General features: G+C 68.7%; 196 protein-coding genes, 1 other RNA gene and 2 pseudogenes (2 of these 199 only partly in view). 118 read left to right on the top strand and 81 right to left on the bottom strand.

Annotated features, from left to right (window positions below):
- The 9 genes from ACSQ2B_RS08415 to ACSQ2B_RS08375 form a co-directional block, all read left to right on the top strand.
- A protein-coding gene (locus ACSQ2B_RS08415; protein ID WP_436048949.1) for a hypothetical protein crosses the window boundary here: on the top strand, positions 1 to 110 show its 3' end. The gene continues 262 nt to the left of window position 1, outside the view; only the last 110 of its 372 coding nucleotides appear in the window; its start codon lies off the left edge, out of view; the stop codon is at positions 108 to 110.
- Positions 111 to 117: 7 nt separating this feature from the next.
- Positions 118 to 624 (top strand): nuclear transport factor 2 family protein, encoded by a 507-nt coding sequence (locus ACSQ2B_RS08410; protein WP_436048948.1) that lies wholly within the window; start codon positions 118 to 120, stop codon positions 622 to 624.
- Between the two features lie 11 nt (positions 625 to 635).
- A complete protein-coding gene (locus tag ACSQ2B_RS08405) occupies positions 636 to 1,898 on the top strand; it encodes an aromatic ring-hydroxylating oxygenase subunit alpha (protein ID WP_436048947.1) in 1,263 nt (420 codons plus the stop codon).
- Entirely contained in the window at positions 1,895 to 2,395 is a 501-nt protein-coding gene (locus ACSQ2B_RS08400) for an aromatic-ring-hydroxylating dioxygenase subunit beta (protein ID WP_436048946.1), read from the top strand. The genes ACSQ2B_RS08405 and ACSQ2B_RS08400 overlap by 4 nt, the downstream gene beginning before the upstream one ends.
- Before the next feature lie 6 nt (positions 2,396 to 2,401).
- Entirely contained in the window at positions 2,402 to 3,142 is a 741-nt protein-coding gene (locus ACSQ2B_RS08395; RefSeq protein ID WP_436048945.1) for an SDR family NAD(P)-dependent oxidoreductase, read from the top strand.
- Between the two features lie 225 nt (positions 3,143 to 3,367).
- Complete coding sequence (locus ACSQ2B_RS08390) at positions 3,368 to 5,704, top strand: TonB-dependent receptor (protein ID WP_436048944.1); 2,337 nt, start codon at positions 3,368 to 3,370, stop codon at positions 5,702 to 5,704.
- Between the two features lie 41 nt (positions 5,705 to 5,745).
- Positions 5,746 to 6,753 carry an LLM class flavin-dependent oxidoreductase gene (locus ACSQ2B_RS08385; protein ID WP_436048943.1) on the top strand — a complete coding sequence of 336 codons (1,008 nt, stop codon included), beginning with the start codon at positions 5,746 to 5,748 and terminating at the stop codon, positions 6,751 to 6,753.
- Positions 6,754 to 6,779: 26 nt separating this feature from the next.
- Complete coding sequence (locus ACSQ2B_RS08380; protein WP_436048942.1) at positions 6,780 to 7,217, top strand: ester cyclase; 438 nt, start codon at positions 6,780 to 6,782, stop codon at positions 7,215 to 7,217.
- A 158-nt stretch (positions 7,218 to 7,375) separates the two neighbouring features.
- On the top strand, positions 7,376 to 8,437 hold the full coding sequence (locus tag ACSQ2B_RS08375; protein WP_436048941.1) for an AraC family transcriptional regulator: 1,062 nt from the start codon (positions 7,376 to 7,378) through the stop codon (positions 8,435 to 8,437).
- Between the two features lie 17 nt (positions 8,438 to 8,454).
- Here the strand turns inward: ACSQ2B_RS08375 and ACSQ2B_RS08370 are convergent, their stop codons facing one another.
- The 5 genes from ACSQ2B_RS08370 to ACSQ2B_RS08350 all read right to left on the bottom strand — a co-directional run bounded on the left by ACSQ2B_RS08370 (position 8,455) and on the right by ACSQ2B_RS08350 (position 15,797).
- Positions 8,455 to 10,530 carry a PQQ-dependent dehydrogenase, methanol/ethanol family gene (locus tag ACSQ2B_RS08370; protein ID WP_436048940.1) on the bottom strand — a complete coding sequence of 692 codons (2,076 nt, stop codon included), beginning with the start codon at positions 10,528 to 10,530 and terminating at the stop codon, positions 8,455 to 8,457.
- Positions 10,530 to 12,881: a TonB-dependent receptor gene (locus ACSQ2B_RS08365; protein WP_436048939.1), complete on the bottom strand. Its 2,352-nt coding sequence runs from the start codon at positions 12,879 to 12,881 to the stop codon at positions 10,530 to 10,532. The genes ACSQ2B_RS08370 and ACSQ2B_RS08365 overlap by 1 nt, the downstream gene beginning before the upstream one ends.
- A 154-nt stretch (positions 12,882 to 13,035) precedes the next feature.
- Positions 13,036 to 13,437, bottom strand: coding sequence for an amidase family protein (locus tag ACSQ2B_RS08360; protein WP_436048938.1), 402 nt, complete (start codon positions 13,435 to 13,437; stop codon positions 13,036 to 13,038).
- A 16-nt stretch (positions 13,438 to 13,453) separates the two neighbouring features.
- Positions 13,454 to 14,296 (bottom strand): amidase family protein, encoded by an 843-nt coding sequence (locus tag ACSQ2B_RS08355; RefSeq protein WP_436048937.1) that lies wholly within the window; start codon positions 14,294 to 14,296, stop codon positions 13,454 to 13,456.
- Positions 14,289 to 15,797: an aldehyde dehydrogenase family protein gene (locus ACSQ2B_RS08350; RefSeq protein WP_436048936.1), complete on the bottom strand. Its 1,509-nt coding sequence runs from the start codon at positions 15,795 to 15,797 to the stop codon at positions 14,289 to 14,291. The genes ACSQ2B_RS08355 and ACSQ2B_RS08350 overlap by 8 nt, the downstream gene beginning before the upstream one ends.
- Positions 15,798 to 16,036: 239 nt before the next feature.
- Between ACSQ2B_RS08350 and ACSQ2B_RS08345 the strand changes: the two genes are divergently transcribed.
- Positions 16,037 to 17,026, top strand: a complete 990-nt coding sequence (locus ACSQ2B_RS08345) for an AraC family transcriptional regulator (RefSeq protein ID WP_436048935.1) — start codon at positions 16,037 to 16,039, stop codon at positions 17,024 to 17,026.
- A 38-nt stretch (positions 17,027 to 17,064) separates the two neighbouring features.
- On the opposite strand, the gene ACSQ2B_RS08340 is transcribed toward ACSQ2B_RS08345, so the two are convergent.
- Positions 17,065 to 17,388: a hypothetical protein gene (locus tag ACSQ2B_RS08340; RefSeq protein WP_436048934.1), complete on the bottom strand. Its 324-nt coding sequence runs from the start codon at positions 17,386 to 17,388 to the stop codon at positions 17,065 to 17,067.
- A gap of 100 nt (positions 17,389 to 17,488) precedes the next feature.
- On the opposite strand from ACSQ2B_RS08340, the gene dusA reads away from it, so the two are divergent.
- The gene (gene dusA, locus ACSQ2B_RS08335; protein ID WP_436048932.1) at positions 17,489 to 18,508 is read left to right on the top strand and encodes a tRNA dihydrouridine(20/20a) synthase DusA; all 1,020 of its coding nucleotides are present in this window, start codon (positions 17,489 to 17,491) and stop codon (positions 18,506 to 18,508) included.
- On the opposite strand, the gene ACSQ2B_RS08330 is transcribed toward dusA, so the two are convergent.
- Both ACSQ2B_RS08330 and ACSQ2B_RS08325 read right to left on the bottom strand, forming a co-directional pair.
- Positions 18,452 to 18,985, bottom strand: a complete 534-nt coding sequence (locus tag ACSQ2B_RS08330; RefSeq protein WP_436048931.1) for a TIGR02281 family clan AA aspartic protease — start codon at positions 18,983 to 18,985, stop codon at positions 18,452 to 18,454. The genes dusA and ACSQ2B_RS08330 overlap by 57 nt on opposite strands.
- 89 nt (positions 18,986 to 19,074) lie before the next feature.
- The gene (locus tag ACSQ2B_RS08325; protein ID WP_436048930.1) at positions 19,075 to 19,773 is read right to left on the bottom strand and encodes a TetR/AcrR family transcriptional regulator; all 699 of its coding nucleotides are present in this window, start codon (positions 19,771 to 19,773) and stop codon (positions 19,075 to 19,077) included.
- A 221-nt stretch (positions 19,774 to 19,994) separates the two neighbouring features.
- Between ACSQ2B_RS08325 and ACSQ2B_RS08320 the strand changes: the two genes are divergently transcribed.
- A complete protein-coding gene (locus ACSQ2B_RS08320; protein WP_436048929.1) occupies positions 19,995 to 20,954 on the top strand; it encodes an alpha/beta hydrolase in 960 nt (319 codons plus the stop codon).
- A gap of 88 nt (positions 20,955 to 21,042) precedes the next feature.
- On the opposite strand, the gene ACSQ2B_RS08315 is transcribed toward ACSQ2B_RS08320, so the two are convergent.
- Positions 21,043 to 21,255: a DUF1289 domain-containing protein gene (locus ACSQ2B_RS08315; protein ID WP_436048928.1), complete on the bottom strand. Its 213-nt coding sequence runs from the start codon at positions 21,253 to 21,255 to the stop codon at positions 21,043 to 21,045.
- Between the two features lie 177 nt (positions 21,256 to 21,432).
- Here ACSQ2B_RS08315 and ACSQ2B_RS08310 point away from each other — a divergent pair, with 177 nt between their 5' ends.
- Both ACSQ2B_RS08310 and ACSQ2B_RS08305 read left to right on the top strand, forming a co-directional pair.
- Positions 21,433 to 21,762 (top strand): hypothetical protein, encoded by a 330-nt coding sequence (locus ACSQ2B_RS08310; protein ID WP_436048927.1) that lies wholly within the window; start codon positions 21,433 to 21,435, stop codon positions 21,760 to 21,762.
- 280 nt (positions 21,763 to 22,042) lie between these two features.
- A complete protein-coding gene (locus ACSQ2B_RS08305; RefSeq protein WP_436048926.1) occupies positions 22,043 to 23,536 on the top strand; it encodes a phospholipase D-like domain-containing protein in 1,494 nt (497 codons plus the stop codon).
- Here ACSQ2B_RS08305 and ACSQ2B_RS08300 read toward each other — a convergent pair.
- Positions 23,511 to 24,260 carry an endonuclease/exonuclease/phosphatase family protein gene (locus ACSQ2B_RS08300; protein WP_436048925.1) on the bottom strand — a complete coding sequence of 250 codons (750 nt, stop codon included), beginning with the start codon at positions 24,258 to 24,260 and terminating at the stop codon, positions 23,511 to 23,513. The genes ACSQ2B_RS08305 and ACSQ2B_RS08300 overlap by 26 nt on opposite strands.
- A gap of 190 nt (positions 24,261 to 24,450) precedes the next feature.
- On the opposite strand from ACSQ2B_RS08300, the gene ACSQ2B_RS08295 reads away from it, so the two are divergent.
- From ACSQ2B_RS08295 to murG, 16 genes are all read left to right on the top strand, one after another.
- Positions 24,451 to 25,170: a peptidoglycan recognition protein family protein gene (locus ACSQ2B_RS08295; protein ID WP_436048924.1), complete on the top strand. Its 720-nt coding sequence runs from the start codon at positions 24,451 to 24,453 to the stop codon at positions 25,168 to 25,170.
- A gap of 3 nt (positions 25,171 to 25,173) precedes the next feature.
- Positions 25,174 to 25,599, top strand: coding sequence for a cupin domain-containing protein (locus ACSQ2B_RS08290; RefSeq protein ID WP_436048923.1), 426 nt, complete (start codon positions 25,174 to 25,176; stop codon positions 25,597 to 25,599).
- An 80-nt stretch (positions 25,600 to 25,679) separates the two neighbouring features.
- Positions 25,680 to 26,780 carry a hypothetical protein gene (locus ACSQ2B_RS08285; RefSeq protein ID WP_436048922.1) on the top strand — a complete coding sequence of 367 codons (1,101 nt, stop codon included), beginning with the start codon at positions 25,680 to 25,682 and terminating at the stop codon, positions 26,778 to 26,780.
- 70 nt (positions 26,781 to 26,850) lie between these two features.
- An RNA gene (rnpB, locus tag ACSQ2B_RS08280) (RNase P RNA component class A) lies at positions 26,851 to 27,251 on the top strand.
- Between the two features lie 17 nt (positions 27,252 to 27,268).
- Complete coding sequence (locus ACSQ2B_RS08275; protein WP_436048921.1) at positions 27,269 to 27,610, top strand: hypothetical protein; 342 nt, start codon at positions 27,269 to 27,271, stop codon at positions 27,608 to 27,610.
- A gap of 390 nt (positions 27,611 to 28,000) precedes the next feature.
- Positions 28,001 to 28,468, top strand: a complete 468-nt coding sequence (locus ACSQ2B_RS08270; RefSeq protein WP_436048920.1) for a division/cell wall cluster transcriptional repressor MraZ — start codon at positions 28,001 to 28,003, stop codon at positions 28,466 to 28,468.
- The gene (locus ACSQ2B_RS08265; RefSeq protein ID WP_436048919.1) at positions 28,465 to 28,650 is read left to right on the top strand and encodes a hypothetical protein; all 186 of its coding nucleotides are present in this window, start codon (positions 28,465 to 28,467) and stop codon (positions 28,648 to 28,650) included. Before ACSQ2B_RS08270 ends, ACSQ2B_RS08265 begins: the two co-directional genes overlap by 4 nt.
- A complete protein-coding gene (rsmH, locus tag ACSQ2B_RS08260) occupies positions 28,647 to 29,582 on the top strand; it encodes a 16S rRNA (cytosine(1402)-N(4))-methyltransferase RsmH (protein WP_436048918.1) in 936 nt (311 codons plus the stop codon). The genes ACSQ2B_RS08265 and rsmH overlap by 4 nt, the downstream gene beginning before the upstream one ends.
- Complete coding sequence (ftsL, locus tag ACSQ2B_RS08255; RefSeq protein ID WP_436048917.1) at positions 29,579 to 30,004, top strand: cell division protein FtsL; 426 nt, start codon at positions 29,579 to 29,581, stop codon at positions 30,002 to 30,004. The genes rsmH and ftsL overlap by 4 nt, the downstream gene beginning before the upstream one ends.
- The gene (locus tag ACSQ2B_RS08250) at positions 30,001 to 31,752 is read left to right on the top strand and encodes a peptidoglycan D,D-transpeptidase FtsI family protein (protein ID WP_436048915.1); all 1,752 of its coding nucleotides are present in this window, start codon (positions 30,001 to 30,003) and stop codon (positions 31,750 to 31,752) included. The genes ftsL and ACSQ2B_RS08250 overlap by 4 nt, the downstream gene beginning before the upstream one ends.
- Positions 31,749 to 33,203 (top strand): UDP-N-acetylmuramoyl-L-alanyl-D-glutamate--2,6-diaminopimelate ligase, encoded by a 1,455-nt coding sequence (locus tag ACSQ2B_RS08245; RefSeq protein WP_436048914.1) that lies wholly within the window; start codon positions 31,749 to 31,751, stop codon positions 33,201 to 33,203. The genes ACSQ2B_RS08250 and ACSQ2B_RS08245 overlap by 4 nt, the downstream gene beginning before the upstream one ends.
- A complete protein-coding gene (locus ACSQ2B_RS08240; protein ID WP_436048913.1) occupies positions 33,196 to 34,593 on the top strand; it encodes a UDP-N-acetylmuramoyl-tripeptide--D-alanyl-D-alanine ligase in 1,398 nt (465 codons plus the stop codon). The genes ACSQ2B_RS08245 and ACSQ2B_RS08240 overlap by 8 nt, the downstream gene beginning before the upstream one ends.
- Positions 34,593 to 35,702, top strand: coding sequence for a phospho-N-acetylmuramoyl-pentapeptide-transferase (gene mraY / locus ACSQ2B_RS08235; RefSeq protein ID WP_436048912.1), 1,110 nt, complete (start codon positions 34,593 to 34,595; stop codon positions 35,700 to 35,702). Before ACSQ2B_RS08240 ends, mraY begins: the two co-directional genes overlap by 1 nt.
- A gap of 19 nt (positions 35,703 to 35,721) precedes the next feature.
- Entirely contained in the window at positions 35,722 to 37,137 is a 1,416-nt protein-coding gene (murD, locus tag ACSQ2B_RS08230) for a UDP-N-acetylmuramoyl-L-alanine--D-glutamate ligase (protein ID WP_436048910.1), read from the top strand.
- On the top strand, positions 37,134 to 38,306 hold the full coding sequence (gene ftsW, locus ACSQ2B_RS08225; RefSeq protein WP_436048908.1) for a putative lipid II flippase FtsW: 1,173 nt from the start codon (positions 37,134 to 37,136) through the stop codon (positions 38,304 to 38,306). The genes murD and ftsW overlap by 4 nt, the downstream gene beginning before the upstream one ends.
- Positions 38,307 to 38,321: 15 nt before the next feature.
- Positions 38,322 to 39,419, top strand: a complete 1,098-nt coding sequence (gene murG, locus ACSQ2B_RS08220; RefSeq protein ID WP_436048907.1) for an undecaprenyldiphospho-muramoylpentapeptide beta-N-acetylglucosaminyltransferase — start codon at positions 38,322 to 38,324, stop codon at positions 39,417 to 39,419.
- Positions 39,420 to 39,429: 10 nt separating this feature from the next.
- Here the strand turns inward: murG and ACSQ2B_RS08215 are convergent.
- A pseudogene (locus ACSQ2B_RS08215) lies at positions 39,430 to 39,525 on the bottom strand (hypothetical protein); the annotation flags it as partial.
- 78 nt (positions 39,526 to 39,603) lie between these two features.
- On the opposite strand from ACSQ2B_RS08215, the gene murC reads away from it, so the two are divergent.
- Positions 39,604 to 41,025 carry a UDP-N-acetylmuramate--L-alanine ligase gene (murC, locus tag ACSQ2B_RS08210; RefSeq protein ID WP_436048906.1) on the top strand — a complete coding sequence of 474 codons (1,422 nt, stop codon included), beginning with the start codon at positions 39,604 to 39,606 and terminating at the stop codon, positions 41,023 to 41,025.
- On the top strand, positions 41,022 to 41,927 hold the full coding sequence (murB, locus tag ACSQ2B_RS08205; RefSeq protein ID WP_436048905.1) for a UDP-N-acetylmuramate dehydrogenase: 906 nt from the start codon (positions 41,022 to 41,024) through the stop codon (positions 41,925 to 41,927). Before murC ends, murB begins: the two co-directional genes overlap by 4 nt.
- Before the next feature lie 33 nt (positions 41,928 to 41,960).
- On the opposite strand, the gene ACSQ2B_RS08200 is transcribed toward murB, so the two are convergent.
- Positions 41,961 to 43,256, bottom strand: a complete 1,296-nt coding sequence (locus tag ACSQ2B_RS08200; protein WP_436048904.1) for an amidohydrolase family protein — start codon at positions 43,254 to 43,256, stop codon at positions 41,961 to 41,963.
- Between the two features lie 228 nt (positions 43,257 to 43,484).
- Between ACSQ2B_RS08200 and ACSQ2B_RS08195 the strand changes: the two genes are divergently transcribed.
- The 7 genes from ACSQ2B_RS08195 (at position 43,485) to lpxC (ending at position 51,647) form a co-directional block, all read left to right on the top strand.
- A complete protein-coding gene (locus ACSQ2B_RS08195; RefSeq protein ID WP_436048903.1) occupies positions 43,485 to 44,855 on the top strand; it encodes a M20/M25/M40 family metallo-hydrolase in 1,371 nt (456 codons plus the stop codon).
- A 217-nt stretch (positions 44,856 to 45,072) separates the two neighbouring features.
- Positions 45,073 to 46,062 (top strand): D-alanine--D-alanine ligase, encoded by a 990-nt coding sequence (locus tag ACSQ2B_RS08190; protein ID WP_436048902.1) that lies wholly within the window; start codon positions 45,073 to 45,075, stop codon positions 46,060 to 46,062.
- Positions 45,986 to 46,894 (top strand): cell division protein FtsQ/DivIB, encoded by a 909-nt coding sequence (locus ACSQ2B_RS08185; RefSeq protein WP_436048901.1) that lies wholly within the window; start codon positions 45,986 to 45,988, stop codon positions 46,892 to 46,894. Before ACSQ2B_RS08190 ends, ACSQ2B_RS08185 begins: the two co-directional genes overlap by 77 nt.
- 18 nt (positions 46,895 to 46,912) lie before the next feature.
- Positions 46,913 to 48,241 (top strand): cell division protein FtsA, encoded by a 1,329-nt coding sequence (gene ftsA / locus ACSQ2B_RS08180; RefSeq protein ID WP_436048900.1) that lies wholly within the window; start codon positions 46,913 to 46,915, stop codon positions 48,239 to 48,241.
- A 386-nt stretch (positions 48,242 to 48,627) separates the two neighbouring features.
- Positions 48,628 to 50,112, top strand: a complete 1,485-nt coding sequence (gene ftsZ, locus ACSQ2B_RS08175; protein ID WP_436048899.1) for a cell division protein FtsZ — start codon at positions 48,628 to 48,630, stop codon at positions 50,110 to 50,112.
- 194 nt (positions 50,113 to 50,306) lie between these two features.
- Positions 50,307 to 50,537, top strand: coding sequence for a hypothetical protein (locus ACSQ2B_RS08170; RefSeq protein WP_436048897.1), 231 nt, complete (start codon positions 50,307 to 50,309; stop codon positions 50,535 to 50,537).
- Between the two features lie 201 nt (positions 50,538 to 50,738).
- Positions 50,739 to 51,647: a UDP-3-O-acyl-N-acetylglucosamine deacetylase gene (gene lpxC / locus ACSQ2B_RS08165; protein WP_436048896.1), complete on the top strand. Its 909-nt coding sequence runs from the start codon at positions 50,739 to 50,741 to the stop codon at positions 51,645 to 51,647.
- Between the two features lie 149 nt (positions 51,648 to 51,796).
- On the opposite strand, the gene ACSQ2B_RS08160 is transcribed toward lpxC, so the two are convergent.
- Positions 51,797 to 53,641: a DEAD/DEAH box helicase gene (locus tag ACSQ2B_RS08160; protein WP_436048895.1), complete on the bottom strand. Its 1,845-nt coding sequence runs from the start codon at positions 53,639 to 53,641 to the stop codon at positions 51,797 to 51,799.
- 106 nt (positions 53,642 to 53,747) lie between these two features.
- Entirely contained in the window at positions 53,748 to 54,662 is a 915-nt protein-coding gene (locus ACSQ2B_RS08155) for an AraC family transcriptional regulator N-terminal domain-containing protein (RefSeq protein ID WP_436048893.1), read from the bottom strand.
- Between the two features lie 152 nt (positions 54,663 to 54,814).
- Here ACSQ2B_RS08155 and ACSQ2B_RS08150 point away from each other — a divergent pair, with 152 nt between their 5' ends.
- Positions 54,815 to 55,744: an SDR family NAD(P)-dependent oxidoreductase gene (locus ACSQ2B_RS08150; protein ID WP_436048892.1), complete on the top strand. Its 930-nt coding sequence runs from the start codon at positions 54,815 to 54,817 to the stop codon at positions 55,742 to 55,744.
- A gap of 34 nt (positions 55,745 to 55,778) precedes the next feature.
- On the opposite strand, the gene cynS is transcribed toward ACSQ2B_RS08150, so the two are convergent.
- The 3 genes from cynS to ACSQ2B_RS08135 form a co-directional block, all read right to left on the bottom strand.
- Positions 55,779 to 56,267, bottom strand: coding sequence for a cyanase (cynS, locus tag ACSQ2B_RS08145; RefSeq protein WP_436048890.1), 489 nt, complete (start codon positions 56,265 to 56,267; stop codon positions 55,779 to 55,781).
- Positions 56,268 to 56,436: 169 nt separating this feature from the next.
- On the bottom strand, positions 56,437 to 58,578 hold the full coding sequence (locus ACSQ2B_RS08140; protein ID WP_436048889.1) for a malate synthase G: 2,142 nt from the start codon (positions 58,576 to 58,578) through the stop codon (positions 56,437 to 56,439).
- 191 nt (positions 58,579 to 58,769) lie between these two features.
- Positions 58,770 to 58,916, bottom strand: a complete 147-nt coding sequence (locus ACSQ2B_RS08135) for a hypothetical protein (protein ID WP_436048887.1) — start codon at positions 58,914 to 58,916, stop codon at positions 58,770 to 58,772.
- A 192-nt stretch (positions 58,917 to 59,108) separates the two neighbouring features.
- Between ACSQ2B_RS08135 and ACSQ2B_RS08130 the strand changes: the two genes are divergently transcribed.
- Positions 59,109 to 60,335, top strand: a complete 1,227-nt coding sequence (locus ACSQ2B_RS08130) for a CaiB/BaiF CoA transferase family protein (RefSeq protein WP_436048885.1) — start codon at positions 59,109 to 59,111, stop codon at positions 60,333 to 60,335.
- A gap of 66 nt (positions 60,336 to 60,401) precedes the next feature.
- Here the strand turns inward: ACSQ2B_RS08130 and ACSQ2B_RS08125 are convergent, their stop codons facing one another.
- The 6 genes from ACSQ2B_RS08125 to minC all read right to left on the bottom strand — a co-directional run bounded on the left by ACSQ2B_RS08125 (position 60,402) and on the right by minC (position 64,290).
- Positions 60,402 to 60,860: a hypothetical protein gene (locus ACSQ2B_RS08125; protein ID WP_436048883.1), complete on the bottom strand. Its 459-nt coding sequence runs from the start codon at positions 60,858 to 60,860 to the stop codon at positions 60,402 to 60,404.
- Positions 60,815 to 61,462, bottom strand: coding sequence for a hypothetical protein (locus ACSQ2B_RS08120; RefSeq protein ID WP_436048881.1), 648 nt, complete (start codon positions 61,460 to 61,462; stop codon positions 60,815 to 60,817). Before ACSQ2B_RS08120 ends, ACSQ2B_RS08125 begins: the two co-directional genes overlap by 46 nt.
- A 48-nt stretch (positions 61,463 to 61,510) precedes the next feature.
- On the bottom strand, positions 61,511 to 62,314 hold the full coding sequence (locus ACSQ2B_RS08115; RefSeq protein ID WP_436048880.1) for an SDR family NAD(P)-dependent oxidoreductase: 804 nt from the start codon (positions 62,312 to 62,314) through the stop codon (positions 61,511 to 61,513).
- Between the two features lie 138 nt (positions 62,315 to 62,452).
- Complete coding sequence (gene minE, locus ACSQ2B_RS08110) at positions 62,453 to 62,716, bottom strand: cell division topological specificity factor MinE (RefSeq protein ID WP_436048879.1); 264 nt, start codon at positions 62,714 to 62,716, stop codon at positions 62,453 to 62,455.
- Positions 62,713 to 63,531 carry a septum site-determining protein MinD gene (gene minD, locus ACSQ2B_RS08105; protein WP_436048877.1) on the bottom strand — a complete coding sequence of 273 codons (819 nt, stop codon included), beginning with the start codon at positions 63,529 to 63,531 and terminating at the stop codon, positions 62,713 to 62,715. Before minD ends, minE begins: the two co-directional genes overlap by 4 nt.
- 36 nt (positions 63,532 to 63,567) lie before the next feature.
- Entirely contained in the window at positions 63,568 to 64,290 is a 723-nt protein-coding gene (gene minC, locus ACSQ2B_RS08100; protein ID WP_436048875.1) for a septum site-determining protein MinC, read from the bottom strand.
- 336 nt (positions 64,291 to 64,626) lie between these two features.
- Here minC and ACSQ2B_RS08095 point away from each other — a divergent pair, with 336 nt between their 5' ends.
- From ACSQ2B_RS08095 to ligA, 4 genes are all read left to right on the top strand, one after another.
- Positions 64,627 to 65,133, top strand: a complete 507-nt coding sequence (locus ACSQ2B_RS08095) for an MOSC domain-containing protein (protein WP_436048874.1) — start codon at positions 64,627 to 64,629, stop codon at positions 65,131 to 65,133.
- 119 nt (positions 65,134 to 65,252) lie between these two features.
- Positions 65,253 to 66,161 carry an outer membrane protein assembly factor BamD gene (locus ACSQ2B_RS08090; protein WP_436048873.1) on the top strand — a complete coding sequence of 303 codons (909 nt, stop codon included), beginning with the start codon at positions 65,253 to 65,255 and terminating at the stop codon, positions 66,159 to 66,161.
- Between the two features lie 114 nt (positions 66,162 to 66,275).
- The gene (gene recN, locus ACSQ2B_RS08085) at positions 66,276 to 67,973 is read left to right on the top strand and encodes a DNA repair protein RecN (protein ID WP_436048872.1); all 1,698 of its coding nucleotides are present in this window, start codon (positions 66,276 to 66,278) and stop codon (positions 67,971 to 67,973) included.
- Between the two features lie 216 nt (positions 67,974 to 68,189).
- A complete protein-coding gene (gene ligA / locus ACSQ2B_RS08080; protein WP_436048870.1) occupies positions 68,190 to 70,277 on the top strand; it encodes an NAD-dependent DNA ligase LigA in 2,088 nt (695 codons plus the stop codon).
- Positions 70,278 to 70,496: 219 nt separating this feature from the next.
- On the opposite strand, the gene ACSQ2B_RS08075 is transcribed toward ligA, so the two are convergent.
- The 6 genes from ACSQ2B_RS08075 to ACSQ2B_RS08050 form a co-directional block, all read right to left on the bottom strand.
- Positions 70,497 to 71,381 carry a mechanosensitive ion channel family protein gene (locus tag ACSQ2B_RS08075; RefSeq protein WP_436048868.1) on the bottom strand — a complete coding sequence of 295 codons (885 nt, stop codon included), beginning with the start codon at positions 71,379 to 71,381 and terminating at the stop codon, positions 70,497 to 70,499.
- A gap of 127 nt (positions 71,382 to 71,508) precedes the next feature.
- A complete protein-coding gene (locus ACSQ2B_RS08070; protein ID WP_436048866.1) occupies positions 71,509 to 72,558 on the bottom strand; it encodes an NAD(P)H-dependent amine dehydrogenase family protein in 1,050 nt (349 codons plus the stop codon).
- An 88-nt stretch (positions 72,559 to 72,646) separates the two neighbouring features.
- Entirely contained in the window at positions 72,647 to 74,623 is a 1,977-nt protein-coding gene (locus ACSQ2B_RS08065; RefSeq protein ID WP_436048864.1) for a PAS domain S-box protein, read from the bottom strand.
- Between the two features lie 112 nt (positions 74,624 to 74,735).
- The gene (locus tag ACSQ2B_RS08060) at positions 74,736 to 76,550 is read right to left on the bottom strand and encodes an aminopeptidase P family protein (RefSeq protein ID WP_436048862.1); all 1,815 of its coding nucleotides are present in this window, start codon (positions 76,548 to 76,550) and stop codon (positions 74,736 to 74,738) included.
- Positions 76,551 to 76,664: 114 nt separating this feature from the next.
- Positions 76,665 to 77,060 carry a hypothetical protein gene (locus ACSQ2B_RS08055; protein ID WP_436048860.1) on the bottom strand — a complete coding sequence of 132 codons (396 nt, stop codon included), beginning with the start codon at positions 77,058 to 77,060 and terminating at the stop codon, positions 76,665 to 76,667.
- Positions 77,061 to 77,176: 116 nt separating this feature from the next.
- The gene (locus ACSQ2B_RS08050; RefSeq protein WP_436048858.1) at positions 77,177 to 78,175 is read right to left on the bottom strand and encodes a phytase; all 999 of its coding nucleotides are present in this window, start codon (positions 78,173 to 78,175) and stop codon (positions 77,177 to 77,179) included.
- Between the two features lie 239 nt (positions 78,176 to 78,414).
- Here ACSQ2B_RS08050 and ACSQ2B_RS08045 point away from each other — a divergent pair, with 239 nt between their 5' ends.
- Positions 78,415 to 80,670 carry a TonB-dependent receptor plug domain-containing protein gene (locus tag ACSQ2B_RS08045; protein ID WP_436048857.1) on the top strand — a complete coding sequence of 752 codons (2,256 nt, stop codon included), beginning with the start codon at positions 78,415 to 78,417 and terminating at the stop codon, positions 80,668 to 80,670.
- A gap of 15 nt (positions 80,671 to 80,685) precedes the next feature.
- Here the strand turns inward: ACSQ2B_RS08045 and ACSQ2B_RS08040 are convergent, their stop codons facing one another.
- Positions 80,686 to 81,552, bottom strand: a complete 867-nt coding sequence (locus tag ACSQ2B_RS08040; protein ID WP_436048855.1) for a 50S ribosomal protein L11 methyltransferase — start codon at positions 81,550 to 81,552, stop codon at positions 80,686 to 80,688.
- A 43-nt stretch (positions 81,553 to 81,595) separates the two neighbouring features.
- Positions 81,596 to 82,117, bottom strand: coding sequence for a hypothetical protein (locus ACSQ2B_RS08035; protein ID WP_436048853.1), 522 nt, complete (start codon positions 82,115 to 82,117; stop codon positions 81,596 to 81,598).
- Positions 82,118 to 82,220: 103 nt separating this feature from the next.
- On the opposite strand from ACSQ2B_RS08035, the gene ACSQ2B_RS08030 reads away from it, so the two are divergent.
- A complete protein-coding gene (locus tag ACSQ2B_RS08030) occupies positions 82,221 to 82,631 on the top strand; it encodes a DUF7662 domain-containing protein (protein WP_436048851.1) in 411 nt (136 codons plus the stop codon).
- A gap of 195 nt (positions 82,632 to 82,826) precedes the next feature.
- On the opposite strand, the gene ACSQ2B_RS08025 is transcribed toward ACSQ2B_RS08030, so the two are convergent.
- A complete protein-coding gene (locus ACSQ2B_RS08025) occupies positions 82,827 to 83,171 on the bottom strand; it encodes a GIY-YIG nuclease family protein (RefSeq protein ID WP_436048850.1) in 345 nt (114 codons plus the stop codon).
- Between the two features lie 7 nt (positions 83,172 to 83,178).
- Entirely contained in the window at positions 83,179 to 85,527 is a 2,349-nt protein-coding gene (locus ACSQ2B_RS08020) for a UvrD-helicase domain-containing protein (protein WP_436048848.1), read from the bottom strand.
- Between the two features lie 117 nt (positions 85,528 to 85,644).
- Between ACSQ2B_RS08020 and ACSQ2B_RS08015 the strand changes: the two genes are divergently transcribed.
- Complete coding sequence (locus ACSQ2B_RS08015; RefSeq protein ID WP_436048846.1) at positions 85,645 to 85,770, top strand: hypothetical protein; 126 nt, start codon at positions 85,645 to 85,647, stop codon at positions 85,768 to 85,770.
- Between the two features lie 10 nt (positions 85,771 to 85,780).
- Here the strand turns inward: ACSQ2B_RS08015 and ACSQ2B_RS08010 are convergent, their stop codons facing one another.
- Both ACSQ2B_RS08010 and ACSQ2B_RS08005 read right to left on the bottom strand, forming a co-directional pair.
- Complete coding sequence (locus tag ACSQ2B_RS08010) at positions 85,781 to 85,993, bottom strand: ribbon-helix-helix domain-containing protein (protein ID WP_436048845.1); 213 nt, start codon at positions 85,991 to 85,993, stop codon at positions 85,781 to 85,783.
- A gap of 96 nt (positions 85,994 to 86,089) precedes the next feature.
- Positions 86,090 to 86,266, bottom strand: a complete 177-nt coding sequence (locus ACSQ2B_RS08005) for a DUF4169 family protein (protein ID WP_436048843.1) — start codon at positions 86,264 to 86,266, stop codon at positions 86,090 to 86,092.
- A 61-nt stretch (positions 86,267 to 86,327) separates the two neighbouring features.
- Here ACSQ2B_RS08005 and ACSQ2B_RS08000 point away from each other — a divergent pair, with 61 nt between their 5' ends.
- A complete protein-coding gene (locus tag ACSQ2B_RS08000) occupies positions 86,328 to 86,564 on the top strand; it encodes a DUF2171 domain-containing protein (protein ID WP_436048841.1) in 237 nt (78 codons plus the stop codon).
- 169 nt (positions 86,565 to 86,733) lie between these two features.
- Here the strand turns inward: ACSQ2B_RS08000 and ACSQ2B_RS07995 are convergent, their stop codons facing one another.
- Complete coding sequence (locus ACSQ2B_RS07995) at positions 86,734 to 87,936, bottom strand: pyridoxal phosphate-dependent aminotransferase (protein ID WP_436048840.1); 1,203 nt, start codon at positions 87,934 to 87,936, stop codon at positions 86,734 to 86,736.
- Positions 87,937 to 88,076: 140 nt separating this feature from the next.
- Here ACSQ2B_RS07995 and ACSQ2B_RS07990 point away from each other — a divergent pair, with 140 nt between their 5' ends.
- The 10 genes and pseudogenes from ACSQ2B_RS07990 to rodA all read left to right on the top strand — a co-directional run bounded on the left by ACSQ2B_RS07990 (position 88,077) and on the right by rodA (position 101,827).
- Positions 88,077 to 88,784, top strand: a complete 708-nt coding sequence (locus ACSQ2B_RS07990; protein ID WP_436048838.1) for a TVP38/TMEM64 family protein — start codon at positions 88,077 to 88,079, stop codon at positions 88,782 to 88,784.
- Between the two features lie 386 nt (positions 88,785 to 89,170).
- Positions 89,171 to 91,615 (top strand): TonB-dependent receptor, encoded by a 2,445-nt coding sequence (locus ACSQ2B_RS07985; RefSeq protein ID WP_436048837.1) that lies wholly within the window; start codon positions 89,171 to 89,173, stop codon positions 91,613 to 91,615.
- A gap of 329 nt (positions 91,616 to 91,944) precedes the next feature.
- Positions 91,945 to 93,522 (top strand): 2-isopropylmalate synthase, encoded by a 1,578-nt coding sequence (locus ACSQ2B_RS07980; RefSeq protein WP_436048835.1) that lies wholly within the window; start codon positions 91,945 to 91,947, stop codon positions 93,520 to 93,522.
- Positions 93,523 to 93,775: 253 nt separating this feature from the next.
- On the top strand, positions 93,776 to 94,567 hold the full coding sequence (locus ACSQ2B_RS07975; protein ID WP_436048833.1) for a molybdenum ABC transporter ATP-binding protein: 792 nt from the start codon (positions 93,776 to 93,778) through the stop codon (positions 94,565 to 94,567).
- On the top strand, positions 94,564 to 95,355 hold the full coding sequence (locus ACSQ2B_RS07970) for a TOBE domain-containing protein (RefSeq protein WP_436048831.1): 792 nt from the start codon (positions 94,564 to 94,566) through the stop codon (positions 95,353 to 95,355). The genes ACSQ2B_RS07975 and ACSQ2B_RS07970 overlap by 4 nt, the downstream gene beginning before the upstream one ends.
- A 363-nt stretch (positions 95,356 to 95,718) precedes the next feature.
- On the top strand, positions 95,719 to 96,762 hold the full coding sequence (locus ACSQ2B_RS07965; RefSeq protein WP_012522835.1) for a rod shape-determining protein: 1,044 nt from the start codon (positions 95,719 to 95,721) through the stop codon (positions 96,760 to 96,762).
- A 61-nt stretch (positions 96,763 to 96,823) separates the two neighbouring features.
- Positions 96,824 to 97,831, top strand: a pseudogene (gene mreC / locus ACSQ2B_RS07960) (rod shape-determining protein MreC); the annotation flags it as partial.
- Between the two features lie 333 nt (positions 97,832 to 98,164).
- On the top strand, positions 98,165 to 98,674 hold the full coding sequence (locus ACSQ2B_RS07955; RefSeq protein WP_436048829.1) for a hypothetical protein: 510 nt from the start codon (positions 98,165 to 98,167) through the stop codon (positions 98,672 to 98,674).
- Positions 98,675 to 98,684: 10 nt separating this feature from the next.
- Positions 98,685 to 100,676, top strand: coding sequence for a penicillin-binding protein 2 (mrdA, locus tag ACSQ2B_RS07950; RefSeq protein WP_436048828.1), 1,992 nt, complete (start codon positions 98,685 to 98,687; stop codon positions 100,674 to 100,676).
- Positions 100,673 to 101,827 (top strand): rod shape-determining protein RodA, encoded by a 1,155-nt coding sequence (rodA, locus tag ACSQ2B_RS07945; protein ID WP_436048826.1) that lies wholly within the window; start codon positions 100,673 to 100,675, stop codon positions 101,825 to 101,827. Before mrdA ends, rodA begins: the two co-directional genes overlap by 4 nt.
- Before the next feature lie 164 nt (positions 101,828 to 101,991).
- Here the strand turns inward: rodA and pip are convergent, their stop codons facing one another.
- Positions 101,992 to 102,975 carry a prolyl aminopeptidase gene (gene pip, locus ACSQ2B_RS07940; protein ID WP_436048825.1) on the bottom strand — a complete coding sequence of 328 codons (984 nt, stop codon included), beginning with the start codon at positions 102,973 to 102,975 and terminating at the stop codon, positions 101,992 to 101,994.
- 156 nt (positions 102,976 to 103,131) lie between these two features.
- On the opposite strand from pip, the gene ACSQ2B_RS07935 reads away from it, so the two are divergent.
- Complete coding sequence (locus ACSQ2B_RS07935) at positions 103,132 to 104,328, top strand: multidrug effflux MFS transporter (RefSeq protein ID WP_436048824.1); 1,197 nt, start codon at positions 103,132 to 103,134, stop codon at positions 104,326 to 104,328.
- A gap of 4 nt (positions 104,329 to 104,332) precedes the next feature.
- Here ACSQ2B_RS07935 and ACSQ2B_RS07930 read toward each other — a convergent pair whose 3' ends face one another.
- Positions 104,333 to 104,737 carry a DUF423 domain-containing protein gene (locus ACSQ2B_RS07930; protein ID WP_436048822.1) on the bottom strand — a complete coding sequence of 135 codons (405 nt, stop codon included), beginning with the start codon at positions 104,735 to 104,737 and terminating at the stop codon, positions 104,333 to 104,335.
- Between the two features lie 75 nt (positions 104,738 to 104,812).
- Positions 104,813 to 105,379, bottom strand: coding sequence for an elongation factor P (gene efp, locus ACSQ2B_RS07925; RefSeq protein ID WP_436048819.1), 567 nt, complete (start codon positions 105,377 to 105,379; stop codon positions 104,813 to 104,815).
- A gap of 147 nt (positions 105,380 to 105,526) precedes the next feature.
- On the opposite strand from efp, the gene epmA reads away from it, so the two are divergent.
- The 3 genes from epmA (at position 105,527) to ACSQ2B_RS07910 (ending at position 108,168) form a co-directional block, all read left to right on the top strand.
- On the top strand, positions 105,527 to 106,579 hold the full coding sequence (gene epmA / locus ACSQ2B_RS07920; protein WP_436048817.1) for an EF-P lysine aminoacylase EpmA: 1,053 nt from the start codon (positions 105,527 to 105,529) through the stop codon (positions 106,577 to 106,579).
- Between the two features lie 177 nt (positions 106,580 to 106,756).
- Positions 106,757 to 107,803 (top strand): lysine-2,3-aminomutase-like protein, encoded by a 1,047-nt coding sequence (locus ACSQ2B_RS07915; protein WP_436048815.1) that lies wholly within the window; start codon positions 106,757 to 106,759, stop codon positions 107,801 to 107,803.
- A gap of 167 nt (positions 107,804 to 107,970) precedes the next feature.
- Positions 107,971 to 108,168: a hypothetical protein gene (locus tag ACSQ2B_RS07910; protein WP_436048813.1), complete on the top strand. Its 198-nt coding sequence runs from the start codon at positions 107,971 to 107,973 to the stop codon at positions 108,166 to 108,168.
- Positions 108,169 to 108,196: 28 nt separating this feature from the next.
- Here the strand turns inward: ACSQ2B_RS07910 and ACSQ2B_RS07905 are convergent, their stop codons facing one another.
- From ACSQ2B_RS07905 to ACSQ2B_RS07895, 3 genes are read right to left on the bottom strand one after another with little or no spacing between them, the layout of a single operon-like run.
- Complete coding sequence (locus tag ACSQ2B_RS07905) at positions 108,197 to 108,607, bottom strand: GtrA family protein (RefSeq protein WP_436048812.1); 411 nt, start codon at positions 108,605 to 108,607, stop codon at positions 108,197 to 108,199.
- A 1-nt stretch (position 108,608) separates the two neighbouring features.
- A complete protein-coding gene (locus tag ACSQ2B_RS07900) occupies positions 108,609 to 109,304 on the bottom strand; it encodes a class I SAM-dependent methyltransferase (RefSeq protein WP_436048810.1) in 696 nt (231 codons plus the stop codon).
- The gene (locus ACSQ2B_RS07895; RefSeq protein ID WP_436048808.1) at positions 109,301 to 110,320 is read right to left on the bottom strand and encodes a glycosyltransferase; all 1,020 of its coding nucleotides are present in this window, start codon (positions 110,318 to 110,320) and stop codon (positions 109,301 to 109,303) included. Before ACSQ2B_RS07895 ends, ACSQ2B_RS07900 begins: the two co-directional genes overlap by 4 nt.
- Positions 110,321 to 110,433: 113 nt before the next feature.
- On the opposite strand from ACSQ2B_RS07895, the gene ACSQ2B_RS07890 reads away from it, so the two are divergent.
- The 3 genes from ACSQ2B_RS07890 to ACSQ2B_RS07880 all read left to right on the top strand — a co-directional run bounded on the left by ACSQ2B_RS07890 (position 110,434) and on the right by ACSQ2B_RS07880 (position 113,168).
- Positions 110,434 to 110,895: a DUF3617 domain-containing protein gene (locus tag ACSQ2B_RS07890; RefSeq protein WP_436048806.1), complete on the top strand. Its 462-nt coding sequence runs from the start codon at positions 110,434 to 110,436 to the stop codon at positions 110,893 to 110,895.
- Between the two features lie 232 nt (positions 110,896 to 111,127).
- Positions 111,128 to 112,648, top strand: a complete 1,521-nt coding sequence (locus ACSQ2B_RS07885) for an AlkA N-terminal domain-containing protein (RefSeq protein WP_436048805.1) — start codon at positions 111,128 to 111,130, stop codon at positions 112,646 to 112,648.
- Complete coding sequence (locus ACSQ2B_RS07880; RefSeq protein WP_436048803.1) at positions 112,629 to 113,168, top strand: methylated-DNA--[protein]-cysteine S-methyltransferase; 540 nt, start codon at positions 112,629 to 112,631, stop codon at positions 113,166 to 113,168. The genes ACSQ2B_RS07885 and ACSQ2B_RS07880 overlap by 20 nt, the downstream gene beginning before the upstream one ends.
- Here ACSQ2B_RS07880 and ACSQ2B_RS07875 read toward each other — a convergent pair.
- Positions 113,165 to 113,926 carry a TVP38/TMEM64 family protein gene (locus ACSQ2B_RS07875; protein WP_436048801.1) on the bottom strand — a complete coding sequence of 254 codons (762 nt, stop codon included), beginning with the start codon at positions 113,924 to 113,926 and terminating at the stop codon, positions 113,165 to 113,167. The genes ACSQ2B_RS07880 and ACSQ2B_RS07875 overlap by 4 nt on opposite strands.
- 152 nt (positions 113,927 to 114,078) lie before the next feature.
- Here ACSQ2B_RS07875 and ACSQ2B_RS07870 point away from each other — a divergent pair, with 152 nt between their 5' ends.
- The 4 genes from ACSQ2B_RS07870 to ACSQ2B_RS07855 all read left to right on the top strand — a co-directional run bounded on the left by ACSQ2B_RS07870 (position 114,079) and on the right by ACSQ2B_RS07855 (position 118,574).
- Positions 114,079 to 114,291: a hypothetical protein gene (locus ACSQ2B_RS07870; protein ID WP_436048799.1), complete on the top strand. Its 213-nt coding sequence runs from the start codon at positions 114,079 to 114,081 to the stop codon at positions 114,289 to 114,291.
- Positions 114,292 to 114,433: 142 nt separating this feature from the next.
- Positions 114,434 to 117,064 (top strand): polar localization protein TipN, encoded by a 2,631-nt coding sequence (locus tag ACSQ2B_RS07865; RefSeq protein ID WP_436048797.1) that lies wholly within the window; start codon positions 114,434 to 114,436, stop codon positions 117,062 to 117,064.
- The gene (gene dgcA / locus ACSQ2B_RS07860) at positions 117,061 to 118,065 is read left to right on the top strand and encodes an N-acetyl-D-Glu racemase DgcA (protein WP_436049609.1); all 1,005 of its coding nucleotides are present in this window, start codon (positions 117,061 to 117,063) and stop codon (positions 118,063 to 118,065) included. The genes ACSQ2B_RS07865 and dgcA overlap by 4 nt, the downstream gene beginning before the upstream one ends.
- 95 nt (positions 118,066 to 118,160) lie before the next feature.
- Positions 118,161 to 118,574, top strand: coding sequence for a DUF4112 domain-containing protein (locus ACSQ2B_RS07855; protein ID WP_436048795.1), 414 nt, complete (start codon positions 118,161 to 118,163; stop codon positions 118,572 to 118,574).
- A 375-nt stretch (positions 118,575 to 118,949) separates the two neighbouring features.
- On the opposite strand, the gene ACSQ2B_RS07850 is transcribed toward ACSQ2B_RS07855, so the two are convergent.
- Positions 118,950 to 120,665 (bottom strand): FAD-dependent oxidoreductase, encoded by a 1,716-nt coding sequence (locus ACSQ2B_RS07850; protein WP_436048794.1) that lies wholly within the window; start codon positions 120,663 to 120,665, stop codon positions 118,950 to 118,952.
- A 1-nt stretch (position 120,666) separates the two neighbouring features.
- The gene (locus ACSQ2B_RS07845; protein WP_436048792.1) at positions 120,667 to 121,506 is read right to left on the bottom strand and encodes an aldo/keto reductase; all 840 of its coding nucleotides are present in this window, start codon (positions 121,504 to 121,506) and stop codon (positions 120,667 to 120,669) included.
- Positions 121,507 to 121,668: 162 nt separating this feature from the next.
- On the opposite strand from ACSQ2B_RS07845, the gene ACSQ2B_RS07840 reads away from it, so the two are divergent.
- The gene (locus ACSQ2B_RS07840) at positions 121,669 to 122,928 is read left to right on the top strand and encodes a glycosyltransferase family 4 protein (RefSeq protein ID WP_436048790.1); all 1,260 of its coding nucleotides are present in this window, start codon (positions 121,669 to 121,671) and stop codon (positions 122,926 to 122,928) included.
- A 12-nt stretch (positions 122,929 to 122,940) separates the two neighbouring features.
- Here ACSQ2B_RS07840 and ACSQ2B_RS07835 read toward each other — a convergent pair whose 3' ends face one another.
- On the bottom strand, positions 122,941 to 124,020 hold the full coding sequence (locus ACSQ2B_RS07835; protein ID WP_436048789.1) for a hypothetical protein: 1,080 nt from the start codon (positions 124,018 to 124,020) through the stop codon (positions 122,941 to 122,943).
- A 153-nt stretch (positions 124,021 to 124,173) separates the two neighbouring features.
- On the opposite strand from ACSQ2B_RS07835, the gene ACSQ2B_RS07830 reads away from it, so the two are divergent.
- On the top strand, positions 124,174 to 124,806 hold the full coding sequence (locus ACSQ2B_RS07830; protein WP_436048788.1) for a WcaF family extracellular polysaccharide biosynthesis acetyltransferase: 633 nt from the start codon (positions 124,174 to 124,176) through the stop codon (positions 124,804 to 124,806).
- 48 nt (positions 124,807 to 124,854) lie between these two features.
- On the opposite strand, the gene ACSQ2B_RS07825 is transcribed toward ACSQ2B_RS07830, so the two are convergent.
- Positions 124,855 to 127,686 (bottom strand): family 16 glycosylhydrolase, encoded by a 2,832-nt coding sequence (locus ACSQ2B_RS07825; protein ID WP_436048786.1) that lies wholly within the window; start codon positions 127,684 to 127,686, stop codon positions 124,855 to 124,857.
- Positions 127,687 to 128,232: 546 nt separating this feature from the next.
- On the bottom strand, positions 128,233 to 131,043 hold the full coding sequence (locus ACSQ2B_RS07820; RefSeq protein WP_436048785.1) for a family 16 glycosylhydrolase: 2,811 nt from the start codon (positions 131,041 to 131,043) through the stop codon (positions 128,233 to 128,235).
- A gap of 437 nt (positions 131,044 to 131,480) precedes the next feature.
- Here ACSQ2B_RS07820 and ACSQ2B_RS07815 point away from each other — a divergent pair, with 437 nt between their 5' ends.
- Positions 131,481 to 132,776 carry a hypothetical protein gene (locus ACSQ2B_RS07815; RefSeq protein WP_436048783.1) on the top strand — a complete coding sequence of 432 codons (1,296 nt, stop codon included), beginning with the start codon at positions 131,481 to 131,483 and terminating at the stop codon, positions 132,774 to 132,776.
- A gap of 74 nt (positions 132,777 to 132,850) precedes the next feature.
- On the opposite strand, the gene ACSQ2B_RS07810 is transcribed toward ACSQ2B_RS07815, so the two are convergent.
- Positions 132,851 to 134,977, bottom strand: coding sequence for a family 16 glycosylhydrolase (locus tag ACSQ2B_RS07810; RefSeq protein ID WP_436048781.1), 2,127 nt, complete (start codon positions 134,975 to 134,977; stop codon positions 132,851 to 132,853).
- 990 nt (positions 134,978 to 135,967) lie between these two features.
- Between ACSQ2B_RS07810 and ACSQ2B_RS07805 the strand changes: the two genes are divergently transcribed.
- A complete protein-coding gene (locus ACSQ2B_RS07805; RefSeq protein ID WP_436048779.1) occupies positions 135,968 to 137,242 on the top strand; it encodes a hypothetical protein in 1,275 nt (424 codons plus the stop codon).
- Between the two features lie 107 nt (positions 137,243 to 137,349).
- Here the strand turns inward: ACSQ2B_RS07805 and ACSQ2B_RS07800 are convergent, their stop codons facing one another.
- The 3 genes from ACSQ2B_RS07800 to ACSQ2B_RS07790 all read right to left on the bottom strand — a co-directional run bounded on the left by ACSQ2B_RS07800 (position 137,350) and on the right by ACSQ2B_RS07790 (position 141,625).
- The gene (locus ACSQ2B_RS07800) at positions 137,350 to 139,515 is read right to left on the bottom strand and encodes an AGE family epimerase/isomerase (protein WP_436048777.1); all 2,166 of its coding nucleotides are present in this window, start codon (positions 139,513 to 139,515) and stop codon (positions 137,350 to 137,352) included.
- A 292-nt stretch (positions 139,516 to 139,807) separates the two neighbouring features.
- Positions 139,808 to 140,062, bottom strand: a complete 255-nt coding sequence (locus ACSQ2B_RS07795; RefSeq protein ID WP_436048776.1) for a hypothetical protein — start codon at positions 140,060 to 140,062, stop codon at positions 139,808 to 139,810.
- Between the two features lie 186 nt (positions 140,063 to 140,248).
- Positions 140,249 to 141,625 carry a UDP-glucose dehydrogenase family protein gene (locus tag ACSQ2B_RS07790; protein WP_436048774.1) on the bottom strand — a complete coding sequence of 459 codons (1,377 nt, stop codon included), beginning with the start codon at positions 141,623 to 141,625 and terminating at the stop codon, positions 140,249 to 140,251.
- Between the two features lie 227 nt (positions 141,626 to 141,852).
- Here ACSQ2B_RS07790 and ACSQ2B_RS07785 point away from each other — a divergent pair, with 227 nt between their 5' ends.
- The 16 genes from ACSQ2B_RS07785 to ACSQ2B_RS07710 all read left to right on the top strand — a co-directional run bounded on the left by ACSQ2B_RS07785 (position 141,853) and on the right by ACSQ2B_RS07710 (position 161,027).
- Entirely contained in the window at positions 141,853 to 142,569 is a 717-nt protein-coding gene (locus ACSQ2B_RS07785; protein WP_436048772.1) for a transglutaminase-like cysteine peptidase, read from the top strand.
- 114 nt (positions 142,570 to 142,683) lie between these two features.
- Positions 142,684 to 143,256 carry a polysaccharide biosynthesis/export family protein gene (locus ACSQ2B_RS07780; RefSeq protein WP_436048771.1) on the top strand — a complete coding sequence of 191 codons (573 nt, stop codon included), beginning with the start codon at positions 142,684 to 142,686 and terminating at the stop codon, positions 143,254 to 143,256.
- 112 nt (positions 143,257 to 143,368) lie between these two features.
- A complete protein-coding gene (locus ACSQ2B_RS07775) occupies positions 143,369 to 143,815 on the top strand; it encodes a hypothetical protein (RefSeq protein ID WP_436048769.1) in 447 nt (148 codons plus the stop codon).
- 85 nt (positions 143,816 to 143,900) lie between these two features.
- Entirely contained in the window at positions 143,901 to 145,109 is a 1,209-nt protein-coding gene (locus tag ACSQ2B_RS07770; RefSeq protein ID WP_436048768.1) for an outer membrane beta-barrel protein, read from the top strand.
- Positions 145,110 to 145,147: 38 nt separating this feature from the next.
- On the top strand, positions 145,148 to 147,334 hold the full coding sequence (locus ACSQ2B_RS07765; RefSeq protein ID WP_436048767.1) for a GumC family protein: 2,187 nt from the start codon (positions 145,148 to 145,150) through the stop codon (positions 147,332 to 147,334).
- Between the two features lie 177 nt (positions 147,335 to 147,511).
- Positions 147,512 to 148,807, top strand: coding sequence for a hypothetical protein (locus ACSQ2B_RS07760; protein WP_436048766.1), 1,296 nt, complete (start codon positions 147,512 to 147,514; stop codon positions 148,805 to 148,807).
- 311 nt (positions 148,808 to 149,118) lie between these two features.
- Positions 149,119 to 150,183: an acyltransferase family protein gene (locus ACSQ2B_RS07755; RefSeq protein ID WP_436048764.1), complete on the top strand. Its 1,065-nt coding sequence runs from the start codon at positions 149,119 to 149,121 to the stop codon at positions 150,181 to 150,183.
- Between the two features lie 231 nt (positions 150,184 to 150,414).
- Positions 150,415 to 151,566 carry a glycosyltransferase family 4 protein gene (locus ACSQ2B_RS07750; protein ID WP_436048762.1) on the top strand — a complete coding sequence of 384 codons (1,152 nt, stop codon included), beginning with the start codon at positions 150,415 to 150,417 and terminating at the stop codon, positions 151,564 to 151,566.
- Positions 151,567 to 151,568: 2 nt separating this feature from the next.
- Positions 151,569 to 152,546 carry a glycosyltransferase family 2 protein gene (locus ACSQ2B_RS07745; RefSeq protein ID WP_436048760.1) on the top strand — a complete coding sequence of 326 codons (978 nt, stop codon included), beginning with the start codon at positions 151,569 to 151,571 and terminating at the stop codon, positions 152,544 to 152,546.
- A gap of 280 nt (positions 152,547 to 152,826) precedes the next feature.
- The gene (locus ACSQ2B_RS07740; RefSeq protein ID WP_436048758.1) at positions 152,827 to 153,831 is read left to right on the top strand and encodes a glycosyltransferase family 2 protein; all 1,005 of its coding nucleotides are present in this window, start codon (positions 152,827 to 152,829) and stop codon (positions 153,829 to 153,831) included.
- Complete coding sequence (locus tag ACSQ2B_RS07735) at positions 153,828 to 154,850, top strand: glycosyltransferase (RefSeq protein ID WP_436048756.1); 1,023 nt, start codon at positions 153,828 to 153,830, stop codon at positions 154,848 to 154,850. Before ACSQ2B_RS07740 ends, ACSQ2B_RS07735 begins: the two co-directional genes overlap by 4 nt.
- Complete coding sequence (locus ACSQ2B_RS07730) at positions 154,851 to 156,056, top strand: FAD-dependent oxidoreductase (protein WP_436048754.1); 1,206 nt, start codon at positions 154,851 to 154,853, stop codon at positions 156,054 to 156,056.
- Complete coding sequence (locus ACSQ2B_RS07725) at positions 156,049 to 156,840, top strand: hypothetical protein (protein WP_436048752.1); 792 nt, start codon at positions 156,049 to 156,051, stop codon at positions 156,838 to 156,840. The genes ACSQ2B_RS07730 and ACSQ2B_RS07725 overlap by 8 nt, the downstream gene beginning before the upstream one ends.
- A complete protein-coding gene (locus ACSQ2B_RS07720) occupies positions 156,837 to 158,054 on the top strand; it encodes a glycosyltransferase family 4 protein (RefSeq protein WP_436048750.1) in 1,218 nt (405 codons plus the stop codon). Before ACSQ2B_RS07725 ends, ACSQ2B_RS07720 begins: the two co-directional genes overlap by 4 nt.
- A 356-nt stretch (positions 158,055 to 158,410) precedes the next feature.
- Entirely contained in the window at positions 158,411 to 159,454 is a 1,044-nt protein-coding gene (locus ACSQ2B_RS07715) for a glycosyltransferase (RefSeq protein ID WP_436048748.1), read from the top strand.
- 64 nt (positions 159,455 to 159,518) lie between these two features.
- The gene (locus tag ACSQ2B_RS07710; protein WP_436048746.1) at positions 159,519 to 161,027 is read left to right on the top strand and encodes a lipopolysaccharide biosynthesis protein; all 1,509 of its coding nucleotides are present in this window, start codon (positions 159,519 to 159,521) and stop codon (positions 161,025 to 161,027) included.
- 72 nt (positions 161,028 to 161,099) lie between these two features.
- Here the strand turns inward: ACSQ2B_RS07710 and ACSQ2B_RS07705 are convergent, their stop codons facing one another.
- On the bottom strand, positions 161,100 to 162,119 hold the full coding sequence (locus ACSQ2B_RS07705; protein ID WP_436048744.1) for a polysaccharide pyruvyl transferase family protein: 1,020 nt from the start codon (positions 162,117 to 162,119) through the stop codon (positions 161,100 to 161,102).
- A gap of 274 nt (positions 162,120 to 162,393) precedes the next feature.
- On the opposite strand from ACSQ2B_RS07705, the gene ACSQ2B_RS07700 reads away from it, so the two are divergent.
- From ACSQ2B_RS07700 to ACSQ2B_RS07685, 4 genes are all read left to right on the top strand, one after another.
- Complete coding sequence (locus ACSQ2B_RS07700; RefSeq protein ID WP_436048742.1) at positions 162,394 to 164,142, top strand: hypothetical protein; 1,749 nt, start codon at positions 162,394 to 162,396, stop codon at positions 164,140 to 164,142.
- A gap of 230 nt (positions 164,143 to 164,372) precedes the next feature.
- Positions 164,373 to 165,548: a glycosyltransferase gene (locus ACSQ2B_RS07695; RefSeq protein WP_436048741.1), complete on the top strand. Its 1,176-nt coding sequence runs from the start codon at positions 164,373 to 164,375 to the stop codon at positions 165,546 to 165,548.
- 448 nt (positions 165,549 to 165,996) lie between these two features.
- Positions 165,997 to 166,998, top strand: coding sequence for a glycosyltransferase (locus tag ACSQ2B_RS07690; protein ID WP_436048739.1), 1,002 nt, complete (start codon positions 165,997 to 165,999; stop codon positions 166,996 to 166,998).
- Positions 166,974 to 168,377: an O-antigen ligase family protein gene (locus tag ACSQ2B_RS07685; RefSeq protein ID WP_436048737.1), complete on the top strand. Its 1,404-nt coding sequence runs from the start codon at positions 166,974 to 166,976 to the stop codon at positions 168,375 to 168,377. The genes ACSQ2B_RS07690 and ACSQ2B_RS07685 overlap by 25 nt, the downstream gene beginning before the upstream one ends.
- Before the next feature lie 58 nt (positions 168,378 to 168,435).
- Here ACSQ2B_RS07685 and ACSQ2B_RS07680 read toward each other — a convergent pair whose 3' ends face one another.
- From ACSQ2B_RS07680 to ACSQ2B_RS07665, 4 genes are all read right to left on the bottom strand, one after another.
- Positions 168,436 to 169,668, bottom strand: a complete 1,233-nt coding sequence (locus ACSQ2B_RS07680) for a glycosyltransferase family 4 protein (RefSeq protein WP_436048735.1) — start codon at positions 169,666 to 169,668, stop codon at positions 168,436 to 168,438.
- Positions 169,669 to 169,739: 71 nt separating this feature from the next.
- Complete coding sequence (locus ACSQ2B_RS07675) at positions 169,740 to 170,708, bottom strand: NAD-dependent epimerase/dehydratase family protein (protein WP_436048733.1); 969 nt, start codon at positions 170,706 to 170,708, stop codon at positions 169,740 to 169,742.
- Positions 170,709 to 170,873: 165 nt separating this feature from the next.
- Entirely contained in the window at positions 170,874 to 173,051 is a 2,178-nt protein-coding gene (locus ACSQ2B_RS07670; RefSeq protein ID WP_436048731.1) for a family 16 glycosylhydrolase, read from the bottom strand.
- Between the two features lie 413 nt (positions 173,052 to 173,464).
- Positions 173,465 to 174,349, bottom strand: coding sequence for a hypothetical protein (locus ACSQ2B_RS07665; RefSeq protein WP_436048729.1), 885 nt, complete (start codon positions 174,347 to 174,349; stop codon positions 173,465 to 173,467).
- A gap of 142 nt (positions 174,350 to 174,491) precedes the next feature.
- Between ACSQ2B_RS07665 and ACSQ2B_RS07660 the strand changes: the two genes are divergently transcribed.
- Complete coding sequence (locus ACSQ2B_RS07660; protein ID WP_436048727.1) at positions 174,492 to 175,952, top strand: oligosaccharide flippase family protein; 1,461 nt, start codon at positions 174,492 to 174,494, stop codon at positions 175,950 to 175,952.
- Here ACSQ2B_RS07660 and ACSQ2B_RS07655 read toward each other — a convergent pair.
- Entirely contained in the window at positions 175,945 to 176,664 is a 720-nt protein-coding gene (locus tag ACSQ2B_RS07655; protein ID WP_436048725.1) for a hypothetical protein, read from the bottom strand. The genes ACSQ2B_RS07660 and ACSQ2B_RS07655 overlap by 8 nt on opposite strands.
- A 124-nt stretch (positions 176,665 to 176,788) precedes the next feature.
- Between ACSQ2B_RS07655 and ACSQ2B_RS07650 the strand changes: the two genes are divergently transcribed.
- From ACSQ2B_RS07650 to ACSQ2B_RS07630, 5 genes are all read left to right on the top strand, one after another.
- The gene (locus tag ACSQ2B_RS07650) at positions 176,789 to 177,514 is read left to right on the top strand and encodes a sugar transferase (RefSeq protein WP_436048723.1); all 726 of its coding nucleotides are present in this window, start codon (positions 176,789 to 176,791) and stop codon (positions 177,512 to 177,514) included.
- A gap of 212 nt (positions 177,515 to 177,726) precedes the next feature.
- A complete protein-coding gene (locus ACSQ2B_RS07645; RefSeq protein ID WP_436048721.1) occupies positions 177,727 to 179,496 on the top strand; it encodes a type I secretion system permease/ATPase in 1,770 nt (589 codons plus the stop codon).
- A complete protein-coding gene (locus tag ACSQ2B_RS07640) occupies positions 179,496 to 180,848 on the top strand; it encodes an HlyD family type I secretion periplasmic adaptor subunit (RefSeq protein WP_436048719.1) in 1,353 nt (450 codons plus the stop codon). The genes ACSQ2B_RS07645 and ACSQ2B_RS07640 overlap by 1 nt, the downstream gene beginning before the upstream one ends.
- 97 nt (positions 180,849 to 180,945) lie before the next feature.
- Positions 180,946 to 181,194 (top strand): hypothetical protein, encoded by a 249-nt coding sequence (locus tag ACSQ2B_RS07635; protein ID WP_436048717.1) that lies wholly within the window; start codon positions 180,946 to 180,948, stop codon positions 181,192 to 181,194.
- Between the two features lie 398 nt (positions 181,195 to 181,592).
- On the top strand, positions 181,593 to 183,260 hold the full coding sequence (locus ACSQ2B_RS07630; RefSeq protein ID WP_436048716.1) for a M10 family metallopeptidase C-terminal domain-containing protein: 1,668 nt from the start codon (positions 181,593 to 181,595) through the stop codon (positions 183,258 to 183,260).
- 144 nt (positions 183,261 to 183,404) lie between these two features.
- On the opposite strand, the gene ACSQ2B_RS07625 is transcribed toward ACSQ2B_RS07630, so the two are convergent.
- Entirely contained in the window at positions 183,405 to 184,301 is an 897-nt protein-coding gene (locus tag ACSQ2B_RS07625; protein WP_436048715.1) for a glycoside hydrolase family 16 protein, read from the bottom strand.
- Positions 184,302 to 184,604: 303 nt separating this feature from the next.
- Between ACSQ2B_RS07625 and ACSQ2B_RS07620 the strand changes: the two genes are divergently transcribed.
- The gene (locus ACSQ2B_RS07620) at positions 184,605 to 186,311 is read left to right on the top strand and encodes a glycosyl hydrolase (protein ID WP_436048713.1); all 1,707 of its coding nucleotides are present in this window, start codon (positions 184,605 to 184,607) and stop codon (positions 186,309 to 186,311) included.
- A 312-nt stretch (positions 186,312 to 186,623) separates the two neighbouring features.
- Positions 186,624 to 187,622, top strand: coding sequence for an NAD-dependent epimerase/dehydratase family protein (locus ACSQ2B_RS07615; protein WP_436048712.1), 999 nt, complete (start codon positions 186,624 to 186,626; stop codon positions 187,620 to 187,622).
- Here ACSQ2B_RS07615 and ACSQ2B_RS07610 read toward each other — a convergent pair whose 3' ends face one another.
- A complete protein-coding gene (locus ACSQ2B_RS07610) occupies positions 187,623 to 188,897 on the bottom strand; it encodes a lipopolysaccharide biosynthesis protein (RefSeq protein ID WP_436048710.1) in 1,275 nt (424 codons plus the stop codon).
- 51 nt (positions 188,898 to 188,948) lie between these two features.
- The gene (locus ACSQ2B_RS07605; protein WP_436048708.1) at positions 188,949 to 190,154 is read right to left on the bottom strand and encodes a glycosyltransferase family 4 protein; all 1,206 of its coding nucleotides are present in this window, start codon (positions 190,152 to 190,154) and stop codon (positions 188,949 to 188,951) included.
- A 308-nt stretch (positions 190,155 to 190,462) separates the two neighbouring features.
- Here ACSQ2B_RS07605 and ACSQ2B_RS07600 point away from each other — a divergent pair, with 308 nt between their 5' ends.
- Positions 190,463 to 191,353, top strand: coding sequence for a sugar phosphate isomerase/epimerase family protein (locus ACSQ2B_RS07600; protein WP_436048706.1), 891 nt, complete (start codon positions 190,463 to 190,465; stop codon positions 191,351 to 191,353).
- A 76-nt stretch (positions 191,354 to 191,429) separates the two neighbouring features.
- Here ACSQ2B_RS07600 and ACSQ2B_RS07595 read toward each other — a convergent pair whose 3' ends face one another.
- Complete coding sequence (locus tag ACSQ2B_RS07595) at positions 191,430 to 191,594, bottom strand: hypothetical protein (RefSeq protein ID WP_436048704.1); 165 nt, start codon at positions 191,592 to 191,594, stop codon at positions 191,430 to 191,432.
- A gap of 1,023 nt (positions 191,595 to 192,617) precedes the next feature.
- Between ACSQ2B_RS07595 and ACSQ2B_RS07590 the strand changes: the two genes are divergently transcribed.
- The 4 genes from ACSQ2B_RS07590 (at position 192,618) to ACSQ2B_RS07575 (ending at position 199,820) form a co-directional block, all read left to right on the top strand.
- Positions 192,618 to 194,672, top strand: coding sequence for a family 16 glycosylhydrolase (locus ACSQ2B_RS07590; RefSeq protein ID WP_436048702.1), 2,055 nt, complete (start codon positions 192,618 to 192,620; stop codon positions 194,670 to 194,672).
- Between the two features lie 318 nt (positions 194,673 to 194,990).
- On the top strand, positions 194,991 to 196,931 hold the full coding sequence (locus ACSQ2B_RS07585; protein ID WP_436048700.1) for a PrkA family serine protein kinase: 1,941 nt from the start codon (positions 194,991 to 194,993) through the stop codon (positions 196,929 to 196,931).
- 19 nt (positions 196,932 to 196,950) lie between these two features.
- Positions 196,951 to 198,228: a YeaH/YhbH family protein gene (locus ACSQ2B_RS07580; protein WP_436048698.1), complete on the top strand. Its 1,278-nt coding sequence runs from the start codon at positions 196,951 to 196,953 to the stop codon at positions 198,226 to 198,228.
- 11 nt (positions 198,229 to 198,239) lie between these two features.
- Entirely contained in the window at positions 198,240 to 199,820 is a 1,581-nt protein-coding gene (locus ACSQ2B_RS07575; protein ID WP_436048696.1) for a SpoVR family protein, read from the top strand.
- A gap of 10 nt (positions 199,821 to 199,830) precedes the next feature.
- Here the strand turns inward: ACSQ2B_RS07575 and ACSQ2B_RS07570 are convergent, their stop codons facing one another.
- From ACSQ2B_RS07570 to uxaC, 7 genes are all read right to left on the bottom strand, one after another.
- Positions 199,831 to 200,250, bottom strand: coding sequence for a VOC family protein (locus ACSQ2B_RS07570; RefSeq protein ID WP_436048694.1), 420 nt, complete (start codon positions 200,248 to 200,250; stop codon positions 199,831 to 199,833).
- Between the two features lie 26 nt (positions 200,251 to 200,276).
- Positions 200,277 to 200,483 (bottom strand): hypothetical protein, encoded by a 207-nt coding sequence (locus tag ACSQ2B_RS07565; protein ID WP_436048692.1) that lies wholly within the window; start codon positions 200,481 to 200,483, stop codon positions 200,277 to 200,279.
- A 181-nt stretch (positions 200,484 to 200,664) separates the two neighbouring features.
- Positions 200,665 to 201,939 (bottom strand): MFS transporter, encoded by a 1,275-nt coding sequence (locus ACSQ2B_RS07560; RefSeq protein WP_436048691.1) that lies wholly within the window; start codon positions 201,937 to 201,939, stop codon positions 200,665 to 200,667.
- Between the two features lie 8 nt (positions 201,940 to 201,947).
- Positions 201,948 to 203,159 (bottom strand): D-mannonate dehydratase ManD, encoded by a 1,212-nt coding sequence (gene manD, locus ACSQ2B_RS07555; RefSeq protein WP_436048689.1) that lies wholly within the window; start codon positions 203,157 to 203,159, stop codon positions 201,948 to 201,950.
- Positions 203,152 to 204,075: a sugar kinase gene (locus tag ACSQ2B_RS07550; protein WP_436048687.1), complete on the bottom strand. Its 924-nt coding sequence runs from the start codon at positions 204,073 to 204,075 to the stop codon at positions 203,152 to 203,154. Before ACSQ2B_RS07550 ends, manD begins: the two co-directional genes overlap by 8 nt.
- Complete coding sequence (locus tag ACSQ2B_RS07545; protein ID WP_436048685.1) at positions 204,072 to 205,385, bottom strand: mannitol dehydrogenase family protein; 1,314 nt, start codon at positions 205,383 to 205,385, stop codon at positions 204,072 to 204,074. The genes ACSQ2B_RS07550 and ACSQ2B_RS07545 overlap by 4 nt, the downstream gene beginning before the upstream one ends.
- Positions 205,382 to 206,797 (bottom strand): glucuronate isomerase, encoded by a 1,416-nt coding sequence (gene uxaC / locus ACSQ2B_RS07540; protein ID WP_436048683.1) that lies wholly within the window; start codon positions 206,795 to 206,797, stop codon positions 205,382 to 205,384. Before uxaC ends, ACSQ2B_RS07545 begins: the two co-directional genes overlap by 4 nt.
- Before the next feature lie 103 nt (positions 206,798 to 206,900).
- Between uxaC and ACSQ2B_RS07535 the strand changes: the two genes are divergently transcribed.
- On the top strand, positions 206,901 to 207,662 hold the full coding sequence (locus ACSQ2B_RS07535) for a FadR/GntR family transcriptional regulator (RefSeq protein WP_436048681.1): 762 nt from the start codon (positions 206,901 to 206,903) through the stop codon (positions 207,660 to 207,662).
- A gap of 293 nt (positions 207,663 to 207,955) precedes the next feature.
- Here the strand turns inward: ACSQ2B_RS07535 and ACSQ2B_RS07530 are convergent, their stop codons facing one another.
- On the bottom strand, positions 207,956 to 208,144 hold the full coding sequence (locus ACSQ2B_RS07530) for a hypothetical protein (RefSeq protein ID WP_436048680.1): 189 nt from the start codon (positions 208,142 to 208,144) through the stop codon (positions 207,956 to 207,958).
- Between the two features lie 160 nt (positions 208,145 to 208,304).
- Between ACSQ2B_RS07530 and ACSQ2B_RS07525 the strand changes: the two genes are divergently transcribed.
- Positions 208,305 to 209,291, top strand: a complete 987-nt coding sequence (locus ACSQ2B_RS07525) for a LysR substrate-binding domain-containing protein (RefSeq protein WP_436048678.1) — start codon at positions 208,305 to 208,307, stop codon at positions 209,289 to 209,291.
- On the opposite strand, the gene ACSQ2B_RS07520 is transcribed toward ACSQ2B_RS07525, so the two are convergent.
- The 4 genes from ACSQ2B_RS07520 to ACSQ2B_RS07505 all read right to left on the bottom strand — a co-directional run bounded on the left by ACSQ2B_RS07520 (position 209,237) and on the right by ACSQ2B_RS07505 (position 214,207).
- Positions 209,237 to 210,193: a S1/P1 nuclease gene (locus ACSQ2B_RS07520; protein WP_436048677.1), complete on the bottom strand. Its 957-nt coding sequence runs from the start codon at positions 210,191 to 210,193 to the stop codon at positions 209,237 to 209,239. The two genes, ACSQ2B_RS07525 and ACSQ2B_RS07520, sit on opposite strands and share 55 nt — an antisense overlap.
- Before the next feature lies 1 nt (position 210,194).
- Entirely contained in the window at positions 210,195 to 212,474 is a 2,280-nt protein-coding gene (locus ACSQ2B_RS07515; protein ID WP_436048676.1) for a TonB-dependent receptor plug domain-containing protein, read from the bottom strand.
- A 95-nt stretch (positions 212,475 to 212,569) separates the two neighbouring features.
- Positions 212,570 to 213,037: a hypothetical protein gene (locus ACSQ2B_RS07510; protein WP_436048674.1), complete on the bottom strand. Its 468-nt coding sequence runs from the start codon at positions 213,035 to 213,037 to the stop codon at positions 212,570 to 212,572.
- A 72-nt stretch (positions 213,038 to 213,109) separates the two neighbouring features.
- Positions 213,110 to 214,207 (bottom strand): hypothetical protein, encoded by a 1,098-nt coding sequence (locus ACSQ2B_RS07505; RefSeq protein WP_436048672.1) that lies wholly within the window; start codon positions 214,205 to 214,207, stop codon positions 213,110 to 213,112.
- A 208-nt stretch (positions 214,208 to 214,415) separates the two neighbouring features.
- Here ACSQ2B_RS07505 and ACSQ2B_RS07500 point away from each other — a divergent pair, with 208 nt between their 5' ends.
- The 5 genes from ACSQ2B_RS07500 to ACSQ2B_RS07480 are packed head-to-tail and all read left to right on the top strand — an operon-like array spanning position 214,416 to position 218,150.
- On the top strand, positions 214,416 to 215,030 hold the full coding sequence (locus ACSQ2B_RS07500; protein WP_436048670.1) for a TetR/AcrR family transcriptional regulator: 615 nt from the start codon (positions 214,416 to 214,418) through the stop codon (positions 215,028 to 215,030).
- Positions 215,020 to 215,361: a hypothetical protein gene (locus ACSQ2B_RS07495; protein WP_436048668.1), complete on the top strand. Its 342-nt coding sequence runs from the start codon at positions 215,020 to 215,022 to the stop codon at positions 215,359 to 215,361. Before ACSQ2B_RS07500 ends, ACSQ2B_RS07495 begins: the two co-directional genes overlap by 11 nt.
- On the top strand, positions 215,279 to 216,199 hold the full coding sequence (locus tag ACSQ2B_RS07490; protein ID WP_436049607.1) for a phytanoyl-CoA dioxygenase family protein: 921 nt from the start codon (positions 215,279 to 215,281) through the stop codon (positions 216,197 to 216,199). The genes ACSQ2B_RS07495 and ACSQ2B_RS07490 overlap by 83 nt, the downstream gene beginning before the upstream one ends.
- Before the next feature lie 37 nt (positions 216,200 to 216,236).
- Complete coding sequence (locus ACSQ2B_RS07485; protein WP_436048667.1) at positions 216,237 to 217,469, top strand: MFS transporter; 1,233 nt, start codon at positions 216,237 to 216,239, stop codon at positions 217,467 to 217,469.
- A gap of 54 nt (positions 217,470 to 217,523) precedes the next feature.
- Positions 217,524 to 218,150, top strand: coding sequence for a glutathione S-transferase family protein (locus ACSQ2B_RS07480; protein ID WP_436048665.1), 627 nt, complete (start codon positions 217,524 to 217,526; stop codon positions 218,148 to 218,150).
- A gap of 9 nt (positions 218,151 to 218,159) precedes the next feature.
- Here ACSQ2B_RS07480 and ACSQ2B_RS07475 read toward each other — a convergent pair whose 3' ends face one another.
- The 5 genes from ACSQ2B_RS07475 to ACSQ2B_RS07455 all read right to left on the bottom strand — a co-directional run bounded on the left by ACSQ2B_RS07475 (position 218,160) and on the right by ACSQ2B_RS07455 (position 222,510).
- Positions 218,160 to 219,005 carry a TauD/TfdA dioxygenase family protein gene (locus tag ACSQ2B_RS07475; protein WP_436048663.1) on the bottom strand — a complete coding sequence of 282 codons (846 nt, stop codon included), beginning with the start codon at positions 219,003 to 219,005 and terminating at the stop codon, positions 218,160 to 218,162.
- A 62-nt stretch (positions 219,006 to 219,067) separates the two neighbouring features.
- The gene (locus ACSQ2B_RS07470; RefSeq protein ID WP_436048662.1) at positions 219,068 to 219,841 is read right to left on the bottom strand and encodes an SDR family NAD(P)-dependent oxidoreductase; all 774 of its coding nucleotides are present in this window, start codon (positions 219,839 to 219,841) and stop codon (positions 219,068 to 219,070) included.
- A gap of 31 nt (positions 219,842 to 219,872) precedes the next feature.
- Complete coding sequence (locus ACSQ2B_RS07465) at positions 219,873 to 220,631, bottom strand: SDR family oxidoreductase (RefSeq protein WP_436048661.1); 759 nt, start codon at positions 220,629 to 220,631, stop codon at positions 219,873 to 219,875.
- A gap of 262 nt (positions 220,632 to 220,893) precedes the next feature.
- Complete coding sequence (locus ACSQ2B_RS07460) at positions 220,894 to 221,622, bottom strand: TetR/AcrR family transcriptional regulator (RefSeq protein ID WP_436048660.1); 729 nt, start codon at positions 221,620 to 221,622, stop codon at positions 220,894 to 220,896.
- Between the two features lie 72 nt (positions 221,623 to 221,694).
- Positions 221,695 to 222,510 (bottom strand): hypothetical protein, encoded by an 816-nt coding sequence (locus ACSQ2B_RS07455; RefSeq protein WP_436048659.1) that lies wholly within the window; start codon positions 222,508 to 222,510, stop codon positions 221,695 to 221,697.
- A gap of 144 nt (positions 222,511 to 222,654) precedes the next feature.
- On the opposite strand from ACSQ2B_RS07455, the gene ACSQ2B_RS07450 reads away from it, so the two are divergent.
- On the top strand, positions 222,655 to 223,038 hold the full coding sequence (locus tag ACSQ2B_RS07450) for a hypothetical protein (RefSeq protein WP_436048658.1): 384 nt from the start codon (positions 222,655 to 222,657) through the stop codon (positions 223,036 to 223,038).
- A 329-nt stretch (positions 223,039 to 223,367) separates the two neighbouring features.
- Here the strand turns inward: ACSQ2B_RS07450 and ACSQ2B_RS07445 are convergent, their stop codons facing one another.
- On the bottom strand, positions 223,368 to 223,814 hold the full coding sequence (locus ACSQ2B_RS07445) for a hypothetical protein (RefSeq protein ID WP_436048657.1): 447 nt from the start codon (positions 223,812 to 223,814) through the stop codon (positions 223,368 to 223,370).
- Between the two features lie 208 nt (positions 223,815 to 224,022).
- Positions 224,023 to 224,838: an MBL fold metallo-hydrolase gene (locus ACSQ2B_RS07440; protein WP_436048655.1), complete on the bottom strand. Its 816-nt coding sequence runs from the start codon at positions 224,836 to 224,838 to the stop codon at positions 224,023 to 224,025.
- A 194-nt stretch (positions 224,839 to 225,032) separates the two neighbouring features.
- On the opposite strand from ACSQ2B_RS07440, the gene ACSQ2B_RS07435 reads away from it, so the two are divergent.
- The 3 genes in view from ACSQ2B_RS07435 to ACSQ2B_RS07425 are tightly spaced (at most 16 nt apart) and all read left to right on the top strand, a layout consistent with a single transcriptional unit that may run on beyond the window.
- Positions 225,033 to 225,518, top strand: coding sequence for a CopG family ribbon-helix-helix protein (locus ACSQ2B_RS07435; RefSeq protein WP_436048653.1), 486 nt, complete (start codon positions 225,033 to 225,035; stop codon positions 225,516 to 225,518).
- A gap of 16 nt (positions 225,519 to 225,534) precedes the next feature.
- Positions 225,535 to 226,365, top strand: a complete 831-nt coding sequence (locus ACSQ2B_RS07430; protein WP_436048652.1) for an urea amidolyase associated protein UAAP1 — start codon at positions 225,535 to 225,537, stop codon at positions 226,363 to 226,365.
- Positions 226,366 to 226,376: 11 nt separating this feature from the next.
- Positions 226,377 to 226,382 carry the start of an urea amidolyase associated protein UAAP2 gene (locus ACSQ2B_RS07425; protein ID WP_436049605.1) on the top strand. The gene runs 609 nt beyond the window's last position, so only the first 6 of its 615 coding nucleotides appear in the window; the start codon lies at positions 226,377 to 226,379; the stop codon falls past the right edge of the window.

Below are 226,382 nucleotides of genomic sequence, written 5' to 3'. Positions count from 1 at the left end.
GCAATCTGTTTCGCACGATCGAGGTCGGCGAGCACCGTCTGTGGCGCTACATCCGCGTGGAAGCGCGCGTCGGCCGGGAGCTCGCCATCCCCGCCCAGGTCCCGGCGTGAGGCGCTGATGGCCACGGACCTCCTGGGACGGCTCGCCGCGCTCGAGGCCGAGAGCGCCATCCGGCGGCTCATGGCCGAGTACATGCGGCTGTGCGACCAGCTCGACGCGGCCACCCCGATGGAAGAACTGGGCGAGCTCTTCACCGAGGACGCCGTCTGGGCGGGCGGCGGCGGGCGCTATGCGGCGACCTTCGGCGCGCACGAGGGCCGCGACGCGATCGTCGCCATGCTGGGACGCTACCGGGGCCCGCCGCCGCACTTCGCGATGAACGCCCACTTCCTCTGCAGCGAGGCGATCGCCGTCCATGGCCCGCGGGGCGAGGGCGCCTGGACCATGTTGCAGACCTCCACCTTTGCGGACGGCTCTTCGCAGCTGTCGGCCGCTCGCCTGGACGTCGCCTTCGCCCGCAAGGCGGGCTCTTGGCGCATCGCCCGGTTCACCACGACCAACCTGTTCAGCCGTCCGGTCCGCGCCTGGGACGATCCCGCGCCGCTGCCGGTCCCGGCGACTTGACCGAGGACGACATGTCGGACTTCCAAGCCGCTCCCGATCTTGCCGAGCTCGTCCAGCCCGACCGGGTGCACACTGCGCTCTACAAGGACCCCGCCATCTTCGAGGCGGAGATGGACCGGATCTTCGCCGCCACCTGGGTCTGGGTGGCGCACGAGAGCGAGGTCCGCGAGCCGGGCTCTTTCAAGACCTCCTACGTCGGACGCCAACCTGTGATCGTCACGCGCGACCGGGAAGGCGCGCTCCACGTGCTGCTGAACCGCTGCCGCCATCGTGCGGCGACGGTCTGCGAAGGGTCGGGAGGGAAGGCGACCAGCTTCGCCTGCCCCTACCACGGCTGGACCTACGGCCTCGACGGCGCCCTGCGCGGCGCGCCCTATCCGGAGGGTTACGCAGCGAGCTTCGACAAGGCGGACTACGGCCTCGCGTCCCTCCGGGTGGAGAGCTACGGCGGGCTGATCTTCGCCTCCTGCAAGCCCGACATCGAGCCGCTCGTCGACTTCCTCGGGCCGGCGCGGAAGTGGATCGACCTGTTCATGAAACAGGGGGGCGGGTTTCCCGTGAAGGTGGCCGGCGCGCACCGCTTCCGCTTCCCGGGCAACTGGAAGATCCAGCTCGAGAACACCACCGACGCCTACCACTTTCCGCTGGTTCACCGCTCGTTCCTGAGCTCGCTGGACGAGGAGACCGAGGAGCTGCTCGACGTCCTCAACCAGGGCGGCTTCGTCGAAGACCTCGGCAACGGGCACAGCGTCATGGTGATGGTCCCCGACCTGGTGGACCTCGAAGAGAACCTCGAGGCGCCAATCCCCGAGCGCTTCGAGGCCCTCGCCGAGGAGCTGCGGCGCAGCCATCCCGAGGAGGTGGTGCGGCGCGTGGTCCGGGCGGTCGGCGGGACCGGCTTCAACCTCAACCTCTTCCCGAACCTCGCCTGCTCGATGGCCTTCTTCCGGGTGCTGCGGCCGATTTCGGTCGACGAGACGGAGATCGCCCACGTCGCCATCGGCATGGACGGCGGCCCGGAGGCCGGCAACCGCGCCCGCCTGCGGCTGCACGAGCATTTCCAGGGGCCGATGGGTTTCGGCAGTCCCGACGACGCCGAGGCCTGGGCGCGCGTGCAACGCGGGGCGGAAGCGGGATCCGACCTTTGGGTCATGCTGAACCGCGGCCTCGGCGACGACGGCTGCGACAACCAGGGGCCCGGCCTGGGCGACGTCAGCGCCGAGACTGGGATGCGGGCCGCCTACCAGATGTGGAAGAGGATGATGTGCGCATGATCGCCATGACCGAGGCGCGGCCAGACGCGCTCACCCTCGCCGAGGCCACCGCCTTCATCTGGGCCGAGGCCGACCTGCTGGACGCCAAGCTCTATCCCGAATGGCTTTCGCTGTGGCGGCCGGACGGGGTCTATGTGATCCCGATCGATCCCGAGACCGAGGACTTCGAAGGTGCGCTGAACTACATCTATGACGGCGCGGAGATGCGCGAGGCGCGGGTCAGGCGCCTGTGCGGCAAGAGCTCGATCTCGGTGACCTCGGCCGCGCGGACGGTGCGCAGTCTCTCGCGGTTCCGCATCCTGCAGAGTGACGCCGAACGCACTCGCATCCGCTGCGCCCAGCACCTGGTGGAATGCAAGCGCGGCCAGCAACGGCTCTACGCCGCGGACGTCACCTACGACCTGGTGCGCGAGGCCGGCGCGGTGAAGCTGCTGCGCAAGGTGGTGCGGCTGATCAACTCGACCGAGGCGCTCGGCGGCGTCGGCTATCTCCTGTAGGTCTGCATGACGGATTCGGCCTTAGTCACCGGCGGCGCGCAGGGTCTTGGCGCGGCGATCGTCCGGGCGCTGTTCGCGCAGGGCTGCCGGGTCGCCATCGGCGACCTCGACGTAGATGGCGCCGCCGCACTCGCCGCGGAGCTGGACCCGAGCGGCGAACGCATCTTCGCCCAGCCGCTCGACGTGCGCGAAGAGGCCGCCTTCGCCGCCGCCTACGAGGCGATGGCGCAGCGCTGGGGCGAGCCGCAGACCCTGGTCAACAACGCGGTGATGACCGTCGCGCGGCCGGTGCTGGAGATTCCGCCCGACGAGTTCGACCAGGTCATGGCCGTGAACGTGCGCGGGACCTTCGTCGGCTCCCAGGTGTTCGGCCGCCGCTTCAAGGCCGCCGGCTACGGCCGCATCGTCAACATCGCCTCGCTCGCCGCCCAGAACGGCGGCTCGGCCACCGGCGCCCACTATGCGGCTTCGAAGGGCGCGATCATCACCCTGACCAAGGTCTTCGCCCGCGACCTCGCCCCGTTCGGCGTGACGGTGAACGCCATCGCGCCCGGGCCGCTCGACCTGCCGTCGGTGCGCCGGATCGTGCCCGAGGATCGGCTGGCGGCGATGGTCGGGACCATCCCGGTCGGCCAACTCGGCGACCCGGCCTATGTGGCCGAGCTGGTCTGCCTGCTGGCGGCCGAGCGCTCCGGCTTCACCACCGGGGCCACCTGGGACGTGAACGGCGGGCTCTACATGCGCTGAGCCCGCCGGAGGGGCGGCGTTGAGCTGGTCGCCAGGCAGGACCCATCCCGCGTCGCAATTGGTGGCAGAATGTGGCCTTCGCTTGCAGCCACGGTCTTTTCCCGCGTCAGCCGGCCGCACGACACTCCGTCCTGTCACATCGCATGATGCCGTCGGGGGTCGGATAAGATGAGGGTCGGGTTTTCAAAGGTTCGATGGTCTGCCGTTCTAGCCGGCTCCGCGTCCGTGGCCGCGATCCTGGCCGGGGGCGCTTCGACCGCGCGCGCCGAGGATGCCAAGGCGCCCGCGGTTGCGGAGCTCGAGACCATCACGGTCACTGCGCGCCGCCGCGAGGAGAACGTCCAGTCGACGCCGGTGTCGGTCTCGGCCTTCAGCGGGGCGGCGTTGGAGGAGCGCAACGTCCAGACCGCGTCCGACGTCACCCGCTTCGTGCCGAACGTTCAGTTCGACAGCGCGGCCAGTGAATCGGGCGGCGGAGCTTCGAGCCAGATCTCGATCCGCGGCATCGGCCAGACCGACTATGTGCTGACGGTGGAGCCGGCCGTCGGCGTCTACCTGGACGGCGTCTATATCGGCAAGTCCATGGGCTCGCTGCTCGACGCGGTGGACCTGGAACGCCTCGAGGTGCTGCGCGGGCCGCAGGGCACGCTGTTCGGCAAGAACACCATCGGCGGGGCGATCCAGCTGATCAGCAAGCGCCCCACCGCCAGTTTCGAATCCTACGGCCAGCTGACGACGGGCAGCTACGACCGCCTGGACGCCAAGGCCGCCGTCTCGGGGCCGCTGAGCGAAGCGGTGCGGGTTCGCCTGTCCGGCGCCTACCAGAGCCGCGATGGGTTCGTAAAGCGGGTGACCCCGGCCGGCGAGGACACTGGCGATCGGCAGGGCGACATCAACCGCCTGAGCGGGCGGCTGGCGGTGGAGGCGGACCTGACGCCCGACCTGCTCGCCACCCTGATGCTCGACGGAACGCGCATCCGCGAGCACTCGCCGGGCCAGATCCTGGTGAAGGCTGATGAGACGGCCGGGTTTGCGAGCGCCTACAACGCCGGCCTCCCAGGCGGCGTCTGCCTCGCCGGCGCGGCCCGGCTCACCAACCCCTTCTGCTACAACAGCCAGTGGGTGCGGCCGCTGGCCTCGCTGGCGACCACCAACGCCGGGCCCAACCTCTCCAACACCGACGTCCTCGGGGCGGGCCTCAACCTCGACTGGAAGGTCGGCGGCGCGACGGTCAAGTCGATCACGGCCTGGCGCAAGGTAAAGGTGGACGTCCTGCAGGACCTGACGGCCTCGCCCTACTACTACAACTTCATCGGCCAGCGGATCGACACCAAGCAGTTCAGCCAGGAGTTCCAGCTGCTGGGCGAGACGCTGGGCGCGCGTCTGCACTATGTGCTCGGCCTCTACTACCTGCACGAGGCCGGGAGTCAGGCCTTCCCGGTGGAGCTCAGCCTCGTCCAGTTCATGTCGGGCGGGCGGATCCGCAACGACAGCTATGCCGCCTTCGGCCAGCTCACCTACGACCTGACGGACCAGCTCTCGATCACCGGCGGGCTGCGCTACAGCGACGAGACCCGCCGGTTCAATCCGCAGGGCCAGATCATCCAGGGCTACGCGTCGCTCACGCCGACGCCGGTTCCGGGGTTCGCCAACTTCGTCACCGGCGCCTTCGGCGCGGCGGGCACGCCGCTATTCCCGGCTGGTTGGTATTCGCGTGGCGATACGTCCGCCACGCCCATGGTGTCGGCCAACTACAAGATCAGCCCCGACGTGATGGCCTACGCCAGCTTCTCCAAGGGGATGAAGGGCGGCGGCTTCACCATGCGTTACTTCCCGCCGGTGATTCCGGCGGCCGGGACCGACCCGAACAACATTGTCTCCTACGCCGGCCCGGAGAAGGCCTCGTCCTATGAGGTGGGCCTGAAGTCCGAGCTCTTCGACCACAAGCTCAGGTTCAACATCGCGGCCTTCTACACGGACTACCAGGACATCCAGATCACCTACAACATCGACCCCGACGGCCCGGGGCCGATCGGCGCCTTCGTGCCGGTGCTGGCCAACGCCGCCTCGGCGCACATCAAGGGCGTGGAGATCGAAACCTCGGCGGCGCTGACGTCCTGGCTGCGGCTCGACGGGTCGCTGGGCTATACCGACGCCGCCTACCAGAGCTTCTCCGACCAGGCCCGCGCCAACTATCCCGGCCTCGACGGGTTCAAAATCCCGAACACGCCCAGGTGGACGGCCAATCTCGGCGGAACCGCGACCCTGTTCGACGACGACGCAAAGGGGCGGGCGCAGCTGCGGGTCGACTATTCGTTCCGCAGCGCGGAGTTCAAGGAGTTCTCGAACGATCCGACGCTCTATCAGAAGTCGGTCGGCCTCTTGAACGCCAGCCTGACCTACCGGACGCCGGACAGGCGGATCGAGGCTTCGATCGGCGCGACCAACCTCACCGACGAGACCTACATCGTCAGCGGCGTCTCCAACGGCGGGATCGGCTATGCCCAGGCGATCGTCTCGCGTCCGCGCGAGTGGTTCGTCAGCCTGAAATACGCGTACTGACGGCGACCCGCCCCCGACCCTCACGCCGCGACAGGACGGACATGCCCACCAAGTTCAGCATCATGGTCACCGGCGCGCTGCCGATGGGCGACTATGTCCCCTTGGCCCAGCAGGTCGAGGCCTACGGCTTTTCCCAGATCCACATCGCCGATGACCTGATCTTCCGGCCGGCCTGGCCGATCCTGACCATGATCGCCATGAACACCAGCCGCTTGCGGCTCGGGCCGTTCATCGTCACGCCGCAGGTGGCCCATCCGGTCTACCACGCCGCCAACCTGGCCGCCCTCGACGAGCTGAGCGGCGGGCGGATGGTCTGCGGCGTCGGCCGTGGCGGGTTCAACCCGCTGCTCGGGATCGTCAATCCGACCCGGCCAGTGAAGATGCTGAAGGAGGCCTGGCTCTTGATGACCCGGATGCTGGAGGGCGGTCGGGAGCCCTTCGACGGCGAGTTCTTCAAGGCCACCCACGACCTCTACTATCAGTTCGACGTGTCCCGAAAGATTCCGCTGTTCATCGGCACCTGGGGGCACCAGATGGCGCGGATGGCGGGCGGGATCGCGCCCGGCATGAAGATCGACTGCACGGCGAGCCCGACCCACATCGCCGAGCTGCGCGCGGAGTTCATCGCCGGCGCGCGAGCCGCCGGTCGCGACACCTCGGCGATCGAGATCATCGCCGGTCCGCTCGCCGCCATCGACGAGGACCGCGCTGCCGCGCAGGACACGATCCGCGGGATGCTCGCCCTGTTGCAGCCGTTCCTCGCGCCCATGACCTACGCCGCGGGCATCACCCAGGACGAGATCGACGCGGCCTACAACGCCCACGTCGCCGGCGACATCGAGAAGGCCAAGGCGCTGGTCACCGACAAGGCGATCGCAGCCTTCAGCCTGACCGGGACGCCGAAGGACGTGATCGGCCAGATCGAGGCGATGATCGCCGGCGGAGCCGACCACATCGCCTTCGGGCCGCCGCTCGGCCCGGATCCGAGCCGGTCGCTCCGGCTGATCGGCGAAGAGATCCTGCCGCACTTCGCGTCGCATCGTAGCTGACACGTGGTCCAACGGAGAGTTCAGACATGGCGGAGATGACCGAGGCGATCTTCGATGCGCTGGAACGCGCCTGGTCGGCGAAGGACATCGACGGACTGACCGCGCTGTTCACGCCGGACTGCGTCTACGAGGATATGGCGCTAGGCGCACGGCATGAAGGCCACGAGGGCCTGCGGGCGTTCGCCGCCGCCGTCTTCGAGACCATGCCCGACTTCAGCCTGCGGTTTCCCGTACGGCTGGTGACGTCCGCTCGCGGCGCGTCGCACTGGGTCATCACCGCGCACTGGAACGGCCCGTTCGAGGGCGTCGACCGGACCGGCCATCCGATCGTCTTCACGGGCCTGTCCTCCTATGTGTTCCGGGAGGGCAGGATCGTCTCCAACATCGACTGCTGGGACTACTGCGCGATGGCGAAGGCGTTCGGGGTGACGCCTCAGTCGCTGGTCGGCCTCGCGACTGCTTGAATTTTGCGCTTTGAAAACAGGTGGTTCGCCTCGCGGATAGAGAGGGCTCGACGCTCAGGGCGAAACTGCGCCATCGAAACTCATGCGGGCGACGGCGTCCGCATGAAATCCGCGGGGCGTAGGGCGCCATGGCACAGTCAGGATCTGCGCTGCAGAAAATGGCGGCCGATCCGTGCTTTCTGGCCGTCAATTCCGCCAACGGCCAGCCGTCGCTCCGACGTGTATCTGTCGCCAGCCCCAGCCCCGCCGACGCGCTTCGCAGCGTCACGCGCGCCTTCTTCCGGCACGAGGTGGTGGTCCGCGACGAGAGCGATCGGCTCAACTTCAACCATTCCTGCGCCTCTCTCGGCGACGTCAGCCTGAACCAGATCGCCTATGGCGCGGATGTCGATGTCCGGATCGAAGATCTGCAGCGGAGCCACTTCGTCCTGGTCATCGCCTTGAGCGGATCGGGCTCGGTCGAGTTCAACCAGCGGCGCTGGGACCTGCAAGGCGGCGACTGTGTCCTGATGTCGCCCAATGTCCGGTACCGTTTCGAGCTCGGCTCGGATCACACCCATCTCGCAATCGGCGTTCCGCACGGCCGACTCAGCGGCGGCGGCCGTCCCTTCGAGGCGGTGCATAACATCTTCGAACGCCGAGAGCATGGGCGGCCAAGGGGCGGCGCGGACCTGGTCGCCTTCATTGAATACCTGTGCGGAGAGCTGCACGAGGGGTCGCCGATCTTCGGGCTTTCGGCGGTGATCGCCGCGAACGAGACCTGCTTCCTGCAGATGTTGCGCGCGGCTCTGTTCGAGGACGATGGACCAGGCGGCGTCCCGACCGTCCTGCCGGGCTTCGTGCGTCGCGCGGATCGATACATCTCCGCGCATCTCAAGGAGGACATCAGTCTCGACGACATCGTCGCCGCCGCCGGCGTGCCGGCGCGGACCCTCTATCACGGCTTCCAGCGGTTCCTCGGCGAGAGCCCCATGCGATGGCTGCGGTTGCGTCGCCTGGAATGCGCCCGCGCAGACCTGATCGCGAGCGGTGGCGACATCTCCGTGATCGACCTCGCCAACCAATATTGGATCGGTCATTGCGGCAGATTCGCCAGGATGTACCGCGAGCTCTACGGCGAGACGCCTTCGCAGACTCTTGCACGCGTCCCGGGCGACTCCGATCCGGCTTCACGACCGACGTCGCCCCGGGACGTGAACGGCGGATTCTACATGCGCTAAGGGCCGCAGTCCGGATTTCATGGCTGGTTGGGATCGGCCTTCAGGTCGTTGGCCCGCTTGATCAGGTAGGCGCGGATCGCCTCGGCCTGCTCCTGCGTGTAGTCCTTGCCGAAGTTCGGCATCCCGCCTGGCTCCGCGGCGCCTTCCAGCACAAAGCTGCGGAAGGCGGCTGCGCTGGCGATCACCGGCGAGCGCCGCAGATTCGGGACGCCGCTGTTGTTCACGGCCGACTCGCCATGGCACATCCAGCAGCTGGCGTGGAAATAGGCCCGGCCCTGGTCGATCATCGCCGCAGGTGCGGTCGACGGCGGCGGATCGAGCGGCGGCGTGTAGGCGGCCGGCAGCGGCATGGCCGCGTCGCCGTCGAGCCGGAAGGCCACGATGCGGTTCACCCGCGGCGGCACGCCCTTCTTCAGCACTTCGCCCATGTTCAGAGGCAGGATCCCGCCCCAGCCGACCGCGACGGCGACGTACTGCACCCCGCCGATCGAATAGGTGATTGGCGGCGCGACGATCCCGGAGCCCAGGAACTTCGACCACAGCTGCTCGCCAGTGTCGGCGCGGTAGGCGACGAGATAGCCCTCGCCATTGCCCTCGAACACCACGCCACCTGCCGTGCTGAGCGCGCCGCCGTTCCAGGGCGTCGCCATCGGGACCGACCAGGCTTCCTTCTGGGCCACAGGGTTCCAGGCGACCAGCTTGCCCTTCATCATGCCGCGGATCTGCGCGCGGACCTTGGGGTCCTCGGGCATCATGATCTTGGTCAGATCCTCCCCGGTGTTCCAGCCGCGAGGGCGGTATTGGAAGCCGGCGGCGGGTAGGGCGGTGTAGCCATAGGCCATCTCCTGCGCCGGGAAATAGACGAGGCCGGTCTGCGGGCTGTAGCTCATCGGCTGCCAGCTGTGCCCGCCGGCGGGCGACGGCATGCCCAGGAACGGCTTGCCGGTCAGGCTGTATCGCGCCTCGGGGACGATGTCCGGCCGGCCCGTGCGGGGATCGAGCCCCTTGGCCCAGGTCACCCGCACATAGGGCTTGCCGGAGATGAACTCGCCGGTCTTGCGGTCCAGCACATAGAAGAAGCCGTTCTTCGGCGCCTGCATCAGCACCTTGCGGACCTTCCCGTCCACCGTCAGGTCGGCGAGGATCATGTGCTGGGTGGCGGTGTAGTCCCACTGGTCGCCAGGCGTCTCCTGGAAGTGCCAGACGTACTCCCCCGTCTTCGGCCGGACGGCGACGATCGAGGAGAGGAACAGGTTGTCGCCGCCCTGCGGGCTGCGAACGCCCGCGTTCCACGGACCGCCGTTGCCGACGCCGATGTAGAGCAGGTCGAGGTCCGGATCGTAGGCGAACGAGTCCCAGGCCGTTCCGCCGCCGCCATAGGTCCACCAGTCCCCGCTCCAGGTCCTGGCGGCCATCGCCATGGCCTTGCTTTCGAACCCCGTCTTCGGGTCGCCCGGCACCGTGTAGAAGCGCCAGGCGAGCTTTCCCGTGGCGACGTCATAGGCGCTGACGTAGCCGCGGACGCCATACTCGGATCCGCCGTTGCCGATGATCACGAGCTTGCCGACGACCCTGGGCGCGCCGGTGATCGTATAGCTCTTGTCCTGGTCGACGGTGACCACGCTCCAGACGGGCTTGCCGGTCCTGGCGTCCAGCGCGATCAGCCGCCCGTCCAGGGCGCCGACGAAGACCTTGCCGTCCGCCACCGCCGGGCCGCGGTTGACCACGTCGCAGCAGGCCTTGCGGGCGTAGGCGCCGGGAACCTGCGGGTCGTAGTCCCACAGGCGCCGGCCGCTGGCGGCGTCGACGGCGATCACCTTGCTCCAAGGGCCTGTCGCGTACATCACGCCGTCCACCACGATCGGCGTGCCCTCGACGCCGCGCAGCGAGCGTGCGTCGAAGTCGGCGTACCAGGCGACGCCCAGACGGCTGACCGTCTTGGCGTCCACCTGCTGCAGTGGGCTGAAGCGCTGCTCGCCCGCATCGCGGCCGTGCAGCGGCCAGTCCTGGTCGCGGCCGCCCATCGTCTGGGCGCCGCTGCCGCCGACGCCGACCAGGGCGCCGGCGAGGACAATGGCCGCAAGTCGCCGCATCAGAAGTCGACCCCGCTGCGCAGGTACCACTGCCGGCCGCGGTCGAAGCCTTCCATGTAGAAGCCGAAGCTGGCCTGGTAGTCGCCGAAGGTGCGGAACTTCTTGTCCGTCAGGTTGTCCACGCCGGCGACGACGAAGTAGCGGCCATCCTTGTTGGTCCAGCGGACGCTGGCGTTGGCCACCGCATAGGCCGGCTGGTAGAGCTTGGGATGGTTGACGCCGTTGGCGTTGGTGAAGACGCCGGACCGGTAGATGACGTCCAGCCGCGGCAGCAGCGAGCCGGCGGCGCCGAGCTCCAGGCGGTTCTCGACACCGCCGCTTAAGGTCCATTTCGGGACCAGCGCGAACTTGCTGTCGAGCGTCAGGCCTTGGACGTTGTTCGCAAGCTCCGTGTACTTGGCGGCGGTCAGGCCGGCGGTGGCGTCTAGCCGCCAGCCGCCGCCAGGGGCCGCACTGAACTCGGCCTCGAAGCCCTTGATCTCGGCGCGGCCGGCGTTGGTGTAGAACGGCCCCACCCGCGTCGCATCGGCGACCAGCAGCTGCAGGTCGCGGTACTTGGTCAGATAGGCCGAGAGGTTGAGGCGCACCCGGTGGTCCGCCGTCTGGTACTTCACCCCGGTCTCATAGCTGTCGACGTGCTCGGGGTTGAACGACGGCAGGCTCTGCTCCGGCGGGAAGATCCGCTGGGTGAAGCCGCCGCTCTTGTAGCCCTTTGAGAAGGTCGCGTAGGCCATGGCGTCGCCGGTCACCTGGTAGGAGACGTTGACCATCGGCGTGACGGCGTTGCTGCGCGCCTTGACCACGGTGTTCGGCACGACCCGGTCGCCGACCGCGCAGGCGTGGACGGTCGGGATGTAGCAGGTGAACAGTGGTCCGAAGGGCAGGGCGGTGAAGAACTGGTCGGGCGTGTAGTCCTTCTTGTCGTCGGTGTAGCGCAGGCCAGCGGTGAGCGAGAGCTTGTCGGTCACGCGGAAAGTTTCTTGGGTGAAGGCCGCCCAGCTCTTGTAGTTGAACCGCCCCCCGCTCTGCAGCGCCACCGGCAGGAAATCCACCGGGTTGAGGTTGGCGCCGTCCTCGGTGAAGTAGTAGAGGCCGACCAGCCAGTTCATCCGATCATCAAATACGTTTCCCTGTAATTGTAGTTCCTGAGAAAACTGCTCCTGGTTATAAGTGTCGGCGACGTGGTTGATCTTGATCGGCGAGCCGTCGCGGTCCTGGGCGAAGGCGCCTTTCAGATGGCGGTAGGCGGTGATCGACTTCACCTCCGCCGGACCCAGGTTCCAGGTCACCGTCCCGCTGGTCGACCAGGTCTCCACCCGCGAATAGTTCGGGCCGGAGCCGTAGTTGGTGTCGGTGCTGAAGTAGCGGCTGTTGTAGCAGCCCGGCGTGTTCAGATAGGCCGGCGTCAGGCAGAGCGAGGGATCGCCCGGTCCGCCGAAGCTTGGCGGCGGCGCGCCCGTGGCGGCGAGCGCGTTCTGCAGCGCCACGAAGCCCTCGAGGTCGCCGACGCCGGTAATCACCACCGGCGGGCCATGGCTCTTGTCGAGGAAATAGTCGGCGGCGAGCACGACCTTCAGGTCGGGCGTCAGCTCGGCCTTGAGGGCGCCGCGAAGGGTGGTCGAGACTTTGTTGCCCAGGTCGCGGCCGTCGAACGGGTGTTTCACATAGCCGTCCTGGCTCAGCTGGCCGCCCGAAAGGCGCAGGGCGACGGCGTCGTTGATCGGCAGGTTCACCGAGCCGCGGACGTTGACGAGGTTGTCGGTCCCGTACTTGACGTCGCCCTTGAAGCCGAAGCTGGGTCCCGGCTCCTGGGTGGTGAGCGAGACCGCGCCGCCGATGGTGTTGCGGCCGAACAGGGTGCCTTGCGGCCCCCGCAGCACTTCCACCCGCTCGACGTCGATCAGGTCGAACACGCCGCCCACCGTGCGGCCCAGGTAGACGCCGTCGACGTAGATCCCGACACCCGGCTCGATGGTCGGGGCGAAGTCGTTCTGGCCGATGCCGCGAATGTAGACCGAGGCGTTGGACGCCACGCCGCTGTTCGACGGGATGTTCTGGAAGATCAGGTTCGGCGTGAAGTTCGAAAGCTCCGTCACCTGGGTGACGCCGCGCGCCTCCAGCGCCTCGCCGGACATGGCGGTGATCGAGATCGGCGTCCGCTGTAGGTCCTCGGTCCGTTTGCGGGCGGTGACGACCACCTCCTCAAGCGCCCCTCCGCCGCTTGAGGCTGAGTTGGTCCCGGCCTCCTGCGCCACCACCGCCGAGCCGCACACCAGTGCGGCCACGGCCGCGCCACAAAACGCCAGCCGCCGGCGCGCGACCGCGCCGCTGCATTCAATCTGATCGGTCATTGCACTCACCCCTCTTTTTTTTGCGCCCCGGCCGCGGACGACCTGCGAGGTGAGTTTGGTTCAGCGCCGTGTTCCGACTATCCGGAGGCAGAAGCAAATGTTCGCATCGCGCAACAAAACAGAGTCGCCTCCACGCTTGGAGCAGTTCTGGGATTCAGCCCGCGAATATCGGCGCGGCTGCCTCCGCGAGGGCGATGAGTGCTGTATCCTTATCTCGCGCACCGATCAGTTGCAGGCCGATCGGTAGACCCTCGGTAGTATTTCCCGACGGTACACTCAAGGAGGGCAGGCCGGCCATGCTGTCCGGCCGGGTGAAGCGGGTCAGCGTCGGAAACGACGGTAAGGTCCCCGATTCCGTGCTGACGAAGTCCGCTTCCGCGATCGGGATCGCGGGCGTGGGGGTGGTGGGCGTCAGCAGGGCGGCCAGCCCGTCGTCGGCGAGCAGGTCGTCGTAGGCGGCCCGCAGCGGCGGCAGGCGCTGCAAGGCTTCCAGATAGGCGGCCGTCGGGATTTCGCGCATCTGGGCCAGCAGGTGGCGCACGTCCGGGCTGGCCACGTTCTCGGCGAGGTCGTCATAGCTGCCGCCCGTGAGCGCCGCCCCGCAGCGCCAGGGCGTGGAACGTCTCGTAGAGGGCGATGGTGAAGCCGATCGACTCGTCCAGCTGCTCGACCGGCCCGAGGTCAACGGCGACCAGGACCACGCCGGTTCGGCGCAGCCCTTCGCACGCCTCGGCATAGGTCGCCCGCACCGCCGGGCAAACGCTCAGGTCGCTTCCGAGGTCGAGCACGCCGATCCTCAGTCCGCTTAGGCCGGGCGCAGGCGCGGGCGGTTCGCCGCTGAGCACCGCGTCCGCCCAGCTGAGCGCCCGGAACGAGCGGGCCATCAGGCCGGGGGTGTCGCGCGAGGGCGACAGCGTGACGAGCCCGTCGGCCGGATAGCGTCCGTGCGTCGGGCGAAAGCCGATGACGCCGCAGAGCGCCGCCGGAATCCTCGCCGACCCGCCGGTGTCGGTCACCAGCGAGACGTCGCCCAGGCCCACGGCCAGCGACGCAGCGGAGCCTGCGCTCGAGCCGCCGGCGATGCGGTCGGCGGCGTGCGGATTGCGCACCGCGCCGCTCCAGGCGTTCACGCCTGTCACCCCGCAAGCGAGCTCGTGCAGCGTCGTCTTCACCGGCAGGGCCGCGCCGGCGGCGCGCAGCAGCCGCACCGCCGCCGCGTCCCGGACGGGCTGCAGGCCGTCGAAGTACGGACAGCCGACGGTCAGCGGCAGGCCGGCCACCGCGATGTTGTCCTTGACCGTGACGACCGGCGCCCCCGGCGGCGGGGGCTCGTCGCTCACCGCCGCGATGGCGTTCAAGGCCCGCGCGCGCTCCAGCGCCTCGGCGACCCCCCCGGAGACCCACGCCTCAGACATGGGCGACCGTTACGGTCTTGGCCTCGGTGTAGAGCTCCACGGCCGAGTGGCCCAACTCCTTGCCATAGCCCGAGAGCTTCAGGCCGCCGAACGGCACGGCGGGGTCGAGCACATTATGGCAGTTGACCCAGACCGTCCCCGCCCGGAGCTTGGGGACCATGCGATTGGCCAGGGACAGGTCATTGGTCCAGAGGCTGGCGCCCAGGCCGAAGCTGGTGTCGTTGGCCAGACGCAGGGCCTCCTGCGGCTCATCGAACGGCATGGCCGCGACCACCGGGCCGAAGATTTCCTCCCGGCAGATCTGCATCTGCGGCGTGGTGTCGGCGAAGACCGTCGGTCGGAAGAAGAAGCCCGGCCCGCTCACCGCATCCCCGCCAGCGACCAGGCGACCGCCCTCGCGTTCGCCGGCCTCCACATAGCCCTTCACCCGGGCGCGCTGCCGCGCGGAGATGAGCGGCCCCATCTGGCTTGCAGGATCGAACCCGGCGCCGAGGCGCAAGGCCTCGGCGACCTGGCCCAGCCCCTCCACCACCGCCTCGTAGATCGGCCGCTCCACGAGCAGCCGGGAGCCGGCGGTGCAGACCTGGCCGTGGTTGAAGAAGATCGCCATGGCCGCCCCCTGGATCGCCTGCTCCAGATTGGCGTCTTTCAGGACCACCACGGGCGACTTGCCGCCGAGCTCGAGCGAGACCCGTTTCATGGTGGCGGCGGCGCGGCGCTGGATGGTCTGGCCGACCTCGGTCGAGCCGGTGAAGGCGATCTTGTCCACGTCCGGATGGTCGACCAGGGCCGCGCCGGCCGCGCCGTCGCCGGTGACGATATTGACCACCCCGTCCGGGAAGCCGGCCTCGGCGACCAGCTCCCCCAGCGCCAGGGCGGTGAGCGGCGTGTCCTCCGCGGGCTTCAGCACCACGGTGCAGCCGGCGGCCAGCGCCGGGGCGATCTTCCAGACCGCCATCACCAATGGGAAGTTCCAGGGGATGATCTGCCCCACCACCCCCACCGGCTCGCGCCGGGTGTGGGCGCTGAAGCGCAGGTCGGGCACGTAGCGGAAGGAGGGCGTGATGGTCGCGCCTTCGATCTTTGTCGCCCAGCCGGCGTTGTAACGCAGCGAATCGATCGCGATCGACAGGTCTCCGTGGCGCGCCATGACCAGCAGCTTGCCGCTATCCAGCGCCTCCAGTTCGGCGAACGCGTCGGCGCGGGCCTCCAGCAGATCCGCCAGTTTCAGCAGCAGCCGCTCGCGCTCGACTGGGCGCATGTCGCTCCAGTCGCCTTCGAAAGCCCGGCGCGCCGCCGCCACCGCCCGGTCAACGTCGCGTGCGTCAGCCGCCGGTACGCTCGTCAGGGCCCCGCCCGTGGCCGGGTCGAGAACCTCGATCCGGGCGCCCGAGATCGCTTCGACCCAAGTCCCGTCGATGAGCATCCGCCGCGGCGACGACAGGAATCGGCGCGCCGCCTCGCCGGCCAGTCCCGTCTGGTCCAGTGTCGCCGGGCCCATGCGCATCTCCCTGATCATGCCTCAGGGAAAGTCCTCCGTACCTCGCCGGACGGCTATTCGATATGCGAACGCCCCGTCCGCGTTCCGCAATTTAAGCAGCGTCGGCGGGGCAGGGCGGCCTCACCGGCAGATCACTTGACTTTTCAAGTATCGACGGTCTCGCTCGGACTCGTGGCCGAGGTCTCGCTGGCAGGAAGCCCTCCCCGGCCTGGTCCGAAGAGTTCGAGAGGAGCTCCCGCATGGGTCTGGCAAGGTCCGTGGACTTCGACCGCTTCTCGTCGGCGAATGCGGACGAGACCTATGACTATATGAGCCGGCGAATCGCGCCGCACCGCATGAAGCTCTCCGAGCGCGCCCCGCTGGCGGCGCGGGTCAGTTCTGTGGCAGTCGGCGGAGTGTTGATCGCCGATCTGCAGTACGGCGCGGAGGTGGTGATCACGCCGGTGGCGACGCCGGACCACTACCTCGTCCACCTCGGCCTGGGCGGGGCGACCACGGCGGCCAAGGCGGGCGAATCCCATGTGTTCGACGCGCAGACCCTGCACGTGACGTCGCCGAACGAGGCGGTGGTGTTTCACGTGACGCGGGCGTGCCGCCACCTGACGGTGCGCCTGCCCCGGGTGCAGGTTGAGCAGTACGCCGCCAATGTGCTGGACCTTCGCCTGCGCAAGCCCCTGGCCTTCGCGCCGGTCAGCCGCCCGGGAAGCCCGCTGCCCAGCGCCTGGCGGGACCTGCTGCTGCACATCCTGGCGCAGGTTGAACTCACCCCCGACCTGGCCGCGGCCCCGCGCCTCTACGAGCAGTACGCGCGGGTGCTGATGGAGATGCTGTTGGGCAGCCAGCCGCACAACTACGCCGACTGCCTGGTCGGTGACGGCCCCGGCATTTCGCCGCGGCACGTGCGGCGGGCCCGCGACCTCATCGAGGCTGCCCTGGACCAGCCGATCACCATCGAAGGCCTTGCCCAGGAGGTCGGCGTGAGCGTGCGCAGCCTGCAGAACGGCTTCAAGCAGTTCCTAGGCATGACGCCCGGCGAATATGTGCGCGCGCGCCGCCTCAAAAGGCTGCACGCAGCCCTGCAGGCCTCGAAGAGCGACGCCACGGTCACCGACCTGATGCTGGAGAGCGGCATCACCAACTTTGGCCGTTTCGCCCAGTACTACCGTGAGCAGTTCGGCTGCCGCCCGTCGGAGACTCTGCGCCGGGCGAACGGAGGGCATGTGGCGTAAGCGCCCGCCCCGCGCGGCCACGATCGACAGGGCGCCGATCAACAGATCGGGCGGCTGGACGCGGGTGGCATGCCCTCGGCGTGGTCATCGCCCTCTTCATCACCATGCCTTACTTTGGAGCGACGGGGCGCCTTTCCCACCTCCTTCAGATCGTCGATATGGAGGTCGATGAGGTGGCCGAAGGTGGTCGGATCGACCCGGGACCGTTTCGTCGGCGTCTCGCCGCGGTCGATCCTACGCTCGACCGCGATGGACCACGCCTGGGCGTCGGCATGACGTCGGAACGTTTCGCTGAGGTAGCGACCCTTGCGTCGAACCTGGACCCGCCAGTTGCCGGAAGAGAGCTTCTTGAAGGTCGCCACCGTGTGCGCTCCGTGTGCACTGGTACGTCAAAACCAGGCGTATTTGGGCGTTTTTCCAGTGCACATGTTCGCTTTTAGTTCGTTGAACTGATTTCATAACATGCGGAAAAATCAAGGAAAAATTTTCTCTGTCGCGCCTATGATGGACTGGACGGACCGGCATTGCCGGATGCTGCACCGGCAGCTGTCGGCGCGCGCCCTGCTCTATACGGAGATGCTGACGACGGGGGCGATCCTGCACGGCGACCGTGAGCGGCTGCTGGCCTTCGACGATCGCGAGCATCCGGTGGCGCTGCAGCTCGGCGGCTCCGAGCCCGCCGAGCTCGCCGCCGCCGCGCGGATCGGCGAGGCCGAGGGCTATGACGAGATCAACCTCAACGTCGGCTGCCCGTCGGACCGCGTGCAGTCGGGGCGGTTCGGCGCCTGCCTGATGCGCGAGCCGGAGCTGGTGGCCGAGGGGATGGCCGCAATCCTCGCCGCGGTGAAGGTCCCGGCGACAGTGAAGTGCCGCATTGGCGTCGACGACCAGGACCCGGAAGCCAGCCTCTTCACCCTGGTGGACCTCTGCGCTCAGGCGGGCGTGCGCCGGTTCATCGTCCATGCGCGGATGGCCTGGCTGCAGGGCCTGTCGCCGAAGGAGAACCGCGACGTGCCGCCGCTCGACTATCCGCTGGTCTGGCGGCTGAAGCGCGAGCGCCCGGACCTGGTCATCGACATCAACGGCGGGATCGCCGACCTCGATGCAGCCGAGGCGCAGCTCGGGCAGGTGGACGGCGTAATGCTCGGCCGCGCCGCCTATCACACGCCCGCCATCCTGGGCGAGATCGACGCGCGGTTCTTCGGCGAGGGCGCGCCGGTGGGGGAGGCCGAGGCGATCGAGCGCTACCGACCCTACATGGCCCGCCAACTGGAGGGCGGAACCCATTTGGCGGCGATGACCCGGCACATGCTGGGTCTGTTTCACGGCCGGCCGGGCGCGCGCGCCTGGCGGCGGATCCTCACCGTCGAGGGCGTGAAGCCGGGGGCCGGGCTGGAGGTGGTCGACCGGGCCCTGGCCGCGATGTCAGGGGTGGAGGAACAGCGCCTGGCGCGTGGCCTGGAAGCTGGAGAGGCGGCCTAGGTAGCTCATCCCGAGCAGGGAGGCGTCGAGCCCCTTCTCGATGACCAGGGCGTCGACGTCGGCGAGCTTGGCGCCCGCCACGCTGACGGAGGTCAGCTTGACCGAGGCGGCGCGGGCCCGCCCGCCGGCGGTCACGACGGTGTAGCCATAGCGCAGCCGCTGCAGGTCGATGCCGAGCCGCTCGGCGTCTTCGGGCGTCAGGGCGACGGCGGTGGCGCCGGTGTCCACCAGGAAACGCACAGGCGTCCCGTTCACATCGCCCTCGGCCCAGAAGTGGCCGTCGCTGGCCTTCATCACAGCACTTCCCCGCACGGCGGGCGTGGTCGCGACGCCGGATCCCGCCGCGGCGGTCTCGACAGTCGCGGCGCGCAAGGCCTGGGGATGGTAGTCGGCCAACAGCACGACGGCTTCGGCGGAGCCCACCGCGGAGGCGGCCGCCACCAGGGCGACCATCGCGAACCGGAGGAAGTCGGGCACCAGGGTCTCCACCCATCGCAGGCCGCTGAGGGCCCTTATCGCGGCAAGCTTACGCGCGCGGTCGTTTGCAAGCCGTGAACGGGGGCGGGTCACCCGGGACCCGGATCCATCGAGCCGGGCTTCTTGCCCTTGATCTGCCCCATCATCTCCTGGACGGCGGGACTGAGGGGGGCGGTGATCGCGGCGGTCGCCATCTCCAGGGCGTTGTCGATCAGGGCCGTATCGAAGCGCGCCGCCTGATAGGGCGCATAGCGGTTGAAGATGCTGGTGAGCACCATGATGGCGATCAGCCGTTGCCGCTCACGGATCAGCGGCGGCGGGATCTCGGGGTTGGCGAGATGGAGCAGATCGTGGACCTGGTCCGCGATCGGCGTCAGCCGAAACATGTCGGATGCGTGCTGCATCCCCGTCGGCGAGCTGTGCAGGGCGAGCAGGAAGCGCGCATAGGTCCGCTCGCCGCGGGCGTCGACGTACTCGATCAGCGGCCGGTAAAGGACGTTCATCAGGACGCGGGAGTCCGAGAGACGGTCTTGCGCCTTCACTTCGGCGAGCAGCTGGGCGCGCTGACGCTCGAGCTCCGGCGTGCGCCTTTCGAGGATGGCGCGGATCAGGCCGGCGACGTCGCCGAAGTGGTACTGGACGGCGTAGTTGTTGCCGCTGCCGGCGGCCACGCTGATCTGGCGCAGGGAGACGCCTGCCAGCCCCTGTTCCCCGTAGAGCGCCTCGGCGGCGTCGATCAGTCGGTCGGCGGCGGAGGCGTCCGCCCGGCGGCTCTCGCGTTGCGTCATTCCATTGCGCTTTGTCTACAGTCCGGTCGCGACGTCGATCATCTGGCCTTGAGGCCGTCGCTCGACTTGAGGGTCAGCGACGAGGGCCCTCGCAGGCAAGCCGATTGACCGACGACCTAGGCGCGAACGATCCCGCTCGTCACCCCGCAAATTAAGTCAGTTGACTTGAATGTTGCGGGCTTCATATCGTCGAGGTTCGCCCCCCAGGGAGTTTGAGATCCATGACCGAGCCGTTCGTGCGCCCCGACGTCCGCGCCTTCCTGGACATGCTGAAGGCCAATCCGCGGCCCGCCATGACCGCGGAGACGATCGCTGCCATGCGGCCGATGGCGCCGGCGGGCATGGCCATGCTCGAGCCGCCGGTCGGCGACCTCGCGGTCACCCGCGACGCGGTCGCGCCTGGTCCCGGCGGCGACATCCCGATCCGGATGTTCGACGCCCGCGCCAGCCGCGAGCCCGGGCCGGCGGTGGTCTTCTTCCACGGCGGCGGCTTCGTGATCGGCAACATCGACACCCACGTCTCGATGTGCGCGGAGATCGCGCGCCGGCTCGACCTGCCGGTGATCTCGGTCGACTACCGGCTGGCCCCGGAGCATCCGTGGCCGGCGGCGCAGGACGACGGCGAGGCGGCGACCCGCTGGATCGCCGAAAACGGCGCCGTCTTCGACCGGACCATCACCAGCCTGGTGCTGTGCGGCGACAGCGCCGGGGCCAATCTGACATTGGTGGCGGGGCTGGCGCTGCGCGATCGGCCGGCGGCCGTTCCCGTGGTGCTGCTGATGGCCCTCTATCCGGCGACTGATCCGGGCGTCTCGTATCCGTCGGACGCGGCGTTCGGAAAGGGCTTCGGCCTCGACACCACGGACATGGATTTCTATTTCGACGTGTTCAAGCCGCAGCCCGGTCATTGGCGCTCCTCGCCGCTGGCCGGCGAGCAGGCCGGGATGCCGCCGACGCTGTTGGTCACCGCCGGCCTGGATCCGCTACGGGACCAGGGCCGCGCCTACGCCGCCAAGACCATCGCCGCGGGCGTACCGACCACCTATCGGGAGTTCGCCGGGACGATCCACGGCTTCCTGGGCTTCCGCCGGGTCATCCCCTCGGCGGCGCAGGACTTCGTCGTGGTGCTGGAGCTGGCCCAGGCGATGATCAAAGAGGCGCTGGCCGCTCCACGGGCATAGGCCTCACCGCGGCCGAGGTCGGCCGTGCTGCGGAGATCGGGACGGTCGGGCGCGCGAGAGGCCGGCCATGACGGCGGACGTTTGAAGCTCAGGCGCCGCCCAGCTTCTCCGGCGCGATCCGGCTGCGCCGCGCCGGCGCCTCGCCCATGATCCGGTCGCGCTCGGCGTCCGTCAGCCGGCTCCAGCCGGCGATTTCGGCCAGGGTGCGGAAGCAGCCGAGGCACAGGCCGCTCTCGTCGTCGACCGCGCAGACCTGGATGCAGGGCGTCTTGATCGGACGGGGCGGGCCGGGCGGTCGCATGCCGGCTGCATGCCTTCGCCTTGCGAACATTACAAGATGTTTATGGCGGAACCTGACTGGGATGTAATATTTCTGAGATTTAATGTAGGTGTGGCTTCATTACGGCCATTTCATTTGAGTGTAGTGGGGCGGTTTGGCAAGTTCTCTTCGGACGAACACTTCGACGGGAGAGAAATCATGAACATCGCCGCTGTCACCCTCGTTTCCATCGGCCTGGCCTCCGCCGCCAGCCTTGCCGTCGCCGCCCCGGCCACCGACGTGGACTATCTGCGGGCCAGCCGTTGCCGCGGCATCGCCGCCGGCGTCGGCGCGGACGCCTCGGCGATCGACGCCTATCTGAAGAGCGCCGCCATCGGCCGTTCGCCCGCCATCCTCGACCGGGCGGACGAGGAATTCGCCCGGGCCAAGCGCCAGAGCCGCGGCGAGGGCAAGGCGCGACTGCAGGCCGAGCTCTCCGGTCCCTGCGGCGCCTACGCGGGGACCACCAAGGCGGCCGCCGTCGGCTGATCGGCGTTCCCCCCGCGGTTCAGCCCCGCATGGTCGCCCCGACCGGACGCGCCGGCCGCCCCCGCCAGCGCGTCCTTTCTTGTCAGCAGGGCCGCCGGAACCCACCTTCGCCGTAGGCTTTCCACCAGGACCCCGCGCCGTCCGACCTGGAGGCCGGTCCGCTCGGACGGGGCGTCGCTCTTCGACGAGAGCCCTTCTCGTCCGCCCGCATTGATGCAATGCGAGCAGGAAGGACTCGTGGGGCGGGCGGGGCCTGGCGAGGACAAGGATCAGACGGCGGATGACGGTGTTCAGACCCGGCGGCACCTGCTGGCGTACGGCGCGAGCCGAGCGGGCGGCCTTCCTGATCGACAACGAGGCCTATTTCACCGCGGTCTTCGACGCCCTGCAGAAGGCGCGCCGCTCGGTCCTGCTGCTGGGCTGGGGGTTCGATCCGCGCACCCGGCTGTTCCCCGACGGCTATGACGGTCCGGACGATCCGGACGAGGTCGGCCGCATTCTGGTGGAGCTGGCCACGGCGCGGCCCGAGCTGGACGTGCGGCTGCTGATCTGGCGCTCCGCCCTGCCGATCGCCGCCAGCCAGGAGTTCTTCCCGCACAAGGCGCGGAAGTATTTCCGCAACACCCCGGTGAAGTTCCGGCTGGACGATTCCGTGCCCTTCGGGGCCTGCCATCACCAGAAGGTGCTGGTGATCGACGACCGGCTGGCCTTCTGCGGCGGCGGCGACATCTCCGTCGACCGCTGGGATTCCCCGGCGCACAAGGACGGCGACCAGCGCCGCATCATGCCCAGGCAGGAGTGCCACGAGCCGCGCCACGAGGTGATGATGATGGTCGACGGCGCGGCGGCGCGCGAGCTGGGCGACCTCGCCCGCGAACGCTGGCGCAGGTCGACCGGCATGGTGCTCCAGCCCCCGCCCGACGCCGGCGGCGATCCCTGGCCCGACCACGTCCCCGCCCAGCTGCGCGAGGTCGAGGTGGCGATCGCCCGCACCGAGCCGCAGTGGAAGCGGCGGCCGGAGGTCGACGAGATCCGCCAGCTGACGCTCGCCTCGATCGCCGAGGCCCGGGAGACCATCTACCTCGAGAACCAGTATTTCACCTCGCCGGTGATCACCGAGGCCCTGGCCGCGCGGCTGGCCGAGCCGGACGGGCCTCAGGTGGTGCTGGTCTCCACCGGGCGGGCGCCGAGCTGGTTCGACCATCTGACCATGGACCGGGCGCGTGGCGCGATGATCTGGCGCCTCAGGGCGGCGGACATCTTCGGCCGCTTCCGCGCCTTCTGGCCGGCGACCGCGAACGGCGAGACCATCATCGTCCATTCCAAGGTGACGGTGATCGACGACCGCATCGCCCGCGTCGGCTCGGCCAATCTCAACAACCGATCCGGCGGCTTCGACACCGAGCTGGAGCTCGGGGTGGAGGCGCAGGACGAGCCGACACGGCGGCAGATCGAAGCCTTCCGTGACCGGCTGGTCGGCCACTTCATGGCCCAGACCGGCGACGCGGTCGCCAAGGCGCGGGCCGAGTACGGCGGGCTGGTGGGCGCCCTCGACGCCCTGAACCGCGAGGGCCGGCTGCATGCCATCGAGCCGCCCGCGACCACGACGCTCGGCGAGTTCGTCACCAGATACCACCTGGGCGACCCTCAGGATCCGCGCGACGCCTGGCGGCCGAACCGCCGGCGCGAGCGCCTCTATCGGGAGGCCCAGGCGGTGAAGGACGCCATGCTTCAAGCTGCCCGCCCGACTACGGCGAGACTGCGAAGTCCCTGACGTCGAAATCCATCACCAGGGGCAGATGGTCCGAGGCGATGCGGGTCAGCGGGTCGAACGGCGCGAAGACGTCGTGCACCACGATCTCCGGGCTGACGAACAGATGGTCGATGCGCAGCACCGGCAGCTGCGAGGGGAAGGTCGAGGTCGGCTGCTTCGTCGGCGCGAGCCGCCGCGCGGGCTCCAGCTTGGCGGTGAGGGTGCGATAGACCACCGAGGTCCCGGTCGCATTGAAGTCGCCCAACAGGATCTTCGGCCCGGCGCAGCGCGGATGCTCCAGCCAGGACGGCCCGGCCAGGAAGGCGGCCTGGTGCTGCTGTTCGCGCGGCACCAGCCCGAGGTGGGTGTTGATGATCTGCACGGCCTTGCCGTCGACTGTGACTTCGAGCCAGAGCGCGCCCCGGGGCTCCAGTTGCGGCAGCCGCGAATAGCCGGGCAGGGGGCCGGTCTGGATCAGCTTCTCGGGGAAGGCGGTCAGGATGGCGTCGCCATAGAGCTCCGCCTCGACCCGCATCGCGGCGTGGAAGTGACAGGCCATCTCCAGCCGCTCGGCGATCTCGCGCGCCTGGTCGACGTGGTTGGTGCGCGCGCGGCCGACGTCCAGCTCCTGCAGGGCGACGATGTCGGGCTCCAGCCGGGCCAGGACCGCGGCGATGCGGGCGACGTCCAGCCGCCGGTCGTTCCCGACGCAGCGATGCACATTGTAGGTCACGATGCGTGGCATAGGGCGCAGACCAGTGCCGAGGTCAGCCGCCGAACGCAAGCGCGACCGTGGGCGTTGGGACGTGGCCCGTTCAGTAGGTTCTCGACGGATGGAGGGCGGGCGTCGCCGTCAGAGCGCCTGAATCGCCCGTCGCCGTTGGGCGGGTCGTTCCCCGTCGCCAGCCTGGACCGGAGCCTCTAAGACAAAGGGCATGGAGCTGATCCCCGCCCCTTCGCCCAATTTCGACGCGCGCACCGCGCCGCCGGACATGATCGTCCTGCACTACACCGGCATGCCGACCGGCCAGGCGGCGCTGGACCGGCTGCGCGCGCCCGAAGCCAAGGTCTCGGCCCACTATCTGGTGGAGGAGGACGGCCGCGTCTTCAGCCTGGTCGCCGAGGAGCGGCGGGCCTGGCACGCCGGCGTCTCCAGCTGGAAGGGCCGGCAGAACCTCAACGGGACCTCGATCGGCATCGAGATCGTCAATCCCGGCCACGAGTTCGGCTATCGCGCCTTTCCCGAGGCGCAGATCGCCGCGGTGATCGAGCTGATCGACGACATCCGCGGCCGTTGGAGCATCGAGGACAACCAGATCGTCGGCCACTCCGACGTGGCGCCCGATCGCAAGGAGGACCCCGGCGAGCTCTTCCCCTGGAAGCGGCTGGCCGAGGCCGGCCACGGCTTCTGGGTCGAGGTTCCGGCCGCGCCGGGCTTGCCGCTGGCCGAGGGCGAGACCGGACCGGGAGTCTTCGCCCTGCAGGCGGGGCTGACGCGGCTCGGCTTCGACTGCGCGCCGTCCGGTGAGTATGAGGCGCGCACGGCTGCCATCGTCCGCGCCTTCCAGCGCCACTGGCGTCCCGGCAAGATCGACGGGATCGCCGACGGCGAGACCCGCGCACGGCTGATCGCCCTGCTGCGGCTGGGGGCCTGAGGCATGTCGGCCGACGCCGCGGCGATGATCGCCTCGCTCGACCTCGCCCCCCATCCGGAGGGCGGCTGGTATCGCGAGACCTGGCGGGCGGAGGCTGTACTTCCGGGCGGCCGCGCGGCGGCGAGCGCCATCCTCTTCCTGCTGGAAGCCGGCCAGCGGTCGCATTGGCATAGGGTGGACGCGGGCGAGCTGTGGCTCTTTCAGGCCGGGGCTCCGTTCGAGCTTTCGGTCGCCGCCCCCGGTGAGCCGCCGCAGACGGTGGTGCTCGGCCCGGCTCCCCACGACGGCCATACACTGCAGCATCTTGTGCCCACAGGCGCCTGGCAGTCGGCGCAGACCGGGGCCGGCTGGACCCTCGTCGCCTGCGTGGTCGCCCCGGGCTTCGAATTCGCCGGCTTCGAGCTGGCGCCGCCCGGCTGGAGCCCCTGAGTCGCCCCGACAGCCACGGCGCAGCCATGATCTGACCATATCGCCGCGACACCTTGGCCTTGATGCGGAGGAGGCGGGCGATGCGGTCTCGGTTTGGGCTCCTGGCGTTGGTCGGCGCGGCGCTGTCCCCGGAGGCGGCTGCGGCGCAGCCCGCCGGGCCCGACTATGAGGCGAGCATGAAGGCCGCGCTCGTGATCATGAGCGTCGAGCGGCTGGCCGACAGCTGCCGGGCCGATGGCGGCTTTTCGGCCGCGGAGCGGAGCGAGGTCGACGCCTGGGCGACGCGCAACCGGATCGAAGCCTTTCGGCCGAAAATGTCCGAGTTGCAGAACGACCGGGTCTCAGGCCCGCAGCTGACCAAGAACGTGGACCTGCTGATCGGCCAGATCGGGGCGGCCGGCGTTCGCCCCTGCCGCGCGGCGGTCACCCTCATCCGTTCCGAGAGCGGAATGCTTGCGATCCCGCCGAGCGCGCTCGGCGGTCGCCGCGCGCCGGCCCGGGCCGAGGCCGCGAGGACGACGCCGCCACGGCCGGCCGGCGCGTCTGGGACCGCCGTGGCCCTGGCCCGGCAGATCGACAGCTTCGGCTTCGACACCCGCGCGGCGATGGGTATCGGCGGCTTCATCACCACCGATATCTATCCGGTCGTCCTGATGCGCGACGGCGCGGCGCTGAAGGATGTGGAGGGCCTGTCCTATCCCGGCGGGCCGGCGGCGCATCGCGCCGCCCATCCGCAGGACTGGACGCGCTGGCGGCGAGCGGGCGGCAAGATCGAGCTGCTGAAGAGCAAGGGGTGGCAGGCTCTGCCCTTCTCGCGCACCTACGCCAAGCTGCCGGCCGGCTTCCGTCTGGACGGCCTCTATCGTCGGCTCTCCGGTGGCGGAAACCTCGCCGTCGGCGGCTCTGAGTCGGTAAGCGCGGTCAGCGAGTATCGCTTTTGGTCCGACGGCGTGGTGCTGCGCGGCGGCTCGGTCGGCTCGACCGCCGCGGCCGGAACCACCTCGGTGGTGACCCGGGCCGTGCGGCCGCAGGAGCGGGGGAGCTACAGCGTCGACGGCCTGGCGCTGCGCATCCGCTGGGACGACGGCGGCGAGGAGACGCGCATCCTGGTCACCGACCCTGCCGACCCGAAATCGGTCATCTGGCTCGACGGGCGGAGCTATGTGCGGCGCAAGGGCTGAGCGGGATCTCGATCCTTCGGTGCAGGCCAAGCTTGACCCAGCCGGTCCGAGCCATCACTTTCCGCGCGGACCAGACGGCCGGGCGGTCGCGGGCGCGTGCAAGCGCGTTCGAGGAAAGTCCGGGCTCCACGACGACATGGCGGCGGGTAACACCCGCCGGGGGCGACCCTAGGGATAGCGCCACAGAAAGCAAACCGCCGGCGCTTGCGTCGGCAAGGGTGAAAGGGTGCGGTAAGAGCGCACCGCGTGCCTGGTGACAGGGACGGCATGGCAAGCCCCGCCAGGAGCAAGACCGAATAGGGATTCCGCGCCGGCCATTGAGCGATCTTTGGCAGGTAGGGCTGTCGTAGGCCTGAGGAGTCCGGGTAGGTCGCGAGAACCGGCCCGCGAGGGTCGGTCCAGAGGAATGACCGCCGCGTCCGACGCTTGCGTCGGGCGGCACAGAACCCGGCTTACAGGCCGTCTGGTCCCACTGTTCCGAGAGACGGATGCGACAGGTTCGGAATAGCGGCGAGGCGCGGCGTTGGCTGGCGGCCGCCGTCCTCATGGTGTCCGCCTATCTGACCGGCCCCGCGCTCGCCGCGAGCCTCTGCTATTGGAACGGCCGTCTGCAGGCGGGCCGCCTGCCGTTCGCGCTCCCAGCCTATGGTCCGGCCGACGCCCCCTTTGTCCTGGCGGTGTCCACCGCGGCCCTGGCTTGGCTCGTCCTCTGGCTGCTGTTCGCCCGCGCCCAGCGCTGGCGGCGTTTCGGCCGGCTGTTGGCGGCGGCGCCGCTCGCGCTGTTCTGCTGGGCGGCCTGGCGCGCGGCCGCCTCCTGCACCGCCTTCTGAGCGCCCGGGGGCTGCGATTTCTGTCCGCCGCGCCGATCTGACGCAGTGCGACGGTCATCGTCGGCCGCCGCAAGGCTCCGCGGCCAGCGATCCGAGCATCGTCGCGCCGATTACGAGGGACGAACGTCCCCCGGAGACTGGGACGAGATGACACCGTGCTGCACGATGCTTAATAGGTTCTCTGTACGTTCTGTGGATAATTAGCGCGCGTTAACCATAGGTCCTCAAAGGCCCCTCCATTCGGCCCGCTTGAGCCCGCCAGAGTCATTGTATCCCATTTCGTCCCATGTTAACCCATTATCCATCGTCAGCTGCAGCGCCAGGGGCAGGTCTGTAGCGGCGAGGTGGGGCGGTTCGGATTTTCCGGCCGCAAACAGGGGCCAGGGCGGGATGTTTCTCTCGACCTTCGAGAAACAGCTGGACGCCAAACGGCGCATCGTCGTGCCGCAGGAATTCCGTGCGCTCGCGGCGGGCCCGTTCGACGGCGTCTTCTGCTTCCCCTCCATCGAGGCCGACTGCATCGAGGGCGGCGGCAAGGCCCTGTTCGACCGCTACATGGGCGTGATCGAGGAGCTGGAGTTCGGCGACCCGCTGCGTTCGGCGCTGGAGACCTCGGTGCTCGGCGGCATGGCCAAGCTGTCGTTCGACACCGCCGGCCGCATCACCCTGCCCGAAAGCCTCTGCGACATGTTCGGCCTCACCGACTGGGTGGCGGTCGTGGGGCTGGGCGACCGGTTCCAGATCTGGTCGCGCGAGGCCTTCCAGGCCCACCGCTCCGCCCAGCGCGAGGCCGCCCGCGAAGGTCTGGCGCAGCTGCGCGCCCAGCAGCGCGTCGCCCGCCTTGGGGGTGCAGCATGAACGAGCTCGACGCCCTGGACCTGGCCTCGCTCGCGGCGAGGGCGCTGGGTGAGCCGCGGTGCCGGCGTTACCTCTTCGATCGCCCTGACAGCCAGGATGCTCCGGTGGACGCCGCGTCCAGCCGACCGGCGCCCAATCCTCTCCTGCCGGGGTGGGAAGACGCCCTGGAGCATCGGCGATGACTCCATCGCCCCACAAGCCGGTGCTCATCGACGAGGTGATCGCCGCCATGAAGCCCGGCCCGGGCGAGACCGTGGTCGACGGGACCTTCGGCGCGGGCGGTTACACCCGCGCACTGCTGGCGACCGGCGCGAGCGTGGTCGCCTTCGACCGTGATCCCACCGCGGCCCGCTTCGCCGAGGGCCTGCCCGCCGACCGCTTCCGCCTGATCCAGGCGCGGTTCTCGGAAATGGCCGACGTGGTGGGGGAGGGCGCGGTCGACGGCGTCGCCCTCGATCTGGGCGTCTCCTCCATGCAGCTGGACGAGGCCGAGCGCGGCTTCTCCTTCATGCGCGACGGTCCGCTCGACATGCGCATGAGCGACGAGGGGCAGACGGCCGCAGACCTGGTCAACACCGCCGAGCAGTCGGAGCTGGCCCGCATCCTCTATGTCTACGGCGAGGAGCGGCAAAGCCGCCGCGTGGCCGGCGCCATCGTGCGCCGACGCGTCGAGCAGCCTTTCACCCGCACCCTGGAGCTGGCGGACTTCATCGAGCGTGCGCTCGGCGGCCGGCGCGGGGCCAAGGTTCACCCGGCGACCCGGTCGTTCCAGGCGCTCCGCATCGCGGTCAACGAGGAGCTCTCCGAGCTCGAGGCGGGCCTCGAAGCCGCAGAGCGCGCCCTGTCGCCCGGCGGGCGCCTGTGCGTCGTCACGTTCCATTCGCTGGAAGACAGAATCGTGAAGACCTTCCTGTCGGTGCGAGCGGGTAGAACGCCGGCGGGCTCGCGCCACGCGCCGCCGCTCGCCGCCGGCGCGCCGCCGAGCTTCCAGCTGTTGTTCAACGGCGCCCAGGGGCCGTCGCAGACGGAAGTCGACGCCAATCCGCGCTCGCGTTCGGCGAAGCTTCGGGCCGCGGTTCGCACCGCCGCGCCCGTATGGAAGGAGGCGGCATGAGCCTGCTCGATCGAAGGGTCCGCGGTTTCCGCCTTGTCGACCTGATCGCGGCGGCCCTGCTGGTGGCGCTGATCCTCGGCGTCTACCTGGCCAAGACCATGGCCGGGCGCGAGCGCACGGAGATCGCCAGCGTCGAACGGCAGATCGGCGAGGAGAAGGCGCGCATCCGCCTGCTGCAGGCCGAGGTCGCCCATCTCGAGGAGCCCGCCCGCCTGGAGCACCTGTCGGTGGCCTACCTCGGCCTGGCGCCGGTCTCGATCAAGCGCGACGTCGACGCCGCCGGCCTGGGCGACATCGCCCGGACCGCCATGATCACCGGCAAGACGCCCGGCGACGGCATGCCGGTCGCGCCGCATCAGCCGCTGAGCTTCGACCCGACCCGACCGCCCCCGGCGCGGGCGCCGGAGACCCCTGCGCAATGAGCCTCGGCCTGCAATCCCTCGGCGCCGACACCGTGTCGCGCTGGCTGGCGCGGACCATGTGGCGGCTGGAGCACGCCTTTGAGCGCGCCCGCGCCTCCGACAAGCCGCAGGACGACGCCCGCATCCGCATCTTCTTCGTGGCGGCCCTGTTCGCGGCGGGCTTCCTGACCCTGGCGATCGGCGCGACCAGCGCGGCCCTGTTCGCCAACACCGGCCGCGCCGACAGCCTGGCGCCGCCGGTCGGCGCCGCCCGCGGCGACCTGGTCGACCGCAACGGCGAGCTGCTGGCCGCCGACCTGCTGCATTACGGCCTCTACATCGACCCGCGGGAGATCTGGGACGCCGCCGAGACGCGCCGGGCGCTGCGCGCGGCCCTGCCGGGCGTCGCGCCGGAGCGTCTGGAAAAGGCCCTGCGTTCGGGGCGGCGGACCTTCCTGGTGGGCGCGCTGACGCCCGAGGTCCGCGCCAAGGTCTATGAACTCGGCCTGCCGGGCGTCAGCTTTGAGCCGGAGGAGCGGCGGGTCTATCCGCTGGGCTACACCGCCGCCCATCTGATCGGCTTCGTCGACGGCGGCGGCGAGGGCCTGGCCGGGGCGGAGGCGGCCTTCAACACCGACATCCACGACGCGGCCGCCGCCGGCCGTAACATGCCCTTGTCGATCGACCTGCGCATCCAGGCGGCCGCCGAGGACGAGCTCTACAAGTCCGTCGCCCAGTTCCATCCGAAGGGCGCCGTCGCCCTGGTGGTCAATGTCCACTCGGGCGAGATCCTGGCCCTGGCCAACTATCCGACCTTCGATCCGAACAAGGCCGGCGCGGCCAGCCTGGACGCGCGCGTCAACCGCGCCGCCGCGGCGATCTACGAAATGGGCTCGACCTTCAAGGGCTTCACCGTGGCGGCCGGCCTCGACAGCGGCGTGGCCACGCCGATGTCCACCTTCGACGCGCGCGAGCCCTTCCAGCTTGGCTACCGCACCATCCACGACTACCACGCGACCCGTAAGGTCCTGACCCTGGTGGAGGTGTTCCAGCACTCCTCCAACATCGGCACGGCGCGCCTGGCGTCCTCGATCGGCGTGGCGCGGCTTGAGCGCTACTTCAAGGCGTTCGGCCTGACCGAGCCGGCCAAGGTCGAACTGCTGGAGAGCGCCCGGCCGCTCGCGCCCAAGGTCTGGGACGAGGACGCCATGGCCTCGACCTCCTTCGGCCACGGCATGAACGTCAGCCCGCTGGCCGTGGCGCGCGCCTATACGGGCCTGCTGAACGGCGGCAAGCTGCTGCCGCTGACCATCAAGAAGCTGCCGCCCGGCGCCCGCGTCGACGGACCGCAGATCGTCTCGCCGCGCACCAGCGAGAGCCTGCTGCAGATCATGCGCGCCAACGTCACCGGCGGCTCGGGCAAGTCGGCCAACGTCCTGGGCCTGAACGTCGGCGGCAAGACCGGCACCGGCGACAAGTTCGATCCGATCGCCCGCCGCTATTCGACCACCCGGCAGGTCTCCTCCTTCGCCGCCGTCTTCCCGACGGACGGGCCGTTGACCGCGCCGCGCTACTTCGTCCTGGTGCTGATGGACGAGCCGAAACCGGACCAGACCGGCCTCGACCCGACCGGCGGCATCGTCGCGGCCCCCGCCGCCGGCCGCATCATCGAGCGCATCGCCCCCTTCGTGGGCGTTCAGCGCCGGATGGACACCGCGCCCTTCACCGAGGTCACCGCCGACCCCACCGACCCAGGGGAAGAACATTGAGCCCGCGCCTTTCAGACCTGGTGAAACGCGAGCTGGCGGTCGATCCGCAGATCGCCGGCGTCACCGCCGACAGCCGCAAGGTGCGCCCGGGCGTCCTGTTCGCCGCCCTGCCGGGCTCGAAGGTCGACGGGACCACGTTCGCCGCCAAGGCGGTGGAGGACGGCGCCGTCGCGGTGATCGCCAGCCGCGACCTCGGCCTGTCCGTCCCGACCGTCGTCGTCTCCGATCCGCACCGGGCCTATGCGCTCGCCGCGGCCGCCTTCCACGGCGCCCAGCCGGCGACCGTGGTGGCGGTGACCGGCACCAACGGCAAGACGTCGGTCGCCAACTTCTGCCGCCAGATCTTCGCCCACGCAGGCCTGAAGGCCGGCAGCATGGGGACGCTCGGCGTCCGCCTGACCGGGCCTGACGGCTTCGACGAACAGGTGACCCCGCCCGGCCTGACGACGCCGGACGCCGCCGACGTGGCTCAGCTGATGGCGCTGGCGGCGAGCCGCGGCGTCACCCACTTCGCCATGGAGGCCTCGTCCCACGGCGTCGACCAGCGGCGGCTGGACGGGGTGACCCTGGCCGCGGCCGGTTTCCTCAACTTGACCCAGGATCACCTCGACTACCACGGCACCATGGGCGTCTATAGGGCGGCCAAGCTTCGGCTGTTCGAGACGCTTCTGCCGCGGGGCGGGATCGCCGTGCTGAACGCCGATTCCGAGGCCTATGACGCCTTCGCCGCGGCGGCCGTGACCGCCGGCCAGACCGTCGTCAGCGTCGGCGAGGCGGGGCAGGGGATCCGGCTGGTCGAACGCAGCCTGCTGCCCGAGGGCCAGCGCCTGAAGATCGAGATCGACGGCCGCGTCTATGACTTCGTGCTGCCGCTGGCGGGCGGCTTCCAAGCCTCCAACGCCCTGGTCGCGGCGGGCCTCTGCCTGGCGGCGGGTCTGAGCGTCGAGCAGATGATCGCCGGTCTCGAGGCCCTGGAGGGCGCGCCCGGAAGGTTGCAGCGCGTCGGAGCCGGGCCGCGCGGGGGCGAGGCCTATGTCGACTACGCCCACACCCCCGACGGCCTGGAGACGGTGCTCACCGCGCTGCGGCCGCACGTGACAGGCCGGCTGGTCGTGGTGTTCGGCGCCGGCGGCGACCGCGACCGCGGCAAACGCCCGCTGATGGGGGCCATCGCCGCGAAGTTCGCCGACCTGGCCATCGTCACCGACGACAATCCACGTTCCGAAGACCCGGCGGCGATCCGCGCCGAAGTCCTGGCGGGCGCAGCGGGCGCGCTTGAGGTCGGCGACCGCCGCGAGGCGATCCGCCAGGCCTGCGCCCTGCTGGGCGAGGGCGACATCCTGGTGGTGGCCGGCAAGGGCCATGAGCAGGGCCAGATGATCGCCGGCGTCACCCATCCCTTCGACGACGTGGCGGAGACCGCGCAGGCGCTGGAGCAGGCCCGTGGCTGAACCGCTCTGGACCTCAGAGGACATCGCCCGGGCGACCGGCGGCGCGTCCGTCGGCGGCGGCTTCCGCGCGACCGGCGTCTCCATCGACACCCGCTCGCTTGAACCGGGGGATCTGTTCGTGGCGCTCGCCGGCGTGCGCGACGGCCACGAGTTCGTTGAACAGGCGCTCGCCAAGGGCGCGGCCGGCGCGCTGGTGACCCGCGACGTCGGCTGTCCCGCCGTCGTGGTCGGCGACGCCCTGCAGGCCCTGGAGCGACTCGGCCAGGCCGCCCGCGAGCGTGGGCCGCAGGCGAGGCGAGGCGCGGTCACCGGTTCGGTCGGCAAGACCAGCGTCACCCAGGCGGTGATGGCCGGGCTGATGCTGGCCGGCAGGGCGCATTCGTCGGTCAAGTCCTACAACAACCATATCGGCGTCCCGCTGACCCTGGCGCGAATGCCGCGCGAGACCGAGCGGGCGGTCTTCGAGATCGGCATGAACCACGCCGACGAGATCCGGCCGCTGGTCCGCATGGTCCGCCCGCAGGCGGTGGTGGTGACCACCGTGGGGCCGGTCCATACCGAGAACTTCCCCGACGGCGAGGCCGGCGTCGCCCGCGCCAAGGCGGAGATCTTCGCGGGGCTCGAGCCCGGCGGGATCGCCATCCTCAACGCCGATAACCGCTGGTTCGACGTCCTGAAGGCCGAGGCGCAGAAGGCCGGCGCCGTGGTGCGCTCCTTCGGGACCGTCGAGGGCTGCGACGCGCGGCTGATCGATTTCCAGGCGGCCGGCGGATACGCCATGGTCCGGGCGCGCCTGCACGGGCGGGGACTCGACTTCCCGATCCTGCAGACCGGGCAGCACTGGGGCCTCAACGCCATGGCCGTGCTGCTAATGCTGGAGGCGCTCGACGTCGACCTCAGCGACGGACTGTCGGCGCTGGGTTCCTTCGAGCCCCTGGCCGGACGCGGGGCGGAGAAGACGGTGCGCATCCCCGGCGGCGCCTTCACCCTGATCGACGAGAGCTACAACGCCAACCCGATCTCCATGGCCTCGGCGATCGCCACCCTCGGCGCGCGGAACACCGGTGGGCGGCGCATTGTCGCGCTTACCGACATGCTGGAGCTGGGTCCGGAGGCCGTTCGCTTCCACGCCGCCCTCGCAGAGCCGATCGAGGCGGCGTCCATCGATCTCGTCTTCTGCGCCGGCCCCCTGATGAAATCGCTCTGGGACGCCCTTCCGCCGACTCGGCGGGGCGGCTACGCCGAGAACGCGGCCGAACTCGCGCCGCAAGTCGTCCGGGCCGCAGAGCCTGGCGACGTGATGATGGTGAAGGGGTCCAACGGGTCGAAGGCCGGCGCTGTGGCAGCAGCGCTCGCCGCACTCGACTCTGTGGGCGGGGAGACGAGCTAATGTTCTTCTGGCTCTACGAGCAGTTGGCGGCAGGCGGGCACGTGCCCGTGCTGAACATCTTCCGTTACATCACGTTCCGCGCGGGCATGGCGCTGTTCACCGGCCAGTTGGTCGTGATGTTGATGGGCTCGCGCTTCATCCGCTGGATGCGGGCGAAACAGGGCAAGGGCCAGCCGATCCGCAAGGAAGGCATCGAGCGCCACATCATCGAAAAGGCCGGCACCCCCACCATGGGCGGGGTGATGATCCTGGCGGGCCTGGTTATCGGCACCCTGTTCTGGGCCGACCTGAGCAACGTCTACGTCTGGGCGGTGTTGCTGGTCACCATCGGCTACGGCGTGCTGGGCTTCCTCGACGACTACTCGAAGGTGACCAAGCAGACGACGGCCGGCTTGTCGGGCCTGTCGCGGCTGGCGATCGAGGCCGGACTGGCGGTCGCCGCCATCCTGCTGATCATCTTCTTTGCCGAGAAACCGCCGCAGGACCACCAGCTGCTGACCTCGGTGGTCTTCCCGCTGCTCAAGGAGGCGGTGGTCGACCTCAGCTGGTTCTATCTGGCCTTTGGCGCCTTCGTAATCGTCGGCGCGGCGAATGCGGTGAACTTTACCGACGGTCTCGACGGGCTGGCGACCGTGCCGGTGATGATCGCCTCGGCGGCCTTCGGCTTCATCGCCTACCTGGTGGGCAACTTCGTCTTCGCCAGATACCTGCAGCTCCAGTTCGTGCCCGGCGTCGGCGAGATTGCGGTCTTCTGCAGCGCCCTGATCGGCGCCGGCATGGGCTTCCTCTGGTACAACGCCCCGCCCGCCCGGATCTTCATGGGCGACACCGGCTCCCTGGCGCTCGGCGGGGCGATCGGTTCGATCGCCGTGGCGACGCGCCACGAGATCGTGCTGGCGGTGATCGGCGGGCTGTTCGTCGCCGAGACGCTGTCCGTCGTCATCCAGGTGGCCTGGTTCAAGCGCACGGGGCGGCGGGTCTTCCTGATGGCGCCGATCCACCACCACTTCGAAAAGCTCGGCTGGTCGGAGTCCACCGTGGTGATCCGGTTCTGGATCGTCTCACTCATGCTGGCCATCCTCGGGCTGGCCACCCTCAAGCTGCGATAGGGAGGCTGGCGAAGTCATCATGATCCCGGTCCGCGGCTTCGAAGGCAGGACGGTCGCCGTATTCGGCCTGGCCCGTACGGGGCTGGCGGCTGCGCGCGCGCTGCAGGCCGGCGGCGCCCAGGTGGCGCTGTGGGACGAGAAGCCCGCCGCCCGCAAGGCGGCCGAGGCGGCCGGCTTCGCCGTGACCGATCTGACGAAGGCCGACTGGTCGCAGTTCGCCGCCCTGATGCTGTCGCCCGGCGTGCCGCTGACCCATCCCGCGCCGCATTGGACGGTGGAGCGCGCCCGCGCCGCCGGCGTCGAGATCCTCGGCGACGTCGAGCTCTTCGCCCGCGCCGTGAACGCCGCGCCCGAGCACAAGCGGCCGAAGATCGTCGCCATCACCGGCACCAACGGCAAGTCGACCACCACCGCCCTGATCGGCCACATCTGCGCCCAGGCCGGCCGCGACACCCGCATCGGCGGCAACATCGGCGTCGGCGTGCTGGGCCTGGAAGACATGCACGGGGGCGCCGTCTACGTCCTGGAACTCTCGTCCTACCAGCTGGACCTGACCTCCAGCCTGAAGCCCGACGTCTCCATCATCCTCAACGTCTCGCCCGACCATCTCGACCGCCATGGCGGGATGGAGGGCTATGTCGCCGCCAAGCGGCGCATCCTCGCCAACCAGGGCAAGGGCGACACTGCGGTGATCGGCGTCGACGATCCGTGGGGCGCGCGGATCTGCACCGAGATCACCGCCGCCAACCGCCGCACCATCGTGCCGATCTCCGCCTCCAAGGCCATGGGCCGCGGCGTCTATGCGCTGGACGGCTTGCTCTATGACGCGACCGGCGAGCGTGCGGTCGAGGTCGCCGACCTGAAGCGCGCCCGCTCGCTGCCCGGCCGGCACAACTGGCAGAATGCGGCGGCCGCCTACGCCGCCGCCAAGGGCATCGGCATCGCCGTCGACGAGGCCGCCGAGCACCTGATGAGCTTCCCGGGCCTGGCGCACCGGATGGAGACTGTGGCGACGCTCGGCAAGGTGCGGTTCGTCAACGACTCCAAGGCCACCAACACCGACGCCGCCCGCCAGGCGATGTCGAGCTATCCGAAGTTCCACTGGATCGCCGGCGGCCAGCCGAAGACCGGCGGCATCGACGCCCTGCAGGACCTCTTTCCCCGCATCGAGAAGGCCTATCTGATCGGCGAGGCCGCACAGGCCTTCGCCCAGGTCCTCAAGGGCAAGGCCGAGGCCACCGAGTGCGGGACCATGGATGCGGCGGTGGAGCAGGCCTACGCCGACGCGCAGGGCTCGGGCCAGGACGCGATCGTGCTGCTGTCGCCGGCCTGCGCCTCCTTCGACCAGTTCGCAGACTTCGAAGCCCGCGGCGAGGCTTTCCGCGCCGCCGTGCAGCGCCTGGCCGGCGGGGCTGAAGCGAAAGGCGCGGCATGACGCCCTCGCAGGCCCACGCCTTCGCCCGCTCGGACCGCTCCGCGCTGGGCATGTGGTGGTGGACGGTGGACCGCTGGATGCTGAGCGTGGCGGCGCTGCTGATCGCCATCGGCGTCGCCCTGTCTTTCGCCTCGAGCCCGGCCGCCGCCATGCGGATGAACATCGGCGACCCGTTCCACTTCGCCGTGCGCCAGTGCGTCTTCGGCGTCGTCGCGGCGGTGATCCTGCTCGGCGCCTCGATGCTGGAGGTGAAGACCATCCGGCGCGCGGCCTTCTTCATCTGGCTCGGCGCGATCCTGATCATGGTCGCCCTGCCGCTGTTCGGCCACAGCGCCAAGGGCGCGACCCGCTGGCTGGAGTTCGGTGGCTTCACCCTGCAGCCGTCGGAATTCATGAAGCCGGCGCTGGTGATCCTGATCGCCTGGATGTTCTCCGAGGGCCAGAAGGGGCAGGGCGTGCCTGGCGTCTCCATCGCCTTCGGCCTCTACTTCATCTCCATCGCGCTCTTGCTGATCCAGCCGGACGTCGGCCAGACGGTGCTGATCACCATCGCCTTCGGGGCCGCCTTCTGGATGGCCGGGGTGCCGATCTCCTGGGTGATGCTGCTGGGCGGGACTGCGGTCGCCGGCCTGTCCTCGACCTATTTCCTGTTCCCGCACGTCGCCAGCCGGGTGAACCGCTTCCTGTCGCCGGACAAGGCCGACACCCATCAGGTCGACCGCGCCTCCGAGGCGATCCGCGCCGGCGGCTTCCTCGGCCGCGGCCCCGGCGAAGGCGTGATGAAGCGCCACGTTCCCGACCTGCACACCGACTTCATCTATTCGGTGGGGGCGGAGGAGTATGGCCTGGTCTTCTCGCTGCTGCTGATCAGCCTGTTCGCCCTGCTGGTCACCCGCGGCCTTTACCGCGCCATGAAGCTCAACGACCCCTTCGAGCAGGTGGCGGCGGCCGGGCTCTTCGTGCTCGTCGGCCAGCAGGCCTTCATCAATGTGGCGGTGAACCTCAACATGATCCCGACCAAGGGCATGACCCTGCCGTTCATCTCCTATGGAGGTTCCTCGATGCTGGCCATGGGCCTGACGCTTGGCATGGCGCTGGCGCTCACGCGTCGTCGCCCCGGCGCCTACTCGCCTGGCGAAGGTCTCGCCAAGACCAGCGCGTTCGCCTAAGGCGCCGCGGTCGGGATGCGCAAAGTCGCCGTCGTCGCCGCCGGGGGAACCGGCGGACATCTCTTCCCAGCCCAGGCCCTGGCCGAGGCGCTGATCGCCCGTGGCTGGACCATCATCCTGGCCTCCGACGAACGGGTCGCAGGCCTGGCCCAGGACTTCCCGGCCGAGCGCCGGATCGGTCTCTCCGCCGCCACCTACAAGCCGGGCGATCCGGTCGGCATGGCCAAGGCCGGCCTTGCGGTGCTGCGCGGCGCGGCCCAGGCGCGCCAGGCCTACCGGCAGTATGGCCCCCGCGTCGTCGTCGGTTTCGGCGGCTATCCGTCCGCGCCGGCCCTGGTGGGCGCGATCCTCGACCGCCGCCCCACGGTGATCCACGAGCAGAACGCGGTCATGGGCCGGGCCAACCGGATGCTGGCCCCGCACGTGAAGACCGTCGCCTGCGCGTTTCCGACCCTTTTGAAGGCGCCGCCCAAGGTCGCCGCCCGCGCCATCGTCGTCGGCAATCCGGTGCGCCCGCCGATCCGCGCCCTGGCCGATGAGCCCTACCTCCCGCCCGAGGCCGACGGCCAAGTGCGCCTGCTGGTCACCGGCGGCAGCCAGGGCGCGCGTCTGCTGTCCGAACTGGTGCCTGAGGCGATCAAACTGCTGTCCGAGCCGCTGCGTCAGCGGCTGGTGGTCGCCCAGCAGACCCGGCCGGAATCGATGAACGTCGCGCGCCGTTCCTATGGCGACGCCAATGTCGAAGCCGAGATCGCCCCCTTCTTCCGCGACATGGCCAGCCGGCTGAAGGCCGCCCACCTGGTCATCGGCCGCTCCGGCGCCGGCACGGTCTGCGAATTCGCCGTCGCCGGCCGCCCCTCGATCCTGGTGCCGCTGGCCATCGCCCTCGACGACGACCAGGGCCAGAATGCGCGCCTATTGTCCGAGGTCGGCGCCGCCGAGGTCGCCCGCGAGCACCAGCTCACCGTCGACAGCCTTTCGGCGGCGCTGGAGAAGCTCTTGAACAATCCGGCGCGGCTGGCGCGCATGGCCGCCGCCGCGCGGTCGGTCGCCATCCCCGACGCCGCCGAACGCCTGGCCGACGTCGTGGAGGCGACGGCCCGGGACGCGTGAACGATCCGCCGTCATCCCGGACGGCCGCAGGCCGATCCGGGACCCAGAGCCGCCGCACTGCAGAACCCCCTGGGTCCCGGCTCTCCGCTTCGCTGCGGCCGGGATGACGGGGGTAGATGATTTTGAGGGGGCTGCGGCGACGGGTTAGTTTTCCGCCAACCGCCGAGATGCTAGCACCGACCTCATGAACAGACGCCCTGTGCCCTTCGACATCGGTCCCGTGCATTTCATCGGCATCGGCGGCATCGGCATGAGCGGCATCGCCGAGATCATGCTGCGCATCGGCTATTCGGTGCAGGGCTCCGACGGCAAGGCCAGCGCCAACACCGAGCGGCTGGAGAAGCTGGGCGCGAAGATCTTCATCGGCCACGACGCGGCCCACGTCGAAGGCGCCTACGCCATCGTCTATTCGACGGCGATCAAGGCGGACAATCCGGAGATGGTCGCCGCGCGCGACAAGCGCCTGCCGCTGGTGCGCCGCGCCGAGATGCTGGCCGAGCTGATGAGGCTGCAGTTCTCGGTGGCGGTGGGCGGCACCCACGGCAAGACCACCACCACCTCGATGATCGCCTGCCTGCTGGACGCCGGCGGGCTGGATCCGACGGTGGTCAACGGCGGCATCATCAATGCCTACGGCACCAACGCCAAGGTCGGCGCCGGCGACTGGATCGTGGTCGAGGCCGACGAGAGCGACGGCACCTTCCTGAAGCTGCGCTCCACCGTGGCGGTGGTCACCAACATCGACCCCGAGCACCTCGACCACTACGGCGACTTCGACGCCGTCAAGCGGGCCTTCCGGGACTTCGTCGAGAACATCCCCTTCTACGGCTTCGCCGCGATCTGCACCGACCATCCGGAAGTCCAGACCATGGCCTCGCGGGTGGAGAACCGCCGGCTGATCGCCTACGGCGTCAATCCGCAGGCCGAGGTCCGCGCCGAAAAAATCAGAATGGGCCCGGACGGCGCCCGCTTCGACGTGGTCATCCGGCCCCTAGAAGGCGAGACCATACGCCTCGACGATCTGCACCTGCCGATGGCCGGTCACCACAACGTCATGAACGCGCTCGCCGCCATCGCCGTGGCCCGGGAGCTCGGGGTCTCGGCCGAGGACCTGCGCAAGGGTCTGGCGGGCTTCGGCGGGGTGCGCCGCAGGTTCACGACCACCGGCGTGGCGGACGGCGTGCGGGTGATCGACGACTACGGCCACCATCCGGTGGAGATCGCCTCGGTGCTCACCGCCGCCCGGGCGGTGACCGAGGGCAAGGTGATCGCGGTGGTCCAGCCGCACCGCTACTCGCGCCTGAGGGACCTGTTCGACGACTTCTGCCACTGCTTCAACGACGCCGACACGGTGATTGTCGCCGATGTCTACGCTGCGGGCGAGCAGCCGCTGCCGGGCTTCGACCGCAACGCCCTGGTGGAGGGGCTGCACCGCTACGGCCACCGTCGGGTGCTGCCGCTGGAGGGCCCGCAGGAGCTGGCGCGCCTGGTGCGCCACGAGGCCCGTTCGGGCGACGTGGTGGTGCTGCTGGGCGCGGGCGACATCACCAGCTGGGCCTACGCCCTGCCGGAGGAGCTGCTGGCGCTCGGGCAGGCCGCCGAATGAGCTGGCGCGACCAGCTGCCGCCCGTCCGCGGCCGCATCCTGTTCGACGAGCCGCTCGGCCCCTTCACCTGGTTCCGCGTCGGCGGGCCGGCGGACGTGGTCTTCCTGCCCCAGGACGAGGACGATCTCGCCCAGTTCCTGAAGCGCCTCGACCCGGTCGTTCTGGTGACCCCGCTGGGCGTCGGCTCCAACACCCTGGTCCGCGACGGCGGCGTCGACGGCGTGGTGGTGCGGCTGGGCAAGGGCTTTGCGACCGTCGAGCCGCGGGGCGAGAACCGGATCTACGCCGGCGCCGCCGTGCTGGACGCCATCCTGGCGCGCGAAGCGGCCAAGGCCGGCATCGCCGGGCTGGAATTCTACCGCGGCGTGCCCGGCGCGATCGGCGGGGCGCTGACGATGAACGCCGGCTGTTACGGCGCCGAGACCAAGGACGTGCTGGTCGAGGCCTATGCGGTCACCCGGGCGGGCGAGCGGATCACCCTGTCCAACGCCGACCTCGGCTACAGCTACCGCAAGTCCGCGCGCGCGGCGGCCGAGCCGCTGATCTTCACCGGCGCCCTGTTCGAGGGGACGCCCGACGCGCCTGACGCGATCGAGGCGCGCATGGCCGAGATCACCGCCCGGCGCGAGGCTAGCCAGCCGATCCGCGAAAAGACCGGCGGCTCGACCTTCAAGAACCCGCCGGGACGGTCGTCCTGGCAGCTGGTCGATGAGGCCGGCTGGCGCGGCAAGCTGTTCGGCGGGGCGATGTTCTCGCCCTTGCACGCCAACTTCCTGATCAACACCGGCGAGGCCACCGCCGCCGACCTCGAGGGCCTGGGCGAGGCGGTGCGCGCCGACGTGAAGGCCAGGTTCGGCGTCGAGCTCGACTGGGAGATCAAGCGGATCGGCCGGCCGGGATAGGGGGCGCCGGATAGGTTTCGACGCCGCCCGTGTCTAGAACTCCAGATTGTAGAGCTCGAACGCGTTGTCCTGGAGAATGCGCTTGCGCGTCTTGTAGTCGTAGCCGCCGAGCACATCGACCAGCTTGTCCTGCACGCCCGGATAGAGCGAGGTCGGATGCGGGTAGTCGGTTTCGAACAGCAACCGGTCCATGCCGATCTCGTCCAGCATGTGCTTGGGCGCGTAGGATTCGAACCAGAAGCTGACCCAGAAGTGCTTCGCGAAATATTCCTTGGGACGCATCTTGAGGCCGCGGTTCTCGGCGGTGCGGAACTCGTCGAGCTGATGCTCCAGCGCCTCGAGGACGAACGGGACCCAGCCGGCGCCGCTCTCGATCAGGCCGATCTTGAGGTTCGGATATTTGTCGAGGATGCCGGACACCATGAAGTTGGACATGGTGGCGGCGCAGCCCATGTGGTGGATCAGCGCGTGAATGGGCAGGCGTTGGTCGAAGCCGAGATTGTCCCAGATCGCCGAGTTGGCGTCGAGCGAGGCGTTCAGGTGGAAGTTGAGCGGCATGCCCGTCGAATTACAGATGTCGAACACTTCCTCCCAGAAGGGCGACACCTGGCCGTCGGGACCGATATATCCCTCGGATAGGCGCTCCGGCCGGTCGGGCAGGACAATGCCTTTCACGCCCAGGTCGACGATCCGGCGCATTTCCGCGTTCATGATGTCCTTGTCCCAGTAGGGCAAGGTTCCCATGCAGTTGATGCGGCCGCCGGACGCCTTCATCCGGTCGGCGCAGGCGTCGTTGAAGATCTGCGTGATACTGATCGCGAGCGGCTCGTCGTTCAGCGCGACCAGCGACCCCGCCTGGGTCACGCCGCCGTTCTGGAAGCAGATCTGCGCCCACACGCCCATGGCGTCCATCGCCGCCAAGCGTGGCGCGACCTCATAGGAGCCCGGATCGATCTGGTCGTAGTTCTGGAAGGCGAGCCGACCGAGCAGCTTGTTCTTGTCCTTGGCGATGACGTTGCCGCCGATCGAACCGAAATGCTTGTCGCCGACGTACCACTGGTCCGCGCCGTCGATGCGCTCCACGCGGGGCATCTTGTCCTTGAGGCCTGCCGGGGCGTTGGCCGTCCACAGATCCTTGGGCTCGGTGAAATGGGTGTCGCAGTCGACGATCTTGATGCCTTCGAACAGCGGGTCGACGCCGCGGCTGTTCGAGACGAAATCCACTTCCCGGATATAGCCGCCGGGCGCGCGGCCTTCGTCCAACCAGTAGCTGCGGGCGTCGTCCGCGCTCGCCTTTACAACCGAACTCATCTTTCCATCGTCGGCCATGATGGCCTCCCTATGTTTTTTCGCCAGAATGCGGCGGCTATTCCACAGCGATAACGACGACGTAGCCCGAAACAGGCGCCGCGTTCGCCGGCGCCGCCCCGGACGTCATCAGAAGCGGGCACATTATGCCTGGCACGATCACCTAGCAAGCGCTTGGTTGGCAAATCTGGCGACCTGCGCTTGACGCCGCCATGGGGTGGCGGCACGTCATGTAACATGAGACAGCTCTTGCGATTCCTCGTCGCGGCCGCCTGCGCCGCGGCGCTCCCCGCACACGCCCAGGATCTGACCGCCCAGAGCCTCGCGACAGAGGCCGCGGCGGTGCGCGACAAGGCGCTGTCGGATCCCACGGCCTGGCGCGTGGTCGAGAGCCTGACGAGCGAAGTGGGTGCTCGCCCGGTGGGCACGCCGGCGATGGCGCGGGCCCGCGACTGGGGTGTGGCGACGCTCGCCGCCCTGGGCTTCGAGAACGTCCACGTCGAGTCCTTCACCACGCGGGCCTGGATCCGCGGCGAGGAGTCGGCCGAGGTGGTCGGTCCCTGGCCGCAGAGGCTGCAGATCCTCGGCCTCGGCAATTCAGCCCCGACGCCGAAGGGCGGATTGACCGCCGAGATCGTGCTCTTTCGCACCTACCAGGCGATGCTCGACCAGCCGCCAGGCGCCCTGAAGGGCAAGATCGCGGTGGTCACCCAGGCCACGCCGCGCACCCAGGACGCCTCGAGCTATGGCCTGATCGGCGTGCAGCGGACCCAGGGCCCGCTGGAGGCCGCCAAACGCGGGGCGGTGGGCTATCTGGTGCGGTCGATTTCAACCGCGGACACCCGCCTGCCGCACACCGGCTCCACCGCTGCGCCCGGCATCCCTGCCGCGGCGCTCGCGACGCCCGACGCCGAGCAGCTCGAGCGGCTGGCGGCGCGCGGCAAGCCGGTGACGGTGCGGCTGGATATGAGCTCCAGCGTCATCGCCGCCGCGCCGGCCTGGAACGTGGTGGGCGAGATCCGCGGACGCGAGAGGCCGGAGGAGGTGATCGTCGTCGGCGGCCACCTGGACTCCTGGGACCCGGGCACGGGCGCCATCGACGACGGAGCGGGGATCGCCATCACCACCGCCGCGGCGAGGATCGCCGGCCAGGCGCAGCGGCCCAGGCGCACCCTGCGTGTGGTCATGTGGGGTTCGGAGGAGCAGGGCGGCTCCGGTGATGAATACGCCAAGGCGCATGCCGACGAGATCGCCCGGATCGTCGTCGCCGGCGAGAGCGACCTCGGCGCCGGGCGGATCTGGCGCGCCGCCTTGCCGGCGGGAAGCCTCGACCATCCGGCGATGAGCGTCTTCGCCGCCACGGTCTCGCCGCTGGGCGTGCTGATGCTGCGCGAGCCGCCCAAGTACGGCGGCTCGGACATCGCGGCGACCATCAAAGCCGGCGCGCCCTTCGTCCAGTTCAGCCAGGACGCCGACCGCTACTTCGACCTGCACCATTCGGCCGACGACACCCTCGACAAGATCAAGCCGGACGAGCTGGCCCAGAACGTCGCCGTCTGGGCGAGCTTCCTCTACCTCACGGCCAACAGCGATATCGATTTCCGGGCGGCGAAGCCTTGAGGCACGCGTCGAAGGCCGCCAGGCCGAGCCGGGACCCAGGGGGTTCTGCAGTGCGGCGGCCCTGGGTCCCGGCTCTCCGCTTCGCTGCGGCCGGGATGACTGTTGAAAGTTGATCCGAGGCGATAGCCAGGGCGTTCGGCCGGGGCGTCTTGCACCCTTGACCCCCGCCCGCGCCTGGGCCACCGCGGAGTCATCCATCGCTATTCGAGAGTCGCCCATGGCCGCCCCCCTCGCCGGACATCACGTCGCCGTCCTTCTGGGCGGGCTTTCCTCCGAGCGGGAGGTGAGCCTGGTCTCCGGACGGGAATGCGCCGACGCCCTGGAGCGGCTGGGCGCCAAGGTCTCCCGCGTCGACGCCGGCCGCGACCTCGCCCAGGTGCTGGCCGCCCTCAAGCCCGACGTCTGCTTCAACGCCCTGCACGGCGCCTGGGGCGAGGACGGCTGCGTCCAGGGGGTGCTGGAGACCCTGGGGGTTCCCTACACCCACTGCGGCGTGCTGGCCTCGGCCCTGGCGATGGACAAGGCCAAGGCCAAGGCGGTGCTGGCCGCGGCGGGCGTGACGGTCCCCGGCGGCGGGTTGTTCAACCGCTTCGACGTGGCCCGCGACCACGTGCTGCCGCCGCCCTATGTGGTGAAGCCCAACGCCGAAGGGTCCTCGGTCGGGGTCTTCCTGGTCATGGAGGGGGCCAACAGCCCGCCCCAGGACGTGGTCGCCCCGTCCTGGACCTTCGGCGAGGAGGTGATGGTCGAGCCCTACATCCGCGGCAAGGAGCTGGCGGCCGGCGTGATGGACGGCAAGGGCATGATGGTTACCGAAATCATACCCCGGACCGGCTTTTATGATTACGAGGCCAAGTACGGCGAAGGCGGCTCAGTGCACGTCTGCCCGGCTGATCTTCCGGCCCATGTGACGGAAAAGTCTCTGAAACTTGCCGAGCTGGCGCACGCAGCCCTGGGTTGCCGCGGCGTGACTCGATCGGACCTTCGTTATGACGATATTAATGACGTTCTGGTTCTTCTGGAGGTCAACACCCAGCCCGGCATGACTCCCACTTCGCTCATACCCGAGCAGGCGGCGAAGCAGGGCGTGGGATTCGACGACCTGGTGCTGTGGATCACGGAGGACGCTTATGCCCGCGGCGGTGCGGGGGGGATCGCGAGCTCAAGCGAATCCCCGGGCCAAGGCGCCCGCCAGTCCGAGAGGTAAGCGCCCCGCTTCTCCGAAGCCGGCGCAGGCCCCTGGACGCGGCGGCCCGCCCGGTCCGGGGCTCTCCCCCAAGACGGTTCTGTTCGCCGCCGCCGCCGTGGTCGCGCTGGCGCTCGGCGTCACCCTGGCCACCGGCCAGCGCGGCGAGCGCCTGGTCCAGGCCTTCGAACACGCCGCCGACGTGAAGTTGGCCCAGGCCGGTTTCCGGCTGAAGAAGGTGCACGTCGAAGGCGCCTCGCCGATGGCGACCGCCGACATCGTCAAGGCCGCCGGCGTCTACGCCGACCAGCCGCTGGTCGGCCTGGACCTCCAGGACGTGCGGCGGAAGGTCGAGAGCGTCGGCTGGGTGAAGCAGGTGCGCGTCGTGCGCCTGCTGCCCGACACCCTGGTGCTGGCCGTCGAGGAGCGCCGTCAGCTCGCCGTCTGGCAGCGCGAAGGCAAGACCTCGGTGATCGACGACCACGGCGAGGTCATCCCGGAAGCCGATCCCGGCCGTTTCGCCGGCCTGCCGCTGGTGGTGGGCGAGGGGGCCGACGCCGCGGCGCCCGGCATCCTGCCCCTGCTGGCCCAGCGTCCGCGCCTGCTGCAGCTGGCCGACGCCCTGGTCCGGGTGGACGACCGGCGCTGGGACCTGCGGCTGAAGGACGGCTCGCTGATCCAACTGCCGTCGACCGGCGAGGAACAGGCCCTGATGCAGCTCGAGCAGCTCGACCAGCGCTCGCACATCCTGGAGCTGGGCTTCGACCGGATCGACCTGCGCAATCCCGAATTGGTGGCCGTCCGGCCACGCCAGACCGAGCTTGTCGGCCGCCCTGCGGCTGCCGGCGCCTAGGCAAGAAAGCCTGAGTTGATGTTGAAGACCGCAAGCCGCACCGAAGAGAAGAAGGACGGCCTGAAAGCCGCCCTGGTCCGCACGCCCGTGGTGGCGGCCGTCGACCTGGGTGCGGCCAAGGTCACCTGCTTCATCATGAAGCCGGACGGCATTCGTCGCGGCGATCGGACGCTGACCACCGCCGGTGTCGGCTACGTCCAGTCGCGCGGCGTGCGCGGCGGCGCCATCGTCAATCTCGACGAAGCGTCGGAAGCCATCGCCCAGGCGGTCGAACGGGCTGAGAACGTCGCCGGCGTCAATGTCACGGGCGTGACCGTCGCCACCGCCGGCGGCCAGCTGAGCTCCGCCCGCGTCAGCGGGCGCGTCTCGCTGGGCGCCCGGCCGATTTCCGACAACGACCTGGTGCGGGCGATCCAGCACGCCCTGTCGCAGATCAAGCTGCCCGGTCGCCGGGCCGCCCACATCCTGCCGATCGCCTGGTCGGTGGACGGGCAGGGCGGGGTGCGCGACCCGCGCGCCATGTTCGGCCGTGTGCTCGGAGTGGAGCTGCTCGTCGTCTCGGTTTCGGAGACCGTCTACCAGACCCTGGGCGCCTGCATCGAACGCGCCCACCTGCAGTTCGACGGCATCGTGGCGGCGCCCTTCGTCTCGGCGCTGGCGGCGCTGGAAGAAGACGAGATGGACCTCGGCGCGGTCTGCATCGACATGGGCGGCGGCTCGACCTCGGCGGCGGTGTTCAACGCCGGCTCCCTGGTGCACGTCGAGACCGTCCCGGTTGGCGGTCAGCACGTCACCCAGGACATCGCCCGCGGCCTTTCGACCTCCATCGCCGGCGCCGAACGCATCAAGACCCTGCACGGCTCGGCCATCGCCTCGGCCAACGAGGACCGCGAGATGATCGAGGCGCCCCCGCGCGGCGACGATCCCGGCGCGGGCCCGGTGGTCGCGCCCCGCTCCCTGCTGAAGGGCATTATCGCGCCGCGTGTCGAGGAGACGCTGGAGTTGCTGCGCGACCGGCTGAAGGCCTCCGGCGCGCCGGTCGAGGCGGGCGCAGGCCTGGTGCTCACCGGCGGCGCCAGCCAGCTGGCCGGTGTGCGCGAAGTGGCCGTGCGCGTGTTTGATCGTCCGGTGCGTCTGGGCCGTCCGCGCCGGGTGCCGCACCTGGCCGACGCGGCCTCGGGTCCGGCCTTCACCGCCGCCGCCGGCGTCCTGCACCGTGCGGCCTTCGGTCCGCGCGAAGCGGTCTCAGCCAAGGCGCTGGCGTCGGCCAAGCTGCGCCGCGAACCGCTCGACCCCCGCGCCAACCCCGTCACCAAGGCCGCGGCCTGGCTGCGGGAGAATCTTTAGAATCTCCTCTCCCCGTTTGCGGGGAGAGGTTGGTGAGGGGCGGCGCGGCGCCCGAGCTTCACCGTTTGCGCAGCCAAAATGCCGCGACCGATGGCTGAACCTCACAGGCCTGCCCGAAAGCAGCGCCACCCCTCACCCAACCCTCTCCCCGCGCGCGAGGAGAGGGCAAATCATGCCTCCGAGACACCCGGTCGCAGTCCCCCGTCTCTCTGTGGAGGAACCCGATTTTCCGAGGGGAAACGGGTCGATCCTGCTCCGACTCAGGCTATGCGATTAACCATCGATTAAGGGTGTCGGTCGCCTAGTAACTCATCCTTAAGCAGGAGTGTTCGGGGGCGGGTCGCCGGACGCTCAGTTCGCTATTTTGGGAAGGACGCAGGGGTCCCATGGCCATTTCTCTCACAGCGCCGCGCGCTACGGAACTGAAGCCGCGCATCGTTGTCTTTGGCGTCGGCGGCGCTGGCGGCAACGCGGTCAACAACATGATCGAAGCGGGCCTGGAGGGCGTAGAGTTCGTCGTGGCCAACACTGACGCTCAGCAGCTGCAGTTCGCCAAGACCGAGCGGCGGATCCAGCTGGGCGTGCAGGTTACGCAAGGACTGGGCGCCGGCGCCCACCCGGAAGTCGGCATGAGCGCGGCCGAGGAGTCGATTCCTGAAATCGGCGAGCACCTCGACGGCTCTCACATGGTGTTCATCACCGCCGGCATGGGCGGCGGCACCGGCACCGGAGCCGCCCCGATCATCGCCAAGTGCGCCCGCGAGCGCGGCATCCTGACGGTCGGGGTGGTGACCAAGCCCTTCCACTTCGAAGGCCGCCACCGCATGCGTCTGGCCGACGCCGGCATCAACGAGCTGCAGCGCTACGTCGACACCCTGATCATCATCCCGAACCAGAACCTGTTCCGCGTCGCCAACGAGCGGACGACCTTCGCCGAAGCCTTCGGCATGGCCGACCAGGTCCTGCACTCCGGCGTCCGTTCAATCACCGACCTGATGGTCCTGCCCGGCCTGATCAACCTCGACTTCGCCGACGTCCGCACGGTGATGACCGAGATGGGCAAGGCGATGATGGGCACCGGCGAGGCGACCGGCGACGACCGCGCCCTGATGGCCGCCCAGAACGCGATCCAGAACCCGCTGCTGGACGAAGTCTCGCTGAAGGGCGCCAAGGCTGTGCTGGTGAACGTCACCGGCGGCCTCGACATGACCCTGCTGGAAGTCGACGAGGCCGCCAACGCCATCGCCGAACAGGTCGATCCGGAAGCCAACATCATCTTCGGCGCCGCCTTCGACCCCAGCCTCGACGGCATGATCCGCGTCTCGGTGGTCGCCACCGGCATGGACGGCGCCTCGATCGCCGCCATCGAGCCCAAGATCGAACGCCGCGCCAACACCACGGCCCAGCCGCTGCGCGCCGACCTGACCCGCGCCGCGACCGAAGCTGCGGCCCAGCCTGCGGCTCAGCCGGCCGTCGCCGCCTACGAGGCCCCGACGCCTGCGGCGCCGGAACCCGTGCGAGCCGCGCAGGCAGAAGAGCAGCAGCCCGACCTCTACTTCGCCCCGGCCCAGACGGTCCAGGCCGCGCCGAGCGTCACCCGCATCGTCGATCCGGCGGTGGCCGAGGCCGATGACGAGCCGCTTTTCGCCGAGCCGGCCTATGACAATCGCCGTCCGCGCGGCGGGTTCCTGAGCCTGTTCGGCGGCCGTCCGCGCTACGAGCAGGCGCCGGCGCAGCAGCAGGCCCCCGCCCCGCGCGCCAGCGGCGTCCGTGGCGGCGCCTTGCCGATCGAGGCCCCGGCGCCCGCGCCGGAAGCCGAGGCCGGCGAAGATCTGGAGATCCCCTCCTTCCTGCGTCGCCTCGCCAACTAGGCCCGTCCGCCGGGGAAACCCTCCGGCGAAGACCGTTCGTCGCTCGGAATTTGCCGTGATCGCAACAAAGGCGGTGCCGGAACGCCGCTGATCGCCTATGTTGTCTCCATCAGACCGCCTGGAGCCCGGGCCCGTCCGGTCGCAAGATCGGCGCAGGCATGAGAGGTTTTCCGCGATCTAGGGAGGCCGACCTTGTGACCTGCCAACGCCATATCGCTGTCGTACCCGTCGAAGGCGGCTGGTCGCTCGCCTGCGACGTGGGGCTCGAGCCCGTCATGTTCCTGTCGGGCGGTCGGGCCGAAGCCCAGGCCCGGGCGCTCGCCTCGCGGCTCAGCGAGGACGGCGGCGAGGTGCAGGTCACGGTCCGAGACCGCTCGCGCAAGGTCGTCGCCTCCTTGCGCTACTATGCCGGACAGGTCGCCTGATCCCCCGGCCGCCACCCCACTGACCCAACGCTGAGGTCGCCCGTCACCCCCTCGATCTGGTGAACGAGACCTTAACTGTCCCGAAGCGAAACATAGCGAAACAGCAAGTGTTTTGCTGCGGTGCGGCAATGGCCGTACGGAGCAGCTGGGACATTCCCCGGCCGCGAGAGCTGTCGGATCAGTTGTTGGGAAGGTGGCAGCGTGGCTGCAGACGGATTTCAGCACGGAGCGTTCCAGCACACCTTGCGCACGCCGGCGCTGTTCGCGGGCGTGGGTGTCCATACCGGCGCCTATACTCGCGTCGCAGTCCGTCCCGGGGCCGTGAACGAAGGCATTGTCTTTGTCCGGACAGACGTGACCGATCAGGACAACCGCATCCCCGCCACCGCCGAGGCGGTGTGCAAGACCCAGCTTGGCACCGTGGTCGGCAACGCTGGCGGCGTCACCGTCGCGACCATCGAACACCTGATGGCGGCCCTGGTCATGCTGGGCGTCGACAACGCCGTCGTCGAGCTCGACGGCCCGGAGATGCCGATCGTCGACGGCTCTTCGGAGCCCTTCGTGCGTCTGCTCGACCGCGCCGGCAAGCGCCCGCAGGGCGCCGCGCGCCGCTTCATCCAGATCCTCGATACGGTCGAGGTCGTCGAGGGCGACAAGCGCGCCGCGCTGAAGCCCGCCCATCGCTTCGAGATGGCCTTCGAGATCCGCTTCCCGACCGCCGTGATCGGCCGCCAGGCCATCGACATGGCGATGGACGAGGGCGCCTTCCGCCGCGAGCTCGCCGACTGCCGCACCTTCGGCTTCCTGCATGAGGTCGAGGCCTTGCGCGCCATGGGCCTGGCGCGCGGCGGCAGTCTGGAGAACTGCGTGGTGATCGAGGGCGATCGGGTGCTGAATCCGGAAGGCCTGCGCCGCTCCGACGAGTTCGTGCGCCACAAGGCGCTCGACGCGATCGGCGACCTCTATGTCCTCGGAGCGCCGGTGATCGGCCGCTTTGAGGGCGAACTCGCCGGCCACGCCCTCAACAACCAGCTGGTCCGCGCCCTGCTGGCGCGTCCCCACGCCTGGCGCGTCCGCACCTTCGCCGACGAAATGGCCGAGGCGGTCTGAGCGCCGACGCCGCAAGGCCCCCTCCGTCTCGCCTGCGGCGATCCACCTCCCCCGCTACGCGGTGGAGGAGCGAGCCTTAGCTGCTCCCCCGTGTAACGGGGGAGCTGTCGCGAAGCGACTGAGGGGCGTTGGGGCGCTGCCGCGAAACCTTACCCGTTCGACTTGCGCTTCGGCGGGCCCTTGCGGGGGGGGCCGCCTTTGCCGGCGGGCGGCCGGGGGCCGCCTGGTCCCTTCGGCCCGGCGCCACGCGGACCCTTGTAACCCGAACCTTTGGGACCGCCCGGGCCGCGGGGGCCGGAGGGCCTTGGGCCAGAAGAGGGCCGCGGGCCCGACGTTCTCGGGGCAGGGGGGCCGCCGGCCGCGGTGATCGGCACGTCGCCCTCGGCGGCGGTGCGAACCGCCTCGCGGAACCGCTCTTCGGCGCCGGGCGAGATCTCGAACTTGGTCTCGCGGTCGAAGATGCGGATCTCGCCGATGTCCTTCTTGGTGACATGGCCCAGTCGGCAGATCAGCGGCACCAGCCACTTCGGGTCGGCGTTGTCCTGGCGGCCCACCGGCATCTGGAACCAGGCGCCGGTTCCGCCTTCGAGGGTGTGACGCGGTTCGCGCGGACGGTCACGGTCGCCGCCGCGTTCCAGATTGCGATCGACCTGCAGGTGTCGCGGCGCCGGCGGCGCGGAGCCGCGGCCGTCGTCGAACAGGTCCTCGGGGTCCGGCAGGCGCGAGCGGTAGAGGCGCACCAGGGCCGCGGCGATCACTTCCGGCGCGCTGCCTTCCAGCAGCTTGCGGCCAAGTGCAAGGTCCTCATCTGAAGGCGCTTCTTGCAAGAGAGGGTTTTCCAGCAGGCGCTGCTGGTCGCGCTCGCGGATCTCCTCGGCGAGCGGCGGACCCGACCAGATCGCCCGCACCTGGGCCGAGGCCAGCAGCTGCTCGGCCTTGCGCTGGCGAGTGTAGGGCACCAGCAGGACCGAAACGCCCTTGCGGCCGGCGCGGCCCGTCCGACCGCTGCGGTGCAGCATGGCGGCCTTGTTCTGCGGGAGCTCGGCATGGATGACGAGGTCGAGGGCCGGCAGGTCCAGCCCGCGCGCCGCCACGTCGGTGGCCACGCAGGCCCGCGCATGGCCGTCGCGCAAGGCTTGCAGGGCGTCGGTGCGTTCTTTCTGGCTCAGCTCGCCGGAGAGGGCGACGGCGCTGAAGCCGCGCTCGCGAAGCGCGCCGTAGAGATGGCGCACGGCCTCGCGGGTGGCGCAGAAGATCAGGGCGCTCGGCGGCTCGAAGTAGCGCAGCACATTGACCACGGCGTGCTCGAGCTCGTTCGGCGCCACGCGGACGGCGCGGTACTCGATGTCGCCGTGCGGCTCGTCGCGGCGGACGGTGTCGATACGCACCGCATCGCGCTGGAACTTGCGGGCCAGGGTTGCGATCTCGCGCGCGATGGTGGCGGAGAACAGCAGGGTGCGGCGCTCGACCGGCGTGGCGTCGAGGATCTCTTCCAGGTCCTCGCGGAAGCCCAGGTCGAGCATTTCGTCGGCTTCGTCGAGCACCACGACCTTCAGGCCGGAGAGGTCGAGATTGCCGCGCTCGAGGTGGTCGCGCAGGCGGCCGGGGGTTCCGACGACCAGGTGGCAGCCGGCGGACAGCAGGCGCTGTTCGCGCCGGGCGTCCATGCCGCCGACGCAGGTGACGACCCGGGCGCCGGCTTCGGCGTAGAGCCATTCGAGCTCCCGGCTGACCTGCAGGGCCAGCTCGCGGGTCGGCGCGATCACCAGGCCGAGCGGGGCGCCGGCAGGCGCGAACCGCGGGGCCTCGCCCAGCAGTTCGTTCGCCGCGGCCAGGCCGAAGGCTACGGTCTTGCCGGAGCCGGTCTGGGCCGAGACCAGCAGGTCGGCGCCTGCAGTCGCCTCCAGGATGGCGGCCTGGACCGGCGTGGGTTCTTCATAGCCCTGCGCGGCAAGCGCGCGCGACAGCGCAGGATGGGTATTGGGAAATGGCATCGAGGTCCTCGTGCGCCCGGGCCTCTATGGGCGTTGCGGGCGTCAGCGGGCGGCCTTTAGCAGGGTTTCGGCCCATATGCATGCGATTGGCGCATGGGCCGCAGGGTCAGGCCGGGACCGAGACGTCGGCGAGGCGGCCGAAATCGCTGCGCAGGCGCTGGGCGTCGCGCGACGGCGGGGCGCCGAACAGCCGGGCGTACTCGCGGCTGAACTGCGAGGCGCTCTCATAACCGACCGCATAGGCGGCCTGGGTGGCGTCGTGCGCGCCCAGCAGCAGGCGCCGGGCGTGCTGCAGCCGCAGGCTCTTCTGGAACTGCAACGGGCTCATCGCCGTGGCCGCCTTGAAGTGACGGTGAAAACTGGCCGGGCTCATGCCGGCCAGGGCGGCGAGCGAGCCGACCCGCAACGGCTCGGCGTAGTTGTCGCGGATCCAGGCGATGGCCCGGCGGACCTGGGACGAACGGCTGTCGACCAGCGCCAGCTGCCGCAGCATCGCCGCCTGCGGCCCCTGCAACAGCCGATAGAGGATCTCGCGCTGGAGCAAGGGCGCGAGGACCGGAATGTCGCCGGGCCGGTCGAGCAGGTGCAACAGCCGTAGGAAGGCGTCGACCAGTTCCGGCGTGACCGGGCTGACGGCGAACGCGGGCGGGGTGGCGGCCTTCTCCGGTTGCGGCGCGTCCGGCAGCAGGGTTGCCAGGCTCTCGCGATCCAGGCGCAGGCTCAGCCCGATGTAGGGTTCGGCGGCGCTGGCTTCGATGACGCAGCCCGAGCCGGCCACCTCCATCGAGGCGACGGCATAGGTGTGACGGTCGTAGCGCAGCCGCCGCTCGCCGAGAATCGCCTCCTTGGCGCCCTGCAGCACCAGGAAGAAGGTCGGCGCGAACAGCAGGGGTTGGGGCTCGCTCGGCGCGGCGCGGGTGTGGATCGCGACGCCGGGGATGGCGGTCTCGTGCAAGGGGCCACGCGCATGGCGCGCGGCGAGCGCACGCAGGTCGTCGAGCTGGTTCTGCATGACGGTCATGTTCCGGCCGCCTCGTCCCATCGGCAAGGCCGGCGTCACGGAAAATGGTCCGCTTGAGAGGATCAGGCAAGTCATCGAGACGATCGGGCGCGTGGTTCGGCGGGCCAGCGCCCAAATGAGCTCAGGCTGTTGCTGCTGAGAGGAGATTTCCCATGACCAAGACATTCGGAGCGGAATCCACGACCGACCAGGTGCTGGACGGCGTCGATCTGAGCGGGAAGCGCATTCTGGTGACCGGCGTCTCGGCAGGCTTAGGCGTTGAAACGGCGAGGGTCCTGGCCGCCCATGGCGCCCATGTGGTGGGAGCCGCGCGCGATCTGGGCAAGGCGGAGCGGGCGACCCAGGCGGTCTGGGAGCAGGCCCGGAACGGCGGCGGCATCACCCTGGTGCAGCTGGACCTCGCTTCACTGGCCAGCGTACGGGCCTGCGCCGACGGCCTGGTCGCCGATGGACGGCCGTTCGATCTGGTGATCGCCAACGCCGGCGTCATGGCGACGCCGTTCGGCCGGACCGCCGACGGCTTCGAGACCCAGTTCGGCGCCAACCACCTCGGCCACTTCGTGCTGATCAACCGCATCGCCGGCCTGCTGCCGCAGGGCGGACGCCTGGTGAACCTGTCGTCGGCCGGACACCGCTTCGCCGACGTGGACCTGGACGACCCGAACTTCGACCACACTCCCTATGCGGAGTTCCTCGCCTACGGGCGCTCGAAGACGGCCAACATCCTCTTCGCGGTGGAGTTCGACCGCCGGCACAAAGCCCGCGGCGTGCGGGCGACCGCGGTCCACCCGGGCGTCATCCGCACCGAGCTGGCGCGGCACATGTCGCCGGGCGCGCTGGAGGAGGCCGTCGGCCAGACCACTTGGAAGACCATCCCGCAGGGGGCGGCGACCAGCGTCTGGGCCGGCGTGGTGGCGCCGGCCGAGCTGGTCGGCGGCCACTATTGCGAAGATTGCCACGTGGCTGAGGTGATCCAGCAGGAAGCGCGTGGCGGCGTCCGCCCCTACGCGGTGGATCCGGAACGGGCCAAGGCGCTCTGGGCCAAGAGCGAGGAGATGGTCGGCGAGCGCTTCGACGCGTGAGGCCGGATCGGCGGCGCGGACGCCGGCGCGCCGCTTACTCCTCCTTGAAGCCGTAGTCCGGAGTCCCCTGCTGATTGCCGTAGTATTTGTACGGCAGGAACTTGCCCGACATGGTGATGCGCACCCGGTCGCCCTTCGGGTTCGGCTCGCGCTCGAAGTCGAACTCGAAGTCGATGGCCGACATGATGCCGTCGCCGAACTCTTCCTCGATCAGCGCCTTCCAGGCCGGGCCGTTGACCATCACCATCTCATAGAAGCGGTAGATCAGCGGATCGGTGGGCGGCATCGGCGTGCCCTGGCCGCGGTAGGGGACCTCGTTGAGCAGGGCGGCCTCTGTCGCGCTCAGGCCGAAGAGCTCGGCGGCCCGGGCCGCCAGCGGCTTGACCAGCTTCATCTGGCCAAGCAATGCGCCCACCACCAGGGTGGGAGCCATGCCGCCGATCTCGTCGCAGATGTAGCGCCAGGTCCACCCCTTCTCCCGCTTGATGTCGAGGAGCTTCTCGGTGAGGTCGGCGCGGGTCATGCGGGGGCTCTCCTGGGTTGGCTGCGCCCGGTCGGGCGCGCGCCGCACGCTAGGAGAACCGCGCGTGCGGCGCCGAGGCCGGGCCGGTCGTTCGGCCTCGGCGATGGCCGGCGCCTGGCATCTAGGCGCGCGCCCCGCGAAACGCCCATTCGGACGCCATCCGCGCAGCTCAGCCCGCGCCGGTCGCCTTCACCTTCGCCCGGAAGGCGTGCAGCAGAGGCTCGGTGTAGCCGCTGGGCTGGGCGGCGCCTTCGAACACCAGGGCGCGGGCGGCCTGGAAGGCCAGGCTCTGGGCCTCGCGGCCGGCCATCGGCTGGTAGAGCGGATCGCCGGCGTTCTGGGCGTCGACCTTGACGGCCATGCGGCTGAGCGCGGCGTCGACGTCTTCGGCCGAGCAGACCCCATGCATCAGCCAGTTGGCCATATGCTGGGAGGAGATCCGCAGGGTGGCGCGGTCCTCCATCAGGCCGACGTCGTGGATGTCAGGCACCTTCGAGCAACCGACGCCCTGGTCGATCCAGCGCACCACGTAGCCGAGGATGCCCTGGGCGTTGTTGTCCAGCTCCTCGCGGACCTCGGCCTCCGACCAGTTGCGGCCGTCGGCCAGCGGAATGGTCAGGAGCGGATCCAGAGAGGGAATCGCCTCGGCGGCGAGCTCGGCCTGGCGGGCGAAGACGTCGACCTGGTGATAGTGGGTGGCGTGCAGGGTCGCGGCCGTCGGGCTGGGGGTCCAGGCGGTCGAGGCGCCGGCGCGCGGGTGGCCGATCTTCTGGTCGAGCATGTCGGCCATCTTGTCGGGGGCGGCCCACATGCCCTTGCCGATCTGCGCCTTGCCGGAGAGGCCGCAGGCCAGGCCGATGCGGACGTTGCGGTCCTCATAGGCCTTGATCCACGACTGGGTCTTCATCTCCGCCTTGCGGATCATCGGGCCGGCCTGCATCGAGGTGTGCATCTCGTCGCCGGTGCGGTCGAGGAAGCCGGTGTTGATGAAGAACAGCCGCCCCTTCACGGCCTCGATGCACGCCGCCAGATTGGCCGAGGTGCGGCGCTCCTCGTCCATGACGCCCACCTTCAGGGTGTGCCGCGTCAGGCCGAGCAGGTCCTCCACCGCATTGAACAGGCTGTTGGTGAAGGCCGCTTCCTCCGGCCCGTGCATCTTCGGCTTGACGATATAGACCGAGCCCGCACGGCTGTTGCGGTGGCGGCCCAGCCCCTTCAGGTCGTGCAGCCCGATCAGCGAGGTGATCAGGGCGTCCAAAATGCCCTCGGGCGCTTCCGAACCGTCCGGCAGGCGCACGGCCGGCGTCGTCATCAGGTGGCCGACATTGCGCACCAGCAGCAGCGAGCGCCCGGGCAGGGCGAGGCTGCCGTCGTTCGGTGCGTCATAGATCCGGTCCGGGTTGAGCTTGCGCACCAGCTCGCGCCCGCCCTTCTCGAAGGTCGCCTCCAGGTCGCCGCGCAGCACGCCCAGCCAGTTGGCGTAGGCCGCCACCTTGTCGTCAGCGTCCACCGCGGCGATGGAGTCCTCCAGGTCGACGATGGTCGAGAGCGCCGATTCCAGCACCACGTCGGCGAGGCCGGCCGGGTCGGTCTTGCCGACCGGATGCGCGCGGTCGATGACCAGCTCGATGTGCAGGCCGTGGCGGCGCAGCAGGATCGCTTGCGGCGCGGCCGGCTCCCCGCGCCAGCCGGCCAGGGCCGCAGGGTCGGCGAGGGCGGGGACGAGCGCGTCGCCCTCGATCCGGTATTCGCTGACCGCGGCGTGGGCGCCGGAGGCGAGCGGGACCGCCTCGTCGAGGAAGGCCTTGGCTCGGGCGATGACCTGGGCGCCGCGGCCGGCGTCATAGCCGCCGCCGGCGGGCGCGCCCGGAATGGCGTCGGTGCCGTAGAGGGCGTCGTAGAGGCTGCCCCAGCGGGCGTTGGCGGCGTTCAGCAGGAAGCGGGCGTTCAGCACCGGCACCACCAGCTGCGGCCCGGCCAGCTTGGCGAGCTCGTCGTCCACCCGCTCGCTGGTGATCGCGAACGGCGCGGGCTCAGGGGCGAGATAGCCGATCTCGCGCAGGAAGGCCTGGTACTCGGCCTGAACGATCGGCTGGCCGCGGCGGGCGGTGTGCCAGGCGTCGATCTTGGATTGCAGGACCTCGCGCTTTTCCAGCAGCGCTCGGTTCTCCGGCGCGAAGCGGGCGAAGATCTCCGCCGCGCCGGCCCAGAAGGCCTCGGACGAAAGACCCGTGCCCGCCAGAGCGCGCGCCTCGACGAACTTTGCCAGGACGTCTGCGACCTGCAGGCCGGCCTTCTCGATCATCGTCATGCTTCTTCCCCGCTAGGCCCAGAGCCCCGCCGCAGCGACGCCGATCGCGGCGATAGCAAGCTGCAGAGGCAAGATCGAGACCCGATCCGTCCCACACAACGAGATCAGATGGCCGCCCACGTCCAGAACCGCCATGCCGGAGGGCGCCGACGACGACGGTCTTGGCGCTTTCGAGGGCAATGCGGCGGCGTCTACCAGCGGTCGGCCGGGGTCTCGTCGAGGGTCAGCGGACGCTGATAGGCCAGGTCGCGCTTGTCCCGCATGCCCTTGACGTAGCCCTGGTCGTGGAAGCCGGGGGCCTTGAGGATGGAGGCGTCGCCGGCGATCAGCACGTCCACGGTGGAGCGTCGCAGGGCGATCTTCCAATCGCCGTCGCAGCGTTCGAGCCGCCTTGTGGGTGCTCGATCGCGGCGGCGATTGATGGCGCAAAGGCCGTGATCCCGGTCCCCGGCTGCGATGATTCCGACTAGCGTCTCCTCGGTCTTCGAGAGCGCGAGCCAATCGCGACGGCGAACTTCCGGGAGGTGACCATGGTTCAGGTGATGAAGGGCTTCCGCATCCTCGAGGTGGCTCAGTTCACCTTCGTGCCGGCGGCAGGCGGCATTCTCGCCGACTGGGGCGCGGACGTGATCAAGGTCGAGCACCCGGTGCGCGGCGACACCCAGCGCGGCTTCCTAAACATGGGCGGGGTCGCTTGCGATCCCGACCGCCATCCGTTGATCGAGCACCCCAACCGCGGCAAGCGCAGCGTCGGCATCGACGTCTCGACGCCGCAGGGCCAGGAACTGCTCTACGAGATCGCCAAGACCGCCGACGTCTTCCTGACCAACTACCTTCCGCAGCACCGGCAGAAGAACAGGTTCGACGTCGAGCATATCCGCGCCGCCAACCCGAACATCATCTACGCCCGCGGCAGCGCCTATGGCGACAAGGGGGCGGAGCGCGAAGTCGGCGGCTATGACGGCACCGCCTTCTGGTCGCGCAGCGGCATCGGCTACGCCATGACCCCGCCGGAGCTCGAAGGTCCGCTGGGCCAGGGCATGCCGGCCTTCGGCGACTCCATCGGCGGCATGAACATCGCCGGCGGCATCTCCGCGGCCCTGTTGCATCGCGAGCGCACCGGCGAGGCGATCGAGGTCGACGTCTCCCTTCTCTCGACTGCCTGGTGGGCGGCCGGCGCCAACATCACCCAGGGCATGGAGACCGGGGTGCTCGTGCGCAACACCATGCCGGTCTCCGGCGGCGCGTCGAAGAACCCGCTGATGGGCAACTACTGGACCTCAGACGGCGGCACCATCAACCTGTGCATGCCGAGCCCGACCGGCTACATCCGCGACGCTTTCGAGCATTTCGGCCTGCCCGAGGCGGCCGTCGATCCGCGTTTCGCCGATGTCTACAAGCTGATCGAGAATTCGAAGGCGGCCAGCGACCTGATCGTCGAAGCTTTCCGCGCCAAGCCCTTCGCCTACTGGCGCCAGCACCTGAAGACGATGAAGGGCCAGTGGGCGCCGATCCAGAGCCTGCTCGACCTCGTCACCGACGAACAGGCTGTGGCCAACGACATGGTCATCGAGGTCGAGGCCGGCGACGGCGGGGCCCCGTTCAAGATCGTCCGCGGGCCGGTCCAGTTCAATCATGAACCGACCAGGACCACCCGCGCGCCCCAGGCCTCCGAACACACCGAGACCTTCCTGATGGAGCTCGGCCTCGAATGGGACCGGATCGAAGAGCTGAAGGCGGCCGGCGCCATAGCATAGGTCAGCGGAGGCGGCCCGGTTCGAGGCCGCTTCCGCCTCCGCCGGGAGCGCGGCGACTCTTGTCGGTCAGCCTGAGAGGCCAGGACGCCGCACCAACCCGCTGGGGCGTACGACTCCCAGGTCGAGATGGGTGATCACGCCGGGGCGGGCGTCGCAGACCTGCGGGATGGCGGTGACGCCGACCAGCGCCGTCCAGGGCAGGCCCAGGAAAGGCCTGCGCCCATCGGCCTCCACGCCGCCCATCAGTCTGACTTCGAGCGGCGGATCGCCTTCGATCACCACCCGGTAGCAGCTGTCGCCGTTGTCCCATCTGGGCTCGATGTCGTCACCCATCGTCCAGTAGAAATGATAGACCATCAGGGGCGCGCCATCGACCCAGGCCGTCCACTCGTAGTGCTGGCCGGCGACCGTTCCGGCCCGGATGACGCCGTTGGGGTAGGGGATGTCCTTGGTGGCCTTGGCGACTTCCAGCTTGGTGGTCAGCTTCTCGATCTTCTTGCCCAATCCTTCGACGACCATGGCCATCGAGCCTTCGAAGGCATAGGGGGCTTCGGCCGAGCGGCTGGGGTTGGCGAGCAGCTCGTCGGGATCGCGACCGAAGCCCATGACCTCGATGTAGACCATCGGTTCCTGAGCTTGTCGATCACCTCGGTGACCTCGATGCGATCGATCCGGTTCATCAGCCGCGTCAGCGTCAGCGGCAGGATGTCGCCGGAGAAACCCGGGTGGACGCCGCAGCCGTGATAGGAGGTCCCGCCCTCGCGGCAGGCCGCCTCGATCTTCTCGAATTCGTCGCGGTAGCGTTTGGTTGGATTGAACGGGCCGGCGGCAGAGACGACGTTCTTTCCCGACCGCAGGAAGCGGCAGTAGAGGTCGAGATCCTGCCTGAGGCCCGCGAAGAAGACGCAGTCGGCGTCGGTGGCGATGATCTGTTCGACGTCGCTGGTGGTGATCACTCCGGTCGCCGGCAGGCCGACCAGCTCGCCGGCGTCCTTGCCGACCTTTTCGGGGTTGGAGACCCAGACCCCGGCCAGCTCGATCGCCGGGTTTTCGATGAAGTGTTTGAGCGCCGTCTTGCCGACCGTTCCGGTGGCCCATTGGACGACGCGATAGGATTTCTCAGACATCGGATGCGCTGCCTTCTGTGAATGACGGCGAAAGAGGAGGGCGGAGGATCAGACCGTGCGGACCTGTCCGCCATCGACGCGGTAGTTTGCGCCGGTGATGAATCCCGACATCGGACTGGCGAGCATGCAGATGACCAGGGCGAGATCCTGCGGGGTCCCCAACCGGCCGGCGGGCGGCAGATCGAACACCTTGTCGGCGGCGAGCCGCTGGGTGACGCCTTCGATAGTCAGGTTGGGGTCGCCATATTTCTGGCGGCCGAACCGGAGCATGCCGTCCACCATGATGATCCCGGGCGAGACGGTGTTGGCCGTGACGCCGACGCCCTTCAGCGAACCGGCCAGGCTGAGGGTGAAATTGTTCAGCGCCGCCTTCGCGCCGGAATAGTCGGCGCCCATGTTGTTTGGCTGGACGGCCACTGCGCTCGAGACATTGATGACCCGTCCCCACTGGGCGGCGACCATGTCAGGCACGGCGAGCCCGCACAGCCTGACCGCCGCCAGGGTGTTGGTGTGGTAGTTCGAGATCCAATCGGCGGGGCTGATTTCGATCGGGGTCTTGGTGGTGTTCCCCGTCGAGCTGCCGCCCGCATTGTTGATCAGGATCTCGATGTTTCCGCCGAGCGCGGCCAGCGCCTCGGCATGGACGGCGGCGGCGCCTTCGTCCGTCGACAGGTCGCCGATGGCGACGCCGGCGGCTTTGATTTCGGCTGCGACCGTCTCGGCCCGTTCGCGGTTGCGGCCATGGACCACCACCGCGCAGCCCTCTTGGGCCAGCATGCGGGCGATGCCCTCGCCGATGCCGCTGCTGCTGCCGGTGACGAGCGTGCGCCGGCCCTTGAGCTGCAAATCCATTCGGTTCCCACCCTTTGACGTGTCGCCTGGACCTCGCCGCCTCAATTGGCGCGGCGTTGGCCGGTGACATCACATGGGCGGGGCGGGCGGGCATACTCCCATATGGGAGTGTGTGGCGCAATCGGATCGGCGGGGCGCTTACCCCCGCGCCAGCGCCGCCTCCGGCATTTCGATGTCGATGGCCAGGGTGGAGGCGTGGCGGCCGCGCTCCAGCTTGACCATCACCTTGTCGCGGTCGATCGGCATATGCCGGGCGATCACCTCGAGGATCTCCTGCTGCAGCACGGCGGCCAGGTCCGCGCGGCCGTCCAGCGCGCGCTCGTGCGATAGCAGCACCTGCAGGCGCTCGCGGGCGACCGGGGCCGTGCTGCGGTTGCGGTTGAACAGGCTGAGCAGGTTCACGCCGCCGCCTTTCGGCCGAACAGCCGGCTCATCAGGCCGCGCCGGGACGAGGGCGCTTCCATTGGCACGTCCTCGCCCATCAGCCGGCGGGCGGCCAGCGCATAGGACCGCGCGGCCGGTGCGGCCGGATTGTGAAGGGTGACCGGACAGCCGAGGTTGGAGGCCGTCAGCACGTCGGGGCTCTCGGCGACCACGCCCAGGAGCGGGATGGCGAGGATCTCCAGCACGTCCTCGACCTTCATCATCTCGCCGCGGGCCGCGCGGGCGGCGTCGTAGCGGGTGATCAGCAGGTGCTTCTCGATGTCCTCGCCGCGTTCGGCGCGCAGGGTCTTGGAATCCAGCATGCCGATGATCCGGTCGCTATCGCGCACGGAAGAGACTTCGGGATTGGCCACCACCACGGCGACGTCGGCGAAACGCATGGCCAGCGTCGCGCCCTTCTCGATGCCGGCGGGGCTGTCGCAGACGATCCAGTCGAACCGCTCGCGCAGCTCGGCGATCACGCCCTCGACGCCCTCGTTGGTGAGCGCGTCCTTGTCGCGGGTCTGCGAGGCGGGCAGCAGGTAGAGGGACTCCAGCCGCTTGTCGCGGATCAGCGCCTGGGGAAGCTTGGCGTCGCCCTGGACCACGTTGACCAGGTCGAAGACCACCCGTCGCTCGGCCCCGAGGATCAGGTCGAGGTTGCGGAGGCCGACGTCGAAGTCGACCAGGACGACGCTCTGTCCCGCCTGTGCGAGCGCGGCTCCGAGGGCGGCCGTGGAGGTGGTCTTGCCCACGCCTCCCTTGCCGGATGTGACGACCATGACTTTGGACATGAGGCAGATCTCCCTCGCCTTGAGGATCGATGGGTTTCAGTCGAGCGCCGATAGGCGCAGGGCGCCGCGATCGCAGCGGAGTTGGGCGGGCCGGCCGTGCAGGTCCGGGCCCCAGTGCTCGGCGGTGCGGTAGAGCCGTTCGATGCCGACCATCTCCGCCTCCATTCGCCCGCAGAAGATCCGCGCTTCGGCGCCCAGCCGGATTCCGGCGATCGCCCGGCCGCGCAGCGCGCCGTAGACGTGGATCGAGCCGCCGGCGATCACCTCCGCGCCGGAGGCCACCGCGCCGACGATGGTGACGTCGCCGCCTTCGAACACCACCGACTGGCCGGAGCGAACCGGGCCGTCGATCAGCAGGGAGGCGGGCGGCGGCGCCGCCGCGGCCGGACGCCGGGGCGCGCGGACCTCCGCGACCTCCCGGCCGTGCAGCTGGGTCGGCAGTCGTTCCCAGTGCGTGCTGGTCAGGAGCTGCGGACTAGCGCCCTCCAGGCCGACGATGCGCAGGCCGCGCGTCTCCAGTCCGTCCAGCAGGATCAGCACCGCGTCGCGGCCCTCGGCGGCGGCTCGCGACAGATCGACGACCAGGGGCCGGTCGGCGAACAGGCTCGCGGCGTCGCGCAACTGGGCGTCCAGGTCGGCGAACCAGGCGGCGAGCGGAACCTCCGGCGTCATGACCAGGGCCATGAAGCTGCGGCCGCGCACCTGGAGGCCCGGCTGCGGCGGCCCCGGCGGGGGCGACGTCTCGGCGTGCAAGGTCATGGCCCTCGTCCTCGATCGGGCCGCCGCACGCGGGCGCCTATAGGAACTTTTCGCGGACGCCTGGGGGCGCCGCGGGCCGTGTGCGGTCGGACTTCTGTCAGCATGTCGGCGAACGCGTCCGGTATAGCCGGGCCGCGTCGAAACTCCACCCTTGTGTCCGAGGCAACCTGGGCCAAATCTGGGCATGGCGGCGACTTCGGGTCAGCAGCTGTGGACGACTGTTGCGGCGACGAAACTTTTCGGTGGATAGGTCGGAACTCGCCATCGGTCGGCTGATGTTCTCTGGCGAACTGGCCCAGGCTATCCTCCACCGACTGGATCTGCGCGGCGCGTCCCTTGCTGAACCCCTCTTCAAGCCTGCAGCGCCTGCTGGACGCCCCGGTCCGTGACGGGCGACTGGTGTGGATCGGCCTGCGCACGGTTCGCCGCGGGCCGGTGGACGAGGTGGCGAGCGCGTGGGCCTCGCCGGAAGAAGGACTGGTCGGCGACCGCTACGGCGGCCGGGCCGGCGGCAAGCGCCAGATCACCCTGATCGGCCGCGAGGACCTGGCGGCGGCCGCGGCCTTCCTGGGACTTGCGGCGGTCTCGCCGGCGCAGCTGCGCCGCAACCTGGTGACCGAAGGGGTCAACCTCTTGGCGCTGAAGCAGAGGCGCCTCGCCGTCGGCGAGGCGGTGCTGGAGATCACCGGCGAATGCCATCCCTGCTCGCGCATGGAGGAGGCGTTGGGCCCCGGCGGCTACAACGCCCTGCGCGGTCGCGGCGGACTCACAGCGCGCGTGATCCGCGCGGGCGAGTTTCGTCTGGGCGACCCGATTGTCCGGCTCGACGAAGCTGGAATCTAGGTGCTTTCGCCGGCCTTGCTTCCGCCGCAGGCGTCCGCGCTGATCCGTTTGCGCTGCCCCGGCCCTGGTGTAGAAGCACTGGCGTCCGGCGCGGGGCGCGCGTTGTCTGTCTTGAGGTGATGGTGTCCTTGCTACGGAATTCCTGGGCTCGCCCCGCGCTGATCGCGGGCGTCTGCGCCATCGCCCTGGCTGGATGCGGCGGTAACGGCAAGAAGAAGCCGCAACTCGCCTATGAGGAGCGCCCGGTGGAGCTGCTCTATTCGGCGGGCGCCGACCGACTCGACCGCCGCCAGTGGAGCCAGGCGGTCCAGTACTTCCAGGAAGTCGAGCGTCAGCACCCCTATTCGGAGTGGGCGCGCCGGTCGGTCCTGATGCAGGCCTTCGCCCACTACGAAGGCAACAACTACGCCGAGGCGATCGCCGACGCGGACCGCTTCATCCAGCTCTATCCCGGCAATCCTTCGGCGGCCTACGCACACTATCTAAAGGCCGTCTGCTATTTCGAGCAGATCACCGACGTCGGCCGCGACCAGGCCGCGACCGGCCAGGCTCTCGACTCCCTGCAGGACGTCGTCCAGCGCTACCCGAACACCGAGTATTCCGCCGACGCCCGCCTGAAGATCGACATGGTCAACGACCAGCTGGCCGGCAAGGAGATGACCGTCGGGCGCTACTACCTGCGCCAAAGCGACACCCTGGCCGCCATCGGCCGTTTCCGCAGCGTCGTCGATCGCTACCAGACCACCAGCCACACGCCCGAAGCCCTCTACCGTCTGGTGGAGTCCTATCTGACCATCGGCCTGATCGAAGAGGCCAAGAAGAACGGCGCGGTGCTGGGCTACAACTTCCCCGGCGATCCCTGGTACGCCGAGGCCTACAAGCTCTTGTCGGCCAAGGGCTTCCGGCCGGCGGTGGAGCCGACCAGCCGCGGCCGTCGCGGCATCCTGCACATCCCCTTCGTGAAGCGGAAATCGACGACGGTCGCCCCGCCGTCGTCGGCGCCGGAGCCCGTCCAGCCCGCAAACTGAACGGGCGGCGGCGGCCCGGGGACTTGCCTGCGCGAGCGAATGAGAACAAAACCGGACTAACCGCGGCGAACGCGCTCTTCCAAAGCCGCCTGATTCCGGGTGATCCTCCCCTCGATGCTGATCGGTTTGTGGATCCGCGACGTCGTGCTGATCGAGGCCCTGGACCTGTCCATCGGGCCGGGCCTGACTGCGCTCACCGGTGAAACCGGGGCGGGCAAGTCGATCATCCTCGATGCGCTTGGACTGGCGACCGGCGCCCGCGCCGGCGCGGGCCTGGTGCGCCGCGGCGCGGCCCAGGCCGCGGCCTCCGCGGTCTTCGCACCCGCCACAGAGCATCCGGTCTGGGACCTCCTGGAGGAGAAGGGGCTCACCTACGCCCGCGACGAGGATCTGGTGCTGCGCCGGACGCTCAGCGCCGACGGCCGCAGCCGCGCCTTCGTCAACGACCAAGCCACCGGCGTCGGCGTGCTGAAGGAGGTCGGCGACCTGCTGCTCGAGGTGCATGGCCAGCACGAGACGGTCGGCCTGCTCGATTCGCGCACCCACCGACCCCTGCTCGACGCCTTCGGCGGCCTGCAGCCGGCGGCAGGACGCGTCGCCGCGCGATTCGCCGAATGGCGTGAGGCGCGCACGCGGGTCGAGGAGCTGAACGCCCTGGCCGCCCGCGCCAACGCCGAGACCGAGGAGCTCAGCCTGCGCCTGGCCGAGCTCGACCGGCTGGATCCGCGCGAGGGCGAGGAGACGGCGCTCGCCGAGGAGCGGGCCGTGCTGGGCGCGGCGGAGAAGTCGCTGAGCGACATCGCCTCGGCCCGCGAGGCGTTCGACGGGCTCTCGACGCGGCTGGCGTCGGCCGCCCGCACCTTGGAGCGCGCGCGCGAACGCGCCGTGGCGGCGGGCGCGGCCGCCGACGCCCCGGCGGTGAAGCGGCTGGCCGAGGCGTCCGCCGCGGTCGACCGGGTGCTGATCGAGGCCCAGGAGGCTGAGTCCGTCGTCGATCTCGCCGCCGACGCCTTCGAGTTCGAGCCCGACCGGCTTGAGAAGGCCGAGGAACGGCTGTTCGATCTGCGCGGCCTGGCTCGCAAGCTGGGCTGCAGCGTCGAGGAGCTGCCGCTGCTCAGGACCCGGTTCGCGGAACGCCTGCTGGCGGCGGAGACCGCCGAGGCGACGTTGAAGGCGGCCGAGGCGGCCGTCGCCGTCGCGCGCAAGGCCTATATGGTCGAGGCCGAGGCGCTCACCGCCGCCCGGCGCGAGGCCGGCGCGCGGCTGGCGGCGGCGGTCATGGCCGAGCTTGCGCCGCTGAAGCTGGAGAAGGCCCGCTTCCAGGTGGCGGTCGAACCGCTGGGCGAGGACCGCGCCGGAGCGAACGGCCTCGATCGCGTCGCCTTCGAAGTCTCCACCAATCCCGGCGCGCCGTTCGGCGACCTGGGCGCGATCGCCTCGGGCGGGGAATTGGCCCGCTTTGCGCTGGCCCTGAAGGCCGCGCTCGCCAGCCGCAGCGGCGGGCCGCAGCCGCTGATGATCTTCGACGAGGTCGACCAGGGCGTGGGCGGGGCGGTGGCCGACGCTGTCGGCCTGCGGCTCAGGCGCCTGGCGTCCAGCGCCCAGGTTCTGGTGGTCACCCACTCGCCGCAGGTCGCCGCCCGCGCCGACGCGCATTGGCGCATTGCGAAGGCCGGGGAGGGCGAGCGCCTGCGCACCGCCGTCGAAGTGCTCCCGCCTTACGACCGCGAGGAGGAGATCGCGCGCATGCTCGCCGGCGCCCAGATCACCGACGCCGCCCGCGCCGCCGCCCGGGCGCTGATCGGGGCGTGAAGTGGATTGCGCGAGTCAGATGCTTCCTTTTAGGGGGTGGGTGACTCGGCACGGCCGCAACGCCCCCTCAGTCGCTTCGCGACAGCTCCCCCGCAAGCGGTGGAGCACCTTCCGCCCAGATCCTCCACCGCGTAGCGGGGGAGGTGGCTCGCGTAGCGAGACGGAGGGGGCGTTCGGCCTTGCCGACAGTTCCGACCGATGGGTGAGGACCGCGCCATGACCGCCAAACCCGTCGACCAGCTCACCGAAGCCGAGGCCGTCGAGGAGCTGACGAAGCTCGCCGACGAGATCACCGCCCACGACATCCGCTACTACCAGGAGGACCAACCCTCCGTGTCGGACGCGGACTACGACGCGCTGAAGCAGCGCAACACCGCGATCGAACAGGCCTTCCCGCATCTGGTGCGCGAGAACTCGCCCTCGCTGCGCGTCGGGGCGGCGCGCTCGGAGCAGTTTGCGCCGGTCGAGCATGGCGTGCCGATGCTCAGCCTCGACAACGCCTTCTCCGACGAGGACGCCGCGGAGTTCGACGCCCGGGTGAAGCGCTTCCTGCGGCTGGACAGCGATCCCGTCGCCTACACCGCTGAGCCGAAGATCGACGGGCTGTCGGCGTCGCTGCGCTACGAGAACGGCCTGCTGGTGCGCGGGGCGACGCGCGGCGACGGCCGGGTCGGCGAGGACGTCACCGAGAACCTGCGCACCCTGTCGGAGATCCCCAAGCGGCTGAAGGGCGCCGGCTGGCCGGAGGTCATCGAGGTGCGCGGCGAGGTCTATCTCGGCCATGCGGAGTTCGCCGCCCTGAACGCCGCGGCCGAAGCGGCCGGCCAGCGCACCTACGCCAATCCGCGCAACGCTGCGGCGGGCTCGCTGCGCCAGATCGATCCGAAGATCACCGCCCAGCGACCGTTGCGCTTCTTCGCCTACGCCTGGGGCCTGCTGAGCGGCCCCTTTGCGGAGACCCAGTGGGAGGCTCTGCAGAAGCTGAAGGCCTGGGGCTTCCAGACCACGCCGCAGAGCCAGCGGGTGGAGGGGCTGGAGGGCCTGCTCGCCGCCTATCGCGAGGCGGAGGCGGTCCGGCCGCATCTGGGCTTCGACATCGACGGGGTGGTCTACAAGGTCGACCGGCTGGACTGGCAGAGCCGGCTGGGCTTCGTCTCCCGCGCCCCGCGCTGGGGGATCGCGCGCAAGTTCCCCGCCCAGCAGGCCCGCACCGTGCTGGAGGCGATCGACATCCAGGTGGGCCGCACCGGGGCGCTGACGCCGGTGGCGCGGCTGACGCCGGTGACCGTCGGCGGCGTCGTCGTCACCAACGCCACCCTGCACAACGCCGACGAGATCGCCCGCCTCGACGTGCGCATCGGCGACACGGTGATCCTGCAGCGCGCCGGCGACGTGATCCCGCAGATCGTCAGCGTGATCGAGGCCGAGCGCCCGGCCGAGGCCCATCCCTACGATTTCCCGCACGAATGCCCATGCCCGCTGACGACGCCGGTGGTGCGCGAGACCACGGCGACCGGCGCCGAGACGGTGGTGCGCCGTTGCTCCGGCGAGTTTGCCTGCCCCTTCCAGAAGCTCGCCCACCTGCGCCACTTCGTCTCCCGCAAGGCCTTCGACATCGAGGGCCTGGGGGAAAAGCAGCTGACCGCCTTTTCCGAGCGCGGCTGGCTGACGGCGCCGGCCGACATCTTCTGCCTGCACGAACACCGCGACGAACTGCTGACGACGGAGCGCTATGGCGAGACCAGCGTCAGCAACCTGCTGGCCAATATCGAGACCCGCCGGACCATCGCGCTCGACCGGTTCATCTACGGCCTGGGCATCCGCCACATCGGCGAGACCACGGCCACGGTGATGGCGCGCGGCTATGGAACGGCGGAAGCCTTCCTGGCGGCCATGGACAAGGTCGCCGACCGCGATCCCGAGGCGATCGACGAGCTCGACGCCATGGACCAGATCGGCTCGGCGGTGATCGAGGCGGCCGCGGCCTATTTCGCCGAGGATCACAACCGCAAGCTCGTCCAGGACCTGCGCGAGCAGCTGACCATCCTCGACGCCGAGAAGCCGAAGACCGACACGGCGGTGGCCGGCAAGACGGTGGTCTTCACCGGCGCCCTGGAAAAGATGACCCGCGACGAGGCCAAGGCCCAGGCTGAGCGGCTGGGCGCCAAGGTCTCGGGCTCGGTCTCGAAGAAGACCGACATCGTGGTGGCGGGACCCGGCGCGGGCTCGAAGCTGAAGACCGCCGCTGAACTGGGGATTCAGGTGCTGACCGAGGACGAGTGGCTGGCGCTGGTGGCCGGGTAGGGCGGGCGCCGAACGCCCCCTCACCCGCTTCGCGGGAGCTCCCCTCCGAGCCGCATGCGGCTCGGCCCCCCTCGCTTCGCGAGCCACCCCCAAAGGGGGTGGATGAGCGGTGGAGCATCTACGGCCCAGATCCTCCACCGCAACGCGGGGGAGGTGGCTCGCGCAGCGAGACGGAGGGGGCGTTGCGGCAAATGCCGGCTAAGCCCAGGACGGCAGACTTCACACCGGCCGCGGTCGTTCGCCTGAGCCGCGGCGGGTGAAGCCTTCGTTTGGCGGCGCATGGCCGTTGCCGCCGGGCGGTCCGCTGCGATGCTCTTCGACGACATAGGGCGCCGGATATCCGGCGGCGCCGAAGGTCTCGGCGATCAGGCGGTTGGTGTCGAAATAGACCTGCCAGTAGTGGTCGGTATGGCAATAGGGGCGCACGGCCAGCAGCGTCCCCAACGCGTTGAAGTCGAGGATTTCGACGTCCGGCGGCGGCTGGGCGACGACGTTGGGAATCGCGGCGAGCGCTGGCTTCAACCGGGCGATGGCGTCGAGGGCGTCGACCCCGAAGGCCAGCTGCGCCGTGCGTTCGACCCGCCGGTAGGTATGGGTGCTGTAGTTCTTGATGACCTCGCCGGAGACCTTCGAATTGCCGACGATGACGGCGACGTTGTCGGGCGAGGTGATCGTCGTGTTGAATAGGCCGATCTCGGTGACCGTGCCCTCGATCGTCCCGGCCAGCACATAGTCGCCGACCTTGTACGGACGGAAGATGATCAGGAAGGCGCCGGCGGCGAAGTTCGCCAGCAGGCCCGACCAGGCCGCCCCGATCGCCAGGCCCAGGCCGACCACGAGGGCGGCGAAACTGGTCGTCTCGACGCCGAAATAGCCGAGGATCGCGACGACGAGGATGATGTTGAGCGCGACGCCGAGGACGCTGGAGACGTAGCGCTGCAGCGTCGCGTCGAAATTGCGCGCAGTCAGCACCCTGGCGAACATGCGGATGGCGAAGCCGATCAGCCATCGTCCGATCATGTAAAGGACGATGGCGCCGACGATCTTGAGCGCGATGGCGGTCAGGATCGGCGCCGCCGTCGCCCACCACACCTTGATGTCCATAGCTCAGCCCTCACAAGGTCGCAGGACGCCAGGGGCGGTCGCGACATCCCCGCCTTCGAGCGAATGTCGCGGAGCCTACCGCGGCGTTCGCCCTGGCGCATTCACCTGTGTGAATGGAGCCGGACCGCTATCCGAGAATCGCCAGCACCTTCAGCTCCGCCGCCGTGCGAATGCCGGGCTCGGCTTCGCAGACGGCTGGCACGGCGTTGACCACCGGGTGGGCCGTGAAACCGGGGGTGACCTTCGGATAGTCTTCTTCCGAGCAGGGGAAGCCGATGGAGATGTCCAGCGGGGTGTCGCCCTCGACCTGGACGCGCCAGCCGCTCGCGCGCAGGTCCCAGTTCTGTTCGAGCTCGGTGGTGCAATACCAGTTGGCGCGGAAGCGCATCACCGCCTTGTCGTTGCGGAAGCCGGTGACGCTGAGGCGCAGCGCGCCCACCGTGCCGGGCTCCAGCACGCCGGCGGCGATCTTCACCCGGCCGCGGGTGATCCCGAATTCGCCGCCCGCTTCGATGCGATCCAGCGGCATGGAGAGCGCCCGCGCGGTATGGCGCAAGGACTGGCCGAAGCTGTCGCGGATGTGGGCGATCTGGCGCTCGTCGAAGTCGCCCGGGGTCCGGCCATAGCCCATGACCTCGAAGATCATCTGCGGCGAGTCCCGCGAGGTCATGTCGGCGAACTCGTCGATCGTCAGGCAGTCGAGGCGCCGCACCAAGTTCATCAGGGCGAAGGGCAGGATCTCGGTGATGAAGCCCGGGCTGGAGCCGGTGCTGTGGATCGAGGCGCCGCCCTTGCGACAGGCGCCCTCGACGCGGGCCCGGACCTCCGGGTCGAGGCTCTCAGGATCGTGGAACTCCACCACGCTGGTGACGATGTTGACGCCGGATTCCAGGAGGCGGCAGACGTCGTCCAGGTCCAGATACTGCGGCATGTAGAGGACGCAGTCCGGACGCGCGGCGATGATGGTTTCGACGTCGTGGGTCGCCTTCACGCCGAGATCGCGACCCAGGCCCGCGAGCTGGCCCGCGTCCTTGCCCACCTTGCTCTCGCTATGCACCCACAGGCCGACCAGCTCCATCCGCGGATGCTCGACGACCGCCTTGATGGCGTGGGCGCCGATATTGCCGGTCGCCCACTGCGCGACGCGGTAGATCCGCGGAGTTGTCTGGGTGCTCATGGTCTTCTCCCTCGATTGCTTTGTTGGCGAAATGCCAGCATTGCCGTCGGGGAAGGTCAACGGGGGAGTCGGTCGAGCGCCTTGCGCTTCAGGCGGCGGCCGCGAGCTCAAGCGCGGTTAACAACGCCCGGACGTCGATCGGCTTCGGAACGAACCCGTCCATGCCGGCCTCCCGATAGGCGGCCACCTGCTGGGGCATGGCGTTGGCGGTCAGGGCGACGATGATCGTCCGCTTGCGGCGGCTCTCGGCCTCTTCCGCCCGGATCGTGCGGGTGGCGCTGAGGCCGTCGAGCACAGGCATCTGCACATCCATGAGGATGATGTCCCAGTCCTGCGCCCGCCAGGCCTCGATCGCCTGCTGGCCGTCGCAGACGCTGACCGGCGTCACGTCGACCTGGGCGAGGAGCGCGGCCAGGACCAGCTGGTTAGTGGCGTTGTCTTCGGCGACCAGGACCCTCAATGCGCTGGCCTGCAGCGAGGTCGGCGCGTACGCGTCCGACGGCCCGGCGGCGGCTTCGGCCACGCGGACGAGCGGGATCTCGAGGCGGAAGGTGGTGCCGTGCCCGACCTCGCTCTCCACGCTGAGCTCGCCGCCCATCAGGCCGCTGAGCTCGCGGCAGATCGCCAGGCCAAGGCCCGTGCCCCCGTGCAGCCGCGTCACCGAGCTGTCGGCCTGGGTGAAGGCGCCGAACACCTTGTCCAGGGCGTCCGGCGGGATGCCCATCCCTGTGTCGGAGACCCGGATCGTGACGCCGTCGGCGGACGGCTGCGCCGTAACCTTGACCTCTCCCTCGGCGGTGAACTTCAGGGCGTTGGAAATCAGGTTGGAGACGATCTGGCGTAGCCGGGTGGGATCTCCGCGATAGGCGCCGGCGGCCGCGCCAAGGGCGACCGTCAGAGCGACGTCCTTATCCTCAGCTATGCTGGCGAAGGTGGCGCGAACGCATTCCAGGACCCGCCCGAGGTCGAAGACAGTCTCTTCCAGCTCCAGTTTTCCGGACTCGATCTTCGTCAGGTCCAGCACGTCGTTGAGGATCGCCAGGAGGGCCTCGCCGGATTCCTGGATCACGCTCACCCGCCCGCGTTGGGCTTTGGACAGGTCGGGGTCGGACGCCAGCACCTGCGCCATGCCGAGGACGCCGTTGAGGGGCGTGCGGATCTCATGGCTCATGGTCGCGAGGAAACGGGACTTGGCCTCGCTCGCGGTGCGCGCGTCGTCGGCGAGGCGTCGCAGGTCGGTGGTGTCCCAGGTGATGCCGACCACGCGGACCGGCGTCCCGGTCTCGTCACGGAGGATCTCGGCCGCGCCGCGCAGATCGCGAACCTCTCCGGACGGATGCACGACGCGGAATTCGACGTCGTAGTTGGGCTCGCCAAGCAGGGCGGTCCGCACACGCTCGTTGATCCGCTCGGCGTCGTCCGGGTGAGCGGCCGCGAGGAAGGCGCCGCCCAGGGTCGTCGTCTCGGTGGCCGTCTGACCATAGAGCTGGAACATGCGGGCGTCGCAGGTCATCCGATCGTTGCGCAGGTCCCAGTCCCAGACGCCGATGCCGCCCGCCTTGGTCGCCAGCGTCAGCCGCTCCGTCAGCACCTGACGCTCCAGCTCCGCGGCCTTCCGCTCGTTGATGTCGATAACCTGGGAGATGAAGTACTGCGGCGTCCGCTGCTCATCGCGGACCAGCGAGACGCAGAGCAGCGCCCAGACGGTTTCGCCGTCCTTGCGCAGATAGCGCTTTTCCATCCGGTAGGCGGAGATCTCGCCGGCGAGCAGCCGGTCGAGCTGCTCGAGGTCGGCGTTCAGGTCGTCCGGGTGAGTAAGATCCTGGAAGGTCAGCCGGGACAGCTCGTCGTCGTCGTAGCCCAGCAGCTCGCGAAGCGCGCGATTGACGTGCAGCCAGCGGCCTTCGAGCGAGACGAAGGCCGTGCCGATGTCGAAATGCTCCATGGCGTCGCGGAATTGCCAGTCGGTGAGGCGGACATCCGCGAGTCGGGGCTCCGACGGGCCTGCGCCGGGGCTTCCTCCTGTGGCCTGCCGCGTCGCATTGCGCGCGGAGCTTGTGCTCATCGTATCTGGTCCTGTCGGCCGGAGCCTGCGCCAGGATAGCTGGGACGTCTGTCGAAGCGGTTAAGCTTCAAGTCGACGGCGGCGTGAATGGGCGAAATTCAGGTTCGCCCGCTCAGATCGGCGCGGTCGCCTCATCGAGCCAGGCTCGCACCTGCGGCTCCAGCTGCGGGCCGACCACCTCGCGCACGCGGGCATGGTAGGCGTCGAGCTGGGCGCGCTCCTCCTCGCTCAGCAGGTCGCGGGCGATGCAGCGACGGTCGATGGGGGCGAGCGTCAGGGTCTCGAAGCCGTGCATCGGCCGTTCGCCGCCGGGAATGGCTTCGGCTTCGGTGACGACCTGCAGGTTCTCGATGCGGATGCCGTAGGCGCCTTCCTTGTAGTAGCCGGGCTCGTTGGAAAGGATCATGCCGGGCTTCAACGCCACCGGGCTCGGCGACTTGGAGATCCGCTGCGGGCCTTCGTGCACGCCGAGGTAGGAGCCGACGCCATGGCCGGTGCCGTGGTCGTAATCCAGCCCGTGCGCCCACAGCGCCTGGCGCGCCAGCACGTCCAGCGCCGAGCCGGTGGTGCCGGCCGGGAAGCGCACGCGGCCAAGGGCCAGGTGGCCCTTCAGCACCAGGGTGAAGCGCTCGCGCATCTCCGGGCTGGGCTCGCCGATCGCCACGGTGCGGGTCACGTCGGTGGTGCCGTCGAGGTACTGGGCGCCGGAATCGATCAGCATCAGCGAGCCGGTCTCGGCCCGCCTGTTGAGGCGCTCGGTGGGCCGGTAATGGACGACGGCGCCGTTGCCGGCTGCGCCGGCGATGGTGTCGAAGGAGAGGTCCTTCAGCGCCCCGGTGGCCTCGCGGAAACCTTCCAGCTTTCTGACCGCGGTGATCTCGTCCGGCGGGGTCGTTTGGCCGTCCGTGGCCAGCCAGTGCAGGAAGCGGGTGAGCGCCGCCCCGTCGCGCGCGTGCGCCGTACGGGTCCCTTCGATCTCCACAGGGTTCTTGCAGGCGCGCGGCAAGGCGCACGGATCTTCGGCGCGGAGCACCTCGGCGTCGGCCTCGCCCAGGGCGTCGAAGTACCAGACCGACGACTGCGCCGGATCGACCAGCACCTTCTGGCCCTTCAGCGCCGCCAGGGCCTGCGGCAGGTCCTCCGGCCGCTCAAGCGCCACCGCGTTGCCGAGCCAGGCCGGCAGGTCGGGCGTCACCTTGCGCGGATCGAGGAAGAGGCGCGCGGTTCCGTCGGCGGCGAGGATGGCCTGGCCGAGCGGCAGGGGCGAGCGGATGACGTCGCCGCCGCGGATGTTGAACAGCCAGGCGAGCGTGGCGGGGGCGGTCAGCACCGCGGCGCTCGCGCCCTGGGCGGTCAGGCTTTCGCCGACGCGCTTGCGCTTCGCGGCGGACTCCTCGCCGGCGTATTGCAGCGGGTGCGGCACGACCGGCGCGGCCGGCTGGGCGGGACGGGCCTCCCCCCAGGCGGCGTCGAGCGGGTTGAGCGGGACCGGCTTGAGCTCGGCGCCGGCCTTGGCCGCAGCGATCTTCAGCCGCGCCAGCGCGTCGGGGCTGTGCAGCCGCGGGTCGTAGCCGATCGCCTGGCCGGGCTTGGCGGCAGCTTCGAGATAGGCGCTGACGCCGCCGTTCATCAGGTCATGGATCTCGAAGGTCGCCTGATCCACCTGGTCGCGGACCTGCAGGGTGTAGCGGCCGTCGACGAAGACCGCGGCCTTGTCCTGGAAGATCACCGCCGCCCCGGCCGAGCCGGTGAAGCCGGTGGCCCAGCCCAGCCGGTCGTTGGCCGCCGGCAGGTACTCGTTCTGATGCTCGTCCTCGTGCGGCACGAGGAGGGCGTCGAGGCCCTGCTCGGCCATCGCCTGGCGGATCAGCGGCAGGTGCGTGGGGCCGAAGGACGGGTCGGTGGTCTCGTCGAAGGTCTGGCGCATCCCTTGGATGTAATGGGTTCGGGCGCAGGGGTGAAGGGCGCGAAACGGCGGAGACGCAGCAGCTCCCCCGCGTGCAGGGGAGCTGTCGCGCCCGACCGAGGGCGTTTTCGCCGCCTACTGCGCGGGTGCTGGCGCGGGCGCAGGCTCGACGGTGGCGGCGTCGCGAGCGGCGTCGCCGGCGTCTTGCGCCGCCTGGGCGGTCTGGGCGGCAGCCGCCTGGGCGGTTTCGGCCGCGCTCTGGCTGGCGCGGGCGGTGGAGTCGACCGCCGACTGGGCCGCCTGGCTGGCCTGGGTCGCGGCGGTTTGCGCGTCTGTGGTGGCGGCCTGCATCGTGGCTTCGGCCGCCCCCTGGTCGCGGGCCGCCTGCAAGTCGGTCTGGCGGTTCTGCGAGGTGAACAGGAAGACCAGGCCGATCACGGCGACGATGGCCACGATCGCGGCGATCCACCAGCCGGCCGGGCTGGAGCGGACCGTCGTCGTGCGTTCCACGTACTCTTTGTCATTCGACATTGGCGTTTCCTTCCGTGGCGAGAGCTTCGCCGCGGAGCGGGAACGTGGACGGCTGGGGGCGGTTCCGGGGCCCCAGGCGGCATCGGCCGGGGCCTCAGGAGGTCAGGAGCGGCGTATCAGAGGCCGAGGGCCTTCTTCACCTCCGCCCAATCGACCAGCTTGAAGTTCTGGCGAGCCCCTTGCGGCCCCTCGTCGACATCATCCTGGACGACCACGAGACCCGAGGCGTAGCGGCCGACGGGGCCCGCTGCGGCGGCGACGCCGTCGGTTCCGGTCACCGCGTCGATCCCGCCCGACGCCGCCACGCTGAACCGGCCGCGGAATTCGGGCGCGCTCCCGTCGACGCGGAAGACGGCGAAACTGGAGTCCCCCTGACTGGAGGCGATCAGCCACGTGACCTGGCCCTCGCGCAGGAGGGTCAGCCCCTCGACGTCGGGCGTCAGCATGGACGAAGGCGCCTCGGCGATGAGGGTCCCCGGCGCTGCCGGCGCCGTCATGTCGAACCGCCAGATCCCGCGTCCCTCCTCGCCGAGGTAGAGAAGCCCGCGCGCGTCATCGACCACGCAGCCCTCTGGCTGGGTGGCGACCGCGAAGCGCCGTTCCTCCACGGCTTGAACCTTGCCGTCCGCACCGGCCGAAACGCGCAGCTGGCGGATCTGACCGTCGGTCCCGTTGACGATCAGCAGAAAGCTCTCGCCCCTGCGCCCCAGGCACAGGCCGTACGGTTCGGCGAGGTCGACAGGGGCGAGGCCCCAGAACTCGAGCTTCAGGTTCGCGGGATCCAGCAGATAGAAAGCCACGCCGCCGCGGCCACGATCCGAGGCGACTGCCAGGACGCGGTCGCCGCCCGGGGCGGCGAAGCCCGGTCTCAGATCCACATTGTTCGGCTTGCCGCCGGGAAGGAACTGCAGCTCCCGGCCTTCAAGATCGTAGACGTAGAGTCCCGCCTGTTTGTCCGTGCCCAGAATTACGCCCCGCGCCGGATTCGCCGGATCCACCCAGATCTCGGGATCGTCGGCGGCGTCGCGCGCGCCGGTCCCGACGGGCGGAGTTTCGGCGGCCGCCAGGACCGGCGAACCCGCGCCAACCGTCGCGCCACGGGAGTCGGACCGCATTTCAGGGTCGAAGGCCGAGCAGCCGGACAGAATAATACCGGCCGTCAGAACTGACGCAAAACTGTAATAAATCTGACACCGAAACATCACTGGCCCCCTGCCAAGCTGAACCCTAAGCACCGCCGCGGATTAGGCGCGGCCGGGTTCTTAAGTCAACCGGCCGCACGGGGGGTATACCAATGAATCGAGTGGCTCTTTTCTCGGTGACGGCGCTAGCGGTCGTGTTCGCGACTCAGACGATGGCGGATGAAACGGCGGCGGCCGTGCGCCCGGTGGACGAACTGGTGGTCACGGCCGGCATCGAGTACCGCAACCGCGTCGAGGGCGCTGAGCCTGTACTTTCCTATGACCTCGAATATTTCCAGAAGTTCGAGCCGCTGACGGCGGGCGATGCGTTGAAGCGCGTGCCGAGCGTCACCTTCCTCTCGGACGTGCTGGAGTCGGACGGCGCGCGGATGCGCGGCCTGGCGCCCAGCTACACCCAGATCCTGATCAACGGCGAACGCGTGCCGGGGGCCGGCGTGGACCGCTCCTTCTTCGTCGACCGCATCCCCGCCGAGCTCATTGAGCGCGTGGAGCTGGTGCGTTCGCCCTCGGCCAACCGCTCCGGCGACGCGGTCGCGGGCGCCATCAACATCGTTCTGCGCGACGCGATGGACCTGGACGGCGGCTATCTGCGCGCCGGCGCGATCCGCCTCGACGACGACAAGGTCAAGGGAACCGTCGGCGGCGTCTGGGGCGGCCAGGTGGGGCCCGGCCGCCTGCTGGTGGGCGCCAGCGTGCAGGGCCGCCGCAATCCGAAGGAGAAGCTGAGCCAACGCTTCGACGAGCCGGGCGGCGAGCTCGACAACATCGAGGTGCAGACCGACCTGCGCAACGGCACGGACTATTCCGCCAACGCCGCCTATGTGGTCGATGTCGCCGGCGGCCAGCTGGACCTGTCCGGCGTCTTCGTCCGCACCGACCGGCTGCAGGCGGAGCGCTCGACCGAGTACGCCGAGGGCGTGCGGACCAACGACGCCCTGCAGACCACCAACGTCAACGACCTCGACATCCGCACCGACAACTATTCGCTGGGCGGCAAGTTCAAGCGCAAGATGCTGGGCGGCGAGACCACCTTCAAGCTCGGCTACGCGGCGATCGACGACGACCAGTACGAGTTCGAGGACGAGACCACCTACGACGACGACGACATCGCCTTCCCGGAGGACGACGTCTTCGAGAGCACGCGGACCAAGACGCGGATCAAGGACAAGGAGCTGTCCGCCGCCATCCAGCACAAGATCGACCTGCGCGGCGCGAAGCTGGAATTCGGCGTCCAGTACGCCGACAAGACCCGCGACACCTCGGTGCTGGAGACCGAGACCGAGGTGGAGATCGACGACGCCCCGGCCCCGCGACCGGCCATCCCCGGCCTGTATCCCGACTACGAGCCGGTCGCCGGCGGCCTCAACAAGATCGAAGAGCGCCGGATCGATCCCTACGTGATGCTCTCGGGCGCCACGAACGGCCTCAGCTGGGAAGCCGGGCTGCGCTACGAGACCACCGAGACCAAGATCACCGACGAGACCGCGGCGACCGCCCTGCGCGTGTCGAAAAACGACTACGGGGTCCTGCTGCCGTCGGTGAACCTGCGCTACGCCTTGACCGCGGCGGACCGGATCACCGCCTCGGTGGCGCGCACGGTGCGCCGGCCCGGCTTCAACTTCCTGTCGCCGGCGGTCCTCGAGGGCGAGTACGGCGACAATGACTTCGTCGGCAATCCCGACCTCAAGCTCGAGAAGGCCTGGGGTGCGGACCTGGGCTTCGAGCACCGCATCGGCCGTCGCGGCGTGGTCGGCGTCAACGCCTTCTACCGCAAGGTCTCGGACCTGCAGGAGGTCGTGAACACCGGGGCCTTCTCCGAAGAGGCGCTGGACAACTACGAAGACGCCATCGACGACGGCGCGACGCCGGAGGAGGCGGCCGAGGAGCTCACCTCCTTCGTGCTGACCGCCCGCAATGTCGGCAGCGGCGAGGTCTGGGGCCTCGAGTTCGATCTCTCCACGCCGCTGGACTTCGTGGGCCTGCCCAACACCGGCGTCTTCCTCAACTACTCGCTGCTCGACAGCAGTGTGGACGACGCCTTCGGCTCCCGCCGGTTCAACGACCAGTCGAAATATGTGATGAACGTCGGCTTCATCCAGGACTTCCCGGACTATGGCGCGGCCTTCGGCGCGACCTATCGCAAGCAGGGCAAGGCCTTCGGACGGATCATCGGCGAAGAGGTGACCACCACCTACGGCGCCGACCTGGAGGTCTTCGTCGAGAAGCGGTTCGGCAAGCGCTACGTGGTGCGGCTGACCGGCTCCAACCTGCTGAACGCCAAGAAGAAAGAGGTGTTCAACAAGTTCAACACGATCGAGGACCAGCGCGAGCGGAGCTTCGACGAGTACGAGCTGGAGTCCGAGAAGGCCGGCCCGGTGTTCCAGATCGTCGGACGAATGACGTTCTGAGGCGCCGAGCGGTCCCTAGGGGCGCCGCAGGACCAGGGTCGCCCAGGCGTCGCGGTGGAGGCGCCGCACGATGCGGAAGCCGCGTGACAGATAGGCCGCCGCAACCCGCCGCTCCTGGGTGCGCAGCAGGCCGGAGAGGATGGCGATCCCGCCGGGCCTCAGCGCGCCCTTGATGTCCTGGGCCAGGGCCACCAGCGGCGGGGCGAGGATGTTGGCGAACACCAGGTCATAGGGGGCGTCGGCCCGCACCTTGGTGTCGTTCAGGCCGTAGGCGTGGACGAAGCGGGCGTTCGCCCGGTTCAGAGTTGCGTTCTCGTTGGCGATGCGCACCGAGACCCGGTCGATGTCGGTGCCGACGGCGGTGCGCGAGCCAGTGCGCGCCGCGGCGATCGCCAGGACCCCGGTGCCGCAGCCCACGTCCAGCACGCGCGGGAAGCGCTGGGCCTTCAGCAGCTGGTCGAAGGCCAGCAGGCAGCCGACGGTGGTGCCGTGGTGGCCGGTGCCGAAGGCGGCGCCCGCCTCGATCCGCAGATTGACGGTGGAGGCCGGCGCCAGGCCGCGGTCGTGGGCGCCGTAGACGAAGAACCGGCCGGCGCGCACCGGCGGCAGGCCGGAGAGCGCCATCGCCAGCCAGTCGGCGTCGGCCAGCTTCTCGGTGGTGACCCGCAGCTCAGGATAGCCGGCCAGGAGCTCGCCCAGCGCCGCGCGTTCCGGCTCGGTGGTCGGGAAGGCGTCGATCCGCCAGACGTCGTGGTCTTCGTCCTCTTCCAGGATGGAATAGGTGAGGGTCTCGGTGGCGGGGGCCTCGTCCACCGCGACGGCGGCGGCTTCGGCCACGGCGCGAGGCCCGCGGGCGGTGATCTGGACGGCGTCTTCGGTCATGGGCGCCCCTGCTAAAGGACGCGTGACCGAAAGGCGAGGGCGATCAGCGCGGGACGCTGGTGTCGCCCGTGGCTTCCGCGGCCGCCTCGTCCCCAATGTCGGCGGCCTGGACGACCGGCGTCATCTCCGACCGGCTCACGTCCTCATAGGCCGCGCCGCCCTCGAGCGACGGGTAGGCGATGCGCTCGGCCAGTGCGCCATCGTCCGCGGGCGTCACGTCGCGCGGCTCGGCCGGCGGCTCCAGCGTCTCGCCGCGGAGCGGAGAGACATAGTAGTTCTGGGCGTAGGTCTCGGGGGTCGGCTGCGGCGCGACGGCGACCTGCGCCGCCTTCTCCGCGTCCGTTCCGGTCACATAGGTGGGGATCTGGCCCGCGTAGCTGGCGTAGCCCAGCCCCTTGTCGGTGGGGCCGGCGGAGCGCGCGCCGCCCCAGGGCGCGAAAGTCTGCGGCCCGCCGGGCCGTTCGCCGATAGCCAGCTGCGGCCGCATGGCGACGCCCATCAGCAGCCCGGCCGTCAAAGCCAGTCCCGCCCCGGCGCAAAGCGTCGCCACCTGTGGGGTGTTCATGGAGAGCATCGCCCTATAACAGCGCGCGGCGAGCGGCTTGGTTCAGCGTCAAGCTGGCGCCATCTTCACGGAACATGCGTTCTGGGCGCCGGGAGATCCTCGCATGAGCAAATATGATCCGTTGTCCGACCGGCTGGCGGCCCATCCCGCCGAGGAGTGGCGCGCGAGCTTCTCCGAGCTGGAGAGCGTGCTGGGCTTTCCCCTGCCGAAGGCCGCGCGCGTTGGCCGCGCCTGGTGGACCGACGACCCGGGCAAGAGCCACAGCCGCGCCTGGACCCTTCACGGCTGGAGCGTCGACGACGTCGATCACGCCGGCGAGCGGGTGGTGTTCCGCAAGGGCGTCGTGGCGCCGGACGAGGTGCAGCCGCCGGTCATGCGCAAGGCCGCCGAAGCCGCCTCGACCCGGATGCACGTCACCCAGACCTTCCGCGTCACCGCGCTAGCCGTCGCCGGCGTGGCGGCGGTCGTCGGGCTCGGCGCGATGCTGGCGAGGGTGGTGATGCGGCGACGGTAGCTGTTCCGGACAGTTTCAGACCGTTCCACACCCCTCCAAACCGTCATGGCCGGGCTTGTCCCGGCCACCCATGATCACGGCCCTCGCAGATCGATGACGCGCACCGCCGCCGCCTGATGGCGGTCCGGCCAGGTGCTTGGGTGGCCGGGACAAGCCCGGCCATGACGTAGGAAATATGGGAAGGTGGGGCGGAGATCAGCGCCAATCCAACTGCTGCAGGTGTGACAGCGGTCCGTCCTCACGGATCAGCATCGGGAACAGGTCCTCCCAGTGCGGGTTCTCGCGCTCGATCAGGTTGATCTTCCACTGGCGTGGGTACCTCTTGATCGACTTTTCCCGCTGGATGGCCGGGATGATGCTGTCGTGCATCTCGAACCAGACCAACCGTCTCAGCCCATAGCGTGTGGTGAAGCCTTCCACGAGGCCATCGCGGTGCTGGACGATGCGATGCAGGAAGCGTCCACTGACGCCCGTGTAGAGCGTCCCGTGCTTGCGGTTCGACATCATGTAGACGGCGGTTGTGGAGTGGATCAGCTCCATCTCCGCCTTACCCCGCCTTCTCCACGAAGCTGTCGATGACCTTCTTCTCGCCGGCCTTTTCGAAATTGACCGTCAGCTTGTTGCCTTCGACCGCGGCGACCTTGCCGTAGCCGAACTTGACGTGGAACACCCGGTCGCCGCGCGTGTAGGCGCTGGCCGCCGAGCTTGCCGAGACCGCGACCAGACGGCCTTCGCCCTCGATCACCGCCTGTCGGCCCGGGTGGCTGCCGCGGTAGCCGCTGGCCTGGGCGCGTTTCCAGCCGGGAGAGGAATAGCCGGCGCCGAAGGCGGGGCTCTCGTCCCAGCGGCTGCCGTGCTGCTGCATGCCCGGACCGCCGCCGTAGTAGCCGGTCTCGGAGGAGGCCTCGACATGGGCGATCGGCAGCTCGTCGACGAAGCGGCTGGGCAGCTGGCTGGTCCAGCGGCCGTAGACCTGGCGGTTGGCGACGAAGGAGATCCGCGCCTCCTCGCGGGCGCGGGTGATGCCGACGTAGGCCAGCCGGCGCTCCTCCTCGAGGCCCTTGTCGCCCTTCTCGTCCATGCTGCGCTGGGATGGGAAGACGCCTTCCTCCCAGCCCGGGAGGAAGACCAGCGGGAACTCCAGCCCCTTGGCCGAGTGCAGGGTCATGATCTGCACCGCGTCGGCCTGCGGCCCGCGGTCGAGGTCCATGACCAGCGACACGTGCTCCAGATAGCCGCCGAGGGTCTCGAAGTTGGCCATCGACTGGACCAGCTCCTTGAGGTTCTCCAGCCGCGTCTGGCTGGTCGGGCCCTTGTCCAGGCGAAGGGCGTCGGTGTAGCCGCTCTCTTCCAGCACCGCCTCCATGAGGCGGGGGTGCGCGATACGCTCGGCCTCGGCGCGCCAGCGGTCGAGATCGCGCAGGAAGTTGGCGAGCGCCGTGCGGGTGCGCGCCGCCAGCTCGTCGGTGCGCACCAGCTCGCGGGCCGCGGCGCTGGCCGAGACGCCGTTCAGACGGGCGACCTGCAGGAGCTTCTGCACGGTGGTCTCGCCGATGCCGCGCTTGGGGACATTGACGATCCGCTCGAAGGCCAGGTCGTCGTCGGGGCTCTGGATCAGCCGCAGATAGGCGTGGGCGTCGCGGATCTCGGCCCGTTCGAAGAACCTGGGGCCGCCGACCACCGTGTAGGGGATCTGCAGCATCACGAAGCGCTCTTCGAATGCGCGCATCTGGAAGGAGGCGCGGACCAGGATCGAAATGTCGCGATAGCGGCGTCCCGCCCGCTTGGCGGTCTCGATGTCGTCGGCGATCAGCCGGCTCTCGGCCTCGCCGTCCCAGACCCCGCGGACGATGACCTTCTCGCCGCCCTGCGCCTCGGTCCACAGCGTCTTGCCGAGCCGGCTCTTGTTGGCGGCGATCAGGCCGGAGGCCGCGGCCAGGATGTGGCTGGTCGAGCGGTAGTTGCGCTCCAGCCGGATCACCTTGGCCCCTGGGAAGTCGCGCTCGAACCTGAGGATGTTGTCCACCTCCGCCCCGCGCCAGCCGTAGATCGACTGGTCGTCGTCGCCGACGCAGCAGACGTTCTGCCGCTTCTGCGCCAGCAGCCTCAGCCACAGGTACTGGGCGACGTTGGTGTCCTGGTATTCGTCGACCAGCAGGTAGCGGAACCGCTCGTGGTAGTCGGCCAGCACGTCCGGATGGGACGTGAAGATGGTCAGGTTGTGCAGCAGCAGGTCGCCGAAGTCGCAGGCGTTCAGCACCCTGAGCCGCTCCTGGTACTGGCGATAGAGCGCCTGGCCTTTGCCGTTGGCGAACTGATCGGCCTCGGCCGGCGGCAGGCGCTCGGGCGTCCAGCCCCGGTTCTTCCAGTGGTCGATCAGGCCGGCCAGCGCCTTCGGCGTCCAGCGCTTGGCGTCGATGTTCTCGGCTTCCAGCAGCTGCTTGAGCAGCCGCTCCTGATCGTCGGTGTCGAGGATGGTGTAGTTCGACTTCAGCCCGACCAGCTCGGCGTGACGCCGCAGGATCTGGGCCGCGATCGCGTGGAAGGTGCCCAGCCAGCGCAGGCCTTCGGCCTGGGGGCCGATGATGGCGGTGATCCGCTCGCGCATCTCGCGGGCGGCCTTGTTGGTGAAGGTGACGGCCAGCAGCTCCCACGGCCGCGCCTTGCCCACCGCCAGCAGGTGGGCGAGGCGGGTGGTCAGCACCCGGGTCTTGCCGGTGCCGGCGCCGGCCAGCACCAGGACCGGACCGTCGGTGGTCTCGACGGCGTCACGCTGTTCGGGGTTCAGCCCCTCGAGATAGTCGGGCGCAGGCCCGCGCGGCCGCGCCAGCTCGCTGATGCGCGGCGCCGGCAGCTCGGGGTCGAAGGGGGATTCGGAGGGGGGCATGGGGAACATATGTAGCACGCCGCGCCCGCGGCTTAAGGCCTGAAGGCCCGGAGCGACGGAACTTCGCCACATAGAGGGTGTTTGAACGCGAGGCCGGGCAGCCCCGCGCAGACACCGAGTGATCCGATGTCCGATGAGCCGCCGCCGTCGCCGCGCCGTAGTGCAATGCCGCCGCTCGTCTGGGGCATTCTCGGCCTGCTGGTGGTGGCCCTATTCGTGCTGGCGCTGGGGATGCTGAATCCGGTCGGCTGAACGGCGGGAGTCAGCGCGCCGCGGCGAAGGCCAGGGCGGCGACGCGGCAGGCCGAGGCCAACGGGCGGTCGCCGCGCTCGGCGTCGATGCGCAGGACCAGCCCCGCGAGGCTCGCGGCTCGGGCCGTGGCCATCTGCTCCAGCACCGCCCAGAACTCCGGCTCCAGCGCGATGGAGGTGCGATGGCCGGCGAGCTGGAGGGAGCGTTTGCGCAGAAGGGGCATGACTCAGGTTTCTCGCTGAAGCCTGCGCCGGATCAAGGGGCTTGTGGTTCAACACAAGCGGCCCGAGCGGTCTGAGAATGCCGACCCTGCGCGCCGCTAATCCTCGCGCTTGGCCTGCTCATGGGCGCGGCGGGCGCGTTCGGCCTCGAGCTTGGAGACCGTCTTCTCCGTCTTGGTGCGGCCGAAGCGGACGCGGTTCTCGGCCGCCTGGGCCTTTTCGGCGGCCTGTGCGCGGGCCTTGCGGGCCCTGTTCAGATTGATCGGCTCGGTCATGTGGAAACCTCCGGCGGCCTCGTCCCGTTAAAGCGCGCAACGTCGAGCGAGGAGACAGATCATGGTGCAAGCTTCGCAGATTCACGAGCACATGGAGGTGGTCGGTTCTGATGGCGGTCACGTCGGGCGTGTCGATCACGTGATCGGCGACGAGATCGAACTCACCAAGCTGGACCTGGCGTCCGGCCTGAAACACCACATGATCCCGTTGACCTGGGTGGAGTCCGTCGACGACGAGGCGGTCCACCTCAACCGCACCAAGGCGGCCGCCAAGGCCCAGTGGCGCGAGAAGCACTAACGCCAAAGCCCTTCCCCCTCGATGGGGGAAGGGTGGGGATGGGGGTGTTTCGCCAGGGCGGACGATCGAAGCGCATCTTGGCGCAGGCGCCTAACGCGCTCCAGCCAGGCCCGCCGTGCGAACACCCCCTAACCCAACCTTTCCCCCATCGAGGGGGAAAGGAGTGATCCTATTTCACCGCCGCGCAGAAGCGCTGGATGCGGCTGCAGGCGTCTTCCAGCACCGAATTGGCGGTGGCGTAGCTGATGCGGAAGAAGGGCGAGAGGCCGAAGGCCGTCCCGTGCACCACCGCGACGCCCTCGGTCTCCAGCAGCTCGTTGGCGAAGTCGGCGTCCGAGCCGATGACGCGGCCGCTGGGCGCCGTCTTGCCGATCAGGCCTTCGCAGGACGGATAGACGTAGAAGGCGCCTTCCGGCGTCGGGCAGTGCAGGCCGGTCGCCTGGTTGAGCATCGAGACCACCAGGTCACGCCGGCCCTGGAACAGCTTCTGGTTCGGCTTGATGAAGGCCTGGGTGCCGTTCAACGCCTCGACGGCGGCGTACTGCGAGACGGAGCAGGGGTTGGAGGTCGTCTGGCTCTCCACCTTGCGCATCAGGTTGATCAGCGCTTCCGGACCGGCGGCGTAGCCGATCCGCCAGCCGGTCATGGCGTAGGCCTTGGAGACCCCGTTCATGGTCAGGGTGCGGTCGTAGAGGGCGGGCTCGACCTGGGCGATGGTCCAGAACTCGAAGTCGTCGAACACCAGGTGCTCGTACATGTCGTCGGTCAGGATCCAGACGTGCGGATGGCGCAGCAGCACGTCGGCGACGGCGCGCAGCTCGGCCTTGGTGTAGGCCGCACCCGACGGGTTGGACGGCGAGTTCAGGATCAGCCACCGGGTCTTCGGCGTGATCGCCGCCTCGAGCTCGGCGGGCTGCACCTTGAAGCCGGTCGCGGCGCTGGTGGTGACGAAGCGGGGTTCGCCGCCGGCCAGCAGCACCATGTCCGGATAGCTGACCCAGTAGGGCGTCGGGATCAGCACCTCGTCGCCCGGGTTCAGGGTGGCGACCAGGGCGTTGTAGATCACCGGCTTGCCGCCCGGCGAGACGTTCACCTGGGACGGCTTGTAGGTCAGGCCGTTCTCGCGGGCGAACTTGGCGCAGATGGCTTCCTTCAGCTCGGGAATGCCGTCGACGTTGGTGTACTTGGTCTTGCCGTCGCGGATCGCCTTGATGGCGGCTTCCTTGATGTTGTCCGGCGTGTCGAAGTCGGGCTCACCGGCGGCCAGGCCGATAATGTCCCGGCCCTGGGCGCGAAGGTCGCGCGCTTTCTGGTCGGCCGCGAGCGTGGCGGAGGGCTTCACGCGGGAAAGGGCGGCGGACTGCAGCGACATGGCGGGGTGTGCTCCCGGCTTGAGGGTGAAAAAGGGCGAAACGCGCGCGGGGTTTAGCCCAGTTGTCTTCCGCGGCAAACCCGCCTTTCGGTCAGCTGTGCTTGACCGCTTAAGCGCAATCGGCGACCTGAGGCGCCCACATGCGCCGGCTCCTGCAGTTCCTTTCGAACATTGACGCCAAGGCCTGGCGGACTCTGATCGCCTCCTTCCTGCTGTTCGGCGGCGTCGGCCTGGTCTTCGTCTTCGGGGCCCAGGTCCTCGGCTTCAGCGGCGAGGCGACGGTCGAGAGCTGGATGGGCGCGGCCAGCGGCCCCCTGGCGCTGCCGATGGCGGTGGCGGCCTTCGCCGCCCTGGCCTTCGTCGGCGTGCCGCAGTTCATGCTGATCGCTGCGGCGGTGGTGGCCTTCGGCGGCTGGACGGGGTTCGCCTACAGCTGGATCGGCACCATGGCCTCCTCGCTGGTCGGCTTTTACCTGGGCCGAGCCGCGGGGGCGAAGACGCTGGAGCAGTTTTCCGGCGCCGGGGTGAAGCGGTTCATGGACCACATCGGGCAGAACGGCTTCCTGGCCAGCCTGATCGTGCGCCTGGTCCCCTCCGCCCCGTTCATCGTCGTCAACATGGCCGCCGGCGTGACGCCGATGCGCGCCGTCGATTTCACCGCCGGGACCGCGCTCGGCATCGTGCCGAAGATCGCGCTTACCGCCTTCGCCGGAAACTCCATCGCCCGCGCCATGCGTGGAGACCTCGGACGCGACGCTCTATGGCTGGTCCTGCTGCTCGCGGTCTGGATCGGGATCGGCTGGGCGGCCCGGCTATGGCTGCGCACGCGCGCGAAGTCCACGGACTAGCCAGCGCTGCAGCGCTTCAATATGGCCCGTTTGCGGCCGTGACCCGCCGCCCCGGATCAGCGCAGGGTTGTGTCGAGTTGTTCACACCTCAAACCAAATCGAACTTGCCCGCCTTGACGGTGAGGGCAAGGTCGGCCCTCATCTCCGAAACTAAGAAATACTAGGGGAGACTAGGATCGGCGGCTCGCGAGAGCTCTATTCCGCCTCTTGACAGCGGACGACGTGACGCGTTGCAACCAGCGCGCGTGGGAGGGTCGTCCAAACGTGAGGAAGCCCGCCTCGGCGCCATCCCGACACCCCCTCGAAGCTTCTATCCGCGAGCCTCGGCTTGCCAATGAGGTTCCAGGACGCCCGCGACCAACGACGGGCGCTCAAGGAGGGGAAACATGATGACTCGAGTGCGACTTTTGGCGTCCACCTGCTCGCTGCTGGCCATGGCCGGCGCGGGCCTTCTCGCCGCATCGCCGGCGGCGGCTCAGCCGGGCGCCGAGGCGGCGCAGCCTAGCCAGCTCACCGAAATCATCGTCACGGCGCGGAAGCGGCAGGAATCGATCCTGAACGTGCCGGTCATCGAAACTGCGCTTCCAGCTGTGCAGTTGCAGCGCTACCAGACCCAGGATCTGAAGGACATCGCCACCCTGGTGCCGGGCATCAAGCTCGGGGATTCGATCCTGTCGATCGGGACGCAGATCTCGCTCCGCGGGGTGGGGACGACGACCTTCAACCCCGGCGTCGACCAGTCGGTTTCGCTCAACCTCGACGGCCTGCAACTGACCCAGGGCCTGACCTATTCGAGCGGCTTCTTCGACATGAGCCAGGTCGAGGTGCTCAAAGGTCCCCAGGCCCTGTTTTACGGCAAGAGCAGCCCGGGCGGGGTGATCTCGATCCGCACCGCCGATCCGACCGACAAGGTCGAGGTCATCGCGCGCGCCGGGTACGAATTCGAAGCCCGCGAGCGGCAACTCCAGCTCATTGTCTCCGGGCCGGTGACCGACACCGTCAAGGTTCGCCTGGCCGGCCAGTACGACGCCCAGGACGGCTTCTACAAGAACGACGCCACCACGGGCGTGCGCGGCGGGCGCGCGCCGGACGATAACCGGCTGAGCCCCGACGAGGGCTATATGCTGCGGGCCACGGTCCTGTGGAATCCGACGAGCCAGTTCGACGCCCGGCTGAAACTCAATCACGTGCGCGACAAGGTGACGGAGGCGGGCGCGTTCCAACTGGCCGTCTGCCCGGACGGCGTCGGCCCCGTCACGACATTTGTCGGTCCCATTCAGTTCCTCGACCCGAACGACAAGTGCAAGATCGACCGGCACGCCTCGATGGTCGATATGGTCCCCGAGGTGTACGGGGGGCTGCCAAACGGCGGCACGGGCTACACCGAATCCACCCAGACCTTCGGCACCTTGGAGCTGAACTATCGGCTGCGGCCCGACGTGGCGCTGACCTCGACGACGGGCTACTACCTTCTCCATTCGTCCAGCCTGTTCAACACGACCACGAGCGGCTTCAGCGGGCCGCTCTTCGCCGTGACCAACGGCTTCCATCGCCGCGAATGGACCGAGGAACTGCGGGCGAACAGTGATTTCGCCGGGCCGTTGAACTTCACCGCCGGCGGCTTCCTGCAGCGCGCGAGATTCTCGGATCTGGTCGGCCTGCAGGGCAATACGACCCTCTTCTTTCCCGCGCTCCTGCAGAAGGGCACCCAGACAGTCGACATCAAGACCAATTCGGTCTTCGGCCAGCTCCGCTACAGGGTGATCCCGGAAGTCGAGGTCGCCTTCGGCGCCCGCTACACGGACGAGAAGCGCACCGACGTCGGCGTCGACGAAACCACGGGCGTCAAGATTCCCGTGCCTCTGATCACCCCCGAGGTCCACTCGAAGACGACCTCGCCGGAACTCACCATCACCTACAGGCCGACTGACGACTTCACGGTCTTCGGCGCCCTGAAGCGCGGCTATAAGTCTGGCTCCTTCGACACCGCCACCCCGCCGACGGCGACGCCGAGCAATGCGTTCGGCGACGAAAAGGTGCAGGGCGGGGAAGTCGGCATGAAGAGCCGCTGGCTCGACCGCCGCCTGCTGTTCAACGCGGCCTGGTACAACTATCGCTACACGGGCCTGCAGGTCGGGGCCATCATTCCGGTCGAGAACGGGGTCCCCGTGACCCGCACGATCAACGCCGGTTCGGCCCTCGTCACCGGGATTGAGACCGACGTCGCCTATCGGCCGGAGTGGTTCGAAGGCCTCGGCCTGAACGCCTCGCTCAACTGGAACCATGCCCAGTTCAAGTCGCTCGAGGGCGTGCCCTGCTACGGCGGCCAGACGGTTGCGGACGGATGCAACGCGACCTTCGACCCGAACGTCAATGGCGGGCGGGGCGGTTTCACAACCATGAGCCAGTCGGGCCTGCCCCTGGTCCGGGCTCCCAAGTGGCAGGCCAATTTCGGCTTCGACTACGAGACCGACATCGGCCACGACATGAGCGTGGTGCTCAGCAACAACAACCAGTTCTCGTCGAAATATCTCACCGGCCTTGGCCTGGTCCACTATCAGAAGTCCACCTTCAAGACCGACCTTAGTCTGGCGCTCCAAGGACCTAGGGATCGCTGGGAATTTGCGATCATCGGCAAGAACCTGACCAACGAGCTGACGAGCGGCAACTGCTCCAACTCCAACGCCCAGGGCGGGCTGTTCCCAGGAAGCGAGATCACCGGCGCGGTCACGTCCCCGATTCGTGGACCGGCCGGCACCGACGAACTGGGCTGCTGGATGGATCGCGGCCGGGAGTTCTGGCTGCGGCTCACGGTCAGGCCCTTCAACTAAGCGGCGAGCCCTCGGGCGGCCCTTCGGGTCGCCTCCGGGAACGAGGTTTGGGGCGGAGCGGGTCGCAGGACTTGGTCCGCCCTTTTTGTCGGTCTGGGTAAAATCGTGCGCCGCAAGCCCGCGGCGCGGGGGTGGGCGACGCGGACGTTGCGTTCAGGGCCCAAAAAGGGTAAATCCTGCCCATGCGCACCGGGCACGACAGCCTGCTTCTCCTTTCGCTGGGGCTTAGCCGCCCCTGGGCGCCTTAGCAGGCTGCGTCGTTTCGCGGCCGGGCGCACAGGGGATTTCCTCCTCGTCCGCCTGTCCCCATTCCGCGAAGAGCCGCACCCATGATCCAGTCCGCCAACTCCAACGACGCCGCACGCGAGCGCGTCGTCATTTTCGACACCACCATGCGCGACGGCGAGCAGTCGCCCGGCGCTTCCATGTCGCTGCCGGAAAAGCTCGAGCTGGCCAAGATCCTCGAGGAAATGCGCGTCGACGTGATCGAGGCGGGCTTCCCGATCGCCTCCAACGGCGACTTCGAGGCGGTCCGCGGCATCGCCGAGATCGTCACCGAGAGCACCATCTGCGGCCTCGCCCGCGCCGCCACCGGCGACATCGATCGCTGCGCCGAGGCGCTGAAGCCGGCCAAGCGCGGCCGCATCCACACCTTCATCTCCACCAGCCCGGTGCACATGAAGTGGAAGCTGCAGATGGAGCCGGAGACGGTGCTGGAGATGGTCACCCGCTCGGTGACCCACGCCCGCAACCTGATCGGCGACGTCGAATGGTCGGCCGAGGACGCCACCCGCACCGACCGCGACTTCCTGCGCCGCTGCGTCGAGGCCGCGATCAAGGCCGGCGCCACGACCATCAACATCCCCGATACGGTCGGCTACACCTACCCGTCGGAATATGCGGAGATCTTCCGCGACCTGATCGAGACCGTGCCCGGCGCGGACAAGGTGATCTTCTCGACCCATTGCCACAACGACCTGGGTCTGGCGGTCGCCAACAGCCTGGGCGGCGTCCAGGGCGGGGCGCGCCAGATCGAGTGCGCCATCAACGGCATCGGCGAGCGCGCCGGCAACGCGGCGCTGGAGGAGATCGTCATGGCGCTGCGCGTGCGCGGCGACAAGCTGCCCTACGACACCCGCGTCGAGCCGCAGCAGATCACCCGCGCCTCGCGCTACGTCTCGGCGATCACCGGCTTCCCGGTGCAGTTCAACAAGGCGATCGTCGGCAAGAACGCCTTCGCCCACGAGAGCGGCATCCACCAGGACGGGATGCTGAAGAACGCCGAGACCTACGAGATCATGAAGCCGGAGGACGTGGGGCAGGGCGCCACCAACCTGGTCATGGGCAAGCACTCCGGCCGCCACGCCTTCCGCGAGAAGCTGAAGGCGCTCGGCTACGAGCTGGGCAAGAACGCGCTGGACGAGGCCTTCCAGCGCTTCAAGGACCTGGCCGACAAGAAGAAGCACGTCTTCGACGACGACATCGTCGCCCTGGTCGACGACGCCCTGGCCTCGGCCGCCGATCGCATCCAGGTCAAGCGCCTGCGGGTGATCGCCGGCACCGGCGGTCCTCAGGAGGCCTTCCTGACGGTCTCAATCGACGGCGAGGACCGTTCGGCCACCGCGACCGGCGACGGTCCGGTCGACGCAGTGTTCAACGCCATCCACCTGGCCGTGCCGCACGAGGCGGTGCTGCGCCTCTTCCAGGTGCATGCGGTGACCGAGGGCGCCGACGCCCAGGCCCAGGTCTCGGTGCGGCTGGAGGAAGACGGCTGCATCGCCACCGGCCAGGCCGCCGACACCGACACCCTGACCGCGTCCGCCAAGGCCTACGTCAACGCCCTCAACAACCTCTTCGCCCGCAAGGAGAAGACGGCGCCGGGCCCGCGGGTGGCGAGCGGGTTCTGAGGGCGGGGGCCTACCTCCCCCGCGCAAAGCGCGGCGGGAGGGGGATCGCGCCCCGGAGAGGGCGTGGTGGAGGGGGCAAGCCGTGCGCACAGCCTCGCCGCTTCGAAGCGCCCACGCCACGCGCGGATACGCCCCATCCCATGGCTTCGCTCGGCGACCGGTCCCCCTCCCGCCGCTTCGCGGGGGAGGTAGGTGTTTGGGCGATGGTCGGTTATGGGCTCCTTGTTCATAACGAGGAGTGCGTCACCCACGCATGAGCCAGCCCAGCCACATCCGCTTTCGCCTGCGCGGCCGCTTCGGCGGTCTGCAGCTCGACGCCGAGGCCGAGGTCCCCGCCGAGGGCGTCACTGCCCTGATCGGGCCGAGCGGGGCGGGCAAGACCACCCTGCTGCGCTGCCTGGCGGGCCTGGCCCGGGCCGAGGGCGAGGTGATGGTGGGCGAGGCCGTCTGGCAGGACGCCCGGCGCTTCGTCCCGCCGCATCGGCGCGGGATCGGCTACGTCTTCCAGGAGCCGAGCCTGCTGGCCCATTTGTCGGTGAAGCGGAACCTGGAGTTCGCTGCCCGGCGCGCTGGCGAGAGGCCGGGGCCGGCCTTCGACGACGCGGTCGCCATGCTGGGGCTCGAGGCGCTGCTCGACCGCTCGCCGGCCGCCCTGTCGGGGGGCGAACGTCAGCGGGTCGCCATCGCCCGCGCGCTCTTGTCCCGGCCCGAGCTGCTGCTGATGGACGAACCGCTCTCCAGCCTGGACGCCGCCAGCAAGGCCGAGCTCCTGCCGTATCTGGAAGCCCTGCATCGCCGATTGCGGCTGCCGATCCTCTACGTCAGCCACGACGCCCTGGAGATCGCCAGGCTGGCGGATCGGGTGCTGCGGATGGACGGCGGCCGGCTCCGCGGCCCGGCGAGCGAACTGTCGCGCACCGCGGGCGATCCGCTGGCCCTGCTGGAGGCGAACCAGGTTAAGGCCCTGGCGCGGGCCGCCCTGGCGGCGGGACTGTCGATCGATCCGATCGTGGCGGGCGAGGCCCGCAAGGTGGGCGAGGCATGAGCGCCGAAGACCTGAACGTGGCCGTGAGCCTGAAGCGGGGGATCTCCCCGCGAATCGGCCTCGATCGCGTCGCCCTCATCGAGGCGGTGGACGAACTGGGCTCGATCTCGGCGGCCGCCAAGCGCCTGGGGCTCAGCTACAAGGGGGCCTGGGACATCGTCCAGGGGCTCAACAACCTGTTCGACAAGCCCTTGATCGAGGCCGCGCCCGGCGGAAAGGCCGGCGGCGCCGCCGCGGCCACGCCGCGCGGCCGCGCCGTTGCGGCGGGCTTTCGGCGGGTGCAGATTGAGGTCGACGCCGCGCTCGCGAGGCTCGAGGCCGGGATCTCGGGCGACACCGCGTGCGATCTGTTCTGGAGCCTCGGCATGCGGACCAGTGCGCGCAACGCCCTTCGCGGCGAGATCAGCCGTGTCACCGAGGGCGCGGTGACCAGCGAGGTGGGGCTGCGCTTCGCCGAGGGGGTGGAGATCACCGCCGTGCTGACGCGCCTCAGCGTCGAAGAGCTCGGCCTGGCGGTCGGCAAGCCCGCCATCGCCCTGATCAAGTCGAGCTTCGTCCTGCTGGCGAAGGGCGAAGGACTGAAGACCTCCGCCCGCAACCAGATCCCGGGCGAGGTCGTCGGCCGCGAGGACGGCGCGATCTCCAGCGAGGTCACCCTCGCCATCGGCGGCGGCAAGACGATCACCGCGACCATCACCCTCGAAAGCGCCCAGGCGCTGGACATCGCCGTCGGAGAGCGGGTGACGGCGCTGATCAAGTCCTCCCACGTCATCCTTGCGGTCGATTAGCCAGCGGCAAGGAGTCGCGGCGTAGACGGATAAATCTCGTCCCCCGCAAACTCGCTGCCCGCCGATCAAGGGTACGTGAGCGGCTTTGACCCCCTGCGACCCCGCCGAGTGAGGCTCTCCTCAGGGGCGAAGGAGGCGAAGGGGAGATTTCGCGCCGCCCAAGGCGTGGTCAGGGCGTGATTCGCGCGCGACGCGAAAGCGCAGGCGATGCATTCCCGCTTGAATTCACCCATAGGGCAGGGCACACGAACGACAAGCCTGCCAGGACGGACGTAGCGACTCGGCGCAATCTGTGGCGTCTATCAAGTCGCATTCCGTCGCTGGCGGACCAGCCGTTCCAGCCCCCATTCACCAGGGCCCTGCATGATTTCTTCCCTCTTCGGCGCGATCTCGAACGACATCGCCATCGACCTCGGAACCGCCAACACCCTGATCTACATGAAGGGCAAGGGCATCGTTCTGAACGAGCCCTCGGTGGTCGCGCTGCGCAACGTGGGCGGGCGCAAGGTGGTCCACGCTGTCGGCATCGAGGCCAAACAGATGCTCGGCCGCACGCCCGGCCACATGGAAGCCATCCGCCCGATGCGCGACGGGGTCATCGCCGACTTCGAAGTCGCCGAGGAGATGATCAAGTACTTCATCCGCAAGGTTCACAACCGCAAGGGCTTCGTGAACCCCAAGGTGATCGTCTGCGTGCCGTCGGGCGCCACCGCGGTCGAGCGCCGGGCGATCAACGATTCCTGCCTCAATGCGGGCGGCCGTCGCGTGGGCCTGATCGACGAACCGATGGCCGCGGCGATCGGCGCCGGGCTGCCGATCCACGAACCGACCGGCTCGATGGTCGTCGACATCGGCGGCGGCACCACCGAGGTGGCGGTGCTCTCGCTCTCGGGCATCGTCTATTCGCGCTCGGTCCGCGTCGGCGGCGACAAGATGGACGAGGCGATCATCAGCTACATGCGCCGCAACCATAACCTGCTGATCGGCGAAACCACCGCCGAGCGGATCAAGAAGGAAATCGGCACCGCCCGCGCGCCGGCCGACGGCGAGGGCCTGTCGATCGAGGTCAAGGGCCGCGACCTGATGCAGGGCGTGCCGCGCGAAGTGCGCATCAGCGAGAAGCAGGCGTCCGACGCGCTGTCCGAGCCGGTCGGCCAGATCGTCGACGCGGTGAAGATGGCGCTGGAAGCTACGCCGCCGGAACTCGCCTCGGACATCGCCGACAAGGGCATCATGTTGACCGGGGGCGGGGCTCTGCTCCGCGGCCTGGACGCCGAGATCCGCGACCACACCGGCCTGCCGGTGACCGTCGCCGACGACCCCCTGTCCTGCGTCGCCCTGGGCTGCGGCAAGGTGCTCGAACATCCCAAGTGGATGAAGGGTGTCCTGGAGTCCACACTGGCGTAACATTTGAGCGACTCGCGCGTTCAACAGGGGCGGCGGGGCGGCCTTTGGGGGCGAGTTTTAGATGTCCTTGAGGGACAGCCAATTCGGTGAACTGAAGGTCCCGCTGACCTGGACGGCGGCGGTGGCGCTCATCGTTGCGGCGGTGATCGCCGTGGCGCTGCTGCTGAGCGATCGGCGGGAGACCTTCCAGGCCGAGGCCTATGGCGCCGCGCGCGGCGCCGCCGACAGCGTGCTTGCGCCCGTCGGCAATGCGTTGAGCGCGCCCGGTCGGTGGACCGGCGCCGGCGTCGACGCGATCCGCGGCTACTTCTTCGCCGTATCCGAGAACCGCCGACTCAAGGCGGAGCTGCGCGACATGCGCCAGTGGCGCGACGTCGCCTACGCGCTGAAGAACGAGAACGGCCGCTACCGCTCGCTGCTGGGGCTGAAGACCGATCCGCCGATCCCGATGGTGGCGGCCCGGGTGGTGACGGACAGCCGCGGTCCCTTCGCCGACACCCGTATCGCCAACACCGGCCGCGAAGCCGGCGTGCAGCCGGGCAATCCGGTGATGAGCGAATATGGACTGGTCGGCCGGGTGATCGGCGTCACCAAGGGGGCGAGCCGGGTGCTGACGCTCACCGACGTCGCGTCGCGCACCCCGGTGATGGTCGATCGCACGAATTCGCGCGCCATCCTGACCGGCGACGGCGGCCCGAATCCCCGGCTGGAATATCTGCGCGGCCAGGATCCGGTGCGCGAAGGCGACCGCATTCTCACCTCCGGCGACGGCGGCATCCTGCCGCGCGGACTGCCGGTTGGGGTGGCGGTCAAGGGCCTGGACGGCAAGTGGCGGGTGGTGCTGGCCTCGGACCGGGGCCCGATCGACTTCGTGCGCATCCTGTTGTTCCAGGACTTCACCCAGGTGATCGACCGCGGCGAGCTCGACCAGCTGCCCGTGCCCCCGCCCACGCCGGGCGAGCCCAACGCCGTCGCCGCCGATGCGGCCGCCGCGGCGCCGCCGACCGCAGCCGCGATCGCCGCGGGCGCCGCCGCCGGCGTGAAGGCGGCGACGCCCCCGGTCGCGGGCAACTGCACCAGGGGCCGCCAAGCCCGCGACGGCCGCCACGCCGAAGCCGCCGGCCGCGGCCACTGCGCCGTCCACCGCCAAGCCCGCGCCGGTGAAGCCGGTCGCTGCGTCTGCGTCCGCCAAGCCGACCGACGCCAAAAAAGCCGTCGCGCCCGCGAAGCCTGCCGCCGGCGCTGCGGCGAAGAGTCCGACGGCCGCCCAGGCCCCGGCGTCCAAGCCCGCGGCGCCCAAGACGACTCCTCCTAAGACGACGGCGGCGCCGAAGACGACCTCCGCCACCACGGCCAAGCCCGCCCCCGCGAAGCCGGCCGCGACGACCGAGGAGCCGCCGCATTGAGCGCTGCTCGCAGTCTCGACCCGACTCGCTGGCTGGGCGTTCCGCTGATCCAGGCGCTCGTCGCCACCCTCCTGTTCGGCATTCCCATGCGGCTTTGGGGACTGCAGCTGCCCGAGCCGATCTTCGCCATGCCTGTGGTCTTCGCCTGGGCGGTGATCCGGCCCTCGGTGCTGGCGCCGATGGGCATCCTGATCATGGGCCTTTGCCTCGACCTCTTCTGGGGCGGGTCGCTGGGCTTCTGGCCGCTTTGCCTGCTGATCGCCTATGGCATTCTGCTGGCGGGCCGGAACATGATGGCCGGCCAGAGCCGCACCATGCTTTGGATCTGGTATGGTATGATCACCGCCATCGCCCAGCTCTCTGGCTATCTGTTCATCATGCTCGACAGCAAGTCGATGCCCAGCCTGGCCGCCGTCGGCTGGCAATACGTGACCACCGCCATCCTCTTCCCGTTCGCTTATCGGCTGATCGACAGGTTCGAAGACGCCGACGTCCGGTTCCGGTGAGGGCGGGCGAATGGCTGAACCCGCAATCTTCTTCGAGGAAGTCAACGAACGGCAGGGCGTCTTTCACCGCCGCGCCTTCCTCCTGGGCGGGTTCGCCGGCGCGGGCCTGCTGGCGCTCGGCGGCCGGCTCGCACATCTGCAGCTGATCGAGAGCCAGCGCTACGAGAAGCTCTCGGCTTCGAACCAGTTCAACTTCAAGCTGGCGCCCCCGCCGCGCGGCCTGATCGTCGACCGCAACGGGGTGGTGCTGGCCTCCAACCGGCCGAACTTCCGGCTGATGGTGGCGCGCGACAAGGGCATGGACGTGCCCGGCACCCTGAAGACGCTGGCCGCCTTCGTGCCCCTCGACGACAAACGGCAGACCCGGCTGGCCAAGGACATCGGGGCTGCGCCGAAGCGCGCGCCGGTCGAGGTGATGGAGGACATGAGCTGGGAGCAGTTCAGCGCCATCAACCTGCGCACGCCCGAGATGCCCGGGGTCAGCGCCGAGATGGGCGAAGTCCGGGTCTATCCGCACGGCGGGGCCTTCACCCACGTCGTCGGCTATGTGTCCAAGGTCAATCGGGACGACATCACACCGACCGGACCCAACTCCGAGCCGATCATGCTCAATCCGGGCTTCCGGATCGGCAAGCAGGGGGTGGAGAAGGCGTTCGACCTGCAGCTTCGCGGCAAGCCCGGCGCGCGCAAGGTCGAGGTGGACGCCAACGGCCGCGAGGTCCGCGCCGACCCCGAGGGCGACATCCCGGCGGTGCCGGGCGCTGAGATCAAACTCACCCTCGACGCCGACATCCAGCACCGCGCGATGGAGGTGTTCGGCGACGAGAGCGGGGCGGCGGTGATGATGGATTGCCGCTCCGGCGACATCCTCTGCATGTATTCCGGGCCCAGCTTCGACTCCAACCGGTTCGTCCGCGGCCTGACCGGCAACGAGTACCGGCAGCTGGCGATGTACGAGCGCAAGCCCTTGTTCAACAAGGCGCTGACGGCGACCTACCCACCGGGCTCGACCTTCAAGATCATGGTGGCGCTGGCCGCCCTGGAGGCCGGCTTCGACCCGAAGACGAGACACGTCTGCAACAGGGCCTGGGCCTGGGGCGGACGGGTCTGGCACTGCGACGAAACTCACGGCGTCCAGGACCTGCACAGCGCCATCGCCACCTCCTGCGACATCTACTTCTATCAGTGCGCCCTGTTCGTCGGGCCCGACCGCATCGCCGAGACGGCGCGGAAATTCGGCCTGGGCGAGATCTTCGACATCGGCATCCCGGGCCAGAAGAAGGGGTTGGTGCCGGACACCGCCTACAAGCGCCGCGTCTTCAAGAAGGACCCCAAGTGGCACCCCGGCGAGACGCCCAGCATGGGCATCGGCCAGGGCTACACCCACCTCAATCCGCTGCAGCTCTGCGTCATGGCCGCGCGTCTGGCGAACGGCCAGAAGTCGCTGCATCCGCGACTGATCGAGTCCATCGGCGGGGTGGAGCAGCCGGCCGGTTCGGCCTTCGGCGACCTGCCGGTCCACCCGGAGCACCTGCAGTTCGTGCGCGAGGCGATGAAGGCGGTGACCACTGTCGGCACCGCCGCGGCCGTCGCCGACCTTGGCCTCGGCAACATCAAGATGGCCGGCAAGACTGGCACCGCCCAGGGCTACAACTATAACGGCGGCCGTGGCGTGCACGGCACCGCCGGCGAATGGCGGCTGCGCGACCATGCCTGGTTCATCGCCTACGCCCCGCACGACGCGCCGCGCTATGCGGTGAGCGTGCTGGTCGAGCACGGCGGCTTCGGCGGCGCCGCCGCCGCGCCCCGTGCGCGGGAGATCATGCGCGTCGCGCTGCTGAAGGACCCGGAAATCCGCGCTCAGATCGAACGGCCGATGCCGATGCCGCAGATCCCCGACGCCCAGCTGAGCGACGGCCTGCCGGAAGCGCCGACGGAGCTGCCCGGCGCGCCCGCCGCCACCGCGCCCACGCCGCCGATCGCGCCTGGACAGACCACATGACCGTCTCGGCCCTCACCCGTCCCGGCGAACGCGACCGGCTGATCGTCAAGTTCGGCGAGATCGACTGGATCTTCTGCCTCGCCCTGACCCTGATCGCCGTCGCCGGCACAGTGATGCAGTTCTCGATCGCCGGTTCGTCCTGGACGCCCTGGGCCGCGCCGCACCTGATCCGTTTCGTGGTCTTCTTCAGCGCCATGATCGCCCTGTCGCTGATCGACCTGCGCGTCTGGTTCGCCATCGCCTATCCGGTCTACGCCCTAGGCTTCGTGCTGCTCGTTCTGGTGGACGTGATGGGCCACAACGCGCTGGGCGCCCAGCGCTGGCTGAAGCTCGGGCCGATCACCATCCAGCCGTCGGAGATCATGAAGGTCGGCATGGTGCTGGCGCTGGCCCGGTTCTACCACGGGGTCTCCAGCAAGCGGGCGCAGCTGTCCTGGTGGCTGGTCGTCCCGGGCCTCCTGATCCTGGCGCCGGTGGCCCTGGTGATGGAGCAGCCCGATCTCGGCACCGCCATGCTGATCATGATGACCGGCGGCACGGTGATGATTCTGGCGGGCCTGTCCTGGCGACTGATCGCGGCCGGGGTCATGGGGGCCGTCGTCGTCATTCCGCCGGCGATCATGTTCATTCTGCACGACTACCAGCGGAAGCGGATCCTGACCTTCATGGATCCGGAGAACGACCCGTCCGGCTCGGGCTACCACATCCTGCAGTCGAAGATCGCCCTGGGCTCTGGCGGCCTGCTGGGCAAGGGCTACGGCCTGGGCTCGCAGAGCCAGCTGAACTTCCTGCCCGAGAAGCAGACCGACTTCATCTTCGCCACCCTGGCCGAGGAGTTCGGGTTCGTCGGCTGCATCTCCGTCCTGGTGCTCTACGCCATCGTCATCTTCATGGCGCTCAGGACCGCCTACCTCAGCCACAGCCACTTCGGACGGCTGGCCGCCGCCGGCGTGACCGTGACCTTCGCCCTCTACGTCCTGATCAACGGCTCGATGGTGATGGGCCTGGCGCCGGTGGTCGGCGTGCCCATGCCGCTGCTTTCCTACGGCGGCACGGTGATGCTGACGGTGATGGTCGGCTTCGGCCTGGTCATGGCCGTGCGCGTGCACCGCTACGCCGAGATCACCAGCGGCAAGGGCTCGCTGCTGTAGGGAGCGCCTGCGCTGAACGCCCTCTCAGTCGCTTCGCGACAGCTCCCCCGCAAGCGGTGGAGCATCTACGGCCCAGATCCTCCACCGCAACGCGGGGGAGGTGGCTCGCGCAGCGAGACGGAGGGGCGTTGCGGCGGTAGTTGCGCTCTCTGCCATAGGCGGCGTCAGCTGACCCGGAAGGCCTGGTCCGTCGCCCGGATCAGCGCATCCACCACGCCGGGTTCGGTCGAGGCGTGGCCGGCGTCCCAGACGATCTCGAAGCGGACCTGGGGCCAGGCGGACTTCAGCCGCCAGGCGGCGTCCATCGGCGTCACCACGTCGAACCTGCCCTGCACGATCCAGCCGGGAATGTGCCGGATCTTGTCCATATTCTTCAGGATCCAGCCGTCTTCGCCGAAGAAGCCGCCGTTGGCGAAGAAGTGGCATTCGATCCGCGCGAAGGCGATGGCGAAGTCGATCTCGTTGAACTTGGAGGGCCTGGCCTCGGGGCCGCGGATCGACATGGTGTCGCCCTCCCACTGGCTCCAGGCGGCCGCCGCCTCGGCCTGGATCTTCCGGTCGCGATGGGTCAGGCGCTTGTGGTAGGCGCTGATCATGTCGCCGCGCTCGGCTTCCGGCACCGGGGCGCAGAACCGTTCCCAGGCGTCCGGGAACAGCATCGAGGCGCCTTCCTGGTAGAACCAGCGCAGCTCGCGCGCGGTCAGCAGGAAGACCCCGCGCAGCACCAGGCTCTCCACCCGCTCGGGATGGGTGATGGCGTAGGCCAGCGCCAGGGTGGAGCCCCAGGAGCCGCCGAACACGCACCATTTCTCAACGCCAAGCTTTTCGCGCAGCCGCTCGATGTCCTCGATCAACGCCCAGGTGGTGTTGTCCTCGAGGCTGGCGTTGGGCCGCGAGCGGCCGCAGCCGCGCTGGTCGAACAGCACCATCCGCCACCGCGACGGGTCGAAGAAGCGGCGCATGGTCGGGTTGATCGCACCGCCCGGCCCGCCGTGCAGGATGACGCAGGGCTTGCCGTCCGGGCGGCCGCATTCCTCGTAGAAGATCTCGTGCGGCCCGCCGACCGGCATCCAGCCCGAGGCGAAGGGCTGGTTCTCGCCATACAGCCCCCGCCGAAAGGAGCCGGCGGAGACGATGGGCGAGGGCATGTTGCGTTCCATGGCGCTATCTACGTCCGGAAATGGGCGCGCTTCCAGTCGCCTTGTTCACCTGGCGGTCGCGCCCGGCCACAAGCCGTTCCGCCGCGCCGCCGGCGCCGGAATTTGTGCGAGACATGCGGATAGTATGAGGCTCTAACCGCCCGCGTGACCGAAGAGACGCACACGACGCCCTGGGGCCTGGTGGTTTTGCTGGGGGCGCTGACGGCTCTCGGCCCGCTCGCCATCGACATGTACCTGCCGAGCCTGCCGACGATCGGGGCGGAGCTGCACGCCAGCGCCGCCCAGACCCAGGCGACCGTGGCCGCCTTCCTCGCCGGCATGGCGATCGGCCAGCTGTTCTATGGCCCGGCCTCGGACCGCTTCGGGCGCAAGCCGCCGATCCTGCTGGGCCTCGCCATCTATGTGGCCGCCAGCGCCGGCTGCGCCCTGGCCGTCTCCGCCCCGGCCCTGATTGGCCTGCGCTTTCTTCAGGCCCTGGGCGCCTGCGCCGGCGCGGTCGTTTCGCGCGCGGTGGTGCGTGACCGCTTCGACCATGCCGGCACCGCCCGGATGCTGTCGCTGATGGTGCTGATCATGGGACTGGCGCCGATCTTCGCGCCCCTGATCGGCGGGGCGCTGCTGACGCTGACCGGCTGGCGCAGCATTTTCGGCTTCATGACGCTCGCCGGCGCCCTGGTGGCCGTGGCGGTGCTGTTGCGCCTGGAGGAGACGCGCTCCGCCGAGACTGCGGCCCATGCCCGCTCGGAGCATCCGATCCGCGCCTATCTCAATCTGCTGCGCAACCGGCGGCTGGTCGGCTATGCGGCCGCGGCCGCGCTCAACGGGGCGACGCTCTTCACCTACATCAGCTCCTCGCCGGATCTCCTGATCGGCGCCTACCACATTTCGCCGGGCGCCTTCGGCTGGGTGTTCGGCCTGAACGCGGTCGGGGTCATCGCGGCCAGCCAATGGAACCGCCGCCTGCTGCGGCGTTTCACCCCGGACGAGGTGCTGGAGCGCGCGGCCTACGCCGGCGTCGCCGCGGCCCTGCTGCTGACCCTCGCCGCGGTGACCGGGTGGGGCGAGCGCTGGAGCGTCCTGCCGACGCTGTTCCTGGCGCTGGCGACCTATGGGTTGATGCAGGGCAACACCATGGCCGGCGCGCTGAACGTCGATCCCCGCCGGGCGGGCTCGATCTCGGCCCTGATGGGGGCGTTCTCCTTCGCCGCGGGGGCGGCCGCGACCGGCGTCGCGGGCCTGATGCACGACGGCACCGCGCGGCCGATGGCGGTGGTCATGCTGATCTCGATGGCGGGCTCGGCGCTCGCGCTCCGGGGCCTCGCCCTGCCGAAGAAGCCTTAGACCTTCACCTGGCGCCGGCCTTTACCTGGAGGGCGGCGGAGGCCAGCACGGCCCAGCCGGCCAGGAAGAGGACGCCGCCGATCGGGGTGATCGCCCCCAGCCACCGCGGCCCGCCAAGCGCCAGGCCTGCAAGCGTGCCGAGGAAGATCGCGGCGCCCGTCAGAAACAGCGGCGGGGCGAAGCGGGCGCGGCTCGCGCCCAGGCCGATCAGGCTGACGCAGGCGAGGCTCGCGAGCACGTGGACGAAGCCATATTCCGCGCCCGTTCGCATCCAGCCCTGGGCCTGCGGATCGCTCAGGCCGTGGGCGGCGAAGGCCCCCAGGGCGACGCAGAGAAAGCCGAGGACGGCGGCGAGGATGAGCCAGGTGCGCATGCCGCTGACATGCCGCAGATCGGGCAGGGTGCGCAATCGCCCCCTGTCGCCATGGCGCAGCTGGTGCGCGAGGCGGAACTCCTCTCCCCGCCGGGGAGAGGGCTCGAAACCTTAGTCTTTCGCGCGTTCCTGGTAGGAGCCGTCTTCCGTCAGGATGACGATGCGGACGCCAACGGCGATATAGGGGGGCACCATGGTCTTCACGCCGTTGGAGAGGATCGCCGGCTTGTAGGACGAGGAGGCGGTCTGGCCCTTCACCGACGGCTCGGTCTCGACGACTTCGAAGGTCGCCAGGCGCGGCAGCTCCAGCGCGATCGGCACGCCGTCGTGGGTCGAGAGCGTCACCTGGACGCCGTCGGTCAGGTAGGGGGCGGCGTCGCCGACCACGTCCACCGGGGCCACGACCTGGTCGAAGTTCTCGGGGTTCATGAAGTGGAAGCCTTCGCCGTCCTGGTAGAGGAAGGTGTAGGTCCGGTCGTCGACGATGGCGCGTTCCACCGTCTCGGTGGTGCGGTAGCGCTCGGAGATCTTCACCCCGTCGGAGATGCGCCGCATGTTCAGCTGGGTGACCGGCGTGCCCTTGCCCGGGTGGATATTTTCACAGGTGAGGACGACGTAGAGCTTGCCGTCCAAATCGACGACGGCGCCTTTCCGGAGCGAGCTGGCGGAGACCTTCACGTGATCAATCCTCGATGATGTTCGCGGGCGCGCGAGGGCCCTCGCGCGATTCCGCTGTCAAATTGTTGTCGCGCCCCTATAGCGATCCCCGCCAAATTCGCCAGCCTTTACCCATTTGCGCCTATTGGCGCCCCCTAGCGAGCCTCAGTGTCCAGCCCCGATCCCTCGCCCTGGTGGGCCCCTGAGCGACACCGCGACCGCCGGCCGTTCCTGATGGCGCGGGCGGGGATCACCCGGGCGGTGCGCGGCTGGTTCGAGGGCCAGGCCTTCGTCGAGGTGGAGACCGCCGCCCTGCAGGTCTCGCCCGGCAACGAGGCCCATCTGCACGCCTTCGAAAGCGAGTCGATCGGACCCGGGGGCGAGCGCCGGCCGCTCTACCTGCGCACCTCGCCCGAGTTCGCGGCCAAGAAACTGCTCGCCGCCGGCGAGGCGCAGATCTTCGAACTGGCCCGCGTCTGGCGCAACCGCGAGCGCGGGCCGCTGCACCATCCGGAGTTCACCCTGCTGGAATGGTACCGCACGGGCGCGCCCTACGAGCAGCTGATGGCGGACTGCGCTGCGCTGCTGCGCCTCGCCGCCGAGACGGCGGGGACGGAGCGGTTCGACTTCCGCGGGCTGAGCGTCGATCCCTTCGCCGAACCGGAACGGATCACCCTGGCCGAGGCCTTCGACGGCTTCGCACGCATCGACCTCCTGGCCAGCGTCGGCGAGGGCGGCGAGACCGACGCCAAGGCCCTGGCGGCCGCAGCCAAGGCGGCTGGCGTGCGGGTGGCCGCTGACGACACCTGGGCCGACGTCTTCAGCCGGGTGCTGGTGGAGAAGATCGAGCCGCGCCTGGGGCAGGGTCGGGCGACCATCCTTTGCGAATACCCCACGGCCGAGGCGGCGCTCGCCCGGCCCAAGCCGTCCGATCCCCGGGTCGCCGAGCGGTTCGAGCTCTATGCCTGCGGCGTCGAGCTGGCCAACTGCTTCGGCGAGCTGACCGATCCGGCCGAACAGCGTCGACGCTTCGAGGCGGAGATGGCGGAGAAGCAGCGCGTCTATGGCGAGCGCTATCCCATCGACGAGGACTTCCTGGCGGCGCTCGCGCAGATGCCCCCGGCCAGCGGAGCGGCGCTCGGCTTTGACCGGCTGGTGATGCTGGCGGCGGGCGCGCAGCATATCGAACAGGTGCTCTGGGCGCCGGTGGCGAAGCCGTAAACGCCCCCTCCGTCTCGCCTTCGGCGATCCACCTCCCCCGCTGCGCGGTGGAGGATCTGGGCCGAAGATGCTCCACCGCGTAGCGGGGGAGCTGTCGCGAAGCGACTGAGGGGGCGTTCGGCGCCGGGGAGGTCCCAAGTTGCTTGAAGCAATCCGCAGGTCCATATGCCGCCCTCCATGCGGCCTACCCGAACGCTCCGAACGCCCGAAGATCTCGCCGAGGCGGGCCTGATCGCACCCGACCGCGTCGAGGCGTTGTCGCAGGTCGCCGCCCGCTATGCGGTGGCGATCACCCCGGCCATGGCCGAGCTGGTCGATCCGGCCGATCCGGCCGATCCGATCGCCCTGCAGTTCGTCCCCGATCGGCGCGAGCTGGAGAGCCAGGGCCCTGAGAGCGCCGATCCGATCGGCGACGCGACCCACAGCCCGGTGCTCGGCGTGGTCCACCGCTACGCCGACCGGGTGCTGCTGAAGGTCACCCACACCTGCGCGGTCTATTGTCGCTTCTGCTTCCGCCGCGAGATGGTCGGTCCCGACGGGGAGGGGACGCTGACCCCGGCCGAGCTGGACGCGGCGCTGGCCTACATCGCCGGCCGGCCCGAGGTCTGGGAGGTGATCCTGACCGGCGGCGACCCGCTGGTGCTCTCCGCCCGGCGGCTGCGCGAGCTGATGGCGCGGCTGGGCGACATCGAGCATGTGAAGGTGATCCGCCTCCACACCCGCATTCCGGCCGTCGATCCCGAGGCGGTGACGCCCGAACTGGTCGCCGCGCTCCGGGGCGCGCGCCAGGCGGTCTATGTGGCGCTGCACGCCGACCACCCCCGCGAGCTGACGCCCGCCGCCCGCGCCGCCTGCGCGCGACTGGTGGACGCAGGCGTCCCGCTGCTGGGTCAGACGGTGCTGCTGAAGGGGATCAACGACGATCCGCAGACGCTGACCGCCCTTTTCCGGGCGATGGTCGAGACCCGGATCAAGCCCTACTACCTACACCATGCCGATTTCGCGCCGGGCACGGGCCACCTGCGCACGACGCTGGAGGAGGGGCAGGCCCTGATGCGGGGGCTGCGCGGGACCGTCTCGGGTCTCTGCCAGCCGACCTATGTGCTCGACGTGCCGGGCGGCTACGGCAAGGTCCCGGTCGGCCCGGTCTATCTTTCCGAAGCGGGCGAGGGGACCTGCGTCGAGGATCCGAACGGCGGCCGGCACGCGTATCCGCCTGCATGACTACAACCACTGCTTGAGCTTCGGCAGCTTCCTGTGCACATCTCGTGGACAAGGCGCGGCGAAGGCTCGGCTGTGTCGTTGTGGCCGCATCGCGGCGACGCAAGGCGCGCTATAGCTAAATGCCGAGGGGCCAGACGCGACTGATTCGAGTGACGATCGTGAGAGATATGAGCGAGCCGCCGTGGATCCGAAGTTATGCGCTGACGCCGAAGCGCCTGAGCGAGGGCGGCTGGGTGTGGTTCCAACCCTATGAATGGCGCTGGGAGCGGCCGCCGGCGCATCTGCCGAACGCAGTGAATCCGCCGCGCGTGCGCACCCGCAAGGCGCGTCCGGCCGGATCGGTCGTGGCTGAGCAGCGCGCCTAGCCGCGCAGGTCGGCACTGGGGCGAGGCCCTAGGCTGCCGGCCGGAAGACCCACAGTCTGAAGAGCGCGAACTGGGTGGCCGTATAGGTCGCCATGGCCAGCAGCTGGGCCGCCGCATGGCCCAGCGCGGTCTGCGGCAGGGCCAGGCCCGCCAGCGTCAGCACCGCCTGGTTCAGCGCAAAGGCGAAGATCATCACCGCCGCGTACCGTCCGGCGGCGCCGCGCGCCGGGGTCGCCTGACGGAAGACGAAGGCCTTCTGCAGTCCCAGGCCGAGCCCCGCGCCGACCAGATAGCCCGCGGCGTTGGCCAGCCGGCGGTCGACGCCCAGCCCCACGTCCAGCGCCAGGATCACCGCCAGGCCCACCGCCGTGGTGATCAGGCCGGCTCCGCCGAAGCGGGCGAGGAGGCCCGCCTCGCGCTTGAGATCCAGGCTCGTCACGTCAAGCTTGGGCAAGCGTGTAGTACTGCGCGCCGAGGGGAAGCCTGGCCATCATCGGCTCCAGCGGCCGGAGCGCCTTGAGCGGGCCCGGGAAGAAGCCGGTGTAGGTCACCTCCACGTGGGCGAAGCCGGCCTTGCGCTGGCGCCTGGCCAGTTCGCCGGCCGGGATCAGCACCGCGTTCGCGTCGAACGGGCAGGTGGCGACGATGTAGCGGCTCACCGGATTGACCGGGTTGTGCTCGAAGATGGCCATCCGGCCGCCGGGCGCCGTCCGCTCGTGCAGCCGCCGGAAGATGGCCTCGTGCTCGTCCGCCTCGATATGGTGGAAGACGCATGCCGAGAAGATCAGGTCGTAGCCCTCGGCCGGCGCGGGCGGAGGGCCCTTCGGATCGTAGGCCACGAACTCCGCCGCGCCCGGAAAGCGCGCCCGGGCGACAGACAGGCTCTTTTCCGAGACGTCGACGGCGGTGATCTGGGCCTCGGGGAAGGCCTCGCGCAGGTGCGGGGCTGAGTTGCCGATGCCGCAGCCGAAGTCGAGCACCCGCTTGGGCGTGACGCCCAGGGCGCCGAGCCGCCGGGCGATCTCGACGATCTTGTAGCGGGCGAAATAGTCAGGGCTCTCGCCGGTGACGGCGAGGTTGCTCTTGTGGGTCGCCAGGTATTCCTCGGCGAACTTGTCGAACTCGGCGACCTTCACCCTTGCGCCTCTCTCTGTCCGCTCGCCGTATCGGGCGAGCGCAGCACCTCGTCGATGAAGTAGAGCGGCCGGGCCTTCACCTCCAGGAAGATGCGGCCGATGTAGGCCCCCATCACCGCCAGACACATGAACTGGCCGACGCCGAAGAAGACCATCATCATCGCCAGGCTCGTCCAGCCGGGGGTCACATGGCCGGTGAAGAAGCCGATCATCACATAGATCAGCAGCGAGAAGGCGATGATCGCGCCGGCGCCGGCCAGCACCACCGCCAGCTTCAGCGGCAGGGTCGAGAAGCTGGTGATGCCGGCGGTCGCCAGCTTGACCATCTTCTTCAGGGTGTAGCCGGTCTCGCCCGCATAGCGCGGGTCGCGGTCGTAGAAGACCTCGCTCTGGCGTCCGCCCATCCATGAGACCATGCCGCGCAGGAAGCGGTCCTGCTCGGGCATGGCGTTGAGCCGGTCTACGGCTCGACGCGACATCAGCCTGAAGTCGCCGACGTTGCGCGGGATCGTGGTCTCGCTCATCGCGCTCAGCAGCCGGTAGAAGAGATCGGCGGTGAACAGCTTGAAGGCGCTTTCCTTCGCCCGCGTGCGGCGCTGGGCGTAGACGACGTCAAAGCCCTCGTCCATGCGCGCGCTGAGCTCGCTCAGCAGCTCGGGCGGGTCCTGCAGGTCGGCGTCTATGATCAGCACCCGCGCGCCGCGCGCCAGCTTCAGACCAGCGGTGACCGCCAGTTGGTGACCGTAGTTGCGCGCCAGGTCGACCCCGACGACGCAGGGATAGCGCGCGGCCATGGCCTGGATCTGCGCCCAGGTGCCGTCGCGCGAGCCGTCGTTGACGAGCAGCAGCTCGAAGGACGATCCGGCGACCGCCTCGCAAGCGGCGACCATCCGCGCCGTGAAGACGGGCAGGGTCTCTTCTTCGTTGTAGCAAGGCGCCACGACCGAGAGCGCCGGCGCGCCGGCGGGCGGCAGCGGTCTCAAGGCGATGGGCTCTCCGCGGACGGTCGGGCTCATGGCCGCCATGTCGCCACCAGCGTGGGGCAGGTCAAGCAAAGAAGCGTCGCGACCTCGACACGGGGCTCGACCGCCCCCTGTAAAGGCCCGCCCCTACAACCCACATGGCGCCTATGAGCTCAGCTTCGCCCGCCTTCGCCCTGACCCTCGCGCTCGCCGCCGCCGTCGGCCCCGCGGCCGCCCAGCCGGGCGCCATCTCCCCAGGCTATTGGGAGACGACCAACCAGGTCGTCTCGCCGATGCACTCGACCAAGGTCGAGCGGCGCTGCATCCGCCCGAAGGATGTCGCCAAGTTCATGGAGGGGCCCAGCAACCATATCTATCGCTGCACCTATCCGACCCGGGTGGTGGGCGCCGGCACGATCAAGCTGAAGGGCAGCTGCGCCACCCGCGACGGCAAGCCGATCCCGGTCTCCGCCGAAGGCGCCTTCACCGACGACACCTTCCACATGGAGGCTCGCGTGGCCGCCCAGTTCGGCCCGATGACCATCCCGGTCCGCGCCGTGACCGACGCCAAGCGGCTGGGCGCCGACTGTCCCGCGGAGCCCGAGCCGGCCGCAGGCGGGACGAAGTAGGGCGTCTCGGTCGTACGCTAGGGCGCGCGCGGCCTCAAAATTCCCCGTCATCCCGGACGGCCTGCAAGGCCGAGCCGGGACCCAGGGGCGGTGCGCACGGCCCCTGGGTCCCGGCTCTACGCTGCGCTTCGGCAGGGATGACGGAACGTGGAATGTACCGTCATAGCGTCGCCGCCTCATCCGAGTCCGAAAACCGCGAGACTCTCGCGGCTGCAGTCCCCATCTTCCGGCCATGGACCTGGACCCCGAAGCCTGCCGCCGCGCCTTCGTCACCCGTGATCCGCGCTTCGACGGGCGGATCTTCTGCGGGGTGAAGACGACCGGCATCTATTGTCGGCCGATCTGCCCGGCGCGGACGCCCAAGGCGCAGAACGTCGTCTACTTCCCCTCCGCCGCCGCCGCCCAGGAGGCGGGCTTCCGCCCCTGCCTGCGCTGCCGCCCGGAGGCCTCGCCGGACCTCGGCGCCTGGCGCGGCACCTCCAACACCGTGTCGCGGGCGCTGGCCTTGATCGAGACCGGCGCGCTGGACCAGGGCGACGTCGACGCGCTCGCCGCCCGGCTCGGCGTCGGCGAGCGGCAGCTTCGCCGACTGTTCCGCCAGCACCTCGGCGCCTCGCCGGTCGCGGTCGCCCAGACCCGGCGCGTGCTGCTCGCCAAGCAGCTGATCCAGGAGACCCGCCTGCCGATGACCGAGGTGGCGCTGGCGTCCGGCTTCGGCAGCGTGCGGCGGTTCAACGAGACCTTCCAGCAGCTGTTCGACCGCGCGCCGGGCGCGCTGCGGCGCTCGCGACAGCCGGCGGAGAGCGCCGCAGGGACCGGGGTGACCGTGCGGCTCGCCTACCGCGCGCCCTACGACTGGGACGGGGTGATCGGCTTCCTGGCCGCCCGCGCCATTCCCGGCGTCGAGGCGGCAGCGCCCGACCGTTACGCCCGCACCCTCGCCATCGACGGCGCCCGCGGCCTGGTGATCGTCCGGCGCGGCGAGGGAGACTGGCTGGAGGCGGAGATCCGCTTCCCGAAGCTGCAGGCCCTGCCGGCGGTGATCGCCCGCATCCGTCGGGTGTTCGACCTCGCCGCCGATCCGGCGCTGATCGGCGCCCACCTCGCCCAGGATCCGCAGCTGGCGCCGCGGATCGCCGCGCGCCCCGGACTTCGCGCGCCGGGCGCCTGGGACGGCTTCGAGCTGGCGGTCCGCGCCATCTTGGGCCAGCAGATCACCGTGGTCGCCGCCCGCAATCTCGCCGCCCGGCTGACCGAGGCCTATGGCGAGCCGGTCGACGACCCGGCGGCGGCGGCTCTCGGCCTGACGCGTCTCTTCCCGACGCCGGCGCGGCTGATCGGCGAGGACATCGCCGCCCTGGGCATGCCGCGCGCCCGCGGCGCGGCGCTGGAGGCGCTGGCCCGGACCGTCGCCGCCGATCCGACGATCTTCACCCCGAGGGCCGATCTCGACAGCGCCGTCGCCGCCCTCTCGGCGCTGCCGGGCGTCGGCGAATGGACAGCGCAGTACATCGCCTTGCGCGAACTGCGCGAGCCGGACGCCTTTCCGCACGGCGACGTCGCCCTGATGCGGGCGCTGGCGGACGCCGACGGCCTGCGGCCCAGCGCCCAGGACCTGCTCGCCCGCGCCGAGACCTGGCGGCCGTGGCGCGCCTACGCCGCCCAGCACCTGTGGGCCGGCGACGCGGCCCAGCCTGCTTCCCAGACAATGCTCAACAAGAGGAGCCGCAAGCATGACCGACGCGCGGCCTAGCGCCATCTCCATCGCCCGCCTGACCACGCCGATCGGGGTCGCCCTCCTCGCCACCGACGAGACCGGGGTGCTGAGGGCCTTCAACTGGACCGACTACGGGCCGCAGATGTCGGCCTGGCTGAAACGCCACTATCCCGCGACGCCGCCGGTGGAGGGCGCCGCCCCGGTCGCGATGCGCCGCGCGTTCGAAGCCTATTTCGCGGGCGAGGGCGGCGCGCTCGCGGCCGTGCCCTGGCGCGCCGCCGGCACCGCCTTCCAGCTCGGCGTCTGGCAGGCGCTCTGCGCCATCCCGCCCGGCGAGACCCTGAGCTATGCGGGCCTGGCCGCGCGGATCGACCGGCCGACGGCGATGCGGGCGGTAGGGTTGGCGAACGGCGCCAATCCGGTCGCCCTGGTCGTGCCCTGCCATCGGGTGATCGGCGCGAACAAGACGCTCACCGGGTACGGCGGCGGGCTGCACCGCAAGCGCTGGCTGCTGGCCCACGAGGGGGCGAGCTTCAAGGACCAGCTGGCGGCCTAGTTCCGGCGGCGCAGCCGCGTCAGGAGCAAGGGCGCGAGCGACAGCAGCGCCAGCGCCGCCAGGGGGCCCAGCAGTTGCGGCGAGCGCAGCGCGGCCTTCAGCGCCGCCTGCGAGCCGATGGCCTCGCCCAGGCCCGCGCCCAGGCCGGCGTAGATCAGGGCGGTCGGCACGCCGCCCGCGAGGGTGGCCAGGGCGTAGGCGCGCAAGGGGACCGCCGCCAGGCCGGACGCGATGTTCACCAGGGCGAAGGGGACGACGGGGAGCAGCCTCAGCGTCAGGACGTAGGTGAAGGCGCTGCGTCCGAAGCCCTGGATGACGCTCTGCAGCCGAGGGTCGTGGCGGGCGCGGCCGAGCAGCAGCGGGGCGAAAGCCGAGCGCGCCGCCGCATAGGTGATGATCGCCCCGCCGGCGCCGCCGAGCAGGATCGCCGCGCCGCCGAGCCAGGTTCCGAAGACCAGCCCGCCGGCCAGGCTCAACATCAGGGCGACGGGCAGGCAGGCGCCGGTCAGCAGGGCGTAGCCCAGGATGAAGCCGCCCACCGTCAGGACGGGGTGCGCGCCGACGAGGGCCTGCAGCTGCGCGTGCTCGCGTCCCAGGGCGGCTGGCGACAGCTTCTGCGGCAGGCCGCTCCAGTAGGCGAGGAGCGCCACGGCGACCAGGGCCACAAGCGGGGCGAAGCGCCTGGCCAGGCTGCGCCAGCGCGTCGGACGCCGCAGCGAATCCGAAGGGGGCGGGGCGTCGGGCGCGGGCGGACTCATCACGCCTTCTTAGCAGAGACCGGCGACGGAGACGCACGAGCCGGCCAGCGGCGTAACATTGCGGAAAATTCATCCGTCGCCACGTCGCGTTCAAGCGACGGTTCAGGTATCAGTGACATGCGAGGAGTCGTGTTCGGGCCGGGAGGCGTCTGATGACGACATTGACGGAAATTGTAGCGACGGTGGTGGTGCATTCCTCCGCCGCGGCGCTGTCGCATTTTGGCGTGACGCTCGAGCCCGCCCCGACCGCCCGATCCGCGCCGCCCCATGTGGTGGAGCGGGTGATCGCGCGCACGCCGCGGGCGCCGGAAAAACTGGCGAGCTGCCCCAAACCGCGCACCGTGCAGGCCGACCTCCGCGCCTGATCCCCTTGCAACGCCGCGCAGGGATGTGGGCGAAAAGCCGCAATGATTCGCCGGCTGTTTGCGCGCGCGGCTATCGAAGGTAATCCTTCTCGGGTGACAGCGCGCTCGGGGCGAGCGGGTTTGCCGCATCGGGAAGGCGCGCATGAAGATTACGAGACGTCCTCCGCCGACGGATTTCGGGGCTTCCAACGACGACGGGATGGCGGCCGCCGCCCCGGAGACGGCGGGCCGCGAGGAGATCGTCCGCGAGGAGGCGCCGGTCGAGGCTGAGGCGCTCGCCGCGGAAACGCCGGCGGAAGAGCCGGTTCCGAGGCCGATCTCGAAGGCGACGCGCGCCAAGGCCGCCGCCGCGGCGGCGATCCTCGCGCGCCCGCCGCCGCCGGCCCCGGCGCCCGCCGCCTGGCCGCTCTATCTCACCGCCTTCGCCGTCGCCGTGCTCTGGGCGGCGGGACCCATCGCCTTCGCCGTCGGCTACCGCGGCGGCGTCGCGCCGCTGCAGAACGACGGGTTCGCCCTGATGGTCTTCGGCCTGCTGGCCATCGGTCCCGCGGCCCTGGTGTTCGGCGTCGCCTATTTCATCCGTCAGGGGCAGACCCTGGCGGCCGAGAGCCGCCGCGCGCGGCAGATGGAGCAGACCCTGCTCAGCCCCGCGCTGCGCGCGGCCGCCGAGGCCGGCGAGGTCACCCGCGCGGTGCGCGAGGAGATCGCCGCGGCGGCCCAGGCGGCCGACACCGCGCGCCAGAGCCTGACCGCCCTGCGCGAGGTCCTCTCCGCCCAGACCGAGGGCCTCTCCCAGGCGACCCACGCCTCGCTGAACGCCGCCCAGCAACTGACCGGCGAGCTTGGCCGCGAACGCGGCGAGCTGCATGCCCTGACCCAGGCGCTGGAATCCCAGGCCGTCCGCGCCGCGGAGGTCATCGACCAGCAGACCCAGAAGGTGGCCGGGGCGTCCCGCGCCGCCGAGACCCAGCTGCGCGACGCCGAGTCCGCTCTGGCCGCCCGTGCGATCGGCCTCGTGTCCGCCGCCGAGGAGGCGAGCGGCGTGGCGCGCACCGCCGGCGAGGATCTCGCCCGCCACATCGCCCGGCTGGAGACGGCCGGCCTCTGCGTCGCCGACCAGGTTCGCGCCGTGGAAGGCGGGCTCACCGACCAGCGCTTGGCGCTCGCCGCCCTCGCCCAGACGCTGCGCGAGGACCATCAGGGCTTCGCCGCCGAGGCGGACGCCCACGGCGCGCGGCTCGACGACTTCATCGGCCAGGCCCGCCGCGCCGCCAGCGAGATGAGCGAACGCGCCGTCGACGCCGGCGGCGGCCTGCGGGCGCTGATCGCCGAGGCCGCGGAACGTTTCGCCGAGCTGTCGGCCAATGTCCGCGTCGAGCGCGAGGCGCTCGGCGAGACCGCTGCGGTCTCGCTGGCGGCGATCACCCGCGCCGCCGGCGACCAGCGGGCCCGGCTGGAGCTGGACAACCGCCAGTCCGTCGAGGCGCTGGCGCGCGCCGGTGATGAGATCCGGGAGGCGGCGGCGCGCCACGCCGCCGCCGCACGCGAGCAGGTCGACCAGCTCTCGGAAGCCGCCTTCGTCGCGGGCCAGAAGGCCAACCAGGTGTTCGAGGCCCGACTGGAAGAGGCCCGCGCCCTAGTCGAACAGTCGGCGAAGATGGTCGGCGACGCCGGCGCGGTCGCCGCGCGCAAGCTGGACGAGGGCGCCGTCGCCGCGCGCGCCACGCTCGACGAACTCAACGAGATGATGGCGGCGATCGAGGCCCGCACCCGCGACCTGCCGGCCGACGCGCGCGCCCAGGCCGAGGTGGTCCGCGCCGCCGTCGGCGAGGGGATCGACGCCCTGATGGCGCACGCCCGGCGCACCGCCGAGGAAGCCCAGGCGATCGACCTGGCCTTCCAGGAAAGGGTGCGCCGCAACTTCGACATGCTGAGCGAAGCGGTCCGGCTGATGGGGACGGTGGCCGCCGCCCCTGAACCTGCGCTGGCGGCCGCGCCGCCTGTGGCGACGCCGCCGCAGGCGCCGCCGTTCACCGCCGCCTATGCGCCGCCGACCGTGCGCGCCGCCGCGCCGCCGCTCGAGCCGGTCGCCAAGCCGGCCAAGGCCAAATCCGAGGCCAGGCCCGAGCCTGCTTCCGAGCCCAAGGCGGCGCCCGAACCCTCGCCGACGGCGAGCTCGGGGCTCGCCGAGCGGCTCGGCCTGCGGCCGCGCCTGAAGCTGACGCCGACAGCCAGCGACCAGGAGTTCTCGGCCATCTTCGAAGCCGCCGGCGGCGCCGGGCCGGCCGCCAAGCCGACCGACAGCCTCACGCCGCCGGCCGCGGCCGAGGCGGAGGAGGCCGACGAGGAGGAGCCCGCCGAAACCTGGACCTGGAAGGACCTGCTGGCCTCGCTGGGCGGCGGGGACGGGGCGCAGGAATCCGACGAGGCCGTGCTCTCGGCCGAACTCGGCAAGATGGGGGTGGAGCCCGAGAAGCTGCTGCCGGAGGCGCGGATCGGGCAGATCGCCGCGGCCATGCAGACCGGCGACCTCGACGGCGCGCGCCAGGTGGTCAAGAAGCTCGCCGGCGCCGCCAGCCGCCGCATTGTCCGCCGGCTGTTCACCGACGAGGCGCTGAAGACCAAGGCCTCGACCTTCGTGCGGCGTTATCAGGCGCTGGTGGACGACGCGGCCGTGCGCGACCCCGAAGGCGTGCTGATGGCCGAGATCCTCGGATCGGGCTCGGGCCGGGCCTTCCTGCTGCTCGACCAGGCGCTGGGCGACGCCGCCTGAACCCGGCGCCCGCCCCAGGCCCAAGGGCCCTGACGGTCGGCGTAGAGTGCTGGCCGATCGCCGGCGCCTTCGTCATCGCCCGGGGCGCGAAGACCGAGGCCTGCGTGGTGGTCGCCGAGATCGCCGCCGAGGGGCGCCGCGGCCGCGGCGAGGCGGTCCCGTACCCCCGCTACGGCGAGACGCTCGAGAGCGTGCTGGCGCAGATCGAACAGGCCCGCCCGGCGATCGAGGCCGGCGGCGACCGCGCGGCCCTGCAGCGCCTGCTGCCGGCCGGCGCGGCCCGCAACGCCCTGGACTGCGCGCTCTGGGACCTGGAAGCGAAGACGGCCGGGGTGCGCGCCTGGACCCTGGCCGGCCTCGCGCGGCTGGATCCTGTGAAGACCTGCTTCACCCTCAGCCTCGCCGCGCCTGACGCCATGGCCGAGGTCGCCCGGGCGCACGCCCGCTGGCCGATGCTGAAGCTGAAGATCGGTTCCGCCGACCATCTCGATCGGATCGAGGCGGTTCGTGAAGCGGCCCCGCACACCCGCCTGGTCGTCGACGCCAACGAGGCCCTGACCTTCGACATCCTGCGCCGGTTGGCGCCGGAGCTCGCCAAGCTGGAGGTCAAGCTGCTGGAGCAGCCGCTGCCGGCGGGCGAGGACGCGGAGTTGGAGGGCTACGAGAGCCCGACCCCGCTCTGCGCCGACGAAAGCCTGCACACCCGCGCCGAGCTCGCCGCCTGCGCGCGCCGCTATTCGGCGGTCAATATCAAGCTCGACAAGGCCGGCGGCCTGACCGAGGCGCTGGCGCTGAAGGCCGAAGCCCGGGCGCTGGGCCTGGAGATCATGGCCGGCTGCATGGTTGCGACGTCGCTGGCCATGGCCCCGGCCTTGCTGATCGCCCAGGGCGCCCGCTACGTCGACCTGGACGGCCCGCTGCTGCTGGCCCGCGACCGTGAGCCCGGCCTGCCGATCGCCGGCGCCCTGATCGAGCCGCCGCCCGCCGACCTCTGGGGATGAGCGGCCCCACGGTCGCGCTGGCGATCGGCCGCGTCGGGGCCATGTGGAGGGGGAAGGGGCCCAGTCCCGCCCGCCCTGAGGAGCCGCCGCCCGCCATGGACGTCACACGTCACCGCGCCCACAGCGCCTGGATCAACGCCGAGCGCATCAAGCGCCTCTCCGACCGGTTGATCGGGGTCGGCCCGATCGGCATCGGTCTCGACGGGGTGCTCGCCTGGGTTCCCGGCGCCAACCTGATCTACAGCCTGGGCGCAGGCGGCCTGCTGATCGCCGAGGCTGTACAGGTGGGGGCGTCGACCGCCACCCTGGCCCGCATGGGCCTCTATATCGCGTCCAACAGCGCCATGACCGGCGTCCCGGTGCTCGGCTGGGCCATGGACACCCTGTTCCCCGGCCACCTGATGGCCGCCAGGGCCCTGCAAAAGGATATCGAGGCGCGGTTTGGCCGCCCGGCGGAGGCGCCGCGATCGAGCCGCTTCGGCTTCCGCAGACCGGTCGCCGGCGTCTGATCCGCGCCGGGCGCCCAGGACTTCAGGTCCTCGGCGGGCGCGAGGCTCAGTTGCGGTAGTAGTTGCTCCAGACGCCCCCGCGACGGCGACCGCGTCGCGTGAAAAGGCGGAGAATCCATCGACCTGTAAGCGCGCCCAACAGGTAAGCGAGCACCACGATCAGAATGAGCAGCTGCAAGCTCATTGCTCAGGTTTGTCCTTCCACGGCGGCGGGGCCCCCCGACACACCTCTCACTGGCGCAATCATGAAATCTGCCGAAACGTTCCGTCGATGCGCGGTGGGGTCAATGCGCAACCGCGCCTGGACGCTCCGTTCAACCACCGCGCTCAACAAAGCTCCATGGCGTCCGCGCCAGAGAGCGCGCACCGTCTTCATTAGACCACGGGCACAGCGCTGTCATGGCTTCTTACCGCCGGTGAACTGGCGGCGAGATGGTCGCCGAGCCTGAGAGCCAGGGCCACGATCGTCAGAGTGGGATTGGCGAATCCGGACGTGGGGAAGGTCGCCGCGCCGGAGACGTACAGGCCCTTGACCTCGAAGACCTCGCCGTTGCGGTCGACCACGCCCGTGCGCGCGTCGTCCGCCATCCTGGCGGTGCCGATATGATGCCCGCCGATCCGCGTGCAACGGTCCGCCGCCCCCGCCGGCCCGGCGGCGTCGAAGGACACCTCGGCCTTGCCGCTGGCGTTCAGGCGCTCGGCGATCAAGGCCATGCCGCGGGCCAGCATGTCGCGATCCTGGGCGGTGGTTCGCCAGTCGATGGAAAGCCGGGGCATGCCGAGCGCATCGACGTCCTGCGCCAGGCTCACGCGGCTGTCGGGATTGGGCGTCTGCTCGGCGTTGACGTCGAGGGTGTATCGGCCGTTGCGGTCGCGGAGCACGACGGACGGCAGCTTGCGGAAGGCGAGGTTGCGGCGGCGCACCCAGTCGACGCCGAACCGCGTCAGGCCCGGCGCGCCGCGCACGACGTTGGCCAGGTGCGCGGCGTAGACGCCCGTCAGTCCGCCCTTGATCTGCTTGCGGGCGGCGTGCTCGGTGGACGTCATCTTGCGCCCGTATTCCGGCACCAGCAGGTCCTTGACCAGGAACATGGCCGAGAGGACCGGATTGCCGTGCGACGGATCGGCGATTTTCGGGTGGTGCGGCCGCAGGATGAGGCCGCCGAGCTGCTCGCGCCGCTGCGCCTCCGGCGACAGCCAGATATAGCGGCGGCAATAGACCCCGTTCGGCGCCCGGTCATAGTCGAGACGGACCTCGCTGTCGGGCACGCGGAAGCGGACCTCGGCGATCTCGCCCTCGAGATGGGACTGGTAGAAGCGGCCGACCAGATCCCGCTCGTTGCCCAGGCCGCACGCGCGCGCCGACTTCGAAGCGAGCAGCAGGCGGGGCGTCTCGAGCGCGCCGTTGCACAGCACGACGCGGCGAGCCTGGACCTTGAGTCGCCGGCCGGTGGTAGTGGCGAGGTCCAGTCCGCGAACCTGGCCGCCGTCCGCCGACGTCAGGATCTCCAGCACATTGGCGTGCATCAGCACGCGGATGCGGCGGCTCTGGGTCAGGCGGTCGAGATAGGCGCGGCCGAAGTGGGTCGGCTCGCTGAACCGTTCGATGCGATCGAGGATGACGTCGGGGTCGATCACCCCGTCGATCATCGGATGCGGATCGTTCGGCAATCCGTCGGCCGCGTGGAAGGCCTCCGGCCCGGCGCGGCAGACCTCGAGGGCGTCGGCGTGGAAGGAGGCCGCTTCCTCGTAGGTGATCGGCCACCGGGCGTGGGGGATCCAGGGGCGCGTCTCGAAGTCGATCGGATCGAAGGGGATGCAGCGTCCGCCCCACACCGCCGAGGTGCCGCCGAGCGCGCGGCGGCGGTAGAGGTGGACCGGGCCGTGATCCTCCGGCGCGATCTCGGCCGCGCGGTAGAATTCCTGGGCCGCCTTTTCGAGATCGGGGCCGCCGGCCTCCAGCAAGAGGCAGTCGACGCCCTTGGCCTCCAGGCGCAGGGCCAGGGCGATGCCGGCGGGGCCCGCGCCGACGATGGCGACGTCGGTCTCGAAATGATCGGGGCTCTGGGGGTCGCGAGCGCTAGTCAGCATGTCAGGGCCGCTGCACGGCGGCGGCGGCGTCCTTGAGGTGCGCCAGGCGGGAGGTCCCGACGATGACGCTGTCGACCAGGGGATGGCGCGACGCGCGCGCGATCGCCTCCGCCGGCGGCAGGTCGCGCTGCAGCCGGATGACCTCGCGGGCCAGGACGCCGACGTCGCGATGGCCGATCCGCTCGGCCGCCGACGGGGACATCTGCTCGATGAGGTCGATCGGCAGTTGCAGGAGCGAGAGCTCCGGCCAGTCGAGGGCGGCGTCCAGCGCCGCGGCGTCGTCGCAGGAGGCGCCGATGTGCAGGACCTTGCCCTCGGTCTTCAGGCGGACGAAGGCCGCGCGGAGCTCCGGATCCCTCAGCGAGGCGGCCGACGGACTGTGCAGCAGCAGGCCGTCGACGTGGTCGAAGCCGAGCCTGCGCAGCGAGCCCTCGATGCTGGCGGCGAACGCCGCGGGCCGGAAGACCGTGGAGATTTCACTGCCCCGGCGGCTGGCGACGGCGTCCTGCGCCTTGGCCGACATCAGCGGCTTCAGCAGCGGCTTGAACGGGCGCAGGAGCTGCATCTTGCGCGAGAAGCTCTTGCCGAGCTTGGTGATGACGAAGGCCTCGTCGCGGCGCTTGCGCAACGCCCGGCCGATCTCGCGCTCGCTGTCGCCCTGGCCGTAGACATTGGAGGTGTCGAAGGTGCTGACGCCGAGGTCCAGCGCGCTCTCGAGGGTGAGGCGCACCTCCCGCTGCGGCGTCATATTGTTGAACGAACCGACACGGCTGCAACCGAGTGCGATGCGACTTAGCTGCGCCTTGCGCGACTCGACTTGCAACTGACCAACTGAGGACATTCGACGCGCCTTTGGGACGCCGATCGCTACACGAGGCCTGCCTGTGCATCAACTGCTCAAAGCTGAGCCTGGAGCCGGGCGCGCGCCTTGCCCTTGCCGAGGGCGGCGGCGCACAGTACCTGCCCCTGCCGTCGGCTCCCGCCGACGATCTGCGAGAGCGCCATGACGAAACGTGAATGCTGGCTCGTGGACTCCTCGTTGCTGAGCGGCGCCTACGCCTACCACCTGGCGGAAGCGCTTGCAGACCAGGGCGCGGCGGTCAGGCTGGTGGCGCGCCCCTTACGCCCAGGCGAGGAGCTGCCGCCGACGAACATCGTCTACGATCCGCTGTTCTATCCGCTCGGCGAATGGGCGATGCGCTTCGCCAAGGGGGCGGGGCGAAACGCGGCCAAGCTGGTGAAGGGGCTGGAGCACGCACTGGGGTTGGCCAAGCTGGTCTGGCGCGCGCGTCAGGAGCGGCCCTACTGCGTGCACTTCTCCCAGTTCGTGCTGCCGGCGCTGGATCGGCTGGCGATCCGCGCGCTGGAGCGGACCTGTCCGGTGGTGGTGACGGTGCACAATTCGGTCCCCCTGCACGGGGTGCGTCCGCGGGCGGTGCGGGAGGAAGACTTCTTCGCCGCCTATCGCGCCGCCGACGCGGTTTTCGCCCACACCGAAACCACGCGGAAGACCCTGCTGGCGCGGGGGGTGGCTCCGGACAAGATCCACCAAATCAGCCATCCGCCGCTGGCGCTGCGGCAGGAATACGAACCGCACGCACGGGGCGACGCCTTCCGGGTGCTGCTGTGGGGCGCGATCAAGCCGTACAAGGGGGTCGAGACCCTGCTGGAGGCGACCGCCCGGGCGATCTCGACGGAGCGGCCGATCGAGGTTCGCGTCGTCGGCAAGGCCTTCTATGACGCCTCGGCCCTGGTGGCGCGCGCGGCGGAGCCGGACCTGCGCGAGCGCACCTCGCTCGAGCTTCGCTTCATGACCGACGCCGAGATCGACGCCGAGCTGCGATCCTGCGATCTCGTCGTCTTCCCCTACCATGAGATCGACACCAGCGGGACCTTCCCAACCTCGCTGCGCTACGGCAAGGCCATCCTGGTCAGCAATGTCGGCGGCTTCGCCGAGTTGCCGCTGCCGCCGGACGTCCGGCGCTGGGCGGTGGTTCCGCCGCACGATCCCCAGGCGCTCGCCGAGAGCCTCCGCACCCTGGCTGAGGATCCAAAAGCCTACGAGGCCAACGTCGAGGCCTTCCGGAAGCTCTTTGAGGGACTGCAGACCTGGGCGGACGTCGCCGCCAAGGTGATCGAGGTCTATCGCGAGGTCGGGGCCGATGTGGCCGGCGGTCTGGCCGGAGGCGCGGCGGGGTCCGCCACGGCGTCCGTCAGCGCCACGACGCCTCGCCGGAAGGTCGTCGAAGCCGCCCAGAGCTAGCCCGGCTGGATCTCAGAAGGCGAAACGCTCGGCCGTCAGATCGCCCTGCACGGCGGCGGCGATGGGCCGAAGGCATCGCTTCCAGTCGTACCGCTCCAGGCAGGCCGCCTTGAAGGCGGCGAATTCGGCCGCGAGCTGTTCGCCGGGCTGGTCGCGCAGCTCCTGCAGGATCCGCCCGATCTCGGTCGAGCTCTTGATGTGGCGCACGAATTTCGCGCTGTGGGGCAGGCCCTCGAACTCCGCGCCGATGTCGCAATAGCTGAGCACGACGCAGTTGCGCGCCACGTACTCGACGGACTTGAGCTTGAAGCCGCCGACGAACCGGTCGGTGACCAGGCCGAGCCGGATCCCGCCCGCCCAGTCGATCTCGGACGGGACCACGAGGCGCGATAGCGCGCCGAGCGTCTCCGCCGCCGAGGGGTCGCTGACCAGGATCGGCAGGCCGGGCGAGGGCTCCGCGGCGAAGGCGGCCAGGTCGCGCCGCTTGCGCCACCAGGCGTAGGAGCCTGTCAGCACGATCTCCGGCGTCAGCTGCGCCGAGGGCGACAGGGCTTCCGCAGGCGGCGCCCCCGGCGGCGCCAGCCAGAGGCTCTTCGCGCGGATGCCGGCCAGCTCCAGACCCTGGATGTCCGCCTTGGAGATGCAGACGAGCTCAATGCCGGGGTCGGCGTAGAGGCGCCGCTCGAACGCCAGGGCGAACGGCAGCATCATCCGGCCGACGGGCGACGGGTCCGTCCGGGCGATCAGCGAATGGACGTTGTGCGCCATCTGCACCCGCCGCACGCCCATGCGCTTGGCGACGGGGGAGACAGGGAAGGTGACTTCGTTGTTGAACAGGGCGACGTCGTAGGCGGTCGTGCGCAGCTGATCTTCCAGCAGCTTGGCGTTGCGGCCGCTGATGTAGCGGGTGCATTCCGGCGGCGCGCCGCTGAGGATTCCCAGGAACTTCTTCAGCTTGCCGACCGGCTCCAGCTCCAGGACGTCGACGTCCATCAGCGACTGCAGATTGGCCAGGATCTTACGATAGACGACCTCGTCGCCGCCGCTCGCCTCCGCGGAGAGCTGGGGCCGGACGAACAAGCAACGCATCATCCTTCGCCTCTGCGGCCCTTCGCCTGCAACGATTGTGCCCTTGGCCGAGCGGGCCGGGCACGCGGGTGGATTTGCACGGCCCAGCCTGCCTTGTCCAATTTACAGTTGATCGCCGGCGGCTAATGTTCGCGCCGGTTTCAACAGGGTTCAGATATGCAGCAGTCGCCCCGCGCTCCTTCGGTCGATGGCGATGCGCCGCCGCTGATTCGTGTTCAGGACCTCAGCCAGTTCCGCCTGCCAGACCACTTCCGGGGGCGCTCGGCGATCATGGTGCTGATCTGGTGGACGGTGCGCGACACCCTCTTCCTGTGGTCGCCTCAGCCCCTCTACGGCTTCCGCAACTGGCTGCTGCGCCTGTTCGGCGCGAAGATCGGCAAGAACGTCATCGTTCGTCCGACCGCCCGGGTCACCTATCCCTGGAAGCTGACCATCGCCGACAACGCCTGGGTCGGCGATTTCGTCGAGCTCTATACGTTGGGCGAGATCTACATCGGCGAGAGCGCCTGCGTTTCGCAGAACGCCTACATCTGCACCGGAAGCCATGATCTGCGGTCGGTCGGCTTCGACATCTTCGCCAAGCCGATCCGCATCGAGGCGGAAGCCTGGATCGCCTCGGATGTCTTCGTCGCGCCCGGGGTCACCGTCGGTCGCGGCGCGGTGGTCGGCGCGCGGTCTACCCTGCTGCGGGACGCGCCGCCCTATGCCATCCTGGCAGGCTATCCTGCTCGCGTCGTAGGCAGCCGCGACCCTTCGTTGACGCCAGGCGACGACGCCGCGGCGGCGTGAGTCGGACGCGGCGCCGGTGGGCGCCCGCCGGGCGATCCGACGCGCCCGCTAAACGTGGATGAAGCCGCTCGTCGTCGCGGTCAGCTCGCCTGGCAGCACGCCGACCAGGCGCACGTATTCGCCGGTGGAGAATTGGACCAGCGTATCCGACCCGCTGAGGACGAGGGTCGGCGTGTAGCCGGCGCTCTTATAGGTGCTCAGATCGAGCACGTCGGCGACGCCGAAGTCGGTGATGACGTCGAGCCCATCGCCCTTGTTGAACAGGAAGACGTCGGCGCCGGCGCCGCCCGTCAGGCTGTCGTTTCCGACGCCGCCCAACAGGGTGTCGGCGCCGCTGCCGCCGATCAGGGTGTCGGCGTTGGCGCGGCCTTCCAGCCGGTTGGCGGCGCTGTTGCCGGTGATGACGTTGGCGAGGTCGTTGCCGTAGCCGTAGGCGGCCCAGGCGCCCGTCAGGGTGAGGTTTTCGACGGTCACGGCGAGACTGTGGTTCAGATTGGTGGTGACGGTGTCGGTCCCCTGACCGGCCGCTTCCACGACGACATCCTGGTCTGAGCCCAGCACATAGAGGTCGTCGCCAAGGCCCCCGACCAGGCGGTCGATGCCGGAGCCGCCGTTCAGCGTGTCCGCGCCGTCGCCGCCGGTCAGGGTGTTGGCGGCGCTGTTGCCGGTGAGCAGGTTGTTCAACGCATTGCCGGTCCCGGAAATGGCGGACGAGCCGGTAAGGGTCAGGTTCTCGACGTTGTCCGTGAGGGTGTAGCTGACGGAGACATTGACGGTGTCGGTCCCCTGACTGGCCGTTTCCACGACGACATCCTGGTCTGAGCCCAGCACATAGAGGTCGTCGCCAAAGCCCCCGACCAGGCGGTCGATGCCGGAGCCGCCGTTCAGCGTGTCCGCGCCGGCGGCGCCGGTCAGGGTGTTGGCGGCGCTGTTGCCGGTGAGCAGGTTGTTCAACCCATTGCCCGTCCCGGAAATGGCGGTCGAGCCGGTGAGGGTCAGGGTCTCGACATTATCCGTGAGGGTGTAGCTGACGGAGACATTGACGGTGTCGGTCCCCTGACTGGCCGTTTCCACGACGACATCCAGGTCTGTGCCGAGCACATAGAGGTCGTCGCCAAGGCCCCCGACCAGGCGGTCGATGCCGGAGCCGCCGTTCAGCGTGTCCGCGCCGGCGGCGCCGGTCAGGGTGTTGGCGGCGCTGTTGCCGGTAAGCAGGTTGTCCAGCGCATTGCCCGTCCCGGAGAGGGCGGTCGAGCCGGTGAGGGTCAGGTTCTCGACGTTGTCCGTGAGGGTGTAGGTGACGGAGGCGTTGACGGTGTCGGTTCCCGCGCTCGCCCCCTCGACCACCACGTCGGCGATGCCGACGTAAAAGAGGTCATTGCCGGCGCCGCCGGTCATCGTGTCGGGGCCGGCCGTGCCGGTCAGGGTGTCCGCGGCGCTGGTGCCGACGGTCGGCGAGGCCGCCGGGGCCGCGTCCAGGCTGTAGGCGCGGATATAGTCGATCGCCAGGCCCGGGAGATCTGAGCTGGTCGGGTCGCCGGCCCAGTTTCCGCCGACGGCGTAGTTGGCCAGCATGTACATCGGCTTCTTGGCTTCGTCCGGCGTGGCGATCTGGGCGACCTCGTTCCCGTCGACGTACCAGGTCAGGGTCTCCGCGGTCCAAAGCAGGCCGAAGGTGTGATAGCCGCTGGCGAGGTCGGCGACGTAGCTCTTGAAGGACGGCGCAACCCAGTGGTCCCCGTCGGGACCGTAATGCACCGTGTTGTGCACGATGTTGGTCTCGCCGACATATTCCATGATGTCGATTTCGGCGGTGAAGGAGCCGTCGGCGGGCAGCAGCCAGAAGGCCGGGAAGACCCCCTTGGCCTCCGGCAGGTCGGCCCGCATCTCGAAGTAGCCGTACTGCTGGGCGAACGTGCCCTTCGTCGTCAGCAGGCCCGAGGTGTAGTCGTAATTCCACAGCGTGGACTTCAGCGCCTCCGGGGTCAGGGCCGCGGTGATGGTCAGGGCGCCGTTGCTGACGCCGAAGGGATTGAGCCCCAGCGCGGTCGTGCCGGTCCCGGCGAACAGCGGATCGACGTAGACCTCCAGCTCGCCGGTAATGTTGTGGGCCGACTCCGTGGTGTAGCCGCTCCAGGCGAAGCTGGTGGCCCAGATGCCGCCGCCGGCGCTCTTGGTCTGCAACGACAGCGAGCTGAACTCGTCGGCGAAGGTCAGTTTCAGCTTCGACGGGTCGATCGAGAGCTGGAAGTTGTCGGCGGTGAAGGCCGAGATCGTCGTGTTCTTGAACAGGATCAGGTCGCTCGACGACAAGGTCAGCAGCACGTCGGATCCGGTCTGGGTCATCGCGGCGGTGACGTCGGCGAAGCTTTCGAATCCGTAGCCGGCCAGCCGGGCGACGTCGCTGTCGGTCGCGCCGGTCTGGAAGTTGTAGACGATGTCCTTGCCCGAGCCCGTCTCGAAGATGAAGGCGCCGTCCTGCCCGTAGCTGATGATCACATCGTCGCCGCCCATGGCTTCGATGGTGACGTTGGCGGTCACCGCCGTGACGATGTTGGCGCTGGCGTTGGCCACCCCGAACACCGGCGACCAGGTGGCGTCCATCGTCAGGTTTTCGATGTCGCTCGGCAGGATCACGTCGACCGTGGCGATCGCGGTGTCGACGCCGGCGCCGCCGCTGTACACGTCCTTGAGGCTGTTGATCCCGAGGGTGTCGTCGTAGCTCCCGCCCACCAGGACATTGCCCTGGCCGCTGGCCACCAGACGGGTGGGCGTGGCCCCGGCGGTGACCGTCGCCGTGCCGCTGGCCCAGATCGTCGTCTTGTAGGCCGCGCTCGTCGCCAGCCAGGCGCCGCTGTAGTTCGTGTACCCGCTCGCCAACTCTGATCTCCAACTGTCGGGCGGACGTTCGAGTGAATATCAAGTGGAAATATTCAGAACGCCGGTATGTGTTTGCCGTTTGCGACAGAAAGATGCTCAATACATAAATGGGAAGCGCGCAAATTGAGCATAGATCCGTCGGCGTGGTCTTAATTGTGTAATTGTTGTGATTCTTGTGTGGTTAAACTTAGGCATGATTTGTAGCGGTTCCGATACAATTGCAGATGTGACGTATTGTCCTCCGTCTGGTAGGTGGTCCGCAGGAATTTGAGCGACAGTTTGATGTCGCAGCCGTCGCGAGGCCCGTCGCGGCGCAATTTTTGGCTGCATTCTGGGGTAATGTGCAGCGGTGGTAGGGATTTTAAGGCGTTTTGCGCGCGCTACGGCGCGAAACCGGCTCTTCGCGTTGTTATGCGGCCGGCGCCTGACTCAGCATTGATGTGGCTTAGTCTGGACGCGATACAATTCTGCGTCACTTTGTCGCCTGATTTGCATTTGAGCCCGCCCAGCGAAGCGGTCGCTGATCTGCCGGACTCTGGCGGCTGCTCAGACGTGAATGAAACCGCCGGATGTCGCCGTCAGCTGGCTCGGCAGCACGCCCAGCAACCTCACGTACTCGCCCGTGGAGAACTGGATCAGCGTATCCGAACCGCTGACGACGAGGGTCGGCTTGTAGCCGGCGCTCAGATAGCTGCTCAGGTTCAGCAGGTCGGCGCCGTTTCCGAAGTCGGTGATGATGTCGTGCCCGTCACCCTTGTTGAAGATGAAGGTGTCGGCGGCGCCTGCGCCGGTCAGCCGGTCGTCCCCCAGGCCGCCGACCAGGGTGTCGGCGCCGGCCCCGGCGATCAGGGTGTCGGCGCCAGCCCGGCCTTCCAGCCGGTTGGCGGCGTCGTTGCCGGTCAGGACGTTGGCGAGGTCGTTGCCGTAGCCGTAGGCGGCCCAGGTTCCTGTCAGGGTCAGGTTTTCGACGTGGGCGCCGAGCGCATAGGTCAGGTTGGTGGTGACCGTGTCCACGCCCTGTCCCGCCGCCTCGACGACGACGTCTGTCTCGGAGCCCAGCACATAGGTGTCGTTCCCGCCGCCGCCGACCAGGCGATCGTTGCCGGCGCCGCCGTTCAGCGTGTCCGCCCCGTCGCCTCCGGTCAGGTTGTTGACGGAGCCGTTGCCGGTGAGGACGTTGTTCAGCGCGTTCCCCGTGCCGGAGATGGCGTAGGGGCCGGTGAGGGTCAGGTTCTCGACATTCGCCCCAAGGGTGTAGCTGAAGCTGGCGGTGACGGCGTCGACCCCCTCGCTGGCGGCTTCGACGACCGCGTCGGCGTCGAAGCCCAGGACATAGAGGTCATTGCCGGTCCCGCCGACCAGCCGATCTATCCCCGCGCCGCCGTTCAGGGTGTCATTCCCGGCGAGGCCAGTGAGGGTGTTCGCGGCGCCGTTGCCGACCATGGAGTTGTTGAGCGCGTTGCCCGTGCCGGCGATGGCGGCTGAGCCGGTGAGGATCAGGTTCTCGACGTTGGCGGTCAGGACGTAGGTCGAACCGATGTTGACCGTGTCGGTCCCGCCGCCGGCGTTCTCGATGACCGTATCGGAGGCGGAGTTCAGGACGTAGCTGTCGTCGCCGGCGCCGCCGACCAGGGTGTCCACCCCGCCGCCGCCGGTGAGGACGTTGGCGGCGCTGTTGCCGGTGATGACGTTGTTGAGCGAATTGCCGGTCCCGTTGATCGCGCTCGAGCCGGTGAGGGTCAGGTTTTCGACGTTCGCGCCCAAGGCGTAGCTGATCGAGGTGTTGATGGTGTCCGCGCCGCCGTTGGCGGCCTCGACGACCGTGTCGCCGGTCCCCACGGTGTAGGTGTCGTTTCCGGCGCCGCCGGTGAGGGTTTCGGCGCCGGCCGTCCCGGAGAGGGTGTCGGCCCCGCTGCCGCCCTGCGTCGGCGAGGAGGCCGGCGCGGCGGCGAGGCTATAGGCGCGGATGTAGTCGATCGCCATGCCGGGGAGGGTGATGTTGGCGGCGATGTCGCCGGCCCAGTCGCCGCCCACCGCGTAGTTGACCAGCATATACATCGGCTTCTTGGCTTCGGCCGGCGTGGCGATCTGGGCGACCTGGGTCCCGTCGACGTACCAGGTCAGGGTCTCCGCCGTCCAAAGCAGGCCGAAGGTGTGATAGCCGCTGGCGAGGTCGGCGACGTAGCTCTTGAAGGATGGCGCAACCCAGTGGTCCCCGTCGGGACCGTAATGCACCGTGTTGTGCACGATGTTGGTCTCGCCGACATATTCCATGATGTCGATTTCGGCGGTGAAGGAGCCGTCGGCCGGCAGCAGCCAGAAGGCCGGGAAGACCCCCTTGGCTTCCGGCAGGTCGGCCCGCATCTCGAAGTAGCCGTACTGCTGGGCGAAGGAGCCCTTCGTCGTCAGCAGCCCCGAGGTGTAGTCGTAGTTCCACAGCGCGGACTTCACCGCGCCCGCCGTCGCCGAGGGGGTGATCGTCAGGACGCCATTGCTGACTTTGAACGGATTGAGCCCCAGCGCGGTCGTCCCGGTTCCGGCGAACTGCGGGTCGACATAGACCTCCTGTTCGCTCGGAATGGTGTGGGCCGACAGGGTGGTGTAGCGGTCCCAGGCGAAGCTGGTGGCCCAGATGCCGCCGCCGGCGCTCTTGGTCTGCAGCGACAGCGTGTTGAACTCTTCGGCGAAGGTGAGCTTCAGCTTCGACGGGTCGATCGACAGCTGGAAGTTCTGGGCGGTGAAGGCCGAGATCGTCGTGTTCTTGAACAGGATCAGATCGCTCGCCGACAGCTTCAGCAGCACGTCGGTCCCGGTCTGGGTCATCGCCCCGGTGACCTCGGCGAAGCTGTCGAAGCCATAGCCGGTCAGGCGCACGATATCGCTGTCGGTCGCGCCGGTGTGGAAGTTGTAGACGATGTCCTTCCCGGAGCCCTGTTCGAACAGGAAGGCGCCCTTCTTTCCAAAGCTGACGATCACGTCGTCGCCGCCTTTGGCGTCGAGGGTGACGTTGGCGGTCACCGCCTTGACGATGTTGGCGCTGTTGTTGGCGAGTCCGAACACCGGCGACCAGCTGGCGTCCATCGTCAGGTTCTCGATGTCGCTCGGCAGGACCGCGTCGACCGTGGCGATCGCGGTGTCGACGCCGCCGCCGCCGCTGTACCTGTCCTTGAGGCTGTTGACGCCTAGGGTGTCGTCATAGCTTCCGCCGACGAGGCCATTGCCCTTGCCGTTGGCCATCAGGCGCGTCGGCGTGGCCCCGGCGGTGATCGTCGCCGTCCCGCTGGCCCAGATCGTCGTCTTGTAGGCAGCGCTTTGCGCCAGGAAAACGCCGCTGTAGTTCGTGTACCCGCTGGCCAACCGCTCTTCCCCCAAAGCGTCGCGCGCGACATCAGGACTGATGCCGTGTGAATTTGTGACGCCGCCCGCCGATGCGTGCGCCGTGACCTTTGAGAAACCCCCCTGGTGATCCTCGCCTTTGAGCGGCTGACGAGGACCTAGTTCGAACGCGAACTAATGCCCTAGACCGCTTTCATTGCGTCGTATGGTGAAAGTATGGCGACGCTTGACGGGCTGGGACGGGGAAGCCGCTTTGCTGCAATTTGGTCGGATCGCGCCCTGTAAGGCGCCAGCGCCGTGCAGGCCGCTCCGTGCTGGGGGGGCTGGCGACGGGTCGCACGACCGCCACTATGCTAGCCCTTGTTTCGAGCAGGCGTCGGCGCCGCGAGGTCGTCGTCGCCTGCGCCACAATGACGGCTAGAACGAGAGTCCTTGTGCCCGCACGGGCGGAGTAAATCATGAGACGAGATCAATTCCTGGCCAGCTTGGCGGCCTTCGGATTCTCGAGTGTCGGCGGCTGCGCGCGCGCGCAGCCCGCTGCGCGCGGCCGCGGGGGACCAAGGGTTCCGGAAGAGGCGGACTGGTCCTTCGGCACGGTGCAGGGGCCGCACCCTCTGCAGCCCTATCTCGGCTACTACCCGGCCGGCCGCCGCGGCAATCTACGCGGCCTCCTGCAATATGCGCCCAAGGGCGGGGTGATGTGGTTCGGCAGCCGCGAACCGCTGTTGCGCTGGATGCCGCAGCCGAACGGAAAGCCCTATCCGATGGCCGCCTTCGCCGACAACGGACGGCGTTGCGTCTACGACCTGAAGAGCCAGATCGCCGCCGGAGAGACCCTGGTCATCGCGGTCTATGGGTCGCCGCCGCGCGAGAAGGGCGGTCCGGCGGGAGACGTGCCGCCGTTCACCCACGCGGAGGTCGCCCAGGGTTACGACGGCCCGGCCAAGCCCTACTGGGACGCCGTGCGCACCATGGTCAAGCGGATCGCCAGCGCCGGGCCGAAAGCGACCATCTGGCGCCACCTGATCGAATGGGATGGATCCTGGTTCACCGACCGGGTGGAGGAGGGGCGCCAGGCCGTCGCGATCGAGCGCTTCAACCTGTTCGCGGCGCTGGTGAAGTCGATCCTCCCGGACGCCAAGATCGCCTGCAATTTCGGGCGCCAGAGCTCCCAGGGCATGGCGTCCATGCCCAGCCTCCTGAAGGGGCTGAAGACCGACATGCTGGGCGTGAACATCTACAACGCCGACTGGACGGCGGCGCTGCGGCCCACGGCGACGATGGGAACGACGGAGACCCTGGCGATGCTGAAGCTCAGGGGCATGAAGGAGTATGGCCGTCGGCTCGACGAGGTCGATGCGCTCTCGCGCCAGCACGACCTACCGATCGCCATCTTCGAGTGCGGCACGGGCTATGACAACAAGGGGATCCCGAAGGACGCGCAGGGCCGCTATCTCGTCTACGGCGGCAAGGCCGGTGGCGATGATCCGTTGTTCTGGCCGGCGATCCACGAGCGGGTTTCGCGCTGGGTCGAGCAGAAGCGGTTCGTGGTCCTGTTTCCCTGGGAGACCGACGCCCCCGACGGGCACTGTCTTCTGGGATCTTCCGACAACGTCGTCCACCGGACCGGCCGGCCGAGCCCGCGACTGGGCCAGCCTGGGGATCCGTATCAGAAGCCGCATGCGGCGCGCAGCTTCGTCGAATCCTTCGGCCTGCCGATGGCGCTGGACGCCGCGAAGCCGCGCGCGAGCTGACCCCGCCGCCGGCGTGCGGAAGCGATCCAGATCCCTGGATCGCTTCCAAGGCCGATCGGATCGGCCGTGACGCCTCAGACGTAGATGAATCCGCTCGTCGTGGCGGACAGGTGGCTGGGCGTGACGCCCAGGAGGTTGATCGAGTCTCCGTTGGAGAACTGGACGTAGGTGTTCGCGCCGCTGCCGACCAATTTCGGCTTGAGGCCGTCCTCCAGGTAGTCGGAGAGGTCGAGCTTGCCGGCGCTCTTGGCGAAATCGACGATCGTGTCGTCGCCGTCGCCCGGGCGGAAGACGAACGTGTCCCCGCCGCCGCCGCCCGTCAGCCTGTCGGCGCCGACGCCGCCGATGATGGTGTCGGCGCCGGCCATGCCGTTGATGGTGTCGGCGCCGGCGCCGGCGTCGAGGTAGTTTGCGCCGCCGTTGCCCACGATGACGTTGTTGAGCGCGTTGCCGATGCCGACAGCCCGGCCCCAATCCGTCAGGGTCAGATTCTCGACGTTGGCGGGAAGCACATAGGTTGCGCCGGTCTTCACCGTGTCGAGGCCCTGGCTGGCCGCTTCCACGACCGTGTCCGGGCTGTAGCCGAGCAGGTAGACGTCGTTGCCGGTCCCGCCGACCAGTTTGTCGGTTCCGCCGTCTCCGTTCAGGGTGTCGCCGCCGCCGCCGCCGGTGATCGTGTCCGCGCCGGACGTCCCGACCAGGTAGTTGGCGGCGCTGTCGCCGGCGATGGTTTCGCTGCCGGTCCCGCCGCCGGAGCTGTCGGTCGGCGGGGGCGAGGAGGCCGGCGCGGCGTCCAGGCTGTAGGCGCGGATGTAGTCGATTGACATGCCGGGCAGGGTGGCGTTGGCGGCGATGTCGCCGGCCCAGTCGCCGCCCACGGCGTAGTTGGCCAGCATGTACATCGGCTTCTGGGCGCCGGCCGGCGTGGCGACCTGCGCCACCTGGGTCCCGTCGACGTACCAGGTCAGGGTCTGGGCGGTCCAGCGCAGGCCGAAGGTATGAAAGCCGCTGGCGAGGTCGGCGACGTAGCTCTTGAAGCTGTCGGCGGTCCAGTGCGCGCCGTCGGGCCCATAGTGCACCGTGTTGTGCACGGTGTTGGCCTCGCCGACATATTCCATGATGTCGATCTCGGCGGTGAAGGAGCCGTCGGCCGGCAGCAGCCAGAAGGCCGGGAAGGCGCCTTTGGCTTCCGGCAGGTCGGCGCGCATCTCGAAGTAGCCGTACTGCTGGGCGAAGGAGCCCTTCGTCGTCAGCAGCCCCGAGGTGTAGTCGTAGTTCCACAGCGCCGACTTCACCGCGCCCGCCGTCGCCGACGGGGTGATCGTCAGGACGCCGTTGCTGACCTTGAACGGATTGAGCCCCAGCGCGGTCGTCCCGCTTCCGGCGAACTGCGGGTCGACATAGACCTCCTGCTCGCTCGGAATGGTGTGGGCCGACAGGGTGACGTAGCGGTCCCAGGCGAAGCTGGTGGCCCAGGTGCCGCCGCCGGCGCTCTTATTCTGCAGCGACAGCGCGTTGAACTCGTCGGAGAAGGTCATCTTCAGCTTCGACGGGTCGATCGAGACCTCGAAGTTCTCGGTCCTGAAGGCCGAGATCGTGGTGTTCTTGAACAGGATCGCGTCGCTCGACGACAGCTTCAGCAGCACGTCCGACCCGGTCTGGGTCATCGCCGCCTTGACCTCGGAGAAGCTGTCGAAGCCGTAGCCCTCCAGGCGCGCGATGTCGCTGTCGGTGGCGCCGGTGTGGAAGTTGTAGATGACATCCTTGCCCGAGCCCTGCTCGAAGATGAAGGTGTCGTTCTTCCCATAGCTGAAGATCACGTCGTTGCCGCCCTTGGCGTCGAGGGTGACGTTGGCGGTCGCGGCCTTGACGATGTTGGCGCCGTTGTTGGCGATCCCGAACACCGGGGACCAGCGGGCGTCCATCGTCAGGTTTTCGACGTCGCTTGGCAGGACCACATCGACCGTGGCGATCGCCGTGTCGACGCCGCCGCCTCCCGTGACCCTGTCCCGGATGTTGTTGATCCCGAGCGTGTCGTCAGCGCTGCCGCCGATGAGGACATTGCCCTGGCCGCTGCCGACCAGACGTGTGGGCGAGGATCCGGCCGTGACCGTCGAGGTTCCGCTCGCCCAGATCGTCGTCTTGTAAGCGGCGCTGAGTGGGAGGAAGGTCCCAGTATAATTTGTGTAACCACTAGCCATGCACGTCTTGCCCAAGATTGTCGCAACACCGCCTGAAGTGGCGAAAATGTGGCGAGATTGAGTTGATGAAGTGGAGATTCTTTCTCGAACGAGTCAGAATCTATTTAGACACTAACATTTCTCCACTTTCGGCGACTAGGTCTCACACTGATCTCGATTCATAACATTTAATGCTGGTCAGATTGTCGCGGCCAGGTTTGGCGGGCGCACACCTGCAGGCTCGCGTCCGGGCGCGCTTGGGGACCGGCGCGCCGGCGCCGGCCCGGGGTTTCCGCGCCGCCCCGGCCGCTGCGAGTCTAAGCTTTTGATGTGATGGCGCTTCACTGGCGCGGACCGACCGTGCTGGCCGGCCCGCGTGGCCGCCCGAGGCGCGGCCGCAGACGGTCGTCGGCCCCCCCGTGCAGCTCCGGATCGCCCGGTGAAAAATCGAATGTGTCCGCCTGGTCGCGACAGATTTCGCCGGAACGGCCGGGTCGACGCCCGGCGTCAGGCCTTCAGATTGGAGACGGCGGCGCGCCAGACGCGGCTCCGGGTGTCGCGCAGGCGGGCCCGGGCCAGCTTGGCCGCACCGCCTCGCGGGCTTTTCCACGCGCCGCCGGAGCGCGACCGACCCCGATCGGGCGACCGCGAGTGCCGCTTCGATGAGCAGATGGTCCGCCGGCTTCACCTGAGCTCGGCGACCGCGTCCAGCGGCGACTCGTGCGAACATCGCCATCGACATGATGAACAGCGTCGTGGCGGATGCGATCGGTGATGGTCCTGCCGCCGTCGTCCAGCTATCGCGGAGACGATCCATTCCTCAGGCATCGCCGCGGCCGAAACAGTTCGCGAGGCGCTGATGCGTCGTTGTCACGCAGCCAAGGCTCTCACCCTGGAGCGGAGCGATCTTTGCACAACGCGGAGATGCCCGCGTACAAGCTTTTCTAACGCCTCATTGCTGGATGTGCGTACTGCCGATACCGATCGGTGCTTGATGAGTAGGAGCGTCCGATGACGGCTGCCGATCCCCTCCGTCCGCGCGCGCTGTCGCGTGGGTCACGACGCGCTCGGCACGACACCTTCGTCCTGATGGCCTTCTTCGTCGCTGAGTTCGCGATCGTGGCCTTGCTGCAGAAGTTCGCCCTGCCCGCGGGCGCACTGAGCATCAGCATCCTCATCCCGCTGCTCTACGTCGGTCTCGGCGTCGCGATGGTGACCTCGACTCTGGGCGTGAGTCTGATTCGGGTCCTCACCTTTGGTCTTCTTCTGTTGGTGGCGCTGACGAGCCAGCTCCTCGTCGGCCGTCCGTTCTCGGCGCCTAGCTTCCTGATGCTCATCGTTCTCTACTTTCCGATGATATTCATCTGGAAGATGTCGATCGGCGACTATCGACGGGTGATCGAGGCGTTTCAGAACGTGATGGTGATCGGGGCCGTCATGGTGTTCGTGCAGCTTGGCTGGGAGTTCGCCTTCGGCCTCGGCACCACGCTGAGCATCGAGCCCTTGGCGCCGCGCCAGCTCCTGCTGCCCGGCTATATCTACGAGGCGCCGTTCCAGTACGGGGCGGCTTTCGTGCGACCGAACGGCTTTTTCTTCCTGGAACCTTCGTTTGTCTCGATGTTCCTCGCCGCGGCCCTGATCCTGGAGCTTACGGAATTCAGCCGTCCGTTGCGCATCGGCCTCTACGGCGGCGCCCTGATCGCCTGCCTCGGCGCGACCGGCGTGGTCATGGTCGCCGTCGCGGCGCCCTGGATCTTGCGCCGGATGAAGCCGAAAATGCTGATGATCGTCCTTGTGCTGGCGGCGTCTGCGCTCATCGCGGCCCTGGCGTTCGGCGGGGCCGAGCTCGCGGCCAGCCGACTGGCGGAGCTGAGCCGCCCCGGGACCAGCGCCTCCGAGCGGATCGTCGCGCCTTTGCGCCAGCTCAATCAGCTCAGCATGGACCCCGAGCGCCTGGTGACCGGGTCCGGCGCGGGAAACATGTCGGCGTTCCAGGCGAGCTCGTGGCCGATCGTCAAGCTCCTGGACGAGTACGGCGCCCTGACGACGCTCGCCTATCTCCTGCTCTTCATCGCGGCCATCTGGCGCGCGCCGAGCACGGCTCTCGCCGTCGGGCTTTTCGTCGTGATCAACTTTACGGGCGGATACCTGCTCAATCCGGTCCCGATATTCATGGTGGTCCTGTTGCTCAGCATGCCGCGCGTGGCGGCGAAGGCCCCGCCTCGGGCGCGCCCCGCCACCTCCCGGGCCAGGGCGCAGGAGGCCGAGGCGGCGGTCAGCGCCTAGCGAGCATTGCGCAATCCAGGTTCGCGCTCGGAACGCGCTCAGACTTTTGAGTCTGGAGCCCGGCGGGGCCTGTTCGGGTCAGATGGCGTCATCTGACCCGAAAGCCTCTAGTCGCCCAGCAGCTGCGAGCAGGCGCCGACGATATGGTAGAAGGAGCTGGCGGGCGCCGGCTGCCGGACCATCGCCCCGCTCGGCAGCATCAGGTCGGTCCAGGCGCCCTTGATCGGCGTCTCGAGGTAGCGGGCGAGGGCGCCGGCGGCCTGCAGGGCGTGACCTTTGGCGCCGTCGGCGTCGAAGACCAGGGCGGCGCGCAGAAACTCCGTCTGCGGCCAGAGTCGCGCGGCGTCGTCGAGCACGCCGCCTTCCGGATTAAGCGCGTTGAGGGCGACCTTGCGGCGGGCGTCGATCCCGCGCACGCCGGCCTCGTACAGCCGTTGGGCGACCGGCGCTGTCGCGCTGTCGCCGAACAGACGGCCATATTGCGTCAGCAGCCAGGCCCATTCGAACTGGTGTCCGGGCTCCAGACGTTGTCCGGCGGCGGCCGACAAGGGGTTCCAATCGGCGTCGAAGATCTCGCGGATCGCCCCATCCTTGGGATCGATCAGGCTGCGCAGGGCGAGGGCCACCAGCTCGTGGGCGAGCTTGGCCCATTCGGGGTCCCCCTTCGCCTCGACCCAGGCCATGGTCGCCTCGAGCAGGTGCATCAGCGCATTGGCCTGGAACGGCTCATCGCCGTTTTCGCGGAAGCCGCCGGCCGGATGCCGCAGGCGATCCAGCGCGCTGCGCAGGCTCCGCGCCTCGCCTTCCAGGTCGCCGGCCGAGACGCCCATGCTGTGCGCGGTCGCGAAGGCGAGCAGGGCGAAGGCCTGGTCGTAAATCCGGGCGTCGCCGTCGATCACCTCGCCGTCGTCGCCGACGCTGCGGCAGAACAGGCCGTCAGGGCGACGGTAGCGGGCGAGGAAATAGTCCAGACCGTGTGAAGCGGCCTGGCGCCAGGGGCCGGTCCAGCCCATCCGCCCGGCCGCGAGGTAGCAGAAGGCCTGCCGCGTCTGCACGCGCGCGCGGCGCGCGCCGCGGACCGGCGCGCCGGTCTCGTCCAGCGCCTCGAAGAAACCGCCGCGCTCGTGATCCGCGCCCAACGTCCACCAGAGGGGCAGGGCGGAGGTCTGCAGCCAGCGCCGGTACCAGCTCCGCGCCTCATCGAGGCTGCTGAAACCGCCCGGGGCGGCCCGTCCGGCCCAATGCTCGGCCACCTTCTTGACCTTTTGGGCCTGGCTCAGATCGCAGACCAGCACGGCGCCCTTGTCGACGACGACCGCCAGGTTATGGCCGCCGATCACGGACACGCTGGCGCCCGGCGCTGCGCGGATCAGGCAGCCCTCGGAGTCCAGGAGCAGGCTTTCGCCGATCGAGGCGTTGCCGGCGGCGTCCTGTTCGGAGGCGGCCCACACCGCGTCCCAGGCGCCCAGGTCGGACCAGTCGAAGCTGACCGGCACCACCGAGGCCAACTGGGTCTTCTCAACCACCGCATAGTCGATGGAGATTTTCGGGGCTTGGGAGAACAGCGGGCCGATCACGGCCGAATCGCCGTCGATGCGGCTCGTTTCGACGGCCGCGCGCACCTTCTGGGAGACCTCTGGCTCGTAGCGGTCCAGCTCCGAAAGCAAGATGTCGGCCCGCACGACGAAATTGCCGGAGTTCCAGAGGAAGCCCTGGGCGACATAGGTCTCGGCGGTCGGTTGGTCCGGCTTTTCGACGAACTTGGCGACGGCGGAGACGCCTTCGCCCAGCGCGGACGGCTGGATGTAGCCGAAGGCGGTCGCCGCGAAGGTCGGGCGCACGCCCAGCAGCACCAGGCGTCCTTCCTGGGCCGCCGGCAGCGCCTCGGCCACGGCGGCTCGAAACGCTTCCGGCTTGGGCACATGGTGATCGGCCGAAACGAAGACGGCGACGCCGGTTGGATCGCGTCGCTGAATCCACGCCGCCGCGGCCGCCATGGCGGGGCCGGAATCGCGCGGCTCAGGCTCCAGCAGCAGCTGGGCCGAGAGGCCGAGCTCCTGCATCTGGGCGCGGATCTGCTGCTCGTGCGCGATCCCCGCGACGATCACCAGGCTGCCCCCGTCCCTCGCGAGGGGTTCGACCCGCGCGATGGTGTCCTGGAAGGTCGAGCGGTCGCCCGTGAGCGGGATGAACTGCTTGGGACGGGTCGGCGAGGAGGCAGGCCAAAGGCGTGTTCCCGAGCCGCCGCACATGATTACTGGATGAACGGCCATTTCACTCTCCAGCTCTCACGACCCTGCGGCGTAAGCAAGTCTCAGGTTCAACGCGTGTCTCCAGGGTATGAAAGCGCGACGGTCGACGGGAGCCGCCAACGCCCACTTGTCCATCGCTTCGCCGAAACGGAAAGGCGACCTCGCGGTTGCCGGTTGCGAACGGCTGCGCCTGAACACATGGCGAGCATATGACCGCGCGAGAGAGACCATCAGTTTGTGACAGGTGCATACCGACGAGGCGCTCAGCCTTTGGTTTTGACTGGCGGCCGTCTTCCAGGCGCCCGAGACCGGCCTACCACAGATCGCAGACGCCTCGAGCCGGGACCGGCGCGTCATTCGCCGCATAGGCGGCGGCGACAGCGTCTCGCGCGGCGCTCTTGGTCGGCGCCTTGCCGGCGGCGACGATCTGGCCGCCGATGTCGAAGACCCGCCAGGACCAGCAGGTTTCGAGCTCGCGAAGGGTGAACGCGAGGAGCGCTGTCCCATCGGATCCGGCCATCTTGTCCTTGCGCGACGGGGCGTGCATGGCCGGATGCGCGTCGCGCAACCTGGCCCTGCCGCTGCTCCAGGGTATCGAGTGTGAGTTCATGTGTTGAACACCACGATCATGACGGGCGCTTGTCTGAAGCGCAACCATTCCGCGCGATTTGCTCGGGTAGCGTTCCGCTCCCACGTGGCCTGAGAGAGGGGCCGAGCTGGCGCCCGGCCCCAGTCATGTCAGCCGGTTTGCGCCTTAGGAAAGGGCGGTCGCCGCCGCCGGCGCCGCTTCCCTGGCGTCGTGACCTTCCGCCGCCTTCACCTTGTCCGGCGCGCCGCGGCCGATGCTCACATAGTGGAAGCCGGCGGCCTGCATCTCCTTCGGCTGGTAGATGTTCCGAAGGTCGACGATCGTCGGCGTCTTCATCAGCGACTTCAGGCGCTCGAGATCGAGCGCGCGGAACTGGTCCCATTCGGTGATGATCACCAGGGCGTCGGCGTCGCGCGCGACCTCATAGGCGTCCGCGCACATGGCGATGCCGGGCAGCATGTGCAGCGCCTCGCGGCCTTCCGGATCGAAGGCGGAGACCTCGGCGCCGGCCTGCTGCAGGGCCGGCAGGATGTCGAGGCTGGGGGCGTCGCGCATGTCGTCGGTGTTCGGCTTGAAGGTGAGCCCGAGGACGCCCACGCGCTTGCCCTGGACGTCGCCGCCGGCGGCGGCGATCACCTTGGCGGCCATCGCCTTCTTGCGAGCGGTGTTCACCTGCACCGTGGTCTCGATCAGCGTCACGGGCGACTCGGCGTCGAGCGCGGTGCGGACCAGGGCGATGGTGTCCTTCGGGAAACAGGAGCCGCCGTAGCCGGGCCCGGCATGCAGGAACTTCGAGCCGATACGCTTGTCCAGGCCGATGCCGCGGGCCACCTGCTGCACGTCGGCGTCGAGCGCCTCGCAGAGGTCGGCGATCTCGTTGATGAAGGTGATCTTCATCGCGAGGAAGGCGTTCGCGGCGTACTTGATCAACTCCGACGTGCGCCGGCCGGTGAACACGATCGGGGTCTCGTTGAGGTACAGCGGACGGTAGAGCTCGGTCATGATCGAACGCGCGCGCTCGTCATCCGTGCCGACCACCACGCGGTCCGGACGTTTGAAGTCCTCGATCGCGGCGCCCTCGCGAAGGAATTCGGGATTGGACACCACGGCGAAGTCAGCGTCCGGGCGCCGTGCGCGGATGATCCGCTCGATCTCGTCGCCGGTGCCGACGGGCACCGTCGACTTGGTGACGACCACGGTGAAGCCGTCGATCAGATCCGCGATCTGCTCGGCGGCTGCGTAGACGAAGGACAGGTCGGCATGACCGTCGCCTCGGCGCGACGGGGTGCCGACGGCGATGAAGACGGCGTCGGCGCCGGCGATCGCCTCGGCGGGTTCGTCCGTGAAGGCGAGGCGCCCGGCCTGCACATTCTCTGCGACGAGCAGCTCGAGGCCGGGCTCGTAGATCGGGATGCCGCCGGCGCGGAGGCGCTCGACCTTGCCGCGGTCATTGTCGACGCACGTCACGTTATGGCCAAAATCGGCGAAGCAAGTGCCGCTCACCAGGCCGACGTAGCCAGTACCGATCATCGTGACGCGCATGAGGCTCGACCTCCAATCCGTGGTCCCTGTTGGACCGAGGGACACCTTGCAGGTTCCGGGCCATGACTGAGAAGCCGCGCCAGATGGCTTTCCGCAAGTCTGCGAGCTGCGCCTGCGCCCTGCGCGGGGGGCGCCTGTTAAAGGGGCGGGCGTGTTGCCGGCAAGGTGAATTGAAAGTCACCATTCTTTTTAGTTGTGTCGCAACATCCGCCACCCAGGATTGCGCCATGACGCGGGCCTGTCCGAAATCGAAACACCGGTCCTGGTGGATGCGCGTCGCGGCGGGGGTTGCGTTGAGCGGCGCGCTGGCCGCCGCCGCCCAGGCGGAGACGCCGTCGTCCTCCTTCATGGCCCAGGGCGATCACATGGCGGCGCCCACCGGATTTGCGGACTATTGCCAACGGACGATCCAGTGCGTGGCGGCGCCTTCGGCCCAGCCGACGACGGTGGTCGAGTTCGACCGCGCCACGCGCAGCCTGATCGACGCGGTCAATCGCGGCGTGAACCGGGCGATCGTCGCGACCAGCGACCAGGACGTCTACGGCGTCACGGAGGTCTGGGCCGATCCCCTGGCCGAGGCCGGCGCCCAGGCGCAGCGGACGCGAGGCTTCGCCCGCGGCGACTGCGAGGACTTCGCCCTGGCCAAGCGCGACCGGCTGCTCAAGGCCGGCTGGCCGCCCGAGGCGATGTTCCTGGCCGTGGCCTACCATCCCACCGTCGGCTTGCACGCGGTTCTCGTCGTGCGGACTTCGGCTGGCGATCTCGTCCTCGACAGCCGCTCGCCCTACGTCGATCTGTGGTCCGCCACCACCTATGTCTGGGTGGAGCGGCAGGTGAACGCGACCTCGGTCGCCTGGGTCCGCCCCTATCGCGCCGCGGTCCCGGAGCAGGCCCTGGCGCAGCTGCGCGCGGACGATGCGACGGCTGGAACCGAGCCGGGCTGACGCCGGAGCCACAGTCGTAACAGGTCGTCAACAGGTCGCAGGGCATCACCTAGCGCGCCGTTTCAAACTATGGCACACCCTGGGTGGGGACGAATGCTGCGGAGTGTTGTGCAGATGATGCGGATTAAAGCCGGACGTTTCGTTTGGCTGCTTGCTGTCATGTGCCTGTTGGTCGGGTATTCCCCTAGCTGGGGACAGACTTCCAGCCCACCCGAGACATTCGATGTTTCGGATTACCGGCTCGCCATTCAAGATAGGGTCAAGGTTACCGTTTACAACGAGCCGACCCTTTCCGGCGAGTTCCTCGTAAACGCCGACGGCGCCTTGGCCTATCCGCTGATCGGGAATGTTCCCGCTCAGAACAAGACCGCCACCGAACTCCAGGCTGCGATCAAGCTGCGCCTTGCGGATGGCTTCGTGCGCGACCCGAGCGTGGCGGTCGAGATCCTGTCGTTCCGTCCGCTCTACATCTACGGCGAGGTCAACGCCCCCGGCCAATATAACTACACGTCTGGCCTGACGGTGCTGAACGCGGTCGCGCTCGCCAAGGGGTTCACCTACCGGGCAGACCAGCGGCGCATCTTCATCAAGCGGTCAGACGGCTCGGGGAAGGCGGAAGCCCGGGTGCTGCCCGACGCGCCGGTCGCTCCGGGCGACACGATCCGCGTCGCCGAACGGTTCTTCTAATCCGCCGGAAGTTGAAACCGGGTTGGCCCAAAACATGCAGTTGCTCGGTCAAGCTTGCCGTTTCGGGGCGGCAAGCGGCGCCAGAAGGCGTGCACCCCGCAGGAGTGGTAGAGTGAAAGCTTCGATTAGGATTGCTGGCCTGCTCGTCCTGGCGAGCATGGCCTTCGGCAGTGAAGCCGCCGCCGCGTCGCCCACGACGGGCGGCGCGACCACGGGCTCGCCGCCCAAGGTGGAAGTGACGCCGAACAGCCTCGCACAGGCGCTGTTGCAGGTGGTGTTCAGCCGGCCGCCGAAGGCGGAGGTGGCCGAGCATTATGACGCGCTGGTGGCCGAACTGGGCGTCTCGTCGGCGGAACCGCCGGTGATTATCGCCGGCATCGATCGCGCCGTGGCCGCGCCGGGTCTGCCACACAATGGCGCCATTGCCCTGGAAATGCTCCGCAAACGCGTGCGTCAGTTGGCGTCGCGTTACGGTGGGGCTACAGCGGCTCTGAATCAGCCTCTGGGCGATGTGAGTCCGGACCTGACATCATACGGCGGATCGGACTACGTCCGATGATCAACCGCTAAACAGAAAATCGAGGGGATCGATGCGACACGTGAAGAGGCCCGGGGGGGCTGTTGTAGCTGGCGCCGGACTCGCCATGGCGATCGTCGGCGCGGCTGACGCCCAGACCTATGACCGCGGTCGCAACATGGCCGTCACCCAGCGTGAGCGGCCGGACTACCAGGCGCTCGGCATCAACGCTGGCGGCTTCAGGCTCTATCCGCGCCTGCAGACCCAGACGACCTATACGTCGAACCTCTTCGCGCGCGAGACCGACGTCGAGTCCGACACCTTCTTCAGCGTCGTGCCGTCGGTCAACGCGGTCTCCAACTGGGGCCGCCATCAGCTGGGGGCCACCGCGACGCTTCGCCTGCGCCGTTACCTGGATCATTCGGCCGAAAATCAGGACGGCTGGGCCTTCCACACCTTCGGGCGGCTCGACGTTCACGGGCAGGATACGATCACCGGCTCGCTGGACGCCCAGAAGACCTTTGAAGAGCGGTCCTCGTCGCAATCGCCGGACTCCGCCGCCAAGCCGCTGCCGATCAACATCTATGCGGCGAACGTGCGGGGGGTGCATGACTTCAACCGCGTCCGCCTCAGCAGCGGGCTGCTCGTCCGCAAGTACGACTACCACAACGTCCCTTCGGTCAGCGGCGGCATCGTCGATGTGAGCGGGCGCGACCGTACCCTCTACACGGGCGACGTGAAGGGCGAGTACGCGATCACCCCGGATTCGGCGGTCTTCGTCACGACGTCCTACACCAAGACCGAGTACGACATCACCTCGCCGTCCGACCACGGTTCGAAGCAGGTGCAGGTGCTCGGCGGCGCGAACTTCGACCTGACGGCGCTTGGCCGCGGCGAAATCGGTCTCGGCTACGTCCAGCGCAAATACAACGATCCGGCCGTCGGCCGGACCCGGGGCTTCGCCGCCACGGCGAACGTTGAGTATTTCCCCACCCGCACGACGACGGTGACGCTGAACCTGCGTCGGTCGGTCGAGGATGCGATCGACTTCGACGGCGGCGGCTTCTTCCTGACGACGGGGACGCTGACGGTCGATCACGAGCTGCGGCGGAACATTCTGGTCAATGCGTCCGCGGGCGTCGAGAACCAGAAGTACGAGAGCCTGGACCGCGAGAACCGGACCACCCGCTATGAAGTGGGCGGGACCTATCTGGTCAATCGCGGCCTCGGCCTGAATCTCTCAGTTGCGCAAATTCAACGCAATTCGAGCGGCGTTAACAAACTTCATGATTTTGATGAAACGCGAGCAGCCCTGGGCGTCGTGCTTCAGCGCTAATCCATGGAATATGGGCTGGGCGATACGGGATGCCAGTAATGAAGATTGACGTGGAACGCGTGCCAAACCGTGAGCCCTCCCGGCCTGCGTCCTCGACGCGGGGGCTCGACCAGGCCTTCAACCTCGTCGAGCTGCTGAGCATATTCCGCAGGCGGATCAAGCTCTTCTTCCTGATTTTCGCGGTGGTCGCCGTCGCCGGAGCGGTGGCGACCACGCTCATGCAGCCGACCTATTCGGCCTCGACCCTGATCAAGGTCGAGCCCGGCGGACGTGACCCGACGGACAATCGCGGCCTGCAGGGCGGCGAGGCGGCGGTCGGCTCCTTCCTCGACACCGAGATGTCGGTCGCCACATCGCGGCGCGTGGGGGAAGCCGTCGTCGACCAGCTCAATTTGCTGGCGGATCCCGACTTCAACAAGCAGCCGACTCCGGCGGGCATGAGCGCCACCGACGCGAAGTCGAAGATGACCAAGCGCAAGTACGACGGCGTGGTCGGCAAGGTCCTGAAGGGGCTGAGCGTCAGCCGGGCCGGCCAGACCTATGTGCTCAACTTCATCTACACGTCGCCCGATCCGAAGAAGGCGACGATGCTCGCCAACGCCTTCGCGTCGCAATACATCGCCACCAGCGTCCAACTGCGGATGGAATCCGCCGACGCCCAGGCCAAGGTCCTGGAAGGCGGCGTGAACAAGCTCGCCGACGAGGCCCGCAACGCCAGCGCGGCGGCGGCCAATTTCCGGGCCCAGACCGGCTTGGTGGACACCACCAACGGGACGGTCCTGCAACAGCAGGCGACCACGATCGCCGCTCAGCTCAGCTCCGCCCAAGGCCGGCTGGCGGGCATTCAGGCGCAGCTGAACGAGGCGATGCGCCAGCGCGCGGCCGGCGCATCCGACGCGGCCGGCGTGGTGCTGAACTCGCCGGTCATCCAGAATCTGAGCGCCCAGCGCGCGGCCCTGCTGCGCGAACGGGACGAGATCGCCACCCGCTATGGGCCGAAGCACCCTGAATATCTGAAGATCCAGCAGCAGCTGGAGGGCATCGACTCGCTGATGAAGCAGGAGATGGAGCGGGCCATCGCTTCGCTGCGCGCCGACGCGCAGGCCACGGGCGCCGAGGTGGCTTCGATGCGCTCGCACCTGGCGGGCCTGCAGGGCCAGCTGGCGTCGAGCAGCCGCACGGAAGTTCAGGCGGCGACGCTGGACCGCGAGGCCCAGTCCAAGCAGGAAGTCTACAACCAGTACAATCTGGCGCAGCAACAGGCCGCCCAGGCGCAGCGCACCCAGAACGCCGATGCGGTGGTCCTGGCGCCCGCCGTCACGCCGACCTATCCGAGCTTCCCCAACAAGCCGCTGTTCATGACCCTGGGCGGCGTCCTCGGCGTGATCCTCGGCCTGGTGGCCGTCTTCCTGGCGGAAGCCTTCGATCCCGGCATCATCAACGCCCGGGATGCGGAGACGGCGCTGGGCCTGCCGATGCTGGCCTCGGTGCCGCTGGTGCCTCGCCATGTCCTCAAGCAGTTCGGCGCAGGTCCCGAGGCCTATGCGGTGGCCAAGCCGATGTCGGCCTTCGCCGAGTCCTTCCGATCCATCCGGAGCGGCCTGGCCTACGGCGGCGTCGCCTCGCCCAAGGTGATCTGCATGACCTCGGCCCTGCCGGCCGAGGGCAAGTCGGTGACCACCCTGACCTTCGCCCGGGTGCTCGGCCTGGCGTCGCACAGCGTCGCCGTGGTGGACTGCGACCTGCGTCGCAGTTCGCTCGCGGCCCTGACCGGCAAGCGCGTCACCAACGGCCTGGTCGAGGTCGTGACCGGCAAGGCCACCCTGACGCAATCGCTGATCGCCGACGAAGTGCCCAACGTCGCGCTCCTGCCGCTTTCGGCCGCGTCCTTCAGTCCCGCCGACCTGCTTGGCTCGCCGAAATTCCTGGCGATGCTGGAAGAGCTACGCGGCCGGTTCGACTACGTCCTGCTGGATACGCCGCCGGTTCTGGCGGTCGCCGATGCGCGGGCCGTGGCGCTGCTGTCCGACACCGTGGTCTTCCTGTGCCGCTGGTCGAAGACGCCGCGCGCGGCGTCTGCGGCGGCGATCCATCTGCTGGAGCAGGACGGCGCACGTATCGCCGGCGTGGTCCTCAACATGGTCGACCTGTCCGCGCGCGGGTCGCTTTCCGCCGAAGACCCGGCCTACTACCACCGCGCCTATGAGGGGTATTACGTCAGCTGACGACGCGCCGCCGCAGGCGACGGTGGGGCGCGCGCCTCATCTGGACCTGCAATGGGGCGCCGAGGCGAGCATCTGGAGCGCCCCGTCACGGAATGGGGTCTCCAGCGGTTCCTGGCCTTGGCGCGGCGCGCTAAGAGAGAGTCGGTGCTGCTGTCCCAGCGTCTAATGCGAGGCCAAATGACTCAGCTTGCTGCTGACTCGCCTCCGGTTCGTGCGTCGCAGCGGAGCCCGCGGGGGCGGAGCCGTGGGCGCGCACCGGAGACGAATGCGAGCGTCGAGGGCTCCGCCCAGCGTGAAGACTGGCTGGCGAAGGCCATCTTCATCGCCCTGCTGACCTCGATCGTCTTCCTCCAGAAGGTCGCCGTTCCCGGAAACATCGAGCTGGTCCTGCCTGTCGCCTGGGCGATGTTGGGCGGATCCGCGATATTCTTCCGGATCGGGATAGATGTCGGACGGTTCGTCCTGTTCGGAATCTTTTCCTTCTTCGTCATTGGAAGCCAGTTTCTTCTGGGATACGCGTTTTCCCAGAACAGCCTGATGGTCGGCCTCGCGATCACCGCGCTTCTTTGCTTCAAGATCTACGTGAAGAGCGCGACATACCTCTGGATGATGCGCACCTTCGTGAACGCGATGCTGCTTGTCGCGGTCATCGTCGGCTTGCAGCAGGTCCTGCAGCACACGCTCGGAGCCTGGACGTGGCCGAACCTGGATCAGGTGATCCCGTTAGCGTTCCAGTATCGCACGTACAACTACATGCAGTTGGTCGAGTGGGGATCGATCTATTACAAGCCGAATGGAATATTCTTTCTAGAGACGTCTGTTTTGTCTCAGTATATTGCCCTGGGATTTCTGGTCGAGTTCCTGTTTTTCCGGCGGGCCTGGGCGTTGGCCATCCTCCTCGGCGCCGAAATCGCCACCATGGGCGGGACGGGGCTCATGCTCCTCCTGTGGGTCGCGCCCTTTCTGATCCCCAGGCTCGGGCCAAGAGCCTTGGCGGCGGCGATTCCTGCGGCCGGGATCGTTGTGGCGTTGGCCATCTCCAGCGGATGGATGGCCAACGTCTCCACGCGGATGGGCACCTTCTCCACCGGGGGCAGCAGTGCGAACCAGCGGTTCGTTCAGCCGCTGCTCTATTTTGAAAATCTGAATTCGATTGGGCTCGATGCGCTGAAAGGGATCGGCGCGGGGAACATACCTCAAGTCACCGATACGGTCTGGTGGCCGGCGACCAAGGTCTCCGCCGAGTATGGCGTGCCGGCTGCGATCGCGCTCTACATCTATCTTGTCTATTCCCTGTTCAAAGGGACCGTGAGCCGGACCTTGGCGTTCGGTTGCCTGGTGCAGTACAGCATCCTGAACGGATCCTATGCCATGCCGATCTTCATGGCGACGACCGCCATGTTGGTCACCCTGTTCCACGTTCGACCGGAAGAGCTCGGGCAGCTAAAACAGGAGCTGCGCACGAAGCTCTGATCCGGGCCCTCTCCGCCTGGGGGTCATTTTTGATGCAGTCTCGCCGGGCCATGCGGCTCGCGGCGCACGTCGGCGGAGCGGGTCGTGTTTCCTGCCTTCATCAAGCTGCGTTCTCTGTGACCTAGCGTGGCCGCATGCTAGGTTCGCGCCGGATTTTGGCGGGCTACGGCGCGTCAGTCCTTCGACGTCGTCGCGCGCTCGCATCCACCGGCGCGCGAGCGCGGTGTCATCTTGGTCGCGTCCAGATCGGCGCGAGGGGGCGAGGTGGATGCAAGGCGCTCACCCCGTCGCCGGCGTAAATGGGGGTACGGGTGGGGCAAGCCTCGAAGTCACAGAAGTTCGCGACGCTCGACATCCTCCGCGGCGTCGGGGCGTTCGCCGTGATGGTTTTCCACTTCAAGAAGCTTCTGCCCTACGGCGAGGTGTGGGGGTGCGTCAGCGGCTACCTCGCCGTGGACCTGTTCTTTGTCCTCAGCGGCTTTGTGCTGGCGCACGCCTACGATCGCAGGCTGGACGTCACCCTGACGCCGGGCGCATTCGCCATCCAGCGGTTCGCGCGGCTGCTTCCGATGATCTGGGTCGGCTCCCTGCTCGGGCTGGTGATCGGACTTGGCAAGGGGCATGGCGCAGTCGAGACCGTGCGCTCGGCGGCGCTCGGGCTTTTCGCGCTCCCGAGCTATGTCTCGTACGACCGAAGCATATTTCCCTTGAACAGCGCCGAGTGGTCGCTGTTCTTCGAAATCTTCATCAACCTCGTCTTCGCCTACTTCTTCCGCGCGTTGCGAGGCCCCATGCTCTGGCTGCTCATCGGCGCGTCCGCCGTCATGCTGCTGGTGTTCGCCCTGAGCTTCGGCACCCTCTCCGGCGGGTGGGAGTGGAGCACCTTCCAGGTCGGCTTCGCCCGCGTCGGCTTCTCCTTCTTCCTCGGCGTGCAGCTGAGCCGCACCTACGAGGTCTGGTCGAAACACGTGCCGAAGGTCCCGGCCTTCGTCCTGGTCCTGGTGCTGGTGCTGCTGTTCGAAGTTCGTCCAAGCCCGGCTGTGCGGCCCTTCTTCGACCTGGCCTTCATCGTGCTGCTGTCGCCCGCCCTGGTGATGTTGGGCGCCGTCGCGGAGTGCAAGCAGGAGAAGGTGGTCAAATACATGGGGGGGATGTCGTATCCGCTGTACGCCATCCACGATCCGCTCGTGGGGGCGACCCGGGGGCTGGTGAAGAAGTTCGACGTCCTGTCGGGCGTCCTTCCGCTCGCCTTGGTCGTCGTGCTTCCGTTCGTGGCCTACGGCTTTGCGGTGCTTTACGACGCGCCGCTCCGCGCCTTCCTCACCCAGACCGTCGCCCGAGGGCGGCGCGCGGTGGCGCGCCCCTCGGAAAGCTGAACGCGATTGTCGATTTGGCGGCTGCGCCGTCCGCGGGCGACACGGGCTCGCCGATCCCGCTTCGCGCCTGGAGCGCGTTGCGCAAATGTGGACACCGGTTTTGCGCTTAGAACGCGCTCAACCAATTGATTCTAGGCCACGATTCAACGATCGGGCGATCCGCCTGATCGCATCGTGCTCTAGCGCGCCGCCGTCGGGCTCGGTACCAAGGCGGGAAGTCGACGAGAGGTGATGGTCTTGGCGGATGGACGAAGCGGCAGGCTGTTGGTCTGGCAGGATCACCCGGAGTTTGCCGGCCACGAGATGATGTTCTGCCAGGTCCTGCCGGGGCTGCTGCAGCGCTTCGAGGCGGTGCAGGTGAATTTTCCCAGCTGCAATCAGGGCTTCGCCAAGGCCCTGGAGCGGTTCGACGACCCCGGCCTCATCCGATCGCCGATTCCGTTCACGCGCATCTCGGCGGAGCTCTATCGCGCCCCGTTCCGGCGCGCCTACCGACGCTTCGTGGACGCGACCTATGACGCGTTCCGCCCGACCGCCAGCCTGGTTCTTCAGGGCCGCATCGAGAACACCGGCGCGCCCCTGCTAACGCTGGCGCGTCGCCCAGCCCGCCTGGTCTCCTATCTGCCGATGGCCCATTCCTGCCGGGAGATCAGCTCCTTCGCGGCCGGCACCGGCGCGCCGGACCTGCTGCGGCGCTTCTACTATCGCATTCCCGAACGCTTCATCGTGCCCTCGCGCGCCGTCGCCGCCCAGGTGATGAAGGCCGGCGGCCGCAAGGCCATGGTGGTCGAGAATATCGCCCCATCCGGGGTGCGCAGAAGCGACAAGCGCGAAGCCCGCGCCTTGCTGAACTTCCCCCAGGACAAGAAGCTGGCGGTCGTGCTGGGGCGGCTGAAGACCCGTCACAAGGGGTTGGACCGCCTGCTGCAGATGATCGCGGCGCAGCGCGACAGCCTGCAGGCGTGGCGTTTCCTCCTCATCGGCAAGGGGGAGGGGGAGGCCGATCTGAAGGCCCTGGTGGAGAGCAGCGGACTGTCGGACCTGGTCACCTTCATCCCCTGGCTAGAGAACCCGTCGGCCGTCTATTCGGCGGCGGACCTGATGCTGATGCCGGCGCGCTACGAGGGGGTGCCGCTGGTCCTGCTCGAGGCGATGGCCTACGGCGCGCCGGTGCTGGCCTCGCACATCGATGTGTTTACCGAATACCTCCCGGAGAGCAGCCGGTTCAGCTTCGAGGGGGCGGAGGCTCTGAAGGTCGCCATGGAGCGGGCGCTCAGCCCTGAGGGCCTGGCGGCCTACGCCGAGGCCTGCGGGCGGCATCTTCCCCGGCTGACACAGACGGCGAGCAGCGACGCCTTCGTCGCGGCGCTCTGCGGGCCATGATCATGTCGAACCCCTCCGCCGCCCCGAAGACGGCGTCGCGTACGCCGCTCGTCAGCGTGATCATGCCGAGCTTCAACTCGGCGGACACGATCGAGGCCTCGCTGCGCAGCGTCGTCGCCCAGACCTATCCGGCGCTTGAGATCATAGTCGTGGACGACGGCTCGCGCGACGACACCGTCACGCGCGCCCGCGCCGTCCCGTGCGAGCGTCCGATCCTGGTCGAGGCCGAAGGCCGCAACCAGGGCGCGCCACGCGCCCGCAACCGCGGCGCCGAGCTCGCCAAGGGCGAGTTCCTGGCCTTTCTCGACAGTGACGACAGCTGGTCGCCGGACAAGATCGAGCGGCAGGTCCAGGCCATGCTGGCCGCGCCGGAGGCGGTGCTCTGCTACACCCAGATCCGTCATGACGATCACCTCGGGCGGGTGATCTACACCTCGGAATATACCCGCAGCGGAGCGCTTGGGGCGGAGCTGCTCACCCGCAACGTGGTGGGCTCGACCTCCAGCGTGATGATCCGCCGCGACGCCTTCTTCGGCGTCGGCGGTTTCGACCCCGGCTTCACCGCATGTCAGGACTGGGACCTTTGGGTGCGGCTCGCCGAGGCGGGTCCCTTCGCCTGCTGCGCGGCGCCGCTCACACAGCTGTTGCACCATCGTGGCACACGGATCAGCAACAACGGACAGCGGAGGCTCAAGGGCTACCTGCAGTTCTATCGTCGCCACCTTCGTCCGCTCCACCGCGGCGGCCGGATCGACCTCACGCCGTTCCGCAACGCCTTCGCAGACGTGCTCCTGCAGGCGGGCCGCCGACGGGCGGCGAGGCGGTTTTATCTTGGCGGTTGGCGCGGCGGCCGAGGCAGCCCGCGCGCCCTGTTTCTGGTTGGCCTGACCCTTGCTGGCTGCTCCTACGGGCGGATGCGCCAGATCAATCAGGGACTGGACCAGGTGCGGGGCAGGGTTCGCGCGATGCGCGGAATGTAGGCTCGTGCGGACCGTTTCAAGCGCGCAGGGGTTTCTGATGTGTCCAGGGAACGCGGTTGGCGGTACTACTTGCGGTTCAACATTGCCGTATAGTCTCGCGAATGCGGCGAATGGATCCGACGGGGGATCGTAGTTGGATGCGTAAGCGATTTTTGCAGCGCGGCGGGCGCCTCCAGTCTGTTTCAGCACCTTCAGACGGCTTCACGGGCTCGCGTTCGGGCGCTGAGCGCCGGCGTGAGCCTTGCGCCATTTTTGGCTGGGGGATGAGTGAGGGTCAGCGATGAGCGCCGAACAGTCGAGCCGCCGCCGCGGGGGCGCCAAGCCCGATCCGTCGCGGCCTGAGCTCTCGATCGTCGTTCCGATGTATCACGAGGAGGACAATATCCGCCTCCTGCACGAAGCGGTCGTGAACGCCCTGAAGGGCGAGAATATCGACTACGAGCTGATCATCATCGATGACGGCAGCAAGGATCGCACCTTCGAGATTGCGCGCGAGATCGCCAACGCAGACCCGCGGGTCTGCGCGATCGGCCTGCGCCGCAACTACGGCCAGACGGCCGCCATGGTCGCCGGCATCCAGAACGCGCGCGGCCGCACCATCATCACGATGGACGGCGACCTGCAGAACGATCCGACCGACATTCCGCGGCTGCTCGCCCTGGTCGAAGAGGGCTATGACATCGTGACCGGCTGGCGCAAGAAGCGACAGGACGGCGGCGCGCGCGTGGCGCTGTCGAAGGTCGCCAATGCGATCATGGCGCGGATCATGGGCGTGCAGGTGCGCGACAGCGGCTGTTCGCTCAAGGCCTATCGCGCCGAACTGATCCAGCACCTGCCGCTGTACGGCGAGATGCACCGGTTCATTCCCGCCCTGTCGCAGGTCGCCGGCGCACGCCTCGCGCAGATCGAGGTGAAGCACCACCCACGCCGGTTCGGAGTCTCGAAGTACGGCTTCTCGCGGGTCTACAAGGTGTTCCTGGACATCATCTCGATCCGCGTCCTGCTGACCTACGCCCGCCGTCCGATGCTGTGGAGCTGGAGCTTCACCCTGCTGACGCTCGCCGGGCTGATCCCCCTGGTCGTCCTGGCTCTGACACATCGCGACCTGCCGATGGTGCCGGTCACGATCTGCCTGCTGCTTGTCGCCTCGTCCTTGTTCCTGCTCGCCTGGAGCCTGGTCGGACAGATCTTCGCCCTGACGGAGCGGGGCGCGATGCGCTTCGCCGAAATCGGAGCGACACTCGCCTCGCGAGTGAGCGCGCCCCATGTGGAATCTTCTCAATGATTGCGAAAACGCGCACGGACGTCATGCCCCCCGCCCTGTCGGTCATCATCGTCCTGCGAGGGCGGGTCGAGGACGTTGGCGCCGTTTACCGGGCCTATCGCGACTCTCTGCTCCCCTTGGACCAGAAGGTTGAGTTCATCTATGTGCTCGACGGACCGCATCCGGACGCCTGGGCCGAGCTCGTGAAGCTCGTCGAGGCCGGCGAGCCGATCATGGTGCTCGACATGCCGCGGGTGTTCGGCGAGGCCGCCTGCCTGCGGGAAGGTCTGAAACATGCGCGGGCGGAGAAGGTGCTGATCCTTCCGCCCTTCCTGCAGGTGGAGGCCTCCGCCCTGCCGGCGCTCGTGCAGGGGCTGGACAGCGCCGACCTGGTGGTCGGCAGCCGTGACCGGGCGGCGGACAGCGCCTGGAACCGCCTGCGGGGCTGGACCTACCAGCATGTCGCCCGCCTTGCGCAGTCGAGCTACGACGATCCGGGCTGCAGCGTGCGCGCGGCGCGGGCGCACGTGTTTCAGGAGATCAACCTGCTGGACGGCCACCAGCGCTTCATGCCGCTGCTGGCCGAACAGGCCGGCTTCCGGGTCAGCCAGGTGACCGTGGCGCAGGCCGCGGCCGACCGCCGGGCCCGGGTCCACAGCGTCAGCGAATATGTCGACGGCCTGATGGACGTGGCCGCGATCGCCTTCGTCACCCGTTTCATGCAGAAGCCGTTCCGCTTCTTCGGATCGATCGGCCTTTGCCTGGCGGCCGCGGGCCTGCTGACGGGGCTGCTGCTGGTGATCCAGCGCTTCGCCTTCGGAGTCGGGCTGCAGGATCGGCCGATGCTGATCGTCGTGGTCCTGCTCGTGGTGCTGGGGATCCAGATCGCCGCCGTCGGCCTGATCGCGGAGATCGTCATCTTCACCCGCTCGGCGACGCTGAATTACCGGATCCGCGAGATCGTCGATCAGGCGTCCAGCCGCAAGCAGGGCCGGCCGGTTATCGATGGCCGCAGCCGGGTCCTCGCCGAGCCCGAATGAATGCCGGTAGATGAAGCCGACGTCGTCGTCGTCGGCGCCGGGATCCAGGGCGCGGCGATGGCGCAGGCGCTTGGGCGACGAGGCCTGCAGTGCCTCCTGCTCGAGCGCGAACCGGAACCCGCCGCCGGAGTCAGCGCGAACAGCTACGGGATCGTCCACGGCGGTCTGAGATACCTCCAGAGCCTGGACATCGATCGCTGGCGTCGTTCGAAGGGCGATCAGCGGTGGTATCTCGAGGCCTTCCCGGATCAGGTCCGGCCGTTGCGCTGCGTCATGCCCCTCTACCGCGGCGCCTTCCGCTCGCCCGCCGCCTTCCGTCTCGCCTTCCTCCTGGAGCAGATCTTGCTCAAGGGTCTGGGCGCCGGCGCGGAGCTGCCGACCGGGGGGCTCTGGAGCCGGGCGCAGACCCTCGCCGAATTCGACATCCCGGCGGACGGCCTGGTCGGCGCGGCGGTCTGGTACGACGCCGAGCTCCTGGATGCGCCGCGCGTGGTGCGCGCCCTACTGTCCCAGGCCGGGCCGTCGGTGCGGCTGGAGACGGGCGTGGAGGTGGTCGGCGGTCTGGTCGAGCCGGGCGGGCTGGCGGGCGTCCGTGTCCGCGACGCAGGCTCCGACCGGGTACGAGACGTGCGCGCGCCGCTCGTCGTGCTCTGCGCGGGACCTCAGTCCCAGGCGCTGGCGGCCGGTTTCGGGATCCGCGACGAGGGCGAGCTCGGCTGTGGAGCTCTGGCCTTCAACATCCTCTACGACGCGCGTCCCGACCTCGCCGCGGCGCTGGCGGTCTCGGTGCGGCCGGGCCGCGGCCGAAGCTATTTCATCCGCCCGACGGCGGACGGCCTGCTGGCGGGGACGGAATATGTCCCGGTGTCGGATGGACGCAGCGCCGTCACGGAGGCGGAGGTTCGCGGCTTCCATGACCAGCTGCGGCAGGCGCTCCCCGGATGGGATTTCGACGCCATGCCTATCAAGCGGGTGCTCTGCGGCCGGTTGCCCGACGCCGACGGCAAGGGCGAAAAGCTTCGGAGCCGTGACGTCATGATCGACCATGGCGGCCGCGGCGGCCCGGAGGGATTGTTCACGGTGCTTGGCGTCAAGCTGACGACGGCCCATGACCTTGCGGAGCAGGCCGCCGAGATGGTGATCCGAGGGCGTCGTCGCCGGAACCCGGCGTCGGCCGTGAAAGCTGAGGAACTGCGTCATGCCTGAAGCCAGCGACTGCGTGAGCGTCGCGGTGGACGCCCACGTCCATATCTATGAGCCGGTCCGCGCCCTGGAGGCGCTGGCCCAGGCGGCGCAGAACGTGCGTCGCCGCAGCGGCCTCGGACGCGGCGCCCTGCTGCTCACCGAGAGCGCGGGCTTCCACGTCTTCGACCAGCTGGCCGCCAGCGCCACGCCCGGCGGGCCGATCGAGGCGACCTCGGAGGCGAATGCGCTGTGGTTCCGCAGCCAGGCGGCCGACCTGCTGATCATCGCGGGGCGTCAGCTGGTCAGCGCCGAGGGGGTGGAGATCCTGGCGCTCGGCGAGCGCGTGGCGTCGCCGGACGGCGCGCCGCTCGAGGAGATGGTCGACAGCCTGCTCGCGAGGGACCTGCTGGTGGTCGCGCCCTGGGGCGTCGGCAAATGGCTCGGCCGCCGCAAAGGCCTGGTGCAGAACTTGCTGGAAACCCGTCCGGTGCACCTCGGCGACAACGGCGGGCGGCCGGCAGTCTGGCGCTCGCCGCTGTTCGACGCCGCGCGGCGTCGTGGCCTGAACGTCTTGCCGGGCAGCGATGTCCTGCCGATCCGCGGCCGCGTGTCCGGCATCGGAAGTTTCGGCGCGGTGGTTGAGACGGCCTGGGATGCAGCGAAGCCCGCGCACGCCCTGCTCAGCGCGCTGAAGAACCCGGCCACCAGGATGCAGCGCTATGGCGACCTGCGCGGCGTGCCCGCCTTCATCGCCGACCAGCTGCAGTTGCGACTTCAGAAGCGGCGACGCATGGAGGGACAATGAGAATTCTGTTCCTGGCTCCGCAGCCCTTTTACGTCGAGCGCGGAACGCCGATCGCGGTGCGCCAGGTGGTGACGGCCCTCTGCGGCGCCGGCCACAAGGTGGACCTGATCACCTTTCCGGGCGGCGAGGACATCGAGGTCGCAGGCCTCACCCACATCCGCATCGCGCGGCCCCCGGGGGTGAAGAAGATCCCCGTAGGCTTCTCGCCGGCCAAGCTGCTCTGCGACCTGTGGCTCGGCGTCGAGCTGGTGAAGCGCCTCGGCCGTAAGCGGTACGATGTGGTTCACGCCGTCGAGGAAGCCGTCTTCCTGGCGCTGCCGTTCCGACGACTGGCCCGCTTCAAGCTGATCTACGACATGGACTCCCTGATGTCGGATCAGCTGGTGGAGAAGTGGCCGGGGCTCAAGCGCTGGCATCGCTTCCTGTTCTGGTTCGAGAGCCAGGCCGCGCGCGGCTCGGACCTGGTGCTGGCGGTCTGCCCGGCGATCGGCGACAGGATCCGCCCGCACGTTCCGGCGGACCGGGTTCGCGTGACGCCCGACGCGGCCACAGGACTGGAGCCCGCCACGGGCGAGGTCGAGGATCTGCGCGCGACGGTGAAGCGCGACGGGCCGCTCGCCCTCTATGTCGGCAACCTCGAAGGCTACCAGGGCGTCGGCCTGCTGATCGAGGCCGTCGCCCGGATGAGCCGGCCGCCGGGTTTCACCCTCGCCGTCATCGGCGGCGACGCCAAGTCGATCGAGGCGCACCAGGCCCTGGCCGAGGGACTGGGCGTCGGCGACTGCGTACGATTCCTCGGCCCGCGGCCGCTGTCGAACCTGAACGGCTATCTGGCCCAGGCCGACGTGCTCTGCTCGCCGCGGCTCAAGGGGGTCAACACGCCGATGAAGGTCTATTCCTACATGGCCTCGGGCGTGCCGGTTCTGGCCACCGACATCCTCAGCCACACCCAGGTCCTGGACGCCTCATGCGCCAGACTGGCCGCGCCCGATTCCGCGGCGATGGCGGCAGGCCTGGCCCAACTGCTGGCGGACCGCGCCGGGGGACAGGCGCTCGCGCTGACGGCGCGCAGCCGGGTGCACGCGGATTACAGCCTGGCGGCTTTCGAGGCGCGGCTGTTGGACGCCTACGCCTCGCTGGGGCGGAGCAGCGGGCCCGGGCGGCCGCGGTCGGCCGCCCGCGCCGAGGCGGCGGGGGTCACGCCCACCGCTTGAGGAGCCCGGACGGGCTTGAAACCATGTGCTTGCGGATCCCGCGGCGGCAAGCGCGGAGGGGCGGATTGCGATCCGCCGGCGTCGCCGCGCCGGCGCGGCCAGACCCCATCGCGCGACCGCGTGTCACGGCGCCGGTTTCTCCGGCGATGTTCATCATAGTTAGGCAATTTCCCCACACATTGTCGTCACGGTCCGGCGTATTGAGTAGCCTTCCACAGTCCGCAGCGAGCCGTCAGGGAATCGGCTCTGGATGATGCGCCGTCGCACCCAGGCCATCTCCCGATCGGCCGAACGCCGTCCTCGCCACGACCGCTGCCGCGCCTGCAGCGCAATACCTGAGGTTATTTTAGTCTGACATGAGCAAGATCGAACGCGACCTCCGCGAGACCGGCGCTCCGCCCTCGGCGACGGACGCTCCGAAGATCTCGATCCTTGTGTGCACCCGCAATCGTGCAGACCAGCTGGCCGGTACGATCGCGTCCCTGCGGGCGCTCGAGAGCCGTATTCCGTGGGAAGCCGTCATTCTCAACAATCGGTCGACGGATCGAACGGAGGAGGTGATCAAGGCGGCCTGCCGTCAGGACAGCCGGCTTCGCTACGCTTACGAGGACCAGCCGGGGCTGGGCGCCGCGCGCGACAGCGGCTGGCGCCAAACGCGCGGTGAGATCATCGCCCTCTCCGATGACGACTGCTATTTCACCCCTGATTTCGTTGATAAAATGTGGGCCGTGTTCGCGGAGCACCCGGACGTGGGCGTGGTCGGCGGGCGAATCCTGCTCTACGATCCGGACGATGCGCCGCTGACGATCGATCTGCGGACCGAGCCTGTCTTCACGCCACCGAAAACGGTGGTTCGGACGGGCTCCTTCCACGGCGCAAACCTCGCCTTCCGGCGAACGACGCTCGAGAGGATTGGCGGCTTCGACCGCGAGCTCGGGGCCGGAACGCCGTTTCCCTCAGAAGACATCGACGCCGTGGCGGCGGGGATCTGGTCCGGCGACGCCGGCCTCTTCGACCCGCGGCCGGTGATCTTGCACCACCATCGCCGCCGCCTGCCGGACGTGTCGCCGCAGGTGAGGCGGTTCGACGCGGGGCGCGGCGCCTACTATGCGAAATATGTTCTGCGGCCCGACACCCGCGCGGCCTATCTCGCGGACTGGCGCGCGCGTCGAGGCCCCTTCTTCAAGCTGACCAATCCCCGGCGCACGGCGACGGAGATGCAGTCGGCGCTCCGCTATCTGCTCCGCTTCGGCGAGGGATCCGATAAGCTGGTCTTCGGCCTCCTGTTCGCGACCGAGCAGCTGAACGCCGTCGTCCAGCGCGTGCTTCTCGCGCTGATCCGCCGGCTGATCCCGGCGCCTGTCGAGATGGCGAAGTCCCCGTCCAGCGTCGGCGGATGACGAGCGCGAGACTTGAAGCCGAGTTCGGATTGGTCGTCTGCGGCCCAACTGTGAGTTGTCTCGAATGAAGGACGTTCGTTCGCGTCTGGCCGTCGGCACCATGTGGATGACCGGGGCAAGAGGCGCGGTCAATCTCTTCGGCCTGATCAGCACGACCGTGCTGGCCCGGCTGCTCACGCCGGCCGATTTCGGCGTGGTGGCCCTCGGGCTGACGGTCACCGCCATCCTCAGCGCCGTCACCAACATCTCGATGTCTGCGGCCCTTGTTCAGCACAAGGATCCTACGCAGGAACATTTTCACACCGCCTGGACGCTCGCGGTCTGCCGCGGCTTCATCCTGGCCGCCCTCCTGGCCGGGCTGGCGCATCCGCTGGCCCTGGCGTTCAGGGAGCCGCGCCTGGAACCCTTGCTCTACGCCTTGGCGATCGGGCCGATTTTCGAGGGATTGGCGAACCCTCGCAACATCATGCTGACGCGGGACCTGGTGTTCTGGCAGCAGTTCATGCTGCAGGTCTCGCAGAAGCTCATCGGGCTCATCGCCGGCGTCGTCGTCGCCGTGACGACCCACAGCTACTGGGCGCTGGTGGCCGGCACCCTGATCGGACAGTTCTCCGGGCTCCTGATCTCGTACACCGTCTTGCCCTTCCTGCCGCGTCCCAGCTTCCGGCACTCGAAGGACCTGATGTCCTTCTCCATCTGGCTGACGCTGCAGCAGCTGTTCAACACCATCAACTGGCGTTTCGATCAGCTGCTGGTCGGCGGCTTCCTGAGCCGGGCCGCCCTCGGCTTCTATACGGTGGGGGACAACCTAGCGGTCATCCCGACGCGTGAGGCGACGGCGCCGTTGAGCAACACCCTGTTCCCGGCCTTCGCTCGAATCCGTGACGATCGCGCGCGGCTGGCCGCCGCCTATCAGTCGGCGCAGGTGCTGATCACCGCGATCGCGCTTCCCGCCGGCGTCGGCATGGCGATGGTCGCCGACCCCCTTGTGCGCCTGGCCATGGGGGAAAAGTGGCGCAGCGCCGTCTTCGTGGTGGAGTGCCTGGCGTCGGTTTATGCGCTGCAGACGCTCGGCTCCATGTCGCAGCCTTTGGCCATGTCCAACGGTCAGTCGAGAATGTTGTTCATCCGGGACATGCAGGCGTTTGCGATGCGTCTTCCGGTGATCTTCATCGGCATGCACTTCTGGGGCCTGACCGGCCTGCTTTATGCGCGCGTCCTCACCGGCAGCATCGCGATCGGTCTCTCAATGCAGGTGGTGAAGCAGATCACCGGCCTGACCCTGATTTCGCAGCTGAAGGTGAACAACCGGACCTTCGCCAGCATCGCGATCATGGCCGCCGCGATCGGCCTCGTGGCGCACCTGATGGTCGTGCCGAGTTCGCCCGCCTGGCTGGCCGTCGAGGTGGCGGCGAGGGTCGCCGTCGGCGCCATCGCCTACATCGGCGCACGCCTGATCCTGTGGCGCGCTGCCGGCGCGCCCAAGGGGCCGGAGGCGGAATTCATCGGCATGGCCCAACGGCTGCTTGGAATGCTTTCAAGAGCGCGGCTGGGGGCGACGCCGAGCCCCTGAACACGATGCGGTCAGGCGGAATCGCCTGACCGCTAAATCGGCGCTCCGAGCTGGTCTCGCGCGGCCGCCGCGTCAGGCCGCCTTGAGGCGGCTTTGCAGGATCTCGGCGAGTTCGGCGGGGGAGGCGACCAGGGTCGCTTCGGCGCGTCCCTTCGTCCAGGTTTCGTACAGGGCGGAAATCTTGCCGTCGTAGGAATCAAAAGCGTAATTCGGGATGTCGAGCAGGCTGCTGAGCACGTGCGCGTGCAGCCGATCGGTGACGACGATCCGCCCCCGGCTGAGAAGCTCGACGCCATAGTTCAACCGGCTTCGGGCATAGGCCTGCCGCGCCCAGACAAACTGCTTGCCAAAGGGCGCCATGCGTTCCGGATGGAACCGGGCCATTCGCTTGAGCCGATAGTCCAGCTGGCTGGTCAGGGTGGGCGGATTTTCCAGCCAGTCGCCGACTTCGATCCTGGCCCCTGCGCCCCTGAGCGCCTGTTCAATCGCAGCGTGGTCGGCGACCGCTTCCTTGTCGGTCCGCAGCAGGCAAAAGATGTCGGTCGAGGGCGCCTTGCGCTTAATCGGCCGCATGGCGAACGCCATGTCCGGACACAGGATCACGCGACACTCGAAGTGCTGTTCGGCGAAGGCTTGGCTCCTGGTGTCGCGAACCAGCAAGGTGAAGTCCGAATGGGCCTTGATCAGGTCCGCCGTCCGCTTCAGTTCCTCGTCGCTGTCGAACGATATGCTCTGAGGCATCTGGATGATCGGCTTGTGGCGGAAGCGCTCGAGCGCCATCGACCGCATGCGATGGTGGTGCGGCCAGATATCTCCGAAATTGCCGCCGCCGTGGATGACGAGTATGGAGGCCTGATCGATATATTTGTCGGCGTCGGCCGTATAGGTGTCGACGTCAAAGTAGCTCAGGCGCGAGCCGGAGTGATGCTGCGCGAAAAAATCCAGCTCTCCGAGCAGAATTGCGCAGTCGCCAACGTTCGGGTGTCCAGGCGGGTCGATAATACAAATATGCTCATTTCGACCCGCTAACAGCGGGTTCAGGATAGCTTCGATCTTTGCGCTGAGTTCGCCCCGAAGCTGCGTCGCAGCCATTTGATTTTCCTGCATTTTACCTGAATGTCGACATTATCATCTTGGCTTGTTGCGTCGCAATAGAAAGTCGCCGTGGCGCGGCCGGGAAGGGCTGTTCGCACGCTTCTGGCCACGCCGGCGCGTGCCCAGCCTGGCCGCGCGCAGCGCTCCCCCGTTGCGCGTTAGCGGGCGCGCCGCGAGATATTCGTTGGTCAGCTATCGATGATCCTTGGCGGCGAAGGTTGGGGTGCTACCAATGGCCTAGTTTGAGCGTCAGGGCGGAGCGAGGGGAAGGATGACCGCTGATACTGTGCGCGAGCGGACGGGGGCGTCGGAGTTCAGCGTCCCGTCGTTGGCCAACGATCGTTGGCGCGTCTTGTGTATGGGGGCGGCCCTTTTCGTCGTCGCGCTGTCCATACGGCTAATTCTCGCGCAGCGGCAGGACGTGTGGGTCGATGAATTATACCACATTATTGCAGGAAAATCCCTCCAGCAAGGTCATGGGTTGCAGCTTTACGAGGGCGCGTACAGACGAACGCCTCTCTTCACATGGTTGATATCGAATCTATCCCCTTATTATACGTGGAATATGGTCGTTCCGCGGTTGCCCGCGGCGATAGCGGGGGCGCTTCACGTCGCGCTCGTCTTCACTTGGCTAAGGTTCCGGTCTGACTGGATGGCGGCGTTCGCCGCCGCGATGTTCCTGTGTCTGTCGGCGGTCGCCGTGCAGCAGTCGGCCTATGTGAGATTCTACTCGATCCACGCCCTGTTCTTCTGGCTGATGGCGACGTCAGCCTACGATCTGTTCACCACCGCCGAGCCGGCCAAACGCATCCGAGCCGTCGTCGTCGGGGGGGCGAGCGCGCTGATCGCCATGCATCTGCAGCCGAGCACGATCTTTGGCGTGCTCGCCATCGGGTGTTGGGGCGTCTGGATGCTTCGCCGCTCCGGGGTGTCGCCGAAACTCATCGGGGGGATTGCGACCCTTGGTGTTGTCCTGGTCGCCGCGGGCGTAGCGTTCATGGTGTTCAGTCGCCCATATGAGGTGGCGCGCCTGGCTCATCTTTTCTCGCACGCGGAGCAGTGGAATAGGGGGCAGGAGGGCGATGCACTATATTATATCAGGTATCTGATTGCGGAGTACCCGCTGCTGATATCTGGGTTTATCCTGTCTGCGGTTCTGGCCTATCGACAAAATCCGCCGCTGACTGTTCTATTCATCGCCATTCCCGCCACGATCGTCATCGCCTTGTCCACCGCCGGGATGAAGGCGCCTCGTTACATCCTGTTCGCTCTGCCCTTCGTGTTCACCATCTGCGGGCTGGGGGTTTCGGCGGGATGGAGGTTCCTCTTCCGCGACTGGTCGGCGGCGGGCGGTGGACGCAAGTGGTTCTGGCCGGCGCTCGCGGGGTTCACCCTGGCGGCGGCGCTCAGCGCCAGTCCTGGCTTCGCCGTCACCATCACCTCCAGCCTCGGCGGGCTGAAGCGCGTGGTCCAGGCGAAGAGCCTGCTGTTCGCGACGCCGGCGGATGAGCCCTGGCAGAGCCGGCGGGCCGAGATCGCGTCGGCGCTTTCCGGCCGGTCCGTGATCGTGACGACCGACGAGTTCAGAATGCTGCGCTACATCGGCGCTTACGATGTGGCGATAGCTCCCCGGTACAACATCACAGGCACCAAGAAGGAGCTGAACTCGGATCGACGGACGGGGCGGCCATATATTTCGACGCTGAAGAACGTCCAGCTCGTCTACGGCTGTTATCCTAGGGGCGCTGTTCTGGGCTACGCCAACAGCTGGCCGGCGCCGGTCGAAATGGACGCTGACGTCCAGGCCTTCCTGGATCAGCATACGCAGCACAAGATCGTTTCGGTGAACGACGGTCCCTTCCAGGTGCATATCCTGACCTGGGACCATCCTCCGGCTCCGCCATCGCCGGAGTGCGACGCTCTGACGGCGCGTATCAGCCAAGGGCACAGGCCGGCGAGCGAGACGATCGACCGCATCCTCGCCGAGCCTGGCGGCGGGCGGATCGCGGTCCGCCGCTGAAGGCGGACCTCGGTTGAGCGCGCGAGCGATGGAACAGGCATGATCGGCGCGGCGACGACATCGCAAGGCGGGGCGCCGGGGGCCGGCGTTGTGAGAAGGCTGCTTGCAGGCATTGCCTGGATGCGGCGGCCCCTTTACAGCTATGCTCGCTTCAGAGGGGATTTCCACTGAACGTTCGACTTGGAACGCAGGCTGACTCTGCAGCAATGCACGCCGCCATCGAGGCATCGGTGCGTTCGCAGACCAAGGTTATTCTGCTGATTGACCGTTTCCCCGAGCTCTCCGAGACCTTTGTCCGGGATCAGGCCTTGGCGCTGCTCGAGGCCGGGTTCGATCTCGAGGTGCATGCGCAGCGCGCGGGGACGGGCGATCTCGATCCGCGGCTGCAGTCGCGGGTGCGCTACGTCTCCAGCGAAGCCTGGATGCGCCGGATCGAACGCGCGCCGCTGCCGCGACAGGTCAAGGGGCGTTTTCGGAACTGGCGCGCCCGGGCGAGGGATCGCAGAGCCCTGGAACTGGCGGACATCGTGCTCTGCCATTTCGGCCCAAATGGCTTGCGGGCGTCTCGCTCGGCCAAGCCGGGCCGCCGGGCGCAGCTGTGGACGATCTTCCACGGCTACGATCTGTCGTCCTACATCCTGAGCGAGGGGCGAGGCGTCTACAGGACGCTGTTCGCGCACGGCGATCGGTTTCTGCCGATCAGCGAGCTCTGGCGGTCCAGCCTGATCGAACTGGGGTGCCCGCAGGAGCGCATCCTGCTCGCGCGCACCGGCGTCGACTGCGATGCGCTGCCGTTCGCCGAGCGGACGCCCGGGCCCGTCGCGCGGATCCTCTCGGTCGGTCGCCTGGTGGAGAAGAAGGGGGTCGAGGTGGCCTTGCGAGCCTTGGCCCGCCTACCGCGCGACGCCGCCGACTGGCGCTACGAGATCGTCGGCTCCGGCCCGCTGCTCGAAGACCTGAAGCGCCTGGCTGTCGAGCTGCAGCTGGGCGAACGGGTGCAGTTCGTCGGATCGCTCGATTCCGCCGGCGTGCGCCGCCATCTCGAGGCGGCTGACATCTTCCTTCTGCCGTCCCTGACGGCGAAGAACGGTGACATGGAGGGCATTCCCGTCGCCTTGATGGAGGCGATGGCGAGCGGCGCATGCGTGGTTTCCACGCAGCACAGCGGGATCCCGGAATTGGTCGGTCACGGCGCCTGCGGCCTACTGGCGCAGGAGGGCGACGTCGACGACCTCGTCGTGCAGCTGGAACGGGCGCTGGCCGAGCCCGCGCTGCGCCTGGCGCTCGCACGCCGGGCGCGACGCAAGGTCGAGACCGAATTCAACCAAAAGACGCTCCAGGACCAGTTGGCCGCCTCGATCGAGGACGCTGCGCCCAGGAGGCCTGCCGTGGTGGGCGCGCGTTGAGGTGTGGAGCCATTGCAAATGCGGCGCCCGCAAGCCGTCGCCGTCGCATATTAGCCTTGGTGAGCGGGCATTGCTTGCTACGTGAAGCTGGCCTTGCCCCACCGGGGGTCGCGCGACCTGAGCGTCACGTATTGCAACTGGTCATGCGATTGCGCGGGAACTATCCTGCGCACTCGCGTACGATGCTTGGTGGGCAAGATCGCGGGGTAGCCGATCACCACAGCGCTCAGCTGATGCTCTGGGGGCGTCGCCGGTGCGTCGCGTCAGGGAGGGTGATTAGTGCGGCGCGAAGCGACTGCGCCCAACGGGGAAAGGCGGAATGGCGTTGACGTTGTTGGGCTTAGCGATCGGCTTCGGGCTGGCCGCCATCTATCCCTACCTAATATATCCGCTTTTGCTCCGCTTGTTGCCGCGCCGGCCTCTTCGGATCGATGACGCCGCCCCTCCGGTGAGCGCCACCCTCGTGTTTTGCGCCTACAATGAGGAACGCTCGCTTCCCGCGAAGATCGAGAACCTGCGCGCGATCCGCGCCATCGCGCCCGACGTCAAGTTCATGGCCTATGTGGATGAATCCACCGACGCCACCTTGGCGATCCTGAGCGCCGAAAAGGACCTGGTCGAAGTCATCGCCGCCAAGGAGCGGACGGGCAAGGCGGTGGGCATGCGCCGGCTGGCCCAGGAGGCGAAGACGGAGGTGCTGATCTTCACCGACGCCAACGTCACGGTCGAACCGGACTCGATCAAGCGGCTGCTCGCCTATTTCAACGATCCTGAGGTCGGCGGCGTCTGCGGCACCCTGATCTATACGAACGGCGCCGAGAGCGTCACGGCGCGCATGGGGTCCGTCTATTGGCGGCTCGAGGAGTTCATCAAGCAGGGCGAGTCCCGGTCGGGCTCCACCATGGGGGCCGACGGCTCGCTGTTCGCCACCCGCCGCGACCTCTATCCCGAGGTGCCGGGGCATCTGCTCGATGATTTCATCGTCAGCATGTCGGTCATCTTCGACAACCGGCGCCTGGTGAGCGCCGCTGACGTCATCGCCTATGAGCGGACGTCTGCGGTTCCTCAGGACGAGTTCCGCCGCAAGCGCCGTATCGCCTGCCGGGCCTACGCCAGCCACGTCTACCTCTGGCCGCAGCTCATCAAGATGCCGGCCGGCGAATTCGTGAAATACATCTCCCACCGGTTGATGCGCTGGTACAGCGGCTTCAACGCCTTGATCTGCCTGATCTTCGCCCTGCTGTTCGTCGGCGCCCAGTGGGGCGGCCTTGCGGCGTTCGCCTTGCTGGCGGCGGCGGTCATCACCTACGGCCTCGGCCGTCTCGCCAATCTGCCGCCGCTGAGCCACATGACCGAGGCGGCCACGGCCATCTATGCGGCCAGCCTGGGTCTGGTGGATGCTTGGCGCGGGAAGCGCTACCAGACGTGGCAACCCATCCAAACCCGCTGAGATCCGCCGCTTCGCCCGGGGCTTTCGTCGAGACGTGGTGGCGGCGCGGCCGGACCTGGGCGCCGCTGCTGGTGGTCGTGTTCGGCGCGCTGGCGGCGCTTGGCGCCAACGCCAGCCTCCCGTCGGTGCTGTCGGCCCTGGCCAATCTGCTCGTCTGCGGCTTCCTGCTCTGGACCGTGCGCGACGAAGCACGCGCCATTCCCAAGTCGTGGAAGATCAGCGCGATCCTTTTTCTGCTGGCCATCCTGATCCCCCTGGTCCGCCTCGGCCTTGGCGCGCCGCCGGCCGCGGCTCAGCCGCTCGCCGCCTTGGCGCTGGCGCAGGGCGGTTCGGTCGCGCCGGACCAGACGCTCGTCGAGATCGCCAAGCTGCTGGGGCTGGCGGGTCTGGTGGTCGCCGTGGCGTTCGCCGCGGCGAACATCCAGCGCGCGGTGACGGTGCTGCAGGTCCTTCAGGCCGGGGCGGTGGTCTACACCCTGGCGGCGCTGACCCTGTACCAGGCCGATCCGACCCTTATCCTGGGGAGCGAGAAGACCGGGCATTGGGAGCGCTTCACGGGGACGCTGCTGAACGCCAATGCGGCGGGCGCGGTCTTCGGCCTTTTCGCCATTCTCGGCGCAGGCCTGCTGCGCCGGCAGCTGTCGCTGCTGAGCGATCTGCACCCGATGATGCGGCGCTCACGCTACGCCGAACTGGCCATCCAGATCCTGGTGATCCTGCTGTTTGTCGGGGCCTGCGCCCTGACCCGCTCGCGCATCTCGCTTGGCGGACTGGCGATCGCGCTGGCCTTCCTCTCGCTGGGGGCGATCCCCCGACGGTTTTTCCGCAACGTGCGCGTCGGGCGCCGGATCGATCTCGCGGCCATGACCGTCGCGGTCGCCCTGATCGGCCTGCTCGGCGGTTCGGCCTTCATGCGGGGCGACTTCGCGCAGAACCTGCAGGGCCGGGTGGACGGCCTGGTCCACATCCTGCGGCTGACCCTGGAAGCGCCCTGGGGCTTCGGCCTCGGCAGTTTCCGGGTGGCGTTCGTGCACGAATTGCCGGCGGCGAGCGCGCCGGTGCTCTGGAACTACGGCGCGGCGCACAACAGCGTCCTGCAAGCCGCCCTGGAGGGCGGCTGGCTGTTCGCCGCCCTTCTTCTGTCCAGCATCGGGGTCCTGATTCTTCCGGCCCTCAAGGCGACGGCGCCGCGCGGAGGCCGTTCGGTGAAGCTGAGCCTCGCCGTGAGCCTTTTGCTGCTCGGCGCCATCAGCCTGACCGACATCGTGCTGAACGTCCCCGCAGCGGCGACCTTGGGCGCCTGTCTGCTCGGACTATTCGCCGCGACCAACACATGGGCCGAGACGTCCGCCCCCGCCGCGGTCGGCTCCGTGTCCTAAAGGGCGGGGGAGGGCAGGCCGAGCGGCGTGGCGATCGGCTGATGTCCAGCTTTCGGAGCTAGGAGCTGCGAAGCCGCAGCCGCGCGGCGTGCGAGGGCGCCGCAAGGTTCAGGAAGATCGACTCGAACTGATCGGCGACGCGTTCGACGTCGAAATGCGCCTCGGCGTACAACCGGCCGTGCTGACCACAGGCGTGGCGATGCGGTGCGTCGGTGTAGAGCTCGGTGGCGGCGGCGAGGAAGGCGGTTTCGTCGTCCGGCGCGGTGACCGGGCCGGCGTCGATCGTCATCACCAGCTGGGCCGCCTGGTTCTGCAGTGGAGCGGAAAGCAGGATCGGCCGGCCGGCGCAGAGATAGGCCAGGACTTTCGATGGCACGGAGAAGCGACCCGCGTCCTTCTCCAGGACGCCGATCAGGACGTCGGCGGCGCCGAGGTAGTCGGGATATTCGGCGAAATCGATCAGCGGCAGCAGCTTCAGATTGGCGCGCGGCCGCTTGGCCACCATGGTCTTCAGCTCCTCCAGCCCAAGTCCGCTGGCCGCCACCACGACCGCCACGTCGGGGCGGTCGGCGAAATGGTCCGCCAGGGCCGTGAGAAGGGCCGGGTTGTGCTTCAGGCCCAGGGTCCCCGAATAGGCGAACACGAACTTGTCCGCGAGGTCGTGGCTCTGCGCCCAGGCATTCGACTTTGGCCGCTGCGGGATGTTGTCGAGCGGTCCCCAGTTGGGAATGGTGGTGACCTTTCCCAGGTCCACGCCGGTGCGCTGGATCAGAGGCCGAAAATCGTCGCTGATGACGACGATATGGTCGCTGGCCTGCAACTGCTGGCGCTCCAACCGCCCGTAGCGAGCGGCCACCATTCGGCCGAGGCCGAACCAGCGGGACGACAGCAGCTCGCTGATCGCGACGCTGTAGAAATCCTGGATCCAGTTGACGAAGGCCGCGCCGGCGCGGGTGCTCGCCGCCTGGATCTGGCTTTGGGCGTCGAGCGGCGTATTGCCCGAGATGACGACGTCGGGCGAAAACTCGGTGATCGCCTGGCTGGCGATCGCGCCATATCGGATGTCGCTGCGGTGCCGGCCGAAGAGGTCGCCCTTGTCGTAGGGTTGGTCGAGCGACAGCCCCTTGATCGTCAGGGTCTCTGGATCGTCCGGCAGCCGGTCGATCTGGCCCTTCGGACCCTGATCGCCGGCGAAATAGGCATGCAGAACCACATGGCCGCGGCGGGCCAGCGCGCGAGAAAGGTCGAACTGAAAGGGGTGTCCGGCGTAGTCATGCACGAGAATGCGCACCGGTTCCCCCGCCCGTTGATCTGTCGCGCGCGCTGGGCCGCTGGCCAACTCACCGGTTTCGATGAGCGTTCTCAAGCGGCGTTTCGCAAAAGCTGCTGTTCGATCCAGGCATAGGTCTTTTCCAGCCCTTCGCGCAGCGGCCTCGACGGCGCCCAACCCAGCTTCTCTTGAATCAGCCGATTGTCAGAATTGCGACCGCGGACGCCGACGGGACCGGGAATATGGTTCTTCTCGATCCGCTTGCCGGCGATGTCGGCGACGACGTCCACCAGGTTGTCGATCGTGACCATTTCCTCCGAACCGATGTTGAACGGACCGCTGAGATCCGACCGCATCAGACGGATGGTGCCTTCGACGCATTCCTCGACATAGAGGAAGGAGCGGGTCTGCTTGCCGTCGCCCCAGATGTCGATGGCGTCGCCGCTCTTGGCGCTGGCGACCTTCCGACAGACGGCGGCGGGAGCCTTTTCCTTGCCGTCCTTCCAGGTGCCTTCCGGGCCAAAGATGTTGTGGTAGCGCGCCACCCGGGTCTGCATGCCGTAATTGCGGCCGTAGGTCAGATAGAGGCGCTCGCTGAACAGCTTCTCCCAGCCGTACTCGCTGTCAGGCGCGGCGGGGTAGGCCGAGGATTCGGCGCAGTTGGGATTGTCTGGGTCTTCCTGGTTGTAAGCGGGATACATGCAAGCGGAGGACGAATAGAAGACCCGCCGGATGTTGCGCTTATGCAGGGCGTCCAGGACGTTCAGATTGATGGTCGCCGAGTTGTGCATGATGTCCGCATCATGTTCGCCGGTAAAAATATAGCCGGCGCCACCCATGTCGGCAGCGAGTTGGTAGACCTCATCGAACGGACGATCGATCACCGAGCGGGCGAAGCCTTGGTCGCGGAGATCGCCAATAACGAAGTCATCAGCCTCTGTTGCGGCGTGCTCGTGGAACTTCAGGTCCACGCCCCGAACCCAGAACCCCTCCTGCTTAAGCCGCTTGACCAGATGCCCCCCGATGAAGCCCCCGGCGCCGAGAACCAGCGCTGTATGCATTCGCTACCTCCAACAAACGCGGCCATTCTAAGTAAGAGGCCCGCCGATCACAACGGACCGACGGGCGTTTGAACTCAAGTGTCGTGATTTTTTGCGTCACAAGCTCGCTGCGAGGCGCCATCAGCGCCTGTGACGTGCGGCCAGCCCCGAAGGGCCGCCCCTTCCTCAGGCGTGGAGGAAGCCCATGCTGGTGGCGACCAACTGGCTCGGCTGGACCCCGAGCAGCGAGATCGATTCACCTGTGGAGAAGTGGATCAGGGTGTCGGCGCCGCTGGCGACGACGGTCGGCTTCAGGCCGGCGTTGAGGAAGTTGGACAGGTTCAGCACGTCGGCGCCGTAGCCGAAGTCGGTGATGACGTCGTGGCCGTCACCCTTGTTGAAGGTGAAGGTGTCGGCGCCCCAGCTGCCGGTGAGGAGATCGTCGCCGGCCCCGCCGATGATGGTGTCTGCGCCCCCCATGCCATTCAGGGTGTCCGCGCCCGCGCGGCCTTCGATCTGGTTCGCGCCGCTGTTGCCCAGGATGACGTTGTCGAGCGTGTTGCCGAAGCCGACGGCCCGGCCCGCGCCGGTTAGGGTCAGGTTCTCGACGTTGGCCGCGAGGCTGTGGCTGAGGCCGGTGACGACCGTGTCCACGCCGCCGCCGACGAGCTCCACGATGACGTCTGCGTCGGCGATGTAATAGGTGTCGTTCCCGGCGCCGCCGATCAGGCGGTCGATGCCCGCGCCGCCGTTCAGGGTGTCAGCCCCGGCGCCGCCGGTCAGGGTGTTCGCATAGGCCGTGCCGACGAGGTTGAGGCCCACGATCGGCGCGATGACGACAGGCTCCACAACGACGGGCGCCACGACCACCGGCTCCGAAACCACCGGAGCCGTGACGGCCTGATCCGTGGTCGGGGCCGGGGCGGCGGTGACGGGCGCTGTGACCGGAGCGGCGTCCAGGCTGTAGGCGCGGATATAGTCGACGGCCATGGTCGGCAGGATGGTCCCCGGGGCGATGTCGCCGGCCCAGTTGCCGCCGACCGCATAGTTGGCCAGCATGTACATCGGCTTTTGGGCGCCGGCCGGCGTGGCGACCTGCGCGACCTCGGTCCCGTCGACGTACCAGGTCAGGGTCTCCGCCGTCCAAAGCAGGCCGTAGGTGTGGAAGCCGTTGGTGAGGTCGGCGACGTAGCTCTTGAAGCTGTCGACCGTCCAGTGCGCGCCGTCCGGACCGTAGTGCACCGTGTTGTGCACCGTGTTGGTCTCGCCGACGTACTCCATGATGTCGATTTCGGCGGTGAAGGAGCCGTCGGCGGGCAGCAGCCAGAAGGCCGGGAAGGCCCCCCTGGCGTCGGGCAGGTCGGCCCGCATCTCGAAGTAGCCGTACTTCTGGGCGAAGGTGCCCTTGGTGGTCAGCAGCCCTGAGGTGTAGTCGAGGTTCCACAGCGTCGACTTCAGCGCGTCCGGCGTCGGGGCCGCGGTGATGGTCAGCACCCCGTCATTGATCGAGAACGGATTGAGCCCGAGCGCGGTCGTGCCGGTCCCGGCGAACAGCGGGTCGACATAGGCCTCCTGCTCGCTGACGATGTTGTGGGCCGACATGGTGACGTAGCGGTCCCAGGCGAAGCTGGTGGCCCAGGTGCCGCCGCCGGCGCTCTTGGTCTGCAGCGACAGCGCGTTGAACTCGTCGGCGAAGGTCATCTTCAGCTTCGAGGGATCGATCCCGACCTGGAAGTTGTCGGCGGTGAAGGCCGAGATCGACGTGTTCTTGAACAGGATCAGGTCGCTCGACGACAGCTTCAGCAGCACGTCTGACCCGGTCTGGGTCATCGCCGCCTTGACCTCGGCGAAGCTGGTGAAGTCGTAGCCGCCCAGCCGGGCGACGTCGCTGTCGGTCGCGCCGGTGTGGAAGTTGTAGACGATGTCCTTCCCGGAGCCCTGGTCGAACAGGAAGGTGTCGTTCTTCCCGAAGCTGACGATCACGTCGTCGCCGCCCTTGGCGTCGAGGGTGACGTTGGCGGTCGCGGCCTTGACGATGTTGGCGCCGTCGTTGGCGATCCCGAACACCGGGGACCAGCGGGCGTCCATCGTCAGGTTTTCGATGTCGTTGGTCAGGATTGTATCGACCGTGGAGATCGCGGTGTCGACGCCGGCGCCGCCGCTGAACCTGTCCTTCAGGCTGTTGATCCCGAGCGTGTCGTCGGCGATGCCGCCGACGAGGACGTTGCCCTGGCCGTTGGCCATCAAACGCGTCGCCGTGCTTCCGGCCGTGATCGTCGCCGTGCCGCTGGCCCAGATCGTCGTCTTGTAGGCGGCGCTGTCCGAAAGGAAGGCGCCGCTATAATTCGTGTAACCGGAAGCCATGGTTGCGTACTCGCATTTGGACCTTGGCCCATGATTTGCGGTCAGTTCATTAACGAGCGAAGGCTCCGGAAGGATAACGGGAGTTAATCTGTGTATATGAATGAATAATACCGAGGTTATCCGAGTGAAAGCTCGGGTTCTCGCATGTGCTTTCAAGTCCAGATCTGCGGCATTCTGACGTACAGGCGTCGATGCGGGCGTGGCGTCAACGACGCGACGCTTTGCAGCTGGATGGCCTGGGAGCCGCCTTCGTGGGCGGGCGATAGGCGGCGGCGGCCGCGCGCTGCGAACGACGCCCAATCAGGCTTGGCGGCCACAGCCATGGCGCGGCGCGTTGCGAGCGCGCGGCCTCGGGCGAAGGCGGGACGGCTGAGGGCTTTTGTCGCAACCCCAGGCTGTCGTCGCGGTCCTGCTCAGCCCTCGGGCGTCAGGGCTGCGCCGAACCGAAGGCGGCCGGACACCCGTCCGCCCCCGGTCGTATCGATCTGGAACACGGTCGTCTTGATGGGGCCGGCCAGGTGCATCACCTCGATGCGCTCGGCCTCGCCCCGCGGCGTGCAGAAATTCTGCGCCGTGGAATTGAACAGCGGCAGCGCGAGGTCGCAGATCCAGTTGTAGGTGGCGGGCAGGAAATGGGTGTCCAGCCGGTCGAGATAGACGGCGGCGTTCAGGCCGAACTGGTCGTGGGGGGCGGCCTGGCCGGTGCGGTCGAGCGCGCGCTGATAGCGCCGGCGCCACCGCTCCCAGTGCGGCGCATCGGCCCGCAGGGCGAAGACGCCGTTGTTCACGTGCGGCTTCAGGAGGAGGCGCAGGCCGTTGATCGGGCCATAGCCGAGGACGAAATGCTTCGCCTTCCAGAGAAACAGGTCCATCCGGAAGCGGTAGTTCGGGGCGTTCTCGCGGACCAGGGCGCTGCCGTGCCGGGTCGCGTCGCCCACGAGGGTGCGCGCGGCGGAGGCGCTCTGCACCCAGGTGTCGGCGTCCATCCAGACATAGGTCCGCCGGCCGGGGAAGTTCTCGCGCAGGAAGGGACGGGCCAGGTAGCCCAGCTTCGACGACAGGTTTTCGGTGATGCCGTGCCGAAGTTCTGTGCGCGGCTGCACGGTGATGACGCCCTGACCGGCCAGCCATTCGAGCTGATCGGAGGCCAGTCCGAGGTCGTAGACGCCGATTTCCAGGCCAGGTCCGTTCGCCGCGCGCAGCGCCGTGACCATCTCTCTTAGGAGATCGAAGAACTTAGCGTCCGCGCCGCTGACTACGATCGCACCCTTGTAATCGTCTTCGCTCGCGGTCGTCATCTCGGCCCCTGATTTGCGGTGCGGACAATGGCCTTTGTGGAGGGCTGGATCAATGGTAGCTCCGCCGCTCGCGGCCTCGGGACCGGTCCCTGACTGGATTTCTAGAACGCCGCGGCGCGCCGAGAAAGTCTGAGGAGCGGCCTTGAGCACCTCGAAAAGTCCCCGCTCGGCGGCATGGGTCGTCGCCGACACCGGCGGGGTCACCCTGCTTTCCATGGCCACCATGCTTCTCATGGCGCGCGCCATGGGGCCTGCCGACTTCGGCGCCGCAGCCCTGGCCATCGGCCTGATCCAGGTGGTGAACCTCTACGCCGAAGGCCTGCTGCACGACGCGCTCATCCAGAAGCAGGACACCGACGACCAGGCCTTCAGCCAGGCCTTCTGGTTCGTCCTGCGGCTCGGGCTGGTGATGGCGGCGGCGGCCGCAGCCGCCGCCTTTGTCTTGCGCGACACCCCGGTCGGCCTGGTTGCGAAGCTGAGCGCCCTCGCAGCGATCTCGCTGCCGTTCAGCGGCATGGTGGGGGTGATGAACGCCCGCCTGCGCCGCGGCTTCGACTATCGCGTCGTGGCGATCCCTTCGGTCGGCTCGAAAGTCCTCGGCAGCCTGATCGGCCTGACCCTGGCCTTCAGCGGTTTGGCCGCCTGGAGCCTGGTCATCCAGTATGTGTGCGGATTCGTCCTCCAGGCCGGCGGACTGCTGCTGGCGGGCGGTTGGCGGCCGTCGCTGGCCTTCGGCGCCAAGGCCCTGCGCCCGTTGTGGCGCTTCGCCCTGCCGATGGCCTTCATGCACACCCTGGTCGGCGCGCGCCTGCAGGCGTTCACGACTCTGGTGGCGGTGTGGGGCGGCCTGCCCACCGCCGGCGTGATCAACATGGCCTTTCGCCTGACGGTCACGCCGCAGACCGTCCTCAACACGGCCATCGGCAATATCGGCCTCCCGCTGCTCGCGAGGAATCAGGGCGACCGCGAGGAACTTGCTGCGGCCTTCCGCAGCTTCTCGCACTTCGTGGCGATCGGTCTGACGCCGGTGTTTCTGGGCCTGGCCGCCTGCGCCGACACCCTGGTCGACGTCCTGCTCGGCGAGCGATGGGCGGCGAGCGCCGGCCCCGTTCGGCTGATGGCGATCGCTGCGGCGCTCTATCTGTTGCGCCTGCCGAGCTCCATGCTGCTGCGGGCCCTGGGCAGGGTGCGCTACTCCGTCGCCAATGCGGTGACGCACCTGATCATCACCCTGGGCCTGATGGCGCTGGTGCAGCCGCATTCGCCGATGCTCGCGAGCCTCTTGTGGTGCGCCCCGCTCGTTCCGCTGATTCCGGCGACCCTTTATGTCGTGCGCCGCGAAACCGGGCTGTCCTACGTCGCCCAACTCGCCGATGTCCTGCCGGCGGTGGTCGCGGCCGCGGTGATGGCGCTCTGCGCCGCGGGTCTCGCCCGGCTGCAGGGAATCGGCGTGCCGGCGCCCGTCACCCTGGCCGCGCAGATCTCCGCCGGCGGGGTGATCTATGCGGCGCTGCTGCTGTTGCTGGACCGGCGCGCCCGCGAACTCGCCGTCCGGCAGCTGGCCGCGCGGCTTCCCGGCGCCTTCCGGCGCGACCCTACATAGCCTCTTCGGCCTGGATGATCGCGAGCTCCAGGGCGTATTGCGCCGCCGGATCGCGCGGCCTGGCCCGCAACTGATCGAGCAGGTCGGGCTTCACGCTCGACAGCCAGATGATTTCGTCCAGCGCCCTGCGTCGGAGGCTTCTCGGCGCCGCTGACCAGTGATTGAGCACGTAATCTATCCGGAACCCGGCGCCGGTCGGATCGTAGGGCGCGGCCTGGTAGCTGATCGCCAGGGTGGCCAGAGCCTGCCGGGAATCGTTGGGCGAGGCGTAGGCCTCGATCTGGGCCAGCCGCGACCAGTTGGCCGCGAGCAGCGGATTTCGCGCCAGCGACTGACGGACCTGCGCCTCGGCTCGCGACAGAGTGGGGTCGGAGGCGGACTGGGCCTCGGACTCGCGGAATGCGCGCACCTCTGCGGCGGCTATCGCCTCGCTGGCCCGCGCGGGGCAGGGCGACAGGCAAGGCGCAGGGTGCGGCGCAGCGGGGCCGCCGGTCTCGAGCTGGCGCTGGATGCGATTGACGATGAATTCGGCGTTGGCTTCGCGCGCGGCGACCAAGCCGACGAAGGCGACCGCGACGATCCAGGCGCCCGTCGTCAGGCGCCGCGCGACGTCGGAGGACGAGGCGTGATTCCGTTTCCGGGCGCCCGCAGGCGTCCGGTTCTGGGCCTTGCAGCGGGGCTGTATCGAGCCGCCTGCGCGATTTTCGCTCACGCTACATTCATCCGAGATCGTGGTTGCTCCCCACAGGCCAAATCCGTGCTGCAACGCAAAATGGAACTTGGCCTGGCAAGCGTATTGCTTCAAATAGCAGAGTTGTTCACCCGGAGGTGCAGCCTTGTACCAGTTTGGCTCAAGCGAAGTTCGAGACGCCCCCCGTTCGGCTGCATTCGATCTGGGAATGAAAGATATTCCGATCGCGTTAAAGTCGGATAGTCCGAAGTCGGAGCATACGATCGACGCTACACGTATTCTCGACGTCGTTATCGCAGCGACGGCGTTGGTCTTCTTCGCACCGCTTATGTTGCTGACCGCGCTGATGATTAAGCTGCAGGACGGTGGCCCAATCTTCTTCGGCCACACCCGCCTCGGGCGCGGCGGACGATCCTTCAAATGTTTGAAGTTCCGCTCCATGGTTGTGGATGCGGAAGAGCGTCTTCACCGGCTCCTGGATCGGGACCCGGTGGCGCGCCAGGAATGGGCCGCGGACCAGAAATTGCGGGTCGATCCCAGGATCACCGCGTTCGGCGCCCTGCTGCGGAAGTCGAGCATCGACGAATTGCCGCAGCTGTTCAACGTGCTGCGCGGCGAGATGAGCATTGTCGGCCCGCGACCGATCGTCCAGGCGGAGGTCGTTCGCTACGGCCGCGCCTACCAGCGCTACTATTGCGCGGTGCGTCCGGGCATCACCGGCCTTTGGCAGGTGAGCGGCCGCAACGACGTCTCCTATCGCCAGCGCGTGGCGCTCGACGCCGTCTACGCGCGCTACCGCTCGGTGGGCCTCAACGTCTCCATCATTCTGCGGACCATCCCCGCAGTCCTGCTTCGCAAAGGCTCCTACTGAGGCTTTGCCCGCCGGCCTGGCCGGCGCGGGGCGTCGCCCCGAACATTCCGGGACACTGAACCCTCGTTCAAACCGCGCCGCCCAGTCCCTGCTGGGCGGCGCGGTGCGTTATGTCGCATTGTTTCAATTGTAAATAAAACTGCAAGTTGTGGGGCCTTAGCCTGGTCCGGTCGGATCGGGCAGTGTGAGCCCCTTCGCGGAGTCGCGCCAACATGTTCCTCAAATCCTTTGTCGGAGCTTCGGCGATCCTGAAGCGTGCACATGAATATTGCGGGAAGCATATTCTGTTTGCAGCCGTCTTTAGCGCGTTCATAAACGTCCTCTATCTTGCACCGACACTCTATATGTTGGTGGTCTACGATAAGGCCCTGCCGACACAAGGGCATGGAACACTTCTGCTCGTCAGCGCAATTCTTCTGCTGGCTCTCGCAGTTCTTTCGCTTCTGGACTGGATGCGGACTCGCCTATTGGTGCGCATTTCCGGCCGACTGGAGCGCCACATGTCGGCGCAGGTGCTCGAGATCGCCATGGGCGATCCGCGCATCACCCATCGCCGGCGTCTGCAGGCCATCCGCGATTTCGACGTCTTCCGGCAGGCGATTTCGGGGGGCGCGCTGCTCGCCATCCTCGATGCGCCCTGGGCGCCGATCTTCCTGCTGGCGGCCTTCGCCCTGCACCCGATGCTGGGCGGCGTGACGCTGGTCGCGATGATCGCCTTCGTGCTGCTTGCGATCGCCAATGAGCGGGCCACCGGGCCCGAGATCGCCGCGGCGTCGGAAGCCGCGACGCGGACCTATGCGACACAGGATCACGCCGTCGGCCACGCCGACACCCTCCGGGCGCTGGGCATGGTCCGGCCGATGGTCAACCGGCACGTGCAGGAACGGTCGGGCATGATCAACCTGCAGATCTACGCCAGCTTCGTCGGCGGCGCCTATGTGACCTGGACCAAGTTCCTGCGCATGGCCCTGCAATCCGGCGCCCTCGGGCTGGGGGCGTGGCTGGCGATCAACCACGAGATCTCCGCCGGCTCGATCCTGGCCGCATCGCTGCTGATGACCCGGGCCCTGGCCCCGGTCGAGCAGATCGTCGGCGGCTGGAAGAGCATCGTCCAGGCGCGGACCGCGGGCGCCAACCTTGAGGCTCTGTTCGACTCCGCCGGGATGGTTGCGGGCGAGACCGAACTGCCGCCGGCCAAGGGCGCCCTGCGCTTCGAGGAGGTTTCGGCCAAGCCGGCCGAGAGCGACCGGCTGGCGATCACCAAGATCAGCTTCGAAATGCTGCCGGGCGAGGTGGTGGCGGTCGTCGGGCCCAGCGGGGCCGGCAAGTCGACCCTGGTGCGGGTGGCCGCCGGCGCGGCGCAGCCCGCGAGCGGGATCGTGCGTCTCGACGGCGCCGACCTGCAGATCTGGCCCGCCAACGCGCTCGCCGCTCACGTCGGCTATCTTCCGCAGGACTTCGTGCTCTTCCCGGGGTCGGTGAAGGACAATATCTCGCGCTTCGCCGCCTTCGCCGGCGGGACGCCGCGGGAGATCGACCGGGCCGTCGTCGCGGCGGCGAAGCTGATCGGCGCGCACGAGATGATCCTGCAGTTGCCGCGTGGCTATGACACGGAGATCGGCTTCAACGGCCTGGGATTGTCGGGCGGTCAGAGGCAGCGGGTGGCCTTGGCGCGCGCCGTCTACGGCTCGCCGAGCCTGCTGGTGCTGGATGAGCCCAACGCCAATCTCGACACCGAAGGCGAACTGGCGCTGTCGGCCGCGGTGATGGAGTTGCGCCAGCGTGGCGTCTCGGTGCTGATGGTCGTGCACCACGGGGCGATCCTGCGCTGCGCCAACCGGGTGATGATCCTGCGCGACGGCGAGCTTCAGGCCATGGGGCCGGCCGATCAGCTGTTGCGCTTCGCCAATCCCCCGGGGGAATCCGGGGCCATCGCTGCGCCTCCGGCGCAGGTTCCCATGCACAATCAAGGACGGGTCTGATGTCGGTGCAGGAATTGGTCAAACCCTCGGTCCGGCTGATGGAACGGCCGGTCGACGATCCCACCCCGGAGATCCGCATCGGTCTCGCGGTGATCGCGGTCTTCTTCGTCGGCTTCCTGGGCTGGGCGGCGCTCGCGCCGATGGACGTGGCCGCCTTCATGAGCGGCGCCGTGGCGGTCGACGATGGTCCCAAGTCCGTCCAGTCGCGTGACGGCGGCGTGGTCCAGGCGCTGTACGTCAAGGAGGGCGCCAGGGTGCAGAAGGGGCAGGTCCTGGTCGACCTGGCCAGCGGCGACGCGCGCCAGACCGTGCAGTCGCTTGCGGGGCGGACGATGGCGCGCCACGCGGAGCTCGCCAGGCTGGACGCTGAGCGCCGTGGGCTCGACGTGGTCGAGGCGTGGCCCGGCTTCGAGACCCTGACGGGCGAAGAGGCCGTGCTCGCCGCGCAACAGCTTGAAGTGGAGCGCGGTCAGCTCGCCACGCGTCGCGCCGCCGCCCGCACCGAGAAGGCGATGCTCGCTCAGCGCATCACTCAGGGGCGCCAGCAGGTGATCGCGGCCGAACGCGAGGTCGTGGCCCTCGGCTTCCAGAAGCGGGCGATCGGCAAGGAGCTCACCAGCATGCGCAGCCTGGAAGCGCGCGGATATACGCCGCGCATCCGGGTGACCGAGCTCGAACGGACCGCGGCGGCCCTCGAAGGATCGGCCGGCTCGCGTGAAGCCGACGTGGCTCGGCTGCACAGCGGCGTCGCCGAGGCGCAGCTGCAGATGGCGGACTTCGACATGCGTCGCGACCGCGAACTGGCCGACCAGATCCGCGCCGCCCAGGATGATCTGCGGGCGCTGGAGCCCCAGCTGGCGGCGGCGAAGGAGGTGCTGCGCCGGTCGCAAGTCCGCGCGCCGGTGGCCGGCCAGGTCTTCGCCAGCAAGGTCAACACCGTCGGCGGCGTGGTCGCGCCGGGCGAGGTCATCATGCGGATCGTGCCGCAGGAAACGGTGCTCATCGTCGACGCCAAGATCATGACGCGCGACTCGGGCGGCGTCACCAAGGGCCAGGCCGCGCGCATCAAGTTCCCGGCCCTGCACGACCAGAACCGGGCGCCGGTGGAGGGCGTGATCACCCAGATTTCCGCCGACAGCTACTCCGACGAGAAGAGCGGGGCGGAGTTCTACAGGGTGCAGGTGACCGTGCCGCAGGCGGAGGTAACCAAGTTGAAGCGCGAGATGGGCGGCCAGGGACTGTCAGTCGGCATGCCGGCCGACGTGACGGTCACGCTCAAGAAGAGAACAGCGCTGCAGTATTTCATCCAACCGCTCACGCAGCGCTTCGGCAGGAGCTTCCACGAGTTCTAACTCTGGACTGCTGGGTATGCTTAACTCGAAGCAACTGTATCTGCCAGCGCCTCGTTAACATATGGGTCATACTCTCCTTGTGACAGGAGATAAGCCCATGGCGATGAACGCGAAACGTAAGGCAGAAGCGCCGCTCGAAGTTCGCGGCCGTGCGCCCGCCCGTGAGGCGGCGTACGCGCCGCCCTCGATCGAGAACGGGGCCTTTGAGCTCCAGCGCCGGGTCAGCGAGGCCTTTGCCGAGGACGAGCAGCGTTGGTCGCCACGCCGCGCCCTGTTCTTCATGACCTCGGCCTCGATCGTCTGCTGGGGCCTGATCGGCGCCGGCGTCGCGGCGGTACTTCGATAAAAAAGCCAGGAGGAGAATTTTCTCCCCTGGTCCTATAGTCGGACTTATGTCCGTTGGCAGAGTAGTTCTGCCCCCCGAAGCGGCACCCCGTGTCTTAATATTTCATGTGGGCGACCTGCGGCAACCTGCAGCAGCGGTTCGCCTATATTCGACCATATTTCACGTAAGAAATAGAAACTTGATAATGGAGAATCGTAGGGAGCTGTTGCGTCATTGACGCGGGGTGCGACGCTTCGCCTATAGACGACGGGAAGTCTAGAGGTGTTGTCTACAAGTCTTCCATTGGGCGGGGGCCAAATGAGTGAGACGTTTCCATGACATTTACGGGCGTGTACGTCGGGTCCGATCCGAGTCTACTGACGAGCTTCGAGACTTGGCTTGGAAAGCCGGCCGATTCGGTGGCCATCCATACTGGGCGGGCGAACTGGACGGATTACCAAACCAGCATCGACTACAGTCTGAGGCTGTGGGCGAATGAGGGCCATGATCTGACATGGACCATCCCCATGTTCGCCAACGGCGCCACGCTGACGGCGGCGGCGACGGGGGCCTATGACAGCTACTACGTCGAGGCGGCCAAGAAGCTGGTCGCGGGTCTGAGCGGGACGGATCCGATCTACATTCGGACCGGCGAGGAGTTCAACGGAAGCTGGTTCCCTTGGGCGGCGAAGGGCAACGAAGCTGCCTTCGTCTCCACCTTCCGGCACTTCGTCGACGCCTTCCGCTCGGTGTCGGACCGCTTCCAGTTCGAGTGGAACGTCGCTGTCGGCGACAACGGCATGGATCCGACGACGGCCTATCCGGGCGACGACTACGTCGACATCATCGGGATGGACTTCTACTACAACTCGACGTGGGACGGCGCGAACCCGGACCCGCTCGCCGCCTTCAACAACATGGTCACCCGCAAGTGGGGCCTGCAATGGCTCGAGGACTTCGCCGCGGCCCATGGCAAGCCCACCGCCTATGCGGAGTGGGGCGTCGTCGGCGACAAGATGGGCGCCTACATCGAGAAGGCGGCGGAGTGGTTCAACTCCCACGACCCCCTCTACAACAACTATTGGAACTCCAACGCCTCGACCAAGGCGATGCTCAGCAATGAGCAGTATGCCTCCACAGCGGTCAGCTACCGCGAGGCGTTCGCCGGCTATATTCCTCCGGGCTCGCTCGGCGACAACAACTATGTCGCGACGAGCTCGTCGCAGATCTTTCCGGAAATCGCCGCGGGCGGCTTCGACACGGTCAAGTCGGCGGTCAGCTATCAGATCGGCGACCATATCGAGAGCCTGATCCTGACCGGCCCTTACTCGATCAGCGGGACGGGCAACGCCGACGCCAATACGATCACCGGCAACGACATGCCGAACAAGCTGTTGGGCATGAGCGGCGCCGACACTCTGATCGGCGGCGGCGGCAGCGACACCCTGGACGGGGGCAACGGCAACGACCGGCTCGTCGGCGGCTTGGGCAACGACACCTACAACTACGCGTCTGGCGACACCATCGTGGAGAACGCGGGCGAAGGCTACGACACCATCATCTCGTCCTTCACGGTGAACACGCCGGTCAATATCGAGGTGATCCGCCTGAGCGGCAGCGGCTACGCCGCCGTCGTCGGCAACACCGGTGACAACTCCATCGTCGGCAACTACCAGCCCAACGGCCTGTACGGCGGGGCGGGGGCCGATACGATCGACGGCGGCATGGGCGCCGACACCATCGATGGCGGGGCGGGCCGGGACGTCCTGACGGGCGGAACCCAGAACGACCTCTTCATCTTCACCGCGCCCGGCGACACCGCGAGCGCGGCGCCCGACCTGATCAAGGACCTGGCGACCGGGGACAGGATCGACGTCAGTCGTTTCGACGCCAACACCAAGGTGACGGGCGACCAGGCGTTCGTGAAGGTCGCGGCCTTCACCGGCGCGCCGGGGCAGGCCATGGTCGCGTTCGACAGCGGGACGGGGATCTCGACCGTCAGCTTCGACACCAATGGCGACAAGGTGGCCGACAGCCTGTTCCAGATCACCGGGGATCAGCGCGCCTTCAGCGGCTGGATCTGGTAGGCGCCGCCGGTAGAGCCTTCCGTGGGCGCCGGCCGGTCCGGCGCCCACGGCCCGACGCCGGTGTAGGCCTTGGCCGGCGCCCGCAAGAATCCTGAAGCGACGAGCCTGTTCGGGCCTGATCACTCGATCTGACCCGGAAGGGCTCTACGCCTGGCCGTCCACGCCGGGCCGCAGGGCGAAGGCTCGCACGTAGTCGATCCGCAAGGCGGCTGGAAAGGCGCTCGGATCCTCCTTGTCGTTGCCGTCCCAGCCGCCGATGGCCAGGTTGAGCAACATGTACATGGGGCGGTGCAGGTGGTGACCGCTGACCGTCCGGACTTCGCGATGGTCGAGGTACCAGACCAGGCGTTTGGGCGTCCAAAGCAGGCCGTAGCTGTGGAAGTCGGCCGGGCTGGTGAAATTCTCCCGCGTCAGACTGCCGCCGTTCTCCGGCCCGTGGGCGGTGAACAGCAGGCGGTTCGGGTGAACGCCGACCCACTCGACCACGTCGATTTCGTCGCGCGGCGTCTTGGGGTCGTGCTCTTCCGGCAGCAGCCAGAACGCCGGCCAGAGGCCGCGGCCGCGGGGGAAGGCCATCCGCGCTTCGAAAAAGCCGTAGCGCTGACGGAAGCTCCGCTCCGTGGTCAACAGGCCGGAGGTATAGGGGAAGGGCGCCCCCTTGGCGACGAGACCGTCGGGGTAGGGGCTTCCGAACCTGGCGTCTGAGATCGTGCTGCGCTCGGCGCGGATCTGGAGGATGCCGTCGCGCACCTGGAACGGGTTCACGCCGTGCGTCGTGGGATCGGCGTAGAACTGCTTCTCTTTCGGCAGGCTGCGGGTGGTGGCGCTGGCGTAGTCGCTTTGATCGCCAAACCAATAGTTGGTCTTCCACCGGCCCTGCGGCGACGCCTCGGGATGATACAGCGAGAGCGGTCGCGCGAACTCATCCGCGAAGCTCGGCTTCGACAGCACGTCGCGCATCGGCGCAGCGCCGCCGGCGCAGGCCGGCAAGGCCAGGGCGCCTGCCAGGACGGTTCGGCGGGTCGGCGAGATCAGCCGCATGGGCGCCTCGTCCGGTATGGCGTCGATCGGCAGGGGTGCGCGTGCAAGTTGAAAGCTCTCCTTAAAGCTGCGACGTATAAGCGCAGCGTCCGCATCATCTGGCAAGCTGTGGAAGCCGTAAGGTGAAGCTGGCGTGAGACGTGTCTATAGCGGCGTTACATCTAGAGATACGCGATCTTTGACTAGATATTATGGCGGCGTTCACTCTGTGTGGGGACGTGCTTACCGGAGTTAACGATGCCGCTTAAGCCATAAGTCGCGCGCCATCCGACAAGATCCTGACAACAGTTTCAGGAGACAGTCATGTCGGATAATTTTGGTGTCTACGCCGGTAACAACGTCTACGACATATTGGCGTTCGAGAAGTGGGTCGGCCGCGAAGTCGACTCCGTAGCGGTGCACACTGGTCGGGCCTCCTGGACCGACTGGAACGGCAGCATCAGCTGGGCGATCAAGAATTTCAGTTCGCTCGACCGGGATGTGACCCTGTCGATCCCGATGTTCGCCAACGAAGGCAATCTCGTCGACGCGGCGGACGGCGACTACAACGGCCACTACTTGGCCGCCGCCAAGAAGCTCCTGGCCGCCTACGGCGACCAGGAGGTCATCTATGTCCGGGTCGGCGAAGAGTTCAACGGGGGCTGGTTCCCGTGGGCCGCCAAGGGCCAGGAGGCGGCGTACGTCGACGCCTTCCGGGAGTTCGTGACGACCTTCCGGGGCGTCTCGGACAAGTTCAAGTTCGAGTGGAACGTCGCCAACGGCGAAGCCGGCATGGATGTCGCCAAGGCCTATCCGGGCGACGCCTATGTCGACGTCATCGGGATGGACTTCTACTACAACACCGCGTGGGACAATCCGGACCCGGCCTTGGCCTGGAACAGCATGGTCACCCGCAAGTACGGGCTGCAGTGGCTCGAAGACTTCGCCGCGGCCCATGGAAAGCCCACGGCCTATAGCGAGTGGGGGGTGAATTCGGACGACGCCGGCGCCTTTATCGCCAAGGCGCAGGCCTGGTTCGCCAGCCACAACGTCCTGTACCAGAACTACTGGAATACGGACTCCGCCTTCCAGGGCAAGCTCAGCAGCGATCAGTACCCGCTGACGGCCGACGCCTTCCAGGCCGCGTTCGGCGTCGCGAGCAGCACGCCGACCACGCCGACGACGCCCATCCCGACCGACACGACCAATCTCGGCGCGGCGGCGGCGGGCGACAACATCTATGTGGCGAAGAGCTCGGCGTCGATCTTCGTGGAAGGGCTGAACGCTGGCCAGGACACCGTCAAGTCCGCCTTCAGCTACACCCTGGGCGCCAACGTCGAGAAGCTGACGTTGACGGGCGGTGCGGCGGTCAACGGGACCGGCAACGCGCTCGACAACTACATCGTCGGCAACAAGTCGGCCAACGAGCTGCGGGGCGGCGACGGCGCCGACACCCTGATCGGCGGCGGCGGGGCGGACAAGCTCTACGGCGGCGCCGGCGACGACAGCTATACGATCGTCTTCGGCTCCGAACTGGTCGTCGAAACCGCCGGCCAGGGCATCGACACCGTGTACAGCCCGAGCAGCTATACGCTCGCGGCGAACGTGGAGAATCTCGTCCTGACCAGCGGCCGCTCGGCCGGCTTCGGCAACGAGCTCAACAACCAGATCACCGGCACCACCGCCGCCAACCGGCTGGAAGGCCGCGTGGGCGCAGATACGCTGAACGGCAACAGCGGCGACGACACCCTCGTCGGCGGCAGGGGCGACGACCATCTGATCGGCGGCGCCGGCGCGGATCGTTTCGTCCTCGGGAAGCTCGAGGGCGACGACGTGATCCAAGACTTCGGCGTGGGCGGTCGCGACATGCTCGATCTCTCGAGCTTCGCGGTCGGGGGCAAGATCAGCGCCACCCTGTCCGCCAGCGGTTCTGATACGCTGGTGAGCTTCAAGTCGGGCGAGAGCGTCCTGCTGCTCGGCGTCCACGTGAACGAGTTGCAGTCCGTCTCCGGCGGCTTCATTCACATCTGATCGGCGAAGGCGCGCCCGGCCTGCAAATTCCTCAGGTCGGGTTCGCGCCCGCTGTCAACGCTGCGATACCACCGGCCGCGCCCAAGGGCGCGGCCGCATTGCGAAAAGCATTCCGCTCACCCAGATCAATGGCGCGTCTGAGGCACGGATATGCTTTGTCGCGGGCAGCGGCTCCAGATGATCGCGGCAGGATTGTTGTCACGCGGTCCCCCTCATATAACACCAATAAGGTGTGTGTTGCGCTGCACCATTTTGGGGCGGCGCGGATGCGAGGCGGGGGCGATGTGTACATCTTGAGGTCGTTGGTGGTGCATGGCGAATAATCAGAAGCCGCGTGTCGCGGTGAGCGGCGGGTCTGGCTTTACCGGAGGCGCCTTGGTTCGGCGGCTCGAGGCGGAAGGCTACCCGGTTCGCACGCTGGTGCGGGATCCCTCGAAATTCTCGGTTCCCGGCGTCGAGGTCGTCAGCGGCGGCCTGACGGACAAGGAAGCGCTCCGGCGGCTCGTCGAAGGCGCCGACACCGTCTTCCACATCGCCGCGATGTTCCGCACCGAAGGTCCTCTGGAGGAGTTCGTCGAGGTCAATCAGACCGGCACCATGGCCCTGCTCGAAGCGGCGAAGGCGGCGGGCGTCCGGCGCTTCGTCTACTGTTCGACGATCGGCGTGCACGGCCACGTCGCCGACACCCCGTCGGACGAGACCGCCCCCTACAACCCGCGCGACCACTATCAGACCACCAAGCTGGCGGCCGAACTGGCCTGCCTCGCCGAAGGCGAGAAGGGCGAGATCGAGGTGGTCGTGATCCGCCCCTGCTCCATCTACGGGCCCGGCGACGTGCGGATGCTGAAGATCTTCCGCATGGTGCAGAAGGGGGTTTTCCTGTTCGTCGGGAACGGCCGCCCGAACTTCCACCCCGTCTACATCGACGACCTCGTCCAGGGTTTCATGCTGGCGATGACGACGCCGCAGGCGAAGGGCGAAGCCTTCATCATCGGCGGTCCGCGTTATCTGCCCTTGCGGGACTATATCGGCGTCGCCGCCAAGACCGTCGGGGCCCGGCCGCCGAAGGCGCAGGTGCCCTATTCGCTGATGACCGCCATCGCGCGGGTCTGCGAGACCGTCTTCCCGAAACTGGGACTGCAGCCGCCGATCCACCGTCGCCGGTTGAGCTTCTACAAGCACAACCGCGCCTTCTCGACGGAGAAGGCCCGTCGGATCCTCGGCTATCAGCCGCGCGTCGACCTCGACGAGGGCTTCCGCAAGACCGTGGACTGGTACTACGCCGCCGGCCTTCTGAAGCGGCGCGGCTGATCAGACTTCGCTTTTCGCCGCAACGACGCCGCCCGGTGGAAGCTCCTCCGGGCGGGCGTCGCTGAGCGACTCCTCCGACCGCCGCAGGACCTGCCGGGCGAGCTGCAGGCTGGGGAGCGCGCCCAGGATGGCCCCGAGGCCGGCGCCCAGGACCAGGCCGGTCAGGTTGACCTGGGCGCCTAGCCAGGCGCCCCCGCCGCTGCAGACGATCATCAGCCAGCTTTGCCAGTTCAGCGCGCGCAGGTCGGCGGACGTGCCGCTGGCGGTGATAAAGGCGCGCGGCAGGCCGGTCAGCACCTTGGCGGCCCCGTTGAGGCAGGCGGCCGCCACCAGGGCCAGGGACAGCTGATATTTGCCGCTGGTCAGCTGTTCGGTGAGCGGCGGCGCGACGACCATCACCGCCAGGCTGGCGACCGACAGCACGGCGACCACCGCGCCGATTTCATGGACGATGATGCGGTTGCGCTCGGCGATGGTCGCGGCGCGCCGGAGCTTGGGCGCGAGCGAGAAGCCGACGCCGGAACGCAGCATGCGGAACGGAAACAAGGCCACCGAGGCCAGGACGGCGAAGTTGGCGAGGGCTTCGACCCCCAGCACCTTGGGCGCGACGAGCCGCTCGAGCTGCACGATCACCGCGCCCGCCGCCAGGATGCTGACGAAGTTCAGCGCCTCGTTCAGCGGCACGTCCTCGTGGACCTCGTCGGACCGCGCCTGCAGTCGCCGCGCCTGCAGCCAGCCGCCGATCGCGCCCAGCGAAACGCCGACGACCAGGCCGATCAGCGCGAGCTCCGCAGTCTTCAGCGCCAGCAACAGGCTGACGGCGCCGCAGACGATGACCGCCCAGTTCGCCGAGTTGTTGACCGCCAGGGCCGAGGTCTGGGCGCCTGTGCGGCGCAGCAGCGCGCTGGCCATGGCGCCGTAGCCCGCGGCCATGATCGCCGCGGCGAGGAAGCCCAGCGTCGCGAGGTCGAGCTGGTAGACCAGCCGGCCGACCAGCGCGGCCAGCAGCGCCACGCCGCCGCCGGAGAGGGTCACTCTGGCGAAGGCCCGCAAGCCCAGCCGGGAATGGCGACGCAGCGACCCCTCGTCGAAGCCGAGCGGCGCCGTCATCCAGAAGGTGTTGAAGAGGGCCACGGCCAGCGAGTACTTGCCGTATTCGCTGACGGGCAGGGCGCGGGCGAGCAGCAGATTGCCGACCGCGAAGGCGACGCCGCCGACGCCGAACCCCAGGGCGGCCTGCAGGCTCGACGAGCGAAGGAGGCGGCCTAGCTGCACGCGCCGGCGATCCCTGAGGTCACGGTCATTGTCATCCCTGCAAACCCTGCCCTAGGCGATCGCCGGGGCGAGGGCTTGCGAGCCGTGCACGACGCGCGCGCACTCCGCCAGAAAGATCCGCGCGCTATGATCCCAGGCGTAGCGCTTCGCCCGCTGCAGCGACAGTCGCCCCATCCGATCGGCGACGCTGTCGTCGCCCAGTCGCCGCATCGCCAGCCGCAACGCCTCGGCGTCCTGCGGATCGACCAGGATCGCGGCGTCGCCCACCACCTCCGGGCAGGCCGGGGCCGTGGAGGTGATGATCGGGCAGCCGCAGGCCATCGCCTCGACGAGGGGGATCCCGAAGCTCTCGTATTCGGAGGGGAAGATCATCGCGCGCGCCGCCGAATAGAGGGCGGGCATGTCGCCATGGCTGATGAGGCCGGGTTTCGTGACGAGCGCCGGATCCACGAAGGGGCGGAGCATGTCGTCGGTCAGGCGATCGGTGACGCCGGCCCCGACGATCACCAGGGGCAGCAGCCGATCGCCCGCCTCGCGCGCCAGCCGATAGGCTTCGAGCACCTTCTGCACGCCCTTCCGCGGCGAAAGCTTCTGGTGGCCTTCGTCGAGGCGCGTGTAGCCTTTGACGACCATCAGGAAGAAGGGCTCCTCCGGCAGCTTGTACTGCGCCCTCAGGCGGGCCTTGTCGGCTTCGGTCGCCGGCCGGAAGCGCGCGTCCGCTGCGGGATAGACGGTCGTCATCTTGTCCATGGGCACGCCCGCGAGGCGATTGAGCTCGCCCGCCAGGCTGTCGCTGATGGTCAGGACCCGCCGGGCCTTGCGGCAATAGAGCGGTATGGCCGCCATGTTGTAGTAGCGGTCGATCCGGTCCTTCCACGACGGATAGAGGTGGGGGTGGGTCCAATACTCCGTTCCCCGCTGCTGGCAGATGGTCGGCACGCGCGTCATCAGCGGCACGGTGAACTTGTAGTGGAAGAGCACGTCGAGGTTCTTGTCGCGCGCGGCGCGCGGCACCTGGATCTGGTCCCAGAGGACCTTGTTGGCGCCGGGGACGAGCACTTCTTCGACGTTGGGCAGGTCCGCGAACCGGCCGATCTGCGCGGGGTCGCGGAAGAAGAGGACGTAGCTGTTCCGCGGGCCGATCTCCAACACGGTCTGGAAGAGGGTGCGCATGTAGATGGCCGCGCCATCCACCTCGTCGAAGCCGCGCATCATCATGCCGATGCGCATGGCCGCGAGCTGCGGTGTATCGTTCATCGGACTCTCCAACTCCGGTCGACCGCTCGGCCGCTCCCAGGCGCCGTTCTCCTTGACGCGCTGCAGCATAGCAAGCCGCAGTAAAATGCCTGTGGCTTAAGCTCGGCGAGCCGCCCCGAAATTGACCATAGTCTTGCGCGAGACCTGTGGTCGGCCATCGGGGCTAGCTGATGTTTAGGGTTCCACGGTAATGTGACTATTGCCGGGCGCGGCGATGGTGCGGGGCGACTCCTGCGAACGTCGGACATCTGAGGCGTCGCCTGGAACGGTCGTCCACGTCCATCTGCACGTCGCGAGGAAGCGGGGACGTGGTGTCAGTTGAAACCAGCGAGGCGTTCGCCGCCGGCCGTCTTGGGCCGATCACCGGCGTACAGCTGCATTCCATCCGCGCAGAGGCGCAGGCGGACCTCGCGGGCGCGCTCCGCGCCCTGGCGGGATTCGGTTATCGCCGAACCGAGATCACCGGCTACCTCGGCCGTACGCCGCAGCAGATCCGGGCCATGCACGACGCGGCGGGCCTGTCCTGCGTCAGCGCGCACGTCAGGTTGGAGCCCGGCACGCGCGAGGAGCCCGGACTGCGCGGCGATCTCTCCAGGCTCGCCGAACACATGCATGTCCTCGGCGCCCGCCATGTGGTCGTTCCGGCCTTCCCCGTGCCTGACGACGTCGCCGTTCGCCGGGAGGAGGGCGAGGCGCTGGGCGACTTCTTCGCGCGGGTCTCCAGCGCCTTGACGGAAGATCACTGGCGTCGACGCGCAGACGAGCTGAACACCGTCGGCGGCCGGCTCGCCGCCTATGGGCTGCGGATCGGCTTCCACAATCACGCTTTCGAGTTCGACCTGATCGAGCGGCGCAGCGGCGTCGACCTGCTCCTGGCGGAGACGGATCCTGACTGCGTGGTCTTCCAGCTCGACGCCGGTTGGGCGAGCTATGCGGGGTTCGACCCGGCCACCCTGTTGCGGGTCCACCCGAAGCGGTTCCGGCTGCTGCACCTGAAGGACATCAAGCCGCTCACGGACAACCCCGAGCCGCGCTCGACCGAGGTCGGATGCGGAACCCTCGACTGGCGAGACATCCTGGCCGCCGCCGACGAGGCGGGTGTCGAGGAGGCGTTCGTCGAACAGGAGCCGCCGTTCGAGCGGCCGCCTCTCGAGGCCATGGCGATCAGCGCGGCCAACCTGCGCGCGCTTGGGTGGTGAGGTCTGGGGGGTGAGGTCTCGGGGATAAGGACGGCCCGCGCGGTCCTAGGTCAGTTCGGCCGCCTCAGCGCGGTTCTCAGCAAAAATCCGCCGCGGCGTTGGCCATCAATCGCTGCAGCAGCCTGTCGGCCTCCGTGCGGTCGTGCGCCGGCTCGCGCCGGATCACGGCGCGGTCACGCCGGATGACGACGGCGTAGGGGAGGACGCTCCTGGGCGTCGCAACGATGTTGCCTTGAAACATTGTTGAGCCTCTGCGGCGGATGTGTCGCAACTCTGAACGCAGAGCTGGGCCGTCGTGAGGCTTGCGCGATCCTGTCGCGGTTAATTTTGCACGGCCGCATAGCGACCATGCGCGGCGCTCTCTGGGGCGCCCGAAATCTCGGCGCCGACCGGAATCGGCGGCATGTCTGGGGCCGAAAGGCGACTCGCTGTCGCCGTCAGACGGCCTGCAGAGCCAGGCGGATGAGGCTCCAGAGCCCGAGCGAACAACCGCTGATCAGCAGGACCCGGACGGCGCCTGGCCAGCGGCTCGTCTGATCGTCGCGGGTCAGATCGCCCTCGCCAGGAGGTCGGACCGCAGCGGCGAGAAGCCGTTGAAAGTGGGCGAAATCAGTTCCTGACCGAGCTGGCGAGCGGGCATGCTCCCAGTGATGGACATTTGCCAATGTGCCTCTCTCCCTAATTTTTTTGAGTCTCTTTTTGGACATCATCGTCCACTTCAGACGCGCTCGCAGCCTATTGGTTGCGTGGCGCGCAAATGTCGCACGCTAGGGGTGGGATTTGGCGCCTCGCGCCCAGGGGCAGGCCGCGAGGTCATTCGGCGAGGCCGGAAGATCAACTCAAGGTTAGGCCGCTTCGCGCGACAGGAGAATCAAGATTAGGCGTCGCGGCGCGAGGGGCGAAAAAACGCCTTTCGCGAGCCGGTCGTGGCGATTCTATGTTTGAACGAGGCTCGGCGGACGGCTCGCGCGGGGCCTTTTTTCCATATTGTCGCCTCAATGGCGCCTTTTCACTGAGGCGGCCCACGTCGGTTGTGGCGGCGCGGGGGCGGGCCGGTGATGGGCGCCTTATTTCAGGATCATCCGAGCGCTGACGGGTTCTTCTTGGTCATTTCCATCTCTTTCATCAGAAAGAGGGTGGTTAAATTTCTTCGAGCCTTGATGCGTCGCGTTAAAACGTTATTAGGCCTTGCTTGGTGCGGCCCTGAATTGTCTGGGCGACGTAACATCTACAGTTAACAGCCAGGAAGCTGGAAGCGATCAGAATGGCGAGCGGCTACACGAACTATAGCGGGACCTTCCTCGCTCAGAGCGCGCCCTACACGGTCACCGTGTGGGGGAGCGGCACCAACAATGTCGTCGCCGGCAATCAGCCGTCGCGCCTGGTGGGCAGCAATCAGGGAAATTCCCTGGTCGGCGGGGCCTACGACGACACCCTCAGCGTCATCAACGTCAAGGACCGGTATTCCGGCGGCGGCGGCGTCGACACTGTGGTCGCGACCGTCAATATCGTTCTGCCGAACGACATCGAAAACCTGACGATGGACGCCACCTGGTCTCCGGTGTTCGGCGTCGCGAACGACAACGCCAACATCGTCAAGGCGGTGACCGCCAACGTGCTGGTCGACGCCAAGGGCGGCGACGACGTCATCGTCAGCTTCGGCTCCAAGGGCACCTTCATCTTCGAGAAGGGCTCGGGCCAGGACATCGTCCACAACTTCCACACCGGCGCCACGAACAGCGACGTGGTGCGCCTGGTCGACTACGGCTTCGACAGCTTCGCCAAGGTCACCGGGGCGATGACCCAGACCGGGTCGGACGTGCTGCTGAAGCTGTCGGCGAGTGACCTGATCCTGTTCAAGAACACCACGGTCGGGGCCTTCACGGCGGAGAACTTCCAGCTCTCCATCGATCCGTCGAAGCTGAAGCTGACCTTCGCCGAGGAGTTCAACTCGCTGTCGCTGCAGAACAAGAGCGCCGGCGGCGGCGTCTGGGCGACCAGCTACGCCTGGGCCGACTATCCGAGCAAGTCGGCTCACAACATCGTCGGCGAGCGTGAGATCTACGTCGACCCGCAGTTCGCCGGGACCGGCACGACCGCGCTCGGGCTCAATCCGTTCAGCGTGAGCAACGGCGTGCTGACCATCAGCCCGGCCCTGACGCCGGCCGCGCTGAAGTCGTCGCTGTGGAATTTCGACTGGACCTCGGGGGTGCTGACCACCAAGGGCACCTTCGCCCAGACCTACGGCTACTTCGAGATGCGGGCGGATCTGCCCGACGCCAAGGGCGCCTTCCCGGCCTTCTGGCTGCTGCCCGCCGACGGGAAGATCACCGTTGAACTCGACGTGGTCGAGTACATCGGCGAGAACAACACCCTCTACAACACCATGCAGCACGGACCGGATTCCGCACACTGGAGCTCCACCAGCGTCCGCAACTTCGTCTCCGACCTGTCGACCGGCTTCCATACCTTCGGCCTGCTTTGGACGCCTGAGACCCTGACCTGGTACGTCGACGGGACCGAGCTCCTCAAGCTGGCGACGCCGGTCGAGGCTCACAAGCCCATGTATATGCTGGTCAACTACGCCGTCGGCGGCGGCTGGGCCGGCAATCCCACTGGCACGACGCTGCCGGGCTTTGCGATCGACTACATCCGCGCCTACAGCCTGGAAGCCGCTCAGGTTCCGAAGGTGATCACCGGCACGAGCGCGGCCGACACCCTGACGGGCACGGACTTCGACGACACGCTGAACGGCGCCGGAGGCATAGACCGCCTGCTCGGCGGCAAGGGCAACGACCTCTACCAGCTCGGGGTCGACGCGGACGTCGTCGTCGAGAACGCTGGCGAGGGGACGGACTTGGTCACCACCTCCGGCACCTACGTGCTTCCCACCAACGTCGAGAACCTGACCTTGACGGGCGTGGGCAAGGCCGTCGGCATCGGCAATGCGAGCGCCAACCTGATCATCGGCAACAGCGGCGCGAATCAGATCGAAGGCCGCGCGGCCGCCGACACCCTGAACGGCGCTGGCGGCGACGACACGATCATCGGCGGGGGCGGCGACGACTCACTGACGGGCAGCTGGGGCGCCGACACCTTCACCTTCGGCAAGGGCGACGGCCACGACACCATCACCGACTTCGGCTACGGCGCCGACGTGCTGAACCTGTCGAGCTACATCAAGGCCGGCTACACCCCGACGGTGGCGGCCAACGGCGCGGACACCGTCATCCAGTTCACCACCGGTGAATGGGTTCGCCTGGTGGGGGTCCAGCCTGCGGAGCTGGTGGCCAACGCCGGCGGCTTCATTCACGTCTAGCAGGCCGCGATTCGCGCCGGCGTCTTGAGTCGCCCCGCGCGCAGGCCCCCGGGCCCTGCGCGCGGCTGCGTGTCCGGGCAGGGCGACCCACGCATCGGTTGATTCGCCCGTGGATTCTCGCGGCGCAAGCCTCAATGGCCTTTCGCCGCGAAACTCGTCAGCATCTGAGCAAAAATCTCGCAGGGGCCCCGCCAGACCGCCCTCGATTACGAGTTTTTGTTCGGCGAGTTGATTTTCACCTTCGCTGCTTTTTGCCGCAACGCGTTCAGGTTCGGAAGGGATCAACATGTTCTGGGACATGTAGAGGCGACCTGAGTCATGTCGGACAAGCTGTTCAGCGCTTTTGCCACCGCCTTCGAGGCGCGGCGTAACGCAGAGATGCCACTGAAGGATTATCTAGAGGCCTGCTCCGGCGATCCGCTACTTTATGCGAACGCCGCGGAGCGCCTTCTCGCCGCCATCGGCGAGGCGGAAATGGTGGATACCGCCAAGGACTCGCGCCTTGGCCGGATCTTCATGAACCGCACCATCCGGCTCTATCCCGCCTTCACCGGCTTCTACGGGATGGAGGAGACGATCGAGCATATCGTCTCCTTCTTCCGCCACGCCGCCCAGGGGCTCGAGGAGCGCAAGCAGATCCTCTACCTCCTGGGTCCGGTCGGCGGCGGCAAGTCGTCGCTGGCCGAGCGCCTCAAGGCGCTGATGGAGGTGAACCCCATCTATGTGCTGAAGGCTGGCGAAGAGGTCAGCCCGGTGTTCGAAAGCCCGCTGGCGCTGTTCGACCCCGAGAAGCACGGGGAGATGATCGAGGAGCGCTACGGCATCCCGCGGCGCCGGTTGACGGGGCTGATGAGCCCCTGGTGCCTGAAGCGACTCAATGAGTTCGACGGCGACATCACCAAGTTCTCGGTGGTGCGGATGACGCCCTCGAGGCTGCGGCAGATCGCCATCGCCAAGACCGAGCCGGGCGACGAGAACAACCAGGACATCTCCTCCCTGGTCGGCAAGGTCGATATCCGCAAGCTCGAGTACTTCTCCCAGAGCGACCCGGACGCCTACAGCTACTCCGGCGGCCTGAACCGCGCCAACCAGGGGCTTCTCGAGTTCGTCGAGATGTTCAAGGCGCCGATCAAGATGCTGCACCCGCTGCTGACGGCGACCCAGGAGGGCAACTACATCGGCACCGAGAACATCGGCGCCATCCCCTTCTCCGGCATCGTGCTGGCCCACTCCAACGAAGCCGAGTGGCAGACCTTCCGCGCCAACAAGAACAACGAAGCCTTCATCGACCGGATCTGCGTGATCAAGGTGCCCTACTGCCTGAGGGTCGCCGAGGAGCAGAAGATCTACGAGAAGCTGATCTCCAGCTCGGAGCTGGCCGAAAGCCCTTGCGCGCCGGCGACGCTGGAGATGCTGGCCCGCTTCTCGGTGCTGACGCGGCTGCGCAAGCACGAGAACTCCACCTACTACGCCAAGCTCCGGGTCTATGACGGCGAGAGCCTGAAGGACTCCGATCCGAACGCCCGCAGCGTCCAGGAGTACCGCGACGCGGCCGGCGTGGACGAGGGCATGGACGGGGTCTCGACCCGCTTCGCCTTCAAGATCCTGGCGTCGACCTTCAACCACGACACCAGCGAGATCGCCGCCGACCCGGTCCACCTGATGTATGTGCTCGAGCAGAGCGTGAAGCGCGAGCAACTGCCCGAGGAGACCGAGAAGCGGTACCTCGAGTTCATCAAGGCCGAGCTCGCCTCGCGCTACGCCGAGTTCATCGGCCACGAGATCCAGAAGGCCTACCTGGAATCCTATTCGGACTACGGCCAGAACCTCTTCGATCGCTACGTCGACTACGCCGACGCCTGGATCGAGGACCAGGACTTCAAGGATCCGGACACCGGCCAGCTCTTGAACCGCGAACTCCTGAACCAGGAGCTGTCGAAGATCGAGAAGCCCGCCGGGATCGCCAACCCGAAGGATTTCCGCAACGAGATCGTCAAGTTCGCGCTGCGCTCCCGGGCCAAGTACGGCGGCGGCAACCCTTCCTGGACGAGCTACGAGAAGATCCGCGAAGTCATTGAAAAGAGGATGTTCTCCCAGGTCGAGGACCTGCTGCCGGTGATCTCCTTCGGGTCCAAGAAGGACGGCGAGAGCGACAAGAAGCACACCGAATTCGTCGAGCGCATGAAAGCGCGCGGCTACACTGAACGCCAGGTGCGCCGCCTGGTCGACTGGTACATGCGAGTAAAGCAGGCCGGTTGATCACGCGACGGGAGTTGCCATGCACATCGTCGACCGCAGGCTCAATCCCAACAGCAAGAGCCTCGAGAATCGCCAGCGTTTCCTGAGACGGGCCAAGGCCCAGGTGCAGGAGGCGGTGCGCAACGCCTCCAGCAGTCGCGACCTTGGCGACGCCCTGGAGGGGGGAGAAGTCAGCATCCCCTCCGGCGGCGTGCGCGAGCCGCGCTTCCGCACCACGCCGGGGGATGTCCAGGACCACATCCTGCCGGGGAACAAGACCTTCAGCGAGGGCGACATCCTTCCGCGCCCGGACCAGGGGGGCGGCCGCGGCGGCGGGGCGGGCAACGGGGACGGCGAGGACGCCTTCCGCTTCGTCCTCACCCGCGAGGAGTTCCTGGAGATCTTCCTCGACGACCTGGAGCTGCCGGACATGGCCAAGCGCAAGCTGGCCAGCGCCGAGCGCGAGGGGCTGCGGCGGGCCGGCTACCAGACGTCCGGCTCGCCGACGAGCATGTCGATCACCCGGACCATGCAGCTGGCGATGGTGCGGCGTACGGCGCTGCGCCGCCCGAGCCAGAGCTCGCTCGCCGACCTTGAGCAGGCCCTCGCCGACTGTGCGGACGAGGACCGCCGCACGGCGCTGCGGGCCGAGATCGAGGCCATGCAGACCCGCATGAAGCGGATCCCCTTCATCGACCCGATCGACGTCCGCTATCGCCACTTCGAGGTCGAGCCGAAGCCGGTCGCGCGCGCCGTGATGTTCTGCCTGATGGACGTCTCCGGCTCGATGACCGAGCACATGAAGGACCTCGCCAAGCGGTTCTACCTGCTGCTCTACGTCTTCCTGACCCGGCGCTACAAAACCGTCGACGTGGTCTTCATCCGGCATACCGACAAGGCCGAGGAGGTGGACGAGGAGACCTTCTTCCGCAGTCCGGCGTCGGGCGGCACTCTGGTCTCCAGCGCGCTCGCCGCCATGTCCAAGATCGTCGCCGAACGCTATCCGCCGGCGGACTGGAACATCTACGCCGCCCAGGCTTCGGACGGCGACAACGCCCACGGCGACAACCAGCTCGCGGCCCAGCTGCTCACCGAGTCGGTGCTGCCGGTCAGCCAGTACTTCGCCTATCTGGAAGTCGGGGCGACCTCGCACATGCGCCAGCCGATGCCGGACTCGCCGCTCTGGACCCTCTACGAGCGCCTGCAGTCCGAAGGCGCGCCTCTGTCGATGCGCCGGGTCGAGGATCGCAACGAGATCTTCCCGGTGTTCCGCGAGCTGTTCAAGAAGCGCGACGGCCAACGGGTGGGCGCCAAATGAGTGAATCCCCCATGAGCGAAACTCCGATGAGCGACCGGCCCACGAGCGAAACCGGGGACAGGCTTCTTTTCGAGGGCGCCGACTGGAACTTCACGACCCTGCAGCGGATCCACGACGCCTGCGAGGAGATCGCCATCGGCGAGCTCGGCCTCGACGTCTACCCCAACCAGATCGAGGTGATCACGGCGGAGCAGATGCTCGACGCCTACGCCTCGATGGGCATGCCGCTGTTCTACAAGCACTGGTCCTTCGGCAAGCACTACGCCTACCACGAGAGCATGTACCGCAAGGGCCTGGCCGGCCTGGCGTACGAGATCGTCATCAACAGCAGCCCCTGCGTCTCCTATCTGATGGAGGCCAATACGGCGACGATGCAGACGCTCGTCATCGCCCACGCCGCCTTTGGTCATAACCACTTCTTCAAGAACAACTATCTGTTCAAGACCTGGACCAAGGCCGACACCATCCTGGACTATCTGGACTTCGCCAAGCGCTACATCGCGCGCTGCGAGGACCGTTACGGCCAGGAGGCGGTCGCCCGGATCCTGGATTCCGCCCACGCCCTGATGGGGCAGGGGGTGCACCGCTACGAAGGCGCGCGCGGGCCGGATCTGCGCCACGAGGAGGAGCGGCAGAAGAGCCGCCGGGCGCACCAGGAGCGGATCTTCAACGACCTCTGGCGGACCCTGCCCGAGGCCGCCCGCGTCGCCGCGCCGGACCATACGGAGCGCCGGCGCGCGCTGCTCGGCCTGCCGCAGGAGAACCTGCTCTATTTCCTGGAGAAGGCGGCGCCGCGACTGGCGCCCTGGCAACGCGAGATCCTGCGCATCGTCCGCCAGGTCGCCCAGTACTTCTATCCCCAGGGCCAGACCAAGGTGATGAACGAGGGGACGGCGACCTTCGTCCACTACAAGGTCATGGGCCGCCTGCACGAGAAGGGCATGATCACGGACGGGAACTACATGGAGTTCCTTCAGTCCCACACCAATGTCGTCACCCAGCCGGGCTTCGACGACCGGCGCTTCAACGGCTTCAACCCCTATGCCCTCGGCTTCTCGATGATGCGGGACATCGAGCGGATCGTCACCGAGCCCGACGAGGAGGACCGCGAGTGGTTCCCCGAGATCGCCGGGACCGGAGACGCCATGGCGGTGCTGCGCGACATCTGGGCCAATTATCGCGACGACAGCTTCATCAGCCAGTTCCTCAGCCCGCGCCTGATGCGCGAGATGCGGCTCTTCCATCTCCACGACGACGCGGCGGTGCGGGAAGGCATCAAGGTCGAGGCGATCCACAACGAGCGCGGCTACCGCCGGATCCGCCGCGAGCTGGCGCGCCAGTACGACATCGGCGCGCGCGAGCCCAATATCGAGGTGGTGGACGTGGACCTGGCCGGCGATCGCAAGCTCGTCCTGCACCACCACGTCGCCGACGGCGCCCTGCTGGACCCGGAGGACGCCGAGCGCGTCCTGCAGCACTTGGCCGACCTGTGGAGCTACGAGGTGGTGATGCGCGAGATCGACGCCGACAAGACCGTCCTGTGCGAGCATCTCGGCCGCCCGCGGGAGGTCTCGGTGTTCGAATGGGCGTGAGCCGGGCGGTCTAGACCCCGAAGGTCACGTGCCCCTGCGCGTCGATCGTCCAGGCCGGGTTCCAGGCGATCTCCCAGGCGTGGCCATCGGGGTCGGCGACATGACCGCGGAAGCCGCCGTGCGCCGGGGCGTCAGCCGGGCGAAGGACCGTCCCCCCTGAGGCTGCGAGCTTGGCGATGAGGCGCTCGACCGCGTCTGCGCCTTCCACATTGTGCGCCAGGCTGAAGGGCCCGGGCCCCGAGCTCGGACGCTGCAGGTCGGCCTCGAGACGCTCGCGCAGCCAGGTCCCGAGCACGAAGCCGTTCATCTGGTAGAAGACGATCTCGCCGTTCTCGAAGACCGGCGTCCAGCCGAACCCGCCCACGTAGAAGCGCTTGGAGCGGTCCAGGTTCTGAACGCCGAGCGTGACGACCGAGACCTGCTGCTGCATTCGGCGCGTCCTCGCCTCCCGGCCGACTAGTCCTCGCGGGCTTCGGCTCGGACGGGCTGCGGCCAGATGCGCACGAGCACAGCGATGGTGATCGAGCCCAGGACCGCCGTCAGCGCGCCCACCCATTGGATCGGGGCGGCGACGATGCCGGTCGAGACCAGCTGGGCGGCCAGCGCCGTGGAGAATACGGCGAGAAACAAGGTGCCCAGCTTCTCGATCTTGTCGCGGCTCATCTTCGTTCCTTCCATCATGGCGACGGCCTTTCGGCGCGCCCTCCGTGGCTTCCCCTGTCGGTCGCCTGGACCATCCAAACCCTGGCCGGTCAGTTCAACGACCTTAGGGCGTCCGTGGTTCACGCATGGTTCAAGCCGCAGAACATGTTCGGAGAAAGGCGCCGGCGGCTGCAAACCGACCTCAGGCGAGGGCGGGCTTCCGCAGCAGACTGAAGACCAGGGCCGCGCCGATCAGGTCGAAGATCGCCAGGCAGACGAACAGCGGATTGTAGCCGATGGTGGTCGCCAGCGCCCCGACCAGCAGGGAGAAGAGCAGGCCGCCGGTCCAGGCTGCCGTGCCCGCCATCCCCGTCGCGGTCGCCACCTGGTGCTTGGGAAAGACGTCGGCCGAGAGGGTGATCAGCGCACCCGACAGGATCTGATGGGCGAAGCCGCCGACGCAGAAGAGGGCGATGGCCCAGTAGGCGTTTGGCGCAAACGCGATGCAGGCCGGACCGATCATCAACACCGAGCCGGTCAGGATGGTGAGCTTGCGCGCCGTCAGCAGCGACACGCCGCCAAACCGCATCAGGGCCGGGGAGAGATAACCTCCGAAGATCGAGCCCAGGTCGGCCGCCAGGAAGGGCAGCCAGGCGAAGGCGGCGATCTGCTTCAGGTCCATGCCGCGGACCGTCACCAGATAGAGCGGGATCCAGAAGTTGAAGGTCTGCCACGCCGGGTCGGCCAGGAAGCGAGGCAGGGCGATGGCCCAGAAGTTCCGGGTCCGGGCGATGGTGATCCAACTTGGCCGGCGGGGACCCTCCGCAGGCGCCGCGTCGGGCGCCTGGCCCGCCTCGATATAGGCGAGTTCCTCGGGCGAGATCCGCGAATGCTCCTGCGGCCGGCGATAGAAGGCGAGCCAGAGCGCCGCCCAGACCAGGCCGACGGCGCCGGTGACGATGAAAGCGAGCCGCCAGCTGCCCACCAGGATGCACCAGACCACCAGCGGCGGCGCGATCATGCTGCCGATGGCCGTGCCGATGTTGAACCAGCCGGTGGCGACCGAGCGCTCCTTGTCCGGAAACCAGTCGGAGACCGCCTTCATGCCGGCCGGGATGACCGCGCCTTCGAAGACGCCGAGCAGGCCGCGGTAGACCGCCAGGCTCGGCCAGCCGGTCGCCAGGGCGTGCGCCATGTTGGCCAGCGACCAGCCGATGGCGAAGACGAACAGCCCGACCTTCGCCCCCAGGACGTCGAGGATCCAGCCGGCGAGCGGCTGGACGATGGTGTAGGCCAGCTGGAACGCCGCCACGACGTACGAATACGCCTGGGTCGACATGTCCAGCTCTTTGGTGAGCGTCGGCGCGGCCGAGCCCAGGGCGCTGCGGGCCAGGTAGTTGACCGCCGTCCCGACCATCACCATGGCGATGATCCACCAGCGCAGATGGCGGATCGGACGGACCGCGGAGGGCGTCATCGCGCCGCCTACCAGTTGAACATCGAGCCGTCTTCCAGCCGGTTCACCGGCAGGCTGGCGGGCCGGTAGGGGTATTTGGCGGCCAGCGTCTCATCGATGTCGACGCCATGGCCGGGGGTCTCGCCCGGATGCAGGTAGCCGTCGGCGAAGCTGTAGGCGTGGGGGAAGACCGCGTCGGTCTCCGGCGTGTGGCGCATGTACTCCTGCACCCCGAAGTTCGGGACCCAGAGGTCGAAGTGCAGGGCTGCGCCCATGCAGACCGGCGACAGGTCGGTCGCACCGTGGAAGCCGGTGCGGACGTTGTTCAACTCGGCCAGGTGGGCGATGCGGCGCACGTGGCTGATGCCGCCGCCGTGGACGATCGTCGTGCGGATGTAGTCGATCAACTGCTCTTCGATCAGCTGCTTGGCGTCCCAGACGCTGGAGAAGACTTCGCCAACCGCCAGCGGCGTGGTGGTGTGGGCGCGGATCTGCCGGAACGAGACCTGGTTCTCGGCGGGCGTCACGTCCTCCAGCCAGAAGGGCCGGAAGGGCTCGAGGTCCTTGCCGAGGCGGGCGGCTTCGATCGGCGTCAGCCGGTGGTGGCTGTCGTGCAGCAGGTGGACGTCCCAGCCCAGGGCCTCGCGGGCGGCCTCGAACAGCTTCGGCACTGTGGGCAGGTACTTCTCGGTCGACCAGACGTTCTCGCTCGGCAGCGCCGCGTCGGCCGGCTCGTAGAACATCTTGTCCTTGGAGACGCCGTAGGTGCTGGGCAGCCCGGGGACCCCCGTCTGGAGACGGATCGCCTTGTAGCCCATCTCCTTGTAGCGCAGCGCTTCCTCGATGGTCTCGGAGACCTCGGAGCCGTTGGCGTGGCCGTAGACCATGACGCCGTCGCGGCTCTGGCCGCCGAGGATCTGGTAGAGCGGCAGGCCGGCGACCTTGGCCTTGATGTCCCACAGCGCCACGTCGACGGCGGCGATGGCGGTCATGGTTACAGGACCCCGACGCCAGTAGGCCCCGCGGTAGAAGTACTGCCAGATGTCCTCGATGCGGTGCGCGTCGCGCCCGATCAGGGCCGGGCAGATATGGTCCCGCAGGTAGCTGACGACGGCCAGCTCCCGGCCGTTCAGGGTGGCGTCGCCGATGCCGTAGACGCCCTGGTCGGTCTCGATCTTCAGGGTGACGAAGTTGCGTCCCGGGCAGGTGACGATGACCCGGGCGTTGGTGATCTTAAGCATCGGCGAAGGGTCCGTCTGGTTGTTCGGCGGCGATGGCGCCGGTTTGGGTCACGACGTAGGCGGCGAGCGCGAGGCCCGAGCGCGCAGCGTCGGCGGGAGAGCGGTTGGCCAGCCGGGCGGCGAGATAGGCGCCGTTGAAGCTGTCGCCGGCGCCGGAGGTGTCGACCACCGTCTCGACGCGCGGGGCGGTGATGAATTCTGAGCGTCCGCGATGGACAAGGCAGCCCTGGGCCTCGGCGGTGATGGCGAACTCGGCGGCGCCCAGCTCCTGCAGACGCTGGGCCATCCACTCGATGTCGGCGTCGCCGAACAGGGTCTCCAGGTCCTGCTGGCTCGGCAGCAGGATATCGGCGAGCGGGGCCATGGCCTCGAACGCCGCGCGCGCTGGCCGCAGGTCGCCCCAGAGCGCGGGGCGCAGGTTGGGGTCGAAGGCGATCAGGCTGCCGCGGCTCTTGAGCTCGGCCACCAGCTCCAACGCCAGCGCGCGGTCCTCCGGCGTCAGGATCGCCAGCGAAATCCCCGAGAGGTAGACGAGGCTCGCCCGGTCGAGGGCGCCGTTGCGAATCCGCGCGGCGAGCGTGCGGGCCCAACCGCGGGCGGCGGACTCGCCGCGCCAGTAGCGGAAGCTACGCTCGCCGCGCGGGTCCAGCTCGATCATATAGAGGCCCGGGCGACCGCCGGGATCGGTCGCCGCCAGCGCGTCGCCCACGCCTTCGCCAGCCCAGGCCCGGCGCATGGCCTGGCTCAACGGGTCCGCGCCCGTGACGGTAGCGAACTGCACGTCCAGCGCCGGATCGCTACGCTTCAGATAGACCGCGGTGTTGTAGACGTCGCCGGCGAAGCCGCGGCGATAGAGGTCCTCGCCGGCCGGCCTCAACTCGACCATGCACTCGCCGATGCAGATGGCGCGCTTCACCCGGCGGTCTCCAGGATTGCGGCCCGCAGGCCGGCGTCGCTGCGGATCTCCGGCGGGAAGATCGCGGCGTCGCCCAGGCTGGGCCGCAGCCCCTGGGTCGCCGACCAGTCGATCCAGGCCCTGACCACCTGGCCCAGCCGGGCGACCGGCAGGTCGGCGCGGGCGTTGGCGATCATCAGCGGGAAGATGCGCTGGGCGAGCTTCTGGGCCCCGTCCTGGGCGATCTGGTCGAGCCGGTGGTCCACCGCCGGATTGGTGAAGCGGCGGCGCACGCCGGCCCAATAGTCGCGCACCGCCAGATCCGGCAGGCCCGGCGCGACTTCCTCGGTGATCATGCCGTCGAGGAAGGCCGCCAGCCCGGCGTCGCCGATGGCGTCGCGGACGTAGGTGTGACCGCGGAGGAGACCGAGATAGGCGAGGGCGGAGTGCGAGGCGTTCAGCACATGCAGCTTCAGCCGCCGGTAGGGGATGACGTCGGCGACGATCTCCACCCCGACCCGATCCCAGGCTGGGCGGGGGCCGGCGAACCGGTCCTCGATCACCCATTGGCTGAAAGCTTCCCGCTGGACCGCGCCTTCGTCGGTCATCCCGAGCACCCGGTCGACGCGGGCGTGGCTGGCCGGGTCCGAGGCTGGGACGATGGAGTCGACCATGGTCTGCGGGAAGCTCGCAGCCGAACCGGCGGCGAGGCCCGGATAGGCGCGCGCGGCGAAGGCCTCGACCGCAGCGGCGAGACGCGCGCCGTTGTCGGCGACGTTGTCGCAGCTGATCACGGTCATCGGTTCGGCGCCCTGGGCGACCCGTCGGGCGAGCCCCGCGGCCAGCACGCCGATCGCCGAGCGGGGCGCCTCGGGCGCGGCGAGGTCGTGGACGATGTCGGGATGGCCGAGGTCCAGCGCCCCGGCGCCGTCCAGGCAGTAGCCCTTCTCGGTGACGGTCAGGGTGACGATCCGCGTCGCCGGCGCGGCCAGGGCGGCGAGCACCCGCTGCGGCTCCAGCGGCAGGGTCAGCGCCTGCCGCACGGCGCCGACGATGCGGTAGCTGGGCGCAGCGTCGAGGATCTCCACCGTATAGAGGCCGTCCTGGGGCGTCAGCGTCGCGGCCACGTCCGGCTTGCGCATGGAGACGCCGACGATCCCCCAGTCGCCGCCGGCGGCGGCGATGGCGTCGTCGGTGTAGACGGCCTGGTGGGCGCGGTGGAAGGCGCCGAGGCCCAGGTGGACGATGCCGCAACTTAAGGCCCGGGCGTCATAGGACGGCCGGGCGACGGACGCCGGAACCTCGCCCAGGGTCTGACACGACAGCCTCACAGGCGGTAGGCCTGCTTGGGCAGGTTGTAGGCGAGGTCGCGAGCCAGGGCGTGCGCCTCGTCCAGATCCAGCCGCTGGCTGGCGACCAGTTCGGCCAGGTGGGCGCAATCCATGCGCCGGGCGAGGTCGTGGCGCGCGGGAATGGAGAAGAAGGCCCGGGTGTCGTCGTTGAAGCCGACCGTGTTGTAGAAGCCCGCCGTCTCCGTCACCTGCCGGCGGAAGCGCAGCATGCCCTCGGGGCTGTCGTTGAACCACCAGGCTGGACCCAGGCGCAGGCAGGGGTAGTGGCCGGCCAGCGGAGCGAGTTCGCGGGCGTAGGTGCTCTCGTCTAGGGTGAAGAGGATCAGCGTCAGGTCGCGGCGGTTGCCGACCCGGTCGAGCAGCGGCTTCAGCCCGTCGACGTAGGAGACCCGCGTCGGGATGTCAGCGCCCTTGTCGCGGCCGTAGTGCTCGAAGAGCCAGGGGTTGTGGTTGCGCCAGACGCCGGGATGCAGCTGCATCGTCATGCCGTCCTCGCAGGCCATCAGGGCCATCTCGGTCAGCATCTGGGCGCGAAAGGTCTCGGCGTCTGCGGGCGTGGCCGCGCCGCTGCGGACGCGGGCGTAGAGGGCCGCGCTATCCGCCGACGGCAGGTTGGCCGTCCGCGCGGTCGGGTGGCCGTGGTCCGTGGCGGTCGCGCCGCCCGCCTCGCGGAAGAAGGCGCGGCGCTGCCGCAGCGCCGCGAGGTAGCCGTCGAAGGCGCCGAGGTCCGCGCCGGTCTGCGCCTGGAGCTTCTGCAGGTTCTCGGCGAAATCTTCACGCTCGGCGTCGATGACGTCGTCGGGGCGAAAGGTGGTGAGGATGCGGCCGGACCAGGCCGAGGCGCGGATCGCCCGGTGGTGCTCGAGCGCGTCCACCGCGCCCTCTGTGGTGGCGATCACCTCGATGCCGAAGCTCTCGAAGAGGGCGCGCGGGCGGAAGGCGTCGGTCGCCAGCGCCGCATTGATCACCTCGAAATAGCAGTCTGCGGTCTCGGCCGAGAGCCGCTGATCCAGGCCGAAGACCGTGGCGAAGGCGTGGTCGAGCCAGAGCCGGGACGGCGTGCCGCGGAACAGGTGGTAGTTGGCGGCGAACTGCCGCCAGATGCTCCGACGGTCGGTCTCCACCGGACCGTCGCCGCCGGCGAGGCCGAGCCGGCCGAGGTCGATCCCCTGGCTGTAGAGCATCCGCAGGACATAGTGGTCAGGCCAGAGGAAGACGGCGACCGCGTCCTCGAACGCTTCGTTGCGGGCGAACCACTCCGGCGCGACGTGGCCGTGCGGACTGACGATGGGCAGGCGCTCGACCTGGGCGAACAGCGCGCGGGCGACCGCCCGGACCGCAGGCTCCGGCGGGAAGAATCGGTCCGGATCGAGGATAAGCGACGCCGACACGGGCGGTGGTCCTTAGGATATGGCTTCTCGGCCGCGAAAAGTGGTAATACCTCTTGCCCGTGACCGCCGCACTGTCAACCCGCCGAAATTTACGCCCCCGACCATGACCCGCAGCCCGGCTGAAACTCGTAAGCTCTACCAGCAGGTCGCCGCCGCCATCGGCGACGGCATCGCGTCGGGCCTCTATGCCCGCGGCCATCGACTGCCGTCCGAGCGGGACCTGGCCGAGGAGTTCGGCGTCAGCCGCCCGACCATCCGCGAGGCCATGCTGGCGCTGGAGATCCGCGGGATGGTCGAGGCCCGGCATGGCTCCGGGGTCTATGTGACCGACGCCGCGCCGGATCCGGCTCCCGCGCCGGAGCTGGACATCGGCGCCTTCGAGCTGACCGAGGCGCGGGCCCTGTTCGAGGGCGAGGCGGCGGCGCTGGCCGCCACCATCATCACCGACGAAGAGCTTGAGGCGTTGGAGGAAATCCTCGCCGACATGGTTGAGGAGAACGCCGGCGACGCCCGCGGCGAACAGGCCGATCGCAGATTCCATGTCGCCATCGCGGAGGCCACGCGCAACGCCGCCATCGTCTCGGTCATCGAAAACCTGTGGGACGCGCGCTACCGCTCGCCGCTCTGCCGACACATGCTGGACAAGGCGCGGGCGGCGGGGGTGAAGCCACGCATCGACGAGCATCGCCAGCTGCTGGACGCGCTGAAGGCCCGGGATTCGCAACAGGCGCGCAAGGCCATGCGCGAGCATCTGCAGCGTGTGATCGAGGGGCTGCTGGCCGCCACCGAGATCGAGGCGCTGGAGCGCGCCCGCACCGAGGTCGCCGCCAAGCGCACCGAATACGCCCGCCGCCGGGTGGTCTGACCAGGCTGTTGACCCCTTCGGCTAGATTGGTAAGGCCAATCTCTACGCGCCGAGCGAGCGCGAACGGGCGGACGTCTTCATGCGGACCGAAGCGGTCTGCCAGCGGGATTTTTCTGAGGCTCCGCTCGAACCGCTCCGCTCACTGATCGGTTGATTGTGCGGGGCCGCATGGTGGCCCTGAATGCGATGAACCAAGACGGATGGCGAGCTTGTCGCCTTGCCCGGCGAAGTCTTGCTCGCGAGCCCCGGCCTCCGGCAGCGCGGAGGTCGGGGCTTTCGCATATTGGCCCTGATCAGGCGCCCCGCGCCGCAGCGCGTTCATCCAGGGCGAGCGTGCGCCAGGTGTCCTGTTCGTGCGCCAGCGTCAGCCAGTCCTGCCGCTCCCGTTCGAGCTGGGCCCGGCGCTTCGGGTCCAGCTTCTTGTTCAGCAATTGCGCGCAGTAGGCGGCTTGCTCGCGGCACTTCGCGCTGTCGATATCCATGAGGTTCCTCCGGCCGGCCTTCTCGACGAGCCGGGATTGGAGAGAACCACAGGTTTTCAGCAGCTTCGCGACAGTGGCGTTTACGTCTCGGGAAGGTGCGCCCGGCGCAGAATCGGGCCTGTCACAAAAGCTGCGGGCAGATTCCCTATAGATTTGTCGGATGGCGGAACGTCTGCTCAGGACCCGACGCGTGCCCAGGCTGGAGGTGATCGAAGCCTTCATCGAGGCCGCTCACGCGCCGAGCTTCAGGATCGCCGCCGAACGGTGCGCGCTCAGCCCCGCGGCCTTTTCGCGGCGAATTCAAGCTTTCCGGGATTTCGCCGGCCGCGAGGTGTTCGACCGCACGCCGCGCGGCGTCCTGCTGACCGATGCGGGTCGCGAATGCCTGGCGGTGCTGGAGCCCACCTATCGGGCCATGATGGAAGCGGCCCGCGATCTGGGCGCCATGGGACGTCCGGCGCGCGTCACCATATCGCTCTCGCATTCGCTCGCCGTCGCCTGGCTGATCCCGCGTCTCGAGCGTTTCCGCCTCCGCGCGCCCCAGATCGAGATCGCCATCCAGACCACGCGGTCTGCGGAATCGATCCGGTCGGGGGCCGCCGATCTCGGGATCTGCGCGACCGACATCGATGTCGCGGGGCTCCACGCCGAGCACCTCCTCGATATCGACATCACGCCCGTCGCCTGCCCTGAGATGGCCGACGAGATCCGGGCGGGCCGGCGCAGGCTCTCGGATCATCGCCTGCTGACGGCGGTGCAGGATCCGGCCATGTGGAGCTGGTGGGCGGACAAGGTCGGCGCCGATGGCCGGCCGCTGCCGCGGGCCGAGACCTTTGACATGGCCAACGCCCTCTATGAGGCCGCGGCCACCGGCTGGGGCGTCGCCACGGGGATGAGCGTGACGGTGACGCCGCATCTGCAGTCCGGGCGGCTGGTCAGCCTCGGCCTGCCCGCGGCGCGCTATCCCGGCGCCTACCGGCTGGTGGCCAAGGCCAGCCGCATGCGCTCCGCCCCGGTGGCCGCCTTCTGGCGCTGGCTGGCGGAGGAGGGCCGGCTGCAGCGGCGCAGCCTGGTCTTCGCATGCCAGCCGCCTCACGGCGCCGCGGTGGCGTCGAGCGCGGCGATGACGGCCTCGGAGATCCGGTAGCCGGCGATCGCCGCCCGCCGCTCGGCTTGACGCCTGAGCGCCGCCCAGACCGCCGGCGCGATCTCGGGCGCCGCGCTTTCGGAGGCGGTGATGGGGATGTCTTCGCGCGCGGCGAAGGCCTCGGCGATGGCGAAGGTCTCCCGCCAGACGGCGTCCGGTCCCTGCCGCAGGTCGAAGGGGGCGGCGAGTTCCGGCAGGGCGGCGCGCGGATAGGCGGCCTCCAGCTCGGCGGCGCGGCGGTCGACGTCCTCGATCCGTCCCGAGCGGTTCACGGCGTCGTCCCACAGCCAGTGCAGGCTGATGATCCCGCCGCCCAGCGGGTCGCGCACCCGCGCGCCGGCGGCGCCGGGATCGCCGTTCGGAAAAGCCGCCGAATAGGGGGTGGCCGTGTGCAGCGGCTGGTGGAGATCGCCCAGGACGTGGATCGCCCAGCACATCGACTGTGCGCGCTCGCCGGCGGTGGCGTTGTGGTCCGCCAGGGTCCGAAGATCGAGCGCGAGGGCCTGGAGCGCCTCGCCCTCGACCGTCCCGCGCTTGGCGGCGGCGGCCTTGCGTGCGGCGGGCGGGGCGTCGGCCGCCGCTACGGCGCTGAAGGCGATGTGCCGCGGGGGATGGTCGGCCGGGGTCTGGCGGACGTCGTCGGGCCAGCGGGCGCATTCCAGGAACATCCGCCGGCTACGCTCCGCGCCGAGCGCGCGGTCCGCGGCGACCTGGAAAGGACCGCGGTCGGGATGGGCCTCCAGCAGGGCGGACAGCTGCGGCAGCAGGTCCGGGCGGCGGCGCTGGATGTCGTCGAGGGCGATGGCGGCGGTGACCATATGCCCCGGCCGCGTCCAGGCCTGAGCCGTCGAGGTCAGGCCGAGGCTTGCCGCTAGGGCGGCGATCCAGACTGCGGCGCGCACCCTAGAACTCCGCCGTCAGGCGCAGATAGTATTCGCGGCCGTTGACGCCCAGCGGGTCGAACTCGCTGTAGGGCCGCCCCGTGCTCTCGCCGATGAGACGGTCCGGGAGCTCGTTCGTCGCGTTGAGCACGCCGGCGGCCAGGGTCAGCTGGCGCCGCCACCGGTAGGCGGCCGCCAGGTCCAGCGAGGTCGGGCCGTTGAAGACCTGGTTCGCCGACCCCGTCGCCGCCGTCGAGCGGTAGGCGCCGAAGCGCGTGACGTCGGCGCTGACCCGCCACGCGCGCCAGTTCAGCTCGCCGCCGACCACCAGCTTATTGCGCGGTTGGCCGTCGGTCATCAGGTCGATCGAACTGACTCCGAGCAGGGGTGAGCTCGGCAGCACCGGATTGGTTCGCTGGGCGCGGACGTCGGTGTCGAAGGCGCCATAGCCCAGGGTCAGGCCCAATCGGGCGTCGGGCGACAGCCGCCGGTCCCAGCGAAGCGTCGCTTCGAAGCCCTCGGTGCGCGTGTCCGCCGCATTGGTGAAGAAGCGGGCGACGGCGGCGTTGGTGACGCCGTGGGCCCTCAGGATGGCCGCCACCTGGGCGCCTTGCAGGTTCTCGCTGAGCGCGATCCGGTCGTCGATGTCGATGCGGAACAGGTCGAAGCTGGCGGTCAGCCCGTAGCCGGGCGTCAGCACCACGCCGGCCGAGTAGTTCTTGGACTTCTCCGGCTTCAGCGGGCTGGCGCCGAGCGCGATCGAGATCGGATCGTTGACGGCGAAGGTGCCGACATTCTGCAGCTGGCCGGCGCTGACCTGGCTGGTGACGGTGGAGAAGAACTGCTGCTGCAGGGACGGCGCCCGCAGGCCGGTCGAGGCGGTGGCGCGCAGGGCGACGAGCGGGGCAGGGCGCCAGAAGGCCGACGCCTTCCAGGTCGTCCGGTCGCCGAAGTCGCTGTAGTCCTCGTAGCGCGCCGCGCCGGCGAGCTTGAAGCCGTCGACCGGGGTGATCTCGCCGTCGACGAAGGCGCTGACGGCATGCCGGTCGACGTCCACCGGCGTCGGCGGATTGAACCCGGGAAAGCCCTGGGCGCCCGCCAGCGTGTAGGAGGCCGGCGCGCCGGACACCAGGCGATAGTCCTCCCGCCGGTGCTCGAGCCCGACCGCCAGGTGCGCCCCGGCCAGCAGCTTGAACCCGCGGTCGAGGGTCAGGTTGACCAGGTTCTGCGAATAGCGCGCCGCCCCGCCGTAGAAACTCGTCGGGCTGGCCAGGCCGAGCGAGGTGTTGACGGTGTTGGAGACCCTGTAGTCGCCGCGGGAGTAGCCGTAGGTGTCGGAGAGGTCCCAGGTCCAGCCGGCGAGCTCGCCTGTCAGGCCGACGTCCGCCCCCAGGTCCTCCAGCTCCAGCCCGACCTTCGGCAGGAAGCCGTTGGGATAGAGGGCGGGGAAGACGCTCGGCGCGCGGAACAGCGGGCTCATCTCCGAGTCGCGATGCGCATAGGTCAGGAAGCCGTAGGCGGCGACACGCTCGGTCAGCGGCTTGCGGGCGTTGGCGACGAGGTTGACGTCGGTGGTCTCCGGGTCGCCGAAGGTGGAGGTGACGCGTCCGAACCGCGGGTCGATCTCGGCGGCGTTGGTCGGCTGCCGATCGCGCGCCTCGGCGGTCAGGTTGAGAAAGCCGTCGCGGCCCAGGCGGAAGCCCTGGCGCACGCCGGCGAGCGTCGTCTGGCCTTCGCCGCGCTCGGTCTCGCCGTACTGGACGAAGGCCTCGCCGCCCTCGGCCTCGTCATGGAGCCGGATGTTGATCACGCCGGCGATGGCGTCGGAGCCATATTGGGCCGCGGCCCCGTCGCGGAGCACCTCGACGCGAGAGACGGCGGTGACGGGCAGGGTGTTGAAGTCGACCGGGACCGAGCCGCGGAAGGCGCCGGCGTTGAAGGTGATCAGCGCCGAGGCGTGGCGTCGTCGCCCGTTCACCAGCACCAGCGTCTGATCCGGGCTCAGGCCCCGCAGGGTGGCCGGGCGGGCGCCGGCGACCGAAGGACCGGACGAGGAGCGGGGATAGTTGAACGAGGGCGCCAGGAACTCGAGCGCCTTGGTGAGGTCGTTGTAGCCGCGCGCGGCGATGGCCTGACCGCTCAGCACGTCCACCGGCGAGGCCGTCTCGGTGATCAGGCGCGGCGTGCCGCGGCTGCCGACCACCACCAGTTCCGACACCGACCCGGCGACATCGGCCTGCGCCCAGGCCGGCGGGGCCAAGGCCGTGATCCCTGCGGCCAACCAGCCCGCTCGCGTCTTCATTGTCCAAGCCCCCCAAGTTCGGGAGGCTTATCGCGGCGCCGTGACAGCTACGTCGAACGCAATGTCCGCAAACCCAATTGCGCGCCACGCAACGATTAAGGGGTCGGCGTGAAGCGCCATTTGCGCTCGACCGCGCGCCTCAGGTCCAGTTCGTTCTGGCGTGCGAAGAGCAGCACATGGCCCAGCAGGTCGGCCGCCTCGTCCGCGAGATCCTCGCGCAGTTCGGCCTCGGACCGGTCGCGGCGCCGGCCGCGTCCGGTCAGCTTGTTCCAGACCTGCGTCAGCTCGCCGAGCTCCTCCTGCATCTTCAGGACGAACCAGTCCGCATCCCGCTCAAGTCCGTTCGCTTCGACGTAGCCGACGGAGGCGGATTCAAACTGATCGGCGAGGCGCTGCAACATGTCGAATCCCCATTGTGTTCGGCGAATGTTCTCGTTGCGGCCTGCGGGGGTCAAGACGAGCGGCGCCTTCTCACTGTCATCCCGGCTTCGCGAAGCGAAGACCGGGATCCATGAGCACGGCGCGGCAATGTTTGCGCAAATATTTGAAATCTCTGTGTTCATGGGTCCCGGACAGCCGCTGCGCGGATTCCGGGTCGACACGGAAGGAGGAGGAGCGAAGCGACCACAGCGGCGTCAGTCGAGCGCCAGCGCGAATTCCTCGAGGATGTCGATCAGGTCGTCGGGCGTCGCCAGCAGCGGTTCGCTCGCCGGAAAGCGGAAGCGCCAGTAGGTGGCGGCGTGGGACAGCAGGCCCATGTCCTCGCCCAGCGCGCGGAAGACGCCTGGCGCGCCGATCAGGAAGCGGGAGAAGGCGGCGGGCTCGATCTGGTCGCGCAACAGGGCGAAGGCTTGGTCATATTCGCCGAGCGCCTCGCTGACCTGGCTGGTGCGGCGGGCGAAGCCGCTGGCGACCCGGTTCTTCAGCTCGAAGATCTGATCGACGACGGCCTGGGGCCTTGGACCGACCAGCCGGATCGCGGCCAGCTCGCCCATCAGGTCCTCCAGAAGCGGCAGCGTCTCCTGCAGGGACCACTTGTAGTAAAGCAGGCCGCGCCAGCAGAAGAGGCCCTCGCCGTATTCGGCCTCCTCGAGATGCAGCGCTCCGCGCAGCGCCTCCAGCCGCAGGTCCTGCGCGCCGGAGAGGATGGCGTCGACCAGCCGGTCGGTTTCGTGCGTGACGTCGTCGGTTCCGCAGGCCAGCCGCACCAGGCCTTCCAGCTCGCCGCTGACGAAGCTGCGCATCCCTTCGAGGTCGGCTTCGGAGAGGACGAAATAGTCGGCGGCGACCATCAGGCGGCGGCGCTTCAGCTGTTCGCGCACCAGGAAGGGGTCGAGCGACGGCAGGTCGTCCAGCGCCTGCAGCAGGGCGACGTCCTCAGGGTAGGCGGCGGGCTCGCCGTGCAGCCCGCCGAGCAGCTTGGTCCAGCCCCGCTGCTCGACGAACAGGGACCGGCCGCCGAGGCTGAGGTCGGTGCGCTCGAAGGGAATGACGAGTTTGGTGGCGGTGTAGCGTGGCTTGCCGAAGACGCCCTGCTCGTGCGGCCGCAGCCGGTGCTTGACGATGACCGCGCCGCCGAGGACGCGGGCCTTGAAGAGCGGGGCCAGTTTCCCGCCGCCGCGCTCGGCGTGGCGCGAGGTGATGGCGGCGAAATTCAGCACCCGGCTGGTCGAGCCGGTGCGCTCCAGCCCCTTCAGGCTGCGGAAGGCGCGATCGCGCTGTGCGACCGTCATGATTCTGGCTCGCGGATGCTCAAGCCAGGAGGGTGCGCGCGACAGGCTTAACGTCCGATTTCCGCACAGGAAATGCGCACGGCGGGCCGACGGCCACAAGGGAAGCAAACGCCGAAAGGACCTTGCGGGCCGGCCTTGGCGGCGTTATTGACCATTCAGTCAGTCAATGATGCGGCAGCGAAAAATGCAAGAGCGCACGCGGCGGCGAATGGATCCCGAGGTCCGGCGGCAGCAGATTCTGGAGGCGGCCATCCGCCTCATCGGGCAGCTGGGGTACCACGGCTTCACGGTCCAGAAGCTCGCGCAACAGTGCGGGCTCACCAACGGCGGCCTGCTCCACTACTTCGGTTCCAAGGAGCAGCTGCTCGTCTCCATCCTGGAGGAGCGCGATCGGCGCGAGGCCGAAATCATCCCCGCGGACGTGGAATTCCAGCAAGCGACCTCCGGCGAGGCCGAATATTCGCGCGCTTCCGTGCTGCGGATGTTCCGCGCCATCGTGGCGCGTTCGATCGCTCAGCCCGAGCTGCTTCGCCTCCTGATCGTCCTGCAATCGGAAGCGCTGAGCCGCGAGCATCCCGCCCACGACTACTTCCTGCGGCGCGAAGGCATGGTGCTCGCCGAGTTCGCCAACGTCCTGACGGGCCACGTGGAGAACCCCCGCGGGGCGGCGCGCAGAATCCTCGCGCTCATGGGGGGGCTGGAGCAGCAATGGCTTCGTGCGGACCAGGCCTTCGACCTGGCCGCCGAGTGCGATGAGGCCTTCGCCCTCGTCCTGCCGGCGACCGCTGCGCCTGAGCCAACAGGAGATTGTCATGCCCTTTGACCTGGACCGGCGCACGCGGCGGGTCGAGGACCGGCGGCGCATCGCGCCGGACGCCTTTTTCGCTGACGAGTTCCCGCGACTGGCGGCCGCGCATGGACATCTGGTGGCCGCGGGGATGGAGGCGCTGAAGGCGCCGCCGCTGACTGTCGAGGTCGAGGGGACGGCTTGGACGGTGCTGCGCAGTGGCGGCGCGGTCGAGGCCTGTCGCGGCGCCGTCGACGGAGCGCTGGTGGTCTCCCTGACCGGGGATCAGTTTTCGGACTGGGTCCAGAACCAGATTACGTTCAACGGCCTGGATCGCCCTGCTCGAGGGGTGGGCGGTCACCGATGACGGGCTGAGCTTCCTCGATCGTCACGGCGCGCCGCTGGACCTCGCCGCGGCCTTCACGCCGGACGACGATCCCGCCGACATCGCGCACTTCCTGCGGGAGGCTGGGTATCTCCGCCTGAAGGGCTGGCTGGACCCGGCGGACATGGCCCGCATCGTGGCGGACATGGATCGCGCCCTGCCGCACTATTGCGAAGGCGACGGCAAGTCCTGGTGGGCGACGCTGAAGGATGGCGCCCGCTGCTGCGTGCGGATGCAGGGCTTCGTCGAACATTCGCCGACGACGGCGCGGATCCTTTCGGGCGAGGCCTGGGAACGCCTGCGAAGGATTGTCGCCGGCCAGGACGAGCTCGCGCAGGTTCCGGTCGAGGGCCGGATCATCGAGGCGCTCTACAAGCCTGTCGGCGTCGTGTCCGGACCGTCCGACGTCTCGTTCCACCGCGACTGCCACCTGGGACGACATGCCTATGTCTGCTCGCGCATGACGGTCGGCGTCGCATTGACGCCGACCGGCGACGGGAACGGCGGCCTGCGCGTCGTCGCCGGCTCGCATCGCGTGGCCATGCCGGTTGAGACCGCCAAGACCCGGCCGTACCTGCCCGTCGTGGCGCTGCCGACGGAGGCGGGGGATCTGACGGTGCACCTGTCCTGCACGCTGCACGAGGCGACGCCGCCTGCCTTCGCAGAGCGCAGAGTGATGTACACCGAGCTTCCGCTCGCGCCACATGCGGGCGCTGTCGGCCCGATCGACACCTCCGTGGGTCACATTCGCGAGCGGGTGAGCGACATTGCGCGCGAGTCGCAAGCGGCCGACGCGGCGGCTCGTCCTGCGGCGGAGTGACGGCGCAGGACGTGCGAAGTGAGGGGCGGGCGTAACAGTGACGGATCTCTATGCAGGCGTTGGCGATCCGCCCCTGCCGCCCGCGCACAAGTCTCACGTCGTCCACCTCGCGCTGGCGATGGGCGGGTTCGCGATCGGCACGACCGAGTTCGCGACCATGAGCCTGCTGCCCTATATGGCCAGCGACCTCGGGGTGGACGCTCCCACCTTCGGCCACGTGATCAGCGCCTACGCCCTGGGCGTCGTCGTCGGCGCGCCGCTGATTGCGACCGCCTCGGCGCGGATCCCCCGACGTACGCTGCTGATCGGACTGATGGTCGTCTTCGCCCTGGCGAACGGGCTTTCGGCGCTCGCGCCCAGCTACGGCTGGATGCTGGCCTTCCGCTTTCTGAGCGGCCTGCCGCACGGCGCCTACTTCGGCATCGCCTCACTGGTCGCAGCCTCCGTGGTTCCGCAGTCCAGGCGAACCGTCGCCGTCGGACGGGTGATGCTGGGGCTCACCGTCGCGACCATCGTCGGAGTTCCAGTGGCCAATCTGCTGGGGCAGATGGTCGGCTGGCGCTGGTGTTTCGCCGTCGTCGCCGCGCTGGCGCTTATGACGGCCGCCCTGGTCGCGGTGTTCGCCCCTCGCGACCGCCCTGACGCTGCGGCGAGCCCGTTGCGGGAGCTCGGCGCGCTGGCCAAGCCGCAGGTGTGGCTGACGCTCGGGATCGGAGCGGTGGGGTTCGGCGGCGTCTTCGCGGTCTACACCTATCTCGCCTCCACCCTGACCCATGTGACGGGCGCGGCGCCGAGCGCGCTTCCCGTGGTGCTGATGGTCTTCGGCCTGGGCATGACCCTGGGCAATCTGATCGTTCCCCGGTTCGCCGACCGGGCGCTGATGCCCACCGCCGGCGCAGCGCTCGTCTGGATGGCGGTGATGCTGGCCCTTTACCCGCTCGCCGCAGCCCATAGCGCCGGCGCCATGGGCTTGAATCTCTTCGGCCTCGGCCTGGGCTGCGCGCTGGCGTCCGTGCTGCAGACGCGCCTGATGGATGTCGCCGGCGAGGCCCAGGCCCTGGCCGCCGCGCTGAACCACTCCGCGTTCAACACCGCCAATGCGCTCGGCCCCTGGCTCGGCGGCATGGCCATCGCGGCGGGATACGGCTGGACCTCGACCGGCTGGGTGGGCTGCGGCCTGGCGCTGGGCGGCCTGTTGGTGTGGCTCTTGTCCTGGCGCGCGTTCGCACTGGACGACTTGCGTCAGCCAGAGCCTGAGCCCGCCGGCTGATGCGGCGCGTCCGACGCGTTTGACGAGACGTCGGCGGTGCAGTCAGGTGCGCGGATGCTCCGCATTCTCGGCCGCACCTCGTCGATCAATGTCCGCAAGGTGCTTTGGACCGCGGCCGAGGCGGGGCTAGCTTTCGAGCACGAGGCGGAATGGGCGGCGAACCGCGACACGCGGAGCGCCGAGTTTCTGGCGCTCAATCCGAATGGTCTTGTCCCCGTGGTGATTTCCGAGGAGGGCGCGCTCTGGGAAAGCAACGCGATCTGCCGGTATCTCGCGGCGCGCGCGGGTCGCGCGGACCTTCTGCCTGCGACGCCCTTTGCCCGCGCCCAGGTGGAGACCTGGATGGATTGGCAGGGGACCGAGCTCAACCGGGCCTGGCGGGCCGCCTTCATGGCGCTGGTGCGCCACAGTCCTGAGTTCATCGACGATCGCCGCGCCATCGCCCGCAGCGTCGAACAGTGGAACGGCCTGATGCTCCTGCTGGAGCGACGCCTGACCGAGACCGGCGCCTTCGTCACCGGGGCCGACTTCACCCTCGCCGACGTCGGTCTCGGACTTTCGCTGCAGCGATGGCTGCTGACGCCGATCCCGCGTCCCGCGACCCCGGCGCTGCTCGCCTACCGCGCCCGGCTTCAGGGCCGACCCGCCGCGAAGGCCTGGATCGACCCTGAGACGCCATAGACGCGGACCTCAGTCCTCGGCGGCGATGGAGGTGCGGTGCATCATCCGGCCGCAGTCCGAGTCATAGGGAATGACCCGATGCATGGCCGTGCGGTTGTCCCAGATCACGAAGTCGCCGTCCTGCCACTCGTGGCGATAGGTGAAGGCCGGTTGTCCAGCCCACTCGACAAGGCGCGCCAACAATGCGCGGCCGTGTGCGACCTCCATGCCGACCACGGTGTCGGCGGTGGAGCCGATGACCAGGCTCTTTCTCCCGTCCTTGCGGGTCCGCACCAGCGGGTGCTCCTTGGGCACGCCGATCTGCAGCTTGCCCTTGTCCGCCTCGGGGATCAGGTCGGCGATCGGCCGCAGGCTGGCGGCGACGGTGTGGACGACGCGCAGGTCGTCGAGCGCGGCCTTCTCGGCCTCGGGCAGGTGCTCGTAGGCGGCCAGCGTGTTGCTGAATTCCGTCTGGCCGCCCTTGGGGGCGAGCTTACGGGCCGACAGCAGGGTGGCCGCGGGCGGCGCGGTTTCGACCGGCAGGCCGTCCATGTGCCAGAAGAAGGTGCCGAGCACATACTCCGGGGCGCGGTTGATCTTCTTGTCCAGGGTGACCTGATAGACGTCCTCCTGCTTGTCGGTGGTCGCGTCGCTCGTCAGGTTCAGACGGCCGCCGAGCAGGTCGGTGAAGGCCAGCTGTTCGGCGTCCGTGAAGTTGACCTTCGGGAAGACCAGCACCACGCGGTCGTTGAGCATTTCGCGGCACTGGCGAACGACCTCGGGGTCGAACAGCGCCGCACGCTCCGCACGGACGATGGAGCCGACCTCCGGCTTCACGGGTTCGAATTCAACGCGGGTCTTTTCAATAACGGACATCAGGTCGGCTCCGAAAATAGGCGCCCACGCGGCGCCAAGCCGGCGTGGGCGCGAGCTGTGGGTCAGTGGTTTTCCGCGCCCATGCCGGAAAATCCGATGCAGTAGCCGCCGTCCACCGGCAGCAGGACGCCGGTGATGTAGGAGGCTTCGTCGCTGGCCAGGAACAGGGCGGCGTTGGCGATCTCGCTGGCCAGGCCCCAGCGGTCCATCGGAATGCCGGGAAGCTTGAAAATGCCTGGGGGCGGCTCCGGGTGCTGCTTGGATTGCTCGACCAATCCCGTCCAGATCGTGCCCGGCAGGATCGCGTTCACCCGGATATTGTGCGGGGCGTAGTCGAGGGCGCCGGTCTTGGTCAGCTGGTTCACGCCCGCCTTGGCGGCGCCGTAGATGCTGTGGCCCTTCCAGCCGACGAAACCGGAGGCCGAGGAGATGTTCACGATCGAACCGCCGCCGGTCTTCATCATCGAGATGACGCCGTACTTCATGCCGAAGAAGACACCCCTGAGATTGGTCGAGTGGACCCGGTCCCAGTTCTCGGTCGACTGCTCGTGCAGCGGCGCCATGCCGCCGCCGAATCCGGCGTTGTTGACGAGGATGTCGATCGCGCCGAACTCCTTCTCGGCGGTGGTGATCATCTTCTGGATGTCTTCTTCCTTGGAGACATCCACGTGCAGGCTGATGGCCCCGCCGCCGATCCGCTGGGCGACCTCGTCCTGGGCGCCGCTGATGTCGGTGCAGAGGACCTTGGCCCCTTCCGCCGCAAAGCGTTCAGCCATGGCCTTGCCCATGCCCGAACCGGCGCCTGTGATGATGACCCGCTTGTTGGTCAGCCGCATTTCGTTCCTCCCGGTTTCTTGTTCTCAAGCCTTACGGCATCGGTTCGACGTCGACCGTCGGCTGGATCAGGATCCGCGTGACGTTGGCGCGGCGCGGCAGCTGGACCACCAGCATGATCGCGTCGACGATGTCCTCCGGCTGCATGGCCGTATCCTTGTGGGTGTGCTGCTCGATGGCCGCACGCCAGGTGGGATCGGAGATGCTGCTGGCGATCTCGGTGGCCGTCGCGCCGGGCTCGACGATCGAGACCCGAACGCCGACCGGTCCGCACTCCTGCCGCAGGGATTCGGTGAAGCCCGTGAGGCCGAACTTGCTGGTCGAATAGGAGGCGAACCGCCAGCCGGCGCGGCGGCCTGCAGTCGACGAGATGTTGACGATGTCGCCGGCGCCCTGCGCCTTCATGTGCGGGAAGGCGGCGCGGCAGACGTAGATCGTTCCCATCAGGTTGATGTCGATCACGCGCCGCCACTGTTCGAGCGGCAGGGACTCGATGCCGCCGGCCTCGTTCACGCCGGCGGAGTTGATGAGGATGTCGAGGCGGCCGAACCTGGCGATCGTGTCCTCGACGGACTTGCTGGCGTCCGCCTCGATCGAGACGTCGCCCGGCAGGGCCAGGCCCATGCCGCCCTCCGCCTCGATGCGCTGCACCAATCCGTCGAGCCGTTCCTTGCGCCGCCCGGAGACGGCCACCGAGGCGCCGGCCGCCGCCAGCGCCAACGCCGCGGCCTCGCCGATCCCCGACGAGGCGCCGGTGACCAGCGCGACCCGACCTTTGAGAGCTTCCGCCATTTCCACCCGCATCCTCTCGCCACGCCCTGAGCGAGTTTTGAAATCTAATGGACTGGTCCGTCCATTTGCGCAACTCTGCGCCTTTGAGGGTGGTTGTCAAGCGCTGGACGTTGCACCGGATCGGCGGCGAGGGCCGCATGCGGTGGCGGACCCTGCGCCGGGGGCGGGGCTGGAGGATCGTGGCAAGCGCGACTTTGGAGTCTTGTAAGTCTTTGGCGAAACGCGCGAAATTGCGATGCGCGCGAGCCTGGTCGACCGGCGCCTACCAGGTCGATCGACTGGCCAGGAAGGCGGCGACGATTTTCGCGATCATCGCCCGAAGCTCTTCGGGGCTGGGCGAGCGCACCCCGATCTGGATGTCGTAATAGAGGCCCCGGATCATGAAGTTGAAGATCGCGGCCGCGCCCTCGGGGTCTCGGCACGGGACCTGATCCTTGGCCGCGAACTCCCGGATGTAGCTCGCGATGTGCTCGATCCCCAGCCGCCCGCGCACGCGGGCGATCTCGGCGAGCTCGGGGAAGCGCGGGGCTTCCCAGTCGATGAGCCTGTTGATCTTCAGGTTCTCCGGCAGGGACGCCGCCTGCAGCGTCTGTTCGGCCAGGTGGCGCAGGCGTCCGGGGAGCGTCTTCGGCGCATCCCCGGCGGTCTCCTGAACCGCGCCATAGGCCCGGTCCAACTGTTGGTCGATGATCGCCCGGAACAGCGCGGCCTTGGTCGGGAACTTGGCGTAGAGCGTGGTCTTCGAAACGCCCGCGCTTCGCGCCAGGGCGGCCATCGAGGTCGCGCCGTACCCATGGATGGTGAAGGCGTCCTGCGCGGCGGCGATGAGCTGCGCCTCGAGCTCGCGGGCGTCCTGCACCCGCAGGCGGCCGCGTCCCCGGCGAGGATTGCTCCGGGCTGGAGCCGCGTCGCCTGCGCCGACAGGGTCCGCCGAGGTCGACGTATCCGGGAAGGCGGCCGGGGCGAGGGGGCCTTTGCTAACTCTCTGCATCGAGCTCGTAAGCTTTCTCATCGACTCGGCCGAGGCAAGGCTGGTCATGATCCGCGGCGCTTGTCGCGTGGCTCAGCCCGCCCCCGTCACGCAGCCGCCGTCGGCGCCGGGGCTGGCGTCGAGGAGCCGCCAGCGGGCGGAGGCCTCGCCGTCGGCGATCTCCAGGACCCCGGCCTCGGAATCGAAGCGCGCGGCCCCGGCCGACCACATCGGCGCGCCCTCCAGCCAGGGCAGGGAGCTCAGGGCGACGCTCCAGCGCCCGTCGCCGGCCGCCGTCGCGTAGCGGATGCGGGTCGACAGCAGGGCTTCGGCGGCGGGCCGGCGGCCCTGGCCCAGCTCGGCGGCGACGAGATCGGCGAGGCTGGCCCCGGCGCTCAGCGCCGGACCCGGCCGGGACACGAACTCCAGCAGGTGGCGGCCGCCGACCACCATCAGGCCATGCCCGCCGCGTGGATCGTCCTGCTCCTCCAGCCGAAAGGCGAGGAGGGGCTCCGCGCTGGCCGGTTGCCGGCGCCAGGTCTCCCGGTAGTCGAGATGGACGCCGTCCTCGATCATGACGTCGCCGTCGAGGGTGTAGCGGCCTTCGTCCGGGGTGGGCGCGGGCGGTTGGTGGTCGAGGTCGCGGCGCCAGGCGCAGGCTCCATTCGCGACGCTGAGCTGGCCGGCGAAGCCCTCGACGCGCGCCAGCTGCAGCAGTTCGGCCGCGCTGAAGGCCGCGAGACTGCTTCGGCCGCCCGCCGCCGGCCGATCGGCGGGGACGCGAATATCGACGTACCAGCTGCGGGTCTGCAGCCAGAAGACGCGGGTGGCGTCGTCGCGCAGGCCGGGCGCTGTGATCAGTTCGCGGCGCCACAGACCGGTCAGTTCGGCAGGGACAGAAGGGCTCATCAGTTCGCTCGCCAGGTCCGGCGGAGGTGGCGCGCGACGTCGCCGTGGTCAAGCTCGGTCGCGCAGAGGCCCTTGTTCGGCCAAGCCCTCGCCCTATTGAGCGTCATTCTTTGCAGCTTGGAGACACTCAGGAAAGGAAGCCCTATGCGTTTCACCATGACCCTCGCCGTTGCGGCCGCGGCCCTTGCAACCGCTCTGCCCGCCATGGCCCAGACGACGGCCCCCTCCACGGCGGACCCCGCCGCCAGCAGCCCGTCGGCGTCCGAGTCCGGCTCGGCCGCCAGCACGACGGCCGCCACCCCGACGCTGAGCATCGGCCAGCCGGTGAAGGACAAGACCGGCGTCGTGATCGGCCAGATCGCCGACCTGAAGCCGGGCGCCGCGGGTCAGACCGCGACGGTGAAGATGGGCGAGCAGAGCTTCTCCATCGGCGCCGAGAGCTTCGTCGTCCAGGACGGCGCGGCGGTGATCAACGCCACCCAGGCCGAGCTCAAGTCGATGATCGCCAACGCCGCCAAGCCCGGCTGACGCTGGCGCGGGGGCTGGCCGTCGATCCGCCCGACGGCCAGTCGCCCGCGGCGACCTGGAAAATGCGGCGCCAAAGCTAACCCAGGTTGGTGCGTCGGATCCTGTCTCAGTCACAGTGCGCGGGCGGAGATGTGCCGGCCTCCCGTCCCGACTGGGCCGCCGGCAGCCCATCGTCTCTGCGCCGGCGCAGGATTGTCTGCGAGCTTTCCCGCGTCGATCGCTGCTCCGCACCCCCCCCCGCGGGCAGCGAGGCGAAGGGTCCTGGCGCATGGAGTGGCTCGCGCTGCTCGTTCGCGCCAGGGCCTCGCTGCCTTGCAGCAAAATGGACCTCAGCAGCAGCCGGCGCGGCCTTCCAGCAGGCCGGGACGCTTCGGCGGCCGCGGCAGAGCGCCTTCGCCCCAGCGGCGGCGGCGCGGCGGCAGGCCCGCAGCCTGGACCTCGACCTGGCTGCAGACGCCGAGGCAGGCCTCCGCCGCTTCGCTGGCCCCGTCGGCCTGGCCGGGCGCGGCCGACAGGATCTCCAGCGCCAGGCTGCGCAGGCCGAGCGCTGCGGCGTGGCGGGTGCTGAGCGGCGCGCCGGCGGCGGCGGAACGCTCGCTCCAGTCGCAGGCGCGCTGGGTGGCGAGCTCGATCAGTTGGAACCACAATGAGCTGGCGTGATCGACGCCGGCCCGTAGCAGCAGTCCCGCAACCTCCGCGGCCTCGTCGCCTGGGTCGCCTCTCTGGTCTTGGGCGTGCGCAAAGCTACGCGGCTCCAAAAGGGATCCGTCATGCATGGCTGTCTCCAGTCCCGGACCAGACAGCCTACCGCCCCTGTCGCCGCAGGGTAATCCGTCCCTTACGCTGACAAGACACAAACGCTTGAACGCCGTTAGGGCGCATTGGGGTCGGCGGAATCGCCCGGCCGCTGATTCGTAGCCTAGAATCAAAAGCTTGAGCGTATTTCTGGTGGCGAACCGGATCCCCTTTCGCCGAAATGCGCTCTTAACGAGCCCCGGCCTGGTCGCGCTGCGCCAGATATCCCCGCGCCAGGTCGTGCAACCGCTCGCGGCCGAAACTCGGATCGTGGCCGGCGTGGACCACGGTGACGGGAAGCTCCAGCAGCCGGCGCATGGTTTGCGCATAGGCGTCCATGTCCGAGCCCGGCAGCTGGTCGAGCAGGGGGCCGTCATAGACCGCGTCGCCGGAAAACAGGATGCCGGTCTTCGCCTCCCACAGGCCGATGCTGCCGGGCGAGTGGCCGGGCAGGTGCAGGACCTCGAAGGCGCGGTCGCCAAGGTCGACGACGTCGCCGGCCGCAAGCCGCCGGGTCGGCTCACAGCCTTTCAGCACGTGCCGGCGGGCGTCGAAGCCGCGATGCGGCGCGGCCGTGAGCAGGCCGCCCTCGATGTCGTAGCCGATCGCCCGGAAGGCCGCGCGAACCCCAGGCGGATAGGCCGCCGCGTCCAGCGGGAAGCTGTCCTCGCCGCGCGCCAGAGCCTCGGCCTCGGCGGCGTGCACCAGCCGGTGGTCGAACTCATGCAGCCCGCCGGCGTGGTCGCTGTGCACATGGGTGGCGACCGCCAGCACGTCGGCGGACAACAGCTCGCGAGCGGCCTGGCGCAGGCTGGCCAGGCCCAGGCCGCTGTCCACCAGCAGGTCGGCGTCGCGGCCGCGCAGACGCCAGATGTTGCAGCGGAGCAGGGGATGGACGTGCGGCTCCCAAAGCAGCGTAAGGTCCGCGTCGATCTGGCGATGCTCGAACCACCGTTCTGCAATGGGCAGGCTTGGCGCGTCGTCGGCGGGATGGGCGTGCGACATGCCCCCAGCGCTGTCGCCTCCACGGGCGGCGGCGAAAGTCCCTGACGGCGGTCCGGACAGCCGCCGGATGCGGCGCCCGGGCTTTGGGCGCCTGCGCGCGCCGAACGCCCAAAAGATCGGCCATGGGGCCGCCAGGGTCGGCGGGTCCGGTATTACGATTTGACGAAAACGTAATACCGAAGCAGGGTCGGCTGATGACTTCCGACACCGTTTCCCAGCTGGCGCGCCTCAGCGTCAGCCTGCCGGCGGAGCTGCTCGCCCAGCTCGACGCCATGGTCGCCGAGCGCGGCCTGCCGAGCCGGTCGCAGATGATCTCCGAGCTGATCCGCCACGAATTGGCCGAGCATAGCGAGAGCGTGACTGGCGCGGTCCTGGCCGGCACGCTCACCCTGATCTACCGGGCCGAGCGCGGGCGGGTGCGCCAGGCTCTGGCGGAGGCCCAGTGCGACTTCCTCAAGGAGGTGATCTCCTCGCAGCACGTCTTCCTGGAGGATGACCAGTCGCTCGAGGTGCTGCTGGTGCAGGGCCCATCCGAGCGGCTGAACGCGCTTTGCGACCGGCTGCGCAAGATCCGCGGCGTCCAGCAGATCAAGCTCGTCACCACCACCGCGCTGCTGCCGCCGCTGCACGCCCATGGCGGCGAGGAGAGCCCAGGTTCGCTGCAGTCAGGCCAGTCGTGACGAAGGAATTGGCTCGATGACCGACTTTTCAACCGCCGACCCCGCCGGCGCCCGCGCCCACGCCCGCGCCATGGCGGGAACCCGCGTCGAAGCCATGCCCACGGTCCCGGCGAGCGCCGCCGAGGATCGTCCCGAGGGCGTCGCGGCCGAGGCCATGCTGTGGGCCGAGACCCTCGCGGCCGGCGGCTATGCGGCCAAGCGGCTGAACCGCGGGGCGCGCCTGCGGCTGGTCGACCTGTACGGCGACGCCTGCCTCTCCATGCTGGTGTTCAACGCCGAGCGTCCGGTGGAGCGGCTGAACGTCGCCGACACTCAGAAGGTGCAGTGGAACGCCTACCTGGGCGCGGGCAGCCTGCTGCTCTCCGACATGGGCAAGGTGCTGATGAGCCTGGTCGAGGACACGGCGGGCGCCCACGACGCCTTCTGCGGCGCCTCGAACGCCGCTTCCAACGCCCGCAAGTACGGCGAGGGCGACAACTGGGGTCCGCACCCCAACGCCCGCGACCGCTTCCTCTTGGCGACAGCCAAGTTCGGGCTGGGGCGGAAGGACATCCATCCCTGCATCAACTGGTTCAAGGGCGTGCGCATCGCCGACGACGGATCCACGCGGTTCAACGCCGGCCCCTATGCGGCCGGCCGGAAGGTGACCCTGCGCGCCGAAATGGACGTGATCGTGGTGCTGGCCAACTGCCCGCACGTGCTGGACCCGCGCGCCGACTACGCGGTGACGCCGGCCCGGGCGCTGGCCTGGCGCGGCGAGCCGACGCCTGAGAGCGATCCCATCCGCAATGCGACGCCCGAGGGCCTCAGGGCCTTCCAGAACGTGGAAGAGGACCTGCACCGGTGAGCTCGCCCAAGATGCCC

The organism is Phenylobacterium sp. LjRoot225 (genome assembly GCF_964252855.1).
GTDB lineage: Bacteria > Pseudomonadota > Alphaproteobacteria > Caulobacterales > Caulobacteraceae > Phenylobacterium.
This window is presented reverse-complemented; position numbering and strand designations above follow the sequence as displayed.

Bases quoted from the DNA above. Each gene is read 5' to 3' on its own strand.
- ACSQ2B_RS07765 (WP_436048767.1), top strand. From the start codon at position 145,148: ATGAAGATTGACGTGGAACGCGTGCCAAACCGTGAGCCCTCCCGGCCT.
- ACSQ2B_RS08285 (WP_436048922.1), top strand. From the start codon at position 25,680: ATGCGGTCTCGGTTTGGGCTCCTGGCGTTGGTCGGCGCGGCGCTGTCC.
- mraY (WP_436048912.1), top strand. From the start codon at position 34,593: ATGTTCTTCTGGCTCTACGAGCAGTTGGCGGCAGGCGGGCACGTGCCC.
- ACSQ2B_RS07470 (WP_436048662.1), bottom strand. From the start codon at position 219,841: ATGCGGCTGACCAACAAGCGGGTCATCATCACAGGCGCCGGTTCGGGC.
- ACSQ2B_RS07440 (WP_436048655.1), bottom strand. From the start codon at position 224,838: ATGTCGCACGCCCATCCCGCCGACGACGCGCCAAGCCTGCCCATTGCA.
- ACSQ2B_RS07590 (WP_436048702.1), top strand. From the start codon at position 192,618: ATGGCGAGCGGCTACACGAACTATAGCGGGACCTTCCTCGCTCAGAGC.
- ACSQ2B_RS07560 (WP_436048691.1), bottom strand. From the start codon at position 201,939: ATGACGCCCTCCGCGGTCCGTCCGATCCGCCATCTGCGCTGGTGGATC.
- ACSQ2B_RS08025 (WP_436048850.1), bottom strand. From the start codon at position 83,171: ATGGAGCTGATCCACTCCACAACCGCCGTCTACATGATGTCGAACCGC.
- ACSQ2B_RS08375 (WP_436048941.1), top strand. From the start codon at position 7,376: ATGGCGGCCGATCCGTGCTTTCTGGCCGTCAATTCCGCCAACGGCCAG.
- ACSQ2B_RS07915 (WP_436048815.1), top strand. From the start codon at position 106,757: ATGCGGCCTACCCGAACGCTCCGAACGCCCGAAGATCTCGCCGAGGCG.
- ACSQ2B_RS07885 (WP_436048805.1), top strand. From the start codon at position 111,128: ATGGACCTGGACCCCGAAGCCTGCCGCCGCGCCTTCGTCACCCGTGAT.
- ACSQ2B_RS07565 (WP_436048692.1), bottom strand. From the start codon at position 200,483: ATGAGCCGCGACAAGATCGAGAAGCTGGGCACCTTGTTTCTCGCCGTA.
- ACSQ2B_RS07995 (WP_436048840.1), bottom strand. From the start codon at position 87,936: ATGTCGCTGCAGTCCGCCGCCCTTTCCCGCGTGAAGCCCTCCGCCACG.
- ACSQ2B_RS07510 (WP_436048674.1), bottom strand. From the start codon at position 213,037: ATGAACACAGAGATTTCAAATATTTGCGCAAACATTGCCGCGCCGTGC.
- ACSQ2B_RS07605 (WP_436048708.1), bottom strand. From the start codon at position 190,154: ATGAACGATACACCGCAGCTCGCGGCCATGCGCATCGGCATGATGATG.
- murC (WP_436048906.1), top strand. From the start codon at position 39,604: ATGAACAGACGCCCTGTGCCCTTCGACATCGGTCCCGTGCATTTCATC.
- ACSQ2B_RS08060 (WP_436048862.1), bottom strand. From the start codon at position 76,550: ATGCGCCAGACCTTCGACGAGACCACCGACCCGTCCTTCGGCCCCACG.
- ACSQ2B_RS07895 (WP_436048808.1), bottom strand. From the start codon at position 110,320: ATGAGCCCGACCGTCCGCGGAGAGCCCATCGCCTTGAGACCGCTGCCG.
- ACSQ2B_RS07970 (WP_436048831.1), top strand. From the start codon at position 94,564: ATGAGCGCCGAAGACCTGAACGTGGCCGTGAGCCTGAAGCGGGGGATC.
- ACSQ2B_RS07880 (WP_436048803.1), top strand. From the start codon at position 112,629: ATGACCGACGCGCGGCCTAGCGCCATCTCCATCGCCCGCCTGACCACG.
- ftsA (WP_436048900.1), top strand. From the start codon at position 46,913: ATGTTGAAGACCGCAAGCCGCACCGAAGAGAAGAAGGACGGCCTGAAA.
- ACSQ2B_RS07850 (WP_436048794.1), bottom strand. From the start codon at position 120,665: ATGCTGACTAGCGCTCGCGACCCCCAGAGCCCCGATCATTTCGAGACC.
- ACSQ2B_RS08125 (WP_436048883.1), bottom strand. From the start codon at position 60,860: ATGGCCATGGTCGTCGAAGGATTGGGCAAGAAGATCGAGAAGCTGACC.
- mrdA (WP_436048828.1), top strand. From the start codon at position 98,685: ATGGCTGAACCCGCAATCTTCTTCGAGGAAGTCAACGAACGGCAGGGC.
- ACSQ2B_RS08270 (WP_436048920.1), top strand. From the start codon at position 28,001: ATGTTTCTCTCGACCTTCGAGAAACAGCTGGACGCCAAACGGCGCATC.
- ACSQ2B_RS07530 (WP_436048680.1), bottom strand. From the start codon at position 208,144: ATGGATATCGACAGCGCGAAGTGCCGCGAGCAAGCCGCCTACTGCGCG.
- ACSQ2B_RS08290 (WP_436048923.1), top strand. From the start codon at position 25,174: ATGTCGGCCGACGCCGCGGCGATGATCGCCTCGCTCGACCTCGCCCCC.
- murD (WP_436048910.1), top strand. From the start codon at position 35,722: ATGATCCCGGTCCGCGGCTTCGAAGGCAGGACGGTCGCCGTATTCGGC.
- ACSQ2B_RS08200 (WP_436048904.1), bottom strand. From the start codon at position 43,256: ATGGCCGACGATGGAAAGATGAGTTCGGTTGTAAAGGCGAGCGCGGAC.
- ACSQ2B_RS07635 (WP_436048717.1), top strand. From the start codon at position 180,946: ATGGCGATGAACGCGAAACGTAAGGCAGAAGCGCCGCTCGAAGTTCGC.
- ACSQ2B_RS07595 (WP_436048704.1), bottom strand. From the start codon at position 191,594: ATGTTTCAAGGCAACATCGTTGCGACGCCCAGGAGCGTCCTCCCCTAC.
- ACSQ2B_RS07645 (WP_436048721.1), top strand. From the start codon at position 177,727: ATGTTCCTCAAATCCTTTGTCGGAGCTTCGGCGATCCTGAAGCGTGCA.
- ftsW (WP_436048908.1), top strand. From the start codon at position 37,134: ATGACGCCCTCGCAGGCCCACGCCTTCGCCCGCTCGGACCGCTCCGCG.
- ACSQ2B_RS08300 (WP_436048925.1), bottom strand. From the start codon at position 24,260: ATGCCACGCATCGTGACCTACAATGTGCATCGCTGCGTCGGGAACGAC.
- minD (WP_436048877.1), bottom strand. From the start codon at position 63,531: ATGTCCAAAGTCATGGTCGTCACATCCGGCAAGGGAGGCGTGGGCAAG.
- ACSQ2B_RS07725 (WP_436048752.1), top strand. From the start codon at position 156,049: ATGCCTGAAGCCAGCGACTGCGTGAGCGTCGCGGTGGACGCCCACGTC.
- ACSQ2B_RS07475 (WP_436048663.1), bottom strand. From the start codon at position 219,005: ATGTCCGTTATTGAAAAGACCCGCGTTGAATTCGAACCCGTGAAGCCG.
- ACSQ2B_RS07480 (WP_436048665.1), top strand. From the start codon at position 217,524: ATGCTCCGCATTCTCGGCCGCACCTCGTCGATCAATGTCCGCAAGGTG.
- ACSQ2B_RS07815 (WP_436048783.1), top strand. From the start codon at position 131,481: ATGAGACGAGATCAATTCCTGGCCAGCTTGGCGGCCTTCGGATTCTCG.
- ACSQ2B_RS07770 (WP_436048768.1), top strand. From the start codon at position 143,901: ATGGCGATCGTCGGCGCGGCTGACGCCCAGACCTATGACCGCGGTCGC.
- ACSQ2B_RS08350 (WP_436048936.1), bottom strand. From the start codon at position 15,797: ATGGGCCCGGCGACACTGGACCAGACGGGACTGGCCGGCGAGGCGGCG.
- ligA (WP_436048870.1), top strand. From the start codon at position 68,190: ATGACCGCCAAACCCGTCGACCAGCTCACCGAAGCCGAGGCCGTCGAG.
- ACSQ2B_RS07445 (WP_436048657.1), bottom strand. From the start codon at position 223,814: ATGCATGACGGATCCCTTTTGGAGCCGCGTAGCTTTGCGCACGCCCAA.
- ACSQ2B_RS08405 (WP_436048947.1), top strand. From the start codon at position 636: ATGTCGGACTTCCAAGCCGCTCCCGATCTTGCCGAGCTCGTCCAGCCC.
- ACSQ2B_RS08075 (WP_436048868.1), bottom strand. From the start codon at position 71,381: ATGGACATCAAGGTGTGGTGGGCGACGGCGGCGCCGATCCTGACCGCC.
- ACSQ2B_RS07675 (WP_436048733.1), bottom strand. From the start codon at position 170,708: ATGCATACAGCGCTGGTTCTCGGCGCCGGGGGCTTCATCGGGGGGCAT.
- ACSQ2B_RS07720 (WP_436048750.1), top strand. From the start codon at position 156,837: ATGAGAATTCTGTTCCTGGCTCCGCAGCCCTTTTACGTCGAGCGCGGA.
- ACSQ2B_RS08015 (WP_436048846.1), top strand. From the start codon at position 85,645: ATGTCCGATGAGCCGCCGCCGTCGCCGCGCCGTAGTGCAATGCCGCCG.
- ACSQ2B_RS08000 (WP_436048841.1), top strand. From the start codon at position 86,328: ATGGTGCAAGCTTCGCAGATTCACGAGCACATGGAGGTGGTCGGTTCT.
- ACSQ2B_RS07730 (WP_436048754.1), top strand. From the start codon at position 154,851: ATGCCGGTAGATGAAGCCGACGTCGTCGTCGTCGGCGCCGGGATCCAG.
- ACSQ2B_RS07620 (WP_436048713.1), top strand. From the start codon at position 184,605: ATGTCGGATAATTTTGGTGTCTACGCCGGTAACAACGTCTACGACATA.
- ACSQ2B_RS07890 (WP_436048806.1), top strand. From the start codon at position 110,434: ATGAGCTCAGCTTCGCCCGCCTTCGCCCTGACCCTCGCGCTCGCCGCC.
- ftsZ (WP_436048899.1), top strand. From the start codon at position 48,628: ATGGCCATTTCTCTCACAGCGCCGCGCGCTACGGAACTGAAGCCGCGC.
- ACSQ2B_RS07780 (WP_436048771.1), top strand. From the start codon at position 142,684: ATGATGCGGATTAAAGCCGGACGTTTCGTTTGGCTGCTTGCTGTCATG.
- ACSQ2B_RS08250 (WP_436048915.1), top strand. From the start codon at position 30,001: ATGAGCCTCGGCCTGCAATCCCTCGGCGCCGACACCGTGTCGCGCTGG.
- rsmH (WP_436048918.1), top strand. From the start codon at position 28,647: ATGACTCCATCGCCCCACAAGCCGGTGCTCATCGACGAGGTGATCGCC.
- ACSQ2B_RS07615 (WP_436048712.1), top strand. From the start codon at position 186,624: ATGGCGAATAATCAGAAGCCGCGTGTCGCGGTGAGCGGCGGGTCTGGC.
- ACSQ2B_RS08155 (WP_436048893.1), bottom strand. From the start codon at position 54,662: ATGACCGTCATGCAGAACCAGCTCGACGACCTGCGTGCGCTCGCCGCG.
- ACSQ2B_RS08055 (WP_436048860.1), bottom strand. From the start codon at position 77,060: ATGTCGAATGACAAAGAGTACGTGGAACGCACGACGACGGTCCGCTCC.
- ACSQ2B_RS07855 (WP_436048795.1), top strand. From the start codon at position 118,161: ATGGACGTCACACGTCACCGCGCCCACAGCGCCTGGATCAACGCCGAG.
- ACSQ2B_RS07460 (WP_436048660.1), bottom strand. From the start codon at position 221,622: ATGCAGAGAGTTAGCAAAGGCCCCCTCGCCCCGGCCGCCTTCCCGGAT.
- ACSQ2B_RS07430 (WP_436048652.1), top strand. From the start codon at position 225,535: ATGACCGACTTTTCAACCGCCGACCCCGCCGGCGCCCGCGCCCACGCC.
- ACSQ2B_RS07505 (WP_436048672.1), bottom strand. From the start codon at position 214,207: ATGACGGTCGCACAGCGCGATCGCGCCTTCCGCAGCCTGAAGGGGCTG.
- ACSQ2B_RS07700 (WP_436048742.1), top strand. From the start codon at position 162,394: ATGACCGCTGATACTGTGCGCGAGCGGACGGGGGCGTCGGAGTTCAGC.
- ACSQ2B_RS07435 (WP_436048653.1), top strand. From the start codon at position 225,033: ATGACTTCCGACACCGTTTCCCAGCTGGCGCGCCTCAGCGTCAGCCTG.
- ACSQ2B_RS08345 (WP_436048935.1), top strand. From the start codon at position 16,037: ATGGGTCTGGCAAGGTCCGTGGACTTCGACCGCTTCTCGTCGGCGAAT.
- ACSQ2B_RS08370 (WP_436048940.1), bottom strand. From the start codon at position 10,530: ATGCGGCGACTTGCGGCCATTGTCCTCGCCGGCGCCCTGGTCGGCGTC.
- ACSQ2B_RS07580 (WP_436048698.1), top strand. From the start codon at position 196,951: ATGCACATCGTCGACCGCAGGCTCAATCCCAACAGCAAGAGCCTCGAG.
- ACSQ2B_RS08305 (WP_436048926.1), top strand. From the start codon at position 22,043: ATGACGGTGTTCAGACCCGGCGGCACCTGCTGGCGTACGGCGCGAGCC.
- ACSQ2B_RS07785 (WP_436048772.1), top strand. From the start codon at position 141,853: ATGACGCGGGCCTGTCCGAAATCGAAACACCGGTCCTGGTGGATGCGC.
- ACSQ2B_RS08050 (WP_436048858.1), bottom strand. From the start codon at position 78,175: ATGCGGTCCGACTCCCGTGGCGCGACGGTTGGCGCGGGTTCGCCGGTC.
- ACSQ2B_RS07760 (WP_436048766.1), top strand. From the start codon at position 147,512: ATGACTCAGCTTGCTGCTGACTCGCCTCCGGTTCGTGCGTCGCAGCGG.
- ACSQ2B_RS08010 (WP_436048845.1), bottom strand. From the start codon at position 85,993: ATGCCCCTTCTGCGCAAACGCTCCCTCCAGCTCGCCGGCCATCGCACC.
- murB (WP_436048905.1), top strand. From the start codon at position 41,022: ATGAGCTGGCGCGACCAGCTGCCGCCCGTCCGCGGCCGCATCCTGTTC.
- ACSQ2B_RS07865 (WP_436048797.1), top strand. From the start codon at position 114,434: ATGAAGATTACGAGACGTCCTCCGCCGACGGATTTCGGGGCTTCCAAC.
- ACSQ2B_RS07585 (WP_436048700.1), top strand. From the start codon at position 194,991: ATGTCGGACAAGCTGTTCAGCGCTTTTGCCACCGCCTTCGAGGCGCGG.
- ACSQ2B_RS07985 (WP_436048837.1), top strand. From the start codon at position 89,171: ATGATGACTCGAGTGCGACTTTTGGCGTCCACCTGCTCGCTGCTGGCC.
- ACSQ2B_RS08400 (WP_436048946.1), top strand. From the start codon at position 1,895: ATGATCGCCATGACCGAGGCGCGGCCAGACGCGCTCACCCTCGCCGAG.
- recN (WP_436048872.1), top strand. From the start codon at position 66,276: ATGCTGATCGGTTTGTGGATCCGCGACGTCGTGCTGATCGAGGCCCTG.
- ACSQ2B_RS07800 (WP_436048777.1), bottom strand. From the start codon at position 139,515: ATGGCCGTTCATCCAGTAATCATGTGCGGCGGCTCGGGAACACGCCTT.
- ACSQ2B_RS08130 (WP_436048885.1), top strand. From the start codon at position 59,109: ATGGTTCAGGTGATGAAGGGCTTCCGCATCCTCGAGGTGGCTCAGTTC.
- ACSQ2B_RS08380 (WP_436048942.1), top strand. From the start codon at position 6,780: ATGGCGGAGATGACCGAGGCGATCTTCGATGCGCTGGAACGCGCCTGG.
- ACSQ2B_RS07515 (WP_436048676.1), bottom strand. From the start codon at position 212,474: ATGAAGACGCGAGCGGGCTGGTTGGCCGCAGGGATCACGGCCTTGGCC.
- minC (WP_436048875.1), bottom strand. From the start codon at position 64,290: ATGACCTTGCACGCCGAGACGTCGCCCCCGCCGGGGCCGCCGCAGCCG.
- ACSQ2B_RS08295 (WP_436048924.1), top strand. From the start codon at position 24,451: ATGGAGCTGATCCCCGCCCCTTCGCCCAATTTCGACGCGCGCACCGCG.
- ACSQ2B_RS07465 (WP_436048661.1), bottom strand. From the start codon at position 220,631: ATGGCGGAAGCTCTCAAAGGTCGGGTCGCGCTGGTCACCGGCGCCTCG.
- ACSQ2B_RS08005 (WP_436048843.1), bottom strand. From the start codon at position 86,266: ATGACCGAGCCGATCAATCTGAACAGGGCCCGCAAGGCCCGCGCACAG.
- ACSQ2B_RS07965 (WP_012522835.1), top strand. From the start codon at position 95,719: ATGATTTCTTCCCTCTTCGGCGCGATCTCGAACGACATCGCCATCGAC.
- ACSQ2B_RS08185 (WP_436048901.1), top strand. From the start codon at position 45,986: ATGCCCGCGGCGGTGCGGGGGGGATCGCGAGCTCAAGCGAATCCCCGG.
- ACSQ2B_RS08410 (WP_436048948.1), top strand. From the start codon at position 118: ATGGCCACGGACCTCCTGGGACGGCTCGCCGCGCTCGAGGCCGAGAGC.
- rodA (WP_436048826.1), top strand. From the start codon at position 100,673: ATGACCGTCTCGGCCCTCACCCGTCCCGGCGAACGCGACCGGCTGATC.
- ACSQ2B_RS08065 (WP_436048864.1), bottom strand. From the start codon at position 74,623: ATGAGCACAAGCTCCGCGCGCAATGCGACGCGGCAGGCCACAGGAGGA.
- ACSQ2B_RS07705 (WP_436048744.1), bottom strand. From the start codon at position 162,119: ATGGCTGCGACGCAGCTTCGGGGCGAACTCAGCGCAAAGATCGAAGCT.
- ACSQ2B_RS07715 (WP_436048748.1), top strand. From the start codon at position 158,411: ATGAGCAAGATCGAACGCGACCTCCGCGAGACCGGCGCTCCGCCCTCG.
- ACSQ2B_RS07790 (WP_436048774.1), bottom strand. From the start codon at position 141,625: ATGCGCGTCACGATGATCGGTACTGGCTACGTCGGCCTGGTGAGCGGC.
- ACSQ2B_RS07840 (WP_436048790.1), top strand. From the start codon at position 121,669: ATGACGAAACGTGAATGCTGGCTCGTGGACTCCTCGTTGCTGAGCGGC.
- ftsL (WP_436048917.1), top strand. From the start codon at position 29,579: ATGAGCCTGCTCGATCGAAGGGTCCGCGGTTTCCGCCTTGTCGACCTG.
- ACSQ2B_RS08310 (WP_436048927.1), top strand. From the start codon at position 21,433: ATGAACATCGCCGCTGTCACCCTCGTTTCCATCGGCCTGGCCTCCGCC.
- ACSQ2B_RS07830 (WP_436048788.1), top strand. From the start codon at position 124,174: ATGCAGCAGTCGCCCCGCGCTCCTTCGGTCGATGGCGATGCGCCGCCG.
- ACSQ2B_RS08040 (WP_436048855.1), bottom strand. From the start codon at position 81,552: ATGACCGAAGACGCCGTCCAGATCACCGCCCGCGGGCCTCGCGCCGTG.
- ACSQ2B_RS08030 (WP_436048851.1), top strand. From the start codon at position 82,221: ATGAGCAAATATGATCCGTTGTCCGACCGGCTGGCGGCCCATCCCGCC.
- ACSQ2B_RS07810 (WP_436048781.1), bottom strand. From the start codon at position 134,977: ATGGCTAGTGGTTACACAAATTATACTGGGACCTTCCTCCCACTCAGC.
- ACSQ2B_RS07625 (WP_436048715.1), bottom strand. From the start codon at position 184,301: ATGCGGCTGATCTCGCCGACCCGCCGAACCGTCCTGGCAGGCGCCCTG.
- ACSQ2B_RS08385 (WP_436048943.1), top strand. From the start codon at position 5,746: ATGCCCACCAAGTTCAGCATCATGGTCACCGGCGCGCTGCCGATGGGC.
- ACSQ2B_RS08070 (WP_436048866.1), bottom strand. From the start codon at position 72,558: ATGAGCACCCAGACAACTCCGCGGATCTACCGCGTCGCGCAGTGGGCG.
- murG (WP_436048907.1), top strand. From the start codon at position 38,322: ATGCGCAAAGTCGCCGTCGTCGCCGCCGGGGGAACCGGCGGACATCTC.
- ACSQ2B_RS07575 (WP_436048696.1), top strand. From the start codon at position 198,240: ATGAGCGAAACTCCGATGAGCGACCGGCCCACGAGCGAAACCGGGGAC.
- ACSQ2B_RS08315 (WP_436048928.1), bottom strand. From the start codon at position 21,255: ATGCGACCGCCCGGCCCGCCCCGTCCGATCAAGACGCCCTGCATCCAG.
- ACSQ2B_RS07495 (WP_436048668.1), top strand. From the start codon at position 215,020: ATGCCCTTTGACCTGGACCGGCGCACGCGGCGGGTCGAGGACCGGCGG.
- ACSQ2B_RS07990 (WP_436048838.1), top strand. From the start codon at position 88,077: ATGCGCCGGCTCCTGCAGTTCCTTTCGAACATTGACGCCAAGGCCTGG.
- ACSQ2B_RS08265 (WP_436048919.1), top strand. From the start codon at position 28,465: ATGAACGAGCTCGACGCCCTGGACCTGGCCTCGCTCGCGGCGAGGGCG.
- ACSQ2B_RS08365 (WP_436048939.1), bottom strand. From the start codon at position 12,881: ATGACCGATCAGATTGAATGCAGCGGCGCGGTCGCGCGCCGGCGGCTG.
- ACSQ2B_RS08140 (WP_436048889.1), bottom strand. From the start codon at position 58,578: ATGACGATGATCGAGAAGGCCGGCCTGCAGGTCGCAGACGTCCTGGCA.
- ACSQ2B_RS07750 (WP_436048762.1), top strand. From the start codon at position 150,415: ATGGTCTTGGCGGATGGACGAAGCGGCAGGCTGTTGGTCTGGCAGGAT.
- ACSQ2B_RS08355 (WP_436048937.1), bottom strand. From the start codon at position 14,296: ATGTCTGAGGCGTGGGTCTCCGGGGGGGTCGCCGAGGCGCTGGAGCGC.
- ACSQ2B_RS07535 (WP_436048681.1), top strand. From the start codon at position 206,901: ATGACCCGCAGCCCGGCTGAAACTCGTAAGCTCTACCAGCAGGTCGCC.
- ACSQ2B_RS07735 (WP_436048756.1), top strand. From the start codon at position 153,828: ATGATTGCGAAAACGCGCACGGACGTCATGCCCCCCGCCCTGTCGGTC.
- ACSQ2B_RS07450 (WP_436048658.1), top strand. From the start codon at position 222,655: ATGCGTTTCACCATGACCCTCGCCGTTGCGGCCGCGGCCCTTGCAACC.
- ACSQ2B_RS07455 (WP_436048659.1), bottom strand. From the start codon at position 222,510: ATGAGCCCTTCTGTCCCTGCCGAACTGACCGGTCTGTGGCGCCGCGAA.
- ACSQ2B_RS07745 (WP_436048760.1), top strand. From the start codon at position 151,569: ATGTCGAACCCCTCCGCCGCCCCGAAGACGGCGTCGCGTACGCCGCTC.
- ACSQ2B_RS08160 (WP_436048895.1), bottom strand. From the start codon at position 53,641: ATGCCATTTCCCAATACCCATCCTGCGCTGTCGCGCGCGCTTGCCGCG.
- pip (WP_436048825.1), bottom strand. From the start codon at position 102,975: ATGCCCTCGCCCATCGTCTCCGCCGGCTCCTTTCGGCGGGGGCTGTAT.
- ACSQ2B_RS07500 (WP_436048670.1), top strand. From the start codon at position 214,416: ATGGATCCCGAGGTCCGGCGGCAGCAGATTCTGGAGGCGGCCATCCGC.
- ACSQ2B_RS07710 (WP_436048746.1), top strand. From the start codon at position 159,519: ATGAAGGACGTTCGTTCGCGTCTGGCCGTCGGCACCATGTGGATGACC.
- ACSQ2B_RS08035 (WP_436048853.1), bottom strand. From the start codon at position 82,117: ATGAACACCCCACAGGTGGCGACGCTTTGCGCCGGGGCGGGACTGGCT.
- ACSQ2B_RS08120 (WP_436048881.1), bottom strand. From the start codon at position 61,462: ATGTCTGAGAAATCCTATCGCGTCGTCCAATGGGCCACCGGAACGGTC.
- ACSQ2B_RS08275 (WP_436048921.1), top strand. From the start codon at position 27,269: ATGCGACAGGTTCGGAATAGCGGCGAGGCGCGGCGTTGGCTGGCGGCC.
- ACSQ2B_RS07835 (WP_436048789.1), bottom strand. From the start codon at position 124,020: ATGATGCGTTGCTTGTTCGTCCGGCCCCAGCTCTCCGCGGAGGCGAGC.
- ACSQ2B_RS07665 (WP_436048729.1), bottom strand. From the start codon at position 174,349: ATGACGACCGCGAGCGAAGACGATTACAAGGGTGCGATCGTAGTCAGC.
- ACSQ2B_RS07845 (WP_436048792.1), bottom strand. From the start codon at position 121,506: ATGTCCTCAGTTGGTCAGTTGCAAGTCGAGTCGCGCAAGGCGCAGCTA.
- ACSQ2B_RS07980 (WP_436048835.1), top strand. From the start codon at position 91,945: ATGATCCAGTCCGCCAACTCCAACGACGCCGCACGCGAGCGCGTCGTC.
- ACSQ2B_RS08325 (WP_436048930.1), bottom strand. From the start codon at position 19,773: ATGACGCAACGCGAGAGCCGCCGGGCGGACGCCTCCGCCGCCGACCGA.
- manD (WP_436048689.1), bottom strand. From the start codon at position 203,159: ATGCTTAAGATCACCAACGCCCGGGTCATCGTCACCTGCCCGGGACGC.
- ACSQ2B_RS07525 (WP_436048678.1), top strand. From the start codon at position 208,305: ATGGCGGAACGTCTGCTCAGGACCCGACGCGTGCCCAGGCTGGAGGTG.
- ACSQ2B_RS08045 (WP_436048857.1), top strand. From the start codon at position 78,415: ATGGCGGATGAAACGGCGGCGGCCGTGCGCCCGGTGGACGAACTGGTG.
- ACSQ2B_RS07570 (WP_436048694.1), bottom strand. From the start codon at position 200,250: ATGCAGCAGCAGGTCTCGGTCGTCACGCTCGGCGTTCAGAACCTGGAC.
- ACSQ2B_RS08150 (WP_436048892.1), top strand. From the start codon at position 54,815: ATGACCAAGACATTCGGAGCGGAATCCACGACCGACCAGGTGCTGGAC.
- ACSQ2B_RS07740 (WP_436048758.1), top strand. From the start codon at position 152,827: ATGAGCGCCGAACAGTCGAGCCGCCGCCGCGGGGGCGCCAAGCCCGAT.
- ACSQ2B_RS08090 (WP_436048873.1), top strand. From the start codon at position 65,253: ATGGTGTCCTTGCTACGGAATTCCTGGGCTCGCCCCGCGCTGATCGCG.
- ACSQ2B_RS07870 (WP_436048799.1), top strand. From the start codon at position 114,079: ATGACGACATTGACGGAAATTGTAGCGACGGTGGTGGTGCATTCCTCC.
- dusA (WP_436048932.1), top strand. From the start codon at position 17,489: ATGCGGAAAAATCAAGGAAAAATTTTCTCTGTCGCGCCTATGATGGAC.
- ACSQ2B_RS08020 (WP_436048848.1), bottom strand. From the start codon at position 85,527: ATGTTCCCCATGCCCCCCTCCGAATCCCCCTTCGACCCCGAGCTGCCG.
- cynS (WP_436048890.1), bottom strand. From the start codon at position 56,267: ATGACCCGCGCCGACCTCACCGAGAAGCTCCTCGACATCAAGCGGGAG.
- ACSQ2B_RS07910 (WP_436048813.1), top strand. From the start codon at position 107,971: ATGAGCGAGCCGCCGTGGATCCGAAGTTATGCGCTGACGCCGAAGCGC.
- ACSQ2B_RS08190 (WP_436048902.1), top strand. From the start codon at position 45,073: ATGGCCGCCCCCCTCGCCGGACATCACGTCGCCGTCCTTCTGGGCGGG.
- ACSQ2B_RS08115 (WP_436048880.1), bottom strand. From the start codon at position 62,314: ATGGATTTGCAGCTCAAGGGCCGGCGCACGCTCGTCACCGGCAGCAGC.
- ACSQ2B_RS07975 (WP_436048833.1), top strand. From the start codon at position 93,776: ATGAGCCAGCCCAGCCACATCCGCTTTCGCCTGCGCGGCCGCTTCGGC.
- ACSQ2B_RS08395 (WP_436048945.1), top strand. From the start codon at position 2,402: ATGACGGATTCGGCCTTAGTCACCGGCGGCGCGCAGGGTCTTGGCGCG.
- ACSQ2B_RS07805 (WP_436048779.1), top strand. From the start codon at position 135,968: ATGACGGCTGCCGATCCCCTCCGTCCGCGCGCGCTGTCGCGTGGGTCA.
- ACSQ2B_RS08320 (WP_436048929.1), top strand. From the start codon at position 19,995: ATGACCGAGCCGTTCGTGCGCCCCGACGTCCGCGCCTTCCTGGACATG.
- ACSQ2B_RS07670 (WP_436048731.1), bottom strand. From the start codon at position 173,051: ATGGCTTCCGGTTACACGAATTATAGCGGCGCCTTCCTTTCGGACAGC.
- ACSQ2B_RS07640 (WP_436048719.1), top strand. From the start codon at position 179,496: ATGTCGGTGCAGGAATTGGTCAAACCCTCGGTCCGGCTGATGGAACGG.
- ACSQ2B_RS07875 (WP_436048801.1), bottom strand. From the start codon at position 113,926: ATGAGTCCGCCCGCGCCCGACGCCCCGCCCCCTTCGGATTCGCTGCGG.